At 61.5% G+C, this 223,654-nt stretch carries 232 protein-coding genes, 3 tRNA genes, 1 other RNA gene and 2 pseudogenes (2 of these 238 cut by a window edge); 143 read left to right on the top strand and 95 right to left on the bottom strand.

Annotation, left to right across the window (positions count from 1 at the left end):
• From queG to AMK00_RS01690, 8 genes are all read left to right on the top strand, one after another.
• A protein-coding gene (queG, locus tag AMK00_RS01725) for a tRNA epoxyqueuosine(34) reductase QueG (protein ID WP_064809332.1) crosses the window boundary here: on the top strand, window positions 1–1,146 show its 3' portion. It extends 12 nt beyond the left edge of the window; 1,146 of the gene's 1,158 nt are visible here — the last part of the coding sequence; its start codon lies beyond the left edge, outside the window; it ends in the stop codon at window positions 1,144–1,146.
• Entirely contained in the window at window positions 1,146–2,015 is an 870-nt protein-coding gene (locus AMK00_RS01720) for an SDR family oxidoreductase (RefSeq protein ID WP_064809331.1), read from the top strand. Before queG ends, AMK00_RS01720 begins: the two co-directional genes overlap by 1 nt.
• A gap of 398 nt (window positions 2,016–2,413) precedes the next feature.
• Window positions 2,414–2,776: a septal ring lytic transglycosylase RlpA family protein gene (locus AMK00_RS01715; protein ID WP_064800378.1), complete on the top strand. Its 363-nt coding sequence runs from the start codon at window positions 2,414–2,416 to the stop codon at window positions 2,774–2,776.
• A gap of 221 nt (window positions 2,777–2,997) precedes the next feature.
• Window positions 2,998–4,287, top strand: a complete 1,290-nt coding sequence (locus AMK00_RS01710) for an RsmB/NOP family class I SAM-dependent RNA methyltransferase (RefSeq protein ID WP_064809330.1) — start codon at window positions 2,998–3,000, stop codon at window positions 4,285–4,287.
• Window positions 4,288–4,490: 203 nt separating this feature from the next.
• Window positions 4,491–5,765, top strand: coding sequence for an imelysin family protein (locus tag AMK00_RS01705; RefSeq protein WP_064809329.1), 1,275 nt, complete (start codon window positions 4,491–4,493; stop codon window positions 5,763–5,765).
• A 44-nt stretch (window positions 5,766–5,809) separates the two neighbouring features.
• Window positions 5,810–7,348, top strand: a complete 1,539-nt coding sequence (locus AMK00_RS01700) for a di-heme oxidoreductase family protein (RefSeq protein ID WP_064809328.1) — start codon at window positions 5,810–5,812, stop codon at window positions 7,346–7,348.
• Window positions 7,348–8,448: an imelysin family protein gene (locus AMK00_RS01695; protein ID WP_064809327.1), complete on the top strand. Its 1,101-nt coding sequence runs from the start codon at window positions 7,348–7,350 to the stop codon at window positions 8,446–8,448. Before AMK00_RS01700 ends, AMK00_RS01695 begins: the two co-directional genes overlap by 1 nt.
• Before the next feature lie 4 nt (window positions 8,449–8,452).
• Window positions 8,453–9,550, top strand: coding sequence for a DUF1513 domain-containing protein (locus tag AMK00_RS01690; RefSeq protein ID WP_064800373.1), 1,098 nt, complete (start codon window positions 8,453–8,455; stop codon window positions 9,548–9,550).
• On the opposite strand, the gene AMK00_RS01685 is transcribed toward AMK00_RS01690, so the two are convergent.
• A complete protein-coding gene (locus AMK00_RS01685; RefSeq protein WP_064809326.1) occupies window positions 9,532–10,608 on the bottom strand; it encodes a DUF2252 family protein in 1,077 nt (358 codons plus the stop codon). The genes AMK00_RS01690 and AMK00_RS01685 overlap by 19 nt on opposite strands.
• Before the next feature lie 233 nt (window positions 10,609–10,841).
• Here AMK00_RS01685 and AMK00_RS01680 point away from each other — a divergent pair, with 233 nt between their 5' ends.
• The 3 genes from AMK00_RS01680 (at window position 10,842) to guaA (ending at window position 13,585) form a co-directional block, all read left to right on the top strand.
• Window positions 10,842–11,291, top strand: a complete 450-nt coding sequence (locus AMK00_RS01680) for a PaaI family thioesterase (RefSeq protein ID WP_010028223.1) — start codon at window positions 10,842–10,844, stop codon at window positions 11,289–11,291.
• Window positions 11,288–11,926 (top strand): 5'-methylthioadenosine/S-adenosylhomocysteine nucleosidase, encoded by a 639-nt coding sequence (locus AMK00_RS01675; RefSeq protein ID WP_004673906.1) that lies wholly within the window; start codon window positions 11,288–11,290, stop codon window positions 11,924–11,926. The genes AMK00_RS01680 and AMK00_RS01675 overlap by 4 nt, the downstream gene beginning before the upstream one ends.
• Window positions 11,927–12,022: 96 nt before the next feature.
• Window positions 12,023–13,585 carry a glutamine-hydrolyzing GMP synthase gene (gene guaA, locus AMK00_RS01670; protein WP_064800371.1) on the top strand — a complete coding sequence of 521 codons (1,563 nt, stop codon included), beginning with the start codon at window positions 12,023–12,025 and terminating at the stop codon, window positions 13,583–13,585.
• 54 nt (window positions 13,586–13,639) lie between these two features.
• On the opposite strand, the gene AMK00_RS01665 is transcribed toward guaA, so the two are convergent.
• The gene (locus AMK00_RS01665; protein ID WP_064809325.1) at window positions 13,640–14,341 is read right to left on the bottom strand and encodes a helix-turn-helix transcriptional regulator; all 702 of its coding nucleotides are present in this window, start codon (window positions 14,339–14,341) and stop codon (window positions 13,640–13,642) included.
• A gap of 102 nt (window positions 14,342–14,443) precedes the next feature.
• On the opposite strand from AMK00_RS01665, the gene AMK00_RS01660 reads away from it, so the two are divergent.
• From AMK00_RS01660 to AMK00_RS01650, 3 genes are all read left to right on the top strand, one after another.
• Complete coding sequence (locus AMK00_RS01660; protein WP_037142934.1) at window positions 14,444–14,842, top strand: VOC family protein; 399 nt, start codon at window positions 14,444–14,446, stop codon at window positions 14,840–14,842.
• 173 nt (window positions 14,843–15,015) lie between these two features.
• On the top strand, window positions 15,016–15,546 hold the full coding sequence (locus tag AMK00_RS01655) for a dihydrofolate reductase family protein (protein WP_064809324.1): 531 nt from the start codon (window positions 15,016–15,018) through the stop codon (window positions 15,544–15,546).
• Window positions 15,547–15,744: 198 nt separating this feature from the next.
• On the top strand, window positions 15,745–16,236 hold the full coding sequence (locus tag AMK00_RS01650) for a GNAT family N-acetyltransferase (protein ID WP_189636991.1): 492 nt from the start codon (window positions 15,745–15,747) through the stop codon (window positions 16,234–16,236).
• Between the two features lie 84 nt (window positions 16,237–16,320).
• Here AMK00_RS01650 and AMK00_RS01645 read toward each other — a convergent pair whose 3' ends face one another.
• The 3 genes from AMK00_RS01645 to AMK00_RS01635 form a co-directional block, all read right to left on the bottom strand.
• Complete coding sequence (locus AMK00_RS01645; RefSeq protein WP_064809323.1) at window positions 16,321–16,866, bottom strand: YbhB/YbcL family Raf kinase inhibitor-like protein; 546 nt, start codon at window positions 16,864–16,866, stop codon at window positions 16,321–16,323.
• Window positions 16,867–16,907: 41 nt separating this feature from the next.
• The gene (locus AMK00_RS01640) at window positions 16,908–17,759 is read right to left on the bottom strand and encodes a helix-turn-helix domain-containing protein (RefSeq protein WP_064800365.1); all 852 of its coding nucleotides are present in this window, start codon (window positions 17,757–17,759) and stop codon (window positions 16,908–16,910) included.
• A 197-nt stretch (window positions 17,760–17,956) separates the two neighbouring features.
• The gene (locus AMK00_RS01635) at window positions 17,957–18,853 is read right to left on the bottom strand and encodes a LysR family transcriptional regulator (RefSeq protein WP_064800364.1); all 897 of its coding nucleotides are present in this window, start codon (window positions 18,851–18,853) and stop codon (window positions 17,957–17,959) included.
• Between the two features lie 103 nt (window positions 18,854–18,956).
• Here AMK00_RS01635 and AMK00_RS01630 point away from each other — a divergent pair, with 103 nt between their 5' ends.
• The 3 genes from AMK00_RS01630 to AMK00_RS01620 are packed head-to-tail and all read left to right on the top strand — an operon-like array spanning window position 18,957 to window position 21,023.
• A complete protein-coding gene (locus AMK00_RS01630; RefSeq protein ID WP_406869899.1) occupies window positions 18,957–19,355 on the top strand; it encodes an Atu4866 domain-containing protein in 399 nt (132 codons plus the stop codon).
• Between the two features lie 43 nt (window positions 19,356–19,398).
• Entirely contained in the window at window positions 19,399–20,250 is an 852-nt protein-coding gene (locus tag AMK00_RS01625; RefSeq protein ID WP_189636990.1) for an oxidoreductase, read from the top strand.
• Window positions 20,251–20,288: 38 nt separating this feature from the next.
• Window positions 20,289–21,023, top strand: coding sequence for an SDR family oxidoreductase (locus tag AMK00_RS01620; protein ID WP_064805842.1), 735 nt, complete (start codon window positions 20,289–20,291; stop codon window positions 21,021–21,023).
• Window positions 21,024–21,039: 16 nt separating this feature from the next.
• Here the strand turns inward: AMK00_RS01620 and AMK00_RS01615 are convergent, their stop codons facing one another.
• A complete protein-coding gene (locus AMK00_RS01615; RefSeq protein WP_064809322.1) occupies window positions 21,040–21,603 on the bottom strand; it encodes a methylated-DNA--[protein]-cysteine S-methyltransferase in 564 nt (187 codons plus the stop codon).
• A gap of 315 nt (window positions 21,604–21,918) precedes the next feature.
• Here AMK00_RS01615 and AMK00_RS01610 point away from each other — a divergent pair, with 315 nt between their 5' ends.
• The 3 genes from AMK00_RS01610 (at window position 21,919) to ybaK (ending at window position 23,898) form a co-directional block, all read left to right on the top strand.
• Entirely contained in the window at window positions 21,919–22,980 is a 1,062-nt protein-coding gene (locus AMK00_RS01610) for a succinylglutamate desuccinylase/aspartoacylase domain-containing protein (protein WP_064809321.1), read from the top strand.
• A gap of 90 nt (window positions 22,981–23,070) precedes the next feature.
• Entirely contained in the window at window positions 23,071–23,421 is a 351-nt protein-coding gene (locus AMK00_RS01605) for an ArsC family reductase (protein WP_064800360.1), read from the top strand.
• Window positions 23,422–23,424: 3 nt separating this feature from the next.
• The gene (gene ybaK, locus AMK00_RS01600; protein ID WP_064809320.1) at window positions 23,425–23,898 is read left to right on the top strand and encodes a Cys-tRNA(Pro) deacylase; all 474 of its coding nucleotides are present in this window, start codon (window positions 23,425–23,427) and stop codon (window positions 23,896–23,898) included.
• Here the strand turns inward: ybaK and AMK00_RS01595 are convergent, their stop codons facing one another.
• Window positions 23,899–24,342 carry a MarR family winged helix-turn-helix transcriptional regulator gene (locus AMK00_RS01595; RefSeq protein WP_064809319.1) on the bottom strand — a complete coding sequence of 148 codons (444 nt, stop codon included), beginning with the start codon at window positions 24,340–24,342 and terminating at the stop codon, window positions 23,899–23,901.
• Window positions 24,343–24,423: 81 nt separating this feature from the next.
• Here AMK00_RS01595 and AMK00_RS01590 point away from each other — a divergent pair, with 81 nt between their 5' ends.
• Window positions 24,424–25,107 (top strand): glutathione S-transferase family protein, encoded by a 684-nt coding sequence (locus AMK00_RS01590; protein WP_064800358.1) that lies wholly within the window; start codon window positions 24,424–24,426, stop codon window positions 25,105–25,107.
• Between the two features lie 131 nt (window positions 25,108–25,238).
• The gene (locus AMK00_RS01585; RefSeq protein WP_064809318.1) at window positions 25,239–26,492 is read left to right on the top strand and encodes an aminopeptidase; all 1,254 of its coding nucleotides are present in this window, start codon (window positions 25,239–25,241) and stop codon (window positions 26,490–26,492) included.
• Here AMK00_RS01585 and AMK00_RS01580 read toward each other — a convergent pair.
• Window positions 26,440–27,351: an EamA family transporter gene (locus tag AMK00_RS01580; RefSeq protein ID WP_064809317.1), complete on the bottom strand. Its 912-nt coding sequence runs from the start codon at window positions 27,349–27,351 to the stop codon at window positions 26,440–26,442. The genes AMK00_RS01585 and AMK00_RS01580 overlap by 53 nt on opposite strands.
• An 82-nt stretch (window positions 27,352–27,433) precedes the next feature.
• Here AMK00_RS01580 and AMK00_RS01575 point away from each other — a divergent pair, with 82 nt between their 5' ends.
• A complete protein-coding gene (locus AMK00_RS01575; protein ID WP_064800355.1) occupies window positions 27,434–27,931 on the top strand; it encodes a MarR family winged helix-turn-helix transcriptional regulator in 498 nt (165 codons plus the stop codon).
• On the opposite strand, the gene AMK00_RS01570 is transcribed toward AMK00_RS01575, so the two are convergent.
• Window positions 27,932–28,522 (bottom strand): NAD(P)H-dependent oxidoreductase, encoded by a 591-nt coding sequence (locus AMK00_RS01570; RefSeq protein ID WP_064800354.1) that lies wholly within the window; start codon window positions 28,520–28,522, stop codon window positions 27,932–27,934.
• Between the two features lie 2 nt (window positions 28,523–28,524).
• Window positions 28,525–30,105: an exodeoxyribonuclease VII large subunit gene (xseA, locus tag AMK00_RS01565; RefSeq protein WP_064809316.1), complete on the bottom strand. Its 1,581-nt coding sequence runs from the start codon at window positions 30,103–30,105 to the stop codon at window positions 28,525–28,527.
• Window positions 30,106–30,443: 338 nt separating this feature from the next.
• On the opposite strand from xseA, the gene AMK00_RS01560 reads away from it, so the two are divergent.
• Complete coding sequence (locus tag AMK00_RS01560) at window positions 30,444–30,686, top strand: hypothetical protein (RefSeq protein ID WP_064800352.1); 243 nt, start codon at window positions 30,444–30,446, stop codon at window positions 30,684–30,686.
• Window positions 30,687–30,713: 27 nt separating this feature from the next.
• Here AMK00_RS01560 and AMK00_RS01555 read toward each other — a convergent pair whose 3' ends face one another.
• Window positions 30,714–32,558, bottom strand: a complete 1,845-nt coding sequence (locus AMK00_RS01555) for a hypothetical protein (RefSeq protein WP_064809315.1) — start codon at window positions 32,556–32,558, stop codon at window positions 30,714–30,716.
• A 162-nt stretch (window positions 32,559–32,720) separates the two neighbouring features.
• On the opposite strand from AMK00_RS01555, the gene AMK00_RS01550 reads away from it, so the two are divergent.
• The gene (locus AMK00_RS01550; RefSeq protein WP_064809314.1) at window positions 32,721–33,728 is read left to right on the top strand and encodes a glycosyltransferase; all 1,008 of its coding nucleotides are present in this window, start codon (window positions 32,721–32,723) and stop codon (window positions 33,726–33,728) included.
• Window positions 33,725–34,099, top strand: a complete 375-nt coding sequence (locus AMK00_RS01545) for a GtrA family protein (protein ID WP_064809313.1) — start codon at window positions 33,725–33,727, stop codon at window positions 34,097–34,099. Before AMK00_RS01550 ends, AMK00_RS01545 begins: the two co-directional genes overlap by 4 nt.
• Before the next feature lie 3 nt (window positions 34,100–34,102).
• Here AMK00_RS01545 and AMK00_RS01540 read toward each other — a convergent pair whose 3' ends face one another.
• Window positions 34,103–35,089 carry a Gfo/Idh/MocA family protein gene (locus AMK00_RS01540; protein WP_064809312.1) on the bottom strand — a complete coding sequence of 329 codons (987 nt, stop codon included), beginning with the start codon at window positions 35,087–35,089 and terminating at the stop codon, window positions 34,103–34,105.
• A 186-nt stretch (window positions 35,090–35,275) separates the two neighbouring features.
• Here AMK00_RS01540 and AMK00_RS01535 point away from each other — a divergent pair, with 186 nt between their 5' ends.
• A complete protein-coding gene (locus AMK00_RS01535; RefSeq protein ID WP_064809311.1) occupies window positions 35,276–36,238 on the top strand; it encodes an aldo/keto reductase in 963 nt (320 codons plus the stop codon).
• Window positions 36,235–36,678, top strand: coding sequence for a GNAT family N-acetyltransferase (locus tag AMK00_RS01530; protein ID WP_064809310.1), 444 nt, complete (start codon window positions 36,235–36,237; stop codon window positions 36,676–36,678). Before AMK00_RS01535 ends, AMK00_RS01530 begins: the two co-directional genes overlap by 4 nt.
• On the opposite strand, the gene AMK00_RS01525 is transcribed toward AMK00_RS01530, so the two are convergent.
• Window positions 36,668–37,285 (bottom strand): hypothetical protein, encoded by a 618-nt coding sequence (locus AMK00_RS01525; RefSeq protein WP_189637635.1) that lies wholly within the window; start codon window positions 37,283–37,285, stop codon window positions 36,668–36,670. The genes AMK00_RS01530 and AMK00_RS01525 overlap by 11 nt on opposite strands.
• Before the next feature lie 148 nt (window positions 37,286–37,433).
• On the opposite strand from AMK00_RS01525, the gene AMK00_RS01520 reads away from it, so the two are divergent.
• Complete coding sequence (locus tag AMK00_RS01520) at window positions 37,434–37,931, top strand: YciE/YciF ferroxidase family protein (RefSeq protein WP_064800346.1); 498 nt, start codon at window positions 37,434–37,436, stop codon at window positions 37,929–37,931.
• 28 nt (window positions 37,932–37,959) lie between these two features.
• On the opposite strand, the gene AMK00_RS01515 is transcribed toward AMK00_RS01520, so the two are convergent.
• Window positions 37,960–38,868 (bottom strand): LysR family transcriptional regulator, encoded by a 909-nt coding sequence (locus AMK00_RS01515; RefSeq protein WP_064809309.1) that lies wholly within the window; start codon window positions 38,866–38,868, stop codon window positions 37,960–37,962.
• Window positions 38,869–38,997: 129 nt separating this feature from the next.
• Here AMK00_RS01515 and AMK00_RS01510 point away from each other — a divergent pair, with 129 nt between their 5' ends.
• Both AMK00_RS01510 and AMK00_RS01505 read left to right on the top strand, forming a co-directional pair.
• On the top strand, window positions 38,998–39,993 hold the full coding sequence (locus AMK00_RS01510) for an aldo/keto reductase (protein WP_064809308.1): 996 nt from the start codon (window positions 38,998–39,000) through the stop codon (window positions 39,991–39,993).
• Window positions 39,994–40,084: 91 nt separating this feature from the next.
• Complete coding sequence (locus AMK00_RS01505) at window positions 40,085–40,444, top strand: nuclear transport factor 2 family protein (protein ID WP_011423650.1); 360 nt, start codon at window positions 40,085–40,087, stop codon at window positions 40,442–40,444.
• A gap of 51 nt (window positions 40,445–40,495) precedes the next feature.
• Here AMK00_RS01505 and pheT read toward each other — a convergent pair whose 3' ends face one another.
• From pheT to infC, 5 genes are all read right to left on the bottom strand, one after another.
• The gene (gene pheT / locus AMK00_RS01500; protein WP_064809307.1) at window positions 40,496–42,919 is read right to left on the bottom strand and encodes a phenylalanine--tRNA ligase subunit beta; all 2,424 of its coding nucleotides are present in this window, start codon (window positions 42,917–42,919) and stop codon (window positions 40,496–40,498) included.
• A gap of 16 nt (window positions 42,920–42,935) precedes the next feature.
• Window positions 42,936–44,018 (bottom strand): phenylalanine--tRNA ligase subunit alpha, encoded by a 1,083-nt coding sequence (gene pheS, locus AMK00_RS01495; protein WP_064809306.1) that lies wholly within the window; start codon window positions 44,016–44,018, stop codon window positions 42,936–42,938.
• A gap of 151 nt (window positions 44,019–44,169) precedes the next feature.
• Window positions 44,170–44,574, bottom strand: coding sequence for a 50S ribosomal protein L20 (gene rplT, locus AMK00_RS01490; protein WP_064809305.1), 405 nt, complete (start codon window positions 44,572–44,574; stop codon window positions 44,170–44,172).
• A gap of 39 nt (window positions 44,575–44,613) precedes the next feature.
• Complete coding sequence (gene rpmI / locus AMK00_RS01485; protein ID WP_011423646.1) at window positions 44,614–44,817, bottom strand: 50S ribosomal protein L35; 204 nt, start codon at window positions 44,815–44,817, stop codon at window positions 44,614–44,616.
• Window positions 44,818–45,183: 366 nt separating this feature from the next.
• Complete coding sequence (infC, locus tag AMK00_RS01480) at window positions 45,184–45,720, bottom strand: translation initiation factor IF-3 (protein ID WP_082240342.1); 537 nt, start codon at window positions 45,718–45,720, stop codon at window positions 45,184–45,186.
• A gap of 178 nt (window positions 45,721–45,898) precedes the next feature.
• On the opposite strand from infC, the gene AMK00_RS01475 reads away from it, so the two are divergent.
• Together AMK00_RS01475 and AMK00_RS01470 are read left to right on the top strand one after the other, a co-directional pair.
• Window positions 45,899–46,714 carry an alpha/beta hydrolase gene (locus AMK00_RS01475; protein ID WP_064809304.1) on the top strand — a complete coding sequence of 272 codons (816 nt, stop codon included), beginning with the start codon at window positions 45,899–45,901 and terminating at the stop codon, window positions 46,712–46,714.
• A 146-nt stretch (window positions 46,715–46,860) separates the two neighbouring features.
• Window positions 46,861–47,460, top strand: a complete 600-nt coding sequence (locus AMK00_RS01470) for a transglutaminase-like cysteine peptidase (protein WP_064809303.1) — start codon at window positions 46,861–46,863, stop codon at window positions 47,458–47,460.
• Window positions 47,461–47,610: 150 nt separating this feature from the next.
• On the opposite strand, the gene AMK00_RS01465 is transcribed toward AMK00_RS01470, so the two are convergent.
• Together AMK00_RS01465 and mbfA are read right to left on the bottom strand one after the other, a co-directional pair.
• Window positions 47,611–48,981 (bottom strand): IS1182 family transposase, encoded by a 1,371-nt coding sequence (locus tag AMK00_RS01465; RefSeq protein WP_064809302.1) that lies wholly within the window; start codon window positions 48,979–48,981, stop codon window positions 47,611–47,613.
• Window positions 48,982–49,173: 192 nt separating this feature from the next.
• The gene (gene mbfA / locus AMK00_RS01460; protein WP_064800340.1) at window positions 49,174–50,157 is read right to left on the bottom strand and encodes an iron exporter MbfA; all 984 of its coding nucleotides are present in this window, start codon (window positions 50,155–50,157) and stop codon (window positions 49,174–49,176) included.
• 170 nt (window positions 50,158–50,327) lie between these two features.
• Here mbfA and AMK00_RS01455 point away from each other — a divergent pair, with 170 nt between their 5' ends.
• Complete coding sequence (locus tag AMK00_RS01455) at window positions 50,328–50,795, top strand: group III truncated hemoglobin (protein WP_064811614.1); 468 nt, start codon at window positions 50,328–50,330, stop codon at window positions 50,793–50,795.
• 3 nt (window positions 50,796–50,798) lie between these two features.
• On the opposite strand, the gene AMK00_RS01450 is transcribed toward AMK00_RS01455, so the two are convergent.
• The 3 genes from AMK00_RS01450 to AMK00_RS01440 all read right to left on the bottom strand — a co-directional run bounded on the left by AMK00_RS01450 (window position 50,799) and on the right by AMK00_RS01440 (window position 53,369).
• Window positions 50,799–51,689: an EamA family transporter gene (locus AMK00_RS01450; RefSeq protein WP_064809301.1), complete on the bottom strand. Its 891-nt coding sequence runs from the start codon at window positions 51,687–51,689 to the stop codon at window positions 50,799–50,801.
• 93 nt (window positions 51,690–51,782) lie between these two features.
• The gene (gene recX / locus AMK00_RS01445; RefSeq protein WP_064800338.1) at window positions 51,783–52,334 is read right to left on the bottom strand and encodes a recombination regulator RecX; all 552 of its coding nucleotides are present in this window, start codon (window positions 52,332–52,334) and stop codon (window positions 51,783–51,785) included.
• A 9-nt stretch (window positions 52,335–52,343) separates the two neighbouring features.
• Entirely contained in the window at window positions 52,344–53,369 is a 1,026-nt protein-coding gene (locus AMK00_RS01440) for a histone deacetylase family protein (protein WP_064809300.1), read from the bottom strand.
• Here AMK00_RS01440 and AMK00_RS32370 point away from each other — a divergent pair.
• Window positions 53,359–53,520 carry a hypothetical protein gene (locus AMK00_RS32370; RefSeq protein ID WP_167377174.1) on the top strand — a complete coding sequence of 54 codons (162 nt, stop codon included), beginning with the start codon at window positions 53,359–53,361 and terminating at the stop codon, window positions 53,518–53,520. The genes AMK00_RS01440 and AMK00_RS32370 overlap by 11 nt on opposite strands.
• Entirely contained in the window at window positions 53,517–54,128 is a 612-nt protein-coding gene (locus AMK00_RS01435) for an HAD family hydrolase (protein WP_064809299.1), read from the top strand. Before AMK00_RS32370 ends, AMK00_RS01435 begins: the two co-directional genes overlap by 4 nt.
• Before the next feature lie 15 nt (window positions 54,129–54,143).
• On the opposite strand, the gene AMK00_RS01430 is transcribed toward AMK00_RS01435, so the two are convergent.
• Both AMK00_RS01430 and AMK00_RS01425 read right to left on the bottom strand, forming a co-directional pair.
• Complete coding sequence (locus AMK00_RS01430; protein ID WP_064800335.1) at window positions 54,144–54,662, bottom strand: GNAT family N-acetyltransferase; 519 nt, start codon at window positions 54,660–54,662, stop codon at window positions 54,144–54,146.
• Window positions 54,663–54,686: 24 nt separating this feature from the next.
• The gene (locus AMK00_RS01425; protein WP_064809298.1) at window positions 54,687–55,256 is read right to left on the bottom strand and encodes a helix-turn-helix domain-containing protein; all 570 of its coding nucleotides are present in this window, start codon (window positions 55,254–55,256) and stop codon (window positions 54,687–54,689) included.
• A 137-nt stretch (window positions 55,257–55,393) separates the two neighbouring features.
• Between AMK00_RS01425 and tenA the strand changes: the two genes are divergently transcribed.
• The 4 genes from tenA (at window position 55,394) to AMK00_RS01405 (ending at window position 58,587) form a co-directional block, all read left to right on the top strand.
• On the top strand, window positions 55,394–56,092 hold the full coding sequence (gene tenA, locus AMK00_RS01420) for a thiaminase II (RefSeq protein WP_064809297.1): 699 nt from the start codon (window positions 55,394–55,396) through the stop codon (window positions 56,090–56,092).
• Window positions 56,093–56,167: 75 nt separating this feature from the next.
• Window positions 56,168–58,000 (top strand): translation elongation factor 4, encoded by a 1,833-nt coding sequence (lepA, locus tag AMK00_RS01415; RefSeq protein WP_064800332.1) that lies wholly within the window; start codon window positions 56,168–56,170, stop codon window positions 57,998–58,000.
• A 57-nt stretch (window positions 58,001–58,057) separates the two neighbouring features.
• Window positions 58,058–58,288 (top strand): type II toxin-antitoxin system CcdA family antitoxin, encoded by a 231-nt coding sequence (locus AMK00_RS01410; RefSeq protein WP_064800331.1) that lies wholly within the window; start codon window positions 58,058–58,060, stop codon window positions 58,286–58,288.
• Window positions 58,288–58,587: a CcdB family protein gene (locus tag AMK00_RS01405; protein WP_064800330.1), complete on the top strand. Its 300-nt coding sequence runs from the start codon at window positions 58,288–58,290 to the stop codon at window positions 58,585–58,587. Before AMK00_RS01410 ends, AMK00_RS01405 begins: the two co-directional genes overlap by 1 nt.
• Before the next feature lie 4 nt (window positions 58,588–58,591).
• On the opposite strand, the gene AMK00_RS01400 is transcribed toward AMK00_RS01405, so the two are convergent.
• From AMK00_RS01400 to AMK00_RS01390, 3 genes are all read right to left on the bottom strand, one after another.
• On the bottom strand, window positions 58,592–59,044 hold the full coding sequence (locus AMK00_RS01400; protein ID WP_064809296.1) for a GFA family protein: 453 nt from the start codon (window positions 59,042–59,044) through the stop codon (window positions 58,592–58,594).
• A 73-nt stretch (window positions 59,045–59,117) separates the two neighbouring features.
• Window positions 59,118–59,675 carry a sugar O-acetyltransferase gene (locus AMK00_RS01395; protein ID WP_064811613.1) on the bottom strand — a complete coding sequence of 186 codons (558 nt, stop codon included), beginning with the start codon at window positions 59,673–59,675 and terminating at the stop codon, window positions 59,118–59,120.
• Between the two features lie 11 nt (window positions 59,676–59,686).
• Window positions 59,687–60,424 carry a type 1 glutamine amidotransferase gene (locus AMK00_RS01390; RefSeq protein WP_064809295.1) on the bottom strand — a complete coding sequence of 246 codons (738 nt, stop codon included), beginning with the start codon at window positions 60,422–60,424 and terminating at the stop codon, window positions 59,687–59,689.
• A gap of 125 nt (window positions 60,425–60,549) precedes the next feature.
• Between AMK00_RS01390 and AMK00_RS01385 the strand changes: the two genes are divergently transcribed.
• Entirely contained in the window at window positions 60,550–60,843 is a 294-nt protein-coding gene (locus AMK00_RS01385; protein ID WP_011423629.1) for a SelT/SelW/SelH family protein, read from the top strand.
• A 10-nt stretch (window positions 60,844–60,853) separates the two neighbouring features.
• On the opposite strand, the gene AMK00_RS01380 is transcribed toward AMK00_RS01385, so the two are convergent.
• Window positions 60,854–61,261 carry a BA14K family protein gene (locus AMK00_RS01380; RefSeq protein ID WP_064809294.1) on the bottom strand — a complete coding sequence of 136 codons (408 nt, stop codon included), beginning with the start codon at window positions 61,259–61,261 and terminating at the stop codon, window positions 60,854–60,856.
• Between the two features lie 168 nt (window positions 61,262–61,429).
• Between AMK00_RS01380 and AMK00_RS01375 the strand changes: the two genes are divergently transcribed.
• Window positions 61,430–61,514, top strand: a tRNA-Leu gene (locus tag AMK00_RS01375).
• A gap of 129 nt (window positions 61,515–61,643) precedes the next feature.
• Here the strand turns inward: AMK00_RS01375 and AMK00_RS01370 are convergent.
• Window positions 61,644–61,934, bottom strand: a complete 291-nt coding sequence (locus AMK00_RS01370) for a DUF982 domain-containing protein (RefSeq protein WP_064800326.1) — start codon at window positions 61,932–61,934, stop codon at window positions 61,644–61,646.
• Between the two features lie 310 nt (window positions 61,935–62,244).
• On the opposite strand from AMK00_RS01370, the gene AMK00_RS01365 reads away from it, so the two are divergent.
• The 14 genes from AMK00_RS01365 (at window position 62,245) to AMK00_RS01300 (ending at window position 76,498) form a co-directional block, all read left to right on the top strand.
• Window positions 62,245–63,699 carry an AMP-binding protein gene (locus AMK00_RS01365; protein WP_082240255.1) on the top strand — a complete coding sequence of 485 codons (1,455 nt, stop codon included), beginning with the start codon at window positions 62,245–62,247 and terminating at the stop codon, window positions 63,697–63,699.
• Entirely contained in the window at window positions 63,696–64,784 is a 1,089-nt protein-coding gene (locus AMK00_RS01360) for a LuxE/PaaK family acyltransferase (RefSeq protein WP_064809292.1), read from the top strand. The genes AMK00_RS01365 and AMK00_RS01360 overlap by 4 nt, the downstream gene beginning before the upstream one ends.
• Entirely contained in the window at window positions 64,768–65,976 is a 1,209-nt protein-coding gene (locus AMK00_RS01355) for an acyl-CoA reductase (RefSeq protein WP_064809291.1), read from the top strand. Before AMK00_RS01360 ends, AMK00_RS01355 begins: the two co-directional genes overlap by 17 nt.
• Window positions 65,977–66,067: 91 nt before the next feature.
• Entirely contained in the window at window positions 66,068–66,316 is a 249-nt protein-coding gene (locus tag AMK00_RS01350; RefSeq protein WP_064800322.1) for an acyl carrier protein, read from the top strand.
• A complete protein-coding gene (locus tag AMK00_RS01345) occupies window positions 66,313–66,792 on the top strand; it encodes a 3-hydroxyacyl-ACP dehydratase FabZ family protein (protein ID WP_064809290.1) in 480 nt (159 codons plus the stop codon). The genes AMK00_RS01350 and AMK00_RS01345 overlap by 4 nt, the downstream gene beginning before the upstream one ends.
• Before the next feature lie 12 nt (window positions 66,793–66,804).
• Window positions 66,805–68,586 (top strand): thiamine pyrophosphate-binding protein, encoded by a 1,782-nt coding sequence (locus tag AMK00_RS01340; protein WP_064809289.1) that lies wholly within the window; start codon window positions 66,805–66,807, stop codon window positions 68,584–68,586.
• A gap of 11 nt (window positions 68,587–68,597) precedes the next feature.
• Window positions 68,598–69,629 carry an N-acetylneuraminate synthase family protein gene (locus AMK00_RS01335; protein WP_064809288.1) on the top strand — a complete coding sequence of 344 codons (1,032 nt, stop codon included), beginning with the start codon at window positions 68,598–68,600 and terminating at the stop codon, window positions 69,627–69,629.
• A 15-nt stretch (window positions 69,630–69,644) separates the two neighbouring features.
• Complete coding sequence (locus AMK00_RS01330) at window positions 69,645–70,283, top strand: GNAT family N-acetyltransferase (protein WP_064800318.1); 639 nt, start codon at window positions 69,645–69,647, stop codon at window positions 70,281–70,283.
• Between the two features lie 150 nt (window positions 70,284–70,433).
• Window positions 70,434–71,207, top strand: coding sequence for a glucose-1-phosphate cytidylyltransferase (gene rfbF, locus AMK00_RS01325; RefSeq protein WP_064800317.1), 774 nt, complete (start codon window positions 70,434–70,436; stop codon window positions 71,205–71,207).
• The gene (gene rfbG, locus AMK00_RS01320) at window positions 71,198–72,262 is read left to right on the top strand and encodes a CDP-glucose 4,6-dehydratase (RefSeq protein WP_064800316.1); all 1,065 of its coding nucleotides are present in this window, start codon (window positions 71,198–71,200) and stop codon (window positions 72,260–72,262) included. The genes rfbF and rfbG overlap by 10 nt, the downstream gene beginning before the upstream one ends.
• Entirely contained in the window at window positions 72,259–73,494 is a 1,236-nt protein-coding gene (locus tag AMK00_RS01315; protein ID WP_064800315.1) for a class I SAM-dependent methyltransferase, read from the top strand. The genes rfbG and AMK00_RS01315 overlap by 4 nt, the downstream gene beginning before the upstream one ends.
• Window positions 73,491–74,033, top strand: coding sequence for a dTDP-4-dehydrorhamnose 3,5-epimerase family protein (locus AMK00_RS01310; protein WP_064800314.1), 543 nt, complete (start codon window positions 73,491–73,493; stop codon window positions 74,031–74,033). Before AMK00_RS01315 ends, AMK00_RS01310 begins: the two co-directional genes overlap by 4 nt.
• Window positions 74,030–75,268: a glycosyltransferase family 2 protein gene (locus tag AMK00_RS01305; RefSeq protein ID WP_064809287.1), complete on the top strand. Its 1,239-nt coding sequence runs from the start codon at window positions 74,030–74,032 to the stop codon at window positions 75,266–75,268. Before AMK00_RS01310 ends, AMK00_RS01305 begins: the two co-directional genes overlap by 4 nt.
• Before the next feature lie 81 nt (window positions 75,269–75,349).
• Window positions 75,350–76,498: a DegT/DnrJ/EryC1/StrS family aminotransferase gene (locus AMK00_RS01300; RefSeq protein ID WP_064809286.1), complete on the top strand. Its 1,149-nt coding sequence runs from the start codon at window positions 75,350–75,352 to the stop codon at window positions 76,496–76,498.
• A 7-nt stretch (window positions 76,499–76,505) separates the two neighbouring features.
• Here the strand turns inward: AMK00_RS01300 and AMK00_RS01295 are convergent, their stop codons facing one another.
• Window positions 76,506–76,838, bottom strand: coding sequence for a hypothetical protein (locus AMK00_RS01295; RefSeq protein ID WP_064800311.1), 333 nt, complete (start codon window positions 76,836–76,838; stop codon window positions 76,506–76,508).
• 59 nt (window positions 76,839–76,897) lie between these two features.
• Window positions 76,898–78,544 carry a GumC family protein gene (locus tag AMK00_RS01290; RefSeq protein WP_064809285.1) on the bottom strand — a complete coding sequence of 549 codons (1,647 nt, stop codon included), beginning with the start codon at window positions 78,542–78,544 and terminating at the stop codon, window positions 76,898–76,900.
• A 136-nt stretch (window positions 78,545–78,680) separates the two neighbouring features.
• Between AMK00_RS01290 and AMK00_RS01285 the strand changes: the two genes are divergently transcribed.
• The 11 genes from AMK00_RS01285 to AMK00_RS01235 all read left to right on the top strand — a co-directional run bounded on the left by AMK00_RS01285 (window position 78,681) and on the right by AMK00_RS01235 (window position 93,385).
• Window positions 78,681–79,730 carry a glycoside hydrolase family 5 protein gene (locus AMK00_RS01285; RefSeq protein WP_064809284.1) on the top strand — a complete coding sequence of 350 codons (1,050 nt, stop codon included), beginning with the start codon at window positions 78,681–78,683 and terminating at the stop codon, window positions 79,728–79,730.
• A 2-nt stretch (window positions 79,731–79,732) separates the two neighbouring features.
• Window positions 79,733–81,013 carry a hypothetical protein gene (locus AMK00_RS01280; protein ID WP_064809283.1) on the top strand — a complete coding sequence of 427 codons (1,281 nt, stop codon included), beginning with the start codon at window positions 79,733–79,735 and terminating at the stop codon, window positions 81,011–81,013.
• A 52-nt stretch (window positions 81,014–81,065) separates the two neighbouring features.
• Complete coding sequence (locus AMK00_RS01275; protein ID WP_064809282.1) at window positions 81,066–82,082, top strand: acyltransferase family protein; 1,017 nt, start codon at window positions 81,066–81,068, stop codon at window positions 82,080–82,082.
• A 308-nt stretch (window positions 82,083–82,390) separates the two neighbouring features.
• Window positions 82,391–83,275 (top strand): formyltetrahydrofolate deformylase, encoded by an 885-nt coding sequence (gene purU, locus AMK00_RS01270; protein WP_064800306.1) that lies wholly within the window; start codon window positions 82,391–82,393, stop codon window positions 83,273–83,275.
• 119 nt (window positions 83,276–83,394) lie between these two features.
• On the top strand, window positions 83,395–86,322 hold the full coding sequence (locus AMK00_RS01265; protein ID WP_064809281.1) for an aminotransferase: 2,928 nt from the start codon (window positions 83,395–83,397) through the stop codon (window positions 86,320–86,322).
• A gap of 521 nt (window positions 86,323–86,843) precedes the next feature.
• The gene (locus AMK00_RS01260) at window positions 86,844–87,038 is read left to right on the top strand and encodes a hypothetical protein (RefSeq protein ID WP_003544544.1); all 195 of its coding nucleotides are present in this window, start codon (window positions 86,844–86,846) and stop codon (window positions 87,036–87,038) included.
• A gap of 126 nt (window positions 87,039–87,164) precedes the next feature.
• Window positions 87,165–88,160, top strand: a complete 996-nt coding sequence (locus AMK00_RS01255) for a P1 family peptidase (RefSeq protein WP_064809280.1) — start codon at window positions 87,165–87,167, stop codon at window positions 88,158–88,160.
• A gap of 110 nt (window positions 88,161–88,270) precedes the next feature.
• Window positions 88,271–89,800, top strand: coding sequence for an ABC transporter substrate-binding protein (locus AMK00_RS01250; protein WP_189637620.1), 1,530 nt, complete (start codon window positions 88,271–88,273; stop codon window positions 89,798–89,800).
• Between the two features lie 358 nt (window positions 89,801–90,158).
• On the top strand, window positions 90,159–91,106 hold the full coding sequence (locus AMK00_RS01245; protein ID WP_064809278.1) for an ABC transporter permease: 948 nt from the start codon (window positions 90,159–90,161) through the stop codon (window positions 91,104–91,106).
• 3 nt (window positions 91,107–91,109) lie between these two features.
• Window positions 91,110–91,970: an ABC transporter permease gene (locus AMK00_RS01240; protein ID WP_064809277.1), complete on the top strand. Its 861-nt coding sequence runs from the start codon at window positions 91,110–91,112 to the stop codon at window positions 91,968–91,970.
• A gap of 23 nt (window positions 91,971–91,993) precedes the next feature.
• Entirely contained in the window at window positions 91,994–93,385 is a 1,392-nt protein-coding gene (locus AMK00_RS01235) for an amidase (protein ID WP_064811612.1), read from the top strand.
• Here AMK00_RS01235 and AMK00_RS01230 read toward each other — a convergent pair.
• From AMK00_RS01230 to AMK00_RS01220, 3 genes are all read right to left on the bottom strand, one after another.
• Window positions 93,382–94,239 carry a C40 family peptidase gene (locus AMK00_RS01230; protein ID WP_064809276.1) on the bottom strand — a complete coding sequence of 286 codons (858 nt, stop codon included), beginning with the start codon at window positions 94,237–94,239 and terminating at the stop codon, window positions 93,382–93,384. The genes AMK00_RS01235 and AMK00_RS01230 overlap by 4 nt on opposite strands.
• Window positions 94,240–94,250: 11 nt before the next feature.
• Entirely contained in the window at window positions 94,251–94,601 is a 351-nt protein-coding gene (locus tag AMK00_RS01225) for a MarR family transcriptional regulator (RefSeq protein ID WP_011423607.1), read from the bottom strand.
• A gap of 171 nt (window positions 94,602–94,772) precedes the next feature.
• The gene (locus AMK00_RS01220) at window positions 94,773–96,164 is read right to left on the bottom strand and encodes a leucyl aminopeptidase family protein (protein WP_064809275.1); all 1,392 of its coding nucleotides are present in this window, start codon (window positions 96,162–96,164) and stop codon (window positions 94,773–94,775) included.
• A 141-nt stretch (window positions 96,165–96,305) separates the two neighbouring features.
• Between AMK00_RS01220 and AMK00_RS01215 the strand changes: the two genes are divergently transcribed.
• Window positions 96,306–97,145 (top strand): tetratricopeptide repeat protein, encoded by an 840-nt coding sequence (locus AMK00_RS01215; RefSeq protein WP_064809274.1) that lies wholly within the window; start codon window positions 96,306–96,308, stop codon window positions 97,143–97,145.
• Window positions 97,146–97,186: 41 nt separating this feature from the next.
• Here AMK00_RS01215 and AMK00_RS01210 read toward each other — a convergent pair whose 3' ends face one another.
• The 10 genes from AMK00_RS01210 to AMK00_RS01165 form a co-directional block, all read right to left on the bottom strand.
• Window positions 97,187–97,819 carry a LysE family translocator gene (locus AMK00_RS01210; RefSeq protein WP_064811611.1) on the bottom strand — a complete coding sequence of 211 codons (633 nt, stop codon included), beginning with the start codon at window positions 97,817–97,819 and terminating at the stop codon, window positions 97,187–97,189.
• Window positions 97,820–97,946: 127 nt separating this feature from the next.
• The gene (locus AMK00_RS01205; RefSeq protein WP_011423603.1) at window positions 97,947–98,933 is read right to left on the bottom strand and encodes a type II secretion system F family protein; all 987 of its coding nucleotides are present in this window, start codon (window positions 98,931–98,933) and stop codon (window positions 97,947–97,949) included.
• A 15-nt stretch (window positions 98,934–98,948) separates the two neighbouring features.
• On the bottom strand, window positions 98,949–99,956 hold the full coding sequence (locus AMK00_RS01200) for a type II secretion system F family protein (protein ID WP_064809273.1): 1,008 nt from the start codon (window positions 99,954–99,956) through the stop codon (window positions 98,949–98,951).
• Window positions 99,957–99,960: 4 nt separating this feature from the next.
• Window positions 99,961–101,436 (bottom strand): CpaF family protein, encoded by a 1,476-nt coding sequence (locus tag AMK00_RS01195; RefSeq protein ID WP_064800296.1) that lies wholly within the window; start codon window positions 101,434–101,436, stop codon window positions 99,961–99,963.
• Window positions 101,437–101,468: 32 nt separating this feature from the next.
• Window positions 101,469–102,746, bottom strand: coding sequence for an AAA family ATPase (locus AMK00_RS01190; protein ID WP_064809272.1), 1,278 nt, complete (start codon window positions 102,744–102,746; stop codon window positions 101,469–101,471).
• A 14-nt stretch (window positions 102,747–102,760) separates the two neighbouring features.
• Window positions 102,761–103,519 carry a CpaD family pilus assembly protein gene (locus tag AMK00_RS01185; protein WP_064800294.1) on the bottom strand — a complete coding sequence of 253 codons (759 nt, stop codon included), beginning with the start codon at window positions 103,517–103,519 and terminating at the stop codon, window positions 102,761–102,763.
• A complete protein-coding gene (locus AMK00_RS01180; protein ID WP_064800293.1) occupies window positions 103,516–105,012 on the bottom strand; it encodes a type II and III secretion system protein family protein in 1,497 nt (498 codons plus the stop codon). The genes AMK00_RS01185 and AMK00_RS01180 overlap by 4 nt, the downstream gene beginning before the upstream one ends.
• A gap of 12 nt (window positions 105,013–105,024) precedes the next feature.
• On the bottom strand, window positions 105,025–105,840 hold the full coding sequence (gene cpaB, locus AMK00_RS01175; RefSeq protein ID WP_064809271.1) for a Flp pilus assembly protein CpaB: 816 nt from the start codon (window positions 105,838–105,840) through the stop codon (window positions 105,025–105,027).
• A gap of 109 nt (window positions 105,841–105,949) precedes the next feature.
• Window positions 105,950–106,462 carry an A24 family peptidase gene (locus AMK00_RS01170; protein ID WP_064809270.1) on the bottom strand — a complete coding sequence of 171 codons (513 nt, stop codon included), beginning with the start codon at window positions 106,460–106,462 and terminating at the stop codon, window positions 105,950–105,952.
• A gap of 124 nt (window positions 106,463–106,586) precedes the next feature.
• Window positions 106,587–106,772, bottom strand: a complete 186-nt coding sequence (locus AMK00_RS01165; RefSeq protein ID WP_064800290.1) for a Flp family type IVb pilin — start codon at window positions 106,770–106,772, stop codon at window positions 106,587–106,589.
• 379 nt (window positions 106,773–107,151) lie between these two features.
• On the opposite strand from AMK00_RS01165, the gene AMK00_RS01160 reads away from it, so the two are divergent.
• The 7 genes from AMK00_RS01160 (at window position 107,152) to AMK00_RS01130 (ending at window position 112,639) form a co-directional block, all read left to right on the top strand.
• Window positions 107,152–107,562, top strand: coding sequence for a pilus assembly protein N-terminal domain-containing protein (locus tag AMK00_RS01160; protein WP_064809269.1), 411 nt, complete (start codon window positions 107,152–107,154; stop codon window positions 107,560–107,562).
• A gap of 113 nt (window positions 107,563–107,675) precedes the next feature.
• Window positions 107,676–108,311 carry a TadE/TadG family type IV pilus assembly protein gene (locus AMK00_RS01155; RefSeq protein ID WP_064800289.1) on the top strand — a complete coding sequence of 212 codons (636 nt, stop codon included), beginning with the start codon at window positions 107,676–107,678 and terminating at the stop codon, window positions 108,309–108,311.
• Entirely contained in the window at window positions 108,311–108,892 is a 582-nt protein-coding gene (locus AMK00_RS01150) for a TadE/TadG family type IV pilus assembly protein (protein WP_064800288.1), read from the top strand. The genes AMK00_RS01155 and AMK00_RS01150 overlap by 1 nt, the downstream gene beginning before the upstream one ends.
• A gap of 103 nt (window positions 108,893–108,995) precedes the next feature.
• Window positions 108,996–110,216 carry a phosphopentomutase gene (locus AMK00_RS01145; protein ID WP_064800287.1) on the top strand — a complete coding sequence of 407 codons (1,221 nt, stop codon included), beginning with the start codon at window positions 108,996–108,998 and terminating at the stop codon, window positions 110,214–110,216.
• Window positions 110,213–111,181, top strand: coding sequence for an adenosine deaminase (locus AMK00_RS01140; protein ID WP_064800286.1), 969 nt, complete (start codon window positions 110,213–110,215; stop codon window positions 111,179–111,181). The genes AMK00_RS01145 and AMK00_RS01140 overlap by 4 nt, the downstream gene beginning before the upstream one ends.
• Before the next feature lie 131 nt (window positions 111,182–111,312).
• Entirely contained in the window at window positions 111,313–111,942 is a 630-nt protein-coding gene (gene upp, locus AMK00_RS01135) for a uracil phosphoribosyltransferase (protein ID WP_020920114.1), read from the top strand.
• Between the two features lie 127 nt (window positions 111,943–112,069).
• On the top strand, window positions 112,070–112,639 hold the full coding sequence (locus AMK00_RS01130) for a TIGR02281 family clan AA aspartic protease (RefSeq protein WP_064800285.1): 570 nt from the start codon (window positions 112,070–112,072) through the stop codon (window positions 112,637–112,639).
• Between the two features lie 6 nt (window positions 112,640–112,645).
• Here AMK00_RS01130 and deoA read toward each other — a convergent pair whose 3' ends face one another.
• From deoA to AMK00_RS01085, 9 genes are all read right to left on the bottom strand, one after another.
• Window positions 112,646–113,953 carry a thymidine phosphorylase gene (deoA, locus tag AMK00_RS01125; RefSeq protein ID WP_064800284.1) on the bottom strand — a complete coding sequence of 436 codons (1,308 nt, stop codon included), beginning with the start codon at window positions 113,951–113,953 and terminating at the stop codon, window positions 112,646–112,648.
• A 1-nt stretch (window position 113,954) separates the two neighbouring features.
• Window positions 113,955–114,731 (bottom strand): deoxyribose-phosphate aldolase, encoded by a 777-nt coding sequence (gene deoC / locus AMK00_RS01120; protein WP_064800283.1) that lies wholly within the window; start codon window positions 114,729–114,731, stop codon window positions 113,955–113,957.
• On the bottom strand, window positions 114,728–115,534 hold the full coding sequence (locus AMK00_RS01115; protein WP_064809268.1) for a purine-nucleoside phosphorylase: 807 nt from the start codon (window positions 115,532–115,534) through the stop codon (window positions 114,728–114,730). Before AMK00_RS01115 ends, deoC begins: the two co-directional genes overlap by 4 nt.
• On the bottom strand, window positions 115,531–115,920 hold the full coding sequence (locus AMK00_RS01110; protein WP_064800281.1) for a cytidine deaminase: 390 nt from the start codon (window positions 115,918–115,920) through the stop codon (window positions 115,531–115,533). Before AMK00_RS01110 ends, AMK00_RS01115 begins: the two co-directional genes overlap by 4 nt.
• Window positions 115,921–115,922: 2 nt before the next feature.
• A complete protein-coding gene (locus AMK00_RS01105; RefSeq protein ID WP_064809267.1) occupies window positions 115,923–116,894 on the bottom strand; it encodes an ABC transporter permease in 972 nt (323 codons plus the stop codon).
• 10 nt (window positions 116,895–116,904) lie between these two features.
• Complete coding sequence (locus tag AMK00_RS01100; RefSeq protein WP_064809266.1) at window positions 116,905–118,008, bottom strand: ABC transporter permease; 1,104 nt, start codon at window positions 118,006–118,008, stop codon at window positions 116,905–116,907.
• A 7-nt stretch (window positions 118,009–118,015) separates the two neighbouring features.
• Window positions 118,016–119,527, bottom strand: coding sequence for an ABC transporter ATP-binding protein (locus tag AMK00_RS01095; RefSeq protein WP_064809265.1), 1,512 nt, complete (start codon window positions 119,525–119,527; stop codon window positions 118,016–118,018).
• Window positions 119,528–119,615: 88 nt separating this feature from the next.
• Window positions 119,616–120,608, bottom strand: a complete 993-nt coding sequence (locus tag AMK00_RS01090; protein WP_064800277.1) for a BMP family lipoprotein — start codon at window positions 120,606–120,608, stop codon at window positions 119,616–119,618.
• Window positions 120,609–120,917: 309 nt separating this feature from the next.
• Window positions 120,918–121,235 (bottom strand): hypothetical protein, encoded by a 318-nt coding sequence (locus AMK00_RS01085; protein WP_064800276.1) that lies wholly within the window; start codon window positions 121,233–121,235, stop codon window positions 120,918–120,920.
• A gap of 227 nt (window positions 121,236–121,462) precedes the next feature.
• On the opposite strand from AMK00_RS01085, the gene AMK00_RS01080 reads away from it, so the two are divergent.
• Window positions 121,463–121,552 (top strand) — tRNA-Ser (locus AMK00_RS01080).
• A 33-nt stretch (window positions 121,553–121,585) separates the two neighbouring features.
• On the opposite strand, the pseudogene AMK00_RS01075 reads toward AMK00_RS01080, so the two are convergent.
• Window positions 121,586–121,791: pseudogene (locus AMK00_RS01075) on the bottom strand (type II toxin-antitoxin system RelE/ParE family toxin); the annotation flags it as partial.
• A gap of 153 nt (window positions 121,792–121,944) precedes the next feature.
• Here AMK00_RS01075 and AMK00_RS01070 point away from each other — a divergent pair.
• Together AMK00_RS01070 and AMK00_RS01065 are read left to right on the top strand one after the other, a co-directional pair.
• A complete protein-coding gene (locus tag AMK00_RS01070; RefSeq protein ID WP_064681543.1) occupies window positions 121,945–122,154 on the top strand; it encodes a KTSC domain-containing protein in 210 nt (69 codons plus the stop codon).
• Window positions 122,155–122,513: 359 nt separating this feature from the next.
• Window positions 122,514–122,753, top strand: a complete 240-nt coding sequence (locus tag AMK00_RS01065; RefSeq protein ID WP_064811610.1) for a CrpP-related protein — start codon at window positions 122,514–122,516, stop codon at window positions 122,751–122,753.
• Here AMK00_RS01065 and pncB read toward each other — a convergent pair.
• The 7 genes from pncB to AMK00_RS01030 all read right to left on the bottom strand — a co-directional run bounded on the left by pncB (window position 122,735) and on the right by AMK00_RS01030 (window position 131,536).
• The gene (gene pncB, locus AMK00_RS01060; protein ID WP_064800275.1) at window positions 122,735–124,039 is read right to left on the bottom strand and encodes a nicotinate phosphoribosyltransferase; all 1,305 of its coding nucleotides are present in this window, start codon (window positions 124,037–124,039) and stop codon (window positions 122,735–122,737) included. The genes AMK00_RS01065 and pncB overlap by 19 nt on opposite strands.
• Before the next feature lie 169 nt (window positions 124,040–124,208).
• Complete coding sequence (locus tag AMK00_RS01055; RefSeq protein ID WP_064805823.1) at window positions 124,209–124,565, bottom strand: hypothetical protein; 357 nt, start codon at window positions 124,563–124,565, stop codon at window positions 124,209–124,211.
• Window positions 124,566–124,714: 149 nt separating this feature from the next.
• Entirely contained in the window at window positions 124,715–125,674 is a 960-nt protein-coding gene (locus AMK00_RS01050) for a 2-hydroxyacid dehydrogenase (protein WP_064809264.1), read from the bottom strand.
• Window positions 125,675–125,682: 8 nt separating this feature from the next.
• A complete protein-coding gene (locus AMK00_RS01045; RefSeq protein ID WP_064809263.1) occupies window positions 125,683–127,320 on the bottom strand; it encodes an ABC transporter ATP-binding protein in 1,638 nt (545 codons plus the stop codon).
• The gene (locus AMK00_RS01040) at window positions 127,317–128,465 is read right to left on the bottom strand and encodes an ABC transporter permease (protein ID WP_064809262.1); all 1,149 of its coding nucleotides are present in this window, start codon (window positions 128,463–128,465) and stop codon (window positions 127,317–127,319) included. The genes AMK00_RS01045 and AMK00_RS01040 overlap by 4 nt, the downstream gene beginning before the upstream one ends.
• Window positions 128,465–129,553 carry a microcin C ABC transporter permease YejB gene (locus AMK00_RS01035; RefSeq protein ID WP_064809261.1) on the bottom strand — a complete coding sequence of 363 codons (1,089 nt, stop codon included), beginning with the start codon at window positions 129,551–129,553 and terminating at the stop codon, window positions 128,465–128,467. Before AMK00_RS01035 ends, AMK00_RS01040 begins: the two co-directional genes overlap by 1 nt.
• Window positions 129,554–129,703: 150 nt before the next feature.
• Entirely contained in the window at window positions 129,704–131,536 is a 1,833-nt protein-coding gene (locus AMK00_RS01030) for an extracellular solute-binding protein (protein WP_064800270.1), read from the bottom strand.
• A 273-nt stretch (window positions 131,537–131,809) separates the two neighbouring features.
• Here AMK00_RS01030 and mepA point away from each other — a divergent pair, with 273 nt between their 5' ends.
• From mepA to AMK00_RS01000, 6 genes are all read left to right on the top strand, one after another.
• Complete coding sequence (mepA, locus tag AMK00_RS01025; protein ID WP_064809260.1) at window positions 131,810–132,883, top strand: penicillin-insensitive murein endopeptidase; 1,074 nt, start codon at window positions 131,810–131,812, stop codon at window positions 132,881–132,883.
• A gap of 86 nt (window positions 132,884–132,969) precedes the next feature.
• Window positions 132,970–133,350 carry a methylglyoxal synthase gene (locus AMK00_RS01020; protein WP_064707596.1) on the top strand — a complete coding sequence of 127 codons (381 nt, stop codon included), beginning with the start codon at window positions 132,970–132,972 and terminating at the stop codon, window positions 133,348–133,350.
• A gap of 17 nt (window positions 133,351–133,367) precedes the next feature.
• Complete coding sequence (locus tag AMK00_RS01015; protein WP_064809259.1) at window positions 133,368–134,393, top strand: glucokinase; 1,026 nt, start codon at window positions 133,368–133,370, stop codon at window positions 134,391–134,393.
• 124 nt (window positions 134,394–134,517) lie between these two features.
• Window positions 134,518–136,305: an ABC transporter ATP-binding protein gene (locus AMK00_RS01010; protein ID WP_064809258.1), complete on the top strand. Its 1,788-nt coding sequence runs from the start codon at window positions 134,518–134,520 to the stop codon at window positions 136,303–136,305.
• Between the two features lie 15 nt (window positions 136,306–136,320).
• On the top strand, window positions 136,321–137,145 hold the full coding sequence (dapB, locus tag AMK00_RS01005; protein WP_064809257.1) for a 4-hydroxy-tetrahydrodipicolinate reductase: 825 nt from the start codon (window positions 136,321–136,323) through the stop codon (window positions 137,143–137,145).
• 21 nt (window positions 137,146–137,166) lie between these two features.
• Entirely contained in the window at window positions 137,167–137,802 is a 636-nt protein-coding gene (locus AMK00_RS01000; RefSeq protein ID WP_064800265.1) for a 2,3-bisphosphoglycerate-dependent phosphoglycerate mutase, read from the top strand.
• Between the two features lie 55 nt (window positions 137,803–137,857).
• Here the strand turns inward: AMK00_RS01000 and phnF are convergent, their stop codons facing one another.
• Window positions 137,858–138,595: a phosphonate metabolism transcriptional regulator PhnF gene (gene phnF, locus AMK00_RS00995; RefSeq protein ID WP_064809256.1), complete on the bottom strand. Its 738-nt coding sequence runs from the start codon at window positions 138,593–138,595 to the stop codon at window positions 137,858–137,860.
• 110 nt (window positions 138,596–138,705) lie between these two features.
• On the opposite strand from phnF, the gene phnG reads away from it, so the two are divergent.
• From phnG to AMK00_RS00920, 15 genes are all read left to right on the top strand, one after another.
• Complete coding sequence (phnG, locus tag AMK00_RS00990) at window positions 138,706–139,182, top strand: phosphonate C-P lyase system protein PhnG (protein WP_064800263.1); 477 nt, start codon at window positions 138,706–138,708, stop codon at window positions 139,180–139,182.
• Entirely contained in the window at window positions 139,182–139,790 is a 609-nt protein-coding gene (gene phnH, locus AMK00_RS00985; RefSeq protein WP_064809255.1) for a phosphonate C-P lyase system protein PhnH, read from the top strand. The genes phnG and phnH overlap by 1 nt, the downstream gene beginning before the upstream one ends.
• 4 nt (window positions 139,791–139,794) lie before the next feature.
• A complete protein-coding gene (locus AMK00_RS00980; RefSeq protein ID WP_064809254.1) occupies window positions 139,795–140,901 on the top strand; it encodes a carbon-phosphorus lyase complex subunit PhnI in 1,107 nt (368 codons plus the stop codon).
• Window positions 140,898–141,773, top strand: a complete 876-nt coding sequence (locus AMK00_RS00975) for an alpha-D-ribose 1-methylphosphonate 5-phosphate C-P-lyase PhnJ (RefSeq protein WP_064809253.1) — start codon at window positions 140,898–140,900, stop codon at window positions 141,771–141,773. Before AMK00_RS00980 ends, AMK00_RS00975 begins: the two co-directional genes overlap by 4 nt.
• Window positions 141,770–142,546: a phosphonate C-P lyase system protein PhnK gene (phnK, locus tag AMK00_RS00970; RefSeq protein WP_064800259.1), complete on the top strand. Its 777-nt coding sequence runs from the start codon at window positions 141,770–141,772 to the stop codon at window positions 142,544–142,546. Before AMK00_RS00975 ends, phnK begins: the two co-directional genes overlap by 4 nt.
• 28 nt (window positions 142,547–142,574) lie before the next feature.
• Window positions 142,575–143,282 (top strand): phosphonate C-P lyase system protein PhnL, encoded by a 708-nt coding sequence (gene phnL / locus AMK00_RS00965; protein ID WP_064809252.1) that lies wholly within the window; start codon window positions 142,575–142,577, stop codon window positions 143,280–143,282.
• A complete protein-coding gene (locus AMK00_RS00960) occupies window positions 143,279–143,896 on the top strand; it encodes a DapH/DapD/GlmU-related protein (protein WP_064809251.1) in 618 nt (205 codons plus the stop codon). The genes phnL and AMK00_RS00960 overlap by 4 nt, the downstream gene beginning before the upstream one ends.
• Before the next feature lie 117 nt (window positions 143,897–144,013).
• Window positions 144,014–144,859, top strand: coding sequence for a phosphonate ABC transporter ATP-binding protein (gene phnC / locus AMK00_RS00955; protein ID WP_064800256.1), 846 nt, complete (start codon window positions 144,014–144,016; stop codon window positions 144,857–144,859).
• An 88-nt stretch (window positions 144,860–144,947) separates the two neighbouring features.
• The gene (gene phnD / locus AMK00_RS00950; protein ID WP_064800255.1) at window positions 144,948–145,853 is read left to right on the top strand and encodes a phosphonate ABC transporter substrate-binding protein; all 906 of its coding nucleotides are present in this window, start codon (window positions 144,948–144,950) and stop codon (window positions 145,851–145,853) included.
• Between the two features lie 65 nt (window positions 145,854–145,918).
• Entirely contained in the window at window positions 145,919–146,878 is a 960-nt protein-coding gene (phnE, locus tag AMK00_RS00945; protein ID WP_064809250.1) for a phosphonate ABC transporter, permease protein PhnE, read from the top strand.
• A gap of 7 nt (window positions 146,879–146,885) precedes the next feature.
• Window positions 146,886–148,229 (top strand): phosphonate ABC transporter, permease protein PhnE, encoded by a 1,344-nt coding sequence (gene phnE, locus AMK00_RS00940; RefSeq protein ID WP_064809249.1) that lies wholly within the window; start codon window positions 146,886–146,888, stop codon window positions 148,227–148,229.
• Between the two features lie 141 nt (window positions 148,230–148,370).
• Window positions 148,371–149,066 (top strand): DUF1045 domain-containing protein, encoded by a 696-nt coding sequence (locus AMK00_RS00935; RefSeq protein WP_064805822.1) that lies wholly within the window; start codon window positions 148,371–148,373, stop codon window positions 149,064–149,066.
• A 13-nt stretch (window positions 149,067–149,079) separates the two neighbouring features.
• Window positions 149,080–150,219 (top strand): alpha-D-ribose 1-methylphosphonate 5-triphosphate diphosphatase, encoded by a 1,140-nt coding sequence (locus AMK00_RS00930; protein WP_064809248.1) that lies wholly within the window; start codon window positions 149,080–149,082, stop codon window positions 150,217–150,219.
• Window positions 150,216–150,812: a phosphonate metabolism protein/1,5-bisphosphokinase (PRPP-forming) PhnN gene (gene phnN, locus AMK00_RS00925; protein WP_064800251.1), complete on the top strand. Its 597-nt coding sequence runs from the start codon at window positions 150,216–150,218 to the stop codon at window positions 150,810–150,812. The genes AMK00_RS00930 and phnN overlap by 4 nt, the downstream gene beginning before the upstream one ends.
• Before the next feature lie 18 nt (window positions 150,813–150,830).
• Window positions 150,831–151,337 carry a GrpB family protein gene (locus AMK00_RS00920; RefSeq protein WP_064809247.1) on the top strand — a complete coding sequence of 169 codons (507 nt, stop codon included), beginning with the start codon at window positions 150,831–150,833 and terminating at the stop codon, window positions 151,335–151,337.
• Window positions 151,338–151,373: 36 nt separating this feature from the next.
• Here AMK00_RS00920 and AMK00_RS00915 read toward each other — a convergent pair whose 3' ends face one another.
• Both AMK00_RS00915 and polA read right to left on the bottom strand, forming a co-directional pair.
• Entirely contained in the window at window positions 151,374–153,722 is a 2,349-nt protein-coding gene (locus AMK00_RS00915) for a DNA translocase FtsK (protein ID WP_064809246.1), read from the bottom strand.
• Between the two features lie 170 nt (window positions 153,723–153,892).
• Window positions 153,893–156,892, bottom strand: coding sequence for a DNA polymerase I (polA, locus tag AMK00_RS00910; RefSeq protein WP_064809245.1), 3,000 nt, complete (start codon window positions 156,890–156,892; stop codon window positions 153,893–153,895).
• 405 nt (window positions 156,893–157,297) lie between these two features.
• Between polA and AMK00_RS00905 the strand changes: the two genes are divergently transcribed.
• Window positions 157,298–157,714: a MarR family winged helix-turn-helix transcriptional regulator gene (locus tag AMK00_RS00905; protein ID WP_011423544.1), complete on the top strand. Its 417-nt coding sequence runs from the start codon at window positions 157,298–157,300 to the stop codon at window positions 157,712–157,714.
• Between the two features lie 6 nt (window positions 157,715–157,720).
• Here AMK00_RS00905 and AMK00_RS00900 read toward each other — a convergent pair whose 3' ends face one another.
• Entirely contained in the window at window positions 157,721–160,108 is a 2,388-nt protein-coding gene (locus AMK00_RS00900) for a bifunctional diguanylate cyclase/phosphodiesterase (RefSeq protein WP_064809244.1), read from the bottom strand.
• Window positions 160,109–160,318: 210 nt separating this feature from the next.
• Here AMK00_RS00900 and AMK00_RS00895 point away from each other — a divergent pair, with 210 nt between their 5' ends.
• The 6 genes from AMK00_RS00895 (at window position 160,319) to AMK00_RS00870 (ending at window position 169,625) form a co-directional block, all read left to right on the top strand.
• Window positions 160,319–161,707, top strand: a complete 1,389-nt coding sequence (locus AMK00_RS00895) for a dipeptidase (RefSeq protein WP_064800247.1) — start codon at window positions 160,319–160,321, stop codon at window positions 161,705–161,707.
• Window positions 161,708–162,106: 399 nt separating this feature from the next.
• Window positions 162,107–162,793 carry an SH3 domain-containing protein gene (locus tag AMK00_RS00890; protein WP_064809243.1) on the top strand — a complete coding sequence of 229 codons (687 nt, stop codon included), beginning with the start codon at window positions 162,107–162,109 and terminating at the stop codon, window positions 162,791–162,793.
• Window positions 162,794–163,326: 533 nt separating this feature from the next.
• Window positions 163,327–165,654 carry a transglycosylase domain-containing protein gene (locus AMK00_RS00885; protein ID WP_064809242.1) on the top strand — a complete coding sequence of 776 codons (2,328 nt, stop codon included), beginning with the start codon at window positions 163,327–163,329 and terminating at the stop codon, window positions 165,652–165,654.
• Between the two features lie 280 nt (window positions 165,655–165,934).
• Window positions 165,935–167,851: a molecular chaperone DnaK gene (gene dnaK, locus AMK00_RS00880; protein WP_064800244.1), complete on the top strand. Its 1,917-nt coding sequence runs from the start codon at window positions 165,935–165,937 to the stop codon at window positions 167,849–167,851.
• Between the two features lie 85 nt (window positions 167,852–167,936).
• Window positions 167,937–169,064, top strand: a complete 1,128-nt coding sequence (gene dnaJ, locus AMK00_RS00875; protein WP_064800243.1) for a molecular chaperone DnaJ — start codon at window positions 167,937–167,939, stop codon at window positions 169,062–169,064.
• Window positions 169,065–169,424: 360 nt separating this feature from the next.
• Window positions 169,425–169,625, top strand: coding sequence for a hypothetical protein (locus tag AMK00_RS00870; protein ID WP_064805820.1), 201 nt, complete (start codon window positions 169,425–169,427; stop codon window positions 169,623–169,625).
• 123 nt (window positions 169,626–169,748) lie between these two features.
• Here the strand turns inward: AMK00_RS00870 and AMK00_RS00865 are convergent, their stop codons facing one another.
• Window positions 169,749–170,114, bottom strand: a complete 366-nt coding sequence (locus AMK00_RS00865) for a helix-turn-helix domain-containing protein (RefSeq protein ID WP_064809241.1) — start codon at window positions 170,112–170,114, stop codon at window positions 169,749–169,751.
• Between the two features lie 379 nt (window positions 170,115–170,493).
• Here AMK00_RS00865 and recF point away from each other — a divergent pair, with 379 nt between their 5' ends.
• Genes recF through AMK00_RS00850 form a run of 3 tightly spaced genes read left to right on the top strand, consistent with a single transcriptional unit; the run spans window position 170,494 to window position 172,903 of the window.
• Window positions 170,494–171,618: a DNA replication/repair protein RecF gene (gene recF / locus AMK00_RS00860; RefSeq protein ID WP_064811609.1), complete on the top strand. Its 1,125-nt coding sequence runs from the start codon at window positions 170,494–170,496 to the stop codon at window positions 171,616–171,618.
• Window positions 171,615–172,433 carry a molybdopterin-synthase adenylyltransferase MoeB gene (locus tag AMK00_RS00855; protein WP_064800241.1) on the top strand — a complete coding sequence of 273 codons (819 nt, stop codon included), beginning with the start codon at window positions 171,615–171,617 and terminating at the stop codon, window positions 172,431–172,433. The genes recF and AMK00_RS00855 overlap by 4 nt, the downstream gene beginning before the upstream one ends.
• On the top strand, window positions 172,430–172,903 hold the full coding sequence (locus tag AMK00_RS00850) for a GNAT family N-acetyltransferase (RefSeq protein ID WP_064809240.1): 474 nt from the start codon (window positions 172,430–172,432) through the stop codon (window positions 172,901–172,903). Before AMK00_RS00855 ends, AMK00_RS00850 begins: the two co-directional genes overlap by 4 nt.
• Window positions 172,904–172,909: 6 nt before the next feature.
• Here the strand turns inward: AMK00_RS00850 and AMK00_RS00845 are convergent, their stop codons facing one another.
• Entirely contained in the window at window positions 172,910–173,911 is a 1,002-nt protein-coding gene (locus AMK00_RS00845; protein WP_064809239.1) for a 2-hydroxyacid dehydrogenase, read from the bottom strand.
• A 184-nt stretch (window positions 173,912–174,095) separates the two neighbouring features.
• Between AMK00_RS00845 and AMK00_RS00840 the strand changes: the two genes are divergently transcribed.
• Complete coding sequence (locus tag AMK00_RS00840; protein WP_011423530.1) at window positions 174,096–174,635, top strand: SH3 domain-containing protein; 540 nt, start codon at window positions 174,096–174,098, stop codon at window positions 174,633–174,635.
• Here the strand turns inward: AMK00_RS00840 and AMK00_RS00835 are convergent.
• A complete protein-coding gene (locus tag AMK00_RS00835) occupies window positions 174,628–175,620 on the bottom strand; it encodes an adenosine kinase (RefSeq protein ID WP_064800238.1) in 993 nt (330 codons plus the stop codon). The genes AMK00_RS00840 and AMK00_RS00835 overlap by 8 nt on opposite strands.
• 508 nt (window positions 175,621–176,128) lie before the next feature.
• On the opposite strand from AMK00_RS00835, the gene AMK00_RS00830 reads away from it, so the two are divergent.
• The gene (locus AMK00_RS00830; protein ID WP_064800237.1) at window positions 176,129–177,076 is read left to right on the top strand and encodes an AEC family transporter; all 948 of its coding nucleotides are present in this window, start codon (window positions 176,129–176,131) and stop codon (window positions 177,074–177,076) included.
• A 72-nt stretch (window positions 177,077–177,148) separates the two neighbouring features.
• On the opposite strand, the gene AMK00_RS00825 is transcribed toward AMK00_RS00830, so the two are convergent.
• Window positions 177,149–177,715 (bottom strand): c-type cytochrome, encoded by a 567-nt coding sequence (locus tag AMK00_RS00825; protein ID WP_064800236.1) that lies wholly within the window; start codon window positions 177,713–177,715, stop codon window positions 177,149–177,151.
• A 153-nt stretch (window positions 177,716–177,868) separates the two neighbouring features.
• Between AMK00_RS00825 and AMK00_RS00820 the strand changes: the two genes are divergently transcribed.
• On the top strand, window positions 177,869–178,624 hold the full coding sequence (locus AMK00_RS00820) for a 3-deoxy-manno-octulosonate cytidylyltransferase (RefSeq protein WP_064800235.1): 756 nt from the start codon (window positions 177,869–177,871) through the stop codon (window positions 178,622–178,624).
• 10 nt (window positions 178,625–178,634) lie between these two features.
• Window positions 178,635–179,489, top strand: coding sequence for a prephenate dehydratase (locus AMK00_RS00815; protein ID WP_064800234.1), 855 nt, complete (start codon window positions 178,635–178,637; stop codon window positions 179,487–179,489).
• Window positions 179,490–179,508: 19 nt separating this feature from the next.
• On the opposite strand, the gene AMK00_RS00810 is transcribed toward AMK00_RS00815, so the two are convergent.
• The 5 genes from AMK00_RS00810 to AMK00_RS00790 all read right to left on the bottom strand — a co-directional run bounded on the left by AMK00_RS00810 (window position 179,509) and on the right by AMK00_RS00790 (window position 182,474).
• Entirely contained in the window at window positions 179,509–179,877 is a 369-nt protein-coding gene (locus AMK00_RS00810; RefSeq protein ID WP_064800233.1) for a VOC family protein, read from the bottom strand.
• A gap of 126 nt (window positions 179,878–180,003) precedes the next feature.
• Window positions 180,004–180,264 (bottom strand): hypothetical protein, encoded by a 261-nt coding sequence (locus AMK00_RS00805; RefSeq protein WP_064800232.1) that lies wholly within the window; start codon window positions 180,262–180,264, stop codon window positions 180,004–180,006.
• A 143-nt stretch (window positions 180,265–180,407) separates the two neighbouring features.
• Window positions 180,408–181,103 (bottom strand): helix-turn-helix transcriptional regulator, encoded by a 696-nt coding sequence (locus AMK00_RS00800; protein ID WP_064800231.1) that lies wholly within the window; start codon window positions 181,101–181,103, stop codon window positions 180,408–180,410.
• 4 nt (window positions 181,104–181,107) lie between these two features.
• Window positions 181,108–182,067, bottom strand: a complete 960-nt coding sequence (gene nudC, locus AMK00_RS00795) for an NAD(+) diphosphatase (protein ID WP_064809238.1) — start codon at window positions 182,065–182,067, stop codon at window positions 181,108–181,110.
• Entirely contained in the window at window positions 182,064–182,474 is a 411-nt protein-coding gene (locus AMK00_RS00790; protein ID WP_064800229.1) for an HIT domain-containing protein, read from the bottom strand. The genes nudC and AMK00_RS00790 overlap by 4 nt, the downstream gene beginning before the upstream one ends.
• Before the next feature lie 89 nt (window positions 182,475–182,563).
• Here AMK00_RS00790 and ffs point away from each other — a divergent pair.
• From ffs to AMK00_RS00775, 3 genes are all read left to right on the top strand, one after another.
• An RNA gene (gene ffs / locus AMK00_RS00785) (signal recognition particle sRNA small type) lies at window positions 182,564–182,660 on the top strand.
• Window positions 182,661–182,705: 45 nt separating this feature from the next.
• Complete coding sequence (locus AMK00_RS00780) at window positions 182,706–184,571, top strand: DNA polymerase III subunit gamma/tau (RefSeq protein WP_064809237.1); 1,866 nt, start codon at window positions 182,706–182,708, stop codon at window positions 184,569–184,571.
• 22 nt (window positions 184,572–184,593) lie between these two features.
• Window positions 184,594–184,917 (top strand): YbaB/EbfC family nucleoid-associated protein, encoded by a 324-nt coding sequence (locus AMK00_RS00775; protein WP_004676719.1) that lies wholly within the window; start codon window positions 184,594–184,596, stop codon window positions 184,915–184,917.
• Between the two features lie 44 nt (window positions 184,918–184,961).
• On the opposite strand, the gene AMK00_RS00770 is transcribed toward AMK00_RS00775, so the two are convergent.
• Window positions 184,962–185,579, bottom strand: coding sequence for an MOSC domain-containing protein (locus AMK00_RS00770; protein ID WP_064809236.1), 618 nt, complete (start codon window positions 185,577–185,579; stop codon window positions 184,962–184,964).
• 57 nt (window positions 185,580–185,636) lie between these two features.
• Here AMK00_RS00770 and recR point away from each other — a divergent pair, with 57 nt between their 5' ends.
• Window positions 185,637–186,242 carry a recombination mediator RecR gene (recR, locus tag AMK00_RS00765; protein ID WP_064809235.1) on the top strand — a complete coding sequence of 202 codons (606 nt, stop codon included), beginning with the start codon at window positions 185,637–185,639 and terminating at the stop codon, window positions 186,240–186,242.
• An 11-nt stretch (window positions 186,243–186,253) separates the two neighbouring features.
• On the top strand, window positions 186,254–187,492 hold the full coding sequence (locus AMK00_RS00760; protein ID WP_064809234.1) for a lytic murein transglycosylase: 1,239 nt from the start codon (window positions 186,254–186,256) through the stop codon (window positions 187,490–187,492).
• A 6-nt stretch (window positions 187,493–187,498) separates the two neighbouring features.
• On the opposite strand, the gene AMK00_RS00755 is transcribed toward AMK00_RS00760, so the two are convergent.
• A complete protein-coding gene (locus AMK00_RS00755) occupies window positions 187,499–187,954 on the bottom strand; it encodes a GNAT family N-acetyltransferase (protein ID WP_064809233.1) in 456 nt (151 codons plus the stop codon).
• A gap of 8 nt (window positions 187,955–187,962) precedes the next feature.
• Complete coding sequence (locus AMK00_RS00750; protein ID WP_064809232.1) at window positions 187,963–189,594, bottom strand: MFS transporter; 1,632 nt, start codon at window positions 189,592–189,594, stop codon at window positions 187,963–187,965.
• A 244-nt stretch (window positions 189,595–189,838) separates the two neighbouring features.
• Here AMK00_RS00750 and rimP point away from each other — a divergent pair, with 244 nt between their 5' ends.
• The 10 genes from rimP to AMK00_RS00700 all read left to right on the top strand — a co-directional run bounded on the left by rimP (window position 189,839) and on the right by AMK00_RS00700 (window position 202,151).
• Window positions 189,839–190,444: a ribosome maturation factor RimP gene (rimP, locus tag AMK00_RS00745; protein ID WP_064809231.1), complete on the top strand. Its 606-nt coding sequence runs from the start codon at window positions 189,839–189,841 to the stop codon at window positions 190,442–190,444.
• 60 nt (window positions 190,445–190,504) lie between these two features.
• Entirely contained in the window at window positions 190,505–192,106 is a 1,602-nt protein-coding gene (gene nusA, locus AMK00_RS00740) for a transcription termination factor NusA (protein ID WP_064800221.1), read from the top strand.
• Window positions 192,103–192,795 (top strand): RNA-binding protein, encoded by a 693-nt coding sequence (locus AMK00_RS00735; RefSeq protein WP_189637619.1) that lies wholly within the window; start codon window positions 192,103–192,105, stop codon window positions 192,793–192,795. The genes nusA and AMK00_RS00735 overlap by 4 nt, the downstream gene beginning before the upstream one ends.
• A gap of 102 nt (window positions 192,796–192,897) precedes the next feature.
• Entirely contained in the window at window positions 192,898–195,651 is a 2,754-nt protein-coding gene (gene infB / locus AMK00_RS00730; protein WP_064800219.1) for a translation initiation factor IF-2, read from the top strand.
• 149 nt (window positions 195,652–195,800) lie between these two features.
• Window positions 195,801–196,205, top strand: a complete 405-nt coding sequence (gene rbfA, locus AMK00_RS00725) for a 30S ribosome-binding factor RbfA (RefSeq protein WP_064809229.1) — start codon at window positions 195,801–195,803, stop codon at window positions 196,203–196,205.
• 12 nt (window positions 196,206–196,217) lie between these two features.
• Window positions 196,218–197,150 carry a tRNA pseudouridine(55) synthase TruB gene (gene truB, locus AMK00_RS00720; protein WP_064809228.1) on the top strand — a complete coding sequence of 311 codons (933 nt, stop codon included), beginning with the start codon at window positions 196,218–196,220 and terminating at the stop codon, window positions 197,148–197,150.
• Between the two features lie 79 nt (window positions 197,151–197,229).
• A complete protein-coding gene (locus AMK00_RS00715; protein ID WP_064809227.1) occupies window positions 197,230–198,078 on the top strand; it encodes an alpha/beta fold hydrolase in 849 nt (282 codons plus the stop codon).
• 149 nt (window positions 198,079–198,227) lie between these two features.
• Window positions 198,228–198,497: a 30S ribosomal protein S15 gene (rpsO, locus tag AMK00_RS00710; protein WP_009997779.1), complete on the top strand. Its 270-nt coding sequence runs from the start codon at window positions 198,228–198,230 to the stop codon at window positions 198,495–198,497.
• A gap of 368 nt (window positions 198,498–198,865) precedes the next feature.
• The gene (gene pnp, locus AMK00_RS00705) at window positions 198,866–201,004 is read left to right on the top strand and encodes a polyribonucleotide nucleotidyltransferase (protein ID WP_011423507.1); all 2,139 of its coding nucleotides are present in this window, start codon (window positions 198,866–198,868) and stop codon (window positions 201,002–201,004) included.
• 130 nt (window positions 201,005–201,134) lie between these two features.
• A complete protein-coding gene (locus tag AMK00_RS00700; protein ID WP_064809226.1) occupies window positions 201,135–202,151 on the top strand; it encodes a class I SAM-dependent methyltransferase in 1,017 nt (338 codons plus the stop codon).
• Window positions 202,152–202,154: 3 nt separating this feature from the next.
• Here AMK00_RS00700 and AMK00_RS00695 read toward each other — a convergent pair whose 3' ends face one another.
• From AMK00_RS00695 to fabA, 5 genes are all read right to left on the bottom strand, one after another.
• Window positions 202,155–202,550: a type II toxin-antitoxin system HicB family antitoxin gene (locus tag AMK00_RS00695; protein WP_064809225.1), complete on the bottom strand. Its 396-nt coding sequence runs from the start codon at window positions 202,548–202,550 to the stop codon at window positions 202,155–202,157.
• Window positions 202,547–202,711: a type II toxin-antitoxin system HicA family toxin gene (locus AMK00_RS00690; protein WP_064809224.1), complete on the bottom strand. Its 165-nt coding sequence runs from the start codon at window positions 202,709–202,711 to the stop codon at window positions 202,547–202,549. The genes AMK00_RS00695 and AMK00_RS00690 overlap by 4 nt, the downstream gene beginning before the upstream one ends.
• 124 nt (window positions 202,712–202,835) lie before the next feature.
• A complete protein-coding gene (gene fabI / locus AMK00_RS00685; RefSeq protein ID WP_064809223.1) occupies window positions 202,836–203,642 on the bottom strand; it encodes an enoyl-ACP reductase FabI in 807 nt (268 codons plus the stop codon).
• 4 nt (window positions 203,643–203,646) lie between these two features.
• The gene (fabB, locus tag AMK00_RS00680; RefSeq protein ID WP_064809222.1) at window positions 203,647–204,879 is read right to left on the bottom strand and encodes a beta-ketoacyl-ACP synthase I; all 1,233 of its coding nucleotides are present in this window, start codon (window positions 204,877–204,879) and stop codon (window positions 203,647–203,649) included.
• A gap of 45 nt (window positions 204,880–204,924) precedes the next feature.
• Window positions 204,925–205,440 carry a 3-hydroxyacyl-[acyl-carrier-protein] dehydratase FabA gene (gene fabA / locus AMK00_RS00675; RefSeq protein ID WP_020920068.1) on the bottom strand — a complete coding sequence of 172 codons (516 nt, stop codon included), beginning with the start codon at window positions 205,438–205,440 and terminating at the stop codon, window positions 204,925–204,927.
• A 301-nt stretch (window positions 205,441–205,741) separates the two neighbouring features.
• Between fabA and irrA the strand changes: the two genes are divergently transcribed.
• Window positions 205,742–206,161: an iron response transcriptional regulator IrrA gene (gene irrA / locus AMK00_RS00670; protein WP_064800210.1), complete on the top strand. Its 420-nt coding sequence runs from the start codon at window positions 205,742–205,744 to the stop codon at window positions 206,159–206,161.
• Window positions 206,162–206,176: 15 nt separating this feature from the next.
• Here irrA and AMK00_RS00665 read toward each other — a convergent pair whose 3' ends face one another.
• Window positions 206,177–206,812, bottom strand: coding sequence for a trimeric intracellular cation channel family protein (locus AMK00_RS00665; RefSeq protein WP_064805816.1), 636 nt, complete (start codon window positions 206,810–206,812; stop codon window positions 206,177–206,179).
• 177 nt (window positions 206,813–206,989) lie between these two features.
• Between AMK00_RS00665 and AMK00_RS00660 the strand changes: the two genes are divergently transcribed.
• Window positions 206,990–207,463 (top strand): hypothetical protein, encoded by a 474-nt coding sequence (locus AMK00_RS00660; RefSeq protein ID WP_064800209.1) that lies wholly within the window; start codon window positions 206,990–206,992, stop codon window positions 207,461–207,463.
• 2 nt (window positions 207,464–207,465) lie between these two features.
• Here the strand turns inward: AMK00_RS00660 and AMK00_RS00655 are convergent, their stop codons facing one another.
• A complete protein-coding gene (locus AMK00_RS00655; RefSeq protein ID WP_064809221.1) occupies window positions 207,466–208,254 on the bottom strand; it encodes a YdcF family protein in 789 nt (262 codons plus the stop codon).
• A gap of 67 nt (window positions 208,255–208,321) precedes the next feature.
• On the bottom strand, window positions 208,322–209,044 hold the full coding sequence (locus AMK00_RS00650; RefSeq protein WP_064800207.1) for a YoaK family protein: 723 nt from the start codon (window positions 209,042–209,044) through the stop codon (window positions 208,322–208,324).
• A gap of 236 nt (window positions 209,045–209,280) precedes the next feature.
• Between AMK00_RS00650 and AMK00_RS00645 the strand changes: the two genes are divergently transcribed.
• Window positions 209,281–209,517, top strand: a complete 237-nt coding sequence (locus AMK00_RS00645; RefSeq protein WP_064800206.1) for a DUF2798 domain-containing protein — start codon at window positions 209,281–209,283, stop codon at window positions 209,515–209,517.
• A gap of 89 nt (window positions 209,518–209,606) precedes the next feature.
• On the opposite strand, the pseudogene AMK00_RS00640 reads toward AMK00_RS00645, so the two are convergent.
• Both AMK00_RS00640 and AMK00_RS32365 read right to left on the bottom strand, forming a co-directional pair.
• Window positions 209,607–209,881: pseudogene (locus tag AMK00_RS00640) on the bottom strand (GIY-YIG nuclease family protein).
• Between the two features lie 101 nt (window positions 209,882–209,982).
• Window positions 209,983–210,084: transfer RNA gene (locus AMK00_RS32365), tRNA-Ala, on the bottom strand.
• A gap of 91 nt (window positions 210,085–210,175) precedes the next feature.
• Here AMK00_RS32365 and AMK00_RS00635 point away from each other — a divergent pair.
• From AMK00_RS00635 to AMK00_RS00590, 10 genes are all read left to right on the top strand, one after another.
• On the top strand, window positions 210,176–211,528 hold the full coding sequence (locus tag AMK00_RS00635; RefSeq protein WP_064809220.1) for a site-specific integrase: 1,353 nt from the start codon (window positions 210,176–210,178) through the stop codon (window positions 211,526–211,528).
• Between the two features lie 95 nt (window positions 211,529–211,623).
• The gene (locus AMK00_RS00630) at window positions 211,624–212,586 is read left to right on the top strand and encodes a hypothetical protein (protein ID WP_064809219.1); all 963 of its coding nucleotides are present in this window, start codon (window positions 211,624–211,626) and stop codon (window positions 212,584–212,586) included.
• Window positions 212,587–212,683: 97 nt separating this feature from the next.
• Window positions 212,684–212,905, top strand: a complete 222-nt coding sequence (locus tag AMK00_RS00625) for a helix-turn-helix transcriptional regulator (protein WP_064809218.1) — start codon at window positions 212,684–212,686, stop codon at window positions 212,903–212,905.
• A gap of 9 nt (window positions 212,906–212,914) precedes the next feature.
• Window positions 212,915–213,232, top strand: coding sequence for a hypothetical protein (locus tag AMK00_RS00620; RefSeq protein WP_064809217.1), 318 nt, complete (start codon window positions 212,915–212,917; stop codon window positions 213,230–213,232).
• Between the two features lie 116 nt (window positions 213,233–213,348).
• Window positions 213,349–213,672, top strand: coding sequence for a hypothetical protein (locus tag AMK00_RS00615; protein ID WP_145924196.1), 324 nt, complete (start codon window positions 213,349–213,351; stop codon window positions 213,670–213,672).
• A gap of 23 nt (window positions 213,673–213,695) precedes the next feature.
• Window positions 213,696–214,352, top strand: coding sequence for a hypothetical protein (locus AMK00_RS00610; protein WP_064809215.1), 657 nt, complete (start codon window positions 213,696–213,698; stop codon window positions 214,350–214,352).
• A gap of 11 nt (window positions 214,353–214,363) precedes the next feature.
• Entirely contained in the window at window positions 214,364–214,933 is a 570-nt protein-coding gene (locus tag AMK00_RS00605; RefSeq protein ID WP_064809214.1) for a hypothetical protein, read from the top strand.
• Between the two features lie 112 nt (window positions 214,934–215,045).
• The gene (locus AMK00_RS00600) at window positions 215,046–215,228 is read left to right on the top strand and encodes a DUF7706 family protein (protein WP_064809213.1); all 183 of its coding nucleotides are present in this window, start codon (window positions 215,046–215,048) and stop codon (window positions 215,226–215,228) included.
• Window positions 215,229–215,368: 140 nt separating this feature from the next.
• Window positions 215,369–217,096: a hypothetical protein gene (locus AMK00_RS00595; protein WP_145924195.1), complete on the top strand. Its 1,728-nt coding sequence runs from the start codon at window positions 215,369–215,371 to the stop codon at window positions 217,094–217,096.
• 481 nt (window positions 217,097–217,577) lie between these two features.
• Window positions 217,578–217,868 (top strand): hypothetical protein, encoded by a 291-nt coding sequence (locus AMK00_RS00590; protein ID WP_064809211.1) that lies wholly within the window; start codon window positions 217,578–217,580, stop codon window positions 217,866–217,868.
• Between the two features lie 43 nt (window positions 217,869–217,911).
• Here AMK00_RS00590 and AMK00_RS00585 read toward each other — a convergent pair whose 3' ends face one another.
• The 3 genes from AMK00_RS00585 to AMK00_RS00575 all read right to left on the bottom strand — a co-directional run bounded on the left by AMK00_RS00585 (window position 217,912) and on the right by AMK00_RS00575 (window position 219,650).
• Window positions 217,912–218,646, bottom strand: a complete 735-nt coding sequence (locus tag AMK00_RS00585) for a DUF3800 domain-containing protein (RefSeq protein ID WP_064809210.1) — start codon at window positions 218,644–218,646, stop codon at window positions 217,912–217,914.
• A 112-nt stretch (window positions 218,647–218,758) separates the two neighbouring features.
• Window positions 218,759–219,241: a hypothetical protein gene (locus AMK00_RS00580; protein WP_064809209.1), complete on the bottom strand. Its 483-nt coding sequence runs from the start codon at window positions 219,239–219,241 to the stop codon at window positions 218,759–218,761.
• Window positions 219,242–219,257: 16 nt separating this feature from the next.
• Entirely contained in the window at window positions 219,258–219,650 is a 393-nt protein-coding gene (locus AMK00_RS00575; RefSeq protein ID WP_064809208.1) for a hypothetical protein, read from the bottom strand.
• 211 nt (window positions 219,651–219,861) lie between these two features.
• Here AMK00_RS00575 and AMK00_RS00570 point away from each other — a divergent pair, with 211 nt between their 5' ends.
• Window positions 219,862–221,133, top strand: a complete 1,272-nt coding sequence (locus AMK00_RS00570; protein WP_064809207.1) for a plasmid recombination protein — start codon at window positions 219,862–219,864, stop codon at window positions 221,131–221,133.
• Window positions 221,134–221,245: 112 nt separating this feature from the next.
• On the opposite strand, the gene AMK00_RS00565 is transcribed toward AMK00_RS00570, so the two are convergent.
• The 3 genes from AMK00_RS00565 to AMK00_RS00555 form a co-directional block, all read right to left on the bottom strand.
• Window positions 221,246–221,629, bottom strand: coding sequence for a hypothetical protein (locus AMK00_RS00565; RefSeq protein WP_145924194.1), 384 nt, complete (start codon window positions 221,627–221,629; stop codon window positions 221,246–221,248).
• A gap of 197 nt (window positions 221,630–221,826) precedes the next feature.
• Window positions 221,827–222,600: a hypothetical protein gene (locus AMK00_RS00560; RefSeq protein WP_145924193.1), complete on the bottom strand. Its 774-nt coding sequence runs from the start codon at window positions 222,598–222,600 to the stop codon at window positions 221,827–221,829.
• Between the two features lie 133 nt (window positions 222,601–222,733).
• Complete coding sequence (locus tag AMK00_RS00555; protein WP_064809204.1) at window positions 222,734–223,366, bottom strand: recombinase family protein; 633 nt, start codon at window positions 223,364–223,366, stop codon at window positions 222,734–222,736.
• Window positions 223,367–223,601: 235 nt separating this feature from the next.
• Here AMK00_RS00555 and AMK00_RS00550 point away from each other — a divergent pair, with 235 nt between their 5' ends.
• On the top strand, window positions 223,602–223,654 hold the beginning of the coding sequence (locus tag AMK00_RS00550; protein WP_335720560.1) for a DUF4747 family protein. The gene runs 814 nt beyond the window's last position; the window shows 53 of its 867 coding nt (coding positions 1–53); it begins with the start codon at window positions 223,602–223,604; its stop codon lies off the right edge, out of view.

Here is a 223,654-nt window from a genome sequence, read left to right as displayed (position 1 = left end):
TATAGAGACGACAAAGAGCGGCGGCGCCGCGACAATTTGACCGACTTCGTTCGGGCGGAATCTGCGGCCAAGGGCTTCGATCTCTGCCGCATCACGCGCCCTGACGCGATCCCCGAAGCCAAACAGCGTCTCGGTGAGTTCATCGATGCCGGGCGGCACGGCACGATGGAGTGGATGGCGGAAACGCGCGAGCGGCGCGGCGATCCGCTGACCCTCTGGAGCGACGTGCGATCCGTCGTCGTCTTCGGCCTCAACTACGCCCCGGAAGAAGATCCGCGCGGCATCCTCGACAAGCCGGACAAAGCGGCGATCTCCGTCTATGCCCGCAACCGCGACTATCACGACCTCATCAAGGGCCGGTTGAAGGAGATCGCCACGCGCTTTGCGGCGCGGGCCGGTGCCGACGTGAAAGTGTTCGTCGATACCGCGCCGGTCATGGAAAAGCCGCTGGCGGCGGCGGCCGGTCTCGGCTGGCAGGGCAAACACACCAATCTCGTCAGCCGCACACATGGTTCGTGGCTGTTTCTCGGCACGATGTTCACCACCGCCGATCTTGCCGTCGATGCGCCGGAGATCGATCATTGCGGCTCCTGCCGCGCCTGTCTCGACGTCTGTCCGACCGCCGCCTTTCCGGCGCCTTACCAGATCGACGCGCGGCGCTGCATCTCCTATCTCACCATCGAACACAAGGGTCCGATCAACCCCGATCTGCGGGTGCTGATCGGCAACCGCATTTACGGCTGCGACGACTGTCTCGCCGCCTGCCCCTGGAACAAGTTCGCAAGCTCCGCCTCCGAAATGAAGCTGCAGGCGCGGGAAGAGCTGAAGGAGCCGTCGATCGCCTTTCTGCTGACACTCGACGACACCGCCTTCCGTGCCTTTTTCAGCGGCTCGCCTGTGAAGCGGATCGGCCGTGACCGTTTCGTCCGCAACGTGCTGATCGCTGCCGGCAATTCCGGCGAGAGGTCGCTCATCCCGCAATGCCGCCTGCTCGCCGACGATGCCTCGCCGGTGGTGCGGGGGATGGCGGTCTGGGCGCTTTCAAGGCTGATGGCGGCTGGCGAATTCTCGGCCTTTGCCGCACAAAGGGCTGATGAGAGCGACAACGACGTACTGAACGAATGGCGACTGGCGGGAGTGGGCTGATGCATGTGATGATCTTTGGCTGCGGTTTTTCCGGCACGGCGATTGCCAAGGCCTTCGCCGGCGACGGCGTGCGCGTCTCCGGAACGACCCGTTCGGCAGAGAAGATGAAAGCGCTCCGCCGCGCCGGCATCGAGGCATTCCTGTTCGATGGTGAGACCATGGAAGAGGAACTTGTCCGGGCTTTGGCCGATGTTACTCATCTGGTGCAGTCGATCTCGCCGGGAAAGGCCGATCCGCTGTTGCGACTGCTCGATAAGGACGGCGCCGGCCTACTGCCGAGGCTCGAATGGATCGGCTATCTCTCCACCGTCGGCGTCTATGGCGATCACCAGGGCGCATGGATCAACGAGGAAACACCTTGCGTGCCTGTCTCCGGACGCTCGAAGGAGCGGCTCGAGGCGGAAGAAGGCTGGCTGGCAATGGGCCGCGAGCGTGGCATTCCGGCGGCGGTGCTGCGTCTTTCCGGCATCTACGGGCCGGGGCGCAACGCCTTCTGCAATCTCGAAAAGGGCACGGCGCGGCGGCTGATCAAGAAGGACCAGGTCTTCAACCGCATCCGCGTCGAGGACATCGGCGCGGCGGCGCACTTCCTGTCGGAGCGCGGCCTCGGCGGCATCTACAATGTCACCGACGACCGGCCGGGGCCGCCGCAGGACGTGATCGTCGAGGCGGCACGGCTGATGGGCGTCGAACCGCCGCCGGAACAGGCTTTCGAAACCGCCGAACTGACCCCGATGGCGCGCTCCTTCTACGGCGAGAACAAGCGGGTTTCCAATGCGAAACTGAAGGCGGCCGGTTTCGGATTCTCCTTCCCGAACTACCCGATGTCGCTTGCACAATTGTGGCAGGACGGACGCTGGCGCGGTTAGATGCGGGCGGTCAGAGTCATCACCCAAAATGAGTAGGAAATTCCTACTTTCCGCAACTCTACGCACAATTCTCGCCGCATCTTATTGTTAACAGCCTTTGAATTTGCTCAAATGTGGCAGCAAATATGGCGAAAGCAGAAAAAAAATTTCGTGATTTCCGTGAGAACCGCGCGACCTAGAACTTCGTCGGAAAATTCATTTGAATTTTAGCTGATTCCATTGGGTTTTTTCTACGTTCTGCCGCACGAGGCAAATTCCGAAATTTTATCAATATCATCACAAATATTACTCACTGTAACATTCCGTGATTACACGCGGCACTTTTTTGCCATTTTTCGACGGATTTAAGCCCCGCCGCCTGCAAGGGCGCGCGTTCAATAGTTGAGGGATACTCCGTTTTGAAGAAAATCAGCCGTTCTATTATCGCTGCCGCAACTATTGCAGCCTTCTCTTCCATGCTTCCGGCGGAAGGTTTTGCTGCAAATGGCTGCGGCGGTGCTTCATGGTACGCTCTTCACTCCAAAACTGCTTCCGGAGAACGTATGAACCCCGCCGTCTTGACTGCCGCGCATCGTTCGCTCGCATTCGGCACCAAGGTGAAGGTCACCAACCGCAACAATGGCCGCACCGTCGTCGTCCGCATCAATGATCGCGGTCCGTTCATTCGTGGACGCGTCCTCGATCTGTCACGCGCCGCCGCACAGAATATTGGCATGGTGAGCTCGGGCACGGCGAAAGTCTGCTACCAGGTGATCAGCTAAGGCTGACACTCGAGGTGATCAGCTAAGGCTGACACTCGAGGTGATCAGCTAAGGCTGACAGCCAAAGTGATCAGCTTCTGACAGCGCCGTACAACCGGCTGCGCCCTGACCGGCGCTTGCTCTTGCCGCCAATCGCGGTTACCACGCGGTTGAAACTTGTCAACAATCCGCCCGGCCTGTGTGCGGATCGTTCACACGTCATGGCAACAGGAGATATGTGAATGCGTCTGGGCGGCCGCCTCGAAGGGGCGATTTCTGTGCTCGCGGATATCGATGCCCGCAAGCGGCCCGTCGCCGACGCGCTCAAGGACTGGGGCCTTGCGCACCGCTTCGCCGGTTCCGGCGATCGTGCGGCGATCGGCAATATCGTCTACGACGCCTTGCGCATGCGGCTCTCCCATGCCTGGCTGATGGATGATGACAGCGCCGCGGCCATCGCCCACGCCGTCATGTTCCGCCAATGGGGCTTCACGCCCGATCGCCTCGCCGCCGAACTGGCGGACGACAAGTTTGCACCGCCGCCGCTTGCAGCTGATGCCCTCGCCGCCTTTGCAAGCCGCTCGCTCGACGATGCGCCGCCGCATATCCGCGGTGATATTCCCGAATGGGTCCAACCCTCCTTCGAACAGGCCTTCGGCGCCGGATGGCTGGCCGAGGCACAGGCACTTGCGGCGCGGCCGACACTCGATCTGCGCGCCAACATCCTGAAGGCTTCGCGCGACAAGGCGGTCAAGGCGCTCGAACGCGCTGGCGCACATGCGGCGAAGATCGCCCGCTACGGCATCCGGATTGCCGCCGGCGAAGGCGCCTCGCGCCTTCCCAACGTGACCGCCGAGCTTTCGTTCCAGAAAGGCTGGTTCGAAGTTCAGGACGAAGGTTCGCAGATCGTCGCCGACCTGGTGCTCGCCAAGGATGGCGAACAGATTCTCGATTATTGTGCCGGCGGCGGCGGCAAGACGCTCGCCATGGCGGCGGCAATGCAGAACAAAGGCCAGGTTCACGCCTACGACGCCGACCGCAAACGGCTGGCGCCGATCATCGAACGGCTGAAGCGGGCGGGCACGCGCAATGTCCAGGTGCATGACGATCCCAGAGGGCTTTCGGCCCTTGCCGGGCGCTGCGACAAGGTGCTGGTCGATGCGCCCTGCACCGGCACCGGCACATGGCGCCGCCGCCCCGATACCAAATGGCGCCTGACGGCGAAGAACCTCGACGAGCGCACCGCCCAGCAGCAGGACGCGCTGGCGCAGGCGAGCGGCTTCGTCAAACCGGGCGGCGAACTGATCTATGTCACCTGCTCGGTTCTGCCTCAGGAAAACGAGGAACAGGTGCGACGCTTCGCGGCCGACAATCCCGATTTCCAGATCGTCAGCGCCCTGCCCGCCTGGGACGCGCTGTTCGGCAAGGATGCCCCGCGGCCGCACTCTTCCGACGGCCTGACGGTCACGCTGACGCCGGCTTCCACCGACACGGACGGCTTCTTCTTCTGCCGCCTGCAGCGCAAAGGCTGACGCGGCCGGTCAGGCATGGACACCAGCCTGCCGCGCGGCAGCAGGACAGCGCGCTGATCTTTCAGGCACAAGCGTCTGAAAGAGGCCGCGTATACCCGTCTCGGTCCTTAAAATCATTCCAAACTAGAGCGTTTGACACCAGTTTACTTTTGCGCGAAGAGACGGGGCCCGATTAGACGGAAGATCCGTCACAGGAGAGGATCATGAAGCTCAACAAACTCCGCGCAGCCGTGCTGGCGATCGCCCCCGCAGCCCTGCTCGCCCTTCCCGCGCAGGCCGCCACCGATGCTGCCGCCGTGGTGAAACATTATGCCGACGTGGCGCATGCGAAATACGAAGACTCGCTGACGACGGCAAAGGCGCTCGACGCCGCGATCGACGCCTTTCTGAAGGCGCCCACCGACGAAACGCTGAAGGCCGCCCGGGACGCCTGGATCAAAGCGCGCGTCCCCTACCAGCAGACCGAAGTCTACCGCTTCGGCAATCCTGTTGTCGACGACTGGGAAGGCAAGGTCAACGCCTGGCCGCTCGATGAAGGCCTGATCGATTATGTCGATCCTGCCTACGGCAGCGAGAGCGACGAAAACTCGCTTTACGTCGCGAACGTCATCGCCAACAAGACGATCAAGATCGACGGCAAGGATGTCGACGCCTCCAAGCTGACGCCGGAATTCCTCTCCGGCACGCTCGCCGAGGCCGGCGGCATCGAAGCCAATGTCGCGACCGGCTACCACGCCATCGAATTCCTGCTCTGGGGCCAGGATCTGAACGGCACGGGACCCGGCGCCGGCAACCGCCCGGCCACCGATTACGACCTCAAGAACTGCACGCACGGCAATTGTGACCGCCGCGCCGAATATCTGAAGTCCGCCTCGACGCTGCTGGTTTCCGACCTGCAGGAAATGACCGACAACTGGAAACCGGACGGGGCTGCGACCAAGAATATCGAAGCCGATCCGAAGGCCGGCCTCGTCGCGATCCTGACGGGCATGGGTTCGCTCTCCTACGGCGAGCTTGCCGGCGAGCGCATGAAGCTCGGCCTGCTGCTGCACGATCCCGAGGAAGAGCATGATTGCTTCTCCGACAACACCTACAATTCGCATCTCAACGACGCCGTCGGCATCGCCGCCGCCTATACGGGCAACTATACGCGCGTCGACGGCACCAAGCTCAGCGGCCCGTCGCTGCACGACCTCGTGGCCGCCAAGGACAAGGCGCTCGATGCCGAGCTGGAAGGCAAGCTCAACAAGACGCTCGATGCGATGAACGCCATGGCCAAGCGCGGCGAGACGGTCGAGAAGTACGACCAGATGATCGCCGAAGGCAACAAGGACGGCAACGCCGTCGTCCAGGCCGCCATCGACGGGCTGATCGACCAGACGAAATCGATCCAGCGCGTTATTGCCGCACTCGACCTCGGCACGGTTCAGCTTGAAGGTTCCGACAGCTTGGATAATCCTAACGCCGTCTTCAAATAAGCAAAAAGGCGGGCCGCTCTCAGTGGAGCGGCCCGGACCCTGAAATGTCGCATGCCTCGGCCCGCCGATTGATCGCCAGCGTAGCGCTCTGCGCCCTGCTTGCCGGATTTTCCGCAACGATTGCCGCCGGTTTCGATCTGCCGACGAAACGCTCCGATCTTTCCGAGGCCGATCTGAAGCGCGTCACCGATGTGACCCGGCCGACCGCGGATTTTTCCAAGGCGGAACAATATGAAGCGATGCAGGCCGGGGCTACGACCTCGATCGATCCGGTCAGCGAAGACAGTTTCTCGCATATTTCGGCCAACGTCCCCTTCGAGGAAGAGCAGAATTTCAAGCTCGGCAATGCGCTGTTCCGCAAGCTCTGGGTTTCCTCGCCCTCCTCGACGCAGGCCTCCGACGGGCTCGGGCCGCTGTTCAACGCCCGCTCCTGCATGAGTTGTCATGTCAATGACGGCCGCGGTAAGCCGCCGGAAGGCGGTCCGAGCGCCGTCTCGATGTTCCTGCGGCTTTCCCGCGCAGCCAAAACACTCGAGGAAGAAAAGGCGATCGCGGGGGCGGATATCCTCAATTTTCCCGATCCGGTCTATGGCCATCAGCTGCAGGATCTTGCCGTTCCCGGTCTTGCCGCCGAAGGCCGGATGGCGATCCGCTATGACGAGGAGACGGCGACCCTTGGCGACGGCGAGACCGTGCCGCTGCGCCGCCCGCATTATATGGCGGCCGACCTTGCCTACGGACCGCTCGATCCGGCGACGACGATTTCGGCGCGTGTTGCGCCTGCGATGGTCGGCCTCGGTCTGATCGAGGCGATCCCCGAGGCCGATATCCTTGCCCATGCCGATCCCGACGATGCCGATGGCGATGGCATATCAGGCAAGGTGGCGATCGTGCGCGACCACCGCAGCGGCAAGATTTCGCTCGGCCGGTTCGGCTGGAAGGCGCAGAATGCTACGGTGCGCGACCAGAATGCGGACGCCTTCGCCAATGATATCGGCATCTCGACCCCCGATCACCCCGATGCGCATGGCGATTGCACCGAGGCGGAGAAAAAATGCCTCGTTATGCCGACCGGCGTGCAGAAACGGCTCGGCGAGGAAGAAGCGCCGGGTCCCATTCTCGATCTCGTGACCTTCTATTCCGAAAATCTTGCCGTTCCGGCGCGCCGCAAGGCGAGCTTCCCCGAGACGCTGAAGGGCAAGCGGATTTTCTACGAAACCGGCTGCATTTCCTGCCATGTGCCGAAATTCGTCACCCGCAAGGATTCGCTTGAGAAGGCGCAATCCTTCCAGCTGATCTGGCCCTATTCCGACTTTCTCTTGCACGACATGGGCGAAGGACTTGCCGACGGGCAGCCGGTCGGACTTGCAAGCGGACGTGAATGGCGCACACCACCGCTATGGGGTATAGGACTGACCCGGACGGTCAGCGGACACAGCTTTTTTCTGCATGACGGCCGTGCGCGAAACGTCACCGAGGCGATTCTGTGGCATGGCGGCGAAGCTGAAAAAGCCCGTAACGCGTTCTCCTCCCTGTCCAAAGACGACAGGGAGGCCCTGATTACATTCCTGGAGTCACTTTGATGCGCCTTTGGCACCCCCTGCTCTGCCTCACTCTGATCAGCCTCGCCACATCGGCGGCCGCTGAGACCGCCGCTCCTCCGGCAGGGCTGAACGAGGATGCCGTTCCCGCCGTCATGCAGCGCGCCGTCGACGAGGTGATCCGTCCCGGCTATCGCAACATGCAGCAATCGGCCGCCCGGTTGACGACGGCGATGAAGGATCTCTGCGACGCCGGCACGCAGCAGACTCTCGACAAGGCGAAATCGGCCTTCGACGATACGATCCGCTACTGGTCGATCATCGAGATCGTCCAGACCGGCCCCGTCATCCAGGACAATCTCTTCGAGCACATCCTGTTTTATCCCGATCGCAAGGGTGTCGGCCTGAAGCAGGTGCAGGCGCTGATCGCCAAGGCCGACCCGAAGGATGCGACGGTCGATGCGATCGCCGGCAAGAGCGTGGGGCTGCAGGGCCTGACGGCACTGGAATACGTGCTTTACGGCAACGGCTCGGAAAATCTCGTCGGGCAGAAGGGCGGCTTCCGCTGCCTTTACGGCGCCGCCGTCGCCGGCAATATCCAGCGTGAGGCCGGCGAAGTCGTCGCCGCCTGGGAAAAGCCGGACGGGGTACAGGCGAGCTGGAAACATCCCGGCCCGCAGAGCAATGATTTCATGGACAACAAGGAGGCCGTGACCGCGCTGCTCGGCATTCTCGTCCACGGCGCCGAGAATGTCCGCGATCAGCGGCTGGAACAGTTTTACAAGGGCAAGGATAACGCGCCGCGGCCGCGCATGGCGATCTACTGGCGTTCGAAAAATACCTGGAAGTCGATGGCCGCCAATCTGGAGGGCCTGCGCACGCTCTGGCAGAAGGCCGGCATGGCCGAGCTTCTGCCGCCGGACAAACGGTCGATTGTCGCTTCGATCGACGAAGACTTCAAATCGCTGCTCGACAGCGTGCCGAAACTCAACCCCGATATAGACGCCGCCACCAGCGATGCGGAAAAGGCCAAGCTCGACACGCTTTTGGCCGAAAGCCGTGCTCTGATCACCCGGATCAGCGACGACTATGGCGCGGCCATCGGACTTTCGGCCGGCTTTTCCTTTTCGGACGGAGATTGAAGCGATGATGCGGAGCGCCCTGATCAATCGACGCAGTTTTGTCAAGGCGGCAGGAATCGGCTTCCTTGCAAGCCTGGCGCCGAGGTCGCTGTTGGCGCTTGAACGGGCCGATGCGGTCTACGCCTCGGGCATTCGCACGGCAAACGGTTCCTTTGCGATTGCGACCGTGACCGAGCACGGCGAGATCATTGATCAGGTGGCGCTTCCCGCCCGTGCCCACGGCATGGCCTTCAGCGCCGCCACCGGCAAGACCGTCGCCTTCGCGCGCCGGCCGGGCACCTATGCGATGATCTTCGATCCACGAGATAAGGGCGAGCCGATCGTCATCAGTTCCAGGGAAGACCGCCATTTTTACGGGCATGGCGTCTTCTCGCCCGATGGCCGGATTCTCTACGCCAGCGAGAATGATTTCGACGGCAATCGCGGCATGATCGGTCTCTACGACGCCACCAACCGCTTTGCTCGCATCGGCGAATACGAGACCTATGGCATCGGTCCGCATGACATGACGGTTTCCGATGACGGACGCCTGCTCATCGTCGCCAATGGCGGCATCGAGACGCATCCGGATTTCGGCCGCACCAAACTCAATCTCGGGGCGATGCAGCCGTCGCTGGCGCTGATCGATGCGGCAACGGGCGCCTTGATCGAAAAACACGTGCTGCCGGCCGAATGGTCGCAGTTGTCGACCCGCCACGTCGACCTCGACGGCGAGGGCCGCATCTGGTTCGCCTGCCAGTACGAAGGCCACCGCAAGGACCTGCCGCCGCTGGTCGGCCGTTTCGCCAAAGGAGAGGATCTTTCCTTCGTCGCGCTGCCGGAGGAGACGACGCGCAGGCTTGCCAACTATGTCGGGGCGATCGCCGTCAACCGCAGCGAAGGTCTCGTCGGCATCACCTCGCCGAAGGGTGGCGCCTCGGTGACCATCGACGCAAAAACGGGCAAGGTGCTGGCCGAGAGCGCCGTTCCGGAGGCCGCCGGCATCGCGCCGGCAAGAGATGGCTTTGCCGTCTCCTCCTATGACGGCGATTTCCTGGCGATCCGCAGCGATGTCGCCTGGGATCAGCACATTGTCCGGATCTCTCAGCGGGCGCGCGCATAGGCCTTCTGCTCGGCGCTGACGCTCGACGCCGCGGCCCTCGCCGCCTCATGCAGCCATTCGGATCCCCGGGCCTGTAAATCCTTCAGAATCGCTGCTGCGGCGGCCGCATCGTTGGAATGGCAATTGGCGACCTCGAAGCCCATCAGTTCGAGCATTGTCGGCGAAAGCAGGATCTCCGGATGCTTGTCGATTTCGATCTTGCGGCTGTTCGGCGAGAGCCGGCGCACGAGGATGCGGTCGCAGACGCGATAATGAGGATCGGCCGAGCGCGCCCGGCCGGCGGCGATTTCACCCGCACGGATCGTCCCATCAAGCGGCCTGTGGTGAAGCGACCAGACCGAGGACACCAGCGCCTTCGCCTCGCGCAAGACCGGCCCACCCTGCCATTCGGCATAGGCGACGAAGCGCGGGCGGGCGAGGCTGCCGGTGCCGGCGCTGCGCGGCTTGGCCGTGAAAGGTCCCGATCCCGATGGCAATGCTTCGGAAAGGGCCTCGATATAGGCAGCCGGCGCCTTCGTCTTGCCCGGAGCCAACATCTCGTATTTTTCCCAGAATTCCCGCCGTTCCGAATTCGGCAGCATCAGCGCCTTGCGCAGCCATTTGTGGTCGCGTTCGAGGATGACCGGCAGCGGATTTTCAAGGCCTCTGCGGTAACCGCCGAGGATCAGTTCACCGATCATGCGAACCGAGGGACCGTCCTCCCCGCGCGCCAGGATGGCGCTTGCCGCAAGGCGAACGAGATCCAGCGCATAGGGCATCACCGCCGCATCGTCGAAATCATTGACGCCCCAGACGAGCCGGCCCTCGCTATCGCGCCAGGTGCCGAAATTCTCCAGATGCGTATCGCCGATCGCCAGCACTTCGGGCGCGCGGCCGAGCTCCGGGCAGATATCGAGGATGATCTCGCACCAGCGCCAATAGGTGGCACGCAGGAAGACGAAATCGTCGCTGCGCATCTTCTCGTGCTTTTCCAGGAGATCGTCCTTGACGAGATCGCCGCCGAGCTCCCCGGCCAGCCAAGTCTCGAAATTCCGAACCGATTGCGATATCGTCGTCATAGCGCCGGCGCTCCCCTATTTCGAGACAGGATGCCGGAGAATACCCGCTGCGCGCGAAGCTGCAATCGCCTTCGCAGGAGGCCGGCAACCGGTTTGCGCAACGACGGCACGGCGAAAGGTTGCGCTGGCGACACGGCTTGAGGTTTCCATCGCCCACCGGTTCGATTTCAGCAATGTCCAGCTTGTCGAATCCGGCCCGCCATGCCACTTTCCCGGCTTCGAGAGGGGTAGCCATGAGTGAGACTGACAGGGGCGATTTCCGCGCGCGAATCCGCCGCAACTTTGCGCGCCAGGCGGCGATGCAGACGATCGGCGCGGAGCTGACGCGCGTCGAGCACGGCGTCGTCGAGATCGAGCTTCCCTTCGACATCAAACTGACGCAGCAGCACGGCATTCTGCATGCGGGCATCATTTCCGCCGCGCTCGATTCAGCCTGCGGCTTTGCCGCCTACAGCGTCATCGACCCGGAAGCCTCGATCCTGACGATCGAGTTCAAGGTCAATCTCATGTCGCCGGGGCGTGGCGAGCGCTTCCTCTTTCGCGGCGAAATCACCAAGCCGGGCTCCACCATCATCGTCGCCGACGGGCGAGGCTACGCGATCAGCGACGGGCCGGCGAAACTCATCGCCTCCATGACCGGAACGATGATGGTCATCCGCGGCAGAGAAGGAATTACAGGATGAAGTTCGAACTGAAATCGGTCGCCGGAAAATCCATGCTGTTCGTCATGGCGGCGGAGGCCGAATACGGCCCGTTTCTGCGGTCGCGCATCGAACCCTTGATGACCGGCGTCGGTCCGGTCGAGGCAGCGGTGGCGCTGACCAAGACGCTGGCGCGGCTCGACGCTGCCGATGATCTGCCGGATCTCGTCGTTTCGCTCGGCTCGGCCGGTTCGGCAAAACTGGAACAGACGGAAATCTATCAGGTAACCTCGGTTTCCTACCGCGACATGGACGCTTCGCCGCTCGGCTTCGAAAAGGGCCGGACGCCCTTCCTCGACCTGCCGGCGACGCTCGAGCTGCCGCTGCGCATTCCTGGTATTGCCGAGGCAAGTCTTTCCACGGGCGGCAACGTCATCTCGGGTGCCGCCTATAGCGACATCGACGCCGACATGGTCGATATGGAGACCTATGCGGTGCTGCGCGCCTGCCAGGGCTACAAGCTGCCGCTGATCGGCCTTCGCGGCATTTCCGACGGTGCGGTCGAGCTGCAGCATATTTCCGGCTGGACCGAGTATCTGCACATCGTCGACCGCAAGCTCTCCTACGGCGTCGACAGCCTGTTCACCGCGCTGGAAGACGGGGTTTTCTGGTTCTAGACCCTAGCTAAAATCTGGGACAATCGGAACAATAAAAACCCGACGTCGCCGATTTCCCGGATTGCAAGGCGAAGCGCTTTTCTTTAAAGCCTCGCCATGACCCACACAGCACATCCCGACTCCGTTCTCATCGTCGATTTCGGCAGCCAGGTGACCCAGCTCATCGCACGACGCGTGCGCGAGGCCGGCGTCTATTGCGAAATCGTTCCCTTCCAATCGGCCGAAGAGGGCTTCAAGCGCCTGCAGCCGAAAGCCGTGATCCTGTCCGGCAGCCCTGCTTCGACGGTCGACGAGGGATCGCCGCGGGCGCCGCAGATCATCTTCGACAGCGGTCTGCCGGTCTTCGGCATCTGTTATGGCCAGCAGACGATGTGCATGCAGCTCGGCGGCAAGGTCGAAAGCGGCCATCACCGCGAATTCGGCCGCGCCTTTCTGGATGTCGACAAGGATTGCCAGCTGTTCGAAGGCCTCTGGTCCTCCGGCTCGCGCCATCAGGTGTGGATGAGCCATGGCGACCGCGTCACGGCGCTGCCCGATGGTTTCAAGGTGGTCGCCACCTCTTCCAATGCGCCCTTCGCCTTCATCGCCGACGAGAAGCGCAAATATTACGGCGTGCAATTCCACCCCGAGGTTGTGCATACGCCTGACGGCGCCAAGCTGATCGGCAACTTCATTCACAATGTCGCCGGCATCAAGGGCGACTGGTCGATGTCGGCCTACCGCCAAAAGGCGGTCGAAGATATCCGCAAGCAGGTGGGCGACAAACGCGTCATCTGCGCGCTTTCGGGCGGCGTCGACAGCTCCGTCGCAGCGCTCCTGATCCACGAGGCCGTCGGCGACCAACTGACCTGCATCCTCGTAGACCACGGCTTGATGCGCAAGGACGAGGCGGCCAACGTCGTCGCCATGTTCCGCGAGCATTACAATCTGCATCTGCTGCATGTCGACGCTTCGGACCGTTTCATCGGCGAACTCGAGGGCGTCAGCGACCCTGAAACGAAGCGCAAGATCATCGGCCGGCTCTTCATCGAAACCTTCGAGGAAGAGGCAAAGAAACTCGGCGGCGCCGATTTCCTCGGCCAGGGCACGCTCTATCCCGACGTGATCGAGAGCGTTTCCTTCACCGGCGGCCCGTCGGTGACGATCAAGTCGCACCACAATGTCGGCGGCCTGCCGGAGCGCATGAACATGCAGCTCGTCGAGCCGCTGCGCGAACTCTTCAAGGACGAGGTGCGCGCGCTCGGCCGCGAGCTCGGTCTGCCCGACAGCTTCATCGGCCGCCATCCCTTCCCTGGTCCGGGCCTTGCGATCCGTTGCCCCGGCGGCATCACCCGCGAGAAGCTCCAGATCCTGCGCGAAGCCGATGCGATCTATCTCGACGAAATCCGCAAGGCCGGCCTCTACGACGCCATCTGGCAGGCCTTCGCCGTGCTGCTTCCCGTCCAGACGGTCGGCGTCATGGGCGACGGGCGCACCTATGAATTCGTCTGCGCGCTGCGCGCCGTCACCTCCGTCGACGGCATGACCGCGGATTTCTACCACTACGACATGGAATTCCTCGGCCGCGCCGCAACGCGCATCATCAACGAAGTGCGCGGCATCAACCGCGTGGTCTATGACGTCACCTCGAAGCCGCCCGGCACGATCGAGTGGGAGTGAGGAATACACGGCGGCAATAGCGACGTCTTCGCGGTTATTGCCGCACGCCGGCGATTAGTGGCCGGACCGGGAGCGCTGCGCCTCGCGCCATCGCTCCCAGCGGCGACGCAGGTCGCCCTTTCGTAGGCCGCTGGCTGCCTCCAGCACCTCGATCTCGATCATGCGATCGGTTCGGAAGTGACGGAAGTCCTGCCTCAGCTCGCACCAGGCTACAATCAAGCGCGTTGCTTCACCGTAACCGAGGATGATCGGCCACACGATCCGCTCGGTCTCCTCCCCGGTATCGGATCGATAGCGCAGGCGAAGCTTTCGATCTTCACGGATCGCCCGGCGCAGTTCGTTCGAGTCAACCATGTCCGTCGGAACGATCCTGCCAGGCTTTGCTCCAACGCTTGGCTCGGCGATGTATGGACGCAGCCTTTCGGGAATAACGGCAGCGATCTTACTCAGTACGTCCTGCGCCGCTGCGGTTAACGCCTTGTCGCCGCGTGTTGCGACCCATTGCGTACCCAGCACGATCGCCTCGATCTCGTCGGGCGTCAGCATCAAGGGCGGCATGTCATAGCCGGGATCGAGCACATAGCCGAAGCCGGCTTCTCCGACGATCGGGACGCCTTGGCCGATCAGATCGGTGATATCGCGATACACCGAGCGCCTGGACACTTCGATCTCCTCGGCGATAGCCGCGGCAGTCACCGGCCGGCTCGTACGGCGCAGGATCTGAATGATCTGAAACAGGCGATCGGCTTTGCGCATTGCTGTTGACTCCTGTTGCCACAATGCTGGCAACAGGCCTGTGCGACAAGGCCCGCAGCGACGCCGCGCGCAGCTCTTCGGCCTTGTCGAAAGGAAAAGCTCATGAAATTTGCCTCAATCCGGCTGATCGCCGCTGATATCAAGGCTATGGTCGGCTTCTACGAAATGGTCACCCTGCAATCTGCCGAGTGGTTGGCACCGGTCTTCGCCGAAATCGTCACCCCTTCGGCGACACTCGCCATCGGCAGCGTGGAAACCGTTTCGCTCTTTAGGGAAGGCAGCGCCGAGGCCGGCTCCAACCGAACGGCGATCATCGAGTTCATGGTGGACGATGTCGACGCCGAATATATCAGGCTGAAGGATAAAGTCGACCTTGTTCATGCGCCTAAACTGATGCCGTGGGGCAATCGTTCGGTGCAGTTCCGCGATCCGGAAGGCACACTTGTCGCCCTGTTCATGCCGTTCACCGATCCGGCAAAGAAGCGCTTTGCATCACGATAGGCTCGTAGCCCCAACGCGATATGGGCACGTCCGCTGCGCGCCCGATTTGTCGTTCCCGCAAGTGGGTTCACCTCCGAAAAACTGATTGCAATTCACAATCAGTCGATCTAAGCTTTGACGATCGCGCAACGCAATCCGACCCCAGGCGGATGGACCCTCGAAAGGAAGTGAGCATGGCCAAGCTCGTGTTCGGAATGAACCAGTCCCTGGACGGCTATGTCGATCACATGGCGTTCGGGCCAAGCCCCACGCTCTTCCGTCACTTCGTCGAGTCGACGCGGAGGCAAGCGGGCAGTGTCTACGGTCGGCAAATGTATGAGATCATGCGTTACTGGGATGACGATCATCCTGAATGGAACGCAGACGAACGCGACTTCGCGGCCGCCTGGCGAAACCAGCCGAAATGGGTCGTCTCGCGTTCGTTGAAATCGGTCGGTCCCAACGCCAGGCTGGTCGAGGGCGATCTTGAGAGTGCGATCCGCAAGCTGAAAGCCGAAGGCGACGGAGAGATCGAAGTGGCCGGCCCGGACCTGGCGCGAAGCCTCACCGATCTTGGCCTGATCGACGAGTATATTATCTATCTGCATCCCGTTGTGCTCGGTCACGGCAAGCCCTATTTTGCCGGACCCCGACCGCCGCTGCGCCTTATTGCTAATGACCGTATTGACGAGAATGTGATCCGGTTGGTCTACGTTCCAGCTTAATTTCCCGAAGGGGGAAAGACGCGTGCTAGGATGCTCGCGGACTTCTCATTCGCACTTTCGTTTGTAGGAGAAGGCCTTTGTTTGCCGTCGCAACGATCCAGAACTCACCGGCTGCGGCGGTAGGGATAGAGGTGCTCGGCATATCGGCTGAGAACTGATCCCCATTATTGCCCGGCCTTAGCGCGCCCATACGGGTGCATGTCTAATGTCGAGAAGAACATGATCATCGAACTAACGCCTATTGATTTTGACGCGCTGCTGAAGGGCAGCGCGCCTCTTAACCTGCGCCTTGTCCCCGACAGCGCGATTGCGCCTCCTGAGGTATTGGAGATGCTGAGCCGCCTTGCGGCCGACATCGGCGCGGCATTCTCGCCGTCGGCCTGGATGATCGTGGAGGAGGATGAGGTTGTCGGTCTCTGCTCCATCGTCAGAATGCCACGAGATGGAAACATCCGTATCGGCTATGGCATTGCGCCTTCCCGCCAGGGCCGTGGATGCACGACGCGGGCCATAGGGCAGTTGCTGGCCTGGGGACGGAGCGATCCTCGTGTGGCGCTGCTCTCTGCGGAGACAGGGATCGGGAACATCGCGTCGCAACGTGTTCTCGAGCGCAACGGGTTCACCCGCACCGGCGAGCGCATCGATGCCGAAGACGGTCCGTTGATTTGCTGGGAAGCCGTGACGGGTTAATTTGCCTGGAGGACGAGCAGGCATGGCCGGCCAAGGTTTCCTTGGCCGGCCGCGTTCTGCAGCGACAATGGCTGTCCGACGGCATCAGCGGCCGTAGGTGACCTCGATCGAGGCCTTGTCGAGCGTATTTGCCCGGACATAATAGCCAACCATCGCGCCCGGTGCCGTCTCGGGAAGCGGCAGCTTGTCCACCGACAGCGCGTAGACGGTGAACTGGTAGTGGTGTGGCGCATCGCCGACTGGCGGGCATGCGCCGCCATATCCTGGCGTACCGAAATCCGTATGGCCCTCGACCGCGCCTGGGGGAAGCTTCTTGTCTCCGCTGGCGCCGGTGGCAATCTTCGAGGCGTTTGCCGGAATGTTGAACACCGACCAATGCCACCAGCCCGATCCGGTCGGAGCATCCGGATCGTAGACCATCACGGCGAAGCTCTTGGTTCCCTTTGGAGCGCCCGACCAGGTGAGTTCCGGCGAGATGTTCTTGCCCGTGCAGCCGAAGCTGTTGAAGACCTGCGCATCGGCCATGGTCTTGCCTGATGTCAGATCTTTCGAAGTGAGCTTCATTTCGGCTCGGGCGGCCGTGGCGCCACAGACGGACGCGGCCAGAAGTGCTGCTGTTATAAGACGCATGTTGTTTTCCTGCGGTTGATGATGCGGGAAAACTACCGTTGTCACGGCAGCGCATCTGCCCCGCTATGCTCAACTTCTGCCCCGATCCGCTCAAAACGCTCAGCTCCGCCCCGCACATGGCGCGGATTGACGCCGAACCGCTCTTTGAACCGTGCCGAAAATTGCGACGGCGAATCGTAACCGACTTCGAGCGCCACCTGTGCCATCGGCAGGGTTGTGGTTTGGATGAGGGCGAGGGCGCGATTCATCCTTGTGTCGCTCAATATCTCGCTGAAACTTGTCTTTTCGGCGGCGAGCTTACGCCGGAGCGTCGCTTCGCTCATGTTTAAGGCGCGCGCCGCGTGCCCCAGCGTCCAATCGAACGCCGTATCACTTTCAATCATCTGCCTCAGTCGATCCTCGAGCCGAGGACTTTCGCATCGGCCGAGCACCGCGCCGCAGAGCGCGAACCAGGTGATCAGCTCCATCAAACGCGCCTTGGCAATGGCGCCGGGAAGCCTCGTCAGGTTGCCGGGCTGACAGCAATAGGCAAACAATGCCGCCGCTTCCTCCGGCAGGTTCGAGGTACTTGCCGGGAGCGGCCGCGAGGGGACGGCGATCGAACCCATGGCGATATAGGCATCCTCGAAGAGCTGTCTTGGAACAGGCAGCGCCAGGGTCTGATACTTCTGCGGCGCCTTTGGAATGTTCTCCATCGTCAACGGCCGATAGTCGGGCAGCAGGGCATAAGCGCCCGCCTCAAGACGCAAAGCCTTGTCATCCGCCATGACGATCTTCGTTCCCGACTGCACCTGGATCAACAGGGGGCTCGTATTGACGAGACGAAAAAAGCAGGCCCGCCCACCCTGGCGGATCAGGGCCCTGGTTGGAATGTGAAAGACGTCGTCCAGCATATGGTCTCCGGCAGCATAAGCCATTGGGAGCGGAAGGGATTACGCGCACCTCAATACGGGACGCCGCTGGCCGCTTCCGCTCGCTCAGGAACCGGAATTAGCAAAAGCGCGTGACAGGGGCAATCTTAGCGGGGCGCAGCGACCAGTTGGCAACCGCCGAATTTGCTTGGTGAAGATCCGCCGTGGCGATGGATCGCCTACCGCTTGCCGGACCTCTTGATATGCTCAACCAGCGCCCGCAGCTTCAGCGGTTGCCGCTCGCGCCTGGGATAGTAGAGATAGAAACCCGGAAAGGGCGGGCAGAAATCCTCCAACAGCGGCATGAGCTCGCCGCGATCGACATAGGGCGCAAAGGTTTCCATCATCCCAAACGTAATTCCGGCCCCGGCGCGGGCCATGCGGATCATCACTCCCATGTCATTGGTCGTCACCACGGGATCGACGGCGACGTCGAAGTCGCGGTCGTTCTCCGTGAACTCCCAGCGATAGGGCGCGGTATCCGGGCGCGGCCGCCATCCGATGCAGGCGTGGTTCTGCAGGTCGCGGGGATGGCGAGGCGAACCGTGACGCTCGAGATAGCCTGCCGATGCGGCGGCGCATTGTCTCTGTGGAGACGAAACCGAAATCGCGATCATGTCCTGCTCGATCACCTCGCCCAGTCTCACACCAGCGTCGAAGCCGGCTTCGACGATGTCGAATTCGTCGTCGGTGATGGTGATATCGAGCTTGATGCCGGGGCAGGCCTGCAGGAATCCTGTCAGCAAAGTCCCGGACAGGAAGCGCTCGGCAATGGAGGAAACGGTGATCCGCAGCAGCCCGCTCGGACGCGCCTGCATGTCGCGCACCGTCTGCATCGCATCCCTGACCTGGCGCATCGAGGGGCGAACCGCCTCAAGGAAGACTTCGCCGGCCTCGGTCAGGCTGACGCTGCGCGTCGTGCGCTGAACCAGCGGTGCGCCAAGCCGGTCCTCAAGACGCTGCAGGGCCTGGCTGACGGCGGAGCGGGTCACGCCGAGACGCTCGCCGGCGAGCCGGAAATTCCGCGCCTCCGCTACGGCGAGAAAGACTGAAATGCCTTCGAGATCATCGGCCATTGGTTAGCAATGCTAACCAAGTCATCCGGCATTGGCAACTTAATCGCGCGGCTCGCCAAGATTATCTTCCAGTCGAGGTCGAGGCATGGCCTAGCCCCAAGTGCTGCCCCGCTTCGAAAGGAAGAGCGATGCAAAAGTTTTCCAGCAGCCCAGTCTGCATCTCTTCACCGCCATCATTCTGACCGGCACGGCGATGCCGGCGTGGTCGGCCGACGCCTCGAACGAGCGAAAATCCAAGTTCCAACAGCCAAGCGAGAACACCATGCAGCAGCATCCCTATGTCGGAATGTGGGTCACCGACGACGGCGGCGTCCGACACGAACTCCTGCCCGACAATCGTTACGACGAGGCCCGCGGAAGCCGGGAGAGCGCCTATCGCGGACGCTACGAAGTCACCGGAACACATATCGAATACTGGGACGATACGGGCTTCACTGCCGACGGCGATTTCGTCGACGACAACACGCTCCATCATGGCGGCATGGTGCTTCGCCGCAAATGACCCGCCCGCACACCGAAAAGGCCGCATAGGACGGCCGGAAAGGATGACGACCATGTCTTCCACCACACCCATCTGGTTTATCACCGGTGCATCATCCGGCCTCGGCCGGGCACTCGCCGAAGCGGTCCTGGCACGCGGTTGGCGCGCTGCCATTACGGCGCGCAGGCCCGATACGCTCGGCGATCTCTCGGCAGCGCATGGGGAGCGGGCGCTGGCCCTCGCCCTCGACGTGACGGATGGCCGCTCCGTCGCTGCTGCGGTCCGCGACGCCGAGGCGCATTTCGGCGCCATCGATGTCCTCGTCAACAACGCCGGCTACGGATATCTCTCGGCAATCGAGGAGGGCGAGGATGCCGAGATCCGCGCTCAGTTCGAGACCAATGTCTTCGGCTTGATCGCCGTTACCAAAGAGGTTCTGCCCGGCATGCGCTCACGCCGGCAGGGGCATATCTTCAACGTCTCCTCGCTTGGCGGGCTCGTGGCCTTCGCCGCTACCGGCTACTACCACGCCACCAAGTTTGCGGTCGAAGCCCTGTCGGAATCGCTGGCTCATGAGGTCGGGCCGCTTGGCATCCGCGTGACGATCCTGGAGCCCGGCGGCTTCCGCACGGATTGGGCCGGCCGCTCGATGGTCGAATCCAGAACAATCATCGAAGACTATGCCGAGACCGCCGGCAAGCGGCGCCAGGCCACCCGCTCAATCTCCGGCAAGCAGCCGGGCGATCCCGCGCGCGCGGCAAGCGCAATCATATCGGCCTTCGAGGCGGGCGAACCGCCGCTGCGCCTGCTGCTCGGGGCAGCTTCCCTGAAGATCGCCCGCGATCGGCTCGATACGCTGCGCTCCAATTTCGATGCCTGGGCGGAGACAACGCTCAGCGCCGATTTTCCGAACTGATCGCCTCGAATATCCTCAACCTGCTCATGGAGCTTCAAATGTCTGATATCGACGGAAAAGTCATTGCCATCACCGGAGCCAGCAGCGGCATCGGAGAGGCCACGGCAAAAGTGCTGGCCGCTGCCGGCGCGCAGATCGTGATCGGCGCACGCCGCAGCGACCGCCTGGAGGCGCTCGCCGGCGAAATCGAAATCAAGGGCGGGACGGTGCGCCTGCGAAAGCTTGACGTCACCGACCGTTCCCAAGTCGAAGCATTTGCCGGTTTTGCCAGATCCGAGTTCGGTCGGCTTGATGTCATCGTCAACAATGCCGGTGTGATGCCGCTTTCGCCGCTCGACGCGCTCAAGGTCGAGGAGTGGGACCGGATGGTCGACGTCAACATCAAGGGCGTCCTCTACGGCATCGCGGCCGCTCTTCCGATCATGAAGGCACAGGGATCGGGGCAGATCATCAACCTGTCCTCGATCGGCGGCCACAGCGTCTCGCCGACGGCCGCCGTCTATTGCGCGACGAAATACGCGGTACGGGCAATCTCGGATGGACTGCGACAGGAGACAAATCGCATCCGCGTCACCGTCATTTCTCCCGGCACGACGACCTCGGAACTGGCCGAGACGATCACCGATCCGACCGCGCGGGATGCGATGAAGGCTTTCAGGGCCATCACCATCAGCCCGGAAGCCGTCGCCAATGCGATCCTCTACGCCATCAGCCAGCCCGATGACGTCGATGTCAGCGAGATCATCATCCGGCCGACGGCCAGCCCGCATTGAGCTGCCGGCATCTCGCCTAAAAACCCAGCGATTGCTGGGCGGGCGGCGGCGGGGCGAGGCTGACGCCTTCGAGCTCCAACATGCGGGCCTTCGATGACGAACCGCCGGGAGCGGAGAAGCCGCCGATCTTGCCGCCGGCGGCCAGCACCCTGTGGCAGGGAATGATCAGCGCAACCGGGTTTTTCGCCATCGCCTGCCCGACATCGCGGGCCGCTTCCGGCCCGACCCCAAGCTCCTTCGCCAGCGCGCCGTATGTGGTCGTGCTGCCCCAGCCGACACGCCTTGCCGCCGCGTAGATATCCCGGAAGAAGGCATCCTGACCGGCAAGATCGAGTTCGACTCCGGAAAAATCTGTTTCCTCGCCTTGGAAATAGCGCTTTACGGCCGCGACCGTCTCCAGCACCTCAGGCGTCGGGGCGCCGGGTTGGGCATCCGGCAGGCGGCGCAGCAGCAGCCGTTCGGTCGCTTCCGCGGTTTTCGTCGGCAATTGGAAACGGGCGATGCCGGCGTCGCTCCAGGCGATGCCGCAGAAGCCGCCGGCGGTTTCGAAGATGAGATAGTGATGTATCGTCTCGGCCATGACACGGCCTCCGCGTTTTCGATTAACACCAAAATCGTACGGAGCGACCGCTGTTTCAACCCGTTTCTTGCGCGTATGTTCTTTTTTCGTTCTTGATTTTCCATTTTGCCGGAATATCGTTCATTGCTCTTGAAACGATGAGGTGGTCATGACGACCTGACAGCTCATGAACCTGTTTTCCTTCGATTTCGGCTATGGCCAAAAGTCCGCTGGGGCGGACTGATCGCAACGATGTCCACCGACCGTGGCTTGCGCGAGCCGGATTTCCGCGCATAAAACTCGGAAAAGCTGTTCGATTGCAAGCGAGACAAAAACATGGACGTTTCGGAGATCATTATCCCGGGCGATACGCCGGGAACGGAGTGGCGGCTGCCGGTGCTGCGTTTTGTGGGCCGTGATCCGAAGGCTCCGAAGGCCTATATCCAGGCGGCGCTTCACGCCGGCGAGCTGCCGGGAACGGCGCTTCTGCATTTCCTTTGCGAACGTCTGCGGCGAGCGGAAAGCGAAGGCGCGGTCGCCGGCGACATCACCATCGTGCCGCAGGCCAACCCGATCGGCGCGGCGCAATCGCATTTCGGCGAATTGCAGGGCCGTTTCGATCTCGGTTCCCGCACCAATTTCAACCGGGATTTTCCGCTGATCAGCGCCACCGATCGCGCAATGCTGGCGGAAGATCTCAATCATTATCCGGCTACCGACCAACTGAAGCGGCAACTCCTGGACATGGCGCTCGGCGCCGATCTCGTCCTCGATCTGCACTGCGACGACGAATCGCTGCAATATGCCTATATCGATGAGGCCTTCTGGCCGGAGGCAGCCGATCTTGCCGCCGCGCTCGACATGGAGGCGGTGCTGCTTTCGGATGGCGAAAGCTCGGCCTTCGAGGAGGCCGTCGGATTCGCATGGAAATATGCAATTCCCGGTGAACGACAATCCCGGCTGCCGGGCAAGCTTTCGGTCACGGTCGAGCTGCGCGGCAAGCGCGACGTCGATCCGCTGACGGCGAAGCGGGATGCTGAGGGGCTCTGGCGTTTCCTCGCCGCACGGGTGATCGTCAGCGACGACAGAATGGCGCCGGCCGTGTTTGCCGGTCCCGCCGTGCCGCTCGACAATGTCGAGATCATTCGCGCTCCCGAGGGCGGCGCCGTGCTCTTCCATCGCACGATCGGCGACAGGGTCGCGGAGGGCGAACTTCTGGCAACGATCGTCACCCGGCCCGGTCAGCCTGACGGCAGCATCGACCTGCATGCGCCGCAAGACGGGCTGATCCTGACCCGAACCTCGGATCGGCTGGTGCGCCGGCGCGGCGACCTGATGAAGATCGTCTGCGCCAGGCCGAGCAAGTCCGCACGCAAGGCCGGCACGCTGGAGAGTTGAGCAAGCACTGCCCGGGATAAATGCCGGGCGGCATTTGCGCCGGCTCTGGCGCATGCTATCCCGCTGCCATCACAGGGAGACCGATCGGGCATGGCCGTCACCATTTATGGGATCAAGAATTGCGACACGATGAAAAAAGCCCGCAGCTGGCTGGAAGAACACGGCGTCGCCTATGAGTTTCACGATTATAAGGCGTTCGGCATCGACCGCGCCCATCTCGAAGCCTGGATCGACGAGGCCGGCCTCGATACGGTGCTCAACCGCGCCGGCACCACCTTTCGCAAACTGCCCGATGCCGAGCGCGAGAATCTGAGCCGGGAAAAGGCGATCTCGCTGATGCTCGACCAGCCGTCGATGATCAAGCGGCCGGTGCTGGAGACGGAAGGCAAGCTGGCGATCGGCTTCAAGCCGGAGAATTACGCGGATATGTTCGGGCGCTGAGCAATGTCCAAGACCACGCGCGCGACACAGGTTCTTTCCCAGGCAGGCGTCGCCTTCACCATCCACACCTATGATTATGACCCGGGCGCGGAGCGCGTCGGGCTGCAGGCGGCGGAAGCCCTGGGTGAGGCGCCGCAGCGGGTGCTGAAGACGCTGATGGCCGAGGTGGACGGCAAGCCGGTCTGCGTTGTCGTGCCGTCGGATCGCGAAGTCAGCATGAAGAAGCTCGCCAGCGCCTTTCACGGCAAGTCGGCCAATATGATGAAGCCGGCCGATGCCGAGCGGCTGACCGGCTACCATGTCGGCGGCATCAGCCCCTTCGGCCAGAGGAAGGCCGTGCCGACGGCGATCGAGGAGACTGCTCTCGCCGAAGCGCTCGTCTATATCAATGGCGGACAGCGCGGGCTGCAGGTGCGGCTTGATCCAAAGGATGCCCTGAAGGCATTGAAAGCGGTCGGTGCGTCATTGATCGCCTGATCAGAGGAAACGGGCGAGCAGACCGGAAATCGCCTTCGCCTCGTCTTCGGCAAGCTTGCTGCCGACATGGGTCTCGATCGCTGCGGCATAGACAGTCCACATCTGCGCGCGAAGGGTTCGGCCGGCATCGGTAATCAGAACCCAGCGCCCGCGGCCATCCCCAGCGAAGACTTCGCGCCGGACCAAGCCCTCTCTTTCCAGCCGGTCGATCAGCCGCGAAAGATTATACTGCGCCAGCAGGGTCCGCTCCTCGATCTCGTAGGGCCGCAGCTTGCCGTCCTTCGAGCGCGCCAGTTCCCATAGCACGTCATACCAGGCAAGCGGCGGCATGCCGGCCGCTTTCAGATCGGCTTCGATTGCGGCGAGCAGCCGTTCGCGAGCGCGGATGATGCTGGTCCAGGCAGAGGTGGCGGCTTCGCTCGGCTTCGGTGTCTTTTCCATCATAGATGCAGATACATTTATCTTGCGCAAAGCCGCAAGCGCCATTATATGCAAATGCATCTATTAAACAGCGAGGAGACGTTCATGAGCAAGCTTACCCTCATCAGCCATCATCTCTGCCCCTATGTGCAACGCGCCGCGATCGCACTTCGCGAAAAGGGTGTTCCCTTCGAGCGCATCAACATCGACCTTGCGAACAAGCCGGACTGGTTCCTTGAGATCTCGCCGCTCGGCAAGGTGCCGCTGCTCAGAATCGAGGAACAGGATGGCGGCGAGGCCATCCTCTTCGAAAGCAGCGTCATCTGCGAATATCTGGAGGAGACGCAGGCGGGATCTGCCCTGCATCCTGCCGATCCGCTTGCCCGCGCCCGCCATCGCGGCTGGATGGAATTCGGCTCGTCCGTGCTTTCCGATCTCTGGGGCTATGAAACGGCCACGGAGGTAGAACAGCTGGAGGCCAAGCGCAAGGCGCTCATCGCGAAGTTCACGACGCTAGAAGGAGCACTCGCGGATGGACCTTATTTTTCCGGTAGCAGCTTCAGCCTCGTCGATGCCGTCTTCGCGCCGATCTTTCGGTATTTCGATGTTTTCGACAGGCTGGGAGATAGCGGCATCTTCGAGGGGCTCGAGCGGGTGACGCGCTGGCGGAGCGCACTCCGCGAACGCCGGAGCGTGCAGGTCGCCGTCGGCGAAGATTATCCGCAGCGGCTGATGGAGTTCCTCGACAAGCACAATTCGATCCTGCTCAGGCTGCCTGTCGCCGCCTGAGACATCAGGCTGAAACTGGTCGGGCATCTCGCCCGGCCGCTTTCAAATCGGCAGCTCTGTGCTTCATTTTCGCCGCAAACGGGTCTAAGCCTTTCAACCTCTAGCGTCGATGACAGAAGGCAGGTTGAACCATGACTTTCATGCCCCATAGCCAAAACACCGTTGATCCCGTCAAGCTGGAGAAGCTCGCGGAAGTCGCCGTCAAGGTCGGTTTGCAACTGCAGAAGGGCCAGGACCTGGTGATCACCGCGCCTGTTGTGGCGCTGCCGCTTGTGCGCCTCATCACCAAACACGCTTATCAGGCCGGCGCCGGGCTGGTGAGCGCCTTCTACTCCGACGAGGAAACGACGCTGGCGCGCTTCCAATATGGCAGCGACGAGAGCTTCGACCGCGCCTCCGACTGGCTCTACGAGGGCATGGCCAAGGCCTATGCCAACGGAGCGGCCCGTCTGGCGGTCGCCGGCGACAATCCGATGCTGCTTTCCGAACAGGATGCCGGCAAGGTCGGCCGCGCCAATCGCGCCACATCAACCGCCTATAAGCCGGCGCTGGAAAAGATCTCGAATTTCGACATCAACTGGAACATCGTCTCCTATCCCAACCCCTCCTGGGCCAAGGTGGTCTTCCCCGACGACCCGGAGCCGATCGCGATCGCCAAGCTCGCCAAGGCGATCTTTGCCGCCTCGCGTGTCGATGTCAGCGACCCCGTCGCCGCCTGGGCGGAGCACAATGCCAATCTCGCCAAGCGCTCCGCCTGGCTGAACGGCGAGCGCTTCGCCTCGCTGCATTTCAAGGGGCCGGGCACCGATCTGACGGTCGGCCTCGCCGACGGACATGAATGGCACGGCGGCGCCTCCACCGCGAAGAACGGCATTACCTGCAATCCGAATATTCCGACCGAAGAGGTGTTCACCACGCCGCATGCATTGCGGGTCGAAGGTCATGTCTCGAGCACCAAACCGCTGTCGCACCAGGGCACGCTGATCGACAATATCCAGGTGCGCTTCGAAGGCGGGCGGATCGTCGAAGCCAAGGCGTCACGCGGCGAAGAGGTCTTGAACAAGGTGCTCGATACCGATGACGGCGCGCGCCGGCTCGGCGAAGTGGCGCTCGTGCCGCATTCCTCGCCGATCTCGGCGAGCGGCATCCTGTTCTACAACACGCTGTTCGACGAAAACGCCTCGTGCCACATCGCGCTCGGCCAGTGCTATTCCAAGTGCTTCCTCAACGGCGCGACCCTGAGCCAGGAGCAGATCAAGGCGCAGGGCGGCAATTCCAGCCTGATCCACATCGACTGGATGATCGGCTCCAACAAGGTCGATATCGACGGCATCACACCGGACGGCTCGCGGGTTCCGGTGATGCGGCAGGGCGAATGGGCCTGAGCGGCATCATCGTGCGCTGACTGAGCCAGACGCCGGCAAGCACCAGGGCGAAACCGGCGATCTGCACCGGCGTCAGGCTCTGGCCGAGCGCCAGCCAGCCGAGCAGGGTCGCGACCACAGGGCTCAGAAAGCCTAGCGAGGAGACCGCCGAAGGCTCGATGCGCGACAGACCGCGGAACCAGAGCAGATAGGTGAAGGCTGCGCCGATCAGACCCAGATAGGCAATGCCGACGATGTTTGCGATGCTCGGCGCCGGCAGCGCTGGTTCGAGGAAGAGCGCAAAGGGCACCAAGAGAATGCCGCCTGCCGTCAGTTGCCAAGCGGTGAAGGTGAGGTTCGAAACCGGCGGCGCCCAGCGCCGTGACAGCACGGTGCCGAACGCCATCGAGACGGCGCCGGCGAGACCGGCTGCGACACCCACGAGATCGAGGCTCGCCTTGGGCGTCAACACCAGCAGTCCGACGCCGACCATACCGGCGAGACCGGCCAGGACGGCAAGCGGCCGGACCGGCTTGCCGAGGAAAAGCCGCGACAGGGCAACGACGATCAGCGGCTGAACGGCACCGACGGTTGCGGCAACGCCGCCCGGCAGCCGGTAGGCGGAGACGAACAGCATCGCCCAGAAGAACGAGAAGTTCAACGCACCGAGAAGGAAGGCGCGGCCCCACCAGACGCCCGTCGGCAGCTTCCGAACAATCAGCAGCAGAAGCAGGCCCGCCGGCAGGGCGCGCAGCAGAGCAACCGTCAACGGATAGCCCTGGGGCAGGAAGGATGTGGTGACGAAATAGGTGCTGCCCCAGATGGCGGGGGCGATAGCGGTCGTCAGCACGTCGGTGAGATAGCGCGAATTTGTCTTCATCCAAAGAATCTCTACTTCAAGATAAATTCGAACATAGCGCAATTTATCTTGACGTCAAGGTATGCGATGGTATCCATCCCCCATGGGTGAAGCGAAGCAAGATCATGTCGACCGGATTCTGGCGCAGTGGCGGCGCGAGCGGCCGGACCTCGACGTCGAACCGATGGGCATTCTCGGACGGCTGAAGCGCCTCGGCACCCATCTCGGCCGCGAAATCGAGGCCGTTCTCATGCAGCACGGGCTTTCCACCTCTGCTTTCGACGTGCTGGCCACACTTCGCCGCTCCGGCACACCTCATCGGCTTTCGCCGGGCGAGCTCCTTGAGATGACGATGGTCAGCTCCGGCACAATGACGAACCGGATCGACCAGTTGGAGAAGGCGGGCCTGGTCGAGCGCATCGTCAATCCGCAGGATCGGCGCAGCGTGCTGATCGCGCTGACCGAAAAGGGGCTTGCGACCGTCGAAGAGGCGGTCGGCGCCCATGTCGCCAATCAGCAGCGGCTGACGCGCAACCTGACGGCCGGGGACAGGGCCGAATTTGACCGGCTGCTGAAGAAGTTCCTCGCGGATTTCGAATAGTCAAATGGCGGCGAGCGCCTTGCGGACACGCTCCAGATGCGCCTTGCGCCTGGCTTCCGTGGCGCGGTCCATGTCATGCAGGCTCAGCATGCGGAAGACGAGCTTTTTCGAACAGAAGCTGGCGATACCGCGCTTCAGCAGGCGGCGGACGGGATTGCCCATATAGAAATGCACCAGCCACCATGGCGAGCCCGTCGTCGTCAGCGCATAGAGCAGCCTGATATTGGTGAGCTCCGGCACGATCCGGCCGCCGGCGGCATCATGCGTGAAGGCCACACCCGGCGCGAAGACGCGGTCGAAGAAGCCTTTCAGGATGGCTGGGAAATTGAACCACCACTGCGGAAAGACGAGGACGAGACCATCGGCCGCCTTCAGCCGGGCCACCATGTCGGCCACATCAGAGGTGCCGTAGGGCATATCGAAGTAAGCACGGCGCTCGGCTTCGGAGAGGCGTGGATCGAAATTCTGAGCGTAGAGATCGACGAGGTCGACGGCATGGCCGGAGGCTTCCAGGGCTTCGCGAGCCGTGCGTGCCACCGAGGCGGCAAAACTTTCCGGCAGCGGATGGGCAAGCACCAGCAGGATCCGCATCGTTAGAACAGGCTTCCCTGCTTCGTCGGCTCCGCCGGTTTTGTGCTGCGCTTCTTGGTGCCGCCAGGCGGAGTGCCGCCTTCCGTGGTCATAGCCCCAATACGGCCGTCGGCAAATTCGATGGCGATGCCCATGCCGGCGGAGAGTGCGGCCGCTTGCGAGACCGGCCTGTTGTCCTCATCGCGAATGACGGCGTAGCCGCGCTTCAGCACGTTCTTGTAGGAGAGCGACTGCAGCACGCGATCCTGCGCCGAGAGCTCGGCGCGGGCGCGCGTCAGCTGGTGGCGGATCGCCGTATCGGCATGGCGGGAAAGATTGCCGAGACGTTCGCGGGAGCGGCCGGTTTGCGCTTTCAACCGTGCCGGCAGCGAAGCAAGGATCGCCTCGGCACGCTCGACACGCGATGTCGAGCGGTCGATCAGCCGCTCGACCATGCGCTCGGCCCGCACCATCCGCTCGTTCAACATCTGGCGGCGCTCGGCAAGGCGACCGGAAAGAAGGTCCGGGCGCAGATGTGTGGCGACGCGCTCGAAGCCGCGGCGCTTGTTGATCGTATTGAGCTCCAGTCCGCGGCCGAGGCTGGCCGCCGCCTCGTCGAAGCGGCGGCGCGGCAAGGCGAGAAGCTGATCGAGCGAGGGCAATGCCCGCATCAGACTACGGACGGACTGGCGGCGCTGATCCATCTGCCGGTTCATACAGCCCTGCAGGCGCGCGGCAAGCGCCGCAGCCTGCGCCTCGAGCTCCGCCTTGACGGGCACGGCCATTTCCGCCGCCCCGGTCGGCGTCGGAGCGCGGACATCGGCGGCATAGTCGATCAGCGTCCAGTCGGTCTCGTGGCCGACGGCCGAGATCAGCGGTATGCGGCTTTCGGCCGCTGCGCGCACGACGATTTCGTCGTTGAAACTCCAGAGATCTTCCAGGCTGCCGCCGCCGCGCGCGACAATCAGCACATCCGGGCGGGGGATGGCGCCGGCGGGCTCCAGCGCATTGAAGCCGCGAATAGCGTTCGCCACCTCCTCGCCGGATCCCTCCCCCTGGACCTTCACCGGCCAGACGAGAACATTCACGGGAAACCGGTCGGAGATGCGGTGAAGGATGTCGCGGATGACGGCGCCGGTCGGCGAGGTGACGACGCCGATCACATGCGGCATGAAGGGCAGCCGCTTCTTGCGAGCGGCATCGAACAAGCCCTCGGCGCCGAGCCTGCGTTTACGCTCCTCGATCAGCGCCATCAGCGCGCCGGCCCCTGCCGGCTCCAGCATCTCGATGACGATCTGATATTTCGAGGAGCCGGGAAAGGTGGTGACCTTGCCGGTGGCGATCACCTCCATGCCTTCCTCGGGGCGGAACTTCAGCCGCGAGAAAGTGCCCTTCCAGATAACGGCGTCGATACGGGCGCGATCGTCCTTCAGCGCGAAATAAGCGTGGCCGGAGGAGTGCGGACCGCGATAACCGGATATTTCGCCGCGCACGCGAACCTGGTCGAAAGCGGTTTCGACGGTGCGCTTGATCGAGCCGGAAAGCTCCGAAACCGAATATTCGGCAAGGTTGGTCGGCGAATCGCTGTCGAAGAGGTTGCTCATCCCTCCTTTCTATTTCCATTGGCGGGAAACGGGAAGGTCGCGACCGCAGGAGAGACCCGTTTTCCCGACTGCTGAACCGTTGGCGTGGCAAAGTCATCGCCGTTCCATCAAGATTCATGCCCTAGGCGTTGCGTGCATGCGATCGTTGCAGCAGCAAGAATGACAAGAAAAACGGGAAAATTCGCTTCGCCGGGGAACGCATAGATAAAAAGCGCGTTTTACCCGAAAGGGATTGCTAACCACCGCAATACAAAGGATTTTCAGCCCAGAGAGCCGGTAAATCTTTGTTAGTTGGCGCTTCCTATGCTTCCCCTCGTTCTCTCTGGGAAGGTGCTGAAATGATTATTCTCACAGCAGCAGCATTGGGCATCAGCGCCGGGTTAATGCGCTCGGCCGCCAGCATCGCGTTGGTGGCCGCGCTGATCGGAATGAGCTTCACGCTGGCGGCGATAACCTCGCCGGGGCCGGTTTCACTTCTGGCGCTTGTTTACGCCATTCTCGGCTACAATGGTGGTCTTATCCTCTTCGTGCTCGGGCTTTATGCCAGCGACCGTCTGCGGGCCGTCCGCACGTCTCACTGACGTCAGCGCAACATCAGGCTGTCGGCGTCAATTCGCCGTCGGCCGGTAACGGAAGAACTGGACGCCCGTATCCGGCACCTTCGCCAGCGGTTCCAGATAGGGCGGAATATTCCCCTTGCCGAGTTCGGCATAGAGCCCATCCGGCTTCAGTTTAGCGAGTTCGCGCGTCTGCAGGTCCTTCGGGCAGAAGGCAAGCGTCGTGACACCGGCCCCCTTCAGGAAGGCTTCCGCCTCCTGCGGCTTTGCCAGGCCGATATGCATTTCCGTCAGCATGCCACCCTGATCGCGATGATAGGGGGCGGAGAGAACCCGATTCTGCGTAAAGCGGAGGATCGGCACACCCATTTCCGATGGCGCGGAGACCAGGCCCAGCGGGAGTTCGGCAAGCGATGCCAGCGCCTCTTTCGATGTGCAGGAAAGCGCCTTTGTCGGCTCCGCCGCCTTCTGCGCATCGTTCTCCATCTGCATTGAAACAAGCCCGCCGCCGACGGCCCAGACGGCCGGAACGCTTGCGAGTACGGTCATCACATAGACGAAGGCGACGGCGACATTCTCGCTGTCGCTGTTGGAGATGCGCCTGACATCGATGATCAGCAGGGCGAGCGGCAGGATCGAAAGCAGGTTCGAGAAAGTAGCGCCACGCACCTGGACCAGCGCGATCGCCCAGCTCGTGGCGAGCAGAAAGAGCAGGACCAGGTGGATCTGCACGCGGTCGCGCCGAATGAGGCGAAAGATGCAGACAGCAATGCCGAAGAGACCTGCCGCGTAGAAGGCGCCGACCGAGGTGGGATCGGTGCGCGCCAGCGCCAGGAGCGATTGGGCTTCCGAAATATGCCGCAGCCAGAGTTCGACCAGCATCGGATCGAGACTGCCCAACGGATCGCTCAGGCATTGCGGTGCGATGACGATCGCCGCACCGAGAACGCCGGCGCCGACAAAGGCGAGTGCGGCAAAGCGCAAGGGCCGACGCAAGCCGCTCGCGAAAACGGCCGAAAACAACAGGAGGCCGCTGCCGATCGCCGCCAGACTGTAATAGCCGAGCGAGAGATTGTCGCAGGTGACCATCGAATAGAGCCGAGGCGGCACCGTTGCGAAGAAAAGAATGTTGATCGCAATCGTCAGCGACAGCCCGAAGGCCCGGGCGGGGATGGCGAAATTCTCGCCTTCCCATGCCCAGAGCAGGGCGACCGTGAGGCAGACGACAGCGACGAAAGGGGTGGTCTCGGCGCCGATGGCGATGGCGACAGCCGCCGCAACGCCGGCGACTGCGTAACTCCAACCGCGACGCTCGCGATCCACGAGCATCGCCACCATCGTCGCGACCAGCGCCAGCTGCGCATTGTGATGATCGATGGCGCCCGGAGCGAAGCGGTTTCCGGTGTAGATCGCCGGAGCGGTGAGACCGAGAGCGATATGCATGCCGGCAACCCCGCCGATCCGCCGGCCCGCCACGCCCATGGCGAGCATGGCAGGAACGATGAGCGATACGGGCCAGACGGCGAGCGCCAGCGCCTCGGCGGTTTCACGCGGCGCAAACAGCCCGAAAAACCGGATCAGCGAAGCGATCGGCAGGTCGATCAGCCTCGACCAATGCATCAGCGTACCGCCGGCAAGGCCGAGACGATATTGCATCAGATCGAACCAGCCTTGGCCGGCAAGAAAATCGCGAACCTCGACGAGACGCATGCCGTCGTCATTGTCGGGACCAACATAATCGGTGGCGCCGGAGAATTTGGTAACAAGGATAACGGCGGCGAGGATAACACTATAGGCAATGACAGCCGGCCAGAGACGCGTCATGAGGCCCCCGAGCCGACTCCTGCGGGCGGCGGTCACGGCGGATGCATCAGCGATCGGCTGCACGGCGTTCATCGTGGTTAGCGCTTCGTTTCCAGATGGCCGAACCTTAGCGGGCGCCGATCAAGAAAGTGTAAAGCCGTCTTCGACCGCAGCCGATTTCGCCTGCGTCATAGCGTCTTATTAACGCTGCGTGATTTAGGCTGGTAACGGCTTTTCAGTGTAACGAGTAGAGTCATGGCCCGAACGCTTACCGATCACCCGGACATTGCCGTCCTGCTTCCCTGCTATAATGAAGCTGCGACGATCGGCGCTGTGGTGCAGGGGTTCCGGGCGACGCTGCCGGATGCGGCGATCCACGTCTACGACAATAATTCCACCGACGGCACCGCGCTGCAGGCGATGCTGGCCGGAGCGCATGTCGTGCGCGAGCGGCGCCAGGGCAAGGGACACGTGGTGCGCCGCATGTTCGCCGACATCGAGGCAGACATCTACATCATCGCCGACGGCGACGGAACCTATGCACCCGGCGATGCCGAGGAACTGGTGCGGACGCTTCTCACCGAGCGTGCCGACATGGTTGTGGGAACCCGGCGCGGCGTGCACGCCGATGCCGGCCGTCAGGGCCATGCGCTTGGCAACCGGCTTTTCAATCTGCTCTACCGGATGATCTTCGGCCCTGACTTCACCGATATCTTTTCCGGCTATCGCGCTTTTTCGCGCCGCTTCGTCAAGAGCTTCCCGGCGGTATCCGGCGGCTTCGAGATCGAAACCGAGATGTCGGTGCATGCCTCCCGACTGAAACTGCCGGTGAGCGAACTGGAACTCGATTATGGCCGCCGCCCGGAAGGCTCGCACTCCAAGCTTTCGACGTTCCGCGACGGCGGAAAAATCCTCTGGATGTTCGCAATGCTGATGAAGGAAACCCGGCCCTTCGCCTTCTTCAGCGCGATCAGCGCCGTCTTCATGCTGACGAGCCTCGGCTTCATGACGCCGGTGCTGGCGGAGTATTTCGACACGGGCCTCGTCAGCCGCATGCCGACCTGGGTGCTGTCGATGGCGCTGATGATGATCTCCTTCATGCTTTTTACCGCCGGCGTCATCCTGGATTCCGTGGCCCGGGCCCGGGCCGAGCAGCTTCGCATCCATTATATGAACCTGGAGACCCCAAGTGCGGCCAAACTGCCTGATCGCGAGCCAGCGCCGGCGTTGCGCCGGGGCCGTGGCAAGGCGGATGCCGCGTGAAGAAGCTCATCCGTTTTGCGATTGCCGGCGGCATCGGCTTTCTCGTCGATGCCGGTGTGCTGTCGGCGGTACTCGATCTGACGCCGCTCGGCCCCTTCGTGGCGCGGCTCATCGCGATCGCCCTCGCAATGGCGTCAACCTGGGTCTTCAACCGGAACTTCACATTCGATCGCTCGGGCCGCTCGCTCGCCGTGGAAGGCTTCCGCTACGGCTCGGTCGGAGTCACGGCGGCGCTCGTCAATTACGGGCTTTATTCGGCACTGCTGCTTTCGCTGCCGGGGCTTCAGCCGCTTGCGGCGATGGTGGTCGCCAGTATCGCCGCAATGGTCTTCAGCTTCTTCGGCTATTCGCGCTTCGTCTTCCGCGCGTGATTATCAGACCGCCTCCCAGCCATCCTTCTCGCTGGCGCGATAGATCGCATCGATGACCTTCTGGTTCAGCTTCGAATTTTCCAGCGTAACGATCTCTTCCTTGCCGTTCTCTACGGCCCGAGCGAAAGCCTCGACCTCGCGCCTGTACTGGCGGCTGTCCTGGAAGCGGAAGATGCGCGATTCATTGTGGCTGCGATCAGCCAGTTCGATCTCTTCCGGCCCCCAACGATTGGCGTTGAACGGCGACTTGACCTCGATGTAACCGTTGGTACCGTGAAAAACCATGATCTGGCGGTTGGCCATCTGCGTCGAGATATAGAAGCTCAGCTCGAAATCATCGAAGTCGGCTTTGACGCTCGAATAGATATCGGTGCCGAAATCCGGATCGCGCTCGGTAATCGCCTGAATCCGAAGCGGCTCCTTGCCGGTGGAAAAGCGCGTGCTCATGACGGGGTAGACGCCGATATCGGGAAGGCCGCCACCGCCGAGCTCGGGAATGTTGCGCATGTTGGAGGCATCGCGATTGAAATAGGTGAAGGCGCCCTGCACATGCCGGAGCGAGCCGATCGCGCCCTCATCGATCAGCGAGCGCACCTTCTGCCAGACCGGCGAATAGGTGATCATATAGGCTTCCGTGACCACCACCTTATTGCGGTCGCGCGCGGCGATCACCGCGTCGATATCGCCGGCCTTCAGGGCCAGCGGCTTTTCGCAGAGCACATGCTTGCCGGCATCGGCTGATTTGATCGACCACTCGATGTGCTGCGAGGTCGGCAGCGGGATATAGACGGCGTCGATGACGTCGGAGGCCAGCATCTCCTCGTAAGAGCCGAAGGCATGCGGCACGGAGAAGCGATCGGCCATCTCCCTTGCTCGCGCCAGATCGCGGCTGGCAATCGCCGTGACGACGCAATTTTCCGCGTCCTGGATGGCGGGAACGACATTGTCGCGGCCGATCTTCGCCGTTGAAATGATACCGAAACGCAGCATGTGCGAGCCTCCCAAAACCAATGTCGCGCACCATATTCAGGCCTCCGCCGCGACGCAATGGCGCGACATGAAATTGCGGAAGCCGGGTTTGCCTGCCGCCGGGATCGCGCTAACTTGGCCAGACGGCGTTCTGCCGTATCCGCGATTCAATACAGCCTTTTATATTTCACCCATTTTGGAGAGCCTATGGAAATGCGCCGGCTTGGGAAAACAGGCCTTTCGGTCGCGCCGATCGTGATCGGCGGCAATGTCTTCGGCTGGACGGCCGACGAGAAAACATCCTTCGCCATCCTCGATGCCTTTTTCGATGCCGGGCTCAACACGATCGATACGGCGGACGTCTATTCCGCATGGGTTCCCGGCAACAAGGGCGGCGATTCCGAGGAGATCATCGGACGCTGGCTGAAACAGGCGCGGATCTCCCGCGACAAGGCCGTCATCGTCACCAAGGTCGGCTCGGACATGGGCCAGGGAAAGACGCTCAAGGCGAGCTACATTCTGGCGGCAGTCGAGGCGTCGCTGCGCCGGCTGCAGACAGACTATATCGATCTCTATCTCACCCATTGGCCGGATGCCGACACGCCGCATGAGGAGACACTCGGCGCCTTTGCGAAGCTGAAGCAGCAGGGCAAGATCCGCGCCATCGGCTGCTCGAACTATGATGCCGATCTGCTCCAGGCGTCCTTCGACGCAGCCGAGAAAGCCGGCCTGCCGCGATACGACGCGCTGCAACCGGAGTATAATCTTTACCAACGCGCCAGTTTCGGAGGGCCGCTTGCCGATCTCTGCATCCGTCAGGATATCGGCGTCATCACCTATTTCGGCCTTGCCGCCGGCTTTCTCACCGGCAAATACCGCAGCAAGGCCGACACGCAGGGACGGGCGCGCGAAGGCCGTGTTTCGCAATATCTTGACGCCAAGGGACTGCGCATTCTCGCCGCGCTCGACAAGGTGTCTGCCGAGACCGGCGCCAAGCCGGCGGAAATCTCGCTTGCCTGGCTCTTGCGCAAGAAAGGCGTGACGGCGCCGATCGCCAGCGCGACCAGCCTGTCACAGCTCGAAAGCCTGGTGAAGTCTGCGACACTTTCCCTTTCCAACGACGCAATGGCGCTGCTCGACGAAGCCGGCGCTGAAAGAACAGAGCAATGACCGCAACGATACGTGATGCCCGCTCCGAGGATGAAGCCCGCTGGCGCGAACTCTGGGCCGCCTATCTCGCCTTTTACGAGGTGACCGTCGATGCCGATATCACCGACCAGACATGGCGCCGGGTCTTCGATCCGGCCTCGGCGATCGCGATGCGCGTCGCCGAGATCGATGGCAGGATTATGGGCTTTGCTCTTTTCCTGACGCATGAGGGCACCTGGATCCGCGGCAGGGACTGCTATCTCGAAGACCTCTTCGTCGATCCCGATGCGCGCGGCAAGGGCGTCGGCCGGGCGCTGCTGGACGATCTCGTCGCGCTCTGCAAGGCGAAGGGTTGGTCGCGGCTCTATTGGCATACGAGCGAGCAGAACAAGACGGCCCGCGCGCTCTACGACAGCTATGTCGAAAGCGACGGCCACATCCGTTATCGCATCAGTTTCTGAGTGGGGGAAATCCCTCATAGGAAGCAGCGTGGTCACCCTCCCAGTTCGCCATGCCCGGCTTCGTCAGGATGCCGCGCGGCCTGACATAGCTCTGGATCACCCGCTTCGGCCTTTCGTGCCATTGGATATTGAAGGCCCAGAGCTTCGGAAAGAAGCAGAGCGAGGCGTAGGGCAGGTGGTCGTGGATCCACCAGGCGAGCCGCTGCCAGTCGCTTTCATCGCGATAGCGGTCGATCACCCACGGCACGGCAATGCAGACGGCGGCGCCCATGCAGTCGTCGAAGTCCCTGAGATCCCAGATGTGATGCGCAGCCGTGGCGGCATTGGTGGAACAGTTCAGATTGTTCGCGTTGCCGAAGCGGTTGACTTCGGGCGAGCGGTAGCCGGAGCGGATGTGCAGACGCCCGAACGTCGCTTCCAGCGGCTCCAGCAGTTCCTCGCAAAGTCTTTTGCCGGCTTCGATCGCCAGATCGGGATCCTCGGGGATATTGGGAATGCGGTAGAAATCGGCGATTTCCGAATGCAGGAAATCGCGGAAGAAGAAGTTTTGCGACAGCCGCACGCGGCCGAGATCCTCCAGACCTTTCATCGAACCCGGCTTTCGCATGATCTTTTCGTCCTCCCCATCGGTGGCAGGATGATTGCCCGGCACGGTTTTCCAGTCCACCCGAAATCGGTCGGGAACAAATTGCGCGATCTTCGCTTCTTAGTGTGTCGCCGCATTCGCGGCCTTTCCCAAAACAAGGATCGAGAAAATGGCCAAGGAAAAGACGTTGGAAGATCTCTTCTACGACACGCTCAAGGACATCTATTTTGCCGAGCGGCAGATATTGCGTGCCCTGCCGAAGATGGCGCGCGCCGCCCAGTCCTCCGAACTGAAGGCCGGTTTCCAGAAGCATCTCGAGGAAACCGAAGGCCAGGTCGAGCGCCTGCAGCAGGTTTTCGAAAAGATCGGCAAGCGCGCTCAGGGCAAGACCTGCGAGGCGATCCAGGGTATTATCGCCGAGGGCGAAGAGATCATGGAAGAATTCAAGGGCACACCGGCGCTGGATGCCGGGCTGATCTCCGCTGCCCAGGCGGTCGAGCACTATGAAATCGCCCGTTACGGCACGCTGAAGACCTGGGCCGCAACGCTCGGCCTGAAGGATGTCGTCGCCCTGCTCGACCAGACGCTGCAGGAGGAAACGGCCACCGACAAGATCCTTACCAAGCTCGCCATGACGGCGGCAAACCAGAAGGCAAAAGCCGCCTGACGAAAACGAGGGAAACGAGCGGCGGCCCTCACCGGCCGCCCGCATCCCTCTCCACATATCTGAAGAAATCGATGAAAGCGCGTAGCGCCGGCCGCATTTGCCGCCGGCTCGGATAATAGACAAACGGCCCGGGATAGGGCGCGCACCAATCCTCCAGCACCCGCACGAGCCTGCCGGCCGACAGCTCGGTGTGCACCCGCATGTCGAAGAGATAGGCAAGACCGGCGCCGTTCAGCGCGGCAAGAAGGGCCAGCCGGTCCTCGCTGACAACAAGCGGCCCGTCGACCGCGACGATTAGTTCCTGCCCGTCCTTTCCGAATTCCCAGCGATAGATGGAGCCGTTGGTGAAGCGTCGCTTGATGCAGCGATGATGGACGAGATCGCGCGGGTGCTGCGGCTTCGGATAGCGCTCGAAATATTCGGGCGAGGCCGCAATCACCGTCGTCAGATTGGGCGAGATTCTGACGGCGATCATATCGGCCTCCAGGCTCTCCTCCAGCCGGATGCCCGCGTCGAAACCCTCCTTGACGATATCGGTGAAGCCGTCCTCATTGGCGATCTCCAGCGTAATATCGGGATAGAGATTGAGAAAATCGCCAAGGCGCGGTGCGAGCAGGATATCGGAGGCGAAGCGCGGCGCAGTGACGCGCAGGTTTCCGGCCGGTTTGCCGCGCGTATCATTGACCGCCTCCAGCGCGATGCCGATCTCTTCGAGCGCCGGACGCAACCTTTCGAGAAGCAGCGAGCCTTCCTCCGTTGGCGCGACACTGCGGGTCGTGCGCGCCAGAAGCCTGACGCCGAGACTGTCCTCCAGGCTCGATATGGCATGGCTGACCGCCGACGGCGCGATGAGCAGTTCCTTGGCCGCGGCCCGGAAGCTGCGATGTTCCGAGACGGCAGCGAAAACGGCGAGTTGAGAGAGTTGCCTTCTGTTCATTGATCGAAATTATAGAACAGGCTGTTAGAAACTGCATGCATTTTTTGATTGATATGGTGCCGATATAGTCTGCCCGTACCGCAATGATCTCCCAGGCGGTTCGACGCCAGCTCAGAAAAGGAGCGCATCATGAAAACCAGAAAACTCGGAAACGATCTGTCGGTCTCTGCCGTCGGCCTCGGCTGCATGGGCATGAGCTTTGCCTATGGCGCCAGCGACGAAGCGGAATCGGTGAGAACACTGCACCGCGCCGTCGATCTCGGCGTCACTTTTTTCGACACGGCCGAGGTCTATGGCCCCTTCACCAATGAGGTTCTTCTCGGAAGAGCGCTGAAGCCCTTCCGCGACCGCGTGGTGATCGCCACCAAATTCGGATTCAAGATCGATACCAGCCAGGCCGGCGCTGCCGCCATCGCCGGCGTCGACAGCCGTCCTGAACATGTGCGTGCGGTTGCCGAAGCCTCACTCAAGCGTTTGGGCATCGAGACGATCGATCTGCTCTACCAGCACCGGGTCGACCCCAACGTGCCGATCGAGGAGACGGTCGGCGCCATGGCCAAGCTTGTGAAGGAAGGGAAAGTCCGCGCCCTCGGCCTCTCGGAAGCCGGCAGCGCCACCATCCGCCGCGCGCATGCGGTCCATCCAATCGCAGCGCTTCAGAGCGAATATTCACTGTGGACGCGTGATCCCGAAGAGGATGTGCTTGCCACCTGCCGGGAACTCGGCATCGGCTTCGTGCCCTACAGCCCGCTCGGCCGCGGTTTCCTGACAGGAGCGATCCGCAAGGCCGACGACCTTGCCACCGACGATTTCCGCCGGCAGGTGCCGCGTTTCCAGGCCGAGAATTTCGATGCCAATGCGGCGCTTGTCGCAACGCTCGAAAAACTTGCGGCTGCAAAAGGCGTGACGGCGGCGCAGCTGGCGCTGGCCTGGGTGCTGAACCAGGGCGACGACATTGTGCCAATCCCCGGCGCGCGCAAGCTTCACCACCTCGAACAAAACGTCGCCGCTGCCGATATTGCGCTCAGCACGGAGGAGATCGATCAGCTCGGCGAAGCGATCCCAGCGGCACAGGTCGCCGGCAAGCGCTATTCCGATGCCTCGCTTGCCATGACGAACATTTGAAAACGGACAAGCCCGGCCGGTCGCACAGGTCGGGCTTGCCTTCGCGGCCGGCGAAACTATCTAACGCCATCTCGGAGAACGGGATGGAAACATGTCGGACAGGCAGGCAGTCGAACAGACGGTTCATCTCTATGTGGAAGGTATGGCCTTCGCGAATGCGGCAGCCTTGAAGAAGGCCTTTCACCCGAAAAGCTCGATCATCGGCTATTACCAGAATGCCGTCGAATGGTTGACGCGGGACGAATTCATCGCCGCAATCCTGGCCGAGGAGCCGGCCCCTCCCGGCACGCAGCCTTTCATGGACATCCAGAACGTCGATGTCGAGGGCGACGCAGCAAGCGTGAAGGTCACCGACGATTTCGCCGGAATGCGCTTCACCGACTACCTTTCGCTGCTGAAGATCGAAGGCCGATGGGTGATCGTCAGCAAACTCTATCATCTGCACACATGAAAAGACCGGCCGCTTGCGCGACCGGTCCCATCTATCTTCGGCAGATGAGGCTCAGCTTCTGAGGACGCCGCCGGTGAATTTCGTGACGCTCGCCACGATCCTCTGCGTCAGCGCCTCGAAATCCTCGTCCGTCAGCGTACGATCGACCGGCTGGATTTGAACCTCGATCGCTACAGACTTCTTGCCCTCTCCGACCGATGCGGCCTCGAAGATGTCGAAGACGGTAACGCCGGTGATGAGCTTGCGGTCGGCGCCGGTCGCAGCCTTGACGATCGCGCCTGATTCCACCGTCTTGTCGACGACGAAGGCGAAGTCGCGCTTGACCGCCTGGAAGGGCGACAGATCGAGCGCCGGCTTGGTGCGGGTCGCCTTCTTCTTCGGCTCCGCCATGGCATCGAGATAGACTTCAAAGCCGCAGAGAGCGCCGGAGACGTCAAGGGCTTCCAGCGTCAACGGATGGAATTCGCCGAAATAGCCGAGCACGATCTTCGGCCCCATCTTGATCGTACCGGAGCGGCCGGGGTGATACCACTCGGGGCCGCCCTGCTCGATCTGGATATTGCCCATCGGCAGGCCGCAGGCTTCGATGACGGCGAGCGCATCGGCCTTGGCGTCGAAGACGTCGACCGGCTTGCCGCCGCCCTTGGCTGTATTGGACCACATGCGGCCGGCGCCGGCGAGCGAGGCCGTGCCGCGGCGGATGCCGCCGGCGACGCGGCGCTGGCCTTCCGGCCGGTCGTTTTCATAGGTGCCCGAGACCTCGAAGATGGCGACGTCGGCATAACCCTTGTCGGCATTGCGCTGAGCTGCGGTCAGCAGACCCGGCAGCAACGACGGGCGCATGTCGGACATTTCGGCAGCGATCGGATTGGCAAGCTTGAGGGCTGGCGAACCGCCGCCGAACAGCTTGGCATGTTCCTCCGGAATGAAGGACCAGGTGACAGCTTCCAGCATGCCGCGCGTGGCTAGCGCCCGCTTGGCCGCACGGGTGCGGATCTGCAGAGTCGTCAGAATCTTGCCGTTGACGGCGGAATGGCTTTCGAGCGGCGCCGGCTTGATATTGTCGACGCCATGGATACGCATGACCTCCTCGACAAGATCGGCCTTGCCGTCGACATCCGGGCGCCAGGACGGAACAGCAACGGAGACGCGCTCGCCGGAGCCGGAGACCGTGAAGCCGAGACGCGTCAGGATCGTGTTGCTTTCCTCATTCGAGACGTCGAGGCCGGTCAGGCGCTTGACCTCCGAATAGGGGAAATCGACGACCTTCGGTTCGTAGCCGTGATAGCCGACAATCTCTGCCCTGGCGGCGGTGCCGCCGCAGAGTTCCAGCACCAGTTCCGTCGTGCGTTCGAGACCGGGAACCATATATTCCGGATCCACGCCGCGTTCGAAGCGATAGCGGGCATCGGTAATGATGCCGAGACTGCGGCCGGATTTGGCGATGTTCATCGGATCCCACAGAGCGGATTCGACCAGGACGTCGACGGTGTCGTCGTCGCAACCGGAATGTTCGCCGCCCATGATGCCGCCGATCGATTCGATGCCTTGTTCATCTGCTATGACGACATTGTTCGGGCCGAGCTTGTATTCGCGCTGGTCGAGCGCCAGCACGGTCTCCCCTTCCCTCGCCCGGCGGACGGTGAGATTGCCCTTGATCTTGGCGGCGTCGAAGACGTGGATCGGCCGCCCCTGATCGAAGGTCATGTAATTGGTGATATCAACGAGCGCATTGATCGGACGCAGGCCAATGGCAGTGAGCCGCTGCTGCATCCAGCGCGGGCTCGCGCCGTTCCTGACGCCGCGCACGAGACGCAGGGCAAAGCCGGGGCAGAGGCTGGGATCATCGAGATCGAGCGTCAGCTTCACCGGCGTTTCGCCTTCGACGGCGTAGGACGGCGCGGGCCGCGTCTTCAGCGTGCCGAGACCGGAGGCGGCGAGATCACGGGCGATGCCGTGGATCGAGGTGCAGTCCGGCCGGTTCGGCGTCAGGTTGATCTCGATGACGGGATCGTCGAGATGGGCGTAGGCCGCATAGCTCTGGCCGACCGGTGCATCCGCGGGCAGATCGATGATGCCGTCATGATTGTCGGATATCTCAAGCTCCTTTTCGGAGCACATCATTCCGCGGCTTTCGACGCCGCGGATGTTGCCGACGGCCAGCGTCACCTCGATGCCGGGAACATAGGTTCCGGGAGCGGCGAAAGCACCGACGAGGCCGGCGCGCGCATTCGGGGCGCCACAGACGACCTGGACCGGCGCGCCGGATCCGGTATCGACCATCAGAACCTTCAGGCGATCGGCCTGGGGATGTTTTTCCGCCGAGACAACCCTCGCGATGACGAAGGGCTTGAACGCCGCCTTGTCGTCGACATCTTCGACTTCCAACCCGATCTCGGTGAGGCGGGCGCAGATTTCATCCAGCGTGGCATCCGTTTCGAGATGCTCTTTCAGCCAGGAGAGCGTGAATTTCATCGTCCCAAATCTCCGTTCAAGCGCTCAGACCGCCGAACAGCGTCGGCATGTCGAGCGGGCGGAAGCCGTAATGCGTCATCCAGCGGACGTCGGCATTGAAGAAGTCGCGCAGGTCGGGCATGCCGTATTTCAGCATGGCGATGCGATCGAGGCCCATGCCCCAGGCAAAACCCTGATATTCGTCCGGATCGAGCCCGCCATAGCGCAGCACGTTCGGGTGGACCATGCCGCAGCCGAGGATTTCCATCCAGTCGGTGCCTTCGCCGAATTTTACGATCGGGCCGGAGCGGTCGCACTGGATATCGACCTCGAAGGAGGGCTCGGTGAAGGGGAAGAAGGACGGGCGGAAGCGCATCGTCACGCTGTCGACCTCGAAGAAGGTCTTGCAGAATTCTTCCAGCACCCAGCGGATGTTGGCGACATTGGCCTTCTTGTCGATGACCAATCCCTCGACCTGATGGAACATCGGCGAATGCGTGGCGTCGCTATCCTGGCGGTAGGTCTTGCCGGGAATGATGATGCGGATCGGCGGCTGCTGCGCTTCCATGGTGCGCACCTGCACCGGCGAGGTATGGGTGCGCAGGACCTTGCGCTCACCATTCTCATCCGGATTGAAGAAGAAGGTGTCGTGCATCTCGCGGGCCGGATGGCCTTCGGGGAAATTCAGCGCGGTGAAATTGTAGTAGTCGGTCTCGATATCGGGACCTTCGGCGATCGAGAAGCCCATGTCGGCGAAGATCGCGGTGATCTCGTCGACGATCTGGCTGATCGGATGGATGCGGCCGCGCTCGGCAGGCGAGGATCGCACCGGCAGGCTGACATCGACCGTCTCGGCCTTCAGCCGCGCATTGACCGCCGCAACCTTCAGGACCGACTTGCGCTCGGCAATGGCGTCCGTCACCGCATTCTTCAGGGCGTTGATCGCAGCCCCCCGGGTCTGGCGTTCCTCCGGCGTCATGGCGCCGAGCGTCTTCAGGAGTTCGGAGACAGAGCCCTTCTTGCCAAGCGCGGACACGCGCACGGCTTCCAGGGCTGCCTCGTCATTGGCGGCGGCGATTTCCGCGAGCAGCGATGAGTTGAGCTGGTCGATATCTGACATTGTCACTTCTTTCCGTCCAGTATCAGGCGGGGATCGGGAGGCAGGCGGCGCCGACGGGCGCAAGGAATATAAAGAAAGAAAAACCCGCGCTAGCCCAAACCAGCGCGGGTTTCCCAAAATTCAAAAAAGCGTCAAGCTTGGGAAGCGCTGGTTACCGAACCGCGCCTTCAAACTCGTTAGCCGTGCCGGTTTCCTTGAGATATTCAAGGGCCTTCTTGGCGGCAGCCACCAGGGCGCCGAATGCTTCCGGCTCGTGGATCGCCATGTCGGAGAGAACCTTGCGGTCGACTTCGATGCCGGCCTTGTTCAGGCCGTCGATGAAGCGGCCATAGGTCAGGCCGAATTCGCGGACGGCAGCGTTGATGCGCTGGATCCAGAGCGCACGGAAGTTGCGCTTGTTGACCTTGCGGTCGCGGTAGGCGTACTGCTTCGAACGATCGACAGCAGCCTTGGCGGTCCGGATGGTGTTCTTGCGGCGGCCGTAAAAGCCCTTCGCGGCCTTCAGAACCTTCTTATGCTTGGCGTGGGCGGTGACGCCTCTTTTTACACGTGCCATATCATGATCTCCTTAATCTAACGCGTTACCGGAATAGTCTCAGAGACCGTTCGGCAGATAGTTCTTCACGACCTTGCGGCCATCGGGTTCTGCGAGAACCATCGTGCCGCGTGCATCGCGAATGAACTTGTTCGTGCGCTTGATCATGCCATGGCGCTTGCCAGCAGCAGCCGCCTTGACCTTGCCGGATGCGGTGATCTTGAACCGCTTCTTGGCAGCGGACTTCGTCTTCATCTTGGGCATTTTGCTACTCCTTCTGTCCTCCCTGCGCGCTTCATCAAAAAGCCCTCCTTGCGAAGTCCGGTTCTCCGGTCGTCGCAACAAGGTGCGGGAGCGTTTGTTGTTGATCTGCGGCGTCGGCGACGAACCGTTCCGCAAGCATTCGAAACTGCCACGGCATGCCCTGCCGGTCAGTTCGGACGCGCGCTTATAACCGCAGCCTCACGAAAGTGCAACGGGGCCGCGGAGGAATCTTCGGCTATGCATGTCGCCCGGAAGTGTGCGGCGGTTCCGGGATAACGACATGCATAAAACAAAGGCCGAAGATACGGTGGCCGAAAGCACGAAAGCCGCCCTTGCGGACGGCCTTGGGCAAAAAGTGTCTGGCGCTTACTTCGGCGCCAGCACCATCATCATCTGGCGGCCTTCGAGCTTGGGCTCGGCTTCCACCTTGGCGATCTCGGTCGTATCGGCCTTGACCTGCTGCAGAAGCTTCATGCCGAGTTCCTGGTGGGCCATCTCACGGCCGCGGAATTTCAGCGTCACCTTGACCTTGTCGCCCTCGTCGAAGAAGCGGCCCATCGCCTTCATCTTCACCTCATAATCATGGGTGTCGATGTTCGGGCGCATCTTGATTTCTTTGACTTCGACGATCTTCTGCTTCTTGCGCGCCTCGGCAGCCTTCTTCTGGTTGGCATATTTCAGCTTGCCCAGATCGAGGATCTTGCACACCGGCGGTTCGGCATTGGGGGAAATTTCGACAAGATCGAGGCCGGCTTCTTCCGCCATTCTCAAGGCCTGGTCGGTAGGCACGACGCCCATATTCTGTCCGTCAGCCGCGATCAGCTGAATTTTGGGAATGCGGATTTCACGATTCGAGCGCGGTCCGTCCTTCACGGGCGCATCGGTCTTAAAAGGTCTGCGAATGGTCGTATTCTCCTCGCGTTGTTTCGGAACGTTGCAGCGGCGCACGCTCAATCAGGGTGCACAAACCTATCTCGTTATCGCTGCAACGGAGTCAATATCATCCTTTAGCGGAAAAATCACCAGCTGTCAGCCTGCCAAGAATCTGTTTTATAGGCCGAAACAACAGGAGGTTTCGCCGATGTCCGATCAGATCAGCAATGCCCTACCGCAGTTCCTGACTGTCGGCGAAGGCGAGGCGGCACGGGAGATCGCCATGCTCCTGCGTCCGGCGCAGGCCGGCAATGCTGCCCCATCGCTCGTTTGGCTATCCGGCTACCGTTCCGACATGAGCGGCACCAAGGCGGCAGAGATCGATGGGCTGGCGGCCGAACTCGGTGTCGCCTGCATCCGCCTCGACTATTCCGGCCACGGGCTTTCCGGCGGCAGTTTTCGCGACGGCACGATCTCGCGCTGGCTGGAGGAAGCGCTTGCCGTCATCCGCCATGTTGCGCCCGAGCGCATCATTCTCGTCGGCTCGTCGATGGGAGGCTGGATTGCGCTCCGGCTGGCGCAGGAACTCGCAGGGCAAGGTGGTCCGAAGCTCGCCGGCATGGTGCTGATTGCCCCGGCGCCCGATTTCACCTCCGAACTGATCGAGCCGAACCTTAAGGCCAGGGAGCGCAAGTCGCTGGCGGAGCGCGGTTATTTCGAAGAGCGCTCGCAATACAGCCCGGAACCGAACATTTATACGCGGGCACTGATCGAGGACGGGCGCAGGAACCGGGTGCTCGACGGCATGATCGAGACGGGTTGCCCGGTGCATATCCTCCAGGGCATGAAGGATCCCGACGTGCCGCATGCGCACGCGATGAAGCTTCTGGAGCACCTTCCCGCCGACGACGTGGTGCTGACCTTCATCCGCGACGGCGACCACCGGCTTTCCCGCCCCGGCGATATCGCCCTTCTGCTCGGCGCCGTCAAAGGCATCATCCGCGCATCCGCAAACGGGCAATAATCTCCCGAAGCCGGCTGCGAATCCTGTTGCATTTTAACCATGTCGGCGAGTCGCAAGGCTCTCCCAAGAAGTAACGATTGACTCTTCTCGGCCCTCTCCATTAACAATTTGTTAATAATTAAGGGGCGATCGAGGAAAGAGCGGGCGTGCGATTCAAAGGTATCTTTGTGGCCATGATGGCCGTGTTTGCGATGGCGCCTGCCGCCATCCCAGCTCCAAGCAGAAATGCTTCCATGGTAACAGGCAATGCCACCTCGCAACCGATCGGCCATTACGATTTCTGTCAGATCCACAGCAGTGAATGCGGCGCCAACCGCAACGCGGGGCCGGTCGAAATGACGCCGGCGAAGTGGTCGCTGGTCCGTTCGGTCAACGCCATGGTCAACAGCACGATCAAGCCGATGACCGACAAGGAAATCTACGGCAAGGACGAGGTCTGGGCCTATCCGACGACTGCCGGCGACTGCGAGGATTTCGCCCTCTTGAAGCGCCGCATGCTGATCCAGCGCGGCTTTTCGGCCGCCGACCTGCTGATGACCGTCGTGCGCAAGCCCGACGGTGAAGGCCATGCCGTGCTGACGCTGCGCACCGCCGGGGGCGATTTCGTACTCGACAATCTCGCTGCCGACGTGAAGCCCTGGTTTGCGACGGCCTATACTTTCGTCAAGCGCCAGTCGAGCTACAATGCAGGCCGCTGGGTCACCATCGAGAACGGCCGCGACCTTCTGGTCGGCGCTCTTCGCTAAGAATTTCCGAGGGGATGCGGGGGAAAAGGCCGGCGAAAGCCGGCCTCAGGCTGCTGACAAACCCCGTCATTTTTTGGCGGGGTTTTGTTTTGTATTGATATTGGTGGCTTGAACGACTTGCGATGGCGGGCTTTCGGAGGCGTCATCGCCTCATGCGGGCGTTGGTTTTGGTGCCGTTGTGAGGGCCATTGCGATCTTCTTGATGTTCTGCGCTGCGGCTGCCAGCAGGCACTGGCATGCGACGCGGATTTGACTTCGGAAGCGGGCATAGCGATGTCCGTGAAGCTGTTTGGCATCCGCGAAGGAGCGTTCGACCGTCTCCTTTCGCCGCTTGTAGATTGCTTTGCCCCAAGGCTTCAGTCGGTTGGCATCGGTCCGCTCGCGGGCTTCGGCCCAGACGTGTCGGGTGATGGTGCGGGTCGAGGCGGCGTTCGAGGTGCAGGATGCAAGCAAGGGGCAGTCGCAGCAGATCACCGGGTCGGAGCGATAGTGGCGATAGCCGTTGCGGTCGGTGGTGGCGTAGGCGAGCAGTTGGCCTTGCGGGCAGCGGTAGCCGTCTTCTTGCCCATCGTAGACGAACTTCGACTTGCGCATCATGCCAGGCTTGGGCGGCGTCGGATTGCGATAGCCGGTGACGCCGAGGATGTCGCGTTGTTCGAGCCCTCTGGCAATGCCGGATGTGGCATAGCCCGCATCGAGCCCGACCGCTTTGACATCGAAGGAGAAGCGTTGGCGCTGACGGTCCAGCCGATCGAGATAGACGATGCTGTCATGCACATTGGCTGGGGTGACATGGGTGTCGGTGATGATGGCGTGCCGGCCGTCCACCGTGCGGTGGTCGAGATAGAAGAAGCCTTTCGGCTTGCCGTCGCGCACCATGTAGCCGCTGTCGGGATCGGTGCGCGACACCTTGGTTTCCCTGACCTCAGGCGCGCGCGCCTTTTCCTTCAACGGCTTCTGGCCGCGCACCAGGCGTTCCGCATCGATCGCCCGGTCGAGATCGGCCCAATAGTCGGACCGCGACTTTTCGATCATCGCAAGATCATATTTGCCCTTGTTGGCATTCGCCTTCAGGTGGGTCGAATCCGTATAGAGCACCGTGCCATCGACCAGCCCATGGCCGATCGCCTGCTCGACGATATGGTCGAAGATGTCCTGCGCCACATCCGTATCGTTGAAGCGCCGGCGCCGGTTCTGCGACAAGGTCGAGGCGTCGAACACCCCATCCGTCAGTTTCATCCGCAAGAACCAGCGATAGGCGACATTGACCTCGATCTCGCGCACCAACTGCCGCTCGGAGCGGATGCCGAACAGGTAGCCGATGAACAACGCCTTGAACATCAAGGTTGGATCGAGCGGTGGTCGGCCGTTGTCGGCGCAATACAATCCCGCAACGCGGTCGTGGATGAAGGAGAAGTCAATCACCGCCTCGATCTTGCGAAGCAGGTGATCCTTTGGCACCAGACTATCGAGCGTCACCATCTCGAGAGCTGTCTGTTCAGGGCTGGGTTTCTTCAACATGTCCCAGTGAATCACAAACCCCCAGCTCTCGCCAGGGGTTTGTCAGCAGTCTGAGGCCGGCGAAAGCCGGCCTTTTTGTTTGAGTGATTTCTCTGGCATGCCGCACCGTCTCCCGGCCTTCGCATGACTCCGGGCGTTCGCTGCTGTAATCGATTCGCCGGATCGATTGCTTGGGCTCCGCCTGACCGCAGCTCACCCATTCCCAATCAAAATACCGGCGGCGAGCACGAGGCCGCCGCCGAGCACCACCTGGAAGGCGGCGCGCAGGAACGGCGTTTCCATGTAGCGGTTCTGGATGAAGGCGATTGCCCAGAGTTCGAAGAAGACGATGATGGCGGCGGTGATCGTCGCCGTCCAGAAATGCGGGATCAGATAGGGCAGCGCGTGGCCGAGGCCGCCGAGCGCCGTCATGATGCCGCAGGCAAGGCCACGTTTGACCGGCGAGCCCCGGCCCGAGATCTTGCCGTCGTCATGGGCGGCTTCGGTGAAGCCCATCGAGATGCCGGCGCCGACGGAGGCGGAAAGGCCGACCAGGAAGGTCTGCCATGTATCCTGGGTGGCGAAGGCGGCGGCAAAGATCGGCGCCAGCGTCGAGACCGAGCCGTCCATCAAGCCGGCCAGACCCGGCTGCACATAGGTCAGCACGAATTGCCTGTGCGCCGTCTCGTCCTCGTCGCGCCTGATATCCTCGGGCGTATGTTTGTCGCCAAGCATGCGGGCGATGTCTTCGTGCCCTTGTTCGGCGAGTGCAAGGTCGCCGAGCAGTTCACGCGTCGAGGCGTCGGTGGTGCGCTTTGCCGCTTCGACATAAAAACGATAGGCCTGCTCCTCCATTGCCTCGGTTTCCTGCCGCATCGCGTCGAGTGACAGGTTGGCTCTCAGCCAGTCCGGCTTGCGCTCGTAAAAACCTTGCACATGCTCGCGCCGGATCAGCGGAATACGCTCGCCGAAACGCTGGCGATGGATTTCGAACAGCGATTTGCGGTGCGTGTCCTCGACCTCGGCCATATCTTCAAAGACCTTGGCCGAAGCCGGAAATTCAGGGCGCAGCCTATCGGCATAGGCGAGATAGATGCGGGCGTCGTCTTCCTCGGAGGCAATCGCAAGGGCGAGAATCTCCTGCTCGGAGAGCGAGTCAAAGGATCGTTTCGGCGACCTGAAAAAACGCGCCAGCATAAACTTCTCCAACAATTTAGAATAATTCTAAACCTAAGCAAGGAAGCGATGGTGGTCAAGTGGGGGGGCGGACCGGCTGACAGATTGCCGCAATCCGCACGAGCGGCTTTGGTTCGCTGAGGTAAAGACCTATATGGAGGCTGCCGCATCATGCGGCGCCGGGGTTTATGATGAACAATGACATTCAGGGCCGCCCTGCCCATGTCGCGGCGATCCGCGAAAAGGCGGAGGCCGAGATGCGGGCGATGGGGGTCGACGAGGCCTTTATCGGCAGACTGGTCGAAACGTTTTACGGGCGCGTGCTGGAGCATCCCGATCTCGGGCCGGTGTTCGATGCGCGGCTTTCCGGCCGCTGGCCGGAGCATATGGAGAAGATGAAGAGCTTCTGGTCGGCCGTCGCCTTCCGCACCGGCGCCTATGGCGGCAAGCCGGTGCAGGCGCATACGGGCGTTCAGAACGTAACGCCCGATCTTTTTCCGAAGTGGCTGTCGCTGTTTGCCGCAACGCTCGATGATGTCGCCCCCTCGCCGGAAGCCAAGGCCTGGTTCATGGCAACCGCCGAGCGGATCGCCAAAAGCCTGACGCTGTCGCTGTTCTACAATCCCGCTCTCAACGATCCCGCGAAAAAGGTGGGCTGATCACTATCTTGCGGCAAAGGTCGCCCCGGCGCTTGCGGCGACCACCAAGGCAGTTCCGGCCATCTGCAGCAGCGTCATCGGCTGGGCCAGAATGACGAAACCTGCGAGTGCCGCGATGGCCGGCTCGAGGCTCATGAGAATGCCGAAGGAGGCTGTCGGCATGCGCCGCAGGGCAACCAGTTCCAGCGTGTAGGGCAGCAGCGGCACAAGAATGGCAAGGCCGGCCATTTCAACCAGACCGTAAGCATCGAGCTGCGGCACGGCGCCGGCAAAGCCGAAGGGTGTCGCGACAAGGGCGGCGACCATTAGCGATATGGACAGCCCCTCCAGCCCCTTGAAGCTCGCGCCGATCTTTTTTGTTAGGACGATATAGATCGCCCATCCGGTTCCCGCGCCGAGCGCAAAGAGAATGCCCCCGATATCGCCGACCCAGCCGTCACCGTCATGGGCGAGGGCCAGAACGCCAAGTGCCGCAATGAGCGGCCAGATGAGGCGCCGGCTGAGGCCATAGCCAATGGTCGCAACGGACAGCGGACCGAGAAAATCGATCGCCACGGCAAGACCGAGCGGAATGCGCTCGATCGCCGCGAAGAAGCTCATGGTCATCAGCGCTGTCGTCGCGCCGAGAACCAGTGCGCTCGTCCATTGCGCCCTGTTGTAGCTGACGATGCGCGGCCGCACGACAAGGGCAAGAATGATGGCCGCAAAAGCCAGGCGCAGCCAGCTCGCGCCGGCCGGTCCATAGGTTGAGATGGCTGAGGATGAGAGTGCGGCGCCGAACTGGATCGACGACATGGACAGGAGGCACATCAGGCCACCGGTCGCTACTCCGCCAAATGCTGTTGACGCCTCTGCGGTCAGCGTGCCCGCGCCGGCATTTGCTCTTTCTTCCATGCTCGTCCCCGATTGTGCGCTCTTCTTACGAAGACGGCTTGCGAGCGACAAATTCAAACTTCTGATCCGGCCAGCAAAAGGCCTTATGCGATATCAAAGATGGCCGACCAGGATGACGTCTTCGGCATCCTCCAAACTCATGTCGAACACCTTCCTGCCGATGTCGAAGCTGAAGCCGTTGCGGGCGAAGGCCGAAAGCTCTTTGGCCTTTCGCTTTTCATCAAGCTCGACGCGGCGGAAGGGGCCGAAGGCGCGTTTGCGGGCGAAGATCGTCGCGGCATAGAGATCGTCAGCCTGCTCGAGGGCGGCCTCGACCTTGTCGCCGGAGACGCCCTTGGCCGCAAGTTTCCGGGCGATGGCGCGCTTCGATTTGCCGCCGCGCAGCTGGGAACGCGTGCTGATCTCGGCATAGGCGCCATCATCGAGCGCCTTGTTGTCATAGGCGAACCTGACGGCGAAATCGGCAAGGGCTTTGAGTTGCGCCGCGCCGATATTCTCGAACTTCTCTTTCGCCTTGCGAGTGATGGCATCAAACAGCTGCTTTTCGGTCATCATCCGCCGCTCCAAGCGATAAATGGCGGAGTTGCGCGCCCAGCTCAGCATGCGTGGTGTCGGTGTATCGGAGGAAACAGTCTCGTCGGTCATATCAAGCGATCAGGCTTCCAGGCCCTTGAGGACATTGGCGACGTTGAGGCCGATTTCCGGCACGCCGTAACCGCCCTCCATGCAGGTGACGACGGGCAGGCCGGCGGCGGAGATCATCTCTCCCATGCGAATGAAGTCTTCGGATTTCAGCTGGAAGAAGGAAATCGGGTCGCACTCGAAGGTATCGACGCCGAGGGCCACGACGATCGCCTCGGCGCCGAAGGCCTTGATGCGAGCGAGAGCATCGGCAAGGGCCGAAGACCAGACCTGCCAGGGCGTGTGCGGCGCCATCGGATAGTTGCGGTTGGCACCGGCGCCCTCCCCCTCCCCTTCCTCATCGGCATGGCCGAGGAAATAGGGAAAGGCGAACAGGGGATCGCCATGCAGCGAGGCGGTGAAGACATCGCCTCTGTGATAGAAGAGATCCTGCGTGCCGTTGCCATGGTGGAAATCGACATCGAGCACGGCGACCTTCTTCGCACCGTGATCGATGAGCCGCTGGGCCGCGACGCCCGCATTGTTGATGAAACAATAGCCGCCGAAGAGATCGATGCCGGCATGATGGCCGGGCGGACGGCAAAGCGCAAAGGCGAAACGGTTGCCGGCGTTCAGCCAATCCGCGGCTGTGACGGCGCAACGCATCGAGGCGATCGCCGCTTCGTAGGAGCCTTTGGTGATGGAGGTGTCGGCGGCATTGGCGTAATGGCCGATCGCGCCGACGATATTGTCGGGCACGCGCTGGCTGGTGCGGCGGACCGGGAAGGAATTGGCGATCGCCTCACCCTCGAAGCCGGCCGCGACCCAGCGATCCCAGACGGTGGCGAGAAAATCGAGATAGGCGGGATCATGCACCTTTCGGGCCGTATCCAGCCCATGCGCATCCGGCGCCACGACATCCCGGAAACCCGCTTCAGTGACCGCCGTCAGGATCCACTCGGCCCGAAACGGCGCCTCGAAGGGCGTCACCAGCTGGCCGGCATAGAGCTCGGTCCTGGCATCACGCAGCTTGTGGTCTTCGGAATAGATGACGCGCATTTCAGATCCTGTCCTTGAACAAAAATCGATCGGCGAGATCGACACTTACATGGAGCGGGACCAACAAAAAAGCGGCATGGCGCTCTTGATTGCCCAAGCAAACGAAGCCACCTTCGGCCGCCGTTCCGGAGCGAGGGAATCTGCCGCATGAAAGTGTTGATGGTCGATGTCGATGGCGTGCTGATTCATGGGCGTCCGGCCGACGGCCTCCCTCTCTTCACATTTCTGGAACGCGATCTGGGACTTAGTCTCGAGCTGCTGCAGCGGGAATTCTTCCAGACTCACTGGGGCGAGATCATCGTTGGCCGCGAGGAGCTGGAACCGAAGCTCGCCCAGGTGTTGGCAAAAATCGCGCCTCATCTCAGCGCCGCGACGCTGATCGATTACTTGTTTGAAAACGATTCCCGCATCGACCGCTATCTCTTGGAAGAGCTCGTCGCGCTTCGACATAGCGGTGTCACGCTCTTCCTGGCGACCAACCAGGAGCATAGGCGAGCGCGCTATCTGATGGAACAGGCCGGCCTTGGCGTGCATTTCGACGACATCCTCTATTCCGCAGCCCTCGGGCACCGGAAACCTTCTCTGGACTTCTTCAGGCTTGCAACCGAGCGCGCGGGCGTCCCGCCCGGTGACATCGCCTTCATCGATGATATGGCGGAAAATGTCGAAGCGGCGCGACAGTTCGGCTGGAATGCGGCCGTGTGGACAGCGGGCGCTACAGTTGCGGGTGCGTTTCCGGTATTCGGCCGGTTGGCTTGAGTCGATCTGGCGCAATCAGGCGAGCCGCTTGTAGAACAAGGTGGTGTCGCAAAAGCCGCCTTCCGGCCACAGAGCATAATCGGGAATGACGCCGACGCGCTGCCAGCCCAGGCGGGGATAGATCGCCTCGGCATCGCTGCCGGTTGCCGTATCGAGCACGAGCAGGGTCTTGCCGCGGGCGGCCGCCTCGCGTTCGGCGGCTTCCATCAGCAGCCGGGCAAGGCCGCGCCCGCGGGCGGAACGATGCACCAGGAGCTTCTTCAGATCGCCGCGATGCGGCTGGTTCGGCATCTGCGCGGCGCCCACCTGCACCGTGCCGACGATCCGGCCATCGAGTTCGGCGACAACAAGCAGGCTGCCGCCGCCGGCAACCGCATCGGCAACGTCCAGCCAATAGGGCTCGGCATCTTCAGGTCCATAGGGCTGCATGAAGCCGACGGAGGCGCCGCCCGTGACGCAATCGGCCAGCACCTCCGAGAGGGCCGGAATGGCAGCGCGCGCCTCCTCGGCAGAAAGGATGCGAATGTCAGGCATGTTCTGCTCCTGAAATGAAGGTCATCATCGGCCGCCGCGATCGAGCACGACGCAATAGCGCGCCGGCGCATCGCCGGGATTATAAAAGGAATGGCCCTCGCCGACCGGCATGAAAAGGCAATCGCCTGGACGCAGCCGGTAGACCGCCTCACCCGCCGTCATCTCCAACTCGCCGTCGAAGAGCCAGACATGCTGCGTCATGTCATGGGATGCCGCATGCGGTGGGAAGCTGACGCGGGCGCCGGGTGGAAATTCGACTTCGACGATATCGACGGCGGAGCCGGTGCCGGGCGCCGATACCGCGCGCCTGAGATAACCGGTCTCCGGATCGCGCCAGACCTGCTGCTCCTGCCGCCGCGCCAGCGGCGAGGCCTGCTGCCCCTCCTCTGCAAAGAAGGCTGAGAGCGACAGGCCGAGCGCGGCGCAGACCCTCGCCAGCAGCGAGGCGGTCGGGCTCGCCTCCGCCCGCTCGATGCGCGAAATCATTGCGCGGCTGACGCCCGACGCCTCGGCAAGCTCATCCAGCGTCAGGCCCTTTTCCAACCGCAAGGTGCGAATGCGGCTGCCGATCGCCTGTTCGAGTTCCTGTTCCATCGCCGATCCATGATTCTACTATATGAGAACTACATTATCTCATGATAGAATCAAGCCTCCCTCGATGCTTCATCTCGCTTGCCTTCACCCCCGCCCCGCCGATATATGGCAGCGGCGCTTGCAGAGCGGAGGACATCATGGACGGCAGCATGCAGAACTCCGAAATCACGGGAAGCTTCACGGCCGCCGCCTGGGAGCAGATCAAACCTCTTATGGCCGAGATCGAGCGATTGCCGCTCTTGGAACGGCTTTCGGACGGCACGCTGCCGCCGGAGGTTTTCCGTCACTATATCCTGCAAGACGCAATCTATCTGAAGCATTATGCCCGGTGCCTCGCCATCGTCGCGGCCAAGGCGCCCGACAATGCACAGGTGCTGCGCTTCCTCGGTTCGGCGCAGAAGGCCATCACCGTCGAGCAGGGCCTGCATGCGGGCTTCCTCTCGCAATTCGGCATTTCGAGCGCGGATGTGACGGCCGCCGAGCCCTCGCCTTCCTGTTTCGCCTATACGAATTTCCTTCTGGCGACCGCCTATCACAGCTCCTATGCCGTCGCGCTTTCGGCCATCCTGCCCTGCTTCTGGATCTACATGCATGTCGGCGAAGGCATCAAAGGCAGGCCGGCGATCGACGGCAATGTTTTTCAGGCCTGGATCAACACCTATGGCGATCCGCAATTTGCAGCCGGCGCCCGCGAGGTGATCGCACTGACCGATATCGCCGCCCGCGCGGCATCGGAGACGGAGCGTGCCGCGATGATGGACGTTTTCGCGCGCGCCTCGCAGTATGAATGGATGTTCTGGGATTCGGCCTGGCGGCTGGAGACCTGGCCGGTCTGACGCACGCTGGGCAGACCCGCAATAGCGTAAAATCCGGGATAATTACCGCTTTGCGGCAGGGGGCGGCGCTGCTATATGGCGCGCATGAGCACCAATTCGACCACTCCGCTGTCCCATATCCGCAACTTCTCGATCGTGGCCCATATCGACCACGGCAAATCGACGCTGGCCGACCGCCTGATCCAGACGACGGGCGGACTTGCCGAGCGCGAAATGTCCGAGCAAGTGCTCGACAATATGGAGATCGAGCGCGAACGCGGCATCACCATCAAGGCCCAGACCGTGCGCCTGCACTATCAGGCGAACAATGGCGAGAAATATATTCTCAACCTGATCGACACGCCCGGCCACGTCGACTTCGCCTATGAAGTCTCGCGGTCGCTGTCGGCCTGCGAGGGCTCGCTGCTGGTCGTCGACGCCAGCCAGGGCGTGGAAGCGCAGACGCTCGCCAATGTCTACCAGGCGATCGACAACAACCACGAGCTCGTCACCGTGCTCAACAAGATCGACCTGCCGGCCGCCGAACCCGACCGCATCAAGGAACAGATCGAGGAAGTGATCGGCATCGACGCTTCGGAGGCCGTGCTGATTTCCGCCAAGACCGGCCTCGGCATTCCCGACGTGCTGGAAGCGATCGTCCACAAGCTGCCGGCGCCGAAGAGCCCGGGCGGCGACAAGGCGCCACTGAAGGCGCTGCTCGTCGACAGCTGGTACGACACCTATCTCGGCGTCATGGTTCTCGTGCGCGTCATCGACGGCGTGCTGACCAAGGGCCAGACGATCCGCATGATGGGCACGGATGCGAAATACCAGGTTGAGCGCGTCGGCGTGCTGACGCCGAAGATGGTCAATGTCGACAGCCTCGGCCCCGGCGAGATCGGCTTTATCACCGCCTCGATCAAGGAAGTAGCCGATACGCGCGTCGGCGATACGATTACCGAAGACAAGCGCCCGACCGCAGAAGCCTTGCCGGGCTTCAAGCCGGCGCAGCCGGTGGTGTTCTGCGGCCTGTTCCCGGTCGATGCCGCCGATTTCGAGGATCTGCGCGCCGCGATGGGCAAGCTTCGCCTCAATGACGCGTCCTTCTCCTTCGAAATGGAATCATCTGCCGCTCTCGGCTTCGGCTTCCGCTGCGGCTTCCTCGGCCTCTTGCATCTCGAAATCATCCAGGAGCGCCTGGAGCGCGAGTTCGACCTCGACCTCATCGCCACGGCTCCTTCCGTCGTCTATCAGCTGACGATGACCGACGGCAGCGAGCGCGAACTGCACAATCCGGCCGACATGCCCGATGTCGTCAAGATTGCCGAAATCCGCGAGCCGTGGATCAAGGCGACGATCATGACGCCGGACGATTATCTCGGGGGCATTCTGAAACTCTGCCAGGACCGCCGCGGCATCCAGACCGAGCTGACCTATGTCGGCACCCGGGCGATGGTGACCTATGAACTGCCGCTCAACGAAGTCGTCTTCGACTTCTACGACCGGCTGAAATCGATCTCCAAGGGCTACGCATCCTTCGACTATCACCTCGAAGGCTACCGCGCCGGCAACCTCGTGAAGATGTCGATCCTCGTCAATGGCGAGCCGGTCGATGCACTCTCGATGCTCGTGCATCGCATGGCAGCTGAAAAGCGCGGCCGCGACATGTGCGAGCGGCTGAAGGAGCTGATTCCGAAGCACATGTTCAAGATCCCGATCCAGGCGGCGATCGGCGGCAACGTGATTGCCCGCGAAACCATCTCGGCGCTGCGCAAGGACGTCACGGCCAAGTGCTACGGCGGCGACGCCACCCGCAAGCGCAAGCTGCTCGACAAGCAGAAGGAAGGCAAGAAGCGCATGCGCCAGTTCGGCAAGGTGGAGATTCCGCAGGAAGCCTTCATCGCCGCGCTCAAGATGGGCGATGAATAACGCTTCTCAATGACGTCTTATGCGCATATGATCTGCGCATAACACGAGGAGATCCTTATGGGTCATCAGGCGAGAAAAGCAGCGAATCTTTCACTTGATGAAAGCCTCGTTTTCCAGGCCCGCGAGCTCAAGATCAACATATCCAGGGCGGCGGAAGAAGGTATCGCGAAAGCGATAAAGGCCGAACGCGAGCGGCTGTGGCGGATCGAGAACGCCGAGGCTATCGCCGCTTCCAATGCTTATGTCGAGAAGCACGGCCTGCCTTTTCAGAAATATCGACAGTTCTGATGGCTCGGTTTCATGTTTACAATCTGATGCATAGCGATGCGTTCGCCCTCGATCTGCAGTCAGACCTACACGGCGAGCTGACGACGCGAATCATGGCGCCGATGCTTCCGCTGGAAGCTCTTCCCAAAATCATGCGTCAGCTCAATCCGCAATTCGTCATCAATGACGTGCCATACGTGATGGCGACCCAGTTTATCGGTGCGGTTTCCACTAAGGAGATCGGCGTCGTTGCCGCGGATCTCACCTCCGATAGCGATCGCATCGTCGCTGCCGTCGATTTTCTTTTCCAAGGCTTCTAAGCCCTCACCTCCTGCCCATATACTCCTTCACCAACCCCTCGTAGGCGTCCATCTCGGGTAGCGCTTCGTAACTATACACCGCGCCGGTCTCGGCAAACGACAGCTTCTCGCTCGTCCATGTCTCGATGAAGGGCTTGAACCAGCTGGGGTCGTCGAGCATGGTGACGCGTAGGTTGACGAACCAGTCCATGCCTTCCGGCCGGGTGAACATCCAGCTCATGCAGTGCGGGCAGAAATAATGCTTGGTGGCGCCGTGCAGGCCGCCGACAACAGGCTCGCCCTTGGCAACCTCGAAGCCTTCGCTGGGGATGGCGGCACTCAGCGAATAGGCGCTCGCCGTCATCTTCTGGCAGCCTGTGCAATGGCAGGCCATGGCCAGCAGCGGCGGAGCGCTGATCTTCAAGCGCACCCGGCCGCAGCGGCAGCCGCCTTCCATGGGCAAATTCGGTGATGTCATGATATCTCTCCCCTTCCGTCCTCTGATCTAGAGGAGGCGGCGTCATTGTCGAGGGAGCGCACCGGTGCAAATCTCAAAAGCGGTTTATCGGACGCGCGGGATTGCCGACCACCGTTGCGCCCGCCGGCACATCCTTCGTGACGACGGCGCCCGCACCCACGATCGCGCCATCGCCGATCGTCACGCCGCCGAGGATGATGGCGCCGCCGCCGATCCAGACGTCGCTGCCGATTGCGACCGGCCGGGCGATCTCGATCCCCCTACTGCGAAGCGCCGGATCCTTGTGATGCTCGGCGCAATAGATCTGCACGCCCGGGCCGAACATGGTGCGATCGCCGATCGTCACGCTGCCGGAATCAAGGATGGTGCAGCCGGCATTAACATAGACGCGCTCGCCGAGAACGATATTGATGCCGTAGGAACAGTGAAACGGCGCTTCGATAAAGATATCGGAGGCGGCCTGTGCAAAAAGCGCCCTGAGGGCGGGGGCTGCGGGGCCGCGCTCGTCCGGCGGCAGCGTATTGTGGGCGTGGACGGCGAGCCGCGCCTGCCGGCGCAGGTGATCGAGCTCGTCGTCAAGGCAGCAATACCACTCACCCGCCACCATCTTCTCGCGTTCGCTTGCCATCAGCGCATCGCCCTTCAAGCCGGGACCTGCGACAGCATCTCGACCTCTTGCCGTTCGATCTGCCCGACCCAGGCGCGGGCGATGGCAAGGCCGGCGGCATCGGCGCCACCAGCATGCTGCGCAGTCAGCTCGGCATAGCTTTCCAGCCAGCCGGGCGCGATTCGCTCGATCGTATCGGGGAATTCCGCCTTCCACTGCTCGATCACCGTTCTATCAGCCTCGAAATGAAACTGCGTGCCGTAGACGGCGCGGCCGATGCGGAAAGCTTGGTTTTCAGCGACAGGGCTGCTCGCGAGACGAACGGCGCCTGCAGGCAGGGAAAAGGTGTCGGCATGCCACTCGAACATGGTGAATTCGCCGCCAAGCGCCGAGAGCAGCGGATCGGCGCGGCCTTCATCGGTGACGCCGATGCTGTGCCAGCCGAATTCGCGGGCGGTTCCGAGATAGTTGTCGGCGCCATAGGCGCGGGCAAGGATCTGGCTACCGAGGCAGATGCCGAGCACGGCCTTGCCTGCATCGCCGAAGCGGCGCGCGAGCCGGGCGAGCTCCGGCAGATAGGGATGCGTCTCGTCATCCAGCGCGCCCTGCTCGCCGCCGAGAACGACCAGCGCGTCATGACTGGCTATGTCTGGCGGCAGGATGCCATTCCGCCAGACCCGGAACCACTCGATCTCAGCACCCGCCTCGTCGAGCGCCGTCGCAAGCGCGCCGAGGCCGGTGTTGCGCATATTTTCGACGACTGCGACTCGCATAGGTTCTCCCCGATGGTCGGCAGGAAGAGACCATGCCAAAGAACGGCATGCAAGATGCTTGCGCATGCGCGATTGCGCCCGCAGGCTGCAAGGGCTTAAATCACGCCAAATGAAGGGAAAACGCCATGACCGAAAAAGCCCGCGTCTCGATCCTCTACTGCACCCAGTGCAACTGGCTGCTGCGCGCCGCCTGGATGGCGCAGGAGCTGCTGAGCACCTTTTCCGACAGTCTCGGCGAGGTGGCGCTGATCCCCGGCACCGGCGGCAATTTCGAAATCCGCGTCAATGGAGATCTCATCTGGGAGCGTAAGCGCGACGGCGGCTTTCCCGGGCCGAAGGAGCTGAAGCAACGCGTCCGCGACATCATCGAGCCCGGCCGCGATCTCGGCCATGTCGACCGCGTCTCGCACGAAAGCTGACCAAACCCGCTCAGCGATAGGGCGAGCGGCAGACTCTGTAGACGCCTTCATAGGTGAGGAAGTGATCCGTCCGCGGATTATAGGAACGGTATTCATTGGTGCACCAGGCGATGTGCTTGTTCATATCCCGTGCCGGCTGCACCTGGCGCACCGGCGGCGGGTCATAGGTCAGCTGCGGCCGCCCCGCCGCGCCCGGCAGATAATAGGTCGGCCCCGCGCCGCGCGGACGGTAATTCGGCTGGACATAGACCGGGCGATGCCATTGCTGCGGCCCAAAACCGAAGCAGCCGCGAAAATCGCAGAGCGTCGATCCCGTGTTGACCGGCCCGAGACCCGGCTTCGGCGAATCAGCGCCGGCCACGACAGGCGCGAAAACGGCAAAAAGGCCGGCGAGCAGAAGCGTGCGGGCAGCGGGCATGAGGCGTTCCTTTCGAGACCCCCTCTATATAGGGCGCCCGGAGCGAACCGCTATGTCTCCCCTCCAGCCGCTCCCTCGCATGTGATCGGCTGTTTTTTGCAGACTGTCAGGAAAACTTCAAAAACCCAGTTGACAGTCACGAGCCACCCCCTTACATCGCTCTCCGTCGCCCAGATGGCGGAATTGGTAGACGCGCAGGTTTCAGGTACCTGTGCCGCGAGGCGTGGAGGTTCGAGTCCTCTTCTGGGCACCATTTCCTTTTGATCGCTGCCAAGATCAAATATTCGAACCTTTCCAAAAATTACGCACTTGGCTCTGTTGACAGAGGCCGTTGACGTGCTTGCCTGGATACCGCTCCGTGAACGGCGCAGGTTGAAGCCGGTCACGCCGCCATGTGGGATGTCGTCTTCCCGCTTTCCGATACGACCGACAAAGCTGTAATGCCGGCTTCTCTGGCGGCGCGAAGAAGCAATTCCCTCAATTCCTCCATCCCGGCCTCTCCCGCGACCGCATCGTCGCAAGCCTTCACAGCCGCGACATATTCCTCTCCATCGTCGAACGGCCAATCAATTATCAGAACTTCGGCTGCGTCTCGGAGCGTCTTGACGATCCTTCGCCGACCGCCAAGAAAGAGGACAAGAGGTGCAAAATTCGGTGATGCGTTCCATTGCATGACACTTTCTCCCAAAGGTTAGAATATTAGTAATGATGCAAGAAGCATGCCGGGGAGCGGAAGGCGCTCCTGGAAGTTCTGAGCCATTTTCGCGAGATCGCCGGCGGGTCTCGCACTCACCGCCTTTGGCATCGCGGCCGGGACATATTAAGCTGAAAGGACATCAACTGATTCGACCGTTCCAGAATCGTTGACCCCATCTCTTCTATGACCGCCGAGATCAGCGGTCTTCATGAGGAGGCCTGGCGATGGATGTCAGCGCATTGCAAATGTGTGAAACACGCTAATAGCAATTCCAGGCCAAGTCTCGATGGTAGCACCCATTGCAAATTCCACCCGGCTGATGGACGCCGTCTCCTCTCAAATCGATCACATTCTGTTCGAATGTGACGACGGAACCAGCATTTCAAGTTCGAGCCTGCTGGAATTCAGCGCGCAGCGCGCATTTCGACAGACGCCCCGGCGGCTGGTCTTCTGCATGTGCGAGAACGACCCGGGCGGTTTGCTGGGCTATCTCAGCCTACTCAAACTCGATGCCGTTCCGCTGATGCTGAGCGCTAGCCTGGCGGCGGCGCAATTTGAGAAGCTGGTGTCGGCCTATCGTCCGGGTTTTGCATGGCTGCCGGACCACCGAGCCGGTGAATTCGGCGACGGGCATGTGCTGCTCTCTCACATGGGATATAGTCTCGTCGCCGCCGCGGCAGATGAAGCTTATCCGATCGACGATTCGTTGGCGCTGCTGCTCAGCACCTCGGGAAGCACGGGAACGCCGAAGTTCGTGCGGCTTTCGCACGACAATATCCTCGCCAATGCCGAGGCCATCAGCACCTATCTGGGCTTGACCGGCGAGGAGCGGCCGATCACGACGCTGCCGCCGAGCTATTCCTACGGCCTTTCAATCATCCACAGCCATCTTCTGGCGGGAGCCACGATCGCGCTGACCAACAAGACCTTCTTCGATCGGGCATTTTGGGACTTTCTGAAATCGTCGAAGGCGACGAGTTTCGGCGGCGTGCCCTATCATTACGAAATGCTGAAGAAACTGCGCTTTCCATCCATGGATCTTCCGAGCCTCAGGAGCCTGACGCAGGCGGGCGCGCGGATGGAGCCCGAACTGACGCGCGACTTCGCCGAGCTTTGCGCCAACAAGGGTATCCGCTATTTCAGCATGTACGGGCAGACCGAAGCCACCGCGCGGATGTCCTATCTCTCTCCCGACAGGGCGATCGAGAAGGCCGGCAGCATCGGCCGGCCGATCCCGGGCGGCGCTTTTTGGCTCGAGGACGAGCACGGGCAGAAGATCGAGGGCAACGACGCAGCGGGCGAGCTCGTATATTACGGCCGGAACGTCTCGATGGGCTATGCGGAGGGCTATCGGGATCTGGCGCTCGGCGACGAGCGAGGCGGCGTTCTGCGCACAGGCGATATCGCCCGCCGGGACGCCGAAGGCGATTATTACATCGTCGGGCGCCTGAAGCGTTTCCTCAAAATGTTCGGCCATCGCATTAATCTGCAGGATGTCGAGGCGCAATTGCTGGCGGCCGGTCACACCGTCGTCTGTGCTGGCCAGGACGATCAGCTGGAAATTTACCTCCCTCAAGGCTCCGGCGAGGCCGGTAAGCTCATCAAGGCCAAACTCATTTCGGATCTGAAGATCAGCCCGAAAGCGATCAGCGTCTATGCGATTGCCGAGCTGCCGCGGAATGATTCCGGCAAGATCCAATATAATCAACTGAAATCATCTGCCGGGGATAGCCTCGCATGAGCGTTTTTGATCCCTCCCAATGGCTCGATCGCGAGCCCTATTCGATGAAAGCCGCGGAAAAATCGGGGGCGCTGACTGAAGTCATGCGCAATCTGACCGAATGGCATCGCGACCATTGCGCCGAATATAGCGGCATTCTCGACCTCGTCAGCGATAGGGCGGCAGCGGTGGACGGATTGGAGGACGTGCCGTTTATTCCGGTTCGGCTGTTCAAGGAATTGGATCTGTTGAGCATCGAGAGAGGTCAGGTGTTCAAGACGATGACCTCATCCGGCACCAGCGGCCAGCAGGTGTCGCGCATCTACCTCGACAAGGAAACCGCGGCGCTGCAAAGCAAGATCCTCGCCCGGCTGATGGCGGAAGTACTCGGCAAGAAGCGGCTGCCGATGCTGGTCATCGATTCACCGAGCGTGCTGCGCAACCGCAACGCCTTCTCGGCGCGGGGTGCCGGCATTCTCGGCTTTTCCTTCTTCGGGCAGGACGTCACCTATGCCCTCGACGACGAAATGAACCTGGACATACCGGCCATCGAGGCCTTTCTTGAGCGGCACCCGGACCAGCCGATCTTCCTGTTCGGCTTCACCTTCATGATCTGGCAGCATTTCTATGCGCCGCTGAAGGCGATGGGTAGACGTCTGCCGATCGACGGGGGCATCCTGCTGCATGGCGGGGGCTGGAAAAAGCTGCAGGATCAGGCGGTCGGCAATGTTGAATTCCGGGCGGCGATGACCGAATGCGCCGGGATCAGGCGCGTCGTCAATTATTACGGCATGGTCGAGCAGACGGGATCAATCTTCCTGGAATGCGAAGAGGGGCATCTGCATGCGCCGATTTATGCCGATGTCATTATCCGCGATCCGAAGGATTTTCGGACGCTCGAAGTCGGAAAGACCGGGCTGATCGAAGTCATGTCGCTGATACCGCGCAGTTATCCCGGGCACGCGCTGCTGACCGAGGATATCGGCCGGATCGACGGCGAAGACGACTGCCCCTGCGGGCGGCATGGCAAGTATTTCTCGGTGGCCGGACGCGTCGCCAAGGCCGAGGTCAGAGGCTGCAGCGACACCTATGAAGCAAATTCCTGAACTGCCCGTCACCCTTCGCGTCGGCGGCGCGCTCAACACGCTGGAATGCAAGCCGCTGGCGCCCTACTCCACTCAGGCGATGGAATTTATGGCGGCCCTTTCGAAGGCGTTGCTCGCGCTGCCGGCAGCGCGACAGTATCCCGATATCGCCGCCTTCGGCTATTGGTGCCGAGCCGCGAACCTTGCCAAACTCGCGCGCGAATTCGGCACGCAATATCCCCGTATCGGCCGAGGCCTCGTGCTTCACATCGCGCCGGCCAACGTCCCGGTCAACTTCGCCTTTTCCTTCGCCTTCGGGCTGCTGGCCGGCAATGCCAACATCGTTCGTATTCCTGAACGGGATTTTCCGCAGGTCGAGATCATCTGCGACGAGATCGCCAGGCTGTTCGCCCTGCCAGTGCACAGCCGGCTGGCCGCAATGAACCGGCTGATAAAATATCCGCGCGATGACGAGATCACCGGCGCTTTGTCGGTTCATTGCCAGGCGCGGATGCTCTGGGGGGGCGATTCGACGATCGCTCATCTGCGCAAGCTTCCCGCCCATCCGCGCAGCGTCGATATCGCCTTCGCCGACCGTTATTCCTTCTGCCTGATGCAGGCCGAGGCCGTGCTCAGGGCCGACGAGCGGGCGATCGCGGAACTCGCGAGGGGTTTCTTCAACGATGTCTTCCTTCTTGACCAGAATGCCTGCTCGTCTCCGCATCTGGTGATTTGGCAAGGCGATGAAGAGCAGGCCGCAAAGGCGCAGGACCGGTTCTGGCCGACAATGGCGTCGTATCTCCAGCAGCGTTACGAGATCGCGCCGATCCATGCCGTCGACAAGTTCGTCAATCTTTGCCGGACAGCAGACAGGCTGCCGCAGGCAAGCGGGAGCACGCGGCACGACAATCTGATCTACCGCGTCAGCCTGGATGCCCTGCCCTCCGATATCGAGCGGCATCGCGGCCAATACGGCTTCTTCTACGAATATGTGACCGCAGATCTCGGCTGCCTCGCCGGGATCGTCGGCGAACGTTACCAGACGCTGACCAGCTTCGGCATCGACCGGGACGCACTGGTCCGTTTCATCATCGATGAAGGGCTGACGGGCATCGACCGGGTGGTGCCGGTCGGCAGAGCGCTCGATATGGGCGCCATCTGGGACGGCTACAATCTCGTCCAGGAGCTTTCGCGGATCGTCAGTACAGCCTAGCGCAAGGACGGCGGCGCATTGTCGGTGTTCATGTTCAGGCGCAGCTGCTGCGATTCGGACCGCTTTTGACATCGAGTGAGGACATCAGATTATGAGCAACCGTGAGAAATATCAGGCCGCTTTTGCGGAAACCTTCATGCTGGACGCCAAGGACCTGCCTAACCTGAAATATCAGGAAGCCGCGGCCTGGGACAGCGTCGGGCATATGGCGCTCATGGCCGCGCTGGAGGAAGCGTTCGGTATCGAAATGGACATCGACGACATCATCGAATTCTCCAGCTACGAAGCCGGACAGGAGATCCTGGCAAAGTACAATGTGAGCATCGAGAAGGCCGCATGAGCGACGCAACGAACGCCGTCGCTTTCGATATCAACGGCATTATCAGCCATCAGAGAAATCGCTATCCTGTTCTGCTGATCGATCGCGTCACAGCGGTCGATCCCGGCAGGAGCGCCTCGGCGGTGAAGTGCTTTACCTATAATGAATGGTTCTTCCCCGGCCATTTCGATGATGAGCCGAATGTGCCGGGTTTCATCCAGATCGAATCGCTGACGCAGACCTTCATCATGACCTTCCTCTGTATGGAGGAATACAAGGGCATGAAGACCAATTTCGTTTCGCTCAACAATGTGAAGTTCAAGCGCAAGATCGTTCCGGGCGACGTCTTGGAGATCGATGCAGTCCTCGCCTCCTTCAAGCGCGGAATTGCAATCGGCTCGGTCAGCAGCGCGGTGAGAGGCGAACCTGCCTGCAGCGGCGATTTCATCGTGGCCGTGCCCGACATCCTGGATCGCTTCAAGCCGAAAACCCCATGAGATAGACGATCGATGAGAGTTGCCGACTATATAATGCAGCGTCTCGCTGAGGCCGGGATCGGACACGTATTCCTGGTCACCGGACGTGGCGCCTTGTTCCTGACCGACGCGCTGGCCAAACATGCTGAGCTGCAGGGCATATCGGTCCATCACGAACAGTCTGCTTCTTTCGCGGCTGCCGCCTACGCCCATCAGACCGGCGGGCTGGGCGCGTGCCTCGTCTCCACCGGCTGCGCCTCGACCAACGCGATCACGGGCGTGCTGTCGGCCTGGCAGGACGGCATTCCCTGCATTTTCATCTCCGGCCAGAATACGCTGAAAGAAACCAGCCGCTATACCGGCATTCCGCTGCGCACCTACGGCCAGCAGGAAGCCGACATCATCTCGATCGTTCAACCGATTACCAAATATGCGAAAATGATCACCTCGGCCGAAGAGATCGTCGAAGCCATGGACACGGCGCTGACGCTCGCTAATACCGGCCGGAAAGGCCCTGTCTGGATCGATGTGCCGCTGGACTTGCAGAGCGCCCAGATCGATCCCGAAACGATCGCGCGGGCAAGTCAGGCGCCGGTGCTGCCCATAGCAACGCAGCAAGATATGGATGCTGTCGTCGCGGCGTTGTCGGCGGCCAAACGCCCCGTCGTGCTGATCGGCAATGGCCTGCGTTCCAGCGGTGCGGCGGACGCTTTTCGGCAGTTCGTGGAGCGCTGGAACGTCCCGGTGACCTTCGCCGCCTCGGCTCCGGACGCCTATGGCAGCGCCAATGCCAGGTCAATCGGCTCCGTCGGTTCGATGGGATGTTCGCGCGCCGGAAATTTCGCGGTGCAGAATGCCGATCTGCTGCTCGTCCTCGGCTGCCGGCTGACCTCGCTGACGACGGGACCGGACTTCTGCAAATTCGCCCGGGCGGCAAAGATCGTCGTCGTCGACATCGATCAGGTCGAGCACAGCAAGGAAACCGTGCAAATCGACCGATTCGTGCATGCGGAGCTCGCCAACTTCCTCGAACGGATCAATGCAGCCGACTGCGAGCCGGCGAATGCCGCCTGGATGGCCAAGTGTCAGCACTGGAAGGCAATCTTCTCAGGCCCCGAGCCCGACTTCAGGCACGCGGAGCGCGTCGACCTCTATGAATTGGCCGAATGCCTGACCGAGCTGATGCCGCCGTCCTCGACACTGGTCACCGATTCCGGATTGAACGAGGTGATCCTGCCGACCAACATCCAGTTTTCCGACGGCATGACCGCTGTTCATCCGGCCATGCAAGGGGCGATGGGCTTTGCCCTGCCGGCGGCGATCGGCGCCTATTATGCAAAGCCGCAGCCTGTCATCGCCGTCATCGGTGACGGTTCGATCATGATGAACCTGCAGGAATTCGAGACGATCCGCTACCGCAACCTGCCGGTCAAGGTCATCGTCATCAACAACAACGTCTATTCGATCATCCGCAGACGCCAGCAGGAGCTGTTCCGGAAGCGCGTGATCGGTGTCGATCCCGCCAACGGCGTGAGCGCGCCCGATTTCTCCAAAGTCGCCGCCTGCTTCGAGCTCGATTACATCAGGATCGACGCCCCGGATCAGCTGCGGAGCGGTCTTGAGGATCTTCTCAGCCGGGATGGACCGGTTCTCTGCGAGATCATGGGCCGCGAAGATCAGGAATATATCGAGCTGGGGCAGACACGGAGCGCGATCGACCGGCGTTTCGTACGCCGTCCACTCGAAGATCAGGCCCCCTTCCTCGACCGCGATCTATTCCTTTCGGAAATGGTCATCGAACCCATCGACCAATAGGCAAACTCATCATGGCAACTGTCACACTTCGCAACGGCCGGCTGATCGGTGATTATCTCGCGCCCTACGTTATCGCCGAGCTGAATACGAGCCATTTCGGCGAGGTGGCCACGGCGCGAACCATGATCGCTCAGGCGAAAGAGGCCGGCTGCGATTGCGTGAAATTTCAATCGTGGAGCACGGAGTCTCTTTATTCCGCCGGTTATTACCGCGAGAACGCAATCGCGAAGCGCATCGTCAACAAGTTCTCACTTGCGGATGCGAAGCTTGAAGAGCTCGCGGCCTACTGCCGGGAGATTGGCATCGACTTCGCCTCAACGCCCTATTCGCGTTACGAAGCCGAGTTCCTGGTGAAGGTCTGCGAGGTTCCCTTCATCAAAATCGCCTCGATGGAGCTGAACAATCTGCCTTATCTCCGCCATCTCGGCAGTCTCGGTGCTCCGCTGGTGCTCTCGACCGGCATGGGTTCGCTGGAGGAAATCATCCGCGCAGTCGAGGCCATCGAAGAGACCGGCAATCGGCAGATCATCATCCTGCACTGCACCTCGGTCTATCCGGCGCCGCCGGAGACCATCCGCCTTCAGAATATCCTCGGCCTGCGCAGCGAATTCCCGGCCTATCCGATCGGATATTCCGACCACAGCACGGGTATCGAGATCCCGGCCGCGTCGATCGCGCTCGGCGCATGCGTCATCGAAAAACACTTCACGCTCGACAGTTCGCGCATCGGCATGGACAACCAGATGGCGACGGAGCCCGAGGAAATGAAGGCGATGATCTCAGCCTGCCATAAGGTGCATACGGCGCTCGGCGGCACGGGACGGATCCTCGATCCTTCCGAGCGAGACCAGATACCGAAGATGCGGCGGAGCATCACCACTGCACGCGCCTTGAAGGCGGGCAGCGTCATCGGAGCAGACGATCTCGATGCGAAGCGGCCGGGGACGGGCATTGCGCCGACCGAAATCGGTACCGTCGTCGGCAAGCGGCTGAAAGTCGACATCGATGCCGACGAGATCATCCTTCCGGAACATTTCGAGTAACTGGATAGTCAGCCAATGACCCCGATACAGCAATATATCCACGATATCGTGCAGGAGAAAATTTCGGCGGTCATCGATCTCGTCGACGAGAGCGGCACTCCGATCGGAAGACTCGTTCCATTGACTGTCAGCCATCTCGACGACGAAGTCATCCTCGGTAAGCTGACCGACTGGCGTAACGCCAATATGAATTTCTTCCTGACGCATTTCACCGCGACCATCGAGCGGACGAGAAGCTGGCTTGCCAACGTCGTTTTCAAGAACCCGACGCAGCTGATGTTCCTGATCTATTCGTCCGACCAGCTGATCGGCCATTTCGGCTTCAAGGACCTGACGGAAAAGGACGTGCTGCTCGACAACGCCATGCGCGGCGAGCGCGGCGGCCATCCGAAATTGCTCCAGGCCGCCGGCCGCGCGCTGATCGACTGGCTGTTCGAAAAGACCAATGTCAAAACGGTCTATGGATATGTGCTGACGACAAATGCGGCAGCGATCATGCTTAACCGGGCGATGGGCTTTGGCCTCTGGGACAAATATCCGCTCAACAAGTCCGTGACGAATGGCGAGGCTCGCTGGGACATGGGACCAAAAGGCGGAAACAGCGACGACAATTCATACTGCTATCGCGTCGAGGTCGTCCGAAGCGGCGCCTGATGCGATCCCCAGGCACTACGGTAAGCCTCGCACAAGAACGAAATCGGATACCGGAACAGGATGAAATGCGGGCTTTTCCGCCTGTTGAAAGCCCGGCGCGTCGCAGGACGGGCGGGCGGACTTGATTAGATACTCTGGAGTTCGCTTGGGATGAAAGTCGTAATTCTCGCCGGTGGCCTTGGCTCTCGTCTTGCCGAGGAAACCAGTATCCGCCCCAAGCCTCTGGTCGAAGTCGGCGGCATGCCGATCCTCTGGCACATCATGAACATCTATGCCCATCACGGGCTCAATGATTTCATCATCTGCGCCGGCTACAAGGGCTACATGATCAAGGAATACTTCGTAAACCTTGTTCTCCATCACAGCGACGTCACCGTCGATCTCGCCTCCAACAGCATCGATTATCACGGCGGCAAGCGTCCGAACTGGCGCGTCACCGTCGTCGATACCGGCGTGCATTCGATGACCGGTGGCCGTATCGGCCGCGTACGCGACTATCTCAACCCCGGCGAACCCTTCTGCATGACCTATGGCGACGGCGTCGGCGACATCGACATCGCCTCTGAAGTCGCCTTCCATCGCAGTCATGGCTTAAAGGCGACGATGTGCGCAGTCTCCCCTCCCGGCCGCTACGGCGCCACAAACATCGAAGGAAAGTTCATCACCTCCTTCGTGGAGAAACCGAAAGGCGACGGCCAGCGTATCAATGGCGGATTTTTCGTGCTCGACCCCTCGGTGGTCGATCTCATTCCGAGTGATGACACGATTTGGGAAGCAGGGCCGCTGGAATGGCTCGCCGCCAACAACCAACTCGCCGCCTTCAAACATGACGGCTTCTGGCAGCCGATGGATACGCTTCGAGAGCGCAACCATCTGGAAGAACTCTGGAACACCGGAAAGGCGCCGTGGAAGCTATGGGCCTGACCAACTTCTGGAAAGGACGGCGGGTCTTTCTGACCGGACATACTGGCTTCAAGGGATCCTGGCTCTCCCTGTGGCTGGAACGGCTCGGCGCCGCGATGACTGCGGTGTCTCTGGCGCCCGAGACCGGACCGTCGCTCTATCGGAAGCTCGCCCCCTGGGACGATCGCCGCCACCATATCGTCGATATCCGCGATGCCGCGGCACTTCTCGCCATCTTCAAAGGTTTCGAGCCAGAGATCGTCATTCATATGGCTGCGCAGGCGCTGGTGCGGCGCTCCTATGAGAACCCGGCCGAAACCTTCTCGACCAACGTGATGGGAACGGCAAATATCCTTGACGCGATCCGGCATACGCCATCCGTCAAGACGGTGCTGGTCATCACTTCGGACAAGGTCTACGCCAATAACGGCAGCGGCATACCTTTCGTCGAAACAGATACGCTCGGCGGCAAGGATCCCTATAGCAATTCCAAGGCCTGCACAGAACTCGTCTGCCAGAGCTATCGCGATAGTTTCTTCAAGGGACGCGATCTCAGACTCGCGACCGTGCGCGCCGGCAATGTCATCGGCGGCGGCGACTGGTCCCGGGACCGGTTGATCCCGGACTTCATCCGGGCCTTCGAGGGCGGCGAGCCGATCATGCTGCGTTATCCCGAGGCGATCCGCCCCTGGCAGCATGTGCTGGAGCCGCTCGGCGGCTATCTCGGCTTTGCCGAGGTGCTAACGGAGGAGCGCGGCAAGAATCTGCCGGACGCGCTGAATTTCGGTCCGAATCCGGAAAGCTTCGCCACGGTTTCCGAACTCGCAGAAGCGCTCGGGCGCGCGCATGACGTCGAAAATGTATGGCGGCTTGCGCCGGGCGAACATCTGCCTGAAGCGCCGGCGCTGACGCTGAGTTCGGCCCTTGCGTTCGACACCATCGGCTGGCGCCCGCGCCTCAGCCTGCAACAGACCATCGACTGGACTGCCGCCTGGTACAAGGCCAACCGCGAAGGCGAAGACATGCGCGCCTTCTCGCTCGGCCAGATCGCGGCATATGAGGAAGCAGTATCATGACAGCGCATAATTGCCGGTTTTGCGACGCTCCGTTGAAGCATCGTTTCGTCGATCTCGGCTCGACGCCGCTCGCCAATGCCTACCTGACGGAAGAGCAGCTCAACCAGCCGGAACCGTCCTATCCGCTGCGCGCCTTCGTCTGCTCCGAATGCTGGCTGGTGCAGGCCGATGCCTTTGTTCCGCCGGAAGATATCTTCAGCCACTACGCCTATTTTTCCTCCTACAGCGACAGCTGGGTGGAGCATGCGCGCCGGTTCACCATCATGGTGCGGGAGCGCTTCGGCCTCGGTCCGACCTCGCAGGTCATCGAGGTGGCAAGCAATGACGGTTATCTCCTGAAGCATTTTGTCGAGGCCGCCGTGCCGGTGCTCGGCATCGAACCGGCCGAAAACGTAGCCGAAGTCGCCCGCGCCATCGGCGTGCCGACGGAGGCGCGCTTCTTCGGCAAGGCGACGGCCGCCGATCTCGTTTCGCGCGGGCATGCCGCTGATATCGTCATCGGCAATAATGTGCTTGCCCATGTGCCTGACATCAACGACTTCGTCGGCGGGCTTTCGGCCGTGCTGAAGCCCGACGGCGTCGTCAGCGTCGAATTTCCGCATCTGCTGCGGCTGATGGAGAGCATCCAGTTCGACACCGTGTACCACGAGCATTTCTATTATCTTTCTCTGCTCGCCGTCGAAAAGGTCTTTGCCGCCCATGGCCTGAAGGTCTTCGACGTCGAGGAACTGCCGACTCATGGCGGCAGCCTGCGCATCCTCGCCTGCCGCACGACCTCGACGGCCCACGCCACCGGTCCTGCCCTTACCAAGGTACGGGCCGACGAAAAGGCCGCCGGCTTCAACAGGACCGAAACCTACGAAGCCTTCCAGAGCCGTGTCGCACCGATCAAGCAAGGCCTGCTCGCCTTCCTCAACGAAGCCAAGCGGAACGGCAAGAGTGTGGCCGCCTATGGCGCGGCCGCCAAGGGCAATACGCTTTTGAACTTCTGTGGCGTCGGCACCGACCTCATCGACTATGTCGTCGATCGCAATCCGCACAAGCAGGGCCACTACCTGCCGGGCAGCAAGCTGCCGATCTATGCGCCGGAGAAGATGGAAGAAACCCGGCCCGACTACGTGCTGATCCTGCCCTGGAACATCAAGAATGAGGTGGTTTCCGGCAACAGAAAGGTCGCCGCCTGGGGCGGACGTTTTGCCGTCGCCGTGCCTGAATTGACGGTGCTCGGATGAGGTTTTCGCCAACCGCGGTTGCAGGAGCCTTCGTCGTCGACGTCGAGGAACGCGCCGACAACCGCGGGGTGTTTGCGCGAACCTTCTGTGCGGAAAGCTTTGCCGCCCACCGGCTCGCCTCGGTCTATCCGCAGTGCAACGTCTCGCAGAATCACAAGCGCGGAACGCTGCGCGGTATGCACTACCAGGCCGATCCGAAACCGGAGTCAAAGCTCGTCAGGGCAATACGCGGTCGGGTCTTCGACGTGGCGCTCGACCTTCGTCCGGCATCCGAGACCTACCTCAAATGGGCCGCGGTCGAACTCGACGGCGAAAAGCGCAACGCCTTCTACATTCCGGCGGGCTGCGCCCACGGGTTCCTCACTCTCGAGGACAATTGCGAACTCTTTTACCAGATGTCCGAAGTCTACGTTGCCGAACTCGCGAGGGGTGTGCGGTACGACGACCCTGAATTCGGCATCGCCTGGCCATTCGCGCCAGTCATCATCAGTGAGCGCGACGCCGCGCTCGAAAGCTATGTCAGGGGGACACTCACTTGAGCGGCATCAAACTCAGCATCTGCATTCCGACCTATAATCGCGAACCTTTCCTTCGCCATTGCCTGACCTATTGCGAAAACGACTACAAGTTCGATTTCCCCTTCGAGATCGTCATCTGCGACAACGCCTCCACCGACGGCACACAGCAGGTGGTCGAGGAATTCATCGCCCGCGGTCTGCCGATCCGCTACTTCCGCCGTGACGAGAATGCCGGCGGCGGACCGAACTTTGCCAGCGCCTTCCGCCTCGGCAAGGGCGAATATCTCATCTATCTCGCCGACGACGACATACTGATCCCCGACGCCGTGGCCGAAACCGTCGAATATCTCGACCGGAACCCGGACGTGACCGCCGTTCAGGCGCCATGGTTCCTTTATGACGAGGTCAACAAGACCGATCTCGGGCAGTTCTTCAATCTTGAATCCGACGTGAAGTTTCAGCGGGGCGGTTTCACCGAAGTCTTCCAGTTCATCTACGAACGCCACATCTTTCCCGAGATCGCGGTCTACCGCGCCTCCGCACTTCGCTCGGCCTGGGTTCCCCGGGAATTCTGTTTCTACCCGTTCTCGTTCCTCGCCCATTTCCTCGACCAGGGCGCCGTCAGCTTCCTCAAGCGGCCATTCTACCGCTCGGTCTCCAACACGGTGATCGAACGCGACCGGCCGCAAGCGGGCACCGACGAGGTGATGACGAGCTGGGACCGCTACCGCGCGGGCCTCGAATATTTCCTCTTTACCGGAGCCAAGCGTGGCGCGATCCACCTCACGGCGGAGACGCGGCTTCAATATGAAGAAAAGTGCAAGATCTTCACGCTCAACCGCATGGCTGTCGCCTTCCGCTTCTGGGCGATGCGCAAGAACTTCCTCAAAGCGTATGAACTCTACGTCCGGATCGTCTGGGGCGGCATTATCGATCACCCCGAGATCCGGCCCTTCCGCGACCGCCTGCCGCTGATGGTCGTGATCCAGACACTCGTCGGCGAAGTGAACGGCGCGATCGGCGTCAACGCACTGCTGCTCGCAGGTTTCACGGAAACGCCCGCTCTAGAGGCACTGATGCGCGAACTCGGCCTCAAGCCGCGCGTGAAAGTGACGACGGAAATCGGTGCCGATCCGATCGAGACGACGGCGGTCTTCGTCGCCGACGGCAGCGACCGAGACTATTTTGTCTCGCTCGGCTACCTGCCTGGCATCGTCCTGCACGAACACGACCTCGCCCGGCATGTGATCATGTAAGCCTCAAGTCACGTGAGCCCCGGGGCGAGTTTCAGGCGCCAAATTTATCCGATCTCCATTTCACTCAGAAGAAGCAGCGGCATGAGCAACAGGATCTTCTACACCAAGCCATCCATCACCCAGCTCGAAACGGACTACGCGACGGACGCCGCCGCCACCGGCTGGGGCGCGCGCTGCTACGATTATCTCAACCGCTTCGAGCACGACTTCAAAACCTATCTCGGCAGCGGCTTTGCAATCGCCACGTCGAGCTGCACCGGCGCCATGCATATGGGGCTTGCAGCGCTCGGCGTCGGCGCCGGCGACGAAGTGATCCTTGCCGATACGAACTGGGTCGCGACCGTCTCGCCGATCGTTCATCTCGGTGCCACACCTGTCTTCGTCGATGTGCTTGCCGACACCTGGTGCATCGATCCTGAGCAGGTCGAGCGCCATATTACGCCGAAGACCAAGGCGATCATCGCGACACATCTCTACGGCAACCTTTGCGACATGGATGCGCTGCTGCAGATCAGCAAACGCACCGGCATTCCCGTCATCGAAGACGCCGCCGAAGCGATCGGCTCCGTCTGGCACGGCCGCCGTGCCGGCTCGATGGGCGCCTTCGGTACCTTCTCCTTCCACGGCACCAAGACGCTGACGACGGGCGAAGGCGGCATGTTCGTCACCAATGACGCCGCCCTTTACGAGCGCGTGCTGACGCTCAGCAATCATGGACGCGCCCGCGGCCAGACGAAGCAATTCTGGCCGGATGCGATCGGCTTCAAATACAAGATGTCGAATATTCAGGCGGCCATCGGCTGCGCCCAGCTCGAGCGTATCGATGAACTCGTCAATCGCAAGCGCGAAATTCTGGCTTCCTATATGATCCGGCTTTCGACCCTGCCCGGCATCACAATGAACCCGGAATATACCGGCACGATCAACGGCGCTTGGATGCCAACAGCAGTCTTCCATCCCTCGACCGGCATCACCCGCGAGATGCTGCAGCAGGCTTTTGATGCGGCGAATACCGACGCACGCGTCTTCTTCTATCCGCTCTCCAGCCTCGCGATGTTCGAGGACCGACCGGAAAACCTCAACGCCTGGAGCATTCCAGGACGGGCGATCAACCTGCCGAGCTATCATGACATGAGCGAGGCCGATATCGAGCGAGTGGCGGCAACGCTGGTCAGTCTCGCCTCGACTCGAATGTATCACAACAGCATGACATTGCGGCAGCAGGCCTGAAAAGGCCTTACCGCACCGGCTGATAGTGGCCGCGGAGCGGAACCTTTTCGCCCATGGTCACGAAGCCGTCGCGGTCGCAGACGTACATCAGCGTCGGCATGCCGCCAGAGCGGAAGATTTCGTCATAGCGACGGCGGATCTGGACGGTCTCGGTGCGGCAGTTATAGGATTCCTCTTCCTTCTTGTCCGGCTGCGCCTTGACGCCGGGAAGGCCCTTATAGGGATAGAGGGGTTGAACAGTCGAATCCACGGATTTCGTCCAGTCGACAGCGAAGGCTGACGCCGGGGCGAGGCTGGACAGGGCGCCGAGCGATATCAGAAGCATCATCAACAGCCGCATGGGAATTCTCCTGCGGCGACAAACCGCTTCTCCTGCATGTAGGAAACCGACGGCCCGCATCAAGCCGCCGCGGCGGGGGATTTCCTGAAATAGCCTCTGATGACGGAGTGGCCGAAGAGACCGGCGAGGATGGCAAAGGCGGCACCCAGGAAGAACCCGGCGAGGAAGCCGCCGATGATGCCGGCGACCATCAGGATCTTCTTCCCCGGACCATCGGCCTTGACCGGCGGTTCGGCCGGAGAGATGACGCGGATGTTGCTCTGGCTGAGGTTCTGCTCCTCGCTCGTCTGGCTCGAGCGCTTGAGCACCGTTTCGTAGATATCGCGCGCCGCCGTCGCCTTGCGCTGCAATTCGTTCAGCTCCACCTGCTTGTCCGAGGTCGTCGCCTGCAGCGCCTTCTGAACGGCGAGTTCCTTGGCGACGCTGTCCTCGGCAGCCTTGGCCTGCTCGTATTCGCCCTTTGCCGAGGTGGCGAGGCGCTGCAATTCGCCCCTAATTTCGCCTGCTATGCTCTGCAGCGAGGAGCGCGCCGCCTGCAGGCGCGGATGACGCGTGCCCATCTCGCTTTCGAGGCTGCCGACGGCGGCGGCCTGGGCGGCATATTGCTGACGCAAGCTGACGAGCGGCGAGGTGACGCTGCCCTCCGCCTGGTTGCCGGCAACGATGTCCTCGACGCGCAGATTGGCGACGGCATCGGCGCGGGCCTTCGCCTGGATGGTCTTTTCCTGCGCCGTCACCAAGAGCGTGTTCAGCGAGACGAGGCGCTGGTCGGAGATCAGGTTGCCTTCGGTCGCGGCCATGTCGTTGTCGGCCCGAAAGGTTTCGACCGCCTGCTCGGCCTCCAGCACCTTCTGACGCAGGTCGGCAAGGCGTCCGTCAAGCGTCGAAGAGGTGTTTTCGTAGAGGCCGTTCGAAGCGCTGTTTTCCTCCTCGGTAAAGGAGGTAACCACCTGGTTGGCAAGCTTCGCGGATTTCTCGGGGTCATTCGTCGTCGCGGCGAGCGAAACAACATAGGTGCCGGTCTGGCGGGTGATGACAAGCGCTTTCTGCAGGGCGCCGATCACGGCCGCGCCATCCGTCCTGCCGCCGTTAAATTCCGGATCCTGGTCGAGCTTCATCGCCTCAACGACGCGGCGCAGCACATTGCCCGAGGTCAGGATCTGCACCTGGCTGTCGATCAGGGCCGAGATCATTTCCGGCGATGGGCCTGAAGATTGCGCGCCCGCCTCGGCAAGGCCGATCTGACGCGGATCGAAATAAAGGCTGCTGACGGCAGTGAATTTCTGGCCGATCAGCGGCGCCACCACGCCGCCCCCGACGGCTCCAAAAAGGGCCAGCACAAACACCACCAGTCGGCGGCTCCAGATCGCCGCGATGCTGGAGCGGAGGTCGAGAAGCGGGGCGGCGGGCGCGGATGTGCTCTGCTGCGGCACATTGGCCGCAGGCGGTTCTGGGGCCGCAGGCGGTTCTGGGGCCGCGGGCGGCTCGACGGCAGCGGCCGGCGGCGGCTCGGATCGACGGATTTCTGCAACCCGTGCCGACGGCGGCACGAAAGGCGGTGGGGCGGGTTGGGGCTCGGGACGGGCGAAATCATCCGGACGAACGACGGGACTGCGCGGGCGCACGCCTTCCGGTGCAGTCGGAGACGGCTCGTAACTCCGCCAGCCGGGCAGCCGGCTTACCCTGTTCCTGTCATACTGACTCATACGCGCACTCGTGTCCCGCCCAGCGTGAAAGACTGAAGCCAAGGTGCGGAGACTTTAGAAATTCTTAGCTAACGGACCGTTAAGATAGGTGCAGCGAAGTCGATGTTGCGATTTTGCCGTGATTGCGAGGATAGCCATGAGGACGATACGACATCCGGTGGCGCTGCTGCTTGCGGCCGCCCTCATGGCGTCGCCGGTCTTTGCGGCCGGCGCGCCGTGTTATCGCGGCGTCAATCTTTCCGGCGGCGAATATAGCGAGCGCGGCGCCATCTACGGCACGAACTACATCTATCCGAGCGAGCAGACGATCCGCTATTTCGCCGAAAAGGGCATGACGATCATTCGGCTGCCCTTCCGCTGGGAGCGGCTGCAGCCGGCGCTCGGCGGGCGGCTGGACGAGGACGAATTCAAGCGGATCAAGGAAACGGTCGGCCTGATCCGAAAGCAGGGCATGGCCGTTCTGCTCGACCCGCATAATTTCGGCTATTACGATAAGGCGCAGGTCGGCACCGCGCCGGCGACGGACGCCGCATTCGCCGACTTCTGGGCAAGGCTCGCGGTCGAATTCGCTAATGAGGACGGCGTTCTCTTCGGCCTGATGAACGAGCCGCACGACGTCAAGGCGACGGACTGGCTCGATGCCGCCAACGCGGCGATCCGCGCCATCCGCGCCGTCGGCGCTCGCAACCTCATCCTCGTGCCGGGTACCGCCTGGAGCGGCGCTCACAGCTGGGAGGAGGATGTGATCGGCGGTGCCAACGGCACGGTGATGCTCGGCGTGCGCGATCCGCTCGATTTCTACGCTTACGAGGTCCACCAATATCTCGACGTCGATTCGTCGGGAACTCATGCCACCTGCGAAGGCGCCACCAGCGCGGTCGAGGCCATCGCCGGCGTCACCGCCTGGCTAAAGCGAAACCATAAACGCGGTTTTCTTGGCGAATTCGGCGGCTCCGCCGATAAGGACTGCATGAGCGGCCTGACCAAGATCTACGCCACCATGTCCGACAACAGCGATGTCTGGCTTGGCTGGTCCTATTGGGCGGCGGGCGAATGGTGGCCGGCGGACGAACCTTTCAACGTTCAGCCGGGCAAGGGCGCCGAGCGACCGCAGATGCGGCTTCTCGCCGCGTCGGTGAAAGCGGACGCCGGCGCCTGCACCGCTGTCAAGCCTGCGGGGAATTGACCTTGGCGACAGTCGATCAGAAGGCAGCGACTTTCACGGCAGCGGGCAGCCGCCTCGATGCGGCCGGGGGAACGTCGCGCATCGACCATCCGGTGCTCTGGCTCGGCCTGCTTTCGATGCTCTATAACGGCATTCTTGCCTTCATCAACCACAACATCATGCCGCTGTCGATGACGCATGTCGCCGCCAGCGAAGGCCTGATTCTGGCAGGCGCCATCATCTACATTCTCCATAAGGGGATCTACGAGACGGATCTGCCGGCCTTCCTGTTCCTGCTGTTCACGCTTGTCGTGACCGTCTATGTCAGCGTGCTCAACCGCATGCCGTTCGTCGATCATTTCCGCAACGTGCTGATCATCTTCTGCTTTACCGGCCTCGGCGGCTGGAGCAACGAGAGAACGATGAAGCTGGCCTTCCGCTGGGCAAGCCTCGTCGTGCTGATCTTCCTGATCTTCGAGATCATCAGCGTGCCTTTCTATGTCAGCATCGTGCATCCGTCCGATTATTTCGCCAATACGCGCGGGCTGCTGCCGCTAAGCTACAACAAGACGGGCCTTTTCCAGAATGCGCTCGGCTTTCCCGAGCGCTTTTCCTTCGGCATCATCGACCATCGCTCGTCGTCGATTTTCCTCGAACAGGTGTCGCTTGCCAATTTTTGCGGTGTGATCGCGATCTACCTGATTTCCATGTGGGAAAGATTGGGGTGCTGGGACCGGCTGCTCTTCATCAGCACGGCGGTGCTGATCCTGGTGACGAACGATACACGCACCATGCTGATCTTCTGTTTTGCCTGTATCGTCGGCTATTTCGTCTTTCCGAAGATCCCGCGGAATTTCAATCTGGCGCTGATGCCGCTGATCGTCGTCGCAGGTTTCGTCGTCTATACCCTCAAACCGAATGCGACCGGTGACAATTTCACCGGCCGCATCAATCTGACGATGAAGAAGATCATGGAGCTCGATCCTCTCGCCGTGCTCGGGCTTTCGGTCGACAGGGTCGCCGAGTTCGCCGACAGCGGCTATGTCTATCTGATCTACGCGGCGACGATCTTCGGCGTCGTCGCTCTCTGGCTGTTCGTCTGCCTCTTCCCCGCCGGCCGTACGGCGGCGCAGCGGCGATGCGCCCATTCACTTTCTCTTTTCATTTTTCTGAATATGATGATCGGAGGGACCGCCGTTTTCTCGATGAAGATTGCCGGCCTTTTGTGGTTCGTCGTCGGATATATGCGCTTCCACGACAGCCCGCGCATCCGACAGGGTCGTGCGGCAGATGTACTGAGTTGACCGCAGCGGCACGGTAAACGCGACCGCGCGAGCCCGAGGAGCAAGACATCAGATGCTTGTCCAGCTTCAATATCTGCGCGCGGTTGCGGCGCTGATGGTTGTTTATTTCCATGCGATATTGCAGCTTGCCAAGGTCAGTCCCGCCGTCGATGCCACGGCTTTTCTTTATGGCGAAACCGGCGTCGACATCTTCTTCGTCCTCAGCGGTTTCGTGATGTGGCTGACGACGAGCGGGCGCGCGATCAGCCCCATCGATTTCGCCCGCCGCCGCATCAGGAGGATCGTCCCGCTTTATTGGCTGGCAACATTGTTTTCGGCTGTCGTGGCGCTGGCGGCCCCGTCATTGTTGAAATCGACGGTGTTCGACCTTCCGCATCTCATCGCCTCGCTGCTCTTTCTGCCATGGGCCAATGCCGCCGATCCAAGCACGATCACCCCCGTCGTTGTGCCGGGCTGGACACTGAATTACGAGATGTTCTTCTATTTCATCTTTGCGCTGCTGCTGCCGCTCTCGGAAACCCGCCGGATTCCGGCGATGTTTGCCGTCTTTGCGGTGATCCTGATTGCCTGCCGGGTGCTGCCGGAAACGACGGCCACCCGGTTCTACGGCGAACCGATCATGCTGGAGTTCCTCGCCGGCGTCGTGCTCGGCTGGCTGTACGGGCAGAAGGTGCTTCTTCCGAACCGCTGGGCATGGGCGGCACTGGCCACGGGTTTTGTGTTCCTCTTCATCAACGAAGCGCTGATGCCGCCGGAGAGCCGGTTCTACGCCTGGGGAATTCCGGCGATCTTCATCATCTACGGAGCAGTTTCCATCGACTTTTCCCGGCTGCCCGTTCTGGGATGGCTGAACTATCTCGGCGACTGCTCCTACAGCATCTATATCACCCACGCTTTCACGCTCGCTTTCCTGAGGGTGGCTTCGGACCGCCTGCCGCTCGGCATCCTGCAGCAGCCGGTGCTCTTCGTGATCCTGTCGGTGGTGCTGTCGTCAATCGGCGGCGCAATCATTCATGAAATCACCACGCCGCGCCGGAAGGTCGCCGTGGCAAGCCGTCCGCCGGCCTAACCCTTCGGATCCACTTTCCGTCCTTCACATGCTTGGTTTCCCGCCTCCCGATGTCGCAAATTGCTCATCAGCTTTCAGCGACATGCTTTAATTTCATTCACTGAAGGCGAGAATACACATCCGTGCGGCGCTGGCGGCACAGCGTTTTGAGCAACTTCTTTTAAGCTGATCCGGCGATGAGAGAACTTGCAGGAACGTGATGGTTTATCTTGCAATTTGTCGCATAAATGAAAGTGCGCCGGCCTATTCGCGGCACGGGCTTTGATCTAAGCACGGGCTGCGGCCTCCAAGAGGGAAGAGGGAGAGACATGAAAAGCTATGTATTGACGGTATCCTGCAAATCGACGCGCGGCATCGTTGCGGCGATTTCGAGCTATCTGGCCGAGAAGGGCTGCAACATCATCGACAGCTCGCAGTTCGATGACCTCGATACCGGCAGGTTCTTCATGCGCGTCAGCTTCATTTCCGAGGAAGGACTTTCCGGTTCCGCGATCAGCGCCGATTTTGCTGCCGTCGCCGCGCCCTTCGAGATGGAGTACGAATTCCACGACAGCGAGAGTCGCATGAAGGTGCTCTTGATGGTGTCGCGCTTCGGCCATTGCCTCAACGACCTGCTCTACCGCTGGAAGATCGGCGCCCTGCCGATCGATATCGTCGGCGTCGTCTCCAACCATTTCGACTACCAGAAGGTCGTGGTCAATCACGACATCCCCTTCCACCACATCAAGGTGACGAAGGAGAACAAACCGCAGGCGGAAGCCCAGCTCGTCGATCTCGTCGAGCAGACCGGCACCGAACTGATCGTGCTCGCCCGCTACATGCAGGTTCTCTCCGACCAGCTCTGCAAGCAGATGTCGGGCAAGATCATCAACATCCACCACTCCTTCCTGCCGAGCTTCAAGGGCGCCAACCCTTACAAGCAGGCCTATCAGCGCGGCGTCAAGCTGATCGGCGCGACCGCCCATTACGTCACCGCCGACCTCGACGAAGGCCCGATCATCGAGCAGGACACCGCCCGCATCACCCATGCGCAGTCGCCCGACGACTATGTCTCGATCGGCCGCGACGTCGAAAGCCAGGTGCTGGCGCGCGCCATCCACGCTCATATCCATCACCGCACCTTCATCAACGGCAACCGCACCGTCGTCTTCCCGGCCAGCCCCGGAAGCTACGCCTCCGAACGCATGGGGTGAGCCGGCCGAGGCCGCGCATCTCTTTTGCTGGCAGACAACAATCTCCCGTTGCCTGCCAGCGGCAAGTATTTGATTATCGCGCTTAAGGGGTAATCGAATCATGCTGCGGGAGGGGTGTCATGACCGACGAGGCGCTTGTGGATCGCATGACGCTGCCGCGTCCCGACGTCACCGTTGCTGACGCGGAAGAAATCCTTCTTGCCCATTACAGCCTGACCGGCACGCTCGCCGAACTCGGCAGCCAGCAGGATCGGAACTACCGCGTCGACAGCGATCGCGGTCGATACGTCCTGAAGATCTGCCATGCCGCCTACGAGGTCCGCGAGCTCGAAGCGCAGAATGCCGCGCTCAATCATCTCAAGAGCCGAGAGGATGCGCCACGCGTTCCGAAGGTGATCGCCACGAATGACGGCCGGGAAATTGTCGTCCTTACCGTGCGCGGGCGGGGCTATCAGGTCCGGCTGCTGGAATATCTGGAAGGCCAGGGACTGACGGAGATGAGATATCTGGCGCCGGCGTCCGTCGCAGCGCTTGGCGCGCTCTGCGCGAGGCTGGCGCAGGCGCTTGCCGATTTCGACCATCCGGGCCTCGACCGCAGCCTGCAGTGGGATTTGCGACGCGCCGGCCCTGTCGCCGTACAGCTGCTGTCCGCCATCACCGACAGCGCTGCCCGTGACCGGATCGCCAAAACTATGGTGATGGCAGTTCGCCGCATCCAGCCCCTGGCGCCGTCGCTTCGGCTCCAGGCCGTCCATCACGACGTCACCGGCGACAATGTCGTCGGCCATCGCGACGCCCATGGCCACACGATCCCCGATGGCGTGATCGATTTCGGCGACATCATCCGCGGCTGGCTGGTCGGCGACCTTGCCGTTACCTGCGCTTCGCTGCTGCATCAGGCGAATGGCGATCCCTTTCATATCCTGCCCGCCGTCACCGCCTATCAGGCGATCTATCCCCTGAGCGACGACGAGCTGAAGGCGCTCTGGCCGTTGATCGTCGCGCGCGCGGTCATCCTCGTCGCCAGCAGCGAACAGCAGATGTCGATCGATCCTGATAACGATTACGTCCGCAGCAATCTCGACCGCGAGCGGGCGATCTTCGATACGGTGATGTCGGTTCCGTTCGAACTCATGGAAGCCGCGATCCTCAAGGCGGCCGGCGCAGATGTCGCCGCCCCGTCGGCATCAGCATGGCTGCCCTTGCTGCCAGATATCGATCCCGCCACGATCGCCTATGTCGACCTTGGCGTACGAAGTGCGCATTTTTCCGCCGGCAACTGGCTGGACGCCGATATGGACTGGCGGCTGCTTGCCCGGGCTGCAACCGAAAGCGGCACGGCAGCGACGCGCTATGGTGAATATCGGCTTTCCCGCACTGCGCTCGGAAACGACGCGGGACAGGCGACCTTCGCCCTCCATGTCGACATCTGCCTTGCCGCAGGAAGCGCGGTCGCGGCACCCTTTGCTGGCCGCATCGGCTGGAAGGACCAGCATCTGACACTGACGGATGACAGCATGACCCTGCATCTCGATGGACTCAACCCTTTGGTCGAGGATGGCGTCGTGCTTGCCGCCGGCGATCCGCTCGGTTCGGTTTTCGGTGAAGCGTCGTCGCTCGGCGGCCTGCGCCTCCAGCTCTGCAGCGTCGCAGGCCTCGAACCACCGCTCTTTGCCATGCCGCGCAAGGCGCCGGCCTGGTCGGTGCTCTGCCCTTCGCCTTCATCCCTTCTCAGCCCGGGCGCGGATGCGCCGCGACCGGCGACCATTGAACTGCTCGTCAGGCGGCAGGCCCATCTCGCCAGCGCCCAGAAGAACTATTATGCCGCGCCGCCGCAGATCGAGCGCGGCTGGAAGGAGCACCTGTTCGATGTCGAGGGCCGCGCCTATCTCGACATGGTCAACAATGTCACGATCCTCGGCCACGGCCATCCCAGGATGGCGGCGGCAATCAGCGCCCAATGGCTGCGGCTCAATACGAATTCACGCTTCCACTATGCGGCGATTACGGAATTTTCCGAACGGCTCGCGGCGCTCGCGCCTGATGGCCTCGACGCCGTCTTCCTCGTCAACAGCGGCTCTGAGGCGAACGATCTGGCGATTCGGTTGGCGCGGGCCCATAGCGGCGCCCGCAACATGCTCTGCCTGCTCGAAGCCTATCATGGCTGGTCGGCGGCCAGCGACGCCGTCTCCACTTCGATCGCCGACAATCCGCTGGCGCTGAGCACCCGACCGGATTGGGTGCATGCGGCCGTTTCGCCGAATACCTATCGCGGCGCGTTTCGCGGACCCGACACAGCGGCGAGCTATCTGGCCGCCGTCAAGCCGATGCTCGAGACGATCGACGCCGGCGGCCAGGGCCTTGCCGGCTTCATCTGCGAATCGGTCTACGGCAATGCCGGCGGCATTCCATTGCCGGAAGGGTATCTGAAGGAGATCTATGCCGAGGTGCGCGCCCGCAGCGGGCTCTGCATCGCCGACGAGGTGCAGGTCGGTTACGGCAGGCTCGGCCATTATTTCTGGGGCTTCGAACAGCAGGGGGTCGTGCCCGATATCATCACCATCGCCAAAGGCATGGGCAATGGCCATCCGCTCGGCGCCGTCATCACCAGACGGGAGATTGCGCAGTCGCTGGGGAAAGAAGGGCCTTTCTTCTCCTCCACCGGCGGCAGCCCAGTCAGCTGCGTCGCCGGCATGACGGTGCTCGATATCATGGCCGAGGAGAAGCTGCAGGAAAATGCCCGAACGGTCGGCGACCATCTGAAGGCGCGACTTGCCGCGCTGATCGACCGGCACCCGATCGCCGGCGCCGTCCACGGCATGGGTCTCTATCTCGGCCTGGAGTTCGTCCGCGACAGAACGACGCTGGAGCCGGCGACGGAAGAGACGGCGGCGATCTGCGATCGGCTTCTCGACCTCGGTATCATTATGCAGCCGACAGGCGATCACCAAAATGTGCTGAAGATCAAGCCGCCGCTCTGCCTCAGCATCGAAAGCGCGGATTTCTTCGCAGACATGCTGGAAAAGGTGCTCCAGGAAGGCTGGTGATCCATGCTTTCGGGCGTTAAACAAATCGATCATTTCGAGGCATCTCGATTTTTACCGACGAGGCCCATTGTCGGAATCAGACAGACTTCCTATTTCTGCTGCGGCGATCGAAAGAGTGTCGATTCTGTCATGCGAATTTTACGAAGAGCTGATATGTTTCCTTCTGTAAGTTCGGGCCAGGATGGAATGAATTTTTTCGGATCGTCGATATTTTGACACGTTTCGGAATATGTTTCCGACAGGCTGTCGGGTAATTTCTACTAAGTTAGTAGATATTGCAGACAGCCATCACCGCCCCCGGGCTCTTCCGGGACCATCGAGCGCAACGCCAACGAAAGGAACGAGACATGATAGACATCGAAATTCTCGCCACTCTCCTTGGGCGATCTGTGCTTGGCAATGACCGTCCGGGCGCCCTCTCCCGCCCGAACTGTCGAATGTGACGTTCGTCCTCCTTTCAACGGTACCAGACAAGTCAATTCGCCATGGCTGCGCATGCCCGCGCGGCAGGAGTTCTATCTATGAAGAAGCAAGTTATCGAATATGCTGGCGTTCCCGTCGGCATCGTTATCCCCGACGAAGACCGGCTGAAGTTCATCGCCGTGAAATTCCATGTCCACGACCTCGATGAGCAGCGGTTCGGTTCGCCCGACGAGGTGCGGCTGGCCATCCACGACCTGATGACCCGCCGTCATCCGAAGCCGCTTCATGCCTGACGGCATGCGGCCGCTAGCGACTTTCGCGGCTTTTCTGATGTGACCGGCCTGCCAAAAGGGCCGGTCTTGTTTTTTGTGGGCAATTGCAGTCCTATCAGGCCGGATCAGCGCCACCAGGATCAGCCCTTGCCCGATCTTCTCAATCTGCTCACCGATATCGAAGGCGTTTCCGTCGGCCATGCGACCAACCTCGCGCTGGGATCCGGCGTCACGGTCATCGTCTTCGATGAGCCGGCGGTCGCATCCGGCACGGTGCTCGGCGGCGCGCCGGGCGGACGCGACACCGGTCTGCTCGACCCGTCGATGACTGTCAGTGCCGTCGATGCCTTCGTGCTCTCGGGCGGCTCGGCCTTCGGGCTCGATGCAGCCGGCGGCGTGCAGGCCGGCTTGCGCGAAGCCGGCCGCGGCTTTGCCGTGGGTACGGTGCGAATACCGATCGTGCCGCAAGCGATCCTGATGGACTTGCTGAACGGCGGCGACAAGGATTGGGGCCTTCACTCCCCCTATCGTGAGATGGGTTATGCGGCATTGAAGTCCGCGACGAAGGGGGTATTTGCGCTCGGCACCGCCGGCGCCGGCACCGGGGCGACGACGGCAACCTTCAAGGGCGGGCTCGGCTCGGCCAGTGCCGTCAGCAGCGCCGGTCATCGCATCGCTGCGATCGTCGCCGTCAATGCGCTCGGTTCGGCAACGATCGGCGACGGGCCGCATTTCTGGGCGGCACCCTTCGAGAAAGATGGCGAATTCGGCGGGCTCGGCATGCCTGCGACGACCGATCACCGGATGCGGCTCAAGGGGATGACCACGCCGGCAACGACGATCGGCGCGGTCGTCACCGACGCGCAGCTGACGAAGGCGGAAGCGCATCGGCTTTCACTTGCCGGTCATGACGGCCTTGCCCGGGCGCTGCTGCCGGCCCATCTGCCGCTCGACGGCGATACCGTCTTTGCCGCTTCGACGGCCAAACATTCAAGAAACGACATGGCAAGCCTGATGGAGCTTTGCCACCTCGCCACTATCGTCATGGCGCGGGCGATCGCGCGCGGCGTCTATATGGCAAGCGCCCTTCCGGCCGGAGGCGGACAAATAGCATGGCAAGACCGCTATGCTGAACGCCATTGATTGAATAGGGTCGCAACCTGATAGAATGGCGGAGACACGTGAATGCAGATCCTGGCGCTGATGTATTTTCGACGAGCTGGTGAGAACCAAATCATGTGCCGGGGGATATGATGAACAAAGTTTCGTTTGCGTCTTCGGCGCGCTTCATCAAGCGGCTTTCCCTCGTTGCTGCGTTATCGGCCGGTCTCGTAGTGACGGCAATGACACCGGCGGAAGCGGCCAAGACTACCCTCAATCTCGGCATGAGCGTCGAACCAACGGGCCTCGACCCGACGATCGCCGCACCGGTCGCGATCGGCCAGGTCACCTGGCAGAATGTATTCGAGGGGCTGGTGGCGATCGATCAGACCGGCAAGGTCCAGCCGCAGCTGGCGAAGAGCTGGGAGATTTCGGCCGATGGCCTGATCTATACCTTCAAGCTGCGGACCGGCGTGAAATTTCATGACGGCGAAGCCTTCGATGCCGCCGCCGCCAAATTTGCGCTCGACCGCGCCCGCGGGACGGATTCGGTCAATCCGCAGAAGCGCTTCTTCGCCTCGATCGCCTCGATCCAGGCGCCGGACGCCGAAACGCTGGTGCTGCATCTCTCGGCGCCGACCGGCAGCCTGATCTACTGGCTGGGCTGGCCGGCATCTGTCATCGTCGCCCCGAAGACGGCCGACAACGACAAGGTCATGCCGATCGGCACCGGTCCCTTCAAGTTCGTCAGCTGGACGAAGGGCGACAAGGTCGAACTCATCAGGAATGGCGACTACTGGAACAAGGATGCGTCTGCCAAGCTCGAGAAGGTGACCTTCCGTTTCATTCCCGATCCGCAGGCGCAGGCGGCCGCGCTGAAATCGGGCGATCTCGATGCCTTTCCGGAATTTGCCGCGCCCGAGCTGATGAGTTCCTTCGACGGCGATGCCAGGCTCATCACCAAGGTCGGCAATACCGAACTCAAGGTCATCGCCGGCATGAACAATGCCAAGAAGCCCTTCGACGACAAGCGCGTCCGCCAGGCGCTGATGATGGCGATCGACCGGCAGACGGTGATCGACGGCGCATGGTCCGGCCTCGGCACGCCGATCGGCAGCCATTACACGCCGAACGATCCGGGCTACCAGGACATGACCGGCGTCCTGCCCTATGATGTCGAAAAGGCGAAGGCGCTGCTGGCCGAAGCCGGCTATCCCAACGGCTTCACCTTCACGATCAAATCGCCGCAGATGGCCTATGCGCCGCGCAGCGCCCAGGTGATGCAGGCAATGTTTGCCGAAATCGGCGTGACGATGAAGATCGAGCCGACCGAATTTCCGGCGAAATGGGTCCAGGACGTCATGAAGGATCGCAACTTCGACATGACGATCGTCGCTCATGCCGAACCGCTCGACATCGACATCTACGCACGCGATCCCTATTATTTCAACTACAGGAACCCGGCCTTCGATGCGCTGATGAAGAAGGTCCAGGAGACCGCCGATCCTGCCGCACAAAATGCGGTTTACAGCGAGGCGCAGAAGATTCTCGCCGAGGACGTGCCGGCGCTCTACCTCTTCGTCATGCCGAAACTCGGCGTCTGGGACAGGAAGCTGAAGGGGCTGTGGGAGAACGAGCCGATTCCGTCGAATGTGCTGTCGGGGGTTTATTGGGAGGAGTGAGTGGCGGGCCTGGTGGGGACGCGAAAAAGAGGATGGCCTTGGACAGATCCGAGATGTATTTGGCCGATAGAGCGCGCAGCCCTTTCCCTGGCTCGCTAAGTCCGTTCAGCCGGGACCGACATGGTTTGATTTCGCTGGATGGCACTCCTGGCGTCAGCGCCTTCGATGACTCCTTCCACCCACCCCTCCTTCCGTCATGCTCGGCCTTGAGCCGAGCGTCCACACGGCATCCACCAGCAGCCGCGACATGGATCCTCGGCTCAAGGCCGAGGATGACGGAGACTGGGGTTGACCTTCTCGCCAAACTCAACGTCAGCCCATGGGAGAGCCGCCGTGCCACCTCGGCAGCGCAGCCCACATGATCGCCCTCCTCGCCCGCCGCTTCGCCGGTCTCCTCGTCACCCTCGTGATCGTCTCACTGCTGATATTCACCGTCATGGATCTCCTGCCCGGCGATCCAGCCTCGATCATGCTCGGCACCTCGGCAAGTCCGGAGACGCTGGCGGCACTGCGCCACGAGCTCGGTCTCGACCAGCCGCTCCTCCTGCGCTACGGGCAATGGCTGGCCGGCGTGGTGTCGGGCAATCTCGGCCAATCCTATACCTATGGCGTTCCCGTTGCGGGACTGATCGTCGAGCGGCTGGCGGTGACGCTGCCGCTGGCGCTGATGGCAATCGTGCTGTCGGTGGCGATTGCGCTGCCGCTCGGTGTGCTGGCCGCTTCGCGCCGCGGCGGTGTCTTCGCTGTCATCGCAACGCTGTTTTCGCAAATCAGCATCGCCGTGCCCGCCTTCTGGGTGGCGCTGCTCTTGATCATCCTTTTTTCGACGATGCTCGGACTGATGCCGGCCGGCGGCTTTCCGGGGTGGGGCGCCGGTCTTCTGCCGGCGTTGCAGGCGCTTGTCATGCCGGCCGTCGCGCTGGCGCTGCCGCAGGCGGGGGTGTTGACGCGCGTCGCACGTTCGGCGGTGCTCGAAACGATGCATGAGGATTTTGCCCGGACCGCCGTCGCCAAAGGACTGTCACGCAGTGCGGTGCTGTGGCGGCATGTCGTGCCGAATGCGCTGATCCCGATTCTGACGATGATCGGGCTGCAGTTCACCTTTCTTGTCGCCGGCGCGGTGCTGGTGGAAAACGTCTTCTACCTGCCGGGTCTCGGGAGGCTCGCCCTTCAGGCACTCTCCCAGCGCGACGTCATCGTGATGCAGGACGTCGTGCTGTTCTTCGCGGGCTTGGTCATCGTGGTGAATTTCATCGTCGATCTCTCCTATCTGGCGATCGATCCCAGGATGAGGAAGGCGGCCTGAAGCATGACTTCCGTCATTTCCGCCACCATCATCAGTCGCCGGGCTTTAAAACTTAGCCGGCGAATTAACTTGATATCCGGAGCGGTGATCATTGGCCTGCTGCTCGCCGTTGCGCTGCTGTCGCTCGTCTGGACACCCTTGCCGCCGGCGAAGATGCAGATCATCCATAAACTGCAGCCGCCGCTCGCCTTCGGCCTGCTTGGCACGGATCAGTTCGGCCGCGACGTGGCCTCGATGCTGATGGCGGGATGCTGGAACTCCCTGTCGGTCGCCATCACCGCGGTTGCGATCGGCGGGACGCTTGGCTCGATATCAGGCATCTCCGCCGCGGCGATCCGGGGTCCAGCCGAAGCGCTGCTGATGCGCATCTGCGACGTCATCTTCGCCTTGCCGCCGATCCTGTCGGCCATGGTGCTCGGCGCCTTTCTTGGGCCGGGGCGGTTCACCGCAATCACAGCGATCGCCGTCTTCATGATTCCGGTCTTTGCCCGGGTAACGCTGGCAACCTCGCTGCAGGCCTGGAGCCGCGATTATGTGACGGCGGCGCGCGCGATCGGCAATACGCGCCTGACCATTTCGCTGCGCCATGTGCTGCCGAACATCATTGGCCAGATCATCGTGCATGGGACCATCCAGCTCGGACTGGCGATCCTGACCGAGGCCGGCCTCAGCTTTCTCGGGCTCGGCATGGCGCCGCCGGCGCCGACATGGGGCCGGATGCTTGCGGATGCGCAAACCTATCTGGCGCTGGCCCCCTGGCTGGCGGTCCTGCCCGGCCTTGCCATCGCGCTCACCGTCCTTGGCTTCAACATGCTCGGCGACGGCTTGCGCGATCGTCTCGATCCACGTGAAGCGAGCCGCTGATGTCCTTCCGAAACAAAGCTCCGATGGCCGAAACCGACCTTACCATCCGTGAACTCAGGCGACGCTTCGCCGATAAGAGCCTCTCGCCGCTCGAATACTGGCTCTTCCTCGAAGACCATATCGCCGCCTGGGAGCCGTCGATCTCCGCACTCTACCTCTACGACCCGGAGGCGGCGCGCGTGCAGGCGAAAGCTTCGACGGAGCGCTGGGCGAAGGGACAAACGCTCGGCACGCTCGACGGCATCCCGGTCACGCTGAAAGAACTGATCGCGACGAAGGGCCAGCCGGTGCCGCTCGGCACCAGGGCGGTGGAACCAAAGCCGGCGGAGGCCGACGCGCCGGCTGCCGCGCGGCTGCGCGAGGACGGCGCGGTGATCTTCGCCAAGACCACCTGTCCCGACTACGGCATGCTTTCCTCCGGCCTGTCGAGCTTTCATCCTCTCAGCCGCAATCCCTGGAACATCGCGCAGAATCCCGGCGGATCGAGCGCCGGCGCCGCGGCCGCGGCGGCGGCCGGTTACGGGCCGCTGCACATCGGCACGGATATCGGCGGTTCGGTGCGGCTTCCTGCCGGCTGGACCGGCATCTTCGGCTTCAAGCCGAGCCATGGGCGCATTCCGGCCGATCCCTATTATGTCGGGCGCTGTCTCGGCCCGATGACGCGCACCGTCGAGGACGCCGCTTTTTCCATGGCGACGCTGTCGCGACCCGACTGGCGCGACGGCACCAGCCTGCCGCCCAACGATTTCGACTGGATGGATTTCGCTGTCGACATGTCAGGCATGAAGATCGGCCTGATGCTCGATGCCGGCTGCGGGTTTGCTGTCGATGATGAGATCAGGGTCGCGGTCGAATCGGCGGCGAAACGTTTCGAGAAAGCCGGCGTGACCATCGTCTCCGTTCAACCGGTGCTGACGCGCGCGATGCTTGACGGGCTCGACACGTTCTGGCGCGCCCGTCTGTGGAGCGATATCGCAGGGCTTAACGAAGAGCGGCGCGACAGCATCCTGCCCTATATCCGGGATTGGGCGAGGGTCGGCGCCGATATTAGCGGCGTCGATGCCGTCAGAGGCTTCAATCAGACGATCGAAATGCGCAGGAGCTGCGGACGGCTGTTCACCACAGTCGACGCCCTGCTTTCGCCGACCAATCCCATCATCTCCTATCCGGCCGAATGGGCATCGCCGACCAACGATCCGACGAGGCCGTTCGAACATATCGCCTTCACCGTAGCGTGGAACATGTCGGAACAGCCGGCCGCCTCGATCAATTGCGGCTTCTCACGGTCGGGCATGCCAATCGGGCTGCAGATCGTCGGACCGCGTTTCGACGACATGCGGGTGCTCAGACTGTCGAAAGCTTTCGAGGATTGGACCGGCGGCGTGAGCGTCTGGCCGCAGCGGCCGATTACTTAGCTAAATGGGCGGCGATAGCCGGTCGGCCGTTGGTATAGCGAGCCGATGCGCTCGACGGCCGCCTCGAAATTCTCACGCGCCACCGTCATGCTATGGCCGTTGGCGTGGAGAATGGTTTGGGGGTCCTCGAAAATGGCGACATGGCCCTTCCAGAACACCAGGTCGCCGCGGCGGATCTCCGAGCGGTCGATCGGCTCGCCGAGTCCGGCCGCCTGCATGTCGGCATCACGCGGCGCCTGTCTGCCGGTCATCAGCATCGCCAGCTGGACGAGGCCGGAGCAATCGATGCCAAGGCCGGATCGGCCGCCCCAGAGATAGGGTGTCTCGAGGAAACGGGCGGCGATACCGACATAATCGGCACCCTCGAGAGCGCCGATCGGCTGCACGTGCCTGGCGAAGATCGCCGTGCCGTCCGTCAGCACGACGTAGTGATTGCCGCGCACCTCCGCCTCGCCGGCGACGTGAACGCGGCTTCCCATCGACAGGATGGCCCGGTGCGGCTTGCGCAGCTCCGGCTCCGGATAGAGGAAGGTGCGCTGGACGGTGACGATGTGGGTCGGCGCCGGCCCGATTTGCGAGAGCGCCTCCGCCTTGAGATAGCCGACATAGCCGTCGGAGACAGCTTTCACCCAGCACCAGCCGTCGGCTCGATCGAAAACGCTCACATCCTCGCCGAGGAGCAGTTCCGTATCGATGCCGCGGGCAAGGTCCGGCTCAGGGCGCAGGGCGGCGACGGGAAGGGCAACACGCGCTGCGGCGCCTTCCACAAATCGCGACGCCTCCACCTTGCCCTCGAGCCCCGCTTCCGCGAGATCCGGCCGATAGGCATGCAGGCGGCGGTCGAGCATCGTCATTTATCTTCCTTTCAAATCGGCAGCCGGCGGCCCTGATCCCGCACAAGATCGCCGAGCTTTTCCAGATAAAGCGCACCGCCGACGGTGCGTTTGATGATCACATTGCGGCGGTCGGCATCGTCGCGCACGCGATCAACCAGGCCCATCTCACCCATCGTATCCAAGGCGCGGGTAATGACAGGCTTGGTGACGTTGAGCGTGGCGGCAAGCCCGCGCACCGTGTGGGGCGGCGGCACGAGATAAATATGCAGCAGGATCGCCATCTGGCGCAATGTCAAATCGCGGTCGTCATGACGAACCTGATCGAGCGCCACGCCATGCCAAAGCCCCAGCGCCTGCGAGGCGGTCAGTTCGATCGGCACGGCCCCTCCGGAAATCGTTACGCTAGCGTTTCATTTTCCGGCAGTTGTCGTAGACATGCAAGAGGCGGCGGGAACTGCCGCCCGGCAGGGTGAATAAAATTTTAACGATTGCCCGCGAGGCGCAGTGCGTAACAGAGTCATGCAATGCGCCTGAGCATTATCCAGGCGGCGTCAACGCAGGCTGGTGCGAATATGATGGAAGAGCGCGCGGATCGCCTGTGCCTCGCCGCCGCCCGGCGAATGCGGGCGTTCGGACGGAGCCCAGCCGTAAATGTCGAAATGCGCCCAGCTCTTGGTCTTGCTGACGAAGCGCTTGAGGAAAAGGGCGGCGGTGATCGACCCCGCCATGCCACCGGCCGGGGCATTGGTCAGGTCGGCGAATTTGGCGCGGATATCCCTTTCGTAGCCGGCATAGAGAGGCAGGCGCCAGATCGGATCGTCCGTCTCCAGGCTTGCTTCGGTCAGATCATGGGCCAGATTGGCATCATCGGTGAAGAAGGGCGGAAGATCCGGACCGAGGGCAACGCGGGCAGCCCCTGTCAGCGTCGCCATGTCGATCAAAAGGTCGGGCTCTTCCTCGTCGGCATAGGCAAGCGCATCGGCCAGGATCAAACGGCCTTCGGCGTCGGTATTGTCGATCTGGACGGTCAGGCCCTTTCGGCTGCGGTAGATGTCGCCGGGGCGGAAGGCATTAGCGGAGATGGCGTTTTCGACCACCGGGACGATGACGCGCAGATCGACCTTCAGCTTGGCGTCCATGATCATCAGGGCGAGCCCCATGACATTCGCCGCGCCGCCCATGTCCTTCTTCATCAGCAGCATCGAGGCGGCAGGCTTGATATCGAGACCGCCGGTATCGAAGCAGACACCCTTGCCGACGAGCGTCACCTTGCGATGACCCTTCTTGCCCCAGCGCAGTTCGAGAAGGCGCGGCGCGTCAACGCTGGCGCGGCCGACGGTATGGACCAGCGGGAAATTCTGCGTAAGCAGTTCATCGCCCGTGATGACCGATAGTTCCGCCTTATAGTGCCCGGCCAGGGCGCGGAAGGCGGCCTCGAGCTGGTCCGGCCCCATATCGTTCGTCGGCGTATTGATGAGGTCGCGGGCAAGAAAGACGCCGGCGAGCTGGCGCTTGATGTCGGCGCCGTCGGCATCGCGGGGAATCATCAAGGTCGCTGCCGGCGACTTTTCCGATTTGTAGCGATCGAAACGGTAGCTGCCGAGCCCGAAGCCGAGGGCGAGGCGATTCGCCGTCAGCGGCGCGGTCTCGATGTGCCAGTCGCCGGCGGGCAGCGCACGGGCCAGCCTGCCGGTGATGTAGGGCTGTTCCGACGGGTTGGTGCCGAGGCCGAAAAGCGCGCCGCCGAGATGGCCGCCGGCCGTCGGGATCAGCAAGAGCGAGCCGCTTTCGGCCTTGTAGCCCGCCTTGCGCGCCCAATCGAGCGCAATCGGATCGATCGTGCCGGTCTCGATGTGGGCAGGCGTGACGGCAAAGATCGGCAGCGTCGAGCCGCCCTTCGTGTTGAAAGGAGTCGGTCTTTCGATGAACTGATAGGGGGCCATGATTGTCCTTCGGCGGTCGCCAGGAATCGTTCCTTAACGGTCTGTTAGGGTTAACAGACTATTGCTGGAGCGAAGATTGCGTCAAACCTTTCCCTGTTCCGCTTCTAGGTCAGGCGCCGATTTCGGAATCAGGAACGCAACATGCCTGCCTCGCGCATCACCATATCCATGAACCATATCCTGCGCGGCGCAGCAGCTTCGCTGATCATCCTCGCGCTTGCCGGCTGCTCGACGACGGCCAAGGACCGGATGACGACAGGCTCGGTGCCGAAGCTTACCAAGCCGGTCGAAGAGATGGATGCGACCGAGCTGCGCTCGGCGACGGACCGGATCGGCCAGGCCTATGAAAAGAATCCACGCGATCCCGTCAACGGCGTCAACTATGCCAACCTGCTGCGCATGAGCGGCCGCGACGCGCAGGCGCTCGCCGTCATGCAGCAGGTGGCAATCGCCAATCCGGGCGACCGCAATGTGCTGGCGGCTTACGGCAAGGCGCAGGCGGCGGCCGGGCAGTTCCAGCAGGCGCTCGACACGATCGGCCGCGCCCAGACACCCGATCGTCCCGACTGGAGGCTGATCTCGGCCGAAGGCGCAATCCTCGACCAGATGGGCCGGGCAAGCGAGGCCCGGCAGCGCTACCGCGACGCGCTCGACATTCAGCCGAACGAACCTTCCATCCTTTCCAATCTCGGCATGTCCTATGTGCTGACCGGCGATCTGCGCACGGCCGAAACCTACCTGCGCTCCGCCGCCGGCCAGCCGACCGCCGACAGCCGCGTCCGGCAGAATCTTGCCCTCGTCGTCGGCCTGCAAGGGCGTTTTGCGGAAGCGGAACAGATCGCGCGGCGGGAGCTTTCGCCGCAGCAGGCCGATGCCAATGTCGCCTATCTCAGGGGCATGCTCTCGCAGCAGAATTCCTGGCAGAAGCTCGCTGCCAAGGACAAGCCGCCGGGCGCAGCCGATGGCAGCAACACCAACTGATCTCGTCATTTTGCCGGATGACCAGGCCTTCTCCGCCTGTTCTACCTGACGCTGAGGCCCGAGAGAATGAGCCGCAGACCAAGGCCGCCCATCACCGCACTGGCGGCCCTGTCGATCCAGCCCTTGGCATGGAGATAGAGCCGCCGCGGGTGGCGGGCCGAAAAGGCGAGCGCCACAATCGAATACCACCCCGCCTCCACCGCGAAAACGCCGACCGGCAGCGCCACGAGGAGATCGAGCGGCACCGTTCTCGGCAGAAGCGCCGCAAAGAGACTGGCGTAGACGATGATCGTCTTCGGGTTGCTGAGCTGCGTCAGCAATGCGGTGATGAAGCTGCGCATGGGCGCACGATAGCCATTGACGGCATCGGAAAGCTCGATCGGCTTTGCGGCGCCTCGCCAGATATTGACGGCGATGTAGAGGAGATAAGCCCCGCCCGCTACCTTGAGCAGCACATAGAGCCATTCGAATTGCGACAGCAATGCCGTCAGACCGGCGAGCGCCAGGCCGGCGAAAACGACGCCGCCGGCGCCCATGCCGAATGCGGCCGCAAGTCCATCCAGCCGCGAACGCGAGATGGCGATCCTGGAGACGACGACGAAGCTCGGGCCGGGACTCATCGCGCCGACGACCAAGGCTGCCATGATGCTGATGAAAATGCCTGCGGAAGACATCGAAACCTCTCTTTCGGGATCGGATTGCGCTGGAAAAAGCAGCGGCCACTTCCGTGCTCCCGACAGCCCCATCCCGTTTACCAGCTATGCCAGCGCCGGTCACGCGGGTCGAAGGCCCCCCTGCGGTTCAGAACCTATCCGCCACCTGGATGCCGGCCGGGCCGAGGATGACGGCGATCAGCACCGGCAGGAAGAACAGGATCATCGGCACCGTCAGTTTCGGCGGCAGGGCGGCCGCCTTCTTTTCCGCTTCGTTCATCCGCTCGTCGCGTCCTTCCTGAGCCAGAACGCGCAGGGCCTGTGCAACGGGCGTGCCGTAGCGGTCCGCCTGGATCAGCGCCTGGGTCACCGAACGCACCAGCTCGAGCTGCGTGCGTGCGGCGAGATTATCGAGCGCCACACGGCGATCCGGCAGGAAGGAGAGTTCGGCGGTGGTTAACACCATCTCCTCGGCAAGCGGCGGCGACTGCTCGCCGAGTTCCTCCGACACGCGACGCATCGCCGCCTCCATCGAGACGCCGGATTCGACGCAGATCAGCATCAGGTCCAGCGCATCCGGCCAGGCGCGCTTGATCGAGTGCTGACGCTTGCTCATGCGGTTGGAGATATAGATATTCGGCGCATAAAAGCCGAGATAGGCGATGCCGATGACGGCGAGCATGCGCATGGGCATGCCGCGATCAGCAAGGCCGCCGAGACCGAAGACCCAGAAGGCGGCGAGCGCGAGGAAGAGAAATGGCAGCAGGAAGCGCGCGACGAGAAAGGTATTCAGCGCGTTTTCCGAGCGAAAACCGGCGGCGCGCAGCTTGTTGACCGTGTTTTCGTCGACGAGCGCCTTACGCAGGTTGAAGCGTTCGACGATCTGGCGGACCGAGCGGTTGTTCTGATTCCTGAGCGAAGTCTTGCCGGCACCCGGTTCCGTGTTCATGCGGGCGCGTTCGCGGGCGCGGATCTGCTCGCGCTCGGTCGAGACCGCTTTCATGCGCTTGTTGAGATCGCCGCGCTCGAAGAAGGGGATGGCGATCGTGTAAAAAGTCGCGAAGACGGCGATCGCGACGAAGACAGCGATCAGCATGCTCGGATTGGTCAGCGTTGCGGCAAGATCCTGCGACACGGTGCTTCTCTCCCGCTAGATGTCGAAATTGACCATGTTGCGCATGACGAGGATGCCGATCGACATCCAGACCGCCGAGGCGCCCATGATGAAATGGCCGCGCGGATCGGTGAAAAGGACGATCATGTAGTTCGGCGACGTGAGGTAAACGAGGGTCGCGACGATAAAGGGCAGAGCGCCGATGATGACGGCGGACGCCTTGGCTTCCATCGACAGCGCCGAGACCTTGGCCTTCATCTTCCTGCGCTCGCGCAGCACCTTTGACAGGTTGCCGATCGCTTCGGAGAGATTGCCGCCAGCCTGTGACTGGATAGCGATGACAATCGCGAAGAAGTTAACTTCCTGGAGCGGCATATGGAGCGTCATGCGGGCGCAGGCGTCGGGAATGCTGAGGCCAACCTGCTGAGCTTCGATCACGCGGCGGAACTCGCTCTTCACCGGCTCAGTGCCCTCAGTGGCGATGAGGCGGATCGCATCGTTGAGCGGCAATCCCGATTTGATCGAACGGGTGATGACATCGAGCGCATTGGGGAATTCGTTGAGGAACTTATTCTGGCGGCGCTTGATCAGGAAACCAATGACCCAACGCGGCAGACCGAGTCCGGCCACGAAAGCGATGCCGATCATGACCAGCAACGAAGCGCCGATGATAAAAGCCATGAACAGCAGCACCGAAGCGAAAATGGCGCTGAAGAGATAGAACTGCGTCAGCGTGACCGTCAGGCCGGCCTGCACCAGCCGCGATTTCATCGACAGGGTCTTCTTGGTCTTTTCGTTCTGGCGCTTTTCCAGATCCTTCAGATTGTCCTGCACCGATTTGCGCCGCTTCGACATCTCCTGCACCCGGTCGCGGGCAGCCTTGACCTTGGCGCGGTCGACCTCGGCCGATTTGACACGGTTGATGCGACTTGCCGATTTCTTGTCGGCCTCGATCCGGGAAAACAACAGGGCATAGGCGACCGCCGCGGCGGAGACAGCGGCGAGGATGACGATTGCCAGGACTACCGGATCGAATCCGAACATCACCCTATTCCTTCGATTTCGCTTCCATCGCGTCGAGGGCGCCGGCCAGGCGCTTTTCCTCGTTGAAGTAACGAGCCCGATCCCAGAAATGCGGTTTGCCGACGCCGGTCGACATGTGCCGGCCGATCAGTCGGCCGCCCGCATCCTCGCCATCGATCTCGTAGCGCATCAGATCCTGGGTGATGATGACGTCGCCTTCCATGCCGATCACCTCGGTAATCTGGGTAATGCGGCGCGAACCGTCGCGCAGGCGCGCCGCCTGGATAATGACGTCGACGGAGGTAGAGATGATCTCTCGGACCGTCTTTGCCGGTAGCGAGAAGCCGCCCATGGCGATCATCGATTCGATGCGGCTCAGGCATTCGCGCGGCGTGTTGGCGTGGATCGTGCCCATCGAGCCGTCGTGACCGGTGTTCATCGCCTGCAAGAGGTCGAAGACTTCAGGTCCGCGCACTTCGCCGACGATGATGCGTTCGGGACGCATGCGCAGGCAGTTCTTGACGAGATCGCGCATGGTGATCTCGCCCTCGCCTTCGATATTCGGCGGGCGCGTTTCGAGACGCACGACATGCGGCTGCTGCAGCTGCAGTTCGGCCGTGTCCTCGCAGGTGATGACGCGCTCGTCCCGGTCGATATAGTTGGTGAGGCAGTTCAGCAGGGTCGTTTTACCCGAACCCGTGCCGCCCGAGATGATGACGTTGCAGCGCACGCGCCCGATGATCTGCAGCACGGTCGCGCCTTCCGGCGTGATCGCGCCGAAACGGACGAGCTGATCGAGCGTCAGCTTGTCCTTCTTGAACTTGCGGATGGTGAGCGCCGGCCCGTCGATCGACAGCGGCGGCGCGATGACGTTAACGCGCGAGCCATCGGGCAGGCGCGCGTCGCAGATCGGGCTCGATTCATCGACGCGGCGGCCGACCTGGCTGACAATGCGCTGGCAGATGGAGAGAAGCTGCGCATTGTCGCGGAAGCGGATTTCCGATTCGATCGTCTTGCCGCCGACTTCGATGAAGGTCTGGCCGGCCCCGTTGACCATGATGTCGGCGATGTCGTCGCGCGCCAGCAACGGCTCCAGCGGACCGTAGCCCAGAACGTCGTTGCAGATATCCTCGAGCAGTTCCTCCTGCTCGGAGATCGACATCGCGAAGTTCTTGATGGTGATGATGTCGTTGACGATGTCGCGGATTTCCTCGCGCGCGCTTTCGCCATCGAGCTTGGAGAGCTGCGAGAGATCGATCGTGTCGATCAGCGCGGAAAAGACCTGCTGTTTGGTGTCGTAATATTCGTCGGTGCGAACCGGTCGCTTGCGCTGCGGCGCCTGCATCGGCGGCGGCGTCACCTGCTGGCGCGAGGATTCGCGCTGGGGTTCGACGAGGACGGCAGGAGAAGAGGCCACGGCGGCGGCGGCCGGGGCCGGCGGCGGAGGAGCAATCGCGCCTCCGGCCTTTCCGAAACCTTCGTTTCCGCGTTTTCCAAACATGCCGCTTAATCCGATCTCTTCATTCTGGTGATCTATTTCCGCTTCAGGAGGCCGAGCAGGCCGCCCTTCTTCGCCTTCTTGATGGCGACCCGGCCGGTGACGATGTGCGATATCTGCGAAAAGGTTTCGGCCGTCGGCGACTTCGGATCGACTTCCGAGATCATCCGGCCGCTGTTGGCGGCGTTGCCGAAGAGGTTGATGTCAAAGGGAATGATCGCGATCGGATCGGCCTCCAGCGGCTCGCAGAAATCCGACGGCGATATCTCCGGACGTTTCGGCATGCCGACCTGATTGAGGATCAGATGCGGCGGCTTGTCATTCGGCCGCATCTTGCGCAGCGCGTCCAGCATATTTTTGGTGTTGCGCAGGTTGGCAAGGTCGGGAACTGCGGTGATGACCACTTCGTCGACACTCGCCAGAACCGAGCGCGTCCATTCCGACCACGCGTGCGGAACGTCGAGCACGGTGACGGGCGCGCTGCGCTGCAGGACGTCGAGCACCGGCTGGAAAGCCTGGCCATGGAAATCATAGGCGCGGTCGAGCAGCGAGGGTGCGGCAAGCAGGGAAAGGTGCTCGGAGCATTTCGTCAGCAGGCGGTCGAGAAAGACCTCGTCGAGCCGATCAGGCGCAAAGACCGCTTCGGCGATGCCTTGCGCCGGATCCTGGTCGAAGTCGATATTCGCCGTGCCATAGGGCAGGTCGAGATCGGCGAGTATAGTCTCGGTGGAGAAAAGATTGGAAATGCCGAAAGCGCAATTATGCGCGATGGTCGAGGCGCCGGTACCGCCTTTCGAGCCGATGAAGGCGATGCTGCGGCCGAGCGGCTCGGCTTCCGGATCAACGAAGATCGAGGCCATTGCCGTCAGAATGTCGGGCATGGCGACCGGCTGAACCATATATTCGGAAATGCCGTTGCGGATGAGTTCGCGATAGAGCCCGATATCATTGTAGTAGCCGACGATCACGACCTTAGTGGTCGGGTCGCAGACGGCGGCGAGCGGCGCAAGTTCGCCGAGCAGGCTTCCGGAATTGGCTTTGGTCTCGAGGATGATCAGGTTCGGCGTCGGCGCGGCGGCGAACATATTGGCGGCAGCGGCTATGCCGCCGCTGGTGATGCGCATGCTTACCTTCGCCATGCGCCGATCATTGGCGCAGCGTTCCATGACATGCTGCAGGGCCTCGCTCTCGCAGAAGGCGTGAACGGAGATGCGCGGCAACGGCCGCATAGCTTCCAAATCCGCCATCCGCACCGCCTCTTCGGCGTGGTGAAGTTCGCTGGGGTTGCTGATTTCGTATTCGATCGCGCTCATCGTCCGGTTCCGCCTCAGAAGCTGCTGTCGCTGCCGGCGACATCCTCGATCGTCGTTGTCGTCGTCCGGTATTCCTGGATGGCGTTGTTGCGCCGCTGTGCATCGATCGGGGTCATGCCGCGAGGCGCCACCAGGTCCTCCGGATTGGCGATCTGGGCGGCGAGGTTGTTCTGCGAGGCGCAGCCAAAATTATAATAGTTCTGATTGGCGAGATCGTTCGAGATATCCTTCGGCCACTGGCCGCATTGCGTGGTGATCGCGGTCGTACCGGTAAAGCTCAACCGGATCGGCGCCGCATCGCCGGCACCGGCAGCGGCATAGGAGGTATTGATGATTTTCGAGCTCGCGATCCCTCTTGTCGTCAGTTCGGCACGCACCTGATTGCGCAGCAGATAGGCGGCCGCGGAATTGGGCGAACCTTCCGGCGACAGGACGTAAACCGGGCCCGACGCGCGTGAAATGTAATTGGCAGCAAAGCCGCGGATGAGGTCGCGCTGGGCGATGGTCAGGCGGCGGTCGGTCGAGGCGACGGGTATATCCACCGTCTGCTCGGCCTCGGTGACGATGATCGGATGGCGGGCGCGGTAGTCGTCGGGAATCCCGCCTGTCGTCAGCTGGTCATGCGGACCGGCACATCCGGAGAGGATCGCCACCGACATGACCGCCGTGGTAAAAAGCGCCCTGGAGTAACCGAGCTGGTGTGTCGTCGCATTGATGTGGGCCATCGCCTGATCTCTGTTTTGTGCCATTGCTGCCGATCGTGCCCCGCTCATTTGTAGATGAACCCGATCGAGCCGTGGAACTGCGCGTCGGCGACGGGTGCCTCGCGGCGGCCATAGACCTTGTTCACACGGTTGAGGAAGAAGGTTGCGCCGTCATTCTCAGGGCTGAAATTGTCATCCGGCCGGTTGAGCTGATTGCGCGCCACCGGACGCACCAGGTAGGGTGTGGCGATGATGACAAGCTCGGTTTCCTGACGTTCGAAGCCCTTCTGGCGGAACAGCGTGCCGAGCAGCGGGATCTTCGAGACGCCGGGCGTGCCGCCCATCGTCTGGGAAACATTGTCGCGGATCAGGCCGGCCAGCGCGATCGAGCCGCCGGAGGGGAGTTCCACCGAGGTCTCCGCCGAGCGGCGCTGATAGGTGGCGTTGCCGCTGCCGGCCACCGGCTCGGAGACGTTGGTCTTGATCTCCAGGCTGATGCGTCCAGACGACAGCACCACCGGTTTAAAGGCAAGGTTGATACCGTAGTTGAAGGGAACGACGGTGACGTTGCCGTCATTGTCGGTCGTCGAATAGAGTTGCTGGCCGCCGGAATTGAAGGTTGCCGCCTGGCCTGATATCGCCGTCAATGTCGGCTCGGCCAGGGTCCTGACCACCTTGGCCTGCTCCAGCGCGTTGAGATAAGTCGAAATGTCATATTTGCCGATCGAGCTCTTGAAGAGAGCCGCCAGGCCGCCGCCGACGGTGGCTGTGGCGCTGTCAGCGCTCGGAGCACCAAGCTGAGCAACCGTCATGCCGGAAGAATTGGAGACGAGATTGTCGAAGCCGAGTTGCTTCAGGACCTCGCGGCGAACCTCGGCGATCGTCACCTTGAGGGTGACCTGGTCCTCGCCCTGGATCTGCAGGAGGTTGACGACCTGCGACGTCTGGCGGCCTTCGGCAAAGAGCGCCACCGAGCTGTCGCCGCCGGTGCCGGATGCCGTCTCGGTTCTCGTCGTCGCTTCGCCGCCCTTCAGGAAGACCTGCGCTAGATCGGCCGCCTGGGTGGCATCCTGCGGGGTGCGAACGGTGCCGGTCAGCACGATATTGTCGGAGACGATTTCGACTTTGATGTTAGAGTCGGGAATGAAACGGCGGAGATTGGTTTCAAGACCGGAGACATCGCGCTCGATCTCGATGTCGAGATTGACGACCTCCTGCCCGCCGGCGCCGAAGACAAAGATATTCGTCTGGCCGACCTTCTTGCCGAATAGGTAGATGCGCCGCGAAGTGCGGGTCACGGCATCGGCCATTGTCGGGTCGGAGACGAGGATATCATGGGCATCCTCCGGCAGATCGACGACGACGGCCTTGTTCAGCCCGAGCTTCAGCCGGCGATGGGCGTCGGGGCCAGTTTGCGAGATGCGGACAAGGCTTTCCGCGGCACGCGCCTCACTGACAACGAGAAGCGGTCCGAAAGAGGCCGGTGCCATGCCGGTCGCGCCGACTGCCAGCGAGAGGCAGCCTGTCAGGAGAAGCTTGGCGCGCCGTGTTGAATTACCCATTTGCACGTCCCTTTACTCCGCCTTCGGCGCTGCGCCGGCATCCGTCACGATGGAGCCCGACTTGATGACCTGAATGATCGCGCTGCCGTTGTCGCCGCTCAGCAGATAGTCCGCCGCACTGGTATCCTGCTCCTGCGCATCGGCGACGGAGCGCAGAGCGAGCGAAAGCCGGTCAGCCATCTGCTGGGCAACGGCGAGAACTTTCGTCTGGTCCGGGGTCAGCTCGAGCGTTGCGGTCGTGCCGACCACCGTCTTCGAGCCATCGTCCTTTTCCTGGATCTGCTGGTCGATGGCGAGAACGCGCACATTGCTCAGCACCGTCTCGGTGATGAGCTTGTTGGCCTCGGTACCCTTGCGGACCATGATGACATCGACGCGATCGTTCGGCAGGATGAAACCGCCGGCGCCCGTTGCCACAGATATCTCGGTCGCAACGGCGCGTTTGCCGGCCGGCAACAGCGAGGACAGGATGCGGCTGCTGGAATCGGCGACTTTTTCAGGCCGGATCGGCTCGCCTTCGAAAATCGGCAGACGCACGACGGCGCCCTGCAGATCCTTGATTGCATCCGGCTTGTCAGCCTCGGTGATGAAGCCCTGGACCACGCCGCCCTGCGGCCAGGCCATCCAATGCACCGTGTCGTCGCCCAGCCTTGCTCCGACCGGCAGATTTTTGCTCGAAACGAGGATGTTAACGGTGGGTTCTTTCTCGACAACCGACTGCACCCGCGTGACGACGCCACCACTGCCGCTCATGCGCATTGCCAGGAGCCCGGCGAGGCCGGCTGCCGCCACGGCGACAGCGAGAATTATAAGGCGGGCCGGTTTCATCGATCATTCCCCAGGGCACGATATGTTCGCCCTGCAGAATGCTCAGCAATTGGTGTAATTATGGTTAATGGAATGCTTACATTTTAAGTTAACGGGCATTTAAGATGCGTTATTTCAGGCTTTCCAGTGCAGCGATGAAGAGCGGCGAGGACGGGAAGGCCATGTAGCCACCGATCGCGATGGCGATGCCGTATGGGATCTTCTTGGCGAGCAGCAAAGAGTTCGGCACCGGCAGTCCGATCGCAAGGATGGTATTCGACTGTCCCCTCACCAGCAGGATGAGCAGGGTAAGGAGGCCGCCGATAATGGCAACATCGGTCATCAGGAAAAGCAGGGATTCGTTCAAGCCGAACCAGAGCGCGGTGGCGGTCAACAGTTTTGCGTCTCCGCCGCCCATCACATTAAAGGCAAAAAGAGCGAAGCATGCGGTAAAGACGATCGCGCCGGCGGCAAGATGCGTGCCGATCGCCTGCAGGCCGAGACCAAAAAACGGCGCCAGTGCGAGAAAAGAGACAACAAGGATCAGGGAAATACGGTTCGGGATCGTCATGGTGAACAGATCCGAGAAGGCCGCCATGGCGAGGCAGAGTGGCAGTATGACAAAGACTGCAGCTGCGATCATGCGTATACCCGATCATAGCAAGATGCGAAAAGGCTCACGGCCGTTCAGCGCGTGAGCCCGCTCGATGGACCAGCCAGATCAGATCCGGCCAGAATCAGGAAAGTGCCGCCTCGCGGCACCTCGATTAGTTCGCCTTCGAAGTGGCGTCGTCCATCTTGGTGCTCAGACCGTTGAACGTGTTGCCGATCTTCTCGCCGAGGGTCGTGGCGCCGGCGATGAGCGCTACGGAAATGAGGGCTGCGATCAGGCCGTATTCGATTGCGGTCGCGCCGGATTCGTCCTTCAGAAAACGGCTAAAAAGCTTGGTCATGGGTACTCCTAACTCCAGTTGATGTTCAGCACGTCCGCCAACTGTTGCCGTTGATCGGATGAACCGCAATCTAATGAATGGGCGTTTCCATCGGCTTAAGAAAAAGAGTTAACCGCATGTGAAAGCCGCCGGAGGCTCCTGCAGGGTAAGCTTTACCTTATTCATTTCGCTCAATATTTAATGATATTCAGAGGTTAACAACGGGATTCATCCGGAAACAGCACAGGCACCGCATCCAGCCGCAACACACCCCGGCCGAAGCCAGTGCCAAATCAGATCATCCTGCTTCACCGCGAAACAGCATGGCGAGATTAAGGCTTCATTCACCATTTTTTTCCATTCTATCGCCTATTGCGCTGTGATCGTGAAAGAGGACCAGATGTCATCGAGCGGCAAAACCATTTTCTTTGCCGGCATGATCGCCGTTTCCGGTATTTCGGGAGTTTCCTCGGCCGCAGACGATGACATGCTGCGCGTCTATATGGATCACGCGCGCGTCTTGAAGCTCGACCGCCCCGTCAGCAAGGTCATCGTCGGCAACGCCCAGGTCGCCGACGCGACCGTAGCCGATGCCAAGACGATCGTGCTGACAGGCCGCAGCTTCGGCACCACCAATCTGGTTCTTCTGGATGCCGACGGCAATGCGATCCTCGACGAGCGCATCCTTGTGTCGATAGACGAGGGCAACACGGTGCGCGTCTACCGGCAGACCGAGCGCTCCGTGCTGTCCTGCACGCCCAATTGCGAGCAGCATGCGCAGCAAGCGGCCGCCGGCACCACGTCGCCCTGATCGGCCCGGTTCGGATCTTCTGCCATTCGTTAAAATCGTCGTATCGGCCTGAAACGGAAAATCAACGAACGGACCCTAGTGTGGCAGGCAGAGATGTCGCTCGGGTCCAGGCAATGACGGTAGTTGATCAGAAGACGGATAGAAAGCGCGCCTTTGCGCCGAACCGTTTCTCCCAGTTTCGCGCTGTCGCCCGCTCGCGCGACGGCGCAGCGGCAATCGAATTTGCCTTGCTTGCCATTCCGTACTTCCTGGTGATCTTCGCGATCCTCGAAACCTTCATCGCCTTCGCCGCCGAAGAACTCGTCTCCAACGCCGTCGATACGATGAGCCGCCGGATGCGGACCGGGCAGATCACCTACAATCTCGGCCGTACGACCGATATGAGCCGGACGCAATTCCGCCAGGCGTTCTGCAACGAGATCTCGATCCTGATCAGCTGCTCGACCAGCGAAGCCGCCACGCCGAGCAAGCTTTACGTGGATGTGCAGACGTTCGGCTCCTTCTCGGCGATTCCGACGACGATCCCCAAGGTTTCCAGTGACCGATATGCCGACATCAATACCGCCGCCTTCAAATATACGCCTGGCGGTGCCGGCACGATCAACATGCTGCGCGCCTACTATCGATGGGAAATCATCACGGATCTGGTCCGGCCCTATATCACGACGATCCGTCCGTCGGACGGTTCGATGCCGACGCAATATCTGATTATCGCCACCTCCGCCTTCCAGAACGAGCAGTATCCATAATGGCGATGCGCAACCCGTTCACCAGACTGGTACAGCAGGCGCGTCGGCTGGCGCGAGAGCGCGAGGGCGCCGGAGCGATCGAATTCGCGATCCTCTTTCCCGTGCTCGTCATGCTCTATATCGGCGCTTTCGAGATTACGATCGGCCTCAGCGTCAGCAAGCGCGCGACACGCGCCGCTGGTTCGATCGCCGACCTCGTCACCCAGCAGCAATCCGTTACGAAGAGCGCACTCGCGCAGATGCCGTCGGTCGCAACGGCGATGTTCGTGCCCTACAATTCAACATCGCTGACGCTGAAAATCACCGGAATTTCAATCGACGCCGGCGCCAATGCGAAAGTACTCTGGTCCTGGGCGCAGGACGGAACGACGCCCTATGCGAAGAATGTGACGGTGAGCGACGTGCCGGCCGATATGAAGACGGCAAACAGCTTCCTCGTTCGGACCGAACTCAGCATCCCTTATACGATGTTTCTGTTCGCTCCGAACTTCATGCCGGATGGGATGCGCACGATTACCATCCGGCGCAGTTACTTCTACCGCCAGCGGCAAGGCGACTCGATCTCCTGCGGCGACTGCTGACCCCTTCCCCGTCTCGAATTTGCCAAGCCAGGCGCGGCACTATATGCGTGGGCTTCAGCCTCCGACGGTCCGGAGGCCGGCGATCGGTCCTTTCGGGGGTAAAATGGCGCGCGCCTTTCTTTTCGTTCTCGATTCCTTCGGCGTCGGCGGGGCGCCGGATGCGGCAGCCTATGGCGACGAGGGCGCCGACACGCTTGGCCATATCGCCGAATTCTGCGCGGCCGGTGCCGGAGACCGCGCTGGGCTGCGCAGCGGGACGCTTTCCCTGCCCAACATGTCGGAACTCGGGCTTCTGCACATCGCCCGCGCCGCCTCCGGCCAATTTCCGGCCGGCATGCCCCTGCCGGAAAAGGTCTACGGCATTTATGGCGCGGCCAGCGAAATCTCTCGCGGCAAGGACACGCCATCGGGCCATTGGGAGATCGCGGGGACACCTGTCAATTTCGATTGGGGTTATTTCCCGACGGAGGGCGACGCCTTCCCGCTGGAACTGATAGAAGCGTTGTGCCGAGCCGGCGATGTGCCCGGCATTCTCGGCAACTGCCATGCTTCGGGAACTGAGATCATCGCCCGTCTCGGTGAGGAGCATATCCGCACCGGTAAACCGATCTGCTATACCTCTTCGGATTCCGTCTTCCAGGTCGCCGCGCACGAAGCGCATTTCGGCCTCGATCGGCTGCTCGCCTTCTGCCGTATCGCCCGCGGGCTGCTCGATCCCTACAATATTGGCCGCGTCATCGCCCGGCCCTTCATCGGCCAGTCGGCGTCCACCTTCCAGCGCACCGGCAACCGGCGCGACTTTTCGGTGCTGCCGCCGGAACCGACATTGCTCGACAGGCTCCTTCAGCACGGCCGGCACGTGCATGCGGTCGGAAAGATCGGCGATATCTTCGCCCATCAGGGAATTTCGCGCGTCATCAAAGCGACAGGCAACGAGGCGCTGATGGATGCGTCGCTGTCAGCGATCGACGCGGCGAACGACGGCGATCTCGTCTTCACCAATTTCGTCGATTTCGACATGAACTACGGCCATCGCCGTGATGTGCCGGGCTATGCCGCAGCCCTCGAAGCCTTCGACGCGCGCCTGCCCGAAGTCCACAAGAAGCTGAAACCCGGCGACCTCGTCGTGCTCACCGCCGATCATGGCTGTGATCCGACCTGGCGCGGCACGGACCATACGCGCGAGCGCGTGCCGATTATCGCCTTCGGCCCCGGCATCCGGTCGCGTTCGATCGGGGTGCGCCGCACCTATGCAGATATCGGCGAAAGCATTGCACGGCATCTCGGCATTCCGGCCGGGCCGCACGGAAGGAGTTTTCTGTGACATCGCATTTGAAGAAGGTCGAGCTGCACTGCCATCTGGAGGGTGCGGCACCGCCAGCCTTGACCGAGGCGCAGGCGCGCAAATACGGCATCGACATCAGCGGGCAGCTTCGCGACGGCGCCTATGTCTGGCATGATTTCGCAAGTTTCCTCGAATGTTACGACAAGGTTTCGGAAGTCTACAAGACCGAGGAGGACTATGCGCTTCTGACCGAAACCTATCTCGATGAACTCGCCGCCATCAACACGATCTACAGCGAACTCATCGTGTCGCCCGACCATGGCAAGCGCATCGGGCTCGGCGCAGATGCGTATATATCCGGCGTCTGTGAAGGCATCCGGCGGGCCAAGGCCAAAAGCGGCATCGAGGCCCGCCTGATCGTCACCGGCGAACGGCATTTCGGTCCGGAGAGCGTGATCGGTGCGGCCGAATATGCGGCAAAGGCCGGCAATCCCTTGATCACCGGCTTCAACCTGGCCGGTGAAGAGCGCATGGGCCGTGTCGCCGATTATATCAGAGCCTTCGATATTGCCCGCGATGCCGGCCTCGGGCTTACCATCCATGCCGGCGAGGTCTGCGGCGCCTTCAGCGTCGCCGATGCGCTCGATGCGGTGCGCCCGGCGCGCATCGGCCATGGCGTGCGCGCCATCGAGGATCTCGACCTGGTGAAGCGGCTTGCCGATCTCGGCACCGTGCTCGAGGTCTGTCCCGGCTCCAATATCGCTCTTCGGGTCTTTCCCGATTTCGCTTCGCATCCGCTGCGCCGGCTGAAGGAAGCGGGGGTGCCGGTGACGATCAGCTCGGATGATCCGCCTTTCTTCCACACGTCGCTCGAGCGGGAGTATGCGCTCGCCGCTGAAGCTTTCGGCTTCAGCGATGCGGAGATCGACGCCATGACGCGCACCGCAATCGAAGCGGCCTTCGTCGACGAGGAGACGCGGAAGACGCTGCTCGCCCGCGTTTGAGGGTGAGAGCCCTTCCTGACCGGGAAAGGCTCCGGAGGTTGGGGAAGATCGGCGCAAATTCGGCTGCACTCTTGCGGTCGGGCCAATTTCCGTGAAAGAAACATTCGATAGAAAGAATGAAAGGCTTCCCCATGGACGGCGTCACGGTCATCGATCACCCGCTTGTGCAGCACAAGCTCACCATCATGCGACGCAAGGAGACATCGACGGGAAGTTTCCGGCGCCTGCTGCGCGAAATCTCCACGCTGCTCTGTTACGAGGTCACCCGCGATCTCGAATTGACCATGGCAACGATCGAGACGCCGCTGCAGACGATGGACTCGCCGATCCTGGAAGGCAAGAAGCTGGTCTTCGCCTCGATCCTGCGCGCCGGCAACGGGCTGCTCGAAGGCATGCTCGATCTCGTGCCTTCCGCCCGCGTCTCGCATATCGGCGTCTATCGCGATCACGAGACGCTGCAGCCGGTCGAGTATTACTTCAAGGCACCGGAAGACGTGGCCGAGCGCCTGATCATCGTCGTCGACCCAATGCTGGCGACTGGCAATTCCTCGATTGCTGCGATCGACAAGCTCAAGGAACGCGGCGCCCACAATATCCGCTTCCTCTGCCTGCTCGCCGCCCCGGAAGGCATCCGCAACTTCCGCGCGGCGCATCCGGATGTTCCGGTCTTCACCGCGGCGATCGACAGCCATCTCAACGAGAAGGGCTACATTATGCCGGGCCTCGGCGATGCCGGCGACCGCATGTACGGAACCAAATAATTTCAGCCTTCCTTTACCAAATCGCAAGACTTTGTGGCCCGGACGGTTCGCTCCGGGCCTTTTTATTATCGATATTAGCAAGTTATCAGGATTTGAGGGTTAGCAAGCTGGAAGCATGAGGCCTCGCATGAAGCGGGGTTTATACAGGAAGGATTTCTGTTTCATGCTCGCGCGTACCGTCATTTTCGCCAGCATCGCCGCGGTGCTGGCCACACAGGTACCTTCCTTCGTTGGAAGTGTCAGCCAGCAACCTGCCGACGGTCTCTCCGCCAATTTCGTATCGGCCGACGCCGGCCAACCCGCTGCACCGGCGCCCGCTTCCGGCACTGGTACGATCCGCCTGCAGGCGGATGCGCAGGGGCACTATACCGGCAGCTTCAAGATCAACGGCAAGCCGGTGCCAGGGCTGATCGATACCGGCGCCACCTATGTCGCCCTCAACGAGACACTCGCGCGCCGGCTCGGCTACACCGCAAATCAGCTCGACTTCCGCTATGGTGTGAACACGGCGAACGGCCAGACGAAGGCCGCGCACGTGATCCTCGATCGCGTCGAAATCGGCGGCATCCGCGTCCGGAATGTCGAGGCCTTCGTGCTCAGGGACGACGCGCTGACGACCACGCTGGTCGGCATGAGCTTCCTGCAGAAACTCGCCTCTTATTCCGTCGCCGACGGCTCGCTCAGCCTCAAACAGTAAACCGCATCAGACCCGGCCTGCAATGACGGAGGCCAATTCCGGCTTCTCGTCAGCAATGCGATAATGCACGGCAAGGGCCGCAGCTGCTTTTTCCGCCGCGGCTTCGTCAGCAGCGTGGACGACAGCGATCGGATCGCCCGCATTGACCCGGGTGCCAAGCGGCAGGAGACCGGAGAAACCGACGCGGTGATCGATCCGATCTGCCGGATGATGGCGGCCGCCGCCGAGATCGATGACGCTGATGCCGATACCCCGCGCGTCGCAGGCGGCAAGCCAGCCGGATCGGGCGGCCGGGACTTCTTTTTCGACCGGCGCCCTGGCCAGGTATCTCTCCGGATTTTCGACGAGATCGGCCGGTCCGCCGAGCATGGATATCATACGCCCGAAGGTTTCGGCCGCCTGTCCCGATGACAGCGCTCGGCGCGCCATCGCATCGGCTTCTTCAGCGGAAGCGGCAATGCCCGATTTCACCAGCATCTCGGCGGCAAAGGCAAAAACCACGGTCTCGAGCCGCGTGCCGGTCTTCCTGCCCGCCAGGAAGTCCAGGCAGTTGCGCATCTCGACGGCATTGCCGGCGCAATCGGCGAGCGGCTCATTCATGTCGGTGATCAAGGCGGATGTCTGCACGCCCGCGCCGTTGGCCACTTCGACCAGGGAATGCGCCAGCATCTTCGCCTGACGGCGGTCGGCCATGAAGGCGCCGTTGCCGAGCTTGACGTCGAGCACCAGCGTCTCGAGCCCGGCCGCGAGCTTCTTCGACAGGATGGAGGCAGTGATGAGCGGAATGGAATCGACGGTGGCAGTGACGTCGCGCACGGCATAAAGCCTGCCGTCGGCGGGCGCCAAGCTTCCGGTCTGGCCGATGATGGCGCATCCCGCCTCCTTCACCACCTTGCCGAAGAGCTCCGCATCGGGGGTGATCCTATAGCCCGGAATGGATTCGAGCTTGTCGAGCGTGCCGCCGGTATGGCCGAGGCCGCGCCCCGAGATCATCGGGACGGCGAGGCCGCAGGCAGCGGCGATCGGCGCCAGCATCAGCGAGACATTATCGCCGACGCCGCCGGTCGAATGTTTGTCGGCGATCGGACGGTCGATGCCAGCCCATTGCAGCCTGTCGCCGGAATTGGCCATTGCCAGCGTCAGGGCCACGATTTCCTCGCCTGACATGCCTTTGAACCAGACGGCCATGGCGAAGGCGCCGATCTGGCCTTCGGACAGCTGCCCGGCGGCCAGCGCTGCGATGAAGGAGCTGATATCGGCGGCGTCGAGTTCCTCGCCATCGCGTTTACGCCGGATGATCTCCTGCGGAATCATCTCAATAGCTCGACGCCGCAGCCGGTGCCGGCTGCGCTCCGCTCAGAACCGCCAGTATGTCGTCGAGCAGGCCGGAAGCGCCGAAGCGGAAGGTCGAAGGCATGGCCCAGTCCGGCGCCATGATGGTTTCGGCAAGGCTGAGATAGAGCGCCGCATCGGTCACCGAGCCGATGCCGCCAGCCGGCTTGAAGCCGACCTTGCGCCCGCTTTCACGAATGGCCCGGATCATGATGTCGGCGGCTTCGAGCGTCGCGTTGACGGCGACCTTGCCCGTCGAGGTCTTGATGAAATCGGCGCCGGCATCGATCGCAAGTTCGGAGGCACGGCGGATCAAGACGGCATCCTTCAACTCGCCGGTCTCGATGATCACCTTCAGCAGGACGGGGCCGGCGCATTCGGCGCGCACCGCCTTGACCATGTCGGTCACCGCCTTCTCGTTGCCTGATATGAGCTTGCGGTAGGGAATGACCAGATCGATCTCATCGGCGCCGTCGGCAATCGCCTCACGGGTTTCGGCGGCGACATCGGCCACTTCCATATCGCCCGCCGGGAAATTGACGACCGTTGCGATCCGCACGGGATGGCCGGCGCCGAGGATATTGCGGGCATAGGCGACGAAACGCGGCCAGATGCAGATCGCGGCGCTGTTGCCGTAGGGTGTCTGCGCGCGGACGCAGAGCGTGTCGATCTGCGCCTCGGTGCAGTCGTCCTTCAGATTGGTGAGGTCGAGAAGGGAAAGGGCGACCGCCGCCGTTTCCCGGATGGAATGGCTATTCATTTTTCGCTTCCTTCGGCCGCAATCATCTCTCTCAATATGTCGGCAAGACGGGCGCCGCCGACGGGCGCCATGTCCTTGGTTTCTTCATGGCTGAGCTCATTGCCGGTCATGCCTGCTCCATAGTTGGTGATAACGGAAGCGGCCGCAACCCTCAGACCCAGCATTCTTGCGATGATCACTTCGGGCACTGTCGACATGCCGACGGCATCGGCGCCGAGAATGCGCGCCATGCGGATTTCGGCCGGCGTTTCGAAGCTCGGACCGGAAAACCACATATAGACGCCCTGCCCCAGCTCGATCTTGAGCTTTGCCGCCGCCTTCCGCATCGCCGCGGCAAGACCGGCATCATAGGCATTGGTCATGCCGACGAAGCGATGGTCGCTTTCCTCGCCGATCAGCGGGTTCATGCCGGAATAGTTGATGTGATCGGTGATCTGCATCACCGAGCCGGGCGGCATGTCGTCGCGCAGCGATCCGGCCGAATTGGTCAGGATCAGCGCCTCGACGCCGAGCGCCTTCAGCACCTCGATCGGCAGGCGCATGGCGCTGGCATCGCCCTTCTCATAATAATGCACGCGGCCGGAAAGCATGATGACCGGCTTTCCACCGAGGCGGCCGGCGACGACTTCGCCGGCGTGGCCGGAGACGGCGCTGACGGGAAAGTCCGGCAGGTCGCGATAGGGAATACGGATGGCGCCTTCCAGCTGGCCAACCAGGGAGCCGAGACCGGAGCCGAGCACGATTCCGTAGCGCGGCTTGATGGCGCCGAGCAATGCGGCGAGCAGGTCGACCGTCGCCCTCATCCGAGTTCCGTCTCGAAGCTGAAGGGAAGAAGCTCTTCCATCGTCATGGTCTTCTTCACGCCCGCCTCATCGCAGAGATAGATCTTCGTGTCCTTGGCGGCGAATTCGGAGATCTTCTGGCGGCAGCCGCCGCAGGGCGGGCAGAGCGGCAGCTTCTCGGCGATCACGGCCATTTCGACGATCTTCCTGGCGCCGCCCATGATCATGGCGCTGATCGCCGTCGGCTCGGCGCACCACCCCTGCGGGAAGGAGAGGTTTTCGATGTTGGCGCCGGTATAGACCTTGCCGTCCTCGGCGCGGATCGCCGCGCCGACCGGGAATTTCGAATAGGGCGCATGCGCAAAAGCCATGGCGCCGCGGGCGGCTTCGAACAGGTCGTGGGACATGATCAACGTTCCTTCGTATAGGGCACGCCGCCGGCCTTCGGCGGGATTGCGACGCCGATGAAGCCGGCAAGCAGAATGCAGGTCAGGATATAGGGCAGCGCCTGGAACACCTGGACCGGCACTTCACCGACCAGCGGCACCTGCTTGCCCTGCATGAAGTTCGCCAAAGCATCGAGGAAGCCGAAGAGCAGGCAGGCGAACATCACCGGTACCGGCTTCCACTTGGCGAAGACCAGCGCCGCCAGCGCGATATAGCCCTTGCCGGCCGACATGTCCTTGATGAAGGCGGCGGACTGGGCGATCGCGAGGTACGTGCCGGAAAAGCCGCAGAGGATACCGGCGCACATGACGGCGCGGTAGCGCAGCCAGGCAACCGAAATGCCTGCCGTATCGACCGCGCCCGGATTTTCGCCGACGGCGCGCAGCCTGAGGCCGAAGCGTGTGCGGTAAAGCACCCACCAGGAGAAGGGCACGGCGAGGAAGGCGAGGTAGGTGAGGATGTTGTTGCCCGAGATGACATTGGCATAGAGCGGGCCGAGGATCGGCACACTATGGATGGCATCTGCGCCCGGCAGGATGATCGGCGCGAAGCGCGCTTCCGGCGAAAGCTGCGGCGTGCGCCCGCCCTGGCCGAACCAGGCCTGGCCGAGCACGATGGTGATGCCGGCGATGAAGAAGTTGATCGCGACGCCCGAGACGATCTGGTTGCCGCGATTGGTGATCGAGGCAAAGCCATGCACCAGACTGAGGGCCACCGAGCAGACAATGCCGGCGCCGAGTCCGAGCCAGGCCGAATCGGTGAGATAGGCGATGCAGGCGGCGGCGAAGGCCGAGCCCAGCATCTTGCCCTCGAGGCCGATATCGAAGATGCCGGCGCGTTCCGAAAACAGACCGGCGAGTGCAGTGAAGATCAGCGGGATCGACAGGCGGATCGTGGAGGCGAGAATGCTGACGAAAATGTCATAATAATCCATCGCGCGCTCCTCAGGCTCGCTTGAACTGTTGATGGAGACGCACTATCGCCGGTCGGAACATGTATTCCAGTGCACCGGCGAACAGGATCACCAGACCCTGGATGACCAGGATCATTTCGCGGGTGATGTTCGGCATTTCGAAAGAGATCCAGTCGCCGCCCTGATAAAGGATACCGAAGAGGATCGCCGCGAAGATGATGCCGAGCGGATGATTGCGGCCCATCAGCGAGACGGCGATACCGACAAAGCCGGCGCCGCTGACGAACCCCACCTGCAGGCGTGCAGACGCGCCCATGACAGGATTGAGCGCCATCATGCCAGCCAGCGCACCGGAAAGCATCATCGCTATCATCACGATCCGTACATAGGGAATACCGGCATAGGAAGCGGCGGTGGGGCTGACGCCGAGCGTGCGCATCTCAAAGCCGAGCTTCGTGCGCCAGATAAGAAGCCAGACGATATAGCACATAACCAGCGCGATGATGAAAGAGACGTTCAACGGGGCAGCGCCGAGCTTTGTCCCGAATATCTCCATCAACCAAGTCAGCTTCGGCAACTGCCCACCCTCAAGGAAAGTCCGTGTTTCGGGCGCCATTTTGCCCGGCACGATCAATACGTGCACCAGCAGGTAATTCATCAGCGAGGCGATGATATAGTTGAACATGATCGTCGTGATGACGATATGGCTGCCCCGCTTCGCCTGAAGCCATGCTGGAATGAAGGCAGCAATCGCGCCGAAGAGCGCGGCGCCGACTACCGCAATCGGCATCGTCACATACCATGGCACGTAATTGTCGAGCGAAAGCGCCACCAGCGCACAGCCGAGACCACCGACATAGGCCTGGCCTTCAGAGCCGATGTTGAAGAGGCCTGCATGGATGGCAACTGCCACGGAGAGGCCGGTGAAGATGAAACTCGTCGCATAGAACAGTGTGAAGCCGATGAATTCGCCATTGCCGAGCGCGCCTTCGAGCAGCAGCGACAGTGCACCGAGCGGGCTCTCGCCGATCAGCCAGACAACGAAGCCGGAGATCAGGAAGGCGACTATGAGGTTCAAAAGCGGGATCAGGCCATAGTTGATCCAGTTTGGCAGTGGAACGGAAGCAGTGCTCATTAGGGCCTCACGCGGCAATGCCGGCCATCATCAGGCCGAGGGTCTGTTCACCGGCATCGGGCGTCTTCTCGCCGACCACATGGCCGGCAAACATGACAAGGATACGGTCTGAAAGGGCGCGGATTTCATCGAGTTCGACGGAGACGAGCAGGATCGCCTTGCCCGCATCGCGCATTTCGATGATCCGGCGGTGAATGAATTCGATGGCGCCGATATCGACGCCGCGCGTCGGCTGGCCGATGATCAGCATCTTCGGATCGCGTTCGATCTCGCGGGCGACGACGATCTTCTGCTGATTGCCGCCGGAAAAATTCGCCGTCTTCAGCCGCGGGTTCGGCGGGCGGATGTCGTATTTTTCGATCTTCTCCATCGCATCCTTGCGGATCGCTTCGAGATCGAGCAGCGGGCCTTTGCTGTAGTCCGGACGGCGGTGATAGCCGAGGACGGAGTTTTCATATTCCTCGAACTTCAGCACCAGCCCCATATGGTGCCGGTCCTCGGGAATATGGGCGAGGCCGAGATCGCGCAGGCGGGCGGGGTCGGCCTTGTCGATCGTCTGGCCATCGAGAAGGATTTCGCCGGAGACAGGCTTGCGGATTCCGGCAATCGCCTCCAGCAATTCCGACTGGCCGTTGCCGGCAACACCGGCGATGCCGACGATCTCGCCGGCGCGCACGTCGAAGGAGACATTGTCGACCATGGTGACGCCGCGATTATCCTTGACTGTGAGGTTGCGGACGGAAAGCACGGCAGAACCTGGATTGGCTTCGCCCTTCTGCACACGCAGCAGCACGCGGCGGCCGACCATCAGTTCGGCGAGTTCTTCCACCGTCGTTTCCGCCGTCTTGCGGGTGGCGACCATCTCGCCGCGACGCATGACCGAGACCGTATCGGTGATCGCCATGATCTCGCGCAGCTTGTGGGTGATGAGAATGATCGTCTTGCCCTGGTCGCGCAGCACCTTGAGGATGCGGAAGAGGTGGTCGGCTTCAGCCGGCGTCAGCACGCCTGTGGGTTCGTCGAGGATCAGGATCTCGGCGCCACGATACATGGCTTTCAAGATTTCGACGCGCTGCTGCAGGCCGACCGGCAGCTCTTCGATCAGTGCGTCCGGATCGACCTCGAGGCCGTATTCGGTTTCCAGCCGCTTGAGCTCGGCGCGGGCCGATGCGACGCCTCTCGCCAGCAGCGAGCCGCCTTCGGCGCCGAGCATGACGTTCTCGAGCACCGTGAAATTGTCGACCAGCATGAAATGCTGGTGCACCATGCCGATGCCGGCGGCGATCGCCGCCTGGCTGTCACGGATGGTGACCGGATTGCCGTTGACGCGGATCTCGCCGCTGTCGGCGTGGTAGAAACCATAGATGATCGACATCAGCGTCGATTTGCCGGCGCCGTTTTCACCGATGATGCCGTGGATCGTCCCCTTGGCAACGGTGAGGTTGATGTCCTTGTTGGCGTGGACGGCACCGAATTTCTTATCGATGCCGACAAGCTCGATAGCGGGCTTATCTGTCACTGCAGGCTCCAAATAAGAAAAGGGCGTATGGCGAAAATCCCCTCCGCCATACGCCCGATCTCAATCGTCGATTACATCAGGGCGCGGATCACTTCGGGCAAGCGTTGTCCGAGGTATAATCGTGAACTTTCACGGTTCCCGCAATGATGTCAGCCTTGGCCTTGTCGACGGCCGCCTGCATTTCCGGCGTGATCAGCGACTTGTTGTTGTCGTCGATCGCCGCGCCAACACCATCTTCCTTGACCCCGAGCGCCTGGACGCCGCCGGTGAACTTGTCGTTCTTGGTGTCGGTGTAGGCGTTGTAGACGGCGAGGTCGACGCGCTTGACCATCGAGGTCAGCACCGAGCCCGGATGCAGATGGTTCTGGTTGGAGTCGACGCCGATCGAGAGCTTCTTGTTGTCGGCCGCAGTCTGCAGCACGCCGAGGCCGGTGGCGCCGGCCGCCGCGTAAATGACATCCGCGCCCTGGTCGATCTGGTTCTTGGTGAGCTCACCGCCACGAACCGGGTCATTCCAGGCAGCGCCCGTCGTGCCGGTCATGTTCTGGAAAACCTGGATATCGGCCTTGGCGGCGCGAGCGCCCTGCTCATAGCCGCATTCGAATTTGCGGATCAGCGGAATGTCCATGCCGCCGACGAAGCCGACCTTGCCGGTCTTGGAGGCCATGCCGGCGAGAATGCCGACGAGATAGGAGCCTTCTTCTTCCTTGTAGACGACCGAGCGGACGTTCGGCTTGTCGACGACGGAGTCGACGATGATGAATTTGGTATCGGGGAATTCGGCTGCGACCTTCTCAATGGCCGAAGTCCAGGCGAAGGAAACGGCGACCACGGGGTTGAAGCCGCGGCTTGCGAAGTTGCGGATGGCCTGTTCGCCCTGGGTGTCGCCGGTCGGCTCGAAGTCGCGATAGGCAATGCCGGTCTCGGCCTTGAACTTCTCGGCGCCGTTATAGGCCGCTTCGTTGAAAGACTTATCGAACTTCCCGCCGGTGCCGTAAACCAGCGCCGGCTTGACATCGGCGGCAAGCGCCGTCGTCGACATGGCAGCCACGGCAAGGAGAGTGAGAAGGGATTTTTTCATTGTGCAGCCCTGTTGTTGCTATTCGTTAGGGGTCCTCCCGCAAGCCCTTTTCGGACATGTCTGCGGAACCACCGACCTCCCCCCGGAGGCCTGGCTGCGCGCATCCTTGCATGGCTCACGGAAAAATTCACCAGAAATTTTTCAGGCGGTAAAGATTTGCAGCGATTGCTGAAAATCAGTTCTTCCCGGCTGTTTTTTGGACATTTCCCCACCAAGGCTGCGGTTTTTCTAGCCAATCCGCCGGCAGATGCCAAAGCCGCGGAGGGCCATATCAGCCTTCGCCGCATCGCACCGGCTCAAACCGATCGGCTATGCGATGAAGCGGCCTGACACTTGCGGTTTCTTGTAGCCGACCATCCAAAGAAGCAGCGCGATCACCAGAAAAACCGCAAAGGCCGGCTGCAGCATCAGCCACTGAAAGATGAAGGCATAGAAGCGCGGGTGGATATAGTAGGAAAGCGCGGATTGCAGCGACGTCAGCGTGTCAGGGCTCACATCCTGCCAGGCATCCGACATCGGCGTCATGATCACGGCGGAGGCGGCAACCGACTGGATCGAATCGATGGTCCCGGCAATAACGGCTGCCGCAAGCGCGACAAGACTCGCCAGACGCAACAGGAAACGCATCAATCCCTCCGACGCTTCGATATGCCGGATAATTCCGGCGAGCCCGCGCCATTCTCCACCTTGAGAATTACATAGTCATCGCTGAGGTGAAGCACAATGGGATGGGCCGAGCGGAGTTTTATCGGAAGAAGTCAAAAAACTGTTAGATTTGGGTTGATCGGCAAAAATTCATCGGTATATATCGCGCCGTTCCGACGATTTGCTCCTATCCGGGCGCGAACGCCAAAGGACAGGTGGCCGAGTGGTTTAAGGCGCACGCCTGGAACGCGTGTGTACGTGAAAGCGTACCGAGGGTTCGAATCCCTCCCTGTCCGCCATTTTCACATCTGGATCTTCCAAGAGATTGAATTTTAAGCCTGGGCGGCCCAATCTTCGTGTCCGTGGCGAATACGGACAATGAGAACATCCTCGCTCGCTGTAACCATATAGACGACCAGATGGGCCTTGAACGGATGAATGCGCATCGGAGGAGAAATTTCATGTCGTTCACGCGCCATACGGGGGTTGGCGCAATCAGATCGAAGATGGCGTAAAGTTCATCGTGATATTGGCACGCTCTTCCACAGTCTGCAAGGAAGCGAAGGCTCGATCTCATTAAACGAAGTGTAGCGCTGACCAGAAAGATTCCTGAATTTTTACCACGCTGCTTCACCGCGTCTTTGCACGTTTGGGTTTAGGTTCTGCCAAATCAAAAACAGAGGTAAAACAGGTGGAAGAACTTTCGGTGAAGTCGAAGATCATCAAATCCGTCTATTTCAGCCAGGAAGACGGGCGGCTCAGGATCTGCTTCAAGAACGGCGAGGAGCGTCTGTTCGAAGGCGTGCCCTCTTCGGAAGCCCATGCGATGACGGCGGCGCCGTCTCCCGGACATTATTACCTCGACCGGATCAGAACGCGGTTTCGCAGACTGGCCGCCTGAAACCCGCCGGTTCAGCTGGGGATTGCGCCGGATTGAGACGGGGCCGGTGGATAGTAACCACTGGTTAACTCTCGCCTTCATCACCGTTGGATCGGCCCGAGCGGAAAGCGGCAATTGTCAGCGCTGCCGCTTTCAGAGATTCGGTCAGCCGGGAGGCTCGGTGGCGGACCCCAGCCAGGAAGCCGGGCCTCCCCGTCACGCCCTATCCGTTTCGCCAGATCGATCCGAGGTCGGCTGCGATCGCCTTGAAATAGCGAAATGGGGCTAATCCTGTGAAAAACCGGAATGCTCACATCCGGACTCGACAATGCTTCATTAGCATGATTGCATAAACCCATGGAACGGGAGGCCGGGTGATGATGTTCGAGAATCTGCTTGCGATGCAGGAGCGTGGCGTGCGCGATCGTGCTCGCGGCCGCAGCCTGGCGGACAATCCGATGTCGAAGCCGGATGTGCTGCCGATCACCGATTTTCAGGAATGGTATGCGATGTTTGACGCCTGGCGCTTCGGCTGGTCGATCGAGGATGCGATGGCGGGGCATATCGATGCGCCCCGTCATGGCCGCGCCTCACCTCGTGCCTATACCAGGACGGTCTGATCGACCCGATCCTCGGCGCCGAAGAATTTCAGGTAGCGTTCGACCTCCGCCGGTTCGCCGGTAGCCTTCTGCGGATTGTCGGAGAGTTTTACCGCCGGACGGCCGTTGGCGTCGCTGACCTTGCAGACGATCGAGATCGGATTGAGGCCTGAGATTTCCGTCGGCGCGCAGCCGGCAAAATCATTCGTCAGGTTGGTTCCCCAGCCGAAGCTCATGCGCACGCGGCCTTCGAAATGCCGGTAAGTGTCGATGATGGCGTCGACATCGAGACCGTCGGAGAAGATCAACAGCTTCTGGCGCGGATCGCGGCCCATCTTCTTCCACCAGTCGATGATCTTTTCACCACCTTCGATCGGCGGCGCGCTGTCCGGACGGAAGCCGGTCCAGTCGGCGACCCATTCGGGGGCGTCGCGCAGGAAGGCCGCAGTGCCGAAGGCGTCCGGCAGGACGATCAGCAGGTTGCCGCCATAGAGCTTGTTCCAGTCGCGCAGGATCTTGTAAGGGGCATTGCGCAGTTGCTCATCGGTCTGCGCCAGGGCGGCTGCCACCATCGGCAGTTCGTGGGCATTGGTGCCGACCGCCTCGAGATCGGAATCCATCGCCAGCAATACATTGCTCGTGCCGGTGAAGGCCGGACCGATACCTTCCTTCAGCGCCTCGACGCACCAGCGCTGCCAGAGAAAGCTGTGGCGGCGGCGGGTGCCGAAATCGGAGATGCGCAGGCCGGGCAATTCCTTCAGCCGCTCGACCTTCGACCACATCTTCGCCTTGGCGCGGGCGTAGAGCACATCCAGCGTGAAAGGGCCGAGCGCCTTCATCGCCGAACGCGAACGCAGTTCGTTGACGATGGCGAGCGCCGGGATCTCCCACATGGTGGTTTCCTTCCAGGACCCATGGAAGTCCAGCACATATTGCCCGTCCTTCTTCGACAGCTCGTATTCAGGGAGCTGGAAATTGGACAGCCACGCCAGGAATTCCGGCTCGAAGATCTGCGCGCGGCCGTAGAAACTGTTACCCGCCAGCCAGATCATCTCCTTCTTGGAGAGCCGCAGCGTGCGCGCATGATCGAGCTGCTCCCGCAATTCGCCTTCATCGATCTCTTCGGCGAGATGTACGCGCTTGGTGCGGTTGATCAGGGTGAAGGAGGCGTTCACATCAGGATAGAGCTTCCAGATCATCTGCAGCATCAGCAGCTTATAGAAGTCGGTATCGATCAGGCTGCGGATGATCGGGTCGAGTTTCCAGGCGTGATTGTAGACGCGTCTCGCGATATCGGTCTTGGCCATGAGATTCCTGCCCCTGTCCACTCCGGTCAGGTGCTGCCAAGTTCCGGGCCGGCGCACGAAACCGGCTCGTGCGCCTTCTTATCGAAAAATCGGCGAAGAAAGTCCAGACAAAACATAAACATCCCGCCGCATGGCGGCGACGGGATGTGGGAGATTATCTGTCGAACGCCTATTGGGCCGGAGGTTGAGCCGGGGCCACAGGAGCGGTATTCGGGGCCGGCGCCGTTTGCGGCGTCTCGGTCGGGACCGCATTGCCATTCTGCATGGTCGGCGCGCGTGCTGCGTCCGACTGCTGCTGCTGGAGCTGTTGGCCGGGCTGCTGCGGCGCCACCTCGTTCGCCTCGCGGCGGCCCCAGATCTCGACTGGAATCCAGACCACGAAAGCAAGGATCAGCGCCACGAGCAGCACGGTCAGGATACGATAACCCATACGCCCCTGCTTTGCCTTGACCGGCGGGATTTGCTGTTCCTTGTGAAGTTTTCCGTCGGATTTTTCCCAGCGTGTTTCGGTCTGATGCGCCATCATCGTCTCCTTCGCTGCCTTGGCGGCCGAACCGGCCGCAAAGAACTTCGCAAGGAAAACGGGTGGCCGTCTGGAAGGTTCCGGGCTCAAACGCGCCGCGGTCTTGGGAATAGCCAAACCGCCGCAGCTTTGGCACGAGATGCCGCTTAAATCTAATAACCGGCGGCGCGATCGATCACGAACTGCAGCGGCTCGCCGCGCTCAAAACGGGCGATCTGCGTCTCGACATGGCGGAACAGCGCGTTCTCTTCGGAGACCGCCGCGTCGTGCGGGGTGATGAAGACGTTCTCCAATGCCCACAACGGGCTGTCGGTGGCGAGCGGCTCCACTTCGAAAACGTCGAGAGAAGCGCCGCCGAGGGTCCCCTCCCCGACGGCAGAGACGATGTCGGCCTCGATCTGGCTCTTGCCACGGCCGGCATTGATGAAGACCGGCTGTCCCAGCGCACCGTCGCGCCGGAGCTTCTTAAATAGCCCGCTATCATAGAAGCCCGTCGTCTCAGGCGTCAGTGGCAGCAGGCCGACCAGAATGTCGGTCTTGGCGAGAAACCGGTCCAGCTCGCCCGCGTCGAAGGTCTCAACGCCCTCGATTGTCTTGCGGGTGCGCGACCAGCCGATGACGTTGAAACCCATCACTTTCAGCTTGGCGACCGCATCCTGGCCCAGAATACCGAGCCCCATGACGCCGACGGTCACCTCCGCCGCTTCCGGCGCAATCAGTTTGGCCCATTCGCGCCGCCGCTGCTTGATGTCATGGGCATATTGCGCGCGCAGATGCATCAGGCACTGCATGACGACCCATTCGGTCATCCGGGTTGTCAGGCTGCGGTCGACGAAACGGACGATCGGAATGTCAGGCAGACCGGCCATGCCGATGATGTGATCGACACCGGCGCCGCCCGAGAAGATGACCTTGAGGTTTGGCGCCCGGCTGAAAAGATCGGCATCTGGCTTCCAGAGAAGAGCATATTCGACGGCACGGAGATCACGCGCGCGATCGACCGTATCGGCGACATTGATGCTGCCGCGATCGGGAAAAGCCGTCTTCAGCGCGCGGGCAACACCTTCGGGGTTGAATTTGAGATCGACGAGAACGGGAGAAAGTGCAGACATGATCTTCTTTACTGCTGTACGGCGGGCGTCGGCACCGCCTCGATGTTGAAGGCCGCCGCCATCAGCGCTTTGGTGTAATCGTCCTTCGGCGCGCGGAAGATTTCCGCGGACGGTCCCTGCTCCACCACCTTGCCGAACCGCATGACGATGACGTCGTTGGCAAGCGCCTTCACTACTTTCAGGTCATGGCTGATGAAGAGATAGGCGAGGTCGTGCTTCTTTTGCAGATCGCGCAGCAGATCTACCACCTGGGCCTGTACGCTCATGTCGAGCGCGGAGGTCGGTTCGTCGAGCATGACGAAACGCGGCTTCAGCACCATGGCCCGTGCAATGGCGATGCGCTGGCGCTGGCCGCCGGAGAATTCATGCGGATAGCGCCAGCGGGTCAGGGGATCGAGGCCCACCTCCTCCAGCGCCCAGCAGACGCGCTGGTCGCGCTCTCCGGCGCTCAAGGCGCGCTCATGCACCTTCAGGCCTTCGGCGATGATATCGCCGACCGACATGCGGGGGCTGAGCGAACCGTAGGGATCCTGGAAGACGATCTGCAGCTGATTGCGCAGCGGTCGCATCTCATTGAACGAATAGCCGGCTATATCCTTGCCAATAAAGGCGATCCGGCCCTGTGAAGAGATCAGCCGGGTGAGCGCCAGGCCGAGCGTGGTCTTCCCGGAGCCGGATTCGCCGACGACGCCGAGCGTCTGGCCGGCGCGCAACGAAAGATCGATGCCGTCGACGGCCTTCACATGATCGACGACGCGGCGCATCAGCCCCGCCTTGATCGGGAACCAGACGCGGATATCCGAACCTTCCATCACCACCGGTTTCGACGGGTCGGCGAGCGGCGGCTCGCCGCGCGGTTCGGAAGCGAGCAGATGGCGGGTATAATCGTGCTTCGGATTGGCGAAGACTTCCTCGACCGTCCCGGTTTCAACAATCCGGCCCTTGGTCATGACGCAGACGCGGTCGGCGAATTTGCGCACGATGCCCAGATCATGGGTGATGAACAGCAGCGACATGCCGTGTGCCGTCTTCAACTGCCGGAGAAGCTCGAGGATCTGCGCCTGCACTGTGACGTCGAGCGCCGTGGTCGGCTCGTCGGCGATCAGCAGTTCCGGCCGGTTGGCAAGCGCCATGGCGATCATGACGCGCTGGCGCTGACCGCCGGAGAGTTCGTGCGGATAGGCCTTCAACCGCTTCTCAGGCTCGCGGATGCCGACCTGGTTCAACAATTCCAGCACCCGTTCGCGCGCCGGCTGGCCGGTAAGCCCCTGGTGCAGGGCGAGGATCTCGGCGATCTGCTTCTCGATCGTATGAAGCGGATTGAGCGAGGTCATCGGCTCCTGGAAGATCATGGTGATGTCGTTGCCGCGCACCTCGCGCAGCGCCCGCTCCGATGCCTTCAAGAGATCCTTGCCCTTGAACAGGATTTCGCCGGAGGGATGGCTTGCCGAGGGATAAGGCAGAAGCCGCAGGATCGAGTTGGCCGAGACCGATTTGCCGGAGCCGGATTCGCCGACGAGCGCCACGACCTCGCCTTTGGCGATATCGAAGGAGATCCGATCGACGGCAAGCGAGGCTTCGCCGCCCTGATGAAAGGCAACCGAGAGATCGCGGACGGAAAGGAGCGGTTCTGTCATGTCACTCATTGAAACGTCTTCCTCGGATCGAAGGCGTCGCGCACGGCTTCGCCGATGAAGATCAAAAGGGAAAGCATGATCGACATGGCGAAGAACGCCGTCAGCCCGAGCCAGGGCGCCTGCAGGTTGGTCTTGCCCTGGGCGATCATTTCGCCGAGCGAAGGCGAGCCCGGCGGCATGCCGAAGCCGAGGAAGTCGAGCGAGGTCAGCGTCGTGATCGAGCCGGAGAGGATGAAAGGCAGGAAGGTGAGTGTCGCCACCATGGCGTTCGGCAGCAGGTGGCGCCACATGATGGTGCGGTTGTTGACGCCGAGCGCGCGGGCGGCGCGGACATATTCGAAATTGCGGGCGCGCAGGAATTCGGCGCGCACCACGCCGACGAAGCTGACCCAGGAGAAGAGCAGCATGATGCCGAGCAGCACGAAGAAGCCGGGCGGCAGGATCGCGGCGATGATCAGCAGGATGTAAAGCACCGGCATCGACGACCAGATCTCGATGAAGCGCTGCAGCAGGAGATCGGTCAAGCCGCCGAAATAGCCCTGCACCGCCCCTGCCGTCACGCCGATGATTGCCGAGCAGATGGTCAGCGCCAGGCCGAACAGCACCGATATGCGGAAGCCGTAGATGACGCGCGCCAGCACGTCACGCGCCTGGTCATCGGTGCCGAGCCAGTTGAGATTGCCGAGCGTGCAGCCGGGATCATTCGCCCCTTGCGGGTAACCGGAGCAGCGTTCCTCCTCGGTCATCAGCCAGAAGGGGGCGGTCGGCGCCGAATGCGGGATGTTCGAGTTGACCGAGCGGTAGGAATAGCGGATCGGCGGCCAGATCATCCAGCCATTGGCGTTGATCTCGTCCGATATCACCGAGGAGCGGTAGTCGGTTTCGGCGAGGAAGCCGCCGAATTTTTCCTCGGGATAATCGATCAGTACAGGAAACAGGATTTCGCCCTTGTAGGAGGCGATGATCGGCCGGTCATTGGCGAGGAATTCGGCAAAGAGGCTGAGCACGAACAGCAGCAGGAAAAGCCACAGCGACCAGTAGCCGCGGCCGTTCGCCCGGAAATTCTTCCAGCGACGGATGTTGGTCGGCGACAGCAGGCCCTTGCGCGGCGGTTTGACCGGGGTTGCGGTGGCGGGATTTGCGGCGGCGTCCATCAGACATCCCTCCGCTCGAAATCGATGCGCGGATCGATCCAGGTGTAGATCAGGTCGGAGATCAGGCTGACGAAAAGGCCGAGCAGCGAGAAGATGTAGAGTGTCGCGAAGACGATCGGATAATCGCGGTTGACCACCGAGAGATAGCCGAGGCGGCCGAGGCCATCGAGCGAAAAGATGTTCTCGATCAGCAGCGAGCCAGTGAAGAAAGCGGAGATGAAGGCACCGGGAAAACCGGCGATGATGATCAGCATGGCGTTGCGGAAAACATGGCCGTAAAGCACCTGCCGCTCATTCAGACCCTTGGCGCGGGCGGTGACGACATATTGCTTCTTGATCTCCTCGATGAAGGAATTCTTGGTGAGCAGCGTCGTGGTGGCGAAGGCGGCGAGCGAAAGCGAGATCAGCGGCAGAGTGAGGTGCCAGAAATAGTCGAGCGGCTTCTGCCACCAGGCGAGCTGGTCGAAATTGTCGGAAACCAGGCCCCGCAGCGGGAACCAGTCGTAAAACGAGCCGCCGGCGAAAAGCACGATCAGGAGGATGCCGAAGAGAAAGCTCGGCACGGCATAACCGACGACGATGACGCCCGACGTCCAGACATCGAAGGTCGATCCGTCCTTGACCGCCTTGCGAATGCCGAGCGGGATGGAGATCGCGTAGGAGAAGATCAGGATCCAGATGCCGAGCGAGATCGACACGGGCAGCTTTTCCTTGATGAGGTCGAGCACCGAGGTATTGCGGAAGAAGCTCTCACCGAAATCGAAGCGGATGTAATTCCACATCATCTCGCCAAAGCGCGTCAGCGGCGGCTTGTCGAAGCCGAACTGTTTTTCGAGCTTGGCGATCAGCTCCGGATCAAGCCCCTGGGCGCCGCGATATTTCGAGCTTTCTTCGCCTCCTCCTCCGCCGAGGAGATCGCCGCCGCCGGACAGGCGCTGATCAGCGCTGTCGGCCTGGCCGGTCAGCTGGGCAATCACCTGCTCGACCGGGCCGCCGGGTGCAAATTGAACGACGATGAAGGAAATTGCCATGATGCCGATAATGGTCGGGATCATCAAAAGCAGGCGGCGAATGACATAGGCACCCATCAGCCTTCAGCCTCCGGGATAGTTTTTCCTGTCTGCACGCCGTTCAGTCCAATGCCGCTCAATCCGCCAGCCTTCCCTTGCCGGCCTCGCCGGCTTGTCGTGATTCGCTCGTGCCATTTGGAGCCCAGGGCCCCGTTAATGCAAGCCCGCTCATTTTGCCGAGGCCGACCACCAGGCATCGGGGAAACCAAGGCTGTAGGCCGGAAATTCGGCAGGATGCGTGACTGTGTTCCAATAGGCAATATTAACGGTATCGCGGTAGAACAGCGGGATGACGTAGTGATTTGCCAGCAAGACCCGGTCCATTGCCTTGATCGCAGCGACCTGTTCATCGCGGTTCGGCGCGAAGATAATCATGCGGATGAGCTCATCGACGGCTGGGTTGGCAATGCCGGCGTAGTTGCGAGAACCCTGCTGGTTGACAGAGCCGGATCCCCAATAGTCGGCTTGCTCGTTGCCCGGATTCATTGTCTCCGCCCACACATTCCAGATCATATCGAAGTCAAAGCTGCGTTCGCGGTTGACAGCTTGCGAAGCGTCGACTGTCCGAACTCGCGCATCTATGCCGATTTTCTTGAGATTGCTGGCATAAGGCACTGCCCAGCGCTCCAACATGGGGCTCGACAATAATATCTCGAAACTCATTGGCTGGCCGGTCTTGGTATTGACCATGCGATTGCCCTTCAGCTCCCAGCCGGCTTCTTTCAGAAGAGCAATCGCCTTTCGGAGGTTGTCGCGGCTCTTCTGCGGATCGCCGCCAACGGGATTGGTATACGGCGTCGTGAAGACCTCGGGCGGAACCTTGTCCTTCATGCCTTGCAGAATTTCCAGCTCCCGCCCCTGCGGCAGACCGGAGGAGGCGAGCTCGGTATTCCAGAAATAGCTGTCGATGCGCTTGTAACTGTTAAAGGCAACGGTGCGGTTCAACTCCTCGAAATCGAGGCCGTAGTTCAGCGCCTCGCGGACCCTGATATCCTTGAAGAGGTCACGCCGCATATTCGGCACAAGAGCCTGCAGAATGCCGGTGGAGCGCAGGGGATTTGCAACCTCTTCCTTCTTGACGCGTCCTTCCTTCACTGCAGGAAAATCATATCCAGTTGCCCAGCGGGCAGCCGTTGTCTCCTGCCAATAGTCGCTATTGCCGGCACGAAAGGCTTCGAACTCAACATCGCGGTCACCGAAATAGGTGTAGATGACATTGCGGAAATTGTTCTGGCCGACATTCACATTGAGGTCCTTGCCCCAATAGTCGTTACGCAGCTCATAGCGGATCGTTGCGCCGGGCGAGAAGGAAGCAATCTTGTAAGGCCCGGACCCCATTACGGGCTCCAGCGTCGTTTTGGTAATGTCACGCGGCTTGCCATCCGCTCCGGGCGCTTCCCACCAATGTTTCGGCACAATCATTAACTGGCCGAGAATGTTGGGCAGTTCGCGGTTGTTCTTCTCATCAAAGGTGAAGGTCACATCCCGCTCGCCGGTCTTTTCCGCTTTGACGACGTGATGGTAGTAGTTCCCGGCGACGGGGTTCAATTCCTTAGTCTTGTCCAGGCTGAAAATGACATCTTCCGGAGTTACCGGCTGACCGTCCGCCCATTTTGCTTCCTTGCGCAGGCGAAAGGTCGCGCTGGAGACGTCATCGGGATAGGATAGCCCCTCGGCAAGCAGACCGTAAGAGACGAGAAGTTCGTCATCGGCCGGCTTCATCAGCGTGTCGTAAGCAAGTGAGAGGCCTATCGCCGTTTGGCCTTTTGCCAGCAGAGGGTTGAAGGTGTCGAAGGCGCCGCTGGCGGAAAGACGCAGATCTCCACCTTTTGGAGCATCGGGATTGACGTAGTCGAAGTGCGCAAAGCCCGGCTTGTACTTCATCTCGCTGATGACCGAGCTGCCAATCTGAAAGGGTTGGTCCTGAGCTGTTGCCGTCATCGGCGCTAAGGCTCCCGCAAGCGTCAGAAACAAACCGATCTTCGACCACAAAGCCGCCATTCACGCTCTCCCCTAATTATTGGTGGGTTCGACAATACGAAAAATACAGGCGAAAAACAGGAGAGAGTTTGGTTTTTGCCGGGCTCGCGAAATTTTGACCTTGCTTTGCCGCGCCAAGGTTGAAGACCTCATCGGAATTGCAGGCGGCCGCAACGCTGCGGCGATCCGTCACCGCCGCCGCCTGTCGCCGCTAGCCAAAACATCGATTCACCAAAATCGCTTTTCACGATAGATTTGCGGCAAATCACTTCGGCAGCGCTTCAAGGAAACAGTATGGCTTTCGGCTTCGTTCAGGCTTTCAGAACATTCGGCAGACTGGCGCTTGCCGGCGCGATCGGGGCCGGCCTTGCCGCCGGCGATGTCGTCGCCGAGCAGAAAACGCCGAGCCCCGGCAGCGCCAAGGCGCTGTTCGCAGGCGTCAGCCTGCCGACGCAGGGGCCGGCGCAGCCGATCGGCTTTTATGCAAAGGGCTGCATGACCGGCGCGGTGGCGCTGCCGACCGACGGGCCGACCTGGCAGGCGATGCGGCTTTCGCGCAACCGCCGCTGGGGCAACCCGGCGATGATCGCGCTCCTGGAACGGTTTTCGCAGGATGCGGTCAAATATGCCGGCTGGCCGGGCATCCTCGTCGGTGATGTCGCCCAGCCGCGCGGCGGGCCGATGCTCAACGGCCATTCCTCGCACCAGATCGGCCTCGATGCCGATATCTGGTTCACCCCGATGCCGGCGCGCCGCATGACGGCTGAGGAGCGCGAGGACCTGCCCTTCACCAGCATGCTGCAGAAGGACAAGTTCCTCACCGTCAACCCCAAAGTATGGACGGAATCGCGGGCGCGGCTTTTGATGCTGGCGGCGAGCTATCCCGAAGTGGAGCGCATCTTCGTCAATCCGGCGATCAAGAAGAAGATGTGCGACACCTGGACCGGTGACCGCACCAACCTTGGAAAGCTGCGGCCGATATACGGCCACGACTCGCATTTCCACATCCGCATCAAATGCCCGCCCGGTGCTGCCGGATGCACGCCGCAAGCTCCCGTCGCCTCAGGAAACGGCTGCGACAAGTCGCTCGCCTATTGGTTCACCCCGGCACCTTGGGCGCCGCCGAAACCGCCCAAGCCCGGCGCCAAGCCGCCGAAGCCGCCGCGTGAGATGATGGTCTCCGACCTGCCGAAGGCCTGCTCTGCCGTGCTCGATGCCGCTTCCGTCGCTTCGATGCAGGCTGCCACCTATGGCGGGCCTTCCGCCGTAAGCGCGTTCGCCGCCGCTCCGGCAGCCGCGCCGGCTGATGACGACGAGGGGTTGCCGGATGTCGGCCCCGTCCCGAACGACAAGCCGGCGATCCAATGAAGGGGCGGACGCATTGTCTTTCAAATCGCAAATACTTGGTATAAAGCGATCAAATCGATTGAATTGTTGGGGCGGAGAATCACTTCATGGCCGGCAGCAAGTGCCTTGCGCTGATCGCGCATGACCAGAAGAAGGACGACATGGCGGCGTTCGCCCGCGCCAATCAGGACCTTCTTTCGCGCTGGAAGATCGTCGCGACAGGTACCACCGGCGGTCGCGTGCTCGATGCCGCTCCTGATCTCGACGTCACCAGGCTGAAAAGCGGGCCGCTCGGCGGCGACCAGCAGATCGGCGCGCTGATCTCGACCGGAGAGGTCGACGCGCTGATTTTCTTCGTCGACCCGCTGACGCCGATGCCGCATGATGTCGACGTGAAGGCGCTGATGCGGCTCGCCATCGTCTACGACATTCCGATGGCACTCAACCACGCGACCGCTATAAAGCTCCTTCCCACACTCGAAGCCTGATCAGCACGGAACCGGCCATGCCCAAACCCAGCCACAGCACCGCTCCGCTTCCCTTCCCGATCCTGATCGGCGATATCGGCGGCACCAATGCCCGCTTCTCCATCCTGACCGACGCCTATGCCGAACCGAAGCAGTTTCCGAACGTGCGCACGGCGGATTTCGCCACGATCGACGAAGCGATCCAAAAGGGCGTGCTCGACAAAACAGCGGTGCAGCCGCGCTCGGCGATCCTCGCTGTCGCCGGCCCGATCAACGACGACGAGATCCCCCTGACCAATTGCGACTGGGTGGTGCGGCCAAAGACGATGATCGAGGGCCTCGGCATCGAGGACGTGCTCGTCGTCAACGATTTCGAGGCGCAGGCGCTGGCGATCGCCGCCCTGTCGGATGAAAACCGCGAACGTATCGGCAGCGCCACCGGCGACATGGTCGCCTCGCGCGTCGTGCTCGGACCTGGCACCGGCCTCGGCGTCGGCGGGCTCGTGCATGCCCAGCATACTTGGATCCCGGTCCCCGGCGAAGGCGGCCATATCGATCTCGGGCCGCGCAGCAAGCGCGATTATGAGATCTTTCCGCATGTCGAGACGATCGAAGGACGTGTTTCGGCCGAACAGATCCTCTGCGGACGCGGCCTCGTCAATCTCTACAACGCCATCTGCGTGGTCGACGGCATCCAGCCGACGATGAAGGATCCGGCCGAGATCACCTCACATGCGCTTGATGGCAGCGACAAGGCCGCCGTCGAGACCGTTTCGCTGTTTGCCACCTATCTCGGCCGCGTGGCGGGCGACATGGCGATGGTGTTCATGGCGCGCGGCGGTGTCTATCTCTCCGGCGGTATCTCGCAAAAGATCCTCCCGGCGCTGAAGAAACCGGAATTCCGGCAGGCTTTCGAGGACAAGGCGCCGCATAGCGCGCTGCTTCGCACCATCCCCACCTATGTCGTGACGCATCCGCTGGCGGCGCTCGCCGGGCTTTCGTCCTATGCGCGCATGCCGGCCAATTTCGGCGTATCGACGGAAGGCCGCCGCTGGCGGCGCTGAGCCCAGCGCGTGTCCCTCCGGGCCGCGCCGCGGTCTAGCCAAACCAGTCCCAACTCTTTATAGAGCCGGCCAAAGTGCGCGCCACGTTCACGACGCGCTCAGTCTCGGACAGGAAGCTTGATATTTGGAAGCCGTGGAAAGCAGAAAGCAGAGCGTCAGCAGCGATACCGTCACCGGCATCCTGAAGCGCATCATCGCTGAAAACGGCCGCGACCATCTCTGGGGTTATGTCTTCGCAATCGCCTGCCTCGTGGTCGTGGCGCTTTCGACGGCGTTCACCGCCTGGATCATGCGGGCGATCATCGACGAGGCCTTCGCCAATCGCCGCGCCGACGTCGTCTGGATCATCTGTCTTTCGATCTTCGTCGCCTTCGTGCTGCGCGGCTTTGCCAGCTACGGCCAGGCCGTGGCGCTTTCCAAGGTCGGCAACAATATCGTCGCCCGCTATCAGCGCCGCCTCTATGCGCATCTGATGACGCTTTCCGTTGGCTTTTTTAGCGAGGCACGCTCGGCTCATATCGCCGCGCAGGTGAGCCAGAACGTCAGCGGCATCCGTGACGTGCTCAACCTGACGATCACCTCGACGGTGCGCGACCTCCTGACCTTCGTTTCGCTGATCGGCGTGATGGTCCTCCAGGACCCGCTGCTCAGCCTCGCCGTCTTCATCATGGCGCCGCCGCTGCTCTATGCACTGCGTTATGTTTCCAAACGCCTTCGCTCGGCAACCCGCGAGGCCGTGCATCTGAACAGCCACGTGCTGGGGGCCATGCAGGAGACGATCCAGGGTATTGCCATCGTCAAAGCCTTCACGATGGAAGAGGAACTGGAGAACAAGGTCAACAAGCTCATCACGGCCGCCGAGAACCGGGCGAACCGGATTGCCCGGCTTTCCGAGCGCACCTCGCCGCTGACGGAGAGCTTCGCAGGCTTTGCCGTCGCCAGCGTGCTTGCCTATGCCGCCTATCGTTCGATCTATTACAATGTCGCCCCGGGCGCCTTCTTCTCCTTCGTGACGGCGCTGCTGCTTGCCTATGACCCGGCCCGCCGCCTTGCCCGCCTGCAGGTGCAGATGGAACGCGCCGTCGTCAATGCACGGATGATCTACGAACTGCTCGACATGGAGCCGCGCCAGCGCGACCTGCCGGATGCCCGGCCGCTGACGGTGACACAGGCCAGGATCGAATTCCGCAATGTTTCCTTCGCCTACGGCAATGAAAGCGTGCTGAACGGCGTCAGCTTCGTCGCCGAGGGCGGAACCACCACGGCGCTCGTCGGCCCCTCGGGTGCGGGCAAATCCACCGTCATCAGCCTCATTCCGCGCTTCTACGATCCGCGCGAAGGCGAGATACTGATCGATGGGCAGGATATCGCCCACATCACCAAGAAGTCGCTGCGCCAGCAGCTCGCCTATGTTTCGCAGCAGCCCTACCTGTTCGAAGGCACGATCCGCGACAATATCCGCTATGGCCGGCCGGAAGCGACCGATGCCGAGGTGGAAGAGGCGGCCCGGCTTGCCTATGCGCATGATTTCATCTCGGCGCAGCCGCAGGGTTACGATACGCCGGTCGGCGAAAACGGCGTGACGCTTTCGGGCGGCCAGCGGCAGCGGCTGTCGATCGCGCGGGCTTTGGTGCGCAACGCGCCGATCCTGCTGCTCGACGAAGCGACCTCCGCGCTGGACACCGAATCCGAGGCTGCCGTGCAGAAGGCGCTCGACGAGGCGATGACCGGGCGCACCGTCGTCGTCATCGCCCATCGGCTTTCGACCGTCGTGCGCGCCGACAAGATCGTCGTCATGCAGCAGGGTCGGGTGGTCGAGGAAGGCAATCATGAGACGCTTGCGAAGGTCAGCGACGGTCTTTACGCTCGCCTCAACAACCTGCAGAGGCCCTCGGCCTCGGATTCATACTAACCTGGTGAGACTGACATGAGCGATGCTGCGATGAAACTGGTGGTGGTCGGCGCAGCTGGGCGCATGGGGCAGACGCTGATCCGGCTCATTCATTCCATCGAGGACGTGGTGCTGCATGCCGCGGTCGAGCGCGCCGGCTCGCCCTTTGTCGGCAAGGATGCCGGCGAAATCGCCGGGCTCGGGCCGACCGGCGTCATCATCGGCGACGATCCGCTCCAGGCCTTCCTGCATGCCGAGGGCGTGCTCGACTTCACCGCGCCGGCGGCGACGGTGGAATTTTCGGGCCTCGCTGCCCAGGCCCGCATCGTCCATGTCGTCGGCACCACCGGCTGTTCGGAAGACGACAATGCCAGGATCGCCGCGGCCGCCCGCCATGCCCGCGTCGTCAAGTCGGGCAATATGAGCCTCGGGGTCAATCTGCTCAGCGTGCTCGCCGAGCAGGCAGCCCGGGCGCTCGATCCTGATGACTGGGATATCGAAATCCTGGAAATGCATCACAAGCACAAGGTGGATGCGCCTTCCGGCACCGCGCTTCTTCTCGGCGAGGCCGCGGCTAAGGGGCGCGGCATCGATCTGGCCTCGAAATCGGTCCGGGTGCGCGACGGCCATACCGGCGCTCGGCAAGCCGGCACAATCGGCTTTGCGACACTGCGCGGCGGCTCCGTCATCGGCGAGCATTCCGTGCTTTTCGCCGGAGAAGGCGAAATTGTCACCCTGTCGCACAGTGCGGCCGACCGCTCGATCTTCGCGCGCGGCGCCATCAAGGCGGCGCTCTGGGCGCGCGACAAGAAGCCGGGGCTCTATTCCATGCTCGACGTGCTCGGGCTTTCTTCCCAATAAGGATACTACGGAGGCATATTCATGAGCGGTACCCTCGTCCTCGTTCGCCACGGCCAGAGCGACTGGAATCTGAAGAATCTCTTCACCGGCTGGAAGGACCCGGATCTGACGGAACTCGGCATTCAGGAAGCCAACACGGGAGGCGCCGCACTTGCCGAATACGGGATCAAATTCGACGTCGCCTATACCTCGGCGCTGGTGCGCGCGCAGCACACGCTGAAGCTCATCCTCGACAAGGTCGGCCAGCCCGATCTCGAAACGATCCGCGACCAGGCGCTGAACGAGCGCGACTACGGCGATCTCTCCGGTCTCAACAAGGATGACGCGCGCGCCAAGTGGGGCGAGGAACAGGTGCATATCTGGCGCCGTTCCTATGACGTGCCGCCGCCGGGCGGCGAGAGCCTGCGCGACACCGGCGCCCGTGTCTGGCCTTACTACCTCACGGAAATCCTGCCGCGCGTGCTGCGCGGCGAAAAGGTGCTGGTCGCCGCCCATGGCAATTCGCTGCGCTCGCTGGTCATGGTGCTCGACAAGCTGAGCAAAGAAGGCGTGCTCGCCCTCAATCTCGCGACCGGCGTTCCGATGGTCTACAAGCTGAAGGCGGATTCCACCGTAGCGTCCAAGGAAGTTCTGGGCGATATGTCCGGCGCACACTAATTCGATGAGGCGTGCCGCCGGAAGCGGTCGGCACGCCTTGCCTCAATTATTGGCCTCAGTTCTCGATCGTGAACTGCACCCGGTCGGCGGCGAAACGGCTGATCGAATATTGCACCGGCACGCCGTCGAGATCGGTGTTCATTGCCTTGGCAATCAGCAGGATCGCGCCGGGGGTGAGTTCCAGATCGGCAAGGTCGGCTGTAGCAGCATGGGCGGCCGTCACCTCGGTCGTCGCCCGGACGTAGTCCGCCAGCCCGAGCTCGGCGAAAGCCTTGGTGATCGATTCATGCTTTCGGTAGGCCTCGCCGATCCCCGCGAAGCGTTCAGCGGGAAACCAACTCGTCGCCTTTGAAACCGGCCGCCTGTCGGCATGGCGCGATGTTTCCAGCCGGATCACCTGCTCGCCCTGTTTCAGGCCCAACCAGCGGGCAACCTCGGCACTCGCCTCCTCCTGCGCCTCATCGAGCAGAAGACCACGCGTCTCACGCGCCTGATCGCCGATGCCGGCGGTGAAGCGCGTGCGCCGGGTGATCGGGAAGTTCAAGCGCTCCTTACGCTCGATCAACGTGCCGCGACCTTGCACCGCGCGCACGATTCCCTCCTGCGCCAGCGCCGCCAGCGCACTGCGCACCGTATGCCTGTTAACGCCGAATTGCAGCGCCAGCACCGTTTCCGGCGGCACCATTCCCGTTTCGTCATAGGTTCCATTGCCGATCGCCTCGCGAATTCGATCGGCGATCTGACGCCAGAGCGCCACACCTGTCTGCCTCTGCACCTGCTTCAGTCCTGCCATTCTGCCCCTGCCTTGCCCCACGATGTCACACGCTTGTCACGACACCGATTTAAGGCTAGGTATAGCTTGTATGGTTGTCTATATCAATAGACATTTCGGGGAAAGCAGCGATGATATCAGCGGACAAGAAAGACGCCGCGTCACAGACGGTCTCGGAGCGCAAACGCGCCGCCGATCTGCTGGCGCGTGCGGAACGGAGCGAACTCCAGGCAGCCTGGGATGCGTTGCCGCAGAAGCCCGTGGCTTATCCGGTGCGCGGACCGGAGACGGGACTGGTGATGGTGCGCGGCCGCATCGGCGGCGGCGGAGCTCCTTTCAATCTCGGCGAGGTGACGGTGACGCGCGCAACGGTGCGGCTCGAGACCGGCTCCATCGGCCATGCGCAGGCGCTCGGCACCGACCGGGAGAAGGCCCGCCTTGCGGCGATCTTCGATGCGCTCTGGCAGGAGGAGGCGACCAGGGATTTCGTCGAACAGGCGCTGCTTTCGCCGATTGCCGCACGCATCGCCGTCGCTGAGCGCCGCAAGGCGGACGAGACGGCGGCAACCCGCGTCGATTTCTTCACCATGGTACGGGGAGACAACTGATGGGTCTTGCGACAGAAGCCTTGACCGGCGGTTTTGCCGACCCGGTTTTCCATGCGCAGAGCGTCTTCAAGATGCTGATGGACGGCATGGCCCGTCCCGGCGCCATCCAGACAGTTGCGCCCAATATCGCTCCGCCGGCGCCGCTCGGCATTGCCGCCGGCGCGATCGCGCTCACCCTTTGCGACCACGACACATCAGTCTGGCTTACCTCGGGACTGGCGAAATCCGCCATGCCGGAGTGGCTCGGCTTCCACACCGGCGCGCCCCTGACAGCCGAAAAGGCCGATGCGCGTTTTGCCTTCATTGAGGCGGGCACTGCGCTTTGCTCCTTCGGCCTCTTCGCATCAGGCACGCAGGAATATCCCGACCGCTCGACGACTGTCGTCATCGAACTTCCCCAACTCGAAGGCGGACGCAGGCTGGCCCTGATGGGTCCGGGCATCCAGAGTGTCGTGGAGATCGCGCCGACGGGGCTGCCGGAGACCTTCCTCAGGCTCTGGACCGAGAACCGTGCGCTCTTCCCGCGCGGCATCGACATCGTGCTGACGTCGGGCACGCGCTTCGTCTGTCTGCCGCGCACCACCAAGATCACAGCAACGGAGATCTGAGCTCATGTATGTTGCCGTCAAGGGTGGCGAGGCCGCCATCGCCAATGCCCACCGTCTGCTTGCCGACCGCCGCCGCGGCGACCGTTCGCTGCCGGCGATCGGCATCGAGCAGATCGTCGAACAACTCGCCCTCGCCGTCGACCGCGTCATGGCCGAGGCCTCGCTTTTCGACCGCACCCTCGCCGCGCTGGCCGTGCGTCAGTCGCGCGGAGACATGATCGAGGCGATCTTCCTGCTGCGCGCTTACCGCACGACGCTGCCGCGCTTCGGCTATTCCAAACCACTCGACACGGCTGAGATGACGATCGAACGGCGCATCTCGGCGACCTACAAGGACCTGCCGGGGGGCCAGCTTCTTGGTCCTACTTTCGATTATACTCACCGGCTGCTCGATCCCTCACTGCTTCAGGACGAAGCGGTCGAGGCGCCCGCGCAGCGCACAGCCGAGACCGGCCGCGTCATGCGCGTCTCCGAAATCCTCGGCGAGGAGGGCCTGATCGAGGCTGACGGCGACATGCCCGAAGATCACGAGATCGGCGATCTGACCCGCGAGCCGATGGAATTCCCGATGACCCGCGATCTGCGCTTGCAGGCGCTTTCCCGCGGCGATGAAGGCTTCCTGCTGGCGCTCGGTTATTCCACGCAGCGCGGCTATGGCCGCAACCACCCCTTCACCGGCGAGATCCGCATCGGCGAGGTCGAGGTGGAGTTCGACGTGCCGGAGCTCGGTTTCGCCGTCTCGCTCGGCGTCATCCAGATCACCGAATGCCAGATGGTCAACCAGTTCAAGGGCTCGGCCAAGGCGCCGCCGCAATTCACCCGCGGCTACGGCCTGGTCTTCGGCCAGAGCGAGCGCAAGGCGATGGCAATGTCGCTTGTTGATCGGGCGCTTCGCGCCGAAGAGCTCGGCGAGGACATCACCGCGCCGGCCCAGGACGAGGAATTCGTCATCTCCCATTCCGACAATGTCCAAGCAACGGGCTTCGTCGAGCACCTGAAGCTGCCGCATTATGTGGATTTCCAGGCGGAACTCGATCTCGTCCGCCGCATGCGCCGCGAATTCGAAGCCGCCCGCAACGGTGGCGAAGACATGAAGGAAGCGGCCGAATGAGCGATCTCGCCAGCTACAACTTCGCCTATCTCGACGAACAGACCAAGCGGATGATCCGCCGCGCCATTTTGAAGGCGATCGCCATTCCCGGCTACCAGGTGCCCTTCGCCAGCAGAGAAATGCCGATGCCCTATGGCTGGGGCACCGGCGGTGTGCAGGTGACGGCTTCGATCATCGGGCCCGATGACGTGCTGAAGGTGATCGACCAGGGCGCCGACGACACGACCAACGCCGTCTCGATCCGCGCCTTCTTCCAGAAGGTCGCCAATGTCGCGGTGACAACGCGCACCAGCGAGGCGACGATCATCCAGACGCGCCACCGCATCCCGGAAGAGAAGCTCGGGCCCGGCCAGGTGCTCGTCTATCAGGTGCCGATCCCCGAGCCGCTGCGTTTCCTCGAACCGCGCGAGACCGAGACGCGCAAAATGCATGCGCTCGAGGAATATGGCCTCATGCATGTGAAGCTCTACGAGGATATCGCCCGCAACGGCCGCATCGCCACGACCTATGCCTATCCGGTCAAGGTTCACGGCCGCTACGTCATGGACCCGTCGCCGACGCCCAAGTTCGATAATCCGAAGATGCACAGATCGAACGCGCTGCAGCTTTTCGGGGCCGGCCGAGAAAAGCGTATCTATGCCGTGCCGCCCTATACCGATGTCGCCAGCCTGGACTTTGAAGACCATCCCTTCGAGATCCAGCGCTTCGACAGGCCCTGCGCGCTCTGTGGCGCAGAGGATGTCTACCTCGATGAGGTCATCCTAGACGACAAAGGCGGGCGCATGTTCGTCTGCTCCGACACCGACCATTGCGAAGATCGCCGGGCCCAGGGGCATGCCGGCGAGATGCTGGCCCGGGAGGCTGCAGAATGACCGACACACCGCTTCTCAAGGTCAACGACCTCTCGAAGTTCTACGGCAAGCGCATCGGCTGCCGGAATGTCTCCTTCGAGCTCTGGCCCGGCGAGGTGCTGGCCATCGTCGGCGAATCCGGTTCGGGCAAGACGACGCTGCTCAACTGCATCTCCACCCGGCTGATGCCGACGACCGGCAGCGTCGAATACCATATGCGCGATGGCAGCTACCGCGACCTCTATCATATGAACGAGGCCGAACGCCGCTTCCTGATGCGCACCGACTGGGGCTTCGTGCACCAGAACCCGGCCGACGGGCTGCGCATGACCGTCTCGGCCGGCGCCAATGTCGGCGAACGGCTGATGGCGATCGGCGACCGGCACTACGGCAAGATCCGCTCCACCGCCATCGACTGGCTCGAACGCGTCGAGATCGATGCCGATCGCATCGACGATCAGCCGCGCGCCTTTTCCGGCGGCATGCGCCAGCGCCTGCAGATCGCCCGCAACCTCGTCACCGGTCCGCGTCTGGTCTTCATGGACGAGCCGACCGGCGGCCTCGACGTTTCGGTGCAGGCGCGTCTGCTCGATCTGGTGCGCGGCCTCGTCAACGATCTCGGCCTTTCGGCCATCATCGTCACCCATGATCTTGCCGTCGCCCGTCTGCTTTCGCACCGCATGATGGTGATGAAGGACGGCTCCGTCATCGAACAGGGTCTCACCGACCGCGTGCTCGACGATCCCAGGGAGCCTTACACGCAACTGCTCGTCTCCTCGATCCTGCAGGTCTGAGCCGTCGTTAGAAAATAGGAAGAAAACAATGCCAACGCCCCTCGTCGTTTCTGAAGTGTCGAAGAGCTTCATCATGCACCTGCGCGACGGCATCAGGCTGCCCGTCGTCTCGGACGTCGCCTTCTCCGTGTCTTCAGGCGAATGCGTCGTGCTCGGCGGCCCCTCGGGCATCGGCAAGAGCTCGCTGCTCAAGATGATCTACGGCAATTATGCCGTCGATACCGGCCAGATCCTCATCCGCCACGATGGACGAATCGTCGATCTCGCCGCCGCCGATCCGCGCACCGTGCTCAAAGTTCGCCGCGATACACTCGGCTATGTCAGCCAGTTCCTGCGCACCGTACCGCGCGTTGCGGCGATCGACGTGGTGGCCGAACCGCTCGTCGCTCGCGGCGAAGAAACGGTCGCCGCTCGCGACAAGGCGGGCACCTTGCTCGCCAAGCTCAACCTGCCGGAGGCGCTGTGGCAGCTTCCGCCCGCCACCTTCTCCGGCGGCGAGCAGCAGCGCGTCAACATCGCCCGCGGTTTCATCACCGAGCATACGATTCTGCTTCTCGATGAACCCACAGCCTCGCTCGATGCGAAAAACCGCGCCGTCGTCGTCGGCATGATCGCGGAGAAGAAAAAGGCGGGCGTCGCCCTTCTCGGCATCTTCCACGACGAGGAGGTGCGCGAGGCCGTCGCCGACCGCATCCTCGACGTCCAGCAATTCTCGCCGAGGAAGATCGCCGCATGAGCCGCCAGTTGGGCATCGAGCCCTATATCCACGAAACGGCTGATGTCAGCGGCTCCACTTTCGGGCGCTTTACGGAGGTCTCCGAACGCTGCCGCATCAGCGAAGCCACTTTCGGCGACTATTCCTACATCATGCAGGACGGCTCCGTCTGGTGCGCGACGATCGGCAAGTTCGTCAATATCGCTGCCGCCGTGCGCATCAACGCCACCAACCATCCGACCTGGCGCGCGACGCTGCATCATTTCACTTATCGCGCCGCCGATTATTGGCCGGACGCCGACATGGAGACGGACTTTTTCGCCTGGCGGCGCTCGAACCGGGTGACGATCGGCCACGACGTCTGGATCGGCCATGGCGCAACGATCCTGCCGGGCGTCAATGTCGGCAACGGCGCGGTGATCGGCGCCGGCGCGGTCGTATCGAAGGACGTCGCGCCATACACGATCGTCGGCGGCGTGCCGGCGAAACTGATCCGCGAACGGTTTTCGAAACCGGTCGGCGAACACATGGACCGGCTCGCCTGGTGGGACTGGGAACACGACCGGCTGCGCCAAGCCTTGCAGGATTTTCGCAACCTTAGCGCGGAAGATTTTCTGGCGAGATATGGTGGCTAAACCTCCGATATAGGCGTGGTGAATTGTGACACGAACTACACAAATATGACACGTGAGGTTCATGAAGCGGGACTAATGCGATGCTGACTAAGGTCTGGAGCGCAAGGGAAGAGCATGATGTTCGAGCTGAAGGATGTCACCCGCCGTTTCGGAAACAAGCTCGCCGTCGATGCCGTCACCCTCACTATTCCCCAGGGTCAGATGGTCGGCATCATCGGCCGCTCCGGTGCCGGCAAGTCGACGCTGCTGCGCATGATCAACCGCCTGCAGGAACCGAGTTCCGGTTCCATTCATTTCGCCGGCGTCGAAGTCTCCGGGCTGCGCGGCCGGGCATTGCGCAACTGGCAGCGCGACTGCGCGATGATCTTCCAGCAGTTCAATCTGGTGCCGCGCCTCGATGTTCTCACCAACGTCATGCTCGGCCGCCTCAATCACCGCTCGACGCTTCTGAGCCTCCTCAACATCTTCACCCGCGAGGAGCGCGTGCATGCGATCGCAGCACTCGAACGCCTCGGCATCGAGCAGACGGCGCTGCAGCCGGCCGGCACGCTTTCCGGTGGCCAGCAGCAGCGCGTGGCGATCGCCCGCGCCCTGATGCAAAACCCGAAGATGGTCCTCGCCGACGAGCCGATCGCCTCGCTCGACCCGCTGAACGCCAAGATCGTCATGGATGCGCTGCGCGACATCAACGAGCGTGAGGGCATCACCGTCATCACCAATCTGCATACGCTCGACACCGCCCGCAATTATTGTGAGCGCATCGTCGGCATGGCCGGCGGCCGCGTCGTCTTCGACGGCAAACCGTCGGAGCTGACGGCCGAAGCAGTGAAGGCAATCTACGGAACGGACAAGGATGGCGCCGGCATCGACGAAACCATGACGTCGACGTCCATCACTATCGCTGCCGAGCGGGCAGACAATCAATCCGCCGGCGCCCAACCGCTGGCATTGGCCGGCCTCTGAGCGGGACGGCCGCGATCGAACGCCCGCGTCAAGGGCACATTTCTTCGTAACGGGAAGGCCGGGGACACCGGTCGATAGGAGAGAACGCATGTTGAAGAAAGCACTCTTTGCGGCAACGGCGCTGTTCGCGCTCGCCGGCGCCGCCAATGCCGCAGACCTTAAAGAATTCCGCATCGGCATCCTTGGCGGCGAAAACGAAACCGATCGCCTGCGCAATTATGCCTGCCTCGCCGACCATCTGAAGCAGGAGTTCGGCTTCGAGAAGGTCTCGCTCTTCCCGGCCGCCGATTATGACGGCGTGATCCAGGGTCTGCTCGGCGGCACGCTCGACTTCGCCGAACTCGGCGCTTCCGGCTACGCCTCCGTCTACCTCAAGGACCCGAAGGCTGTTACGCCGATCCTGACGACGCAGCAGAAAGATGGTTCGACGGGTTATCACTCGATCGGCCTCGCACTGAAGTCCTCCGGCATCAAGACCATCAAGGACGCCAAAGGCAAGAAGCTCGGCTACGCCGATCCGGACTCCACCTCCGGTTACCTCGTGCCGCTGACGCAGATCCCGAAGGACACCGGCATGCCTAACGACAAGTTCTTTGCCTCGACCCAGTTCAACGGCGGTCATGAAAACAATCTGCTTGCCGCCTATGACGGCAAGGTCGACGTTGCCGTCGACGATTCGTCGGGCATCGGCGATTTCAAGGACGGCTACACCTCCGGCACCTTCCGCAAGGAAGTCGACAAGGGCGCCGTGGATCCGAACAAGCTCGTTGAAGTCTGGCGTTCGCCGCTGATCCCGAACGGCCCGCTCGTCGTGCGCAACGCCCTCGGCGAAGAGTGGCAGACGAAGCTCGCAGCCTTCTTCACGGCCCTGCCGGAAAAGGATCACAAGTGCTTCTCGGCTGTCGAAGGCGGCGACTACAAGGGCTACGCCCCCGTCAAGCACGACTTCTACAATGCTGTCGTCGAAGTTCGCAAGGCGGCCATCGGCGGCTGATCGGCCTTTGGAATGCGGGGCGGCCGGAAAACGGCCGCCCTTTCTTGTAACCGGGCGGGGCGTCCATGACTGTTGCCGATACACAGCCGCACATGCAGAGCACTGAGGAGATCGGCACCGCCTGGGGCCGGATGGTCGCCAAGCGCCGCTTCTATACCGTGCTCGGCCTGGTGATCCTCATCGCGGCTTTCGTCAGCTCCGTCCGCTTCGCCGACGAGAGCAATGCCGGCCATTTCTTCGACCGCCTGCCGCATCTCTTCGACTTTTTGAGCTGGCTCATTCCCAAGGACTGGAACGACGTCTGGCGCGCGCTGTTCGACATAGCGAGCGTGAACGACAAGGGCGGCGAGGAATTCAATTTCGACAAGGGCCGCGTCTATGTCTGGGGCGCCTTCTACATTCCGGAATATCTCGAGCTGATGATCGTGACGATCAACGTGGCGCTGATCTCGACAATTATCGCCTTCATCTTTGCTGTTCCCTTGAGCTTCTTTGCCGCGCGCAACCTCACGAGTTCATGGCCGCTGCGCATCTTCACCAAGCGGCTGATGGAGTTCCTGCGCGCCTTCCCCGAAATCGTGATCGCCGGCCTGTTTTCGGCAATCCTGTCGATCGGACCGGTCGCCGCCATCATCGCCATCACCCTGCACACGATCGGCGCGCTCGGCAAACTCTTCTACGAGGTGGCCGAAAATATCGACATGAAACCGCATGAGGGGATGAAGGCCGTCGGCGCCAACTGGTGGGAGCGGGTGCGCTTCGCCGCCCTGCCGCAGGTGTTGCCGAATTTCACCTCCTATGCGCTGCTGCGCCTGGAGATCAACGTGCGCGCCTCGACCATTATCGGCGCCGTCGGCGGCGGCGGCATCGGCGAGGAGCTGAAGCTGTCGATCTCACGCGGCTTCGGCGCCAAGACGATGGCGCTCGTTCTGCTGCTGTTCGTGACGATCGTCGCCGTCGACCAGTTCTCCGCATGGCTGCGACGCCGTCTCGTCGGCGAGCACGCTTTCCTTCTGCAACATTGAGGCCGCCATGACGGTGATCGACGCAAACCGCATGCATGAGATCGAAGCGCGCTATCCGGAATATTTCCACCGGTCGTTCCGCCAGCGTTTCGGGGGGCTGATGATCCTCATTGCGACGCTGCTCTACGGCCTTTACGCCGTCTGGTTCTTCGACCTGCCAAAGCTTCTTGCCGAAGCCCACTGGGAACGCGTCGGCATCTATCTCAGCCAATGGGTGAGCTACGATGTCCAGCCGGACTTCCGCATCCAGGAGGACGGCTCGATCGAGGTGCGTTATCCCCGCTTCTCGCCGCTCGGCGATAATCCGCATCCGGACTGGGTGGTCAACAATCCCGACGGCAGCATCACCGTTTCCGTCAGCGGCACCGGCCGTAGCGTCACCGTCTCGAAGAGCGAAACGATCGTGACTGCACACGGCGTCAGTGTGCCCGTCGACGTTTCGAGCGGCGCGCCTGAGGTGGTCGGGCCGGTGCCGAGCTGGATGACGGTCTATGACGACAACGTGCTCGCGGATCTCGGCTTTGCCGGCGACGTCAGCATTTCCGTCGATCGCGTCAAGGTTCGCAAACGCTTCCTCGGCTGGGCGAATTTCCTCTTCGACACGCAATCCTCCTTCTTCGATAAGCCGGTCGGCGAAGTCATCGGCCTCATCGTCTCCGGCCCGCGCATCAAGCCCGACCAGACCAATCTGTCGCTCGCCTTCGATGACATCTGGAACAACAGCGAATGGCAGCATGGCGACGTCTGGACCAAGCTGTTCCAGACGATCGTCATGGCCTTTCTCGGAACGCTGCTCGGCGCGCTCGCCGCCTTCCCGCTTGCCTTCCTGGCGGCACGCAACATCACGCCGAACCGCATTTTGAACCAGATCCTCAAGCGCTCATTCGATTTCCTGCGCTCGGTCGACATGCTGATCTGGGCGCTGTTCCTGACCCGCGCCTTCGGCCCCGGGCCGCTTGCCGGCAGCGGCGCGATCTTCCTCACCGAGACCGGCACGCTCGGCAAGCTTTATTCCGAGGGACTCGAGAACATCGACAACAAGCCGCGGGAAGGCATCAAATCGACCGGCGCCCAGACGGTGCTCGTCCATCGTTACGGCATCATGCCGCAGATCGTTCCCATCTTCGTCAGCCAGACGCTCTACCAGTGGGAGTCGAACGTGCGCGGCGCCACCATCATCGGCGCCGTCGGCGCGGGCGGCATCGGCCTCAAGCTCTGGGAGGCGATGCGCACCAATGCCAACTGGGAAAACGTCGCCTATATGGTCATTCTGATCCTGATCGTCGTCTTCCTGTTCGACGCCGCTTCGAACGCGCTGCGCCACCGGTTAATGGGCACGAAGACGCACTGATCGATCGGTGACGGGCGGTGGCGGCGCTGCCGCCATCATCATTCTGTCACGGAAATCTTTTAGCCGGGAGCCTGCTTGCGGTTCGCCGCCAAATCACTGCACATTGCCCTCCCCGTTTCGATGATCCCCAGGATAAAAGCCTTGCGCTACGCCCTCTATTTCTCGCCGCCGAAGGAAGATCCCCTGACCGGCGCGGCTTCGCGCTGGCTCGGCCGCGATGCTTTCACCGGCGAAACCTATCCTGCACCCGACCATGAGACACTCGGTGCGGCAGAGCAGTTCGAGCTGACCGCCGACCCACGCCGCTACGGCTTTCACGCGACGATCAAGGCGCCGTTTTCGCTTGCCGCTTCCGTCACCGAAAAGGATCTCATGGCCTTCGCCGAGGAGTTTGCCGCCCGGACCCCTGCCTTCGAGATTCCTCAACTCGTGCTCGGGCAGCTCGGCCGTTTTTTTGCCCTTGTTCCGGCTTCTCTTCATCAACCTCTTCAGGATTTCGCCGCGAAGGTGGTAAAATCCTTCGAGCCGTTCCGCGCGACGCTTTCCGAGGCGGATATCGCGCGCCGCAATCCGGAGAGGCTCAGCGACAGCCAGCGCGCCAATCTGCAACGCTGGGGTTATCCTTACGTCATGGAGGATTTCGGTTTCCACATGACGCTGAGCGGCCAGGTGCCGGAGACACGTGCCGAGACGATGAAAACGGTCCTGGCGGAGCGTTTTTCCGGTTTCACCGGCCGGCCGCTTTCGATTTCCGGCCTCGCCGTCTTCATCGAGGAGAGGCGCGGCGCCCCATTCAAAGTTCATTCCTGGCTGCCGCTTTCCGGCGCCAAAAGCTGAAAGACCTGACGATATGAGCAAAGAGACCGTCTTTTCCAACGCCCGCATCGTTCTCGAGGACGACATCCTTTCAGGATCGATCCTCATCCGCGACGGCAAGATCGCCGACGTCTCCGAGGGCAATTCGGTAGCCGGCGAAGATTTCGAGGGCGATTACGTCATTCCCGGCCTTGTCGAACTGCATACCGACCATCTCGAAGGCCATTACCAGCCGCGCCCGGGCATCCGCTGGCACAAGACCGCTGCCGTCCAGGCGCATGACGCCCAGATCGTCACATCGGGCATCACGACGGTCTTCGACTGCCTGCGCATGGGCGCGGACGAGGACGGCGGTTTCGAACATGGCGAGATGCGCGAGATGGCCGACGCCATTCAATCAGCGGAGAAGGAAGGCCGGCTGCGCGCCGAGCACCTCATCCATCTTCGCTGCGAGGTTTCGGCCGACAACGTACTCGAACATTTCGCCGATTTCGAAAACGATCCGCATGTGCGGCTGGTCTCGCTGATGGATCATGCGCCCGGCCAGCGACAGTTCCAGACGATGGATCAATACATCTTCTACTATCAGAAGAAGCGGGGCCTGAGCGACGAGGCCTTCGCCCGTTTCGTCGCCAAGCGCCAGGCGGAATCGGCGCGCAATTCAACCCCGCATCGCAATGCCATCGCCAAGGTCTGCGCCGAGCGCGGCATCACGGTCGCAAGCCATGACGACGCCACGCTCTCCCATGTCGACGAGGCAATCGACAATGGCGTGCGCCTTGCCGAGTTTCCGACCAGCTTCGATGCCGCCCGGGCATCGCACGAGCACGGCATGAGCGTGCTGATGGGCGCGCCGAATATCGTGCGCGGCAAATCCCACTCCGGCAACATCGCCGCGCGCGATCTCGCCGAAATGGGCGTGCTCGACGTGCTGTCCTCCGACTACGTGCCGCTCAGCTTGCTGCACGCACCCTTCATCCTTGCCGACGAGGTGGAGAGCATCACCCTTCCGAAAGCGATCGCGATGGTGACGTCGACGCCTGCCCGCACCGTCAGCCTCGACGATCGCGGCCGGATCGCGACCGGGTTGCGCGCCGATCTCGTCCGTGTCCACCGCTCGCACGGCGTGCCGGTCACACGCTCCGTCTGGCGCCAGGGACGCCGTGTCGCATGACCCCGCACGAACCCCATGCAGCAGCCGGAGCCGAACGCGGCATCATGGTCGTCGTCGTCGGGCCGAGCGGCGCCGGCAAGGACACGCTGATGAATCTCGCTGCGCGGCGTTTTGCCGGCCGCGACAACGTGCATTTCGCCCGCCGCGTCATAACCCGCCACCGTGATGCCGGCGGCGAGGATCACCTTTCCGTCTCTCTCCAAGGCTTTGCCGCCATGGAGCAGTCAGGCTCCTTCGCCGTCTGGTGGGAAGCGCATGGCCTGAGATACGGCATTCCGGCCGAAGTCTCGGTGGCGCTGTCGCGAGGCCACGTCGTCGTGGCCAACGGCTCGCGCTCGGCGCTTCACCGCTTCCAGGCCGCTTTCCCGCGGCTGAAGGTCATCAATGTCACGGCCAGCCCCGACGTGCTCGCCAGCCGGCTGGAAGCGCGCGGCCGCGAGACACACGAGGACATCATGGCCAGGCTCGCCCGCGGCCCGCTGACCGTGCGTGGCGACTACGATGTGACGGAGCTCGACAATAGCGGCTCGCTCGAAGAGGCCGAGCAGAAGATGATCGCGATCCTGGACGGATTGCTGGCCGAAGTGCGCTGACGACGGTAGAGAAGCAGGATGCGCGCCATCAAAGTCGTCGATTACGACCCTTCCTGGCCGCTGCTGTTTGCTGAAATCAGCGTCGAAGTCTCCATCCTGCTCGGTGATCTCGTGCTGTCCATCGACCATATCGGCAGCACATCGGTGCCCGGCCGTGCGGCCAAGCCGAAGATCGACCTCGATGTCATCGCGATATCCGATGAAGCGCTACCGCCAGCAATCGAATTGGTACGCGCCGCCCACTTCATCTTTCACGGCGACCCTCATGGAGACGGCCGCTGGGTCTTTACCCGGAATCGCGAGTGTTATGGTTTCAGACTCTATCTTTGCGGTCCCGACAATCGCGCGCATCAAGAACGCATCCTGTTTCGCGATTATCTCAGAGACCATCCCGACAGGGCCAAAGCCTATGCCGACCTGAAACGCCGGCTGGCGGCGGAGGCAGACGGCGATTGGGATTTCTATACCGGCGGAAAATCAGCCTTCATCAATGAAACAGTAGAGTTGGCCGCGTTGAGAAGATGAGACCGAAGAGGCGTTGCGCACTTCGGTCATTGTCTATCAATCGCCGTCGCTTCGCCCGGAAACGATCTCGCGCTTGCCGACATGATTTGCCGGACCGACGAGACCTTCCTTCTCCATGCGCTCGACCAGTGAAGCAGCGCGGTTATAGCCGATGCCGAGGCGGCGCTGGATATAGGAGGTCGAGCACTTCTTGTCGCGCATGACGACCTTGACCGCCTGCTCGTAAAGCTCGTTGCCGTCCTCTGAGGCCATGGCGCTTTTGTCGAAAACGGCGCCGGCGTCTTCCTCTTCCGGCTCTTCCTCCTCGTCGGCGGTCACGGTGTCGAGATATTCGGGGCGACCCTGCGTCTTCAGGTGCGCAACGACCTTTTCCACTTCGGCATCGGAGACGAAGGGACCGTGGACGCGGGCGATACGTCCGCCGCCCTGCATATGCAGCATGTCGCCCTGGCCGAGCAGCTGCTCGGCCCCCTGCTCGCCGAGGATGGTGCGGCTGTCGATCTTCGAGGTCACCTGGAAGGAAATGCGGGTCGGGAAATTCGCCTTGATCGTGCCGGTGATGACATCGACCGACGGACGCTGGGTCGCCATGATCAGGTGAATGCCTGCGGCGCGCGCCATCTGCGCCAGACGCTGGATCGCACCCTCGATCTCCTTGCCAGCGACCATCATCAGATCAGCCATCTCGTCGACGATGACGACGATATAAGGCATCGGCGCAAGATCCAGCTCTTGGCTTTCCTCGATCGGCGCGCCGGTCTGCCGGTCGAAGCCGACCTGGACCATGATGTGGATGGTCTCGCCCTTTTCGCGCGCCTGGGAGACGCGGCCGTTGTAACCGTCGATGTTGCGCACGCCGAGGCGCGACATCTTGCGATAACGCTCCTCCATCTCGCGCACCGCCCATTTCAGCGCCATGACGGCCTTCTTCGGGTCGGTGACGACGGGCGTCAGCAGATGCGGAATCCCGTCATAAACGGAAAGTTCGAGCATCTTCGGGTCGACCATGATCAGCCGGCACTGTTCCGGCGTCATGCGGTAGAGCAGCGACAGGATCATCGTATTGATGGCAACCGATTTCCCCGAGCCGGTGGTGCCGGCGACGAGCAGGTGCGGCATCTTTGCGAGTTCGGCGATCACAGGCTCACCGCCGATGGTCTTGCCGAGGCCGAGCGCCAGCTTATAGCCGCTCTTGTCGAAATCCTGGCTCTCGATCATCTCGCGGAAATAGACGGTTTCACGGGCAACGTTCGGCAGCTCGATGCCGATGACGTTGCGGCCAGGGACGACGGCGACGCGAGCCGACAGCGCCGACATCGAGCGGGCGATATCGTCGGCCAGGCCGATAACGCGCGAGGATTTCACGCCGGGCGCCGGCTCGAATTCATAAAGGGTGACGACGGGGCCGGGGCGGACATGGATGATCTCGCCCTTGATGCCGAAATCCTCAAGCACGCTTTCCAGAAGACCGGCATTCTGCTCCAGCGTCTCCTGCGACATGATCTCGCCGAGACGTTCAGGCGGCTCCTGCAACAGCGCGCGCGGCGGGAATTCATAACCCGATGCATCGACCCTTTCAGGCCTCGCCGCAAGGCGCGGCGACGGCAGGACCGCGGCGACCGGGGGTGTAGGCCGAGGTACGGCGGCGGGCTGAGGCACGAGGGCGGGCTGAGGCACCGGCGTGACCTGAGGCATCGGCGCAGTCTGGGGCGCGACCTGCGGCGCCGGTGCAATCGCCGCCTCGCGGGTACGCACGGGCCTTTCCAGAGAAATCGCCGCCGGCGGGCGCGGAGCGACCGGCGCGGGCGCTAAAGCCGGTGGCTGGACCGGTCGGGAAGCGGTCTGAGCGGGCTTCAGCGCGCCCGGACGCCATTCCATGATGCGAAACAGCGAGGTGATTGATTCGGGCGCGGTCTCGATCTTCGGAAGAATGATCGAGGGCGCGCGCACCGGTTCGGCTTCCTCGAAGGCCATGACTTCCCAGAAGGCAAAATCGGAAATCGAAGACAGTTCGGAAGCGACGCGCAGGGTAGGAGCCTCCACCGCGGCGGCCGGCGGCTGCAGCGCCTCGATCTCCGCCTGCGCTACGGCAGGTTCAGCGGGCTCCGGCAGGTAGATATCGAAGGGCACGTCGACCGCCACCGGTTCTATCCGTATCGCCTGCTGCTCCGCTTCCGATTCGCAGCGAACGGGCTCGTTCGATGGGCGGCGGCGGCTGATCAGCGTTTCGGGCGTGCGGGTGAAGCGAACATTCGGCGCGAGCGAGAAGTTGCTCTGCCAGATCGGCGCCGGCGGCCTCTCGCCTGGATTTTCCTCCGGAAGCTCCGTTTCAATGCCGCTGGAAAAATCTGCGGCATCCGTCAAATTGGTTCTGGGAAAACGCATGCGTCCGCTACTCACTCATGCCTAACAAATTACGACCCTACCGGGATAGAAAAGGAAGGTTAATAAGTTCCTTCCAGCCGTATCGTTCCGATACGGCCCAGGGCGGCACATCGTCGTGAATTCAGTGGGTTAGGGAAGGCGGAAAAATCTTTTTCGTTTTGGGGAGGCGGTTAATGCGCCTCGTCCCAATTGGTGGCGGCGCGGGCATCGACCTTGAGCGGCACGCGCATTTCGAGCGCCGGCATCGTAGCGTTTTCCATGACCGAGACGATGACCGGCATCGCCTTTTCGACGTCCTCGTCCTCGACCTCGAAAATCAGCTCGTCATGCACCTGCAGCAGCATGCGCACGCGCTCGGCAAGACCGGCTTCGGCGAGCGCCGGCTCCATCTTGATCATCGCCCGGCGGATGACGTCGGCCGCAGAGCCCTGGATCGGCGCGTTGATCGCCGCCCGTTCGTTGAAGGCGCGCACCGAAGGGTTGGAGGAGCGGATTTCCGGATAGTTGATGCGGCGGCCGAAGATCGTTTCGACATAACCCTTGTCGCGGGCCATCGCCTTGCGGCTCTCCATATAGTCGCGGATCCCCGGGAAGCGTTCGAAATATTTCTTGATGTAGTCGCCGGCTTCCGAACGCTCGATCGAAAGCTGGTTGGCGAGGCCGAAGGCGGAGATGCCGTAGATGATGCCGAAATTGATCGCCTTGGCCCGGCGGCGCACCTCGCCCGGCATGCCTTCGACCGGCACGCCGAACATTTCCGACGCGGTCATGGCGTGAATGTCGACGCCGTCCTCGAAGGCCTTGGTCAGCTGCGGGATCTCGGCCACATGGGCAAGCACCCGCAGTTCGATCTGGCTGTAGTCGGCGGAGATCAGCTTGTGACCCGGCGTCGAGATGAAGGCGGTGCGGATCTTGCGGCCTTCTGCGGTGCGCACCGGAATATTCTGCAGGTTCGGCTCGGACGAGGACAGGCGCCCCGTGGTCGTCGAAGCCAGCGAATAGGAGGTGTGGACCCGCCTGGTCTGCGGATGGACATAGCCCGGAAGCGCGTCGGTATAGGTGGATTTCAGCTTGGTGACTTGGCGCCAGTCGACGATCTTGCGCGGCAGCTCGAAACCGGCTGCGGCGAGATCCTCGAGCACCGAGGCGGAGGTCGACCATTGTCCGGTCTTCGTCTTGCTGCCGCCGGCAAGGCCCATCTTGCCGAACAGGATGTCGCCCAGCTGCTTCGGCGAACCGATGTTGAAACGCTCGCCGGCGAGCTGGTAGATCTCGTCTTCCAGGCGCGCCGCACCCTGCGCCAGTTCGCCGGACAGCCGCGACAGGATCTGCCTGTCGACGGTGATGCCGCGCGCTTCCATATGCGCCAGCACCGGCAGCAGCGGCCGCTCCAGCCGCTCGTAGACGCTGGTCAGCCCCGCCGCCGCCAGCCGCGGCTTCAGCACGAGCCAGAGGCGCAGCGTCACATCGGCGTCTTCGGCGGCATAATGGGTGGCGCGATCGATGTCGACGAGATCGAAGGTGATGTTCGCTTTGCCGCTGCCCGCCACATCCTTATAGGGGATCGGCGTGTGGCCGAGGAATTTTTCCGAGAGCGGGTCCATGCCGTGCGCGCCGGTGCCGGCGTCGAGCACGTAGGAGATCAGCATCGTGTCGTCGAAACTCTTCGTCTCGACGCCGTAGCGCTTCATCAAGAGGTAGTCGTATTTCAGGTTCTGGGCGACCTTGAGAACCGATTCGTCCTCCAGCAATGCCTTCAGCCGCGGCAAGGCATCGCGCATGGGGATCTGGTTTTCAGCAAGGCCGCCGCCGAGCAGATCGCCGACGCCGTTCTTATGGGCGAGCGGCACATAGGCGGCACGGATCTTCGTGCCGGTGGGATCGGCGACATTGTCGGCGATCGCCATCGCAAAGCCGACAAGCTCGGCCTGCATCGCATCCAGTGACGTGGTCTCCGTATCGAAAGCGATGAGCCCTGTGTCGCGCGCAGCGGCAATCCAGCGGTCGAGCGTCGCCAGATCGCGGATCGTTTCATAGGTCGAGTGATCGAAGGGCAGCGTCGCAAAAGCCTCGGCCCGCGCCTTGGCAAGATCGGCCGGCGAAAAAGCGCCTTCGACGCCGGCCTTCGCCTTCGCGCGCGGCGGCACGGGCACCGCTTCGCCCGAAACGTCCGGGATGCCGCCGGCGACGGGTTCGGGCTCGGCCGCGTCCAGATCGGGACCATGGGCCGCCTTGCCCCATTCGATAGCGACGACCGCCGGTTCGATGGCGCTCGCATCGCAATCGCAGACTTCGGCGACGCGTCGGGTCAGCGATGTGAATTCCATCGTCTTCAGGAAGCCGACGAGCTTCGGGCCGTTCTGCGGTTCCAGCACCAGCGCGTCGAGATCGAGATCGAGCGGCACGTCGGTGCGCAGGCGGACGAGGTCGCGCGAGAGCTTGGCCATTTCGATATTGGCAAGGATCGTCTCGCGACGCTTGACCTGCTTGATCTCGGTGGCGCGTTCGAGCAGCGTGTCGAGGTCGCCGTATTCCTCGAGCAGCTGGGCAGCCGTTTTCGGGCCGATGCCGGGAATGCCTGGAACGTTGTCGACAGAATCGCCGGTCATCGCCTGCAGGTCGATCATCTTTTCCGGCGGCACGCCCCATTTCTCGACAACGTCGGGAATGCCGATCTGTTTGTCCTTCATGCTGTCGTACATGTGGACATTGGGAGTGACGAGCTGCATCAGATCCTTGTCGGAGGAGACGATGGTGACGTCGGCACCTGCCGCCTCGGCCTGGCGGGCATAGGTGGCGATGATGTCGTCGGCCTCGAAGCCTTCGGTCTCGATGCAGGGGAGGTTGAAGGCGCGGGTCGCCTCTCTTATAAGGCCGAATTGCGGGATGAGCTCTTCCGGCGGGGCCGAGCGGTTCGCCTTGTAGGCGTCATAGAGATCCTTACGAAAGGTCTTGGCGGAATAGTCGAAAACGACGGCAAGATGGGTCGGCGTTACCCCGACATCGGTGTTGCGCGCATCCCGCAAGAGCTTCCACAGCATGTTGCAGAAACCGGAAACGGCGCCGACCGGCAGGCCGTCCGATTTGCGCGTCAGCGGCGGTAATGCGTGAAAGGCCCGAAAGATGAAGCCGGAACCATCGACTAGGAAGAGGTGATCGCCTTTTTTCATGTGCGCATGGATAGCGCGGGCAGGAAACCAGGTCCATATAAAGTTCGGCCAAGAGCGGAAGGATTTCCGCTCACCAAACTGTTACCGATTTGTAACGTACCGTGACCCTTGAAAAACCACATTCGTAGCTACAAATGCATGTCACCGGCGCTTGATCGCGTCGCGGGTCTGATTACCGGCTTGTCCCCCGCCGCATCAGGCTTGGACAAAGGCCTTATCCCCCTCTCCGGGCCTTTGTCCCCATTTTAAAGTCGCCATGGCCAACCTCCAGGTCATGGCGACTTTTGTTTTCCAGGTCTGCGCAGTTCCGATCGCGGCTTGCATTTTTTGGGGCATCCTCTGCGATTTGCTGCATTGTCTCCGGCACGGTTTTGAGCCTAACTTGCAATCATGGGATTTAAACGCATGGATTCGGGAGCTTACCTTGCCAGCCAGCTGGCGAAGGGTTTTGCCCGCTCGCTGCACCAGCGCGCGGTAGGGCTTGGTTTCTCTCCAGGCCAGTTTCCCATCCTGCTGGAACTCTGGGCCGAGGATGGCCTGACCCAGAAACAGCTTCTCGACCGAGTCGCTATCGAGCAGGCGACCATGGCCAATACGCTTTCGCGCATGGTCCGCGACGGGCTGATCGAACGCCGGCCGCATCCGTCCGACAAGCGGGCGCAGCTGATTTTCCTGACGCCGAAGGCCCGTGCCATGGAGGCTGAGGCGATCGAGACCGCGCGTGAGGCGGATCTGGCGCTGTTCAAAGGCTTTCGCGGATTCGAGCGCGAGCTGACGCTCGAATATATCCGCCGGCTGCTGGAAAACGCCAAGGCGCTCTGACCGAGCCTACTCCCAGGCAAGACGCGTCGGTCGCCGCCGCGCTATCGGCAGTGCGTCGGCGTCAGCCGTTGAGGACAAGAGGTCTTTACGGGCGGCGAGCTTGATGCTCGGTTCGATATCCGGCTTGCCGAGCAAAAAGCCCTGTACCTGGGCGCAGCCTTCTTCGACGACGATCTGGCGCTGGGTCTCGGTTTCGACGCCCTCCGTCACGACAGGCATGCCGAGGCTGTGGCCGAGGCCGATGATCGCGCGCACGATCGAACGTGACGCTGCGTCATGTTCCAGCATGCCGGTGAAGCTGCGGTCGACCTTGATCTTGTCGAACGGGAAGGTTCGCAGGTTGGAAAGCGAGGAAAAGCCGGTGCCGAAGTCGTCCATGACGATGTGAACACCCAGACTGCGCAGGCGCTGCAGCGTGGCCATCACCCGATCGCGGTCACGGATGAGAGCGGCCTCGGTGATTTCGATTTCCAGCCGGTCGGGCGCGAGCCCTGTTTCCTCGAGGATTGCCTCGATCCGCTCGCAAAGGTTCGGCAGCATGAACTGCACCGGCGAGACATTGACGGCGATCGTCAGCGGATGCGGCCAGCGCGCAGCCTCTGTACAGGCCTCGCGCAGCACCCATTCGCCGAGCTGAACGATCGACCCGCTTTCCTCGGCGATCGGAATGAAGACATCCGGCTCGCTGATGCCGTGCCCCGGCCGGTTCCAGCGCATCAAGGCCTCGTAACCGCTGACCTCGCCACTAAGTGCACCGTAAATCGGCTGATAGCTGACATGGATCTGATTGCGGGTGATGGCGTGGCGCAGTTCGCTTTCGATCTGGCGGCGGGCTCGCGTGGCCTCGTCCATTTCCGCATCGAAGAAACAGGCCTTGCCGCGGCCGCCGTGCTTGACCCGATAAAGTGCGATATCGGCATTGTTGCAGATCTCGTCCACATCTCGTCCGTCGGCCGGATAAAGGGCAATGCCGAGGCTGACGCCGACGGCCGTGGGGTCGCGTGCCGTATCCATCTCGGCGGCGAATTCGTCGAGGATCGCGGCTGCGAGCTTCTGCGCGGCCGCCGGTTGCTGTCCGGCGGGCTGAATGATGGCAAATTCATCGCCACCGAGACGGGCGATCGTATCGCTTTCATCGGCGACGCGCCGGAGAATCGAGGCAACCTTGCGAAGAATTCGGTCGCCCTCGGCATGGCCGAAAATATCGTTGACGCTCTTGAACCGATCGAGATCGATATAGAAGAGGGCCACCTTGCTGTTCTTTCGTTCGGCCATCTGCAGTGCCTGGCGGACGCGCGTATCGAACAACGACCGGTTCGGAAGATCGGTCAGAACATCGTGGTGGGCGAGATGTTCGATCATCTCCTCGGCCTGCCTGCGCTCCGTCAGATCGCGCACCGCCAGCACGTCACAATTGTGCCCGCGATAGACGATCCTGCTCGTGTTCACTTCGACGGCGATCTCCTTGCCGCTGCTGGTACTGAGCAAGGTCTCGCCGGGCCTGTTCTGCCCCTGGATGGCGGTCAAAGCAGCGGACGGCGCCTTGCCGACAAGATCGGCAAGCTTCCAGCCGGAAAGAGTTTGGAACCGTTCATTGGCATCGATGACCCTGCCTTCGCGCAGGATCAGCAGCCCTTCCTGCGAGGCATTGGCGAGCCCTCTCAGATCCGTCAGATGGCTGTCGATAAAGACTACCGCGATAGCGGTCAGAATGAGAGCTGTCGCCGCTACCACGACGATCGCTGCCAGCAGGCTGGTATCGAGCACCATCGCCGGGATCTCTTTGCCGGGATCCGGCACAAGCGTGATGCTTGCCATCGAAATGAAGTGGAGAGCGCAGATTGCAAGAACGAAGATGACGGACGAGGTGAGGAGCCGCCTCAGGCCGCTCCATTGGAAGAAAGCGTATAAGGCAGCGCTCGACAGCAGCGCTCCCGCCAGAACCGCACTCAGCGTCATGTAGGGATCGTAAACGATGACCGCCTGTGTCTCGATCGCCTGCATACCGGTCAGGTGCATCGAGGCGATGCCGAGCGCCATCAGGACGCCGCCGCGGATGCGCGAAAACCTGCCGCGGCTCTCCGACGCGACGACGATCGCCGCCCACGAACCGACAACCGACAGGAGGAAGGAAAGCGCCGTCAGCCCCAGTTGGTAGCTGATCGGCATGCCGCCGTCATAGGCCAGCATCGCGATGAAGTGCGTTGCCCATACGCCTGTGCCGAAGGCGAAAGCCGAGGCGCCGATCCAGAGCTTGCGGCGCCCGGCATCGCATCCTTGAGCGCGCGAAAGCGGCAGCATCGCTGCCATCGCGCCGACCAGGCAAACCGCCGCCGCTGCCAGCACCAGCCGCCAATCGTGATCGTCCCGAATACATGTAATGACCGAAAACATCCGTCCCCCCGAACAGCTGAATTCTGTCAGGTTATTTAGGTTGTACTAAATAACTGTAAATTGAATTAGAAGCTTCTTCTATATTATCCGGCAATCTTCTTGCACCCGATCTGGATATGGCCACTTTCGCGCCGCCCATTTTGCTTTTCCGCCTCGCCTGCCTTCCTCGTTTGGTCTATCGTCCGGCCAAATTTCAAAAAGGAGTCGAAAATGACGGATCTACAACAGGTGCTTGCGCGCGCGGATCAGAACCTTTCCTCAAGCCTCGATAAGCTGTTCGAGCTTCTGCGCATCCAGTCGATTTCCACTGATCCCGTCTACAAGGCCGAATGCCGGAAGGCGGCCGAATGGCTGGTCGCCTATCTCGAAGGCCTCGGCTTTACCGCCTCGGTGCGTGACACACCGGGCCACCCGATGGTGGTCGCCCACCACGCCGGCGCTTCCGCCGACGCGCCCCATGTGCTTTTCTACGGCCATTACGACGTGCAGCCGGTCGACCCGATCGAGCTCTGGGAAAACGATCCCTTCGAGCCATCGATCAAGGATGTCGGTGATGGCCGCAAGATCCTGACCGGGCGCGGCACCTCCGACGACAAGGGCCAGCTGATGACCTTCGTCGAAGCCTGCCGCGCCTATAAGGAGATCAACGGCGCACTTCCCTGCCGCATCACCATTCTGTTCGAGGGCGAGGAGGAATCGGGCTCACCGTCCCTGAAGCCTTTCCTCGAAGCCAACGCCGCCGAACTCAAGGCCGATTATGCGCTTGTCTGCGATACCGGCATGTGGGACCGCGACACGCCGGCAATCGCCGCGGCACTCCGCGGCCTCGTCGGCGAGGAGGTGGTCGTGACGGCGGCCGACCGCGACTTGCATTCCGGCCTCTTCGGCGGTGCTGCGGCCAATCCGATCCATATTCTCGTCGAGGCGCTTGCCGGCCTGCATGACGAGACCGGGCGCATCACGCTCGAGGGCTTTTACGACGGCGTCGAGGAAACGCCCGACAACATCAAGGCGTCATGGGAGACGCTCGGCAAAACGGCCGAGAGCTTCCTCGGTGAAGTCGGCCTTTCCATTCCCTCCGGCGAAAAGGGCCGGTCGGTGCTGGAACTCACCTGGGCGCGGCCGACGGCCGAAATCAACGGCATCTGGGGCGGATATACGGGCGAAGGCTTCAAGACGGTCATCGCTGCCAAGGCCTCGGCCAAGGTTTCGTTCCGGCTCGTCGGTACCCAGGACCCGGCCGCTATCCGCGAGGCTTTCCGCAGCTATGTCAGGTCGAAAATTCCGGCCGACTGCTCGGTGGAATTCCATCCACATGGCGGCTCGCCGGCGATTCATCTCTCCTATGATTCGCCTGTTCTAACCAAGGCGAAGACGGCGCTTTCCGACGAGTGGCCGAAACCTGCCATCGTCATCGGCATGGGCGGCTCGATCCCGATTGTCGGAGATTTCCAGAAGATGCTCGGCATGGAATCGCTGCTCGTCGGCTTCGGCCTCGCCGATGACCGTATCCATTCGCCGAACGAGAAGTACGAGCTTGTCTCCTACCACAAGGGCATCCGCTCCTGGGTGCGGATCCTTCGGGCGCTCGCCGGCTAAACGCGATGGCAGGCCTTGTGGCCGGCCCGTCAAAATCAAAACAAAAGGCCGGTCGCCCGGCCTTTCGTCATCCGCTCGGCTCGGTGCCAGTTCATCCGTGGTCAAGGAGCAAAGCGGGTATGCCGTCAGATTGCCGCCCGAAGGTTAACAGGCGGTTAACGGTGCTCTCATGAGGTACTCTCGATGGACCATGAGAGCGCGCACCCGAATGTGGCGCACAAATCTCCCCCCGTTCAAGCTGCGTTCATCGCGCTCGATCTATAAGGTGTTGAAAGACAAAGCGAATGATGACGCCCTAACAAATGCCGGCGATCGCTCTATCTTTTGTTCCAGATGGCATATGCCAAGGAAACGCAGCCGAGCGCTGCCTGAAAAACACGCCAACGAGGAGTGAGAAGCGTGAGAAACCTCATTGTCAAAATAGCCGCGGCCGCGCTGCTTGTACTGGCTCCGGCAATAGCGCAGGCCGCCGAGGGATACTCGACGGCCAACGTCAACATGCGCGCGGGTCCGAGCACCCGGTACCCGGCCGTCGCCGTCATACCCGCCGGTTCGTCCGTCGAAATCCGTGGATGCCTTTCCAACGTCAACTGGTGCGACGTCGAATTCTACGGCGGCCGCGGCTGGGTCTCCGGCCAGTACGTGCAGGCCGTCTACCAGCAACGCCGTGTCTATGTCGGTCCGCAATATTACCGTCCGCTCGGCATTCCCATGGTTACCTTCAGCGTCGGCAATTATTGGGACCGCTACTACCGCGGCCGCGATTTCTATCGCGAGCGTGACCGCTGGAGCCGCGGCCCGGACTATTATTATCGCGACCGGGACTACCGGGATCGGGATTACCGGCGAGAGTATCGGGATCGGGATTATCAGGTCCGCGAGTACCGGGATCGTGACCGCGACCGGCGCGACGACGCCCGAAGGGAGGAGCGCCGCAGAGAGGTCCGCAGGGATGACGACAACAGGAGTTCGGATTTCCGCGATCTGCCGCAGTTCAGAGGCGGGAAGGCCGACACCTACAATCATCCGGATCCAAGGGCTTCGCCTTTCGTCTGCCGCCCGGGCGATCCCTCCTGCGGCGATTGAAATATCGCGGGCGGCGGCAATGCCGCCCTTTCTGCACAGAATCGCTGGAAAGCAGAGCCACGAAAAAGCCCGGCGCTCCTTGGGGGGATGCACCGGGCCTGATGTCGATCGGCACGCGTTGAGGGGAGACGGCCGATCATTCGCGGGACGTGAGGGGCTGTCCCGCTTCTCCGTAAACAGCCGTCGAGCCTATTGGTTCCGCTCGCTGCATAATTCTTTAAATCAGCATTCTATTTGATTGCTGCAACGCCTCTGGGGTCTGTGGTCATGACCTGCGCGGCTCGACAGCGCGACCCACCTCACTCGTTGTCCTTTAACACCCCGTTAAATCGCCGCAATTACAGTTCAGTCGGATGATCACGTCGCCCGCTGCATAGTTCCTTAAATCGAAATCAGTTTAAGGACAAAATTATGCAGCACTTCAAAGGTGCTACAGCGTCCTTCGCGCGTCTGAAGAGACGCCCGGCGCTATAACAGGACGCCGTTATGCGAAGTGGGCTTCGCGATCGAACAGGGGATGCGACCGGTCCGCGATGGCAGGCAGAGGCAAATCAGGCGACAGAATCGAACCGTCCTTCAGCGGCCGCCCGGTCCGCGACGATGATGAATTTTCGCTCGACGCCGATGACCGCGTCATCGGAAGCAGATCCGCACGGCGTGGCGGCTCCAAGCCCCCGCCGCAGCGTGCCGCCCGCCAGCGACGGCGTGAGCCGCGGGAGCGTGAAGGCGGCGGCCTTTTCGGCTTCCTGCGCGGCGTGGTCTACTGGTGCGTCGTGCTTTTCATCTGGGCCGCCATCGGCGTTGCAGGGCTTGTCCTCTATTACGGCTCGCGCATGCCGAGCGCCAGCACATGGGCGATCCCCGAGCGGCCGCCGAACGTCAAGATCACCGCCGTCGACGGCAGCGTCATTGCCAATCGCGGCGCCACCGGCGGCGAGGCGCTGGCGCTCGAAAACATGTCGCCCTATATTCCCGAAGCCGTCATCGCCATCGAAGACCGGCGTTTTTATTCGCATTTCGGCGTCGATCCGCTCGGCCTCGGGCGGGCGATCGTCACCAATTTTGCGGCCGGCCACATGGTGCAGGGCGGTTCGACGCTGACGCAACAGCTTGCCAAGAATCTCTTCCTCTCTCCCGAGAGAACGCTGGAACGCAAGGTGCAGGAGGTGCTGCTGGCGCTCTGGCTGGAGCAGAAATACACCAAGGACCAGATCCTTGCGATGTATCTCAACCGGGTGTTCTTCGGATCGAACGCCTATGGCGTCGAGGCGGCCTCACGCCGCTATTTCAACAAATCGGCGCGGGATGTGAACCTTGGCGAGGCCGCGGTGCTGGCCGGCCTGCTCAAGGCGCCGTCGCGGCTTTCGCCGGCCCGCGACGCGGAAGCGGCGAATGCGCGCGCCCAGCTCGTGCTCGCGGCGATGCGCGAGCAGGGTTTCATCACCGATTCCGAGGTCAAAACAGCGATGTCGCAGACCCCGGCTTCGGCCAAGAGCTACTGGTCAGGCGCCGGGCATTATGTCGCCGATATGGTCATGGACGAATTGCCGGGCCTGATCGGCGACGTCAAGGAAGATATCGTCGTCGATACGACGATCGACAAATCGCTGGAGAAGAAGGCCGAGCAGTCGCTGGTCGACGTGCTCGACAAGGAGGGCGGCAAGCTCGACGCCTCGCAGGCGGCGCTGGTCTCGATCGACGGCACCGGGGCGATCCGGGCACTCGTCGGCGGCAGAGACTATGCGACGAGCCAGTTCAACCGCGCCGCCAAGGCCAAGCGCCAGCCGGGATCTTCGTTCAAACCCTTCGTCTATACCGCGGCGCTGGAAAAAGGGCTGACGCCTTTTTCGGTGTTCAACGACGCGCCGATCCGCATCGGCGACTGGACGCCGGAGAATTACGAGAAGAAATACAATGGCGAAGTGACGCTCGCCACCGCGCTCGCCAAGTCGCTGAACACGGTGGCCGCGCAGCTGGTGATGTATGACGGGCCGGATCAGGTGATCAAACTCGCCCACCGGCTCGGGATCGAAAGCGAGCTGCAGCCGAACGCCTCGATTGCGCTCGGGACGTCCGAAGTGTCGCTGATGGAACTGACCGCCTCCTATGCCGCCTTCATGAACGGCGGCTACAAGGCGACGCCGCACGTCATCCGCCGGGTGACGACCGCCGAGGGCAAGGTTCTCTACGAAAATACCTATGACAGTCCGCCGCGCGTGCTTTCCGAGCAGATCGCCGCGCAGATGAATACGATGATGATGGGCGTCATCGAAAACGGCACCGGCAAGAGTGCCAAGATTCCCGGCTGGCAGGCGGCGGGCAAGACCGGCACGACGCAGAATTCGCGCGACGCGCTGTTCGTCGGCTTCACCAGCAACCTCACGACAGGCGTCTGGTTCGGCAATGACGACGGCAAGCCGATGAAGAAGGTGACCGGCGGCGGTCTTCCAGCCAAGGCCTGGAAGGAATTCATGATCGCCGCCCACAAGGGCCTTTCGCCGGCGCCGCTCTTCGGCAACGGCCAGCTGATCGACAATCCGAACAGCGGTCAGCCGATGGCGCAGGCAGCGCCCGACGGCGGGCAGCCGGTCACGGCCGAAGTGCCGCCACCGACGACGATCGGCGGCATCATATCCGGCGTCTTCGGCGGCGGCGAGAATGCCGAGCGTTATCCGCAGGCGCCTGTCCGGCAACAGCGGGCAGGCCCCGGAAACGGCCCTGTTCCGCCTGCAGACGTTGCCGAAGGCGGCGGTTCAGGCTACGACCGCGTCGTCCCGCCTGGCGATGTCGGTGGGCCGCAGACGACCTCTTCGGTGCAGCCTCGGCGCACGACCCTGCTCGACCTGATCATGGGTCAATGAGATTCCGTGCTGCATGCCCGGCGCAAGCCATATATCCTAGAAATCGCACGCTTTCCGGGGATCGGGCGACCTCTTTCCGGGCTGCTGCGAAAATTGAAGGCAACACATTCGTTTTGCTGGATTCCGGGCTATTTCCCGCCTTGCAGTCGAGAAAACCGCTCCTTATATACGCCGCATCACCGCAATCACGATTGCGTAATCACGTAGACCCATCCCGTAAGGGGCTGTCAGGGAAATGCCTTCTGGGGGTTCCGACAGCTTGCTTCAAGGAGAGAATGACATGGCAAAAGTAATTGGTATCGACCTTGGAACGACGAATTCCTGCGTCGCAGTCATGGACGGCAAGGACGCAAAGGTCATCGAGAATGCGGAAGGTGCGCGCACGACCCCTTCCATGGTGGCCTTTTCCGATGATGGCGAGCGCCTCGTCGGCCAGCCGGCCAAGCGCCAGGCGGTCACCAACCCGACGAACACGCTCTTTGCGGTGAAGCGCCTGATCGGCCGCCGCTACGAAGACCCGACCGTCGAGAAGGACAAGCATCTCGTTCCCTTCACCATCGTCAAGGGCGACAATGGCGACGCCTGGGTCGAAGCCAATGGCAAGGGCTACTCGCCCGCACAGATTTCCGCGATGATCCTTCAGAAGATGAAGGAAACCGCCGAATCCTATCTCGGCGAAAAGGTCGAGAAGGCCGTCATCACTGTTCCCGCCTACTTCAACGACGCACAGCGCCAGGCAACCAAGGATGCCGGCAAGATCGCCGGTCTTGAAGTGCTCCGCATCATCAACGAGCCGACCGCTGCCGCTCTCGCCTACGGCCTCGACAAGAAGGACGGCAAGACGATCGCCGTCTACGACCTTGGCGGCGGCACCTTCGATATTTCGATCCTTGAGATCGGCGACGGCGTCTTCGAAGTGAAGTCCACCAACGGCGATACCTTCCTCGGCGGTGAAGACTTCGACATGCGTCTCGTCGAATATCTCGTTGCCGAATTCAAGAAGGACAACGGCATCGACCTGAAGAACGACAAGCTTGCCCTGCAGCGCCTCAAGGAAGCCGCGGAAAAGGCCAAGATCGAGCTGTCGTCCTCGCAGCAGACCGAAATCAACCTGCCGTTCATCACGGCCGACGCCTCCGGCCCGAAGCACCTGACGCTGAAGCTGACCCGTGCCAAGCTCGAGAGCCTGGTCGACGATCTGGTCCAGCGTACGATCGCACCCTGCAAGGCAGCCCTCAAGGACGCCGGCGTCACCGCTGCCGAAATCGACGAAGTGGTTCTGGTCGGCGGCATGAGCCGCATGCCGAAGGTGCAGGAAGTCGTCAAGCAGCTGTTCGGCAAGGAGCCGCACAAGGGCGTCAACCCGGATGAAGTGGTTGCGCTCGGCGCCGCCATCCAGGCCGGCGTTCTGCAGGGCGACGTCAAGGACGTTCTGCTGCTCGACGTCACTCCGCTGTCGCTCGGCATCGAAACGCTCGGCGGTGTCTTCACCCGTCTGATCGAACGCAACACGACGATCCCGACGAAGAAGAGCCAGACCTTCTCGACCGCGGAAGACAACCAGCAGGCCGTCACCATCCGCGTTTCGCAGGGCGAGCGCGAAATGGCTGCCGACAACAAGCTGCTCGGCCAGTTCGACCTCGTCGGCCTGCCGCCGTCGCCGCGCGGCGTGCCGCAGATCGAAGTCACCTTCGACATCGATGCCAACGGCATCGTGCAGGTTTCGGCCAAGGACAAGGGCACCGGCAAGGAACAGCAGATCCGCATCCAGGCTTCCGGCGGCCTTTCCGACGCCGACATCGAAAAGATGGTCAAGGATGCCGAATCCCATGCTGCCGAAGACAAGAAGCGCCGCGAGACCGTAGAAGCCAAGAACCAGGCCGAAAGCCTGATCCATTCGACGGAAAAGTCGCTGAAGGATTACGGCGATAAGGTCTCCGAAGCTGACCGCACTGCCATCTCGGATGCGATCGCCGCGCTGAAGTCCTCGACCGAGGCAACCGAAGCCGACGCCGAAGACATCAAGGCCAAGACCCAGACGCTCATGGAAGTTTCCATGAAGCTCGGCCAGGCGATCTATGAAGCACAGCAGGCCGAAGGTGGCGCTGCTGCCGATGCCTCCGCGGAAGGCGGCGACAATGTCGTCGACGCCGACTACGAGGAAATCAAGGACGACGACCGCAAGAAGTCCGCGTAATCCGCGGCGGCGTGGTTATGCTTCAACACCTGATCCGGCTGCTCACCATGGCAGCCGGAAATCCATTTCCGGGGTTTAATCCTTAATGGCAAAAGCGGACTTTTACGAAACTCTGGGTGTAGCCAAATCGGCGGACGAGAAAGAGCTGAAGAGCGCCTTCCGAAAGCTGGCGATGAAATATCACCCGGACAAGAACCCGGATGACAAGGAAGCCGAACGGAAGTTCAAGGAAATCAACGAAGCCTATGAAATGCTCAAGGACCCGCAGAAGCGGGCAGCCTATGATCGCTATGGCCACGCAGCCTTTGAGCACGGCGGCATGGGCGGCGGTGGCGGCGGATTTGCCGGCGGCGGCTTCTCCGACATCTTCGAGGATATTTTCGGCGAGATGATGGGCGGCGGACGGGCGCGCCAGCGCTCTGCGGGAGGCCGCGAGCGCGGCGCCGATCTTCGCTATAATATGGAAATAACGCTGGAAGAGGCTTTCTCCGGCAAGACGGCGCAGATCCGGGTGCCCACCTCGATCACCTGCGACGTCTGTTCGGGTTCGGGCGCCAAGCCCGGCACCCAGCCGAAGAACTGCGGTACCTGCCAGGGCTCGGGCCGCGTGCGCGCGGCGCAGGGCTTCTTCTCGATCGAGCGGACCTGCCCGACCTGCCACGGCCGCGGCCAGATCATTCCCGATCCGTGTCCGAAATGCCACGGCCAGGGCCGGGTGACGGAAGAGAGGTCGCTCTCCGTCAATATTCCCGCCGGCATCGAGGACGGCACGCGCATCCGCCTGCAGGGCGAGGGCGAAGCCGGGGCCCGCGGCGGACCGGCCGGCGATCTTTATATCTTCCTGTCGGTGAAGCCGCATGAATTCTATCAGCGCGACGGAGCTGACCTCTATTGCGCCGTGCCGATCTCGATGACGACGGCGGCTCTCGGCGGAACCTTCGACGTGGCGACGCTCGACAGTACCAAATCGCGGGTGAGCGTGCCGGAGGGCACGCAGGCTGGCAAACAGTTCCGCCTCAAGGGCAAGGGCATGCCGGTGCTGCGTTCGGCGCAGACGGGCGATCTCTATATCCAGATCCAGATCGAGACACCGCAAAAGCTCACCAAGCGCCAGCGCGAGCTGCTGCAGGAATTCGAGCAGATTTCTTCCAAGGAGAACAATCCGGAGTCGACGGGTTTCTTTGCCCGGATGAAGGAATTCTTCGAAGGCTGATCTGTCGGTCGATAGGTAATCGCGAAAGCCGGGGACGGAAACGTCTCCGGCTTTTTTGCTCGCGCAAATCCTGATTTGGGACAGAGGCAGTTCATGCCAGGCGATCTGTTCAGATCCGCCGCGCAATCTGTTCCAGATCGACACGGTGCCCGATCGTAAAAGGAACTTGCGTTAACGCAGCCCGATGATGCCGCTTGCAAGTTTTTCAAATGACTTCAATCTTTGCCGTCAGTGCATGACCGAGGAGATCGGAATCGATATCAGCAAGGTGATGCACAGTTTCAAAGCGACAGAGCGTTCCAGCGCGTCCCATTGGACGCAGGCGCTCTAACTGGGACCACCGAAGCAAGAGTATCCATCATGGCGCCAGCCTTTTCCTCTCAGTCCGACGATGTCGACGTTCTCGCCGGCGCCATCTACACATGGTGTGCCGAGCGCAATATCAAGCTTCGCAGCCAGCAGGGCCTTTCCATCGCCAGTATCGCGATCGACCTTTACCACGCCGGCCACCAGACGCAGGACGAGCTGCTGACGGCGTTGCATGGGTGCGAGATTCACTGATTCACCAGCGCGTCGCGAAATGCTTCTACGGCTGGGGACAGGCAGCCCCGAAGGAGTTCGAAGGTCATCCCTATCTGAAGATAGTCTTGCCTTTCTCGAGGTCAGCTGACCGCTTCAGCGGAGTCAAGCGGCGTTATCGACCGCTTCGCCGCTCATGAGTGTCAGGATGGTCTTGACCGCTTCCTTGCCTGCCGCCGAGTTCAGCTTATCGTAGCTCAGCGCAAGGGCATAGGCATCAGGACTGAGTTCGATACGGCCGCCGAATTCCGATATATCCGTCCCCTCGAAGAGGGCGGAGATCTCGACACCGAGAAAAACCGCGATCTGATGCAGCTTGCTGGCTGAAACGCGGTTCGTCCCCTTTTCATATTTCTGGATCTGCTGGAAAGTCAGCCCGAGTGCTTCACCGAGCTCGAGCTGGGAAACGCGACGAATGGCGCGAAGCTGTCTGATGTTGCGACCAACAATGATATCGACCGGATCTGGCACTTCACCACTCTCTTATACATGAACCTTTTGTTCACCATATCGTTTTCCCGAGATAACGCAACCCACTAGTTGCAAAATTCAACCGACTTTTTCTGGACATCACGTTACGTCAGCAGCCACCGAAGAATGTCGCAGAAGCCCTGCCATGCAGGCAATCCGAGAGCGCCGACGATGACCGTCGTCGGTGAGCACGCTAATGTCGGACGCCTCTGATGCGGTTGTATTTTTTGCGGATTTTGGGAAAACAGTACCGGAACGTTCCGGAATCGATCGTATTTGCTATTTGTCCGGTGAAGCGCGCGATCGCGGCCCGAAGCAGCGAGCTTGCCATCCGCGCCGCTTCGGCTTAGCTGTCACGCTTCACGAATACGGATACGCAATGCCGCATAAGGTTTCTCTTTCCCGTCTGAAGCTGACGGACTTCCGCAATTATGCGGCCGCGAGCCTTAGTCTCGACGGTCGGCATGCCGTGCTGACCGGAGACAATGGCGCCGGCAAGACCAATCTCATGGAGGCGGTCTCGCTGCTTTCGCCTGGCCGCGGCCTGCGCCGAGCCGCCTATGGCGACATTACCCGTGTCGGCGCGGCCGGTGGCTTTTCGATCTTCGCAGCGCTCGACGGCATGGAGGGCGAAGTCGAGATAGGAACCGGCATAGAAGCGGGCGAGGAGACCACAGCCCGCCGGCTTCGCATCAACGGCACCCCGGCAAAAACCGCCGACGAATTGACCGATCACCTGCGTCTTCTCTGGCTGACACCGGCAATGGACGGGCTCTTTACCGGCGCCTCCTCCGACCGCCGGCGCTTTCTCGACCGGCTGGTGCTGTCGCTGGATCCCGCCCACGGCCGCCGCGCCAGCGATTTCGAGCGCGCCATGCGCAGCCGCAACAAGCTGCTGGACGAAGGCCGTTTCGACCCTTCCTGGCTTGCGGGAATCGAAGAACAGATGGCAAGTCTCGGCATCGCCATGGCGCTCGCCCGCCAGGAGATGCTCGGCCTATTGACCCGGCTGACCGAGGAAACACTGGAGAGCTCGCCTTTCCCGTCTGCCTCACTGCAGCTCTCGGGTTTCATGGACGGCCAGTTCTCGCGCCCATCGGTCGACCTCGAGGACGACTACGCGGCGATGCTCGCCGAAAGCCGCTACCGCGATGCCGGTGCGGGGCGCACGCTGGAGGGACCGCACCGGACCGATCTCATCGTCCACCACCGCGAAAAGGCGATGGAGGCGGAGCGGTGTTCCACCGGCGAGCAGAAAGCGCTGCTTGTCGGGCTGGTGCTTGCCCATGCGCGGCTCGTCGGCAATCTTACCGGTCATGCGCCGATCCTGCTGCTCGACGAGATCGCCGCGCATCTCGATGAGAACAGGCGCGCCGCGCTGTTCGACCTCATCGACGGACTCGGCGGTCAGGCCTTCATGACCGGAACGGATCGGGGAATGTTCTCGGCCCTTGGCGACAGGGCGCAGTTCTTTACGGTTGCGGACGGAAGGGTGTTCGGATGAGGGAGACAGCTTTTCCCGATGTCGAGGACCATGCTACCATCGCCGCCATGGAACCTCTCAGCCCCGATGAAATCGCCCGGTATCAACGCCATATCCTGCTACCCGAAATCGGCGGCGCAGGCCAGCAGAAACTCAAAGCCGCCCGCGTGCTGGTGATCGGCGCCGGCGGGCTCGGTGCGCCGATCCTGCAATATCTCGCCGCCGCCGGTATCGGCACGCTCGGCATCGTCGACGACGACCGGGTGTCGCTATCCAATCTGCAGCGCCAGGTGATCCATGATTCCGGCACGATCGGCGAGCTGAAAACCGAAAGCGCCGCCTTGGCCATTGCCAGGCTCAACCCGCATGTGCGGCTCATCCGCTTCGAGGAACGCTTTTCTCGCGAGACTGCCCGGCGTCAATTATCCGGTTTCGATTTCCTGATCGACGGCTCCGACAATTTCGATACGCGTTATGCCGCGGCCGATGCGGCGGAGGAAGCACTTATTCCGCTCGTCACCGGCGCCGTCGGCCGTTTCGACGGTTCACTGACGGTGCTAAAACCTTATGAGACGGCCGAGGACGGAGCGCCCAACCCAGGCTATCGCGACCTGTTTCCCGAGCCACCCCCGGCGGGTCTGATTCCCAGCTGCGCCGAAGCCGGCATTATCGGCGCGCTCACCGGCGTCATCGGCACGATGATGGCGATGGAGGCGATCAAGCTCATCACCGGCGCCGGCGAGCCGCTGATCGGGCGACTGCTGCTTTACGACGCACTCTCGGCCCGGTTCGAAACCGTGCGCTACAAGCGCCGCCGCACCAGGCAGGCCGGATGACGATTATCCGCCTCGATCCGAGTTTCACGCGCTGGGACGAGCTGCTCGCCCTCATCCTTGCGGCCTTCGCTTCGATGAACGGCAGGATCGATCCGCCGTCCTCGGCGCTCAGTCTGACAGCGGAGGTGCTGGCGGCAAAGGCTGGGGCCGAGATCGGCCATGTCGTCATCGAAGATGGCAAACTGACCGGCTGCCTGTTTCTGCGGCCGGAGGCCGATTGTCTCTATGTCGGCAAGCTCGCCGTTCTGCCGGCAGCGCAAGGCAAAGGCCTCGGCAGGCGTTTGCTGGCAGTTGCCGAGGAGACGGCCGCAGAATTCGGCCTTGCCGCCTTGCGGCTGGAGACACGCATCGAGCTTACCGACAATCACGCCGTCTTTGCCGCCTGGGGATTTTCCAAAACCGCCGAGAAGGCGCATCCGGGTTTTGCCAGGACGACCTTCATCGAGATGCGGAAGAGCCTTGGACGCTGACGCGCGTCAGCGGCCAGGCAGCACCCGATTCGGCGGCCTGTGGCCGTCGATGAAGGTGCGGATATTGATGATGACCTTGTCGCCCATGTCGATCCGGCCTTCGATTGTCGCCGAGCTCATATGCGGCAGCAGCACGACCTTGCCCTCGTTGGCGAGCTTGACGAGCTTCGGATTGACGGCAGGCTCGTTCTCGAAGACGTCGAGGCCGGCGCCGGCGATCTTGCCCTCCCTCAGGCACTTGATCAGCGCGGTTTCATCGACGACGTCACCGCGCGCCGTATTGACGAGATAGGCCGTCGGCTGCAGCAGCGCCAGGCGGCGCGCCGAAATCAGGTGAAAGGTCGCCGGCGTCGAGGGGCAGTTGATCGAGACGATGTCGACGCGGGCCAGCATCTGGTCGAGGCTTTCCCAATAGGTTGCCTCCAACTCATCCTCGACGGCCGGATTGACGCGCTTGCGGTTGTGGTAGTGAATCGCAAGACCAAAAGCCTTGGCGCGGCGGGCCACCGCTGTGCCGATTCGCCCCATGCCGACGATGCCGATCCGCTTGCCGTGAATGCGCCGGCCGAGCATCCAGGTGGGAGACCAGCCGGCCCACTCGCCCGGCTTGTCGGTCAGGATCCGCGCCCCTTCGCCGAGCCGCCTCGGAACCGCGAGAATCAGCGCCATCGTCATGTCGGCAGTGTCCTCGGTCAGGACGTTCGGCGTGTTGGTGACGGTGATGCCCTTGCGCGCCGCCGCCTCGACGTCGATGTGGTCGGTGCCGTTGGAGAAGCTGGCAATCAGCTTCATCTGCGGTCCCGCCTCATCGATCAGCGCCGCATCGATGCGATCGGTGACCGTCGGCACCAGCACGTCGGCGGTCCGCACAGCGGCGATAAGCTCGGGAACGGAGCGCGGCGCGTCATCGATGTTCAGCTCGGCATCGAAGAGCTCCCGCATTCGGGTTTCGACGGCATCCGGCAGCTTGCGGGTGATGTAGACCTTCGGTTTTTTCTTCGCTGTCATGGCCGCCTGCGATGCCTTGTTCAGAGGTCTTTAACCAAGAGGGGTGATAATTTTCCCGTCCGGGCAATTTCTACCAGACCCGCACGCGAAGACAAACAAAACTCGTGGTGCAGCCGGGGAATGTCAAAGCCCGGACCGCGTGCAGGCCGAGCTTGCCCGCGAATTCGAGCAAACGGAAGCCTCCATGCGCAGCAAAGTCCTGAAGTCCTGCCTCGCCCTCGCGATCGCTCTGGCCGCATCCATGGGAACCTTAGAATTTGCTCATGCGCAGGCGGCCAAGGGGCCGAGCGGCCTGCCATTGCCGCGCTTCGTCACATTGAAATCGAAGCGCGTTAACCTGCGCATCGGCCCCGGAACGGACTTCGCCGTATCGTGGATGTATCTGAAGTCCGGACTGCCGGTGGAAATCATCCAGGAATACGACAATTGGCGCCGCATCCGCGATGCCGACGGTACTGAAGGCTGGGTCAATCAGTCGCTTCTATCAGGCCAGCGCGCGGCGATCGCCGCACCCTGGATGAAGACGAAGGGCAAGGGGGTCTATGTCAATCTGCGCCGCGAGGCGCAGCCCTCCGCCTCGATCGTCGCCAAGCTCGAACCCGGCGTGATGCTGACGATCGGCGAATGCAACGGCGATTGGTGCCACGCAGAGACCGACGGCGCCGCGGGCTGGGTGGCGCAGTCGGAAATCTGGGGCGCCTATCCCGGCGAAGCCTTCAAATAAGCCCCGCCTGTTTGGCGGCCTCGGAAAGCGAGGTCATCGGGCGTGGGCCGATCTGCTGAATGACTATGCCGGCGGCGAGACAACCGAGCTTGCCGCAATCCTCGAGCGACCGTCCCTGCGTGTAGCCATAGAGGAAACCGGAGGCAAACAGGTCGCCGGCGCCCGTTGTATCCACGACTTCCCGGATCCTGATCGCATTGACGTAATAACGCTCCCGGCCCTTCAGGATGACGGCGCCGTTCTCGCTCATCGTCACGGCGGCGATCTTGCAGTCCGCGGCAATCCTGTTCAGCGCCTCTTCGAAATCGTCGGTCTGATAAAGCGACAGCGCCTCCTGGCGATTGGCAAAGACGATATCGACCTTGCCGGAGCGCATCAGATCGAGGAACTCGCCGCGATACCGGTCGACGCAGAAACTGTCGGACAGCGTCATCGACATTTCCCGGCCGTGTTGATGGGCGATGCGGGCGCAATCGAGAATCGCCTCCTTGGCGCGCGGCGGATCCCACAGATAACCTTCGAAATAGGTGACCTTGGCATCGGCAACGACATCGGCCTCGACATCCTCAGGACCGAGTTCGACGCAGGCGCCGAGATAGGTATTCATCGAACGCTCGCCATCTTCGGTGACGAAGATCATCGAACGCGCCGTCGGCGGGAAGGTGCCCTTCGGCTTCGTCTGATAGTGGACACCCTGGGCGCGGATATCGTGGGTGAAGATGTCTCCGAGCTGATCTGCGGCGACATTGCCGAAATAGGCGGCTTTGCCGCCGAGATTGGCAACGCCCGCCGCCGTGTTGCCGGCGCTGCCGCCGGAGGCTTCCAGTGCCGGTCCCATGCGCGAATACAAGAGTTCGGCGCGTTCGGCGTCGATGAGGTTCATCGCCGCCTTGGTGATCTGGTTGTCAATGAGGAACTGGTCGTTGCAACGGGCGATGATATCCACGATTGCGTTGCCGACCGTCAGAACATCGAATCTTGTCATGAAATGGGGGGTCCCGGATTTGTGATAGCCGGGGTTCGGTCTTAGCGAAATTTCCGGGGTTTGGAAGGACAAATGGTGAATGGCGCATCTATTTCTTCGCAAAAGTGCCGCTTATCCGTCATGCCGCTGTCATCTTCGAAATCTAGAAATACTCGCAGGAACACCGGCATGAGCAGCTTTCAGTTGCAGCCGGGCGCCCGAGGGATGATCCCTTCGACTTACCGGCGCGATGCTGACCACGGATGAACTGGCAGCTTCGCGATTCGGGTATCCGGCAAGGCCGGAGCGGAAAAGCGGGCAGTGCCCGCTTTTTTTGCTCTGCGGAGAATTCCGCGGCCGGAGCGGGCGGCGTTTGCCTGCTGCTCGAGCGCGGTGCGTCCGTGGGGGCGCACAAAGGACGCTCTCACTCTTTAAATCTGCGCATCGGGCTTACCGAAAATCGATTCCGATTTTCGGGCCGATGCTGTAGAGGTCGGATACTCCCCTCCCCCGCAGAGCATCCCGCCTCATGTCAGCCATCATTCTCGACGTCCTTCCCATCTTCATCCTGATCCTCATCGGCTGGGTGATCGTTCGCAGCGGCCTGATGACGTCGAATGTCGGCGACGCGCTCAGCGAATTCGTCTTCAAGATCGCCGTGCCGCTTCTGCTCTTCCGCACCATCGCCGAGGCGGATTTCCACGGCGCCTCGCCTTTCCGGCTCTGGATCGTCTATTTCTCCGGCGTCGCCATCACCTGGACGGCCGGGCATATCGCCGCCACGCGGCTTTTCGGCCGCGACGAACGGATCGGCGTTCTCGCCGGCGTTTCCTCAGCCTTCGCCAACAACGTCTTCATCGGGCTGCCGCTCGTTCAGCGGACCATCGGCGACGAAGGGCTGGTAGCGTTGTCGATCCTGCTTGCCGTGCATCTGCCTGTCATGATGGTCGCCGGCACAGTGCTGATGGAGCATGCGGAGCGCAAGATCGCGGGCAAAAGCGACCGCAGCATGGTGTTCGTGCTTCGCCAGATCGTCATCAATCTCATACGCAATCCGCTGGTGATCGGGCTTGCGGCCGGCATGGCCATGCATCTTTCCGGCCTTACCATGACGGCGACGCTGGCGACGGTCGTCAATCAGATCGCCGGCATTGCCGGTCCCGCGGCGCTGATCTCGCTCGGCATGGCGCTGGAGAGATACGGCGTCTCCGGCAATTTCGGCATTGCCAGCGTCACCTCGAGCTTAAAGCTGCTGCTGCTGCCCGGTTGCGTCTGGGCGGCGAGCCATCTCCTCGGCCTCAGCCCTGAATGGACGGCAGCGATCGTGCTGACCTCGTCGGTGCCGACAGGCGTCAACGCCTGGCTGATCGCCAACCGGTTCGGCGTCGGTCACAGCCTCGCCGCCTCGACGATCACGGTGACAACGGCGCTCGGCGCCATCACGGTCTCGCTCTGGGCTTATTTCCTGGGGGCCTGAGCGGGTCTCGGCATAATAAGAAAAGCCCGGCTTGCGAGCCGGGCTTTTCCATGAATGCGATCATCCTGCCGTTCACTGCGTGGCCGTCTTCGGATCCGGCAGCGGCACCGGCGAATCGGCAAGCGTGTGCAGGTAGAGGATGACGTTGGCGCGGTCCTGATCCTTCGGAAGACCGGCGAAGCCCATTGCGGTGCCGGGAACGTCCTTCTTCGGCGCCGTCAGGAACTTGTTGAGGTTCTCAAAAGTCCACTTCTCGCTGCTGCCCTTGGAGAAATCCTTCATCGCAGAGGAATAGGCGAAGCCTTCATGCGAGGCGATCGGGCGATCTACGACACCAAAGAGGTTCGGACCGACCTTGTTCGGTCCGCCTTTGGTGCCGTCATGACAGGCCTGACACTTCTTGAAGACCGCTTCACCGGCCTTGGCATCTGCAGACGCGAGCAACTGCGCGATCGGAACGGCAGCAGCGGCCGGAGCAGCTTCGCCACCGGCGGCAGGCGCCTCTTCGGCAACGATCGCGAAACCTTCCTTCTCCGGCGCTTCGGAATGGAAGATCCCCTCGGACGCGATGGAGACCGACATCAGAACGAAAATCGTTCCGAGCAGCGCCCCCACGGCCGTATTGACGTATGAATTCATCTGCAATGCTCCCCTTGCAGCCGGCAGACCAGAACCGGACCATCTTGAAATCGCGCGGAACCTATGTCTTTTGACTGTTCGTTGCAACTGTCTAAATGGTCTTATGCGTGAGACTTTTTGACACTTTTCAGCCCGGAATAGAAGGCCCGAACAATGCGTGATTCAAATTTCGACGACGTGCTCGTATTGATCCCGGCACGAATGGCCTCCACTCGGCTTCCGGGCAAGCCGCTCGCCGATATTTGCGGACTGCCGATGATCGTGCAGGTGGCGATGCGCGCAAAAGAAGCCGAAATCGGCCGGGTCGTCGTCGCCGTCGACGACCCGCAAGTGTTCGATACCGTGGCCGCCGCCGGTTTCGAAGTCGTCATGACCAGCAAGGATCATCAATCCGGCTCGGACCGCATCTTCGAGGCGTTGAAGAAAGTCGATCCGGACGGCAAGGCGAAGTTCATCGTCAACGTCCAGGGCGACCTGCCGACAATTGAGCCGGAAACGGTGCGGGCGGCCTTGCGCCCCCTCGAGAACGAAGCGGTCGATATCGGCACGCTGACCATCGAAATCGATAATGAGGAGGACAAGACCGCGCCGCACATCGTCAAGGTCATCGGTTCGCCGATTTCCGACACCCGCCTGCGCGGCCTCTACTTCACTCGCGCGACGGCGCCTTACGGCAAGGGGCCGCTGTACCATCATATCGGCCTCTATGCCTATCGGCGCGCTGCGCTCGAACGGTTCGTGTCGCTCGGCCCGTCGACGCTTGAAAAGCGCGAATCGCTGGAGCAGCTGCGGGCACTGGAGGCCGGCATGCGCATCGATGCCGAGATCGTTGACACGGTTCCGCTCGGTGTCGATACTCCGGCCGACCTCGAAAAAGCGCGACGCATTCTCTCTGCACGGCAGAACTGACGGGACTATCATGAACATCAAGACCAACAGGATCGCCTTCCAGGGCGAATTCGGCGCCAATTCCGACATGGCCTGCCGCGACATGTTTCCGACTATGGAGCCGCTGCCCTGCCAGACTTTCGAGGATGCCTTCACGGCGGTGGACAATGGCGACGCCGATATTGCGATGATCCCGATCGAGAACACGATTGCCGGCCGCGTCGCCGATATCCATCATCTGCTGCCGGAATCGCGGCTGCATATCATCGGCGAATATTTCATGCCGATCCGCTTTCAGCTGATGGTGCTGCCCGGAGTCACCAAGGATGAGATCCGCACGGTGCACAGCCATATCCATGCGCTCGGCCAGTGCCGCAAGATCGTGCGCGCTCACGGCTGGAAGCCTGTCATCGCCGGCGATACGGCAGGCGCTGCAAAACTCGTGAAGGAAACCGGCGATCGCTCGATGGCCGCACTTGCTCCGCGCCTTGCCGCCGATCTCTACGGGCTGGAGATCGTTGCCGAGAATGTCGAAGATACGGAAAACAACGTCACCCGTTTCGTGATCCTGTCCCGCGATGAGGAATGGGCGCAACGCAATTCGGCTGAGGAAAAGGTCGTCACCACCTTCGTCTTCAACGTTCGCAACATTCCGGCCGCGCTCTACAAGGCGCTCGGCGGGTTTGCGACGAACAACATCAACATGACGAAGCTCGAAAGCTATCAGCTCGGCGGAAAATTCGTGGCAACGCAATTCTACGCCGATATCGAGGGCCACCCGAACGATCCGAACGTTCGCCGGGCATTGGAGGAGCTGCGTTTCTTCTCCGAAAAGGTGCGAATCCTCGGCGTCTACAAGGGGCATGTGATGCGAGGCCTGCTTTAATAGGCCTCGCGCTCTCTCATTATTTATCCGGCTCGCAGACGCGCAGCCGATGCCCGTCCGGGTCGAGTACGACGAAGGTCGGGCCGAAATCGAGTTCGGTCAGGTCCTGGGCAATCGGCAGACCGCGCTGACGCCAGTCATCATATTGCCTGGCGACGGCATTTTCTCCCGCCAGCATGAAGGCCACTTCGCCTCGATTGCCAATCGCCGATGGCTGCGGCTCGACCTTGCTGCGCCGCCAGAGACCAAGGGTGAAGCCGCCATCGAGCGGGAAGGCGACGAAATTCGGCGCCTCCACGGCCGGCTCGCGGTTCAGGAGGTTCCGGTAGAAGTTGGCGCTTTCGGCCGGATCCTTGACATAGAGGATTATCAGATTGGGGCTGGTCATTTCGGTTCTCCCGTTGCTGTAAGTTTGTCTGCGAGATCTCCTGCTGCCAATTTATGGCAGCAGGAAACAAAAGGCGTTGCGAAAGCAACGCCCGTTCTCGTCAAGTGGATGAGCTGGAAATCAGGTTTAGAGCGGGAACCGGTCCTGGAGGCGTGGGTTGCGCCCATCCATGAAACCGAGGTCGCGCTTGCGGGAATCCGGTATGGCTTCGACATCGAGTTTTGGGCGGCTTGCCGCGGGGATCCGAAAAAGGCTCATAGCCAGGCGCAGCAGCCCGGAGCGTGCCGACTGCCGAACGTCGGCAAAAGTTTCGGCCGAAATGATATCGGCAAAACTATCGGAAGCGAAGCGATCGCCGGCCTGTTGAATGACTGGAGGCGTTACCATGATCAGTACTCCTTCCATGGCGCATCGGCACGATGCGCAAAACCTGGATGTCACAGCGTCCTTGCGCGTCCGAAGACGCGCGGCGCTGTAGTGGATTGGCACTGATAATAACGCTCCCTGCTGACAGTTTCTGGCAGCAGTGTTCAGCTCTCGAGCGGCACGTCCTGCGTCTCGCGCCATTCCTTTAGGAGCACCGTACGGCGACGGGGATAACGCGTCTCATGGACCGCCATATCGATGATGCGATCGGTGCGGAAATGGCGGAAATCCTGGCGCAGTTCGCACCAGGCCATGATGATGCGCACATGCTCGAAATAACCGAGCGCGAAGGGCCAGACACGGCGGCGGGAGATCCGGCCCTGTTCGTCGCCGTAATGCAGTTCGAGCACGCGCTCCAGACGGATCGCCTTGCGGATAGCCGAAACATCAGCGCTGTCCTCGTCCTGGCGCTTGCGGCCAACGAAGAGTGTCGCCGAATCGACCATTTCACGCATGTCGGCCGGCAGCACGGCGGCGATCTTCGCGAGTGCATCGGCGCCGGCGCCGGCAAGGCGCGGCTCGGCGGCGCGGGCCACCCAGCGCGAACCGAGCACCAAGGCTTCCAGCTCTTCTTCGGAAAACATCATCGGCGGCAGCATGAAGCCGGGCTTCAGCACATAACCGATGCCCGCCTCGCCTTCGATCATCGCGCCCTGGGCCTGCAGGCTGGCAATGTCGCGATAGAGCGTGCGCAGGCTGACGCCGGTTTCCCGGGCAAGAACAGTTCCGGTCACCGGCCGCCGATAACGCCGAAGCGTCTGGAGCAGCGTCAGCAGCCGTTCCGAGCGGGCGACCGGCATGGCGTTACCGCTTCCACTCCGCCCAGTCGCGCATCAGGCGGTGGGCGATCGCCCCTTTCGGTGGAGAGGCCTTGCCGGTCGCACTCGGGCGTTCCAGCATCTCGATTGTTTCCTCGCGGGTGAACCAGCGGCAATCCTCGAGTTCCGTCTCGTCGCGCGTAATTTCGGTGGATTTGGCCTCGGCGTAACAGCCGATCATCAGCGAATGCGGCATCGGCCAAGGCTGCGAGGCGTGATAGCGGATGCGGCCGGTGCGGATGCCCGATTCCTCCAGCGTTTCGCGGCGCACGGCATTCTCGATGGTCTCGCCGGGTTCGACGAAGCCGGCAAGACAGGAATACATGCCGGGCGTGAAATGCGGGCTGCGGCCGAGCAGGCAGAGGCCGCGCTGCTCATCGATCGTCAGCATGATGACAACGGGGTCGGTTCGGGGGAAGATCATGTGTTCGCAGGCTGTGCAGACGCGCTTGTAGCCGCCGATATGAATCTCCATCGCCGATCCGCAGCGGCCGCAGAATCGGTTGTCGCCATTCCAGCGGATGAGGCTTGCGGCCTGGGCGAATTCGCCGAGCAAGACTTCGTCGATCAGCATCTCGCGAAACAGCGTGCGACCGTCGGCGGGCTTGTATTGGCTGGTGAGATCGTCAACGTCGATGCCGACGGGAACGGCAAGGCGCGGTTCGCCTGATTTGCGGTAGCCGAGCAGCACCGTCTCGTCCCAATTCGGCTGCAGTTCCTGCAGTTCGTAACGGGCAAACAGCGGATCGAGCACCTGGCCGTCATGTTTCAGCACCAACTTGTCCCGGGCGAAGGCGAAGATGTGGGTACCGTCCTTTGCCAGCGCCCTTTCGACGGAATGTTCGTCGCGGTGTTCGGAATCGCGATTGAGGTCGTTGGCGGCAAAGGCAGTGAGATTGCTGGGTTCCGGATGGGGCACATCCGAATCGAAAAGCGAATGGTTCATGATGAAAGGGCTTCCCGCAGCTTTGCTGTGAATTCTTCTCTCCTTGCGTCCTCGTAAGGCTCCGCGCGCCCGAAACCCCAGACGGGACCCGGCCAGTTGGCATCGCCTTCGAAGCGGGCAATGACATGAACATGAAGCTGGCGGACGATATTGCCAAGAGCCCCGATATTGATTTTTGTCGCGCCGGTAATGTTCTTCAAGGCTTTGGCGACGAGCTCCGTCTCGAAGGCGAGCAACACCTGATCGAGCGGCGTCAACTCGAAGATTTCGGTAATATCGGCCCGGCGCGGAACCAGAATGAGCCAGGGCCAGCGGGCATCCCTCGACAATCTGAGATCGCAGAGACCGGTGATCATGATGCTGGTGCTGTCGTTTTCCAGCCGGGGGTCGAGCGCGAAACCTTTCAAAGGGCATTCTCCTCATGTTTTCCAACGACTAGCAGTTTTTTTGCATGTTGGCTTGCTTTTGATGACGATATTGCCGATATGTGCATTCGGGAGGTTGGTGGTGGACGAGCCACTCGCCAACCGGGTCAGGTCCGGAAGGAAGCAGCCCTAACGAGCCCGGCACGGGTCATCGTGCCAGCCTCCCACCTTCTCTCCACGAAATGCCCGATAGTCCGGGCGACAAGCAGGGCGATGAGCGATACCGAGCGACAATCAAAAGATGCCGCCTCGACGGGCACCGGATACCGGGTGCTGGCTCGCAAATACCGCCCCAAGGATTTCACGGACCTGATGGTCGGCCAGGAGCCGATGGTCCGCACGCTTACCAACGCCTTCGAGACCGGCCGCATCGCGCAGGCCTATATGCTGACCGGCGTGCGCGGCGTCGGCAAGACGACGACGGCGCGCATCCTGGCGCGAGCGCTGAATTACAAGACGGCAGAAATCGACAAGCCGACGATTGATCTGCGCGTGCCCGGCGAACATTGCCAGGCGATCATGGAAGGCCGGCATGTCGATGTGATCGAAATGGATGCCGCCTCGCATACGGGTATCGACGATATAAGAGAGATCATCGAGCAAGTGCGCTATCGGCCGGTTTCGGCGCGCTACAAGGTCTATATCATCGACGAAGTGCACATGCTCTCGACACAGGCCTTCAACGGCCTGTTGAAGACGCTGGAAGAGCCGCCGGAACATGTGAAGTTCATCTTCGCCACCACTGAAATCCGCAAGGTGCCGATCACCGTGCTGTCGCGCTGCCAGCGCTTCGACCTGCGCCGCATCAGCGCGTCGGATCTCGTCGGGCTGTTCACGACAATCGCGGCCAAGGAGGGCATCGAGGCGGAAGGCGACGCACTGGCAATGATCGCGCGCGCCGCCGAAGGCTCAGCGCGCGACGGCTTGTCGCTGCTCGACCAGGCGATCGCCCATGGCGCCGGCGCCGTGCAGGCGGAAACCGTGCGGGGCATGCTCGGCCTTGCCGACCGCGCCCGGATCGTCGATCTCTTCCAGCATGTCGTCAAAGGCGATGTCGCAGCTGCCCTCGGCGAATTCCAGAACCAGTACGAGGCCGGCGCCAATCCGGTGGTGGTGCTGACCGATCTTGCCGATTTCACCCATCTGGTGACGCGGCTGAAATATGTGCCGGATGCGGCAAACGACCCCTCGCTCAGCGAAGTCGAGCGCACCAAGGCGGCGGAATTCGCCAAGGGCGTCGCGGTGACGACGCTGTCGCGCATCTGGCAGATGCTGCTGAAGGGCATTCCCGAAACGGAAGGCTCGTCGCGCACGGCGGGTGCAGCCGAAATGGTGCTGATCCGGCTTGCGCATGCGGCGCATCTGCCGGCGCCCGAGGATGCGGCGCGGAGGCTTGCGGAGTTTTCCGGCGACAATGCCGGCCAGCGGCCCTCCTCGCCCTCGGGCAATGGCGGCGGCAACGGAACGCGGGTTCCCTATCAAAGCAGTGTCACGGCACGTGCGACGGAGCCAACACCACGGCCGCAGCCCTCTGGGCCGACCGCCATGTTGCGCGCCGTGCCCAATCCGGAGCCACAGAATATCGGCCGCACCGAGACCAGGCCCGCAGAGGCGCCGAAGCCGCTCGTGCGTGTCAATTCCATCGCCGATATCGTCGACCTTGCGACCGAGAAGCGCGACGTCAAGCTGAAGGCACTGGTGCGCAACTTCGTGCGGCCGGTGCGTCTCGAGCCCGGCCGGCTTGATGTGAACCTGACCGAAGGCGCTCCGAATACGCTGCTCAACGAGCTCGCCGTCAAGCTCAAGGAATGGACCGGAATCCACTGGATCGTCAGCACCAGCCGCGAAGAAGGCGGGCCGACGATGGTGGAAGCGGAAGCCAAGGCGCAGGAGCAGCGCGTCAGCGATGCGAGGCAGGATCCTGATGTGGCGGCGATCCTGGCGCATTTTCCCGGCGCAAAAATCATCGACGTTCGCGTGCGGGCGCCGGAACCGGAAGAGGAAGGCGAGGCCAAAGCGCCGGCCGCCGCCGAATCCGAAGAAGGCGACATTCTGCCCGGCGACGACATAGAATTCTGAACGTTCAACAAGGAGCGAGACGATGCGCGACATCATGGGCATGATGGGCAAAGTCAAGGAAATGCAGGCCAAGATGGAGCAGATGCAGGCGGAGATCGCCGAGCTCACGGCCGAAGGCAAGGCCGGCGGCGGCCTCGTCACCGTCGTCATCTCGGGCAAGGGCGAGCTCAAAAGCCTGAAGATCGACCCGTCGCTGTTCAAGGAGGACGATGTCGAGATCCTCGAGGACCTGATCGTCGCCGCCCACAAGGACGCCAAGGACAAGGCCGAGGCGCTCGCCGCCGAAAAGACCAAGGCGCTCACCGCCGGGCTGCCGATCCCGCCCGGCTTCAAGCTGCCGTTTTGATAGCTGATGCTGCTGTCGGGCCGGCGACCTACAGAACGCCGCTCTTAACGCTGCGCTTCCAGCATCGCCCGCAGCTTGTAGTGAATGGGAGCGGCGAGATATCGCGACCGGTCCGCCTCCGAAAGCTGTCGGCCTAATGTTTTCATAAGCTCCGGCATCGTCACCTTCTCTCCGGAAAAGGATTGATGCTCCACCGGCACTCCGGCCTCGGCCACGCCGCCTCTGAGGACGCGGCAGTAAATGCCGGGGCGGGCGGCCACCGTATAGCGCTTGACGAATTTCGGATCGGCCGTCTTGACCGCAAAGGTGGCGCAGGGAATGCGGCAAGCGGTGGCCTCGAGAATAAGATCGCCTGCTATGAATCGGTCGCCGACTGAAACGTCGCGATTGTCAAGGCTTGAGATCACCATGTTTTCACCGAAGGTGCCGGGCTCGCAGGGCCGGCCGAGTTCGCCGGCCCACCAGTCGAGCGTCAGTGATCCCTCGATATAAACCGCCTGATCGATGCCGCCATGGTGCTTGCGGTTACAGATGGCATCGCCGACCAGCCCTTCAGCGTCGATCATCACCGCGCCGTTGACGGACCGCTTGAAGATTCCGGTCTTGTAGCTCTTCCCAGGCAGCTTTTCCGGATTGCTCATGCAGAGGGCCAGGATTTTCATGGGGCAGCCGATCCTTCCGCGATTCCGTTTTCGTTCCATATCAGTTAAGAACGGCGCATGGCAAAACGAGTCACCGGCCCCGAAATCGAAAAACTCATCCAGCTTCTGGCGAAGGTGCCGGGCCTCGGGCCGCGCTCGGCGCGCCGGGCGGCACTGCATCTGATCAAGAAGAAGGACCAGTTGCTGGGGCCACTGTCGAATGCGATGGGCGAGGCCTATGACAAGGTGAAGATCTGTTCGCGTTGCGGCAATGTCGATACGGTCGACCCCTGCACCGTCTGCACCGACACGCAGCGCGATCAATCCGTCATCATCGTTGTCGAGGACGTTTCGGACCTCTGGGCGCTGGAGCGGGCGGGCGCGATGAACGCCGCCTACCATGTGCTCGGCGGCACGCTGTCGCCGCTCGACGGGATCGGGCCCGACGACCTCAACATTCGCGGGCTGGTCGACCGGATCGGCGAAGGCGGCATCCGCGAGCTGATCATCGCGGTCAACGCCACCGTCGAAGGACAGACGACGGCGCATTACATCACCGACCAGTTGCAGGGGCTCGAGGTGAAGATCACGCGGCTGGCGCACGGCGTGCCTGTCGGTGGTGAACTCGATTATCTCGATGAGGGCACGCTTGCGGCGGCGCTGCGGGCGCGGACGTTGATATGAGGGGATTGTATATGCGGCGAATATTCGCGCTCGCCATAACAGCGGCGCTCCTCCCCCTCCCCTCATCCGCAGCCCCTTCGAACACCGATGTCGAGGCACAGTTCGAAAGCTGGGTGCAGAAGGACCTCTGGCCCGAGGCGAAGGCGGGCGGTGTCTCCGAGAAGACCTTCAAGGCCGCTTTCTCCGGCATCACGCTGAACTGGAACCTGCCCGATCTCGCGCCGCCCGGTTTCCCGCCGCCGAAGGAGCAGAAGCAGACGCAGGCGGAATTTTCCTCGCCCGGCCCCTATTTCAACGAGGACCGGCTGAAGAAGCTCGCCGCGACAGGGCGCGGCTTTGCCGCGCAATATAGCTCGACGCTGAAGCGGATCGAGAAGACCTATGGCGTGCCGGGCTCGATCGTGCTTGCCATCTGGGGCCGCGAGACGGGGTTCGGAGCCGCGAAGATCCCGGAATCGGCGATCGAAGTGCTGGCGACCAAGGCCTTCATGTCGACGCGCAAGGAGATGTTCCGCACCGAGCTGGTGGCGGCACTGCATATTCTCGACGGCGGCGACGTCACGCCCGCCGATTTCAAGAGCTCATGGGCCGGAGCGCTCGGCCAGCCGCAATTCATGCCGACGAGTTATCTGAAATATGCGGTGGATTTCGACGGCGACGGTCACCGCAACATCTGGACCTCGGTGCCGGATACGCTCGCCTCGATCGCCAACTATCTGGTCAAGAAGGGCTGGCAGCGCGATCGCGACTGGGGCTTCGAGGTGTCGATACCTGAAGCGGTCTCCTGCGCGCAGGAGGGACCTGATCTGGCAAAGCCGCTTTCGCACTGGGCCTCGCTCGGCATCGAGCGCATCTCCGGCAAGGCCTTTCCCGCAGGTGAGATGAAGGCTCAGGGGATGATGCTGGTGCCGGCCGGCCGCGACGGCCCGGAATTCATCGTCACCGCGAATTTCTACATCATCAAGGAGTATAACAACTCCGACCTCTACGCGCTTTATATCGGTAATCTCGCCGACCGGATCGACTCGAACGGCGGCGTATTCGAAGGCGAATGGGGCGATGTCGGCAAGATGCTGCGTTCGGATGTCGCCGCCCTGCAGAAGGCGCTGGAGCGTCAGGGTTATGACGTCGGCGGCTCCGACGGATTGCCTGGCTACAAGACGCGGCGCTCGATCGGTCAGTGGCAGGCAAAGAACGGCATGAAGCCGACATGCTTTCCCGAAGCCAGTATGAAGGGCAGACTGAAGTAGCCCGATTCACAGGTTGCGTTTCAGCCCTTCATGGCTGACGACGAAACCGAGCTTTTCGTAGAAGCGGATCGAGTCTTTTCGTGTCTTGTCCGATGTCAACTGCACAAGGCCGCAGCCGCGCTCGACGCATTGGGCGACCGCCCATTCGATGAATTGCGCGCCGAGGCCCGCTCCGCGACACTCTCTTGCGATACGCACGCTTTCGATCTGCCCGCGCCACATGCCGGTCCGGGAGAGGCCGGGAAGAAAGCTCAGTTGCAGGCAGCCGAGGACCTGGTCGGAGGCGTCGGTTGCGACTGCCAGCAACTGATTGGCGTCCGCCTCGATTGCCGCGAAGGCGGAGAGATAACGCGCATCGACGGGATCGGAGACGATTTCCCTGGCGGCGCCGAGATCGTCATCGGCGAGAAGCCGGACGATGGCGGCGAGATCGGATAGGCGGGCGAGCCTGAAACTGTGCATGGCTGTTCTCAATGATGCAGATCGATCGGCGCCTTGTGGAAGACATCGTCGCCTGGCGGGATGGCCTGGCGCTCGATCATCCGGTGGACATGCGGCGGGCCTTCGCCGCGATGGAGCGCGCGCAGCCGGTCGATGTTTTCGGCATCGGCCTGCGTGCGCCGCTGGTTGTGTCTTATATATTCGACCCAGGTCGGCGTATGGTAAGTCTCCGTCCACAGCCCGGGATTTTCGAGATCGCGCATCAGCGCCCAGTTGCGGGCGCCGTCGCGGATGCGGATGCGGCGGCGCTCGCCCATCAGCACCATGAATTCCTCCAGGTCGTCGCCGGCGATCTCGTAATCGACCTGGATGACGATCGGACCGCTGCGCGGGGTGATGTCGAGGCTCAAGGCCGGGGCGGTGAAGCGGTTCAAGGGATCGAGATTAAGCGAGGCGAAGGCGGGCATGGAAAAGCGCAGGCCGATCGCAATGCCGAGCAGCATGACGGCTGATGACATCAGCAGCGCATCGGCGACCCCATAGCGATCGGCGGCGACACCCCAGAGCCAGCTGCCGCCGGCGATGCCGCCGAAGGTGACGGTCTGGTAGAGCGACAGCGCGCGTCCGACCACCCAGCGCGGCGTCGACAGCTGGACGATGGTGTTGAAAAGCGACAGCGCCGAGACCCAGCAGGCGCCGGCGACAAGCAAGCCGGCGGAGGTCAGCACGGCGCTTGGAGTATAGGCGGCGATGACGGCGCTCAGCGCAAAGCCGGCGAAGGCCAGGCGGATGATCGTCTCGCTGGACAGCGCCTGGCGAATTCTCGCACTCAGTACCGCACCACCGATCGCGCCGATGCCGAAGGCGCCGAGCATGAAGCCATAGGTCAGCGGACCGCCGGCAACGAGGTCGAGTGCGACGACCGGCAGCAGCGCCAGGATCGAGCTCGCGCCGATGCCGAAAACCAGCCCTCGCACGAGGACCTTTTCGAGATTGGGCGACATCGAGACATAACGCAGGCCGGCGAAGATGGCGCTGCCGAGCGCTTCGCGCGGCAGGGTGGAGGCGGGCGTGCTCGGCCGCCAGCGCAACAGGGCGTAGATCAGGGCGAGGTAACTTGCGGTGTTCACCGCAAAGGCCGCGGCGGCACCCGCTGCCGCCACGATGACGCCGCCGATCGCCGGGCCGACGCTGCGGGTGATGTTGAAACCCATGCTGTTCAGCGTGACGGCGCCCGGCAGATCGGCGCGCGGCACCATATCGCCGACGGAGGCCTGCCAGGAGGGGTTGTTGAGCGCCGTGCCGCAGCCGATCAGGAAGGTGAAGAAGAGCAACAGCCAGGGCGTGACCCAGCCGAGAAGGGTTGACGCCGTCAGCAACGCCGAAACCGTCAGCATCATGCACTGCGCCGTCAGCATGACCCGGCGGCGATCGAAATTATCCGCCAGCGCCCCCGATATCAGCGAAAACAGCATAATCGGCAGCGCAGTCGAGGTCTGCACCAGCGCGACCATGTCCTCCGAGCGGGTGATCGTCGTCATCATCCAGGCGGCACCCACCGCCTGGATCAGGCCGCCGAAATTCGAGGAAAGGCTGGCGAACCAGACGGTGCGGTAGGTATCGTGCCGCAAGGGCGCCAGTGTCGACGAGGTATAGCCCACGATGTCTCCCGCTTTTGTTATTGTGCGCCAACGGCAATATATGCGGAAGATGATCGCTGGCCATAGGTCCGTTCCCCTCGCCCGGCATGAATTGGCGGAATCGGTCGCAGACCTTGCAATTTCGGAAAAACCCGACTATATGGCTCTCAAATTCTTGATCGCTTGATGAAGAGTGGGCCGCAAGGACCCGCTCTTTTTTATTAGCTCGATCGCCTGAACAGCTTGAAATTGCGAGGAGCGCCGCTTGTCGGACATGACAAACGCAAACAACGAACTTGAGCCGCGGCTGATTACCGAAACCGGGCTCGACCAGCGTCTGGCCGATATCATCGAACCCGTTCTCGTCGGCATGGGTTTCCGGCTGATCCGCGTGCGCATGTTGAACCAGAACGGCGCGACGATGCAGGTGATGGCCGAGCGCAATGACGGCACGATGACGGTTCAGGACTGCGAAGAAGTCTCGATGGCGATTTCTCCCGTCCTCGATGTGGAAGATCCGATCGATAAAGAGTATCATCTCGAGGTGTCTTCGCCCGGCATCGACCGTCCGATGGTGCGGAAATCCGATTTCGTCCGCTGGCAAGGCCACCTTGTAAAGTGCGAAACGTCGATCATGATCGGCAACCGCAAACGCTTCCGCGGCAAGATCCTCGAAGCAGACGCCGATGGATTCACGCTCGAGCGTGACCAGGTCGCCTACGGGGAAGAGCAGAAGGTCATCATTCCCTTCACGGCGCTTAGCGATGCGAAGCTCATTCTGACCGACGATCTGATCCGCGATGCGCTGCGCGCCGACAAGCTGGCGAAAGCGCAGGCCGCGAACCAGAACGAAGCAGACGACCAGGAATAACCGATCAACAGACCGCTCCCAGGGACGGGAACCCTGGAGTAAAGACGGAGAAACAAAACAATGGCAGTCAGTGCGAACCGGCTCGAACTTCTGCAGATCGCAGATGCAGTGGCGCGCGAAAAAGTCATCGACCGGGAGATCGTGCTTGCCGCAATGGCCGATGCCATCCAGAAGGCGGCGCGCTCCCGTTACGGCACCGAATCCAACATCCGGGCCGACATCAATCCGAAGACCGGTGAAATCCGCCTGCAGCGCCTGCTCGAAGTGGTCGACAAGGCCGAGGATTATTCGACGCAGATCCCGCTGGAACTTGCCCGCGACCGCAATCCGGACGCAGCCCTTGGTGATTTCATCGCCGATCCGCTGCCGCCGATGGATTTCGGCCGCATCGCCGCACAGTCCGCCAAGCAGGTGATCGTACAGAAGGTGCGTGAAGCCGAGCGCGACCGCCAGTTCGACGAATTCAAGGATCGCGTCGGCGAAATCGTCAACGGCACCGTCAAGCGTGTCGAATACGGCAACGTCATCGTCGACCTCGGCCGCGGTGAAGGCATCATCCGCCGCGACGAAATGATCCCGCGCGAGAACGTGCGCTATGGCGATCGCGTCCGTGCATACGTATATGATGTTCGTCGCGAGCAGCGCGGTCCGCAGATCTTCCTATCGCGCACGCATCCGCAGTTCATGGTGAAGCTCTTCACCATGGAAGTGCCCGAGATCTACGACGGCATCATCCAGGTGAAGTCGGTCGCCCGTGATCCGGGCTCGCGCGCCAAGATCGCGGTGATCTCGAACGACAGTTCGATCGATCCGGTCGGCGCCTGCGTCGGTATGCGCGGTTCGCGCGTCCAGGCCGTCGTCGGCGAACTCCAGGGTGAGAAGATCGACATCATCCCCTGGAGCCAGGACCCGGCAACCTTCGTCGTCAACGCCCTGCAGCCGGCGGAAGTGGCCAAGGTCGTTCTCGACGAGGACGCCGAGCGCATCGAAGTCGTCGTTCCCGACGAGCAGCTGTCGCTTGCGATCGGCCGCCGCGGCCAGAACGTCCGCCTCGCTTCGCAGCTGACCGGCTGGGACATCGATATCATGACGGAGGCCGAGGAATCGGAACGCCGTCAGAAGGAATTCAACGAGCGCACCAACCTGTTCATGGATTCGCTCGACGTCGACGAGATGGTCGGCCAGGTTCTGGCGTCGGAAGGCTTTGCCGCCGTCGAAGAACTTGCCTATGTCGATCTCGACGAAATCTCCTCGATCGACGGTTTCGACGAAGAGACGGCGCAGGAAATCCAGCAGCGCGCCCGCGAATTCCTCGAGCGTCTCGAAGCCGAGATGGACGAGAAGCGCAAGGCGCTCGGCGTTGAGGACGAGCTGCGCCAGATCGACGGCATGACCGCCCAGATGATGGTGGCGCTCGGCGAGGACGGCATCAAGACGATCGAGGATTTCGCCGGTTGTGCGGCCGACGATCTCGTCGGCTGGAGCGAACGCAAGAACGGCGAAACGAAGAAATTCGAAGGCCTGTTCTCGAAGTTCGACGTCTCGCGTGTCGAGGCCGAGCAGATGATCGTGCAGGCCCGCCTCGCGGCCGGCTGGATCACCGAAGAGGACCTGGCGAAGGGGACCGAAGAAGAGGTCACCGAAGCCGAACAGGAAGCATGATGACCGCGCATGAGCCGAACGTTCATCCCGAGGACGACGATCTTGCAGGGTATGACGTGAACGGACGCATGTGCATCGTGACGCGCGAAAGCGGATCGCCGGAAGAGCTGATCCGCTTCGTCGCGGCTCCCGACGGAACCGTCGTCGCCGACCTGAAGCGCGAGCTTCCGGGACGCGGCTGCTGGGTGAAGGCCGACCGGTCGCTGGTCGACAGGGCGGTGGCGAAAAAGCTGTTCGCCCGAGCGCTGAAAGCGGAAGTGAAGGCGGCGGACGATCTCGGCGCAAGCGTCGACCGGCTGCTGGCGGCGCAAGTGATGCAGATGATGAACATGGCGCGCAAGGCCGGCCAGTTCGTCAGCGGCGCATCGAAAGTGGATGCCGCGGTCAGAAGCGGAGCAGCCCTTGCGGTGTTCCACGCGACTGACGCGGCGGACGACGGCGTGAGGAAAATCGACCAGGCCCGCAAGGCCTGGCACCTCGGAATGGAGACCGAGGAGGAGATACCTTCCTACCGCTTCTTCTCGGAGAGCGAAATGGAAGGCCTGATGGGCCAGAATGCTTTTATCCATGCCGCAGTGCTTGCAGGGCAGGCGGGTGAGGGTGTAGTGAAGCGCGCAAAGATGCTCGAACAGTACCGTATTGGCGGTCAGTCCCGGGCAGCGGGCGGCGCTGGCCGGCAAAAACAATGAGGCGGTCACCGGCATCGGCCGGTCTCATTCTCATTGATCGACAGTATTTGAACGACAGGGTCTGATCTAGTCATCGCTCCCTGTCCGAAGGAACGGGAACGAATGACCGATAGTAACGACGACAAGACACTCAGCGTAACGGGCAAGAAGACGCTCACCCTGAAACCATCGGGGATGAGCCAGGGTACCGTTCGCCAGGATATGGGTCGGGGTCGCACCAAGGCGGTCGTGGTCGAGACCCGCAAGCGGCGCCCGATGCGCCCGGAAGACGAAAAGCCGATCACGCCTGCGGCCCCCGCAGCCCCGGTTCGCGCAGCCGAACCGGCGCCGGCACCTGCTCAGGCGCGTCCGCAGCAGTCGACGCCGGCTCCGCGGATTCACCAGCCCGGCGGCGGCCAAGGCAACCAGCGTCCGCAGCAGTCCTATCAGCAGCCGCGTCCGAACGATCGCCCGCGTCCTGTCGTGCTGAACCATCTGTCGCCTGAGGAAATGGATGCGCGCCGCCGTGCGCTCGCCGAATCCCAGGCGCGTGACGCCCAGGATGCGATCCGCCGCGCCGAGGAAGAAAAGCGCCGTGCCGCCGAAGAGGCTGTCCGCAAGGCAGCCGAGGCGGAGGAAGCCGCACGCCGAGCCGTCGAAGAGGCAGCCCGGCAGGCCGAAGCCGCCGCCGCTGCTGCCGCCGAGCCGGCTGCCACTGCGGCAGCGCCGGCACCCGCTACGGCCGAGGCTCGCCCGAACACGACGCCGCGCCCGGCAGCACCCGCGCCGGCAGCACGCCGGCCTGATGCCGACGGAGCAGCCGCTCGCCCGGCGCCCGGCGCGCCGGCTGGCATTCGGGGCCGTCGCAATGACGGCGACGAGGACGATCGTGGCGCTTCGCGCAGCGGTCCGGCGCGCGGCCGCGTCGTTCGCCCCGAACCCGCAAAGCCGGTGACGACCCGTCCGAAAACGGATGAGGAGCGCCGCCGCGGCAAGCTGACGATCACCACTGCCGATGTGGACGGCGAGGACGCCGGCCGCAGCCGTTCGCTTTCGGCGATGCGCCGCCGGCAGGAGAAGTTCCGCCGCAGCCAAATGCAGGAGACTCGGGAGAAGATTTCCCGCGAAGTCGTCCTGCCGGAGACCATCACCATTCAGGAACTGTCGCAGCGCATGTCCGAACGCGCCGTCGACGTCATCAAGTACCTGATGAAGGAAGGCCAGATGATGAAGCCGGGCGACGTCATCGACGCCGACCTTGCCGAGCTCATCGCCGGCGAATTCGGCCATACCGTCAAGCGTGTCTCTGAATCCGACGTCGAACTCGGCATCTTCGACATCGCCGACGTCGAAGGCGACCGCGTTTCGCGTCCGCCCGTCGTCACCATCATGGGCCACGTCGACCACGGCAAGACCTCGCTGCTCGACGCCATTCGCCATGCCAACGTTGTTGCCGGCGAAGCCGGCGGCATCACCCAGCATATCGGCGCCTATCAGGTGGAGCAGAACGGCCAGAAGATCACCTTCATCGACACCCCCGGCCACGCCGCCTTCACGGCGATGCGTGCCCGCGGCGCGCAGGCGACCGACATCGCGATCCTGGTCGTGGCAGCCGACGACAGCGTCATGCCGCAGACGATCGAATCGATCAATCACGCCAAGGCAGCCGGTGTTCCGATCATCGTGGCGATCAACAAGATCGACAAGCACGAAGCCGATCCGCAGAAGGTGCGCAACCAGCTTCTGCAGCACGAAGTCTTCGTGGAATCGATGGGCGGTGAAACGCTTGACGTCGAAGTCTCGGCCAAAACAGGCAAGAACCTCGACAAGCTGCTCGAAGCCGTTCTGCTGCAGGCGGAAATCCTTGACCTCAAGGCCAATCCGAACCGCACCGCGGAAGGTACCGTCATCGAAGCCCAGCTCGACCGCGGCCGCGGCTCGGTTGCCACGGTTCTCGTTCAGAACGGTACGCTGAAGCCGGGCCAGATCATCGTCGCAGGCGACGTCTGGGGCCGTGTGCGCGCCCTCGTCAACGACAAGGGCGAGCATATGAAGGACGCGCCGCCGGCGATGCCCGTCGAAGTGCTTGGCCTTTCCGGCACGCCGCAGGCGGGTGACAAGTTCGCGGTGGTCGACAGCGAGAGCCGCGCCCGCGAAATCTCGGAATACCGCCAGCGTCTTGCCCGCGACAAGGCGGCTGCCCGCCAGTCGGGCCAGCGCGGTTCGCTGGAACAGATGATGACGCAGATGCAGAGCACCGGCATCAAGGAGTTCCCGCTCGTCATCAAGGGCGACGTGCAGGGCTCGATCGAAGCGATTGCCGGCGCGCTGGAAAAGCTCGGCACCGACGAGGTCCGTGCCCGCATCGTCCATTCGGGCGCAGGCGGCATCACCGAGTCGGATATTTCGCTTGCCGAAGCCTCGAACGCGGCCATCATCGGCTTCAACGTTCGCGCCAATGCGCAGGCGCGCCAGTTCGCCGAACGCCAGGGCATCGAAATCCGCTACTACAACATCATCTACGATCTCGTGGATGACGTGAAGGCAGCGATGTCGGGCCTGCTGTCGCCGGAACGGCGCGAGACCTTTATCGGCAATGCCGAAATCCTGGAGGTGTTCAACATCACCAAGGTCGGCAAGGTCGCCGGTTGCCGCGTCGTCGAAGGCAAGGTCGAGCGCGGGGCGGGTGTGCGCCTCATCCGCAACGACGTCGTCGTTCACGAAGGCAAGCTCAAGACCCTCAAGCGCTTCAAGGACGAAGTCTCCGAAGTGCCGATGGGCCAGGAGTGCGGCATGGCCTTCGAAAACTACGAAGACATGCGCGTCGGCGACGTCATCGAGTGCTTCCGCGTCGAACATATCACACGCACGCTCTAATCCTCGGCGTTACAGTCGCTTCACAAAGCCATCCGCTCTCCGGCGGGTGGCTTTTCTACCTGCCGGCTTGACCTTTTCGGCCAAAAGAGTCATGGACGCTCTCCTTTGACGGGTTCGATTCCCAGCCGCATCGGCAAACAGAGATAACAATGACCAGACCAACATCCTCCGCGCCGTCGCAGCGCATGCTGCGCGTTGGCGAACAGGTCCGCGCCGCGATCACCCAGGTGCTGCAGCGCGGCGAAGTGCGCGACGACATCATCGAGGCGACCGTGATTTCAATTTCGGAAGTGCGCATGTCGCCGGACCTGAAGATCGCCACGGCTTACGTGACGCCGCTCGGCGTTTCCGACCACAGCATCGTCATCGAGGCTTTGAACCGCCACACGAAGTTCATCCGCGGCCGCCTCGGACCGCAGCTTCGGCAGATGAAATATATGCCGGAAGTGCGCTTCCGCGACGATACCAGCTTCGACAATTACAAGAAAATCGACGAGCTCTTGCGCTCGCCCGAAGTGAGCCGCGACCTCGACGGCGATAGCGACGAAAAATAACAGAAGAGACTGATGTCCAAACCACGCAAACCCAAGGGCCGGCCGATTTCCGGCTGGCTGATTCTCGACAAGCCGGTGGATTTCGGCTCGACGGAAGCCGTTTCCAAGATCAAGTGGCTCTACAAGGCGCAGAAGGCCGGCCATGCCGGCACGCTCGATCCGCTGGCCTCCGGCATGCTGCCGATCGCGCTCGGCGATGCGACCAAGACCGTTCCCTATGTGATGGACGGCCGCAAGATCTATGAATTCACGGTGAGCTGGGGCGAGGAGCGCGCCACCGACGATCTCGAAGGCGAGGTCACTGGGAGTTCGGACGAGCGCCCGAGCGAACAGCACATCCGCGACATCCTGCCCAAATATATCGGCACCATCAGCCAGGTGCCGCCGCAGTTTTCCGCCATCAAGATAGCGGGAGAACGCGCCTATGACCTGGCGCGCGATGGCGAAGCCGTGGAGATCCCCTCGCGCGAAGTGGAGATCTTCCGGCTGACCCTGCTTGCCTGCCCGGACGCCAATACCGCACATTTCGAAGTGGAATGCGGCAAGGGCACCTATGTCAGAGCGCTCGCCCGCGATTTCGGCCGTGAGCTCGGCTGCTATGGCCATATATCCGGGCTGCGGCGCACCTTCGTCGCGCCCTTTTCGGAAGAGGCCATGGTGCCGCTCGCAAACCTCGTGGCGCTGGAATCGATCGAGGATATGGATGAGCGGCTCGCCGCCCTTGATGCGCTCCTGATCGACACCTGCGAAGCATTGTCGGCCCTGCCCCATCTCGTCATCAACGACGACCAGGCGCACCGGCTGAAGATGGGCAATCCGATCCTGGTGCGCGGCCGCGATGCGCCGATTGCCGAAAGCGAAGCCTATGCGACGGCACGCGGCAGGCTGATCGCGATCGGCGAAATCGGCCAGGGCGAGTTTCGACCGAAGCGGGTTTTCGCCTGAGTCCGTACCACTGACGATTGTCAAGCGGTAGCGATGCGATATCCTTGCCCTTGGGCCATGGCGGCCCGAGGGGAAAACCATGCGTAGAATTGCGAAAGTCCTGACGTTCTTTTCGTTATTCCTGATCATTGCCGGCGCCCAAGCCACCGAACGATGGGCCGAGCTTCCCGCCTTTCCTTCAATGCCGACGCCGAAGACCAGCGGCATGGCCGATGTGAACGACATCAAGATGTATTACGCCGAATATGGTGAAGGCGATCCGATCCTCTTCATCCATGGCGGTCTTGGAAATGCCGACGTCTGGGGGCATCAGGTGGCGGAGTTTGCCAGGGATCATCTGGTCATCGTCGCCGACAGCCGCGGTCACGGCCGGTCGACACGCAGCGGGCAGCCTTTCGGCTACGATCTGATGACCTCGGACTACGTTGCCCTTCTCCACTATCTGAAGATCGACAAGGTGACGCTCGTGGGGTGGTCGGACGGCGGCATCATCGGCATCGACATGGCGATGAACCATCCGGAAAAGGTGATCCGCGTCATTGCCCAGGCGGCCAACGTGACGACTGATGGCGTCAAGGACGACGCTCTGACCAACAAGACCTTCAAAGAATACATCAACGTCGCCGGCGACCAGTACAGGAAGCTTTCGCCGACGCCGAACGACTACGATACCGTCTACACGCAGATCTCCAAGATGTGGGCGACCCAGCCGACCTGGACAGCCGCCGATCTTGCGAAGATCTCGGTTCCGATCACGCTTGCGATCGGCGATCACGATGAAGCGGTCAAGCTCGATCATACGGAGATGATGGCAAAGGAGATTCCGGACGCCAAACTCGTGATTCTTAGGGATGTGAGCCATTTCGCCATGCTGCAGGATGCTGAGGGTTATAACGGGATGATCCGGGATGCGATGGCGAGCCATTAAGGCCGCCAGAATACTCCCTCTTTCCATCGCTGCATATTTGGTTTATAGGCAGCGCCAGCGTCAGGTCCGCCTGCTCGCATTCACGGCCAAAGCTGGACGGCATCCCGGCTTTTGGCGACCTCTTCTCCTCTCATAGAAAGGAACATCCGATGTCGATCACTGCTGAGCGCAAGGCTGCGCTGATCAAGGAATATGCAACCGCCGAAGGCGATACCGGTTCTCCGGAAGTTCAGGTTGCGATCCTGACAGAACGCATCAACAACCTGACCGAACACTTCAAGGACCACAAGAAGGATAACCATTCCCGCCGTGGCCTGCTGACGATGGTTTCGAGCCGCCGCTCGCTTCTTGATTATCTCAAGAAGAAGGATGAAGGCCGCTATTCCAAGCTGATCAACAGCCTGGGTATCCGCCGCTAAAATTGTCCGGCGGGCGCTTTTAAGCGTCCGCCGGATCTGTTTCGGGACGATGTTCCGATGAAATGTTCCGCCCGCGCCCTATCTCAAGCGGTGGAACGACCGGCAGACCCGGATGGGCCGGTTCTGCCAAACCAACCGCTGACCTGTCATGGGGCAGGATTGCCGGATGCTTTCGGCCAGAGCTTTTCGAGGCTTTGGCCCAGTTTCTCAGAAAACTTATGTTTTCGGGAAACTGAGGTTTCCACCGAGGACCTGGAATGAAAAGCCTCCCGTTGTCTTGCCCGTGATACGTCACATTGATTGCGGTCGACTGTGCGCTGCGCCCTGATATCGGCGATGGCGCGTGCTCCCGCATTGAAGGACAAGATATGTTTGATACACACACCGTGGAAATCGAGTGGGCCGGCCGCCCGCTGAAGCTCGAAACCGGCAAGATCGCCCGTCAGGCCGACGGCGCGGTTCTCGCCACCTACGGCGAAACCGTCGTTCTCGCCACCGTCGTTTCGGCCAAGGCGCCGAAGCCCGGCCAGGACTTCTTTCCGCTCACCGTCAACTACCAGGAAAAGACCTACGCAGCCGGCAAGATCCCCGGCGGCTATTTCAAGCGCGAAGGCCGTCCGAGCGAGAACGAAACGCTCGTTTCCCGCCTGATCGACCGCCCGATCCGCCCGCTCTTCCCGGAAGGCTACAAGAACGACACGCAGGTCGTCGTCACCGTCGTCCAGCACGACCTTGAAAACAATCCCGACATCCTGTCCATGATCGCCTCTTCGGCGGCGCTGACGCTTTCCGGCGTTCCCTTCATGGGCCCGGTCGGCGGCGCACGCGTCGGCTACATCAATGGCGAATATGTTCTCAACCCGCATCTCGACGAGATGGATGAGTCGAGCCTCGACCTCGTCGTCGCCGGCACCTACGACGCCGTGCTGATGGTCGAGTCCGAAGCCAAGGAACTGCCCGAAGACGTCATGCTCGGCGCCGTCATGTTCGGCCACAAGGGCTTCCAGCCGGTTCTCGACGCGATCATCAAGCTCGCCGAAGTCGCTGCCAAGGAGCCCCGCGACTTCCAGCCGGAAGACTATTCCGAGCTCGAAGGCGAGATGCTGAAGCATTTCGAGGCCGAACTCCGCGAAGCTTACAAGATCACCCAGAAGGCCGACCGCTACGCCGCGGTCGACGCCGTCAAGGCAAAGGTCAAGGCGCATTTCCTCCCCGAGGAAGGCGAAGCCAAGTATACGGCCGAAGAAGTCGGCGCGATCTTCAAGCACCTGCAGGCCAAGATCGTCCGCTGGAACATCCTCGACACCAAGAGCCGCATCGACGGCCGCGACCTTGAAACCGTTCGTCCGATCGTTTCGGAAGTCGGCCTTCTGCCGCGCACGCACGGTTCGGCGCTCTTCACGCGCGGCGAAACGCAGGCGATCGTGGTGGCCACGCTCGGCACCGGCGAAGACGAGCAGTATGTCGACAGCCTGACCGGCATGTACAAGGAGCGCTTCCTGCTCCATTACAACTTCCCCCCCTTCTCGGTTGGTGAGACCGGCCGCATGGGTTCCCCGGGTCGCCGCGAGATCGGTCACGGCAAGCTCGCATGGCGTGCGATCCGTCCGATGCTGCCGTCGGCGGAGCAGTTCCCCTACACGCTGCGCGTCGTTTCCGAGATCACCGAATCCAACGGCTCGTCCTCGATGGCAACCGTCTGCGGCACGTCGCTGGCGCTGATGGATGCAGGTGTCCCGCTCGCAAAACCGGTTGCCGGCATCGCCATGGGCCTGATCCTCGAAGGCGATCGCTTCGCCGTCCTCTCCGACATTCTCGGTGACGAAGACCACCTCGGCGACATGGACTTCAAGGTTGCCGGTACGGCCGATGGCATCACTTCGCTGCAGATGGACATCAAGATCGCCGGCATCACCGAAGAGATCATGAAGGTTGCTCTCGGCCAGGCCAAGGGCGGTCGCGCCCATATCCTCGGTGAAATGGCCAAGGCCATCACCGAAAGCCGCGGCCAGCTCGGCGAATTCGCTCCGCGCATCGAAGTCATGAACATCCCGGTCGACAAGATCCGCGAAGTCATCGGCTCCGGCGGCAAGGTCATCCGCGAAATCGTCGAGAAGACCGGCGCGAAGATCAACATCGAGGACGACGGCACCGTTAAGATCGCCTCCTCTTCCGGCAAGGAAATCGAAGCGGCCCGCAAGTGGATCCATTCGATCGTCGCCGAGCCTGAAATCGGCCAGATCTACGAAGGCACTGTCGTCAAGACCGCCGACTTCGGCGCCTTCGTCAATTTCTTCGGCGCCCGCGACGGCCTCGTCCACATCTCGCAGCTCGCTTCCGAGCGCGTCGCCAAGACGACCGACGTCGTCAAGGAAGGCGACAAGGTTTGGGTCAAGCTGCTCGGCTTCGACGAACGCGGCAAGGTTCGCCTGTCGATGAAGGTCGTCGATCAGGCCACCGGCCAGGAGATCCCGAACGAGAAGAAGAAGGAAGAAGCGGCCGAATAAGCCGCGTCTCCCAGATTGAATTCCGGGCGCGGGAATCTTCCGCGCCCTTTTTGTATGCTGGTTCTGCGCATGTCGTGGGCGCAAAACCGCTGCACAATTTTGCGCGACATGCTTTAACGAGACGAGACCCATGAGCCGCGAGACGCTGAAGACCCTGTTCCATCCTTTTGCCAGCGGCACAGTCGAGGCGCCCGGCGAGGGCGAGCGTGTGCTCTTTCTCGGCGCCGAGGCAGGCTTTCAGCTGCCCGAAGGCTTTGCCGCCTCGCTCAGCGCCGTTCAGGGCTTCCGGCCGCTCTACCGGCAGCTTCTGGCGCAGCGGATTGATGCCAAGCCGGAGATCGACGGCGAGGATTATGACGCGGCCCTCGTGCTGTGCACCAAGCACAAGGGCGAGAACGAAGCCAATCTGGCCGCGGCGCTCGCCCGCACGCGGCCAGGCGGCCTGATCCTCGTTGCCGGAGCGAAGGAAGACGGCATCCAGCCGCTGCGCAAGCGCCTGGAAGGGTTCGGCCTCGCCATCGACCATATGCCGAAATATCACGGCGTCGCCTTCTGGTTCGGCCGGCCGGCCGATGCCGGCGAGATCGTTTCCAAGCTGGCGAAAGCGCCGGTGCGCGTCGACGACCGCTTCCATGCGACAGCCGGCATGTTCTCGCATGACCGGGTCGATGCCGGATCGGAGCTGCTCGCTTCGCGCCTGCCGCAGGATTTTACCGGCGACGTCGCCGATTTCGGCGCGGGATGGGGTTATCTCTCTGTCGAGATGGCGCAGAGATCGCGCGGACTGGGACGCCTTGACCTCTACGAGGCCAATCACGCGGCCCTGGAGGCGGCGCGGGACAATATGGCGGAGAACTGCCCGAACGCGCCTGCGCGCTTCTTCTGGCATGATCTGGCGAGCGAGCCGGTCAAGGACAAATACGACCTCGTCATCATGAACCCGCCCTTCCACGAGGGCCACGCCGCCGAGCCGTCGCTCGGCCAGGCGATGATCAAGACCGCCGCAACCGCGCTTCGCGGCGGCGGCCGGCTGATGCTCGTCGCCAATCGCGGCCTGCCCTACGAGTCGGTTCTTGCCGCAGAATTCAGGGAAAGCGGCGAAACCTGCCGCAACGCGCGCTTCAAGGTTCTCTGGGCGAAGAAATAAGGCTCAGGCGGCTTCGATTTCCTTGCGGGCCGCACTTGCAAGGAAAGCCGAGCGGGTCAAGCCACGTTCTTTCGCGGCCTTGTCGATCGCATCAAGCATGCCTTTGTCGAAGGTGACATTGGCTCGAACTGTGCGCGTCGTGTCTTCGATAAAGGGAACACGTGTCAGAAAGGCCCCCGCGGTCAGTTGCTCGCGGATATCTTGCCGAGAGCTGATCTCGTCGTATGAGGAGGGCATCGGCAGAGTTTCATCCTCCGCCCAGAGGCGAAGTGCTTCGATGGCATGCGCAGTCAGGTCTTCTTCCACATCGGCTGCGGAGAATACCGCCGGCAGATCTGGAAAGCTGATACCAAAAGCGCTGTCTCTGTCCTTATGCACGATGGCGATGAAATATCTCATGATTTGTCACTCACACTCCATCCGGCCTGCTTGGCAATGGCAAGCGCGGTGCCGGTCGGCAAATCCTTCTTCGGGTGGGGAACGATGATGGTCTCAGTGCCTCTACGAAGCTTGTGGTGCGAGCCTTTGATCGAAACAACTTCAAAGCCCTCGCGCTTCAAATCTTTTGACTATTTCGCTCCACGGACGCCCCAAATCCCTTTTCAATCTAAATCTTATGGCTGAAAACAGCAAGGCCATGCGCATTATGATGCGCATGGCCGTTTAGAACGTCGGAAAAGAGTTCTACTCGACGTCAGCCCTGCACAGCGTATCCAGCGTCGGCATCGAGGTGACGTTAAAACCGGCGTCGACGAAGTGGATCTCGCCGGTGACGCCGGCGGAAAGGTCCGAAAGCAGGTAGAGCGCCGAATTGCCGACCTGATCGATGGTCACGGTCTTGCGCAGCGGCGCATTGCGCTGGTTCCAGGAGAGGATCGCGCGCGCATCGGAGATGCCGGCGCCGGCAAGCGTGCGGATCGGGCCGGCGGAGATGGCGTTGACGCGGATGCCGCGCGGGCCGTAATCGGCGGCGAGATAACGCACCGAAGCCTCGAGCGCCGCCTTGGCGACACCCATGACATTGTAATTCGGAATGACGCGCGTCGAGCCGTTATAGGTCAGTGTCAGCATCGCGCCACTGCCTTCCATCAGCGGTGCGCAGCGCTTGGCGATCTCGGTGAAGGAGAAGCAGGAGATGACCATGGTGCGGCTGAAATTCTCCCGCGTCGTATCGGCGTAGAGGCCCTTCAGCTCGTTCTTGTCGGAGAAGCCGATGGCATGGACGATAAAATCGAGCTTGCCCCAGCGCTCGCCGAGCGAGTCGACTACAGCGTCGACCGAGGCGATGTCCTCGACGTCGCAGGGGAGCACGAAATCCGAGCCGACTTCGGCGGCAAGCGGCTTGACGCGCTTGCCGAGCGCATCGCCCTGATAGGTGAAGGCGAGGTCCGCACCCTGTGCGGCGAGGGCCTTCGAAATTCCCCAGGCGATCGAGTGGTTGTTTGCGACGCCCATGATGAGGCCGCGCTTACCCTGCATGATTCCAGTCATATTATTATCCGTTATGGCGCTGGAAGACGAGCGTGGCGTTCGTCCCGCCGAAGCCGAAGGAATTGGAGAGAGCGATATCGATCTTCGCATCCTCGATACGCTTGCGCACGATCGGCACGCCTTCGAATTCGGGATCGAGCTCGGTGATATGGGCGCTTTCGCCGATGAAACCTTGCTGCATCATCAGCAGGGAATAGATCGATTCCTGCACGCCGGCCGCACCGAGCGAATGGCCGGTCAGCGACTTGGTCGACTGGATATGCGGGATCTTGGTGCCGAACACCTCGCGGATGGCGCCGATTTCCTTGCTGTCGCCGACCGGCGTCGACGTGCCGTGGGTGTTGATATAGTCGACATCGCCTTTGACGGTGGAAAGCGCCTGGCGCATGCAGCGGATAGCGCCCTCGCCCGAGGGAGCGACCATGTCGTAACCATCAGAGGTGGCGCCGTAGCCGACGATTTCGGCGTAGATTTTGGCGCCGCGAGCCTTGGCGTGCTCCAGCTCCTCCAGCACCAGCACGCCGGCGCCGCCGGCGATGACGAAGCCGTCGCGGTTGACGTCATAGGCGCGCGAGGCGGTATCGGGCGTGTCGTTGTACTTGGAGGACATCGCGCCCATGGCGTCGAAGAGATTGGACATCGTCCAGTCGAGATCTTCGTGGCCGCCGGCAAACATCATGTCCTGCTTGCCCCACTGGATCATTTCAGCGGCGTTGCCGATGCAATGGGCAGAGGTCGAGCAGGCCGACGAGATCGAATAATTGACGCCGTGGATCTTGAACCAGGTGGCGAGTGTGGCCGACGCGGTGGAGGACATCGCCTTCGGCACGGCGAAGGGACCAATGCGCTTCGGGCTATTGTTCTTGACGGTGATCTCGGCCGCCTCGATGAGCGTGCGGGTTGACGGTCCGCCGGATCCCATGATGATGCCGGCGCGTTCGTTCTGGGCGTAGTCCTTCTCTTCCAGACCGGAATCGGCGATCGCCTGCTTCATGGCGACATGGTTCCAGGCGCCGCCCTGCGACAGGAAGCGCATGGCGCGGCGATCGACCAGTTCCGCAAGCTCCGTCTGGCCGAGCTTGGGGCTGCCCCAGACCTGGCATTTGAAGCCGTGTTCGGCGAAATCGTTGGAAAAGGAGATACCCGACTTTGCCTGGCGCAAGGATTCGGTGACTTCGGCCGCATCGCTTCCGATCGAGGAAACGATACCCAGACCCGTGACAACTACCCGTCTCATCTGATCAAACCTTTGTTGTTTTCGTCAGCCGCTCGAAATGCGGTTTCAGGCGGTCTTGTCTTTCGATAGACCGACGCGAAGGTCGGACGCCTGGTATATGGTCTCGCCATCCGCCTTCAGCCAGCCGTCGGCCGTGCCGAGCACAAGGCGACCGCGCATGACGCGCTTGAAGTCGATGCCGTATTCGATCAGCTTCGTATGCGGCCGGACCATGCCCTTGAATTTCACTTCGCCGGTTGAAAGCGCCATGCCCCGACCTTCCTCGCCGAGCCAGCCCAGGAAGAAACCGGTCAGCTGCCACATGCCGTCGAGGCCGAGGCAGCCCGGCATGATCGGATTGCCTTCGAAATGGCAGGGAAAGTACCAGTCGTCGGGGCGCACGTCGTATTCGGCCCTGAGATAGCCCTTGTCGAAGGCGCCGCCCGTTTCGGAAATGTCGGTGATGCGGTGAACCATCAGCATGGGCGGCAGCGGCAGCTGCGCATTGCCGGGTCCGAACAGCTCGCCATGGGCGCAAGCGATGAGTTCTTCATACGAGAAGCTGGACTGTCTGGTGGTCATAAAATTTCTTTTTCCCCCCGCGTGAAGCCGATGGATGTGAACGTGTAGTCCAAGTTCTTCAGAAAATGAAGCACAAGCAAGGCAGCTTCATTCATCGGCTTGGACCAGGCTTACGCCATTATTTGGTGGTCGCATACAGGAAGGCCAGAGCTGCGACCAGACCTATTTGCATCAAAAGCCCGTTTTTGCCGCGTTTATCAGGCTCTTGTCCCCACTGAACTATTGAAAGGCTCCGATGCAAAAGTTATACCGCTTGAAGAAACATGATTGCTTTATGCAGGAATAATCGGAGTTCGTGTTGATGACGGGTGCACTCCCGATCGCAATAGAGGTAAGGCTGCGCGGCGCGGGCCTGCGCCCTACACGCCAGCGCGTCGCGCTCGGCGACCTCCTGTTTGCCAAGGGCGACCGGCATTTGACCGTCGAGGAACTGCATGAGGAGGCGGTTGCCGCCGGCGTGCCGGTTTCGCTGGCGACCGTCTACAACACGCTGCACCAGTTCACCGAAGCCGGTCTCATCCGCGTTCTCGCCGTCGAGAGCGCCAAGACCTATTTCGACACCAATGTTTCCGACCACCACCATTTCTTCATCGAAGGCCACAACAAGGTGCTCGACATTCCCGTCAGCAACCTGACGATCGGCAATCTGCCGGAGCCGCCCGAAGGCATGGAGATCGCCCATGTCGACGTGGTGATCCGGCTGCGGGCCAAGCAGGGCTGACGGCGCCCAAAAGGCTCACATCACATCGTCGGGATGCCGCCCGGGTTTGTGCTTGTAGATCGGGAAGGTCCAGCCGAACCACAGCGCGCCGCCGCGAACGGCAAAGGCCGCCACAACGCCGCAGCCCGAGGCGAGATAGAGCGGCATTCCCAGCGCATTGGCGAGCGTAAACACGCCGGCGCCGATCAGCGCCGCCGTCACATAGATTTCCGGCCGCAACAGCACCGAAGGCTCGTTTGCCATCAGATCGCGCAGGATGCCGCCGAAGGTCGCCGTCAATGTGCCGGTGACGATCGCGATGGTCGGGGAGCCGGTGGCGGCAAGTCCCTTGGCGGCACCGAGAACACAATAGGCGGCAAGGCCGATCGCATCCAGCCAGATCAGCAGGCGATAGCGCGATTCCAGCAGATGGGCGGTGAAGAAGACGATGACGCCCATGATGCAGCAGACGAGGATATAAGCGGGGTTCAGCACCCAGAAGACCGGCACGCGGCCGAGCACGATGTCACGCACGGTGCCGCCGCCGGTTCCCGTCACCATGGCGAAAAACAGAAAGCCGATCAGATCGAGCTGCTTGCGCGAGGCGGCGAGCGCGCCTGTCGCGGCAAACAGCGCAATGCCGGCATAATCGAGATAGACGAGCAAGGACATGCGGACCCCGGAACCGGCGAACAGTTTCCGGAAAGAACCATGGCGGCAAGGGCGGCGCAAGGCGGCGCGGCCATAAAGCAACGGTCTTTATTCGATGCATGTTGTTATCCCAAACCGCCGCACAGGTTCGGGCAACATGCATAGGCTTCAGAGCCTTTGTCCAAAAGAGGAAAGCCCGTGAAAACGCTGGTGCTCGCCGTTCTCAATATCGTCCTGCTGCTCGCCATGCCGGTTGGCGCGCTTGCCCAGCAATCGCTGATCTCCGACCCCGAGATCTACGAGAAGAAGCATTTCCAGGAACAGTGCAAGGCGGCCGAATTTGCCGACGGCTTCGTTATCAGGCAGGACATCAACAATGACGGGCTGATCGACGCCGTGGTCAATGAGGGCCAACTGACCTGCGACGGGCAGAAGGGGCCGCAATGCAACGACGACGGCTGCACCTATAATTTCTATCTGCAGGTTGCCGAAGGCGGTTATTTCATGATCGCGACGGCGCAGATCTATGGCTACGACTTTGTCCAGCGCTTCGGCAACATGGTGCTGGCGATGAAGATGCATCCGCGTTTCTGCGACCGCACCGAAGGCGATCCCTGCATCGTGACCGCGCGTGTGCGCGGCGCGAAATTCGTCACCATCTCGAAGAAATAGGCTTAACGCGGATAGAACTCCGACGTCCGGCCGGCGAGATAGTAGCCGATGAGGCCGTACCATTCGCGGATCGCCGTCGCCATATTCTGGGCATTGAGGTTCGGCTGAGTGAAATCCAAGGTCAGCCGAACCTGCCCGTCGGTACGATAGTCGGTCGGCCAGGGCACGATGTCGATGCCGAGCTTGCGGAAGATGCCGACGGAACGCGGCATATGGAAGCCCGAGGTGATCAGCAGGCAATGGGAAAGGCCCTGGCCTGCGAGGAATTCCCTGGTGTTGACGGCATTTTCGAAGGTCGTGCGCGATTGCCGCTCCTCGATCAGGCGATCCCTGCCGATGCCGAACAGTGGAAAGAAACGCTCGGATGCCGCCGCATCGCCTTCGTAAATGCCCGAAATGGAGCCGTCGCCGCCCGACACGAGAATGCGCGACTGCGGAAATTTCTGCGCGAGCCGCAAGGCTTCGACGAAGCGGTCGGCGCCGGCGTTGAATTCGATGCCGTGGCGGGCCGTGTTCACCTCGTTTTCGAAGGCGCCGCCGAGCACGATCATGCATTGCAGGCTCTGCGGATCGGCGACGGGTTTTGGAAACCGCTGCTCGAGGCCCTGCATCATGAGGTTGCCGGCGGTGGTGTAGAGCGTGACGAAGAGGATGAGCGCGCTAGCCGTTGCAGCAAGAATACTTAAGGCACGCCAGCGCAGCAGCTCGGCGATGAGGGCGAAGAAGACGAGCAGGAATGCCAGCGACAGCGGCTGGGCAAAAATCCAGACGAGCTTCGAAATCAGGAACACGATCTACTCCTTGAGGACGGACAGCGATCTTCCTATCCGATTCGAGGGTAACAGGAATGCGACGCTTCTATTTGCCGCGCACTGCGGCCGAGCGGTGCGAAGCAAGCTTCTGGTTGAAGCGCCGCTGAAGCGGCCGGGGAATGAACATGGCGACAAGCGCCAGCGCCATGGCAAAGATGGAGACCAGCCACAAGGCATGGGCACCGGTCAACCGCGTCAGGACCGCACCGGCGATCGCGCCGAGCACCATGCCGCCCCAGGGCACGATCTGGATCGTCCATTCGACACGGCGATCGCCGATGATCCAGCGGCCGATGCCGCGGCCGAAGCGCGACAGGGCGCCGGTGACATAGGTCAGCCCGATCGGCAGGCCTTCGATATGCTCGACAGCGGCGTTCACCATGCCCATGGAAAAGACGATCAGGTAGAAGCTCGCGAGCATCATGCTCTGCCATGTCGTCATCGATGCGAGCGCCAGGACGAGGCCGACGCAGCCGAGCACGACGAATATTCGGCGCTCGGAGACATGGGCGATGACGATGCCGGCCGCATTGCCGAGCACAAAAACGACAATGGCGGAGATCAGCACCGCCGCGTGAAAGAGATTGCCCTCACTCAAGGCGAGCGCCGCCCGCGTCGTATTGCCGGTCATAAAGGAGACGAAATCGCCGGTCAGCAGCAGCCCGGTCGCATCGGTCATGCCGGCAAGAAACGAAATCGAGGCGACGAGGGCGATCCCGGTGACGGTTCGTCGTGTACGAATGATGCGGCGGCGTCTTGCTCTGGTCATTGCGGGTCCTGAAGCCGAATCGCTGAGTTTCCGGAAGAAGGATAAATCCTCTTCATTGAGGAATTGGCAAAGAGGGATTGAAAGTGGTTGGGCGGGACTTGAGCAGAGCGATATTTTCCGCCATAAAACGGCGTCGCTTCAGACCGAAGCTCCGTAAGCGTTTACGTCAATCAACGCGCAACCCGCCGATCGGCGCTGCGCTGTTTGTTCTGATCGACATCTTACGGAGACAAAAAATGCCCAAAGGCAAACTCCCGAAACGCTATAATGCCATCGTCATGCCGCTCATGCTGTCGCTGCTGATGACCTCAGTCGTCTCGGCGATCAGCATCCTCAGAGCACAAGGCCTGACCGCAGCCGCCCTTGCCATGTGGCCGTCCGCATGGGCGCTCTCCTGGGCGATCGCCTTTCCCGTGCTGCTGTTGGTGCTTCCAGTGGTGAGGCGGGTGACGGCGGCCATTGTCGAGACTTAAGCGAGGCGCCGGTGGGCTGTGGGGGCGGCCTACCGGTGTTGAGGGGACGGCTAGAGTCGTTTCTTTGCAAATGCCTCGCGCATATCAATTCAGGTTATCGAGGCGACTGAAACCAGATTCGGTTGGATCAATCTCTTGCTGGCAAACGCCCTGCCGGAATGCGATTTCAGGTAGGTTTCGAATTCAAGCGCTTTGTACTTTTCGGGAAAGGCGCAATACCAGAGCAAATTCCAAGGCGCGAATTTGGCGGTGTGGGCGGATTTTCCAGCATTGTGAGCCGTAAGGCGCTGTTTCAGGTCTGCAGTAGACCCGGTGTATTCCTGATCGGGAAATCGATGCTGCGGAGAATATAGACGTACCACATCAGCGTTTCAGCCCGTCGTCGCCCTTCGGGCTATGCCGGGCACTGCTTCGGCCTAACGGTTTCTCGCGGCTGCGCCACGCGAAGCCCGTAAGGGCGAAGCGTGGTGGAGCTAAGCGGGATCGAACCGCTGACCTCTTGCATGCCATGCAATGGGTCATACTTTCCGGGTGTTTCCGCTTCTTTCCTGTGGTAGCCATAACCCCTTTCATTGCAACGAAAATCTAGTATTATCGTTCCATTGATTTCCGCTTGTTTCCCTTCTCGTGCTTCCCAGGTGTTTCCCCGGTATTTCCAATGGCAAAAAAAGAACAGACCATTAATTCGGCGATAACTTCAGAAATCACCCTCAACCTCATCAAGAGAATTAAACCGGGTGAGTCTGAATATTTCGTGTCAGATACGAGCGTTTCAGGTTTCGTTATTCGCGTCCGGCCAACCGGCGGAATGTCGTACTATTACATTTACCGGTACGGAAGCGGCCGCAAAGCGCCTACGCGCAAATGCTCGATTGGCAGCATTAACAAGGTAACACCGGATGAGGCTCGGAAGGTGGCAAGAAGATATGCTGCCGAAGTCGTCAACGGGGGTGATCCGGCGAAGGCTAAGAGCGCCGACAAGGCGGCTCCAACGTTCGACACGCTGAAGGAATCGTTCCTTGATTCGGTCGACGCAAAGCATAAAAGCACGACTTACGGCCTCTACTCGCACTGGCTCGGGCTTGCATCCCCGACGCTCGGTAGAAAGAAGGCGAAGGACGTAGACGCGGGCGATATCGAAAAGCTTCACGTTGGGATGAAAGAAAAAGCCACCACAGCGAACCGGGTGCTCTCAACAATCAGCTCGATGTATACCTGGGGGATGAGCGTCAAGGAGATTCCGAAGATGGACAATCCTTGCGGCGGTATCAAAAAGTACGCTGAGGACTCCCGCGAACGCTACCTTACGAACGAGGAACTATCACGGCTTGGCGATGCGGTCCGAGAAGCGGAAACGGACGGAATTCCCTGGGACCCTGACCCGGAAAAAAAAGTAAAACATGCTCCGAAGCCGGAAAATAGGCGCATCACCATCGACAAGTTTTCCGCTGCCGCCATTCGGCTGTTTATCCTGACGGGCGCACGGCGCGGGGAAATTCTCAAGCTGAAGTGGTCGAACGTCGACCTCGAAAGGAGTCTACTCTTTCTCGACGACAGCAAAACCCGCAAGAAGACCATCATTCTCAATAGCCCCGCTCAATATATTCTCCATGAGCTTCCGAAGATGGGAATTTATGTCATTCCAGGCGAGCCGAAGACTTTGCCTGATGGCACGGTTCAGGAACGTCCTCGATCCGATTTGAAGCGCCCATGGCACCACGTCCGAAAGCGAGCGGGTTTGGACGCCAGTGCGGATGATCCCAATGTGCGAGTTCGCATCCACGATTTGCGGCATACTCATGCCTCCGTGGGGGTCGAGGCAAACTTAAGCCTTCAGATTATTGGTAAGCTCCTGGGTCACACCCAAGCAAAGACCACCGAGCGATATGCTCATCTAGCAGACGATCCGAAGCGCCGCGCTTCTGATTTGATCGGATCCAAAATTGTTGACGCCATGGGGGATCGACCACGCCGCCAGAACGTCCAACCGTTGCGATCAGAAAAGACCTGATCGCAATCCTACTGCAGGGATAGGGCAACGGTCCGACAAGCCGGAAAGCATCACCGGCTTCCCTGCGGCCATCCTGGTGTGTCGCAAGGTGTGCGATGGGATTTCGATTAGTCCGACAACTGTCACAAGAGCAGAATGAGCTTGTTGATGATGTATTCGAGGGAAAGATTACACCGAACTACGCTGAAGCAATGTCGATTGATATGGGTCACGGCCCTATAGCTGAGGAGATCGACTACAAACGCTATCAAGTAGGCAGCATGCCAGCTTGGACCTTGGCGATGTCCATAGCGTGGATTCTTTGGCGCGATATCGAACGGGTCACTCTGTTGCACGATCCGTACCGGGAGAATAATTTTCGTTGGGAGGCTCTTAAAATTAGTGCTCCGCGAAAAGCAACGAAGCCGGGTGGCTTTCCATTGCCCCCCGTCGTGAGAATAGTCTACGAACTCAAGAGACTTAAGCCAGCAAGCTTTTCTTCCCTCGCAGAATCGTCAATTTCCGATAGCGTCCGTGATACTCCTCTGCGGTGCAAAAACCATCGCGAGGCGAAAACTTTGCTCTGGGATAAACTCATCTTGGGGGAAATAACCGCTACCGCCCTAGATGCCACAACCGGGAAGTTCAAACACGTCGAGCCTCGTCAGTGGACTCACCTTGACTTCGGCCGGAATGCGAATGCTCGGCATATGCTCAACTCGGACGGTACTACGCAGATAAAGGATGTTCACTTATTACGAGTTGACGTTCAGAGTCTCTGGCCAGAGGTCAATACGGCCCGTGCGGAACCCCCTATGGTAATTCCGAAAGGAAAGCGTGGCCCCAAGGCGAAATACGATAGCGAACTATTCATCGCGGAAGCGATTAGGTTCATTGATTATAATGGCGGTTTCGGTCCAGCTGATGACCCACAATTCACGCGAGCTACCGTAGCCAGACATATGGCTCAATGGTGTTCGGATCGCTGGGATGACAGTGGACCAGAGGAAACCTGGCGAAAGAAGCACCTTAAAATTGCTGTCGAGCGGTACGAGCGGGGTGGGTCGCTAATTAATTAGCGACCGAATAGGACCTTTAGCGTCCGACAAGCATTGCAAGGTCTGCCATTGTTTCCTTCAGCCAAACACGGTGTCTGGCGATACGAAAGGAAACGACATGGCCGATACGACAGCTGGAACGATTTCGAAGCGCCCAAAGCTTCGCACTGAGCAAGCAGGTAATTATACCGGCTTCGCTGCCTCCACCCTTGAAAAGATGCGCCTCACAGGGGCTGGCCCGACGTACATTAAGGTCGGCAAGGTTGTTGTCTATGACCCTGATGATTTGGATCAGTGGCTTGCAATGCATCGTCGCCTCTCGACCTCGGTCGCAGCGTGAGGGATTTCTTTGAGCGCAGTTCTTGATTTCGCCGATAGCCGCCTTGGAAGCTGGCGAAACGGTCACCCAGAATTTGGCGATAACGTCGTGGCCGTCGTCTCGTGGCGCGGCAAAAACACGGCGTATCTCTTCGCTCGCGACTTTTGGTGGGAATTCATCAAATGGGTTTCCGACCTTCGAGACAACGAAGGCGACAGTCGTCTTCGGCTGTTTGATGAGGACGATGAGGCCATCATCACGGCGCAGTCGTATCTGGAAAGCGAAGATGAACACCTTGAACGCATCGGCTGCCGCATCAGCGAGATCACCGAATGGCCTGTTGCATAGCCTGGAATAATGCGGCTGGACACATAGCCTGATCTAAACCTCCCATTAACAATCCGGCAATTTTGCTTCTGCTCAGGAAGAACAGCGGAGCTTTGCCTGCAGACAAGGAACTGAAAATGCTCACATTCAAAGACTTCAAAGGCCCTGCCGCAATGGTGTGCATCAAAACCGGCCTCAGGATCGACAAAGCCATAAACTGGGGAGGATTTACCGATCTCTTCCAGGAGATGGATGCAAAGCGCGGTGGCACGCTCGCCGATCAGTTCCTAGCGCTGCCCGCTTCCACCGCCGAAACTGCACTTATCCAGGCAATTCTTCACGCGGCCGACTACTCCCGCCATGCCGATAGCATTGGGGGTGCCGGCACTTGGAAGCGCCTCGACTATGTGACCGGCATCCACGCCCAAGCGGTAGCGGCTGCAATCGTTAGGCAAGACTAACCCCTCAAACTAAGGAAAACTCCATGACCAAAACACAAGTTAAGAGCCTTCGTAAGACCCCAAAAGGCGAACTGCATCTTCGCCTTCCCAGCAGGAAGAACAGGTCGTCGCTTCTGTTCGCTCCAAAAGATTTTATCGCGCGACAATTGGGCGAAGATTCCGGTGACTTCAAATGCGACATGTCGGCAGCTTTGACACTCGGTCTGGCGGAATCGTCGGAACTACTGTGGTTTAAGGCCCGCATGGAAGACTTTTGGCCGCTGCTTTCGCTTAGCGAAAAACAGATCGTGGGCAAACATCAACCGCGCTTTGCCAGTTGGTTGGAGGAAGACACCGAGCGGGAGATCGACGTTCGCCTCACGTTCGAAACCTTCAAGTCTGGCCCGGCGGGCGATTTGTGCAACCGTGCGGGATTGTATCTCGATGAGGTGGCGTCTTGGTCGGGCTTTGCCAGCCATTTCCAATCTCAAAACAAGGCGACCGATGGAGAGCTAGTTGAGAGGCTTATGAAGCTCCCGGTTTCCAGTGGAGAGGCCAGTGTTGTCCAAGCCATACTCCATGCCGCCGACTATTCCCACTTCTCTGACGAGCTTGCAAACGACCGGGCCTGGGATCGTCTATCTCGTGTGTATGACGAGCACGCGGAAGCGGTTGCCGCCGCGATCCTGCGCCGCAATTGAGGAGACGGAACATGATTGATACCCCTGGCCACCAGCACAATCGCAAACAAGATAAAGTGAGTCCGCCATTTGTAGCTATGGGCGTGGGCGGACAATACCCTTACCCCATACGGTTTGAGGGAGCGATGGCGCATTTCCTAATTCGTGGCGGCAACATGCTGCAAATCGGGATGCCGGACATTAGCAAGGCCGAAGCGATGCAGATAAGGAAAGGTAAGCTTAAAGCTGGCTTCATCAAAGACGGCCCGTCAATCCTGCTGATTTTTCAGTTCGGCGAGGATTTCATTGTTCACTGCCCATTTGACGTCAGGTTGATTCCCAAAACCGCGCTTGATCTTCCGGACATCACCAATGACAGACAGAGACTTGCTGTCGACATTCACCTTGTCGATTTGGCCACAAATGCAATTAAGGGACTGCGCAGGGTAACCTTACCGCCTGCACTGACTGTCGAATTCCTCGCAGCTGCTCAGGACCAACTCGCCGATCAACGCAAGGCCGATGAGTTCGAGCGCAAATACTGGTCGATGCCTCTGAAATCGCTTGCACGCTCAACCAAGCTTTATGCCTGCGGCGTTTAACAGGCTTCTTTGATCCGGCTGCACACACAGCTTTTTCAACTCCCAAAATCGTAAATCGCAAAGCTTCCGCTTGGAAAGACCGGCGAAGCTTTGCCACACGAAAGGAAATAGCATGAACGTTATCAACTTGACGGTGGACGACTCCCACGCCGAAGCGCTGGCGCAATTTTGCAAGCGCTCCTTCCTAGATCGCGTGCGGATATTCTCGGCGTCTGAAACCGAGGCGCGGCAGATGGTCGATGCGATCCACGAATTGCGTAATGCGCTCGCGGAGGCAGGTTTCGCTCCTCGATAATCGGCGGTTGACGTCGGTTCCGCCTGCCATGACCATTGAAAAAGACGCCATCACAGGGCGGGAACCCTCCGGCGTCTTTTAGGAACATATTCCATGATTGCTGACGGCTGCATGATTGTAAAGAACCCTCTTCGGGATAGGTGAGCGGCAGGCTGGCATATCAGCCAGCCGACAGCACCGAAGCTCTCAACCTAAGCCGTCAACAAATTTGGCCGGAAGCGCCCGGTCCATTCCATCACAATCAAGGTATTCCAAACATGTTTGCATCAGTCGCAAGCGTGGTCGCGGCTGCGTGCGGAGATTCCACGGCGAAGGCGATCACAGACCTTTCACATGGCATGATTGGGTTCGAGACCCGTTACGCCGAAGCGCAGCGTCAGCGAAGACAGGCGAAGGAAAGCCGACAACAGCAGCAGGGCGAATTCAACGATTTCGCTCTGGCAGCTATCGAGCAAAAGGAGCTTGTGAGGAAACGCCTTGAGGAGGGTTACGAATTCCGATTTGCTCGGGAAGTCGCGGGCCGGATACGTCAGCCTTTCAAGGAATTCGGGTTGCGCTCAGAAAACAACGCAGTCCTGAAATATTTCGTCACGCTCGTTCCCCGGGGCGGACAGGCGCGGGCATCTGAGGACAAGGCGACGCTTGCGGTTCAAACCCGCTCGAAGGTCCTGACCTTGGACTATCCATATATCGAATTGAATAGGGAGTTCATGACTGCTCTCCGGGTTGATTGTGACGGTGTTTTCTCAAGCCCCGACGCCTGCCTATTCGGCTTGACCGAGGTTGTTCATGATGGCCGTGTTCCATGCCTGCCTCACATCATTGTCGGTGATTTGCTTGATGATGGGACATTCGCAAGGCCACATCTAATCTGGCTGCTGCCACAGGGACATGCGGTTTGGCGAAGTGACGACAACCGGTGCAGGACGAAGCCTATCCGCCTCTTCGACGCCGTGGCGCGTGGACTGGCTGCGGCGCTCATCGATCTCGGCGCGGACCCGGCGGCTCCGACCATGACCGGACGCATGAAATGCCCGACTTCGCCTATTTGGTGCACGATAACGCCGAATGCGGACTTCTGGCCGACGCTCTCGGAATATGCCGATTTCGTAGACACGGGCATTAGCCGTGCCGTGCTTGTCCGAAGGGCGGCGGCGGTACAGTCGAAACTCGGCCTCACGGCATCCAACAAGATGTTCGACGCGTTGCGCACGGAAGGCCAACGCCTCCTGGCCGAATGGCATTTCGGCGCAGATTCCCGGATGCGCGGCGGCCGGACCGCGCTGGCCGATCATCTCCATGAAGCGCTGACGGCCTTTGCGGACGCCAGTGGTCTGGCAGATGAGCGAGCAGCCAGCAACGCGCGTGGAAAATGCAGGCGTGACAAGGCGAGGCGTTCGGCGGTTGAGGTGGAATATGTCGCGGCCAAGGTTGCGGATTATCTTGCCGCGCATTTCGATGCCACGAAGCTGGACAGGAACGGCGTGAACAGAGGCAAGTTGCTTGACGTCGTGGAGGGCCTGGAGACGGTCAAGGAACGGCAAAAAGCAGCTGGGCGGTATGCAGGCAGCGCGAAAGGCATTTCGACGCTGAAACGGCTTGTGGATGCGTTCCAGCAGCTTCAAGCGGCAGGCGAGACGATTACGCAAACTGCGGTCGCCGCCGCGAGCGGGATTTCTCGCCGGACGGTGGTCGCCCGGTGGAGTGAGGTTGTTCTGCCGACAGAAGACAACCGAAAGGACTGTGAAAATAGCTGTATAGATAAAAAGGTGGGTGCAACCCCGGCACCCCCGGATACAGCAAACTTTCACGGCCACCGGATAACCACGGCAGAATCCGATCTGGTCGCCAATGATGCGACCGGGTGACAAGTGGCCGAGCATGGGCAGGAGAAGCAACGGATGGCGTGCGGAAGTACCAGCACGAAACCGGGATGCGGCAGCATATCGGAGACGTCGTCGAGTGAATTGCTCGCGACCATCCCGACCAGCCGCGTCTCGATGCCGGTGCCGTGCTGGCGATGGTCGAGCGCCCCGCGCTGCTCGACGACGACTTGGCTGCGATCCTGGAAATGATCGAAGACATGGGGCAAGGGCAGATGGCAGGGTAGTCATCTGCAACAATGGCCTCCCGGACATGAATGGGGCAGTCGGCAGGCTCTCGATGAAATCGTCCCTCGGAAGAGGTCCCCGACAGGGTCCGGCAGAAGCCCCCTCCGGGAGGGACCGACGGCTGCTTGCAGTTGGTAGTCGGTCACTACCAACAACTATTCCGGTTCCAATTTTCGTTTCCGCCGACGGCTATTTGCTCCCAACATTGAGGAAGAGTTTTTCAATTTGGAGCGAAGCGATGCTCGAATACGAACGGTCAATCACAATAATCAACCAGGGTCTACCCTCGAAGGCGGTGTTGAAGGTCATTAGACTGCCAACGTCTTGGTACGCCGTTATCTGGGAAAGCAAAGAGCGTTATGCAGCCGTTTGCCAAGATCGCTCAGAGCAGAACGGCGGTCACGGGCATATGACTGATGACCAGTTTCTAAACCGTGTCCAATTGGTTGCATCGTTCGTGCAGGGAATCGACTTCCTGTTCGATGCTGTCGCCTCCCCGAAAAAGACAAGGCGTCGCAGGACGCATTGATACCTACGGAGAACCTGTATCGGGCGTGTCCGCGCGAAGGCGGCTAGTGGATGCAGCCAACCCAAACAGAGCCGAAGCGCCGCTTCGCAGCTTCAAACACGCTTGGATCGCAACCGTCAGAGAATACTAAGCCGAACGGCTTCAATAGCGGTTCGTGAAAACCGTCGTCATCCAGTGCACCTGTCGGCTCTCTGCCTGCAAGAGCGTAGCGTATCGACGCCCATAACTCCCATGCAAGTTCGAGATCACCGTCATTTCCGGGATAAACGCGGCGTGCAGGCACCATTTTTCTTGCGACTCCCAGCTCATCCAAGAGGATTGTTGCGATGAAATGGGCGCAACAATCGGCAAGCTGAATTCCGATAACGGTTTTCGAGTCGCAATCTGGGTTCAGTAGGTAGCCAGTCGGCAGACTGGTCCATTGCGGCTTAATACCTTCGTCGAGATAAATGACGCCGTTTTCAGTGGGGTTCTGTAAAGCGATGGCTGTGCCGATGCTTGCGGCCAAAGACATCAGTTGGTGCCGTTCGCTCACCGCGCAAATACCTATTGCAATCTTGCAGCGGCCAATAATTCCCCGAAAGTGCTCTCGCAAAGCCTGGGCGTGGCGGTTCCCGTTCATTTTCATGCTGCTTTTGAACTCGTCGCGGCCCGGAACAAAGCCACATTCAGATAGCGCTTTTGTCGCTATGCGAATTTCATCGGGCGGGGCCCAGATAGCCGCCAGCACGATAAAATTCGCCCGATCATGGATGCTTTCGTCAATGTAAATGTCCATCCCACAAATGCGCCGATGTGGGATAGCCTTGTCAATGCCCCGATAACGAGGCATTGGTGCAATGACAGCTTCTGGCGTATTGGGGTGTGTTCTTGGAGATAAGCACTTGCCTCTAAATGCTCCCAAGACGGTCGACTTCGATGCCCACTGATCGCAACCGCGCCGCTGCGACCTCCAACACTGGGTCATCAAACTTAGCAGGGTGCCGCAAAGCGACAGCCTCGAAAGTCAATTCGGCCATATGGCGATCAATAAGCATAAAGAAACCCTCGGATGCCTTCTTACGCAGGATCAAGTCCTTGACCGTCTCAAGCTCGCCCAATTGGGCGATCTTTGGACGCGTCCGCCCCAGCCGCGTCGTCTTTCCACGTTCACTCGTGAGCGAACCCTCCAACGCGTAAATGCTCCGCCAAACATCATGCTCGAATGACCCTGGCTTCTCCTTCGGAAGGACTTCATAGAGACGCAGTTCAGCGGCGCGGGCAACGGCCTCCATACCTTCGCGATGAGCATTCGCAGCGAATTGCCGAAGTTTCTCCGGATCAGAGCAGTTCTCGATCATTCTAATGGCGCGTTCAGCTTTATCATCGGTCATGTTCCGGGTCCTCTCGTTAGGCGACAGGTAGAGACTGAACAAAGCGGGCGAGACGCTCAGCTTCACGTTCTGTAAGATCGTCGGGTAGCTCGATTTTGATCTGAAGACCGGACCGGAGATGGAAGCTGTGTAGAAGCATGCCAGCGTCGTTTTGCGAAACCTCGGCCGCCTGATCTGGATTCTCCAAAAGATTAATGGCACCGACGATCCGCTCGACATGCTGGGTACCAACGTTCGCATTCTTGTTCATCAGATTATGCAAAAATGTTCCACTGATATTAAGTTTACTCCCCAGGGAGCCATAAGACATTCCGCTCCTTTCCTTGATTGACACAAGGCGCTGGATGGTCTCGCGCGTCAGTGGGCCATTGGGGAATTGTTGATATGCGGCGGGATCGAAAGTAGCCATGCGCTCTCCTCTAGGTCGCTTTCAGATGATGGCCAATTATTTATCATAAGCCTTCACTTTTGTCAACTGATATTCACTGGCGTTCATTTAATATCGTCCTTCAGCGAAAACGCCCGCATTCGATCCAAGGTGAGCTGCGGCTCATGGCGACTTCTTGTTTGTTGCTTGCACGGCATGAGGTGATTTTCTTCAGACAGAAGTGAGATTGCTAATGGGTTACCAGTTCATCCACCTCGAAACCTACAGCCGCAAAGCTGATGCGAAGGGCCGGTCCACGGATTTCATATTTGCGGAGGCCTCCCGCAAGCCGGAAGCCTCCGTCCACGTTCCGAATCCGATGCCGCCCGTCGTCGTGTATGGCGTCGGCATTGAGGCTGTGCAGGAAATGCACGATGCCGCTGCCGCCGCCGCGACGATCAACGTCAAGGGCGGTCACGTTCGAAAAGTGGCGCAAGACAAGAAGACGCTGCATACGGTTGTAGCATCGCATCCGTTCACCATGGATGAAGTCCGCGCCGATCCGGCAAAACAGAAAGAAGCCGAGGAATGGGAGGAGCGGACGATCTCGTGGCTTCGTTCACAATATGGAGACGACCTGAAATTGGTCCTCCGTCACGAAGACGAGTCACATTATCATCTCCATGCTTACGTCGTGCCGGTTGATGAACCTGGAATGTCGGCGCTCAAATATCACCCCGGGACGGTCGCAAAACGAAAAATCATGTCTGCCGGTCTAGCCGAAGGCGAAGACACAAAGGCGCTCTCAAAGAGGGCAGATGCGGCATATAAGCAGGCAATGAGGCAATGGCAGGACGCGTATCACGAAGCCGTCGCGGTGCCCTGCGGCCTGACGCGTTTGGGACCGCAACGTCGCCGACTGACGCGGGATGAATGGCAGGCCGAGCAGGTACAAGCCAAGGCGCTACAAAAGGTTGTCGAGCGGGCAAAGAAGATCAAGACGTCGGGCGACAATTTCGTGACGCGAACGAAAACCGAGGCGGCAGCGATCCGTACTGCCGCCGCGCAGGAAAGGGAAATCGCCGAAAAAGCGAAAGCTGCTGCTATTGCAGCGCGGGAGGAAGCCCAAAAAATGCAGGAAGCTGCTTCGGAGGTCGTTTCCCGCGCCGAACGCTATTCGGGCGTGACCGGTCGCCTGAGGGCAATGTGGGACGCCCTTGGGGAATCGAAGCTAGCAAACAATATCAGGCAGGAATTTGCCGCCGAGATCGCCCGTGTCCGCGCATTCGCCAAGAAAATTCAGGAACGTTTGAGAGTCGAGGAAAAACGCCGCGTCGAGGCTGAACGCAAAGCCCATGAAGCTCAGCAGGACGCCGAGCGAGCGCGGGACGCCGCTCTTCGGATGCAGATTGAACGGGATCGCGCATTGTCTTTACTGCCGCCTGAAAGACAGCAGGAATTGGCAGCAGCGGGACCGGCAATGCGGATGACGTTGAGACCGAAACAAAAGAATGAGGGAAAGTAAGGTGGCTGACGGAACAGACCGCTCGCAGAGCGTGCCGGTCGTAATCGACGCGCAATAATTTAGCGGGTAGCCAAGCCCGCCGATTTTGACAAGGAGGGCGGTCGCCTTCCTTTTATGCGCGATCCCTTGCGGCAATCTCATGCATCCTGCTCTCGCAATCGTGCTGCGCGGATAGAGCTTCGCCCGCGTAGCCTGTAGCAATCGTTTGGCGTGACCTGCAGTCGTCAATCAGCCACACAAATGCATCCTTGTCGTCTCCAGTTTCCATGCCCATGATCGCCGCCGTGGCAACGGTCAGGTGATATTTGTACACGTCAAACATTGATTCGATCTGAGGCCTTGCCCGCACCAGAGTGTATGCCTCGGCCTCCCAATGCTCGTCGACCGTGCCCAATTCGTCGCCCAACCAGTCTTCGATGATCACGGACGCGGTTGAAATGGAAAGCGGCTCGATTGCTGTAATATCGCTGAATCGGTTTGCTGTATTCATTGCCATTTGCATATCTCTCAGATTTTGACCTGTCGCCATCGACGACCCAGAGAGATGCATTGCTAATAAATTCCCGCAATACACTTAGTATTTCTAAACCATTACATAAATTTAGTTGACAAAGAAATGACTATAAAAAGATTTACTCAACTTACTGGTATAAATATTTCCTTGCCGTCAACAACTTATATTTTGGCATTTCCTTAGGCAGAACCCGGCGGCCTCGGGCCATTGTCAGGTGTTTCCTTGGCCTCCTTTTTCCTTTCATCTGCCTCGCGGCGCTGCTCTTCACGCCACCTTTCGGAGGCTCTTGGAAACTCCGCTATTGTCGCGTGTGGCGTACGTCCACGGCAGTAGCAGAGTTGTTTCCAGCCATTCGACGTTGATGCGCAAGCGTCGATCCATTCGTGAGCGGTCGGGTCGACGATAAGCTTCAACGCGGCGATAGCGTCTTTACGCAGGAATTCGTAATGGAGATGATCGAGAAGCGTCCAAACGTGAACTGGTTCGGCAATGTACCGGCCGGGCATGCCGGGGATAGGTGTGAACTTCGGAGACAGGTGAGGCCTGTGCTGACGATTGAGAGCGACGATGTCATTCCATGTTAATCCATCGACCACCTCAAGATGCTCTTCGCCGTAACGTGTGGAACGGTCGCAGAGGTAGAGGCGTTCATACTCGCTGCGCGGATCGTCCTCCGCTCCGAGATCGCGGTTTTTCGCAGATTTCCTTGCTGGTTTCGGCTGTCGCTGTTGCTGCGTCGGATGCGGCAAGGAAATCTGAACATCAAAAAATGCACGAACCGGTGCCGATTCCAATAGCCACAGCAGGAGTAGGAGCAGCCGTTTTCTGAGGCGATTACGTTCTGCCTGCATCTGGCGGCGACGCTCTTCCAACGAGCGCCGCCGATCTTTGGCAGCACGGCGGGATTTGCGGTCTTCTTCTTGTCTGATTTGTGCTGCGGCGTTCGGCTTCATGGCGATCCTCCTTGCAATCAAGGCAATGATCGCAACGACGGCTGCAAGGAAGAGCACGCTTTAATCTGGCCGGTCTTCACTCGTTTTCAGGATTGACCGGTCAAAGCCAGCGGTGTTGACGCCCGTTCCGAACTCACAATCCCCACCTTAAGAGGGCTGCGTCCGCTGCAATCGGATCAGCTTTGATCCTCAGAACGGTCTGTCGGGACAATCCCGTTTCCTTCGCGACGGCGGATGCACCGGCTCCAGTCACTAGCTTTTCCTGGACCGAACCTAGTGTCGCGCGACTATAGCTTGGCTTCTTCCCGAGGTACTTTCGATCATCGCGTCGTGCCGCCTCAATTCCAGCTTTCTGAGTTTCTTTCGTGGCTTCCGCCTGGGCCTGAGCCATGGCGGCCATGAATGAAATAAGGCTATCGCGAACTGCCTGTTGCATCGGGTCTGAAGTCGATCCGTCGAACGTCATTCCGTTGATCACGGTCCGGATCACAACACCTTGCCGGATAAAATGGCGGATCGTATCCGTCACATCTCGATAGTTGCGGCCAAGCCGATCCACCCAGCGAACGAGGAGCACGTCTCCCCCCCTAAGCCTATCGAAAAGCCGCTTTCCCTGCGGGCGCTCGGCGAGCGTCGTATTAACGCCGGAAATTCCGTGGTCAGCGATGATCTCATCAATCTCAAAACCGGCGGCACGAGCTTGGGCGATCTGATGATCAAGGTTCTGTTCTGCAGTGGAAACGCGAGCATAGAAAATAAGGGGCATGGGATTTTCCGAACCGTCCGATTGGATCATGTCCAGAATGTCACGCGTCCGGATGCAAGCAACAACCTTTACGGACGCTATTTGGGCCACTGTGGTGACGGTCCGCAGGGGCATACCCTAATAGCCCAGGTAGCTGGCTGGCAAACAAGCAAAGAATTGCTGTGGATCGTCCTTAGGTCAGCATTATCAACAGAAACGACTTAGGGTAGAAATCAAATCAGTCAGCGGGGGGCGGATGTTCATGGCTCGTAGAATAAAAGTGTCGGTTGGTATTGTGAACATACGGCT

The sequence above is a fragment of the Rhizobium sp. N621 genome (assembly GCF_001664325.1).
GTDB classification, from domain to species: Bacteria; Pseudomonadota; Alphaproteobacteria; order Rhizobiales; family Rhizobiaceae; genus Rhizobium; species Rhizobium esperanzae.
Note: the sequence above shows the minus strand (reverse complement) of the source record. Positions and strands in the feature narration are given on the sequence as shown.

Coding starts and splice junctions, on each gene's coding strand:
- AMK00_RS01720 (WP_064809331.1), top strand. CDS start 1,146: ATGCATGTGATGATCTTTGGCTGCGGTTTTTCCGGCACGGCGATTGCC.
- AMK00_RS01710 (WP_064809330.1), top strand. CDS start 2,998: ATGCGTCTGGGCGGCCGCCTCGAAGGGGCGATTTCTGTGCTCGCGGAT.
- AMK00_RS01705 (WP_064809329.1), top strand. CDS start 4,491: ATGAAGCTCAACAAACTCCGCGCAGCCGTGCTGGCGATCGCCCCCGCA.
- AMK00_RS01700 (WP_064809328.1), top strand. CDS start 5,810: ATGTCGCATGCCTCGGCCCGCCGATTGATCGCCAGCGTAGCGCTCTGC.
- AMK00_RS01695 (WP_064809327.1), top strand. CDS start 7,348: ATGCGCCTTTGGCACCCCCTGCTCTGCCTCACTCTGATCAGCCTCGCC.
- AMK00_RS01690 (WP_064800373.1), top strand. CDS start 8,453: ATGATGCGGAGCGCCCTGATCAATCGACGCAGTTTTGTCAAGGCGGCA.
- AMK00_RS01685 (WP_064809326.1), bottom strand. CDS start 10,608: ATGACGACGATATCGCAATCGGTTCGGAATTTCGAGACTTGGCTGGCC.
- AMK00_RS01680 (WP_010028223.1), top strand. CDS start 10,842: ATGAGTGAGACTGACAGGGGCGATTTCCGCGCGCGAATCCGCCGCAAC.
- AMK00_RS01675 (WP_004673906.1), top strand. CDS start 11,288: ATGAAGTTCGAACTGAAATCGGTCGCCGGAAAATCCATGCTGTTCGTC.
- guaA (WP_064800371.1), top strand. CDS start 12,023: ATGACCCACACAGCACATCCCGACTCCGTTCTCATCGTCGATTTCGGC.
- AMK00_RS01665 (WP_064809325.1), bottom strand. CDS start 14,341: ATGCGCAAAGCCGATCGCCTGTTTCAGATCATTCAGATCCTGCGCCGT.
- AMK00_RS01660 (WP_037142934.1), top strand. CDS start 14,444: ATGAAATTTGCCTCAATCCGGCTGATCGCCGCTGATATCAAGGCTATG.
- AMK00_RS01655 (WP_064809324.1), top strand. CDS start 15,016: ATGGCCAAGCTCGTGTTCGGAATGAACCAGTCCCTGGACGGCTATGTC.
- AMK00_RS01650 (WP_189636991.1), top strand. CDS start 15,745: ATGTCTAATGTCGAGAAGAACATGATCATCGAACTAACGCCTATTGAT.
- AMK00_RS01645 (WP_064809323.1), bottom strand. CDS start 16,866: ATGCGTCTTATAACAGCAGCACTTCTGGCCGCGTCCGTCTGTGGCGCC.
- AMK00_RS01640 (WP_064800365.1), bottom strand. CDS start 17,759: ATGCTGGACGACGTCTTTCACATTCCAACCAGGGCCCTGATCCGCCAG.
- AMK00_RS01635 (WP_064800364.1), bottom strand. CDS start 18,853: ATGGCCGATGATCTCGAAGGCATTTCAGTCTTTCTCGCCGTAGCGGAG.
- AMK00_RS01625 (WP_189636990.1), top strand. CDS start 19,399: ATGACGACCATGTCTTCCACCACACCCATCTGGTTTATCACCGGTGCA.
- AMK00_RS01620 (WP_064805842.1), top strand. CDS start 20,289: ATGTCTGATATCGACGGAAAAGTCATTGCCATCACCGGAGCCAGCAGC.
- AMK00_RS01615 (WP_064809322.1), bottom strand. CDS start 21,603: ATGGCCGAGACGATACATCACTATCTCATCTTCGAAACCGCCGGCGGC.
- AMK00_RS01610 (WP_064809321.1), top strand. CDS start 21,919: ATGGACGTTTCGGAGATCATTATCCCGGGCGATACGCCGGGAACGGAG.
- AMK00_RS01605 (WP_064800360.1), top strand. CDS start 23,071: ATGGCCGTCACCATTTATGGGATCAAGAATTGCGACACGATGAAAAAA.
- ybaK (WP_064809320.1), top strand. CDS start 23,425: ATGTCCAAGACCACGCGCGCGACACAGGTTCTTTCCCAGGCAGGCGTC.
- AMK00_RS01595 (WP_064809319.1), bottom strand. CDS start 24,342: ATGATGGAAAAGACACCGAAGCCGAGCGAAGCCGCCACCTCTGCCTGG.
- AMK00_RS01590 (WP_064800358.1), top strand. CDS start 24,424: ATGAGCAAGCTTACCCTCATCAGCCATCATCTCTGCCCCTATGTGCAA.
- AMK00_RS01585 (WP_064809318.1), top strand. CDS start 25,239: ATGACTTTCATGCCCCATAGCCAAAACACCGTTGATCCCGTCAAGCTG.
- AMK00_RS01580 (WP_064809317.1), bottom strand. CDS start 27,351: ATGAAGACAAATTCGCGCTATCTCACCGACGTGCTGACGACCGCTATC.
- AMK00_RS01575 (WP_064800355.1), top strand. CDS start 27,434: ATGGGTGAAGCGAAGCAAGATCATGTCGACCGGATTCTGGCGCAGTGG.
- AMK00_RS01570 (WP_064800354.1), bottom strand. CDS start 28,522: ATGCGGATCCTGCTGGTGCTTGCCCATCCGCTGCCGGAAAGTTTTGCC.
- xseA (WP_064809316.1), bottom strand. CDS start 30,105: ATGAGCAACCTCTTCGACAGCGATTCGCCGACCAACCTTGCCGAATAT.
- AMK00_RS01560 (WP_064800352.1), top strand. CDS start 30,444: ATGATTATTCTCACAGCAGCAGCATTGGGCATCAGCGCCGGGTTAATG.
- AMK00_RS01555 (WP_064809315.1), bottom strand. CDS start 32,558: ATGAACGCCGTGCAGCCGATCGCTGATGCATCCGCCGTGACCGCCGCC.
- AMK00_RS01550 (WP_064809314.1), top strand. CDS start 32,721: ATGGCCCGAACGCTTACCGATCACCCGGACATTGCCGTCCTGCTTCCC.
- AMK00_RS01540 (WP_064809312.1), bottom strand. CDS start 35,089: ATGCTGCGTTTCGGTATCATTTCAACGGCGAAGATCGGCCGCGACAAT.
- AMK00_RS01535 (WP_064809311.1), top strand. CDS start 35,276: ATGGAAATGCGCCGGCTTGGGAAAACAGGCCTTTCGGTCGCGCCGATC.
- AMK00_RS01530 (WP_064809310.1), top strand. CDS start 36,235: ATGACCGCAACGATACGTGATGCCCGCTCCGAGGATGAAGCCCGCTGG.
- AMK00_RS01525 (WP_189637635.1), bottom strand. CDS start 37,285: ATGCGAAAGCCGGGTTCGATGAAAGGTCTGGAGGATCTCGGCCGCGTG.
- AMK00_RS01520 (WP_064800346.1), top strand. CDS start 37,434: ATGGCCAAGGAAAAGACGTTGGAAGATCTCTTCTACGACACGCTCAAG.
- AMK00_RS01515 (WP_064809309.1), bottom strand. CDS start 38,868: ATGAACAGAAGGCAACTCTCTCAACTCGCCGTTTTCGCTGCCGTCTCG.
- AMK00_RS01510 (WP_064809308.1), top strand. CDS start 38,998: ATGAAAACCAGAAAACTCGGAAACGATCTGTCGGTCTCTGCCGTCGGC.
- AMK00_RS01505 (WP_011423650.1), top strand. CDS start 40,085: ATGTCGGACAGGCAGGCAGTCGAACAGACGGTTCATCTCTATGTGGAA.
- pheT (WP_064809307.1), bottom strand. CDS start 42,919: ATGAAATTCACGCTCTCCTGGCTGAAAGAGCATCTCGAAACGGATGCC.
- pheS (WP_064809306.1), bottom strand. CDS start 44,018: ATGTCAGATATCGACCAGCTCAACTCATCGCTGCTCGCGGAAATCGCC.
- rplT (WP_064809305.1), bottom strand. CDS start 44,574: ATGGCACGTGTAAAAAGAGGCGTCACCGCCCACGCCAAGCATAAGAAG.
- rpmI (WP_011423646.1), bottom strand. CDS start 44,817: ATGCCCAAGATGAAGACGAAGTCCGCTGCCAAGAAGCGGTTCAAGATC.
- AMK00_RS01475 (WP_064809304.1), top strand. CDS start 45,899: ATGTCCGATCAGATCAGCAATGCCCTACCGCAGTTCCTGACTGTCGGC.
- AMK00_RS01465 (WP_064809302.1), bottom strand. CDS start 48,981: ATGTTGAAGAAACCCAGCCCTGAACAGACAGCTCTCGAGATGGTGACG.
- mbfA (WP_064800340.1), bottom strand. CDS start 50,157: ATGCTGGCGCGTTTTTTCAGGTCGCCGAAACGATCCTTTGACTCGCTC.
- AMK00_RS01455 (WP_064811614.1), top strand. CDS start 50,328: ATGAACAATGACATTCAGGGCCGCCCTGCCCATGTCGCGGCGATCCGC.
- AMK00_RS01450 (WP_064809301.1), bottom strand. CDS start 51,689: ATGGAAGAAAGAGCAAATGCCGGCGCGGGCACGCTGACCGCAGAGGCG.
- recX (WP_064800338.1), bottom strand. CDS start 52,334: ATGACCGACGAGACTGTTTCCTCCGATACACCGACACCACGCATGCTG.
- AMK00_RS32370 (WP_167377174.1), top strand. CDS start 53,359: ATGACGCGCATTTCAGATCCTGTCCTTGAACAAAAATCGATCGGCGAG.
- AMK00_RS01440 (WP_064809300.1), bottom strand. CDS start 53,369: ATGCGCGTCATCTATTCCGAAGACCACAAGCTGCGTGATGCCAGGACC.
- AMK00_RS01435 (WP_064809299.1), top strand. CDS start 53,517: ATGAAAGTGTTGATGGTCGATGTCGATGGCGTGCTGATTCATGGGCGT.
- AMK00_RS01430 (WP_064800335.1), bottom strand. CDS start 54,662: ATGCCTGACATTCGCATCCTTTCTGCCGAGGAGGCGCGCGCTGCCATT.
- AMK00_RS01425 (WP_064809298.1), bottom strand. CDS start 55,256: ATGGAACAGGAACTCGAACAGGCGATCGGCAGCCGCATTCGCACCTTG.
- tenA (WP_064809297.1), top strand. CDS start 55,394: ATGGACGGCAGCATGCAGAACTCCGAAATCACGGGAAGCTTCACGGCC.
- lepA (WP_064800332.1), top strand. CDS start 56,168: ATGGCGCGCATGAGCACCAATTCGACCACTCCGCTGTCCCATATCCGC.
- AMK00_RS01410 (WP_064800331.1), top strand. CDS start 58,058: ATGGGTCATCAGGCGAGAAAAGCAGCGAATCTTTCACTTGATGAAAGC.
- AMK00_RS01405 (WP_064800330.1), top strand. CDS start 58,288: ATGGCTCGGTTTCATGTTTACAATCTGATGCATAGCGATGCGTTCGCC.
- AMK00_RS01400 (WP_064809296.1), bottom strand. CDS start 59,044: ATGACATCACCGAATTTGCCCATGGAAGGCGGCTGCCGCTGCGGCCGG.
- AMK00_RS01390 (WP_064809295.1), bottom strand. CDS start 60,424: ATGCGAGTCGCAGTCGTCGAAAATATGCGCAACACCGGCCTCGGCGCG.
- AMK00_RS01385 (WP_011423629.1), top strand. CDS start 60,550: ATGACCGAAAAAGCCCGCGTCTCGATCCTCTACTGCACCCAGTGCAAC.
- AMK00_RS01380 (WP_064809294.1), bottom strand. CDS start 61,261: ATGCCCGCTGCCCGCACGCTTCTGCTCGCCGGCCTTTTTGCCGTTTTC.
- AMK00_RS01370 (WP_064800326.1), bottom strand. CDS start 61,934: ATGCAATGGAACGCATCACCGAATTTTGCACCTCTTGTCCTCTTTCTT.
- AMK00_RS01365 (WP_082240255.1), top strand. CDS start 62,245: ATGGTAGCACCCATTGCAAATTCCACCCGGCTGATGGACGCCGTCTCC.
- AMK00_RS01360 (WP_064809292.1), top strand. CDS start 63,696: ATGAGCGTTTTTGATCCCTCCCAATGGCTCGATCGCGAGCCCTATTCG.
- AMK00_RS01355 (WP_064809291.1), top strand. CDS start 64,768: ATGAAGCAAATTCCTGAACTGCCCGTCACCCTTCGCGTCGGCGGCGCG.
- AMK00_RS01350 (WP_064800322.1), top strand. CDS start 66,068: ATGAGCAACCGTGAGAAATATCAGGCCGCTTTTGCGGAAACCTTCATG.
- AMK00_RS01345 (WP_064809290.1), top strand. CDS start 66,313: ATGAGCGACGCAACGAACGCCGTCGCTTTCGATATCAACGGCATTATC.
- AMK00_RS01340 (WP_064809289.1), top strand. CDS start 66,805: ATGAGAGTTGCCGACTATATAATGCAGCGTCTCGCTGAGGCCGGGATC.
- AMK00_RS01335 (WP_064809288.1), top strand. CDS start 68,598: ATGGCAACTGTCACACTTCGCAACGGCCGGCTGATCGGTGATTATCTC.
- AMK00_RS01330 (WP_064800318.1), top strand. CDS start 69,645: ATGACCCCGATACAGCAATATATCCACGATATCGTGCAGGAGAAAATT.
- rfbF (WP_064800317.1), top strand. CDS start 70,434: ATGAAAGTCGTAATTCTCGCCGGTGGCCTTGGCTCTCGTCTTGCCGAG.
- rfbG (WP_064800316.1), top strand. CDS start 71,198: ATGGGCCTGACCAACTTCTGGAAAGGACGGCGGGTCTTTCTGACCGGA.
- AMK00_RS01315 (WP_064800315.1), top strand. CDS start 72,259: ATGACAGCGCATAATTGCCGGTTTTGCGACGCTCCGTTGAAGCATCGT.
- AMK00_RS01310 (WP_064800314.1), top strand. CDS start 73,491: ATGAGGTTTTCGCCAACCGCGGTTGCAGGAGCCTTCGTCGTCGACGTC.
- AMK00_RS01300 (WP_064809286.1), top strand. CDS start 75,350: ATGAGCAACAGGATCTTCTACACCAAGCCATCCATCACCCAGCTCGAA.
- AMK00_RS01295 (WP_064800311.1), bottom strand. CDS start 76,838: ATGCGGCTGTTGATGATGCTTCTGATATCGCTCGGCGCCCTGTCCAGC.
- AMK00_RS01290 (WP_064809285.1), bottom strand. CDS start 78,544: ATGAGTCAGTATGACAGGAACAGGGTAAGCCGGCTGCCCGGCTGGCGG.
- AMK00_RS01285 (WP_064809284.1), top strand. CDS start 78,681: ATGAGGACGATACGACATCCGGTGGCGCTGCTGCTTGCGGCCGCCCTC.
- AMK00_RS01275 (WP_064809282.1), top strand. CDS start 81,066: ATGCTTGTCCAGCTTCAATATCTGCGCGCGGTTGCGGCGCTGATGGTT.
- purU (WP_064800306.1), top strand. CDS start 82,391: ATGAAAAGCTATGTATTGACGGTATCCTGCAAATCGACGCGCGGCATC.
- AMK00_RS01265 (WP_064809281.1), top strand. CDS start 83,395: ATGACCGACGAGGCGCTTGTGGATCGCATGACGCTGCCGCGTCCCGAC.
- AMK00_RS01260 (WP_003544544.1), top strand. CDS start 86,844: ATGAAGAAGCAAGTTATCGAATATGCTGGCGTTCCCGTCGGCATCGTT.
- AMK00_RS01250 (WP_189637620.1), top strand. CDS start 88,271: ATGAACAAAGTTTCGTTTGCGTCTTCGGCGCGCTTCATCAAGCGGCTT.
- AMK00_RS01245 (WP_064809278.1), top strand. CDS start 90,159: ATGATCGCCCTCCTCGCCCGCCGCTTCGCCGGTCTCCTCGTCACCCTC.
- AMK00_RS01240 (WP_064809277.1), top strand. CDS start 91,110: ATGACTTCCGTCATTTCCGCCACCATCATCAGTCGCCGGGCTTTAAAA.
- AMK00_RS01235 (WP_064811612.1), top strand. CDS start 91,994: ATGGCCGAAACCGACCTTACCATCCGTGAACTCAGGCGACGCTTCGCC.
- AMK00_RS01230 (WP_064809276.1), bottom strand. CDS start 94,239: ATGACGATGCTCGACCGCCGCCTGCATGCCTATCGGCCGGATCTCGCG.
- AMK00_RS01220 (WP_064809275.1), bottom strand. CDS start 96,164: ATGGCCCCCTATCAGTTCATCGAAAGACCGACTCCTTTCAACACGAAG.
- AMK00_RS01215 (WP_064809274.1), top strand. CDS start 96,306: ATGCCTGCCTCGCGCATCACCATATCCATGAACCATATCCTGCGCGGC.
- AMK00_RS01210 (WP_064811611.1), bottom strand. CDS start 97,819: ATGTCTTCCGCAGGCATTTTCATCAGCATCATGGCAGCCTTGGTCGTC.
- AMK00_RS01200 (WP_064809273.1), bottom strand. CDS start 99,956: ATGTTCGGATTCGATCCGGTAGTCCTGGCAATCGTCATCCTCGCCGCT.
- AMK00_RS01195 (WP_064800296.1), bottom strand. CDS start 101,436: ATGTTTGGAAAACGCGGAAACGAAGGTTTCGGAAAGGCCGGAGGCGCG.
- AMK00_RS01190 (WP_064809272.1), bottom strand. CDS start 102,746: ATGAGCGCGATCGAATACGAAATCAGCAACCCCAGCGAACTTCACCAC.
- AMK00_RS01185 (WP_064800294.1), bottom strand. CDS start 103,519: ATGAGCGGGGCACGATCGGCAGCAATGGCACAAAACAGAGATCAGGCG.
- AMK00_RS01180 (WP_064800293.1), bottom strand. CDS start 105,012: ATGGGTAATTCAACACGGCGCGCCAAGCTTCTCCTGACAGGCTGCCTC.
- cpaB (WP_064809271.1), bottom strand. CDS start 105,840: ATGAAACCGGCCCGCCTTATAATTCTCGCTGTCGCCGTGGCGGCAGCC.
- AMK00_RS01170 (WP_064809270.1), bottom strand. CDS start 106,462: ATGATCGCAGCTGCAGTCTTTGTCATACTGCCACTCTGCCTCGCCATG.
- AMK00_RS01165 (WP_064800290.1), bottom strand. CDS start 106,772: ATGACCAAGCTTTTTAGCCGTTTTCTGAAGGACGAATCCGGCGCGACC.
- AMK00_RS01160 (WP_064809269.1), top strand. CDS start 107,152: ATGTCATCGAGCGGCAAAACCATTTTCTTTGCCGGCATGATCGCCGTT.
- AMK00_RS01155 (WP_064800289.1), top strand. CDS start 107,676: ATGACGGTAGTTGATCAGAAGACGGATAGAAAGCGCGCCTTTGCGCCG.
- AMK00_RS01150 (WP_064800288.1), top strand. CDS start 108,311: ATGGCGATGCGCAACCCGTTCACCAGACTGGTACAGCAGGCGCGTCGG.
- AMK00_RS01145 (WP_064800287.1), top strand. CDS start 108,996: ATGGCGCGCGCCTTTCTTTTCGTTCTCGATTCCTTCGGCGTCGGCGGG.
- upp (WP_020920114.1), top strand. CDS start 111,313: ATGGACGGCGTCACGGTCATCGATCACCCGCTTGTGCAGCACAAGCTC.
- AMK00_RS01130 (WP_064800285.1), top strand. CDS start 112,070: ATGAAGCGGGGTTTATACAGGAAGGATTTCTGTTTCATGCTCGCGCGT.
- deoA (WP_064800284.1), bottom strand. CDS start 113,953: ATGATTCCGCAGGAGATCATCCGGCGTAAACGCGATGGCGAGGAACTC.
- deoC (WP_064800283.1), bottom strand. CDS start 114,731: ATGAATAGCCATTCCATCCGGGAAACGGCGGCGGTCGCCCTTTCCCTT.
- AMK00_RS01115 (WP_064809268.1), bottom strand. CDS start 115,534: ATGAGGGCGACGGTCGACCTGCTCGCCGCATTGCTCGGCGCCATCAAG.
- AMK00_RS01110 (WP_064800281.1), bottom strand. CDS start 115,920: ATGTCCCACGACCTGTTCGAAGCCGCCCGCGGCGCCATGGCTTTTGCG.
- AMK00_RS01105 (WP_064809267.1), bottom strand. CDS start 116,894: ATGGATTATTATGACATTTTCGTCAGCATTCTCGCCTCCACGATCCGC.
- AMK00_RS01100 (WP_064809266.1), bottom strand. CDS start 118,008: ATGAGCACTGCTTCCGTTCCACTGCCAAACTGGATCAACTATGGCCTG.
- AMK00_RS01090 (WP_064800277.1), bottom strand. CDS start 120,608: ATGAAAAAATCCCTTCTCACTCTCCTTGCCGTGGCTGCCATGTCGACG.
- AMK00_RS01085 (WP_064800276.1), bottom strand. CDS start 121,235: ATGCGTTTCCTGTTGCGTCTGGCGAGTCTTGTCGCGCTTGCGGCAGCC.
- AMK00_RS01065 (WP_064811610.1), top strand. CDS start 122,514: ATGTTCGAGAATCTGCTTGCGATGCAGGAGCGTGGCGTGCGCGATCGT.
- pncB (WP_064800275.1), bottom strand. CDS start 124,039: ATGGCCAAGACCGATATCGCGAGACGCGTCTACAATCACGCCTGGAAA.
- AMK00_RS01055 (WP_064805823.1), bottom strand. CDS start 124,565: ATGATGGCGCATCAGACCGAAACACGCTGGGAAAAATCCGACGGAAAA.
- AMK00_RS01050 (WP_064809264.1), bottom strand. CDS start 125,674: ATGTCTGCACTTTCTCCCGTTCTCGTCGATCTCAAATTCAACCCCGAA.
- AMK00_RS01045 (WP_064809263.1), bottom strand. CDS start 127,320: ATGAGTGACATGACAGAACCGCTCCTTTCCGTCCGCGATCTCTCGGTT.
- AMK00_RS01040 (WP_064809262.1), bottom strand. CDS start 128,465: ATGGACGCCGCCGCAAATCCCGCCACCGCAACCCCGGTCAAACCGCCG.
- AMK00_RS01035 (WP_064809261.1), bottom strand. CDS start 129,553: ATGGGTGCCTATGTCATTCGCCGCCTGCTTTTGATGATCCCGACCATT.
- AMK00_RS01030 (WP_064800270.1), bottom strand. CDS start 131,536: ATGGCGGCTTTGTGGTCGAAGATCGGTTTGTTTCTGACGCTTGCGGGA.
- mepA (WP_064809260.1), top strand. CDS start 131,810: ATGGCTTTCGGCTTCGTTCAGGCTTTCAGAACATTCGGCAGACTGGCG.
- AMK00_RS01020 (WP_064707596.1), top strand. CDS start 132,970: ATGGCCGGCAGCAAGTGCCTTGCGCTGATCGCGCATGACCAGAAGAAG.
- AMK00_RS01015 (WP_064809259.1), top strand. CDS start 133,368: ATGCCCAAACCCAGCCACAGCACCGCTCCGCTTCCCTTCCCGATCCTG.
- dapB (WP_064809257.1), top strand. CDS start 136,321: ATGAGCGATGCTGCGATGAAACTGGTGGTGGTCGGCGCAGCTGGGCGC.
- AMK00_RS01000 (WP_064800265.1), top strand. CDS start 137,167: ATGAGCGGTACCCTCGTCCTCGTTCGCCACGGCCAGAGCGACTGGAAT.
- phnF (WP_064809256.1), bottom strand. CDS start 138,595: ATGGCAGGACTGAAGCAGGTGCAGAGGCAGACAGGTGTGGCGCTCTGG.
- phnG (WP_064800263.1), top strand. CDS start 138,706: ATGATATCAGCGGACAAGAAAGACGCCGCGTCACAGACGGTCTCGGAG.
- phnH (WP_064809255.1), top strand. CDS start 139,182: ATGGGTCTTGCGACAGAAGCCTTGACCGGCGGTTTTGCCGACCCGGTT.
- AMK00_RS00980 (WP_064809254.1), top strand. CDS start 139,795: ATGTATGTTGCCGTCAAGGGTGGCGAGGCCGCCATCGCCAATGCCCAC.
- AMK00_RS00975 (WP_064809253.1), top strand. CDS start 140,898: ATGAGCGATCTCGCCAGCTACAACTTCGCCTATCTCGACGAACAGACC.
- phnK (WP_064800259.1), top strand. CDS start 141,770: ATGACCGACACACCGCTTCTCAAGGTCAACGACCTCTCGAAGTTCTAC.
- phnL (WP_064809252.1), top strand. CDS start 142,575: ATGCCAACGCCCCTCGTCGTTTCTGAAGTGTCGAAGAGCTTCATCATG.
- AMK00_RS00960 (WP_064809251.1), top strand. CDS start 143,279: ATGAGCCGCCAGTTGGGCATCGAGCCCTATATCCACGAAACGGCTGAT.
- phnC (WP_064800256.1), top strand. CDS start 144,014: ATGTTCGAGCTGAAGGATGTCACCCGCCGTTTCGGAAACAAGCTCGCC.
- phnD (WP_064800255.1), top strand. CDS start 144,948: ATGTTGAAGAAAGCACTCTTTGCGGCAACGGCGCTGTTCGCGCTCGCC.
- phnE (WP_064809250.1), top strand. CDS start 145,919: ATGACTGTTGCCGATACACAGCCGCACATGCAGAGCACTGAGGAGATC.
- phnE (WP_064809249.1), top strand. CDS start 146,886: ATGACGGTGATCGACGCAAACCGCATGCATGAGATCGAAGCGCGCTAT.
- AMK00_RS00930 (WP_064809248.1), top strand. CDS start 149,080: ATGAGCAAAGAGACCGTCTTTTCCAACGCCCGCATCGTTCTCGAGGAC.
- phnN (WP_064800251.1), top strand. CDS start 150,216: ATGACCCCGCACGAACCCCATGCAGCAGCCGGAGCCGAACGCGGCATC.
- AMK00_RS00920 (WP_064809247.1), top strand. CDS start 150,831: ATGCGCGCCATCAAAGTCGTCGATTACGACCCTTCCTGGCCGCTGCTG.
- AMK00_RS00915 (WP_064809246.1), bottom strand. CDS start 153,722: ATGCGTTTTCCCAGAACCAATTTGACGGATGCCGCAGATTTTTCCAGC.
- polA (WP_064809245.1), bottom strand. CDS start 156,892: ATGAAAAAAGGCGATCACCTCTTCCTAGTCGATGGTTCCGGCTTCATC.
- AMK00_RS00905 (WP_011423544.1), top strand. CDS start 157,298: ATGGATTCGGGAGCTTACCTTGCCAGCCAGCTGGCGAAGGGTTTTGCC.
- AMK00_RS00900 (WP_064809244.1), bottom strand. CDS start 160,108: ATGTTTTCGGTCATTACATGTATTCGGGACGATCACGATTGGCGGCTG.
- AMK00_RS00895 (WP_064800247.1), top strand. CDS start 160,319: ATGACGGATCTACAACAGGTGCTTGCGCGCGCGGATCAGAACCTTTCC.
- AMK00_RS00885 (WP_064809242.1), top strand. CDS start 163,327: ATGGCAGGCAGAGGCAAATCAGGCGACAGAATCGAACCGTCCTTCAGC.
- dnaK (WP_064800244.1), top strand. CDS start 165,935: ATGGCAAAAGTAATTGGTATCGACCTTGGAACGACGAATTCCTGCGTC.
- dnaJ (WP_064800243.1), top strand. CDS start 167,937: ATGGCAAAAGCGGACTTTTACGAAACTCTGGGTGTAGCCAAATCGGCG.
- AMK00_RS00870 (WP_064805820.1), top strand. CDS start 169,425: ATGGCGCCAGCCTTTTCCTCTCAGTCCGACGATGTCGACGTTCTCGCC.
- recF (WP_064811609.1), top strand. CDS start 170,494: ATGCCGCATAAGGTTTCTCTTTCCCGTCTGAAGCTGACGGACTTCCGC.
- AMK00_RS00855 (WP_064800241.1), top strand. CDS start 171,615: ATGAGGGAGACAGCTTTTCCCGATGTCGAGGACCATGCTACCATCGCC.
- AMK00_RS00850 (WP_064809240.1), top strand. CDS start 172,430: ATGACGATTATCCGCCTCGATCCGAGTTTCACGCGCTGGGACGAGCTG.
- AMK00_RS00845 (WP_064809239.1), bottom strand. CDS start 173,911: ATGACAGCGAAGAAAAAACCGAAGGTCTACATCACCCGCAAGCTGCCG.
- AMK00_RS00840 (WP_011423530.1), top strand. CDS start 174,096: ATGCGCAGCAAAGTCCTGAAGTCCTGCCTCGCCCTCGCGATCGCTCTG.
- AMK00_RS00835 (WP_064800238.1), bottom strand. CDS start 175,620: ATGACAAGATTCGATGTTCTGACGGTCGGCAACGCAATCGTGGATATC.
- AMK00_RS00830 (WP_064800237.1), top strand. CDS start 176,129: ATGTCAGCCATCATTCTCGACGTCCTTCCCATCTTCATCCTGATCCTC.
- AMK00_RS00825 (WP_064800236.1), bottom strand. CDS start 177,715: ATGAATTCATACGTCAATACGGCCGTGGGGGCGCTGCTCGGAACGATT.
- AMK00_RS00820 (WP_064800235.1), top strand. CDS start 177,869: ATGCGTGATTCAAATTTCGACGACGTGCTCGTATTGATCCCGGCACGA.
- AMK00_RS00815 (WP_064800234.1), top strand. CDS start 178,635: ATGAACATCAAGACCAACAGGATCGCCTTCCAGGGCGAATTCGGCGCC.
- AMK00_RS00810 (WP_064800233.1), bottom strand. CDS start 179,877: ATGACCAGCCCCAATCTGATAATCCTCTATGTCAAGGATCCGGCCGAA.
- AMK00_RS00805 (WP_064800232.1), bottom strand. CDS start 180,264: ATGGTAACGCCTCCAGTCATTCAACAGGCCGGCGATCGCTTCGCTTCC.
- AMK00_RS00800 (WP_064800231.1), bottom strand. CDS start 181,103: ATGCCGGTCGCCCGCTCGGAACGGCTGCTGACGCTGCTCCAGACGCTT.
- nudC (WP_064809238.1), bottom strand. CDS start 182,067: ATGAACCATTCGCTTTTCGATTCGGATGTGCCCCATCCGGAACCCAGC.
- AMK00_RS00780 (WP_064809237.1), top strand. CDS start 182,706: ATGAGCGATACCGAGCGACAATCAAAAGATGCCGCCTCGACGGGCACC.
- AMK00_RS00775 (WP_004676719.1), top strand. CDS start 184,594: ATGCGCGACATCATGGGCATGATGGGCAAAGTCAAGGAAATGCAGGCC.
- AMK00_RS00770 (WP_064809236.1), bottom strand. CDS start 185,579: ATGAAAATCCTGGCCCTCTGCATGAGCAATCCGGAAAAGCTGCCTGGG.
- recR (WP_064809235.1), top strand. CDS start 185,637: ATGGCAAAACGAGTCACCGGCCCCGAAATCGAAAAACTCATCCAGCTT.
- AMK00_RS00760 (WP_064809234.1), top strand. CDS start 186,254: ATGCGGCGAATATTCGCGCTCGCCATAACAGCGGCGCTCCTCCCCCTC.
- AMK00_RS00755 (WP_064809233.1), bottom strand. CDS start 187,954: ATGCACAGTTTCAGGCTCGCCCGCCTATCCGATCTCGCCGCCATCGTC.
- nusA (WP_064800221.1), top strand. CDS start 190,505: ATGGCAGTCAGTGCGAACCGGCTCGAACTTCTGCAGATCGCAGATGCA.
- AMK00_RS00735 (WP_189637619.1), top strand. CDS start 192,103: ATGATGACCGCGCATGAGCCGAACGTTCATCCCGAGGACGACGATCTT.
- infB (WP_064800219.1), top strand. CDS start 192,898: ATGACCGATAGTAACGACGACAAGACACTCAGCGTAACGGGCAAGAAG.
- rbfA (WP_064809229.1), top strand. CDS start 195,801: ATGACCAGACCAACATCCTCCGCGCCGTCGCAGCGCATGCTGCGCGTT.
- truB (WP_064809228.1), top strand. CDS start 196,218: ATGTCCAAACCACGCAAACCCAAGGGCCGGCCGATTTCCGGCTGGCTG.
- AMK00_RS00715 (WP_064809227.1), top strand. CDS start 197,230: ATGCGTAGAATTGCGAAAGTCCTGACGTTCTTTTCGTTATTCCTGATC.
- rpsO (WP_009997779.1), top strand. CDS start 198,228: ATGTCGATCACTGCTGAGCGCAAGGCTGCGCTGATCAAGGAATATGCA.
- pnp (WP_011423507.1), top strand. CDS start 198,866: ATGTTTGATACACACACCGTGGAAATCGAGTGGGCCGGCCGCCCGCTG.
- AMK00_RS00700 (WP_064809226.1), top strand. CDS start 201,135: ATGAGCCGCGAGACGCTGAAGACCCTGTTCCATCCTTTTGCCAGCGGC.
- AMK00_RS00695 (WP_064809225.1), bottom strand. CDS start 202,550: ATGAGATATTTCATCGCCATCGTGCATAAGGACAGAGACAGCGCTTTT.
- fabI (WP_064809223.1), bottom strand. CDS start 203,642: ATGACTGGAATCATGCAGGGTAAGCGCGGCCTCATCATGGGCGTCGCA.
- fabB (WP_064809222.1), bottom strand. CDS start 204,879: ATGAGACGGGTAGTTGTCACGGGTCTGGGTATCGTTTCCTCGATCGGA.
- fabA (WP_020920068.1), bottom strand. CDS start 205,440: ATGACCACCAGACAGTCCAGCTTCTCGTATGAAGAACTCATCGCTTGC.
- irrA (WP_064800210.1), top strand. CDS start 205,742: ATGACGGGTGCACTCCCGATCGCAATAGAGGTAAGGCTGCGCGGCGCG.
- AMK00_RS00665 (WP_064805816.1), bottom strand. CDS start 206,812: ATGTCCTTGCTCGTCTATCTCGATTATGCCGGCATTGCGCTGTTTGCC.
- AMK00_RS00650 (WP_064800207.1), bottom strand. CDS start 209,044: ATGACCAGAGCAAGACGCCGCCGCATCATTCGTACACGACGAACCGTC.
- AMK00_RS00645 (WP_064800206.1), top strand. CDS start 209,281: ATGCCCAAAGGCAAACTCCCGAAACGCTATAATGCCATCGTCATGCCG.
- AMK00_RS00635 (WP_064809220.1), top strand. CDS start 210,176: ATGGCAAAAAAAGAACAGACCATTAATTCGGCGATAACTTCAGAAATC.
- AMK00_RS00630 (WP_064809219.1), top strand. CDS start 211,624: ATGGGATTTCGATTAGTCCGACAACTGTCACAAGAGCAGAATGAGCTT.
- AMK00_RS00625 (WP_064809218.1), top strand. CDS start 212,684: ATGGCCGATACGACAGCTGGAACGATTTCGAAGCGCCCAAAGCTTCGC.
- AMK00_RS00615 (WP_145924196.1), top strand. CDS start 213,349: ATGCTCACATTCAAAGACTTCAAAGGCCCTGCCGCAATGGTGTGCATC.
- AMK00_RS00610 (WP_064809215.1), top strand. CDS start 213,696: ATGACCAAAACACAAGTTAAGAGCCTTCGTAAGACCCCAAAAGGCGAA.
- AMK00_RS00605 (WP_064809214.1), top strand. CDS start 214,364: ATGATTGATACCCCTGGCCACCAGCACAATCGCAAACAAGATAAAGTG.
- AMK00_RS00600 (WP_064809213.1), top strand. CDS start 215,046: ATGAACGTTATCAACTTGACGGTGGACGACTCCCACGCCGAAGCGCTG.
- AMK00_RS00590 (WP_064809211.1), top strand. CDS start 217,578: ATGCTCGAATACGAACGGTCAATCACAATAATCAACCAGGGTCTACCC.
- AMK00_RS00585 (WP_064809210.1), bottom strand. CDS start 218,646: ATGGACATTTACATTGACGAAAGCATCCATGATCGGGCGAATTTTATC.
- AMK00_RS00580 (WP_064809209.1), bottom strand. CDS start 219,241: ATGACCGATGATAAAGCTGAACGCGCCATTAGAATGATCGAGAACTGC.
- AMK00_RS00575 (WP_064809208.1), bottom strand. CDS start 219,650: ATGGCTACTTTCGATCCCGCCGCATATCAACAATTCCCCAATGGCCCA.
- AMK00_RS00570 (WP_064809207.1), top strand. CDS start 219,862: ATGGGTTACCAGTTCATCCACCTCGAAACCTACAGCCGCAAAGCTGAT.
- AMK00_RS00565 (WP_145924194.1), bottom strand. CDS start 221,629: ATGGCAATGAATACAGCAAACCGATTCAGCGATATTACAGCAATCGAG.
- AMK00_RS00560 (WP_145924193.1), bottom strand. CDS start 222,600: ATGAAGCCGAACGCCGCAGCACAAATCAGACAAGAAGAAGACCGCAAA.
- AMK00_RS00555 (WP_064809204.1), bottom strand. CDS start 223,366: ATGCCCCTTATTTTCTATGCTCGCGTTTCCACTGCAGAACAGAACCTT.